The sequence below is a fragment of the Siphonobacter sp. SORGH_AS_0500 genome (assembly GCF_031453245.1).
Lineage (GTDB): Bacteria > Bacteroidota > Bacteroidia > Cytophagales > Spirosomataceae > Siphonobacter.
The window spans coordinates 1-230,686 of the sequence record NZ_JAVIYT010000007.1 but is presented as its reverse complement, the minus strand read 5'-3'; the positions used below and the strand labels follow the sequence as shown (position 1 = coordinate 230,686).

At 44.9% G+C, this 230,686-nt stretch carries 162 protein-coding genes and 1 pseudogene; 62 read left to right on the top strand and 101 right to left on the bottom strand.

Annotation, left to right across the window (positions count from 1 at the left end):
- Window positions 1-85: 85 nt before the first annotated feature.
- The 6 genes from QE357_RS23340 to QE357_RS23315 form a co-directional block, all read right to left on the bottom strand.
- Window positions 86-1,651: an alpha-L-arabinofuranosidase C-terminal domain-containing protein gene (locus tag QE357_RS23340; RefSeq protein ID WP_309713237.1), complete on the bottom strand. Its 1,566-nt coding sequence runs from the start codon at window positions 1,649-1,651 to the stop codon at window positions 86-88.
- 138 nt (window positions 1,652-1,789) lie between these two features.
- Window positions 1,790-2,707, bottom strand: coding sequence for a pirin family protein (locus tag QE357_RS23335; RefSeq protein WP_309713234.1), 918 nt, complete (start codon window positions 2,705-2,707; stop codon window positions 1,790-1,792).
- A 721-nt stretch (window positions 2,708-3,428) separates the two neighbouring features.
- Window positions 3,429-5,531, bottom strand: a complete 2,103-nt coding sequence (locus tag QE357_RS23330) for a PQQ-binding-like beta-propeller repeat protein (RefSeq protein ID WP_309713231.1) — start codon at window positions 5,529-5,531, stop codon at window positions 3,429-3,431.
- Window positions 5,532-5,866: 335 nt separating this feature from the next.
- The gene (locus QE357_RS23325) at window positions 5,867-6,853 is read right to left on the bottom strand and encodes a replication initiation protein (protein WP_307143827.1); all 987 of its coding nucleotides are present in this window, start codon (window positions 6,851-6,853) and stop codon (window positions 5,867-5,869) included.
- 327 nt (window positions 6,854-7,180) lie between these two features.
- On the bottom strand, window positions 7,181-8,035 hold the full coding sequence (locus tag QE357_RS23320; RefSeq protein ID WP_309713226.1) for a hypothetical protein: 855 nt from the start codon (window positions 8,033-8,035) through the stop codon (window positions 7,181-7,183).
- Window positions 8,036-8,058: 23 nt separating this feature from the next.
- Complete coding sequence (locus QE357_RS23315) at window positions 8,059-9,012, bottom strand: ParA family protein (RefSeq protein WP_307143829.1); 954 nt, start codon at window positions 9,010-9,012, stop codon at window positions 8,059-8,061.
- 1,062 nt (window positions 9,013-10,074) lie between these two features.
- Between QE357_RS23315 and QE357_RS23310 the strand changes: the two genes are divergently transcribed.
- Together QE357_RS23310 and QE357_RS23305 are read left to right on the top strand one after the other, a co-directional pair.
- A complete protein-coding gene (locus tag QE357_RS23310) occupies window positions 10,075-10,335 on the top strand; it encodes a hypothetical protein (protein WP_307143830.1) in 261 nt (86 codons plus the stop codon).
- A 697-nt stretch (window positions 10,336-11,032) separates the two neighbouring features.
- Window positions 11,033-11,758, top strand: a complete 726-nt coding sequence (locus QE357_RS23305; protein WP_309713221.1) for a type II CAAX prenyl endopeptidase Rce1 family protein — start codon at window positions 11,033-11,035, stop codon at window positions 11,756-11,758.
- 58 nt (window positions 11,759-11,816) lie between these two features.
- Here QE357_RS23305 and QE357_RS23300 read toward each other — a convergent pair whose 3' ends face one another.
- The 5 genes from QE357_RS23300 to QE357_RS23280 form a co-directional block, all read right to left on the bottom strand.
- The gene (locus QE357_RS23300; protein WP_309713218.1) at window positions 11,817-13,142 is read right to left on the bottom strand and encodes a hypothetical protein; all 1,326 of its coding nucleotides are present in this window, start codon (window positions 13,140-13,142) and stop codon (window positions 11,817-11,819) included.
- Window positions 13,143-13,154: 12 nt separating this feature from the next.
- Window positions 13,155-15,566: a TonB-dependent receptor plug domain-containing protein gene (locus QE357_RS23295; protein ID WP_309713215.1), complete on the bottom strand. Its 2,412-nt coding sequence runs from the start codon at window positions 15,564-15,566 to the stop codon at window positions 13,155-13,157.
- Window positions 15,567-16,165: 599 nt separating this feature from the next.
- Window positions 16,166-17,446, bottom strand: a complete 1,281-nt coding sequence (locus QE357_RS23290; protein WP_309713212.1) for a sialidase family protein — start codon at window positions 17,444-17,446, stop codon at window positions 16,166-16,168.
- Window positions 17,447-18,022: 576 nt separating this feature from the next.
- Complete coding sequence (locus QE357_RS23285; RefSeq protein ID WP_309713209.1) at window positions 18,023-19,423, bottom strand: Gfo/Idh/MocA family oxidoreductase; 1,401 nt, start codon at window positions 19,421-19,423, stop codon at window positions 18,023-18,025.
- A gap of 18 nt (window positions 19,424-19,441) precedes the next feature.
- The gene (locus tag QE357_RS23280; protein WP_309713206.1) at window positions 19,442-20,392 is read right to left on the bottom strand and encodes a transporter; all 951 of its coding nucleotides are present in this window, start codon (window positions 20,390-20,392) and stop codon (window positions 19,442-19,444) included.
- A gap of 169 nt (window positions 20,393-20,561) precedes the next feature.
- Here QE357_RS23280 and QE357_RS23275 point away from each other — a divergent pair, with 169 nt between their 5' ends.
- On the top strand, window positions 20,562-23,003 hold the full coding sequence (locus tag QE357_RS23275; RefSeq protein ID WP_309713203.1) for a PAS domain S-box protein: 2,442 nt from the start codon (window positions 20,562-20,564) through the stop codon (window positions 23,001-23,003).
- A gap of 45 nt (window positions 23,004-23,048) precedes the next feature.
- Here the strand turns inward: QE357_RS23275 and QE357_RS23270 are convergent, their stop codons facing one another.
- The gene (locus tag QE357_RS23270; RefSeq protein WP_309713200.1) at window positions 23,049-23,447 is read right to left on the bottom strand and encodes a Dabb family protein; all 399 of its coding nucleotides are present in this window, start codon (window positions 23,445-23,447) and stop codon (window positions 23,049-23,051) included.
- Between the two features lie 31 nt (window positions 23,448-23,478).
- Window positions 23,479-24,351 (bottom strand): DUF1080 domain-containing protein, encoded by an 873-nt coding sequence (locus tag QE357_RS23265; protein ID WP_309713198.1) that lies wholly within the window; start codon window positions 24,349-24,351, stop codon window positions 23,479-23,481.
- Window positions 24,352-24,469: 118 nt separating this feature from the next.
- On the opposite strand from QE357_RS23265, the gene QE357_RS23260 reads away from it, so the two are divergent.
- Both QE357_RS23260 and QE357_RS23255 read left to right on the top strand, forming a co-directional pair.
- Entirely contained in the window at window positions 24,470-25,315 is an 846-nt protein-coding gene (locus QE357_RS23260) for a helix-turn-helix domain-containing protein (protein ID WP_309713195.1), read from the top strand.
- A gap of 161 nt (window positions 25,316-25,476) precedes the next feature.
- Window positions 25,477-26,178, top strand: coding sequence for an NrtR DNA-binding winged helix domain-containing protein (locus QE357_RS23255; RefSeq protein ID WP_307143848.1), 702 nt, complete (start codon window positions 25,477-25,479; stop codon window positions 26,176-26,178).
- 73 nt (window positions 26,179-26,251) lie between these two features.
- Here the strand turns inward: QE357_RS23255 and QE357_RS23250 are convergent, their stop codons facing one another.
- From QE357_RS23250 to QE357_RS23205, 10 genes are all read right to left on the bottom strand, one after another.
- Window positions 26,252-27,049, bottom strand: coding sequence for a ThuA domain-containing protein (locus QE357_RS23250; RefSeq protein ID WP_309713192.1), 798 nt, complete (start codon window positions 27,047-27,049; stop codon window positions 26,252-26,254).
- Between the two features lie 1,178 nt (window positions 27,050-28,227).
- A complete protein-coding gene (locus QE357_RS23245) occupies window positions 28,228-29,418 on the bottom strand; it encodes a DUF5009 domain-containing protein (RefSeq protein ID WP_309713189.1) in 1,191 nt (396 codons plus the stop codon).
- Window positions 29,419-29,434: 16 nt separating this feature from the next.
- Entirely contained in the window at window positions 29,435-31,657 is a 2,223-nt protein-coding gene (locus QE357_RS23240; RefSeq protein ID WP_309713186.1) for an alpha-N-acetylglucosaminidase, read from the bottom strand.
- Between the two features lie 174 nt (window positions 31,658-31,831).
- Window positions 31,832-33,442, bottom strand: a complete 1,611-nt coding sequence (locus tag QE357_RS23235; protein WP_307143845.1) for a RagB/SusD family nutrient uptake outer membrane protein — start codon at window positions 33,440-33,442, stop codon at window positions 31,832-31,834.
- A gap of 25 nt (window positions 33,443-33,467) precedes the next feature.
- Entirely contained in the window at window positions 33,468-36,896 is a 3,429-nt protein-coding gene (locus QE357_RS23230) for a SusC/RagA family TonB-linked outer membrane protein (protein WP_309713181.1), read from the bottom strand.
- 18 nt (window positions 36,897-36,914) lie between these two features.
- Window positions 36,915-37,922, bottom strand: coding sequence for a FecR domain-containing protein (locus QE357_RS23225; RefSeq protein WP_309713178.1), 1,008 nt, complete (start codon window positions 37,920-37,922; stop codon window positions 36,915-36,917).
- 52 nt (window positions 37,923-37,974) lie between these two features.
- On the bottom strand, window positions 37,975-38,643 hold the full coding sequence (locus QE357_RS23220) for an RNA polymerase sigma-70 factor (protein ID WP_307143654.1): 669 nt from the start codon (window positions 38,641-38,643) through the stop codon (window positions 37,975-37,977).
- Between the two features lie 763 nt (window positions 38,644-39,406).
- Complete coding sequence (locus tag QE357_RS23215) at window positions 39,407-41,335, bottom strand: adenylate/guanylate cyclase domain-containing protein (RefSeq protein ID WP_309713173.1); 1,929 nt, start codon at window positions 41,333-41,335, stop codon at window positions 39,407-39,409.
- Between the two features lie 293 nt (window positions 41,336-41,628).
- Window positions 41,629-42,198, bottom strand: a complete 570-nt coding sequence (locus QE357_RS23210) for a Crp/Fnr family transcriptional regulator (protein WP_309713170.1) — start codon at window positions 42,196-42,198, stop codon at window positions 41,629-41,631.
- Between the two features lie 172 nt (window positions 42,199-42,370).
- Window positions 42,371-43,276: a DMT family transporter gene (locus tag QE357_RS23205; RefSeq protein ID WP_309713167.1), complete on the bottom strand. Its 906-nt coding sequence runs from the start codon at window positions 43,274-43,276 to the stop codon at window positions 42,371-42,373.
- 1,428 nt (window positions 43,277-44,704) lie between these two features.
- Between QE357_RS23205 and QE357_RS23200 the strand changes: the two genes are divergently transcribed.
- The 3 genes from QE357_RS23200 (at window position 44,705) to QE357_RS23190 (ending at window position 47,747) form a co-directional block, all read left to right on the top strand.
- Complete coding sequence (locus QE357_RS23200; protein ID WP_309713164.1) at window positions 44,705-45,925, top strand: enolase C-terminal domain-like protein; 1,221 nt, start codon at window positions 44,705-44,707, stop codon at window positions 45,923-45,925.
- 139 nt (window positions 45,926-46,064) lie between these two features.
- Entirely contained in the window at window positions 46,065-46,937 is an 873-nt protein-coding gene (locus QE357_RS23195; RefSeq protein WP_309713161.1) for an AraC family transcriptional regulator, read from the top strand.
- Window positions 46,938-46,949: 12 nt separating this feature from the next.
- A complete protein-coding gene (locus tag QE357_RS23190; protein WP_309713158.1) occupies window positions 46,950-47,747 on the top strand; it encodes an SDR family oxidoreductase in 798 nt (265 codons plus the stop codon).
- A gap of 84 nt (window positions 47,748-47,831) precedes the next feature.
- Here QE357_RS23190 and QE357_RS23185 read toward each other — a convergent pair whose 3' ends face one another.
- Both QE357_RS23185 and QE357_RS23180 read right to left on the bottom strand, forming a co-directional pair.
- Window positions 47,832-48,893, bottom strand: a complete 1,062-nt coding sequence (locus QE357_RS23185) for a hypothetical protein (protein ID WP_309713155.1) — start codon at window positions 48,891-48,893, stop codon at window positions 47,832-47,834.
- A 167-nt stretch (window positions 48,894-49,060) separates the two neighbouring features.
- Complete coding sequence (locus tag QE357_RS23180; RefSeq protein WP_309713152.1) at window positions 49,061-50,305, bottom strand: hypothetical protein; 1,245 nt, start codon at window positions 50,303-50,305, stop codon at window positions 49,061-49,063.
- A 347-nt stretch (window positions 50,306-50,652) separates the two neighbouring features.
- Here QE357_RS23180 and QE357_RS23175 point away from each other — a divergent pair, with 347 nt between their 5' ends.
- Entirely contained in the window at window positions 50,653-51,270 is a 618-nt protein-coding gene (locus QE357_RS23175; RefSeq protein WP_309713150.1) for a DUF1349 domain-containing protein, read from the top strand.
- A gap of 227 nt (window positions 51,271-51,497) precedes the next feature.
- Here the strand turns inward: QE357_RS23175 and QE357_RS23170 are convergent, their stop codons facing one another.
- The 3 genes from QE357_RS23170 to QE357_RS23160 form a co-directional block, all read right to left on the bottom strand.
- The gene (locus QE357_RS23170) at window positions 51,498-52,235 is read right to left on the bottom strand and encodes an SDR family oxidoreductase (protein WP_309713147.1); all 738 of its coding nucleotides are present in this window, start codon (window positions 52,233-52,235) and stop codon (window positions 51,498-51,500) included.
- Window positions 52,236-52,303: 68 nt separating this feature from the next.
- Window positions 52,304-53,194, bottom strand: a complete 891-nt coding sequence (locus QE357_RS23165) for a helix-turn-helix domain-containing protein (RefSeq protein WP_309713144.1) — start codon at window positions 53,192-53,194, stop codon at window positions 52,304-52,306.
- Between the two features lie 40 nt (window positions 53,195-53,234).
- A complete protein-coding gene (locus QE357_RS23160) occupies window positions 53,235-53,714 on the bottom strand; it encodes a hypothetical protein (protein WP_309713141.1) in 480 nt (159 codons plus the stop codon).
- A gap of 1,754 nt (window positions 53,715-55,468) precedes the next feature.
- Between QE357_RS23160 and QE357_RS23155 the strand changes: the two genes are divergently transcribed.
- Window positions 55,469-56,137: a recombinase family protein gene (locus QE357_RS23155; RefSeq protein ID WP_309713139.1), complete on the top strand. Its 669-nt coding sequence runs from the start codon at window positions 55,469-55,471 to the stop codon at window positions 56,135-56,137.
- Between the two features lie 147 nt (window positions 56,138-56,284).
- Here the strand turns inward: QE357_RS23155 and QE357_RS23150 are convergent, their stop codons facing one another.
- The 3 genes from QE357_RS23150 to QE357_RS23140 all read right to left on the bottom strand — a co-directional run bounded on the left by QE357_RS23150 (window position 56,285) and on the right by QE357_RS23140 (window position 58,958).
- Window positions 56,285-56,929, bottom strand: a complete 645-nt coding sequence (locus QE357_RS23150; protein WP_309713135.1) for a hypothetical protein — start codon at window positions 56,927-56,929, stop codon at window positions 56,285-56,287.
- A 296-nt stretch (window positions 56,930-57,225) separates the two neighbouring features.
- The gene (locus tag QE357_RS23145) at window positions 57,226-57,681 is read right to left on the bottom strand and encodes a MarR family transcriptional regulator (protein ID WP_309713132.1); all 456 of its coding nucleotides are present in this window, start codon (window positions 57,679-57,681) and stop codon (window positions 57,226-57,228) included.
- Between the two features lie 701 nt (window positions 57,682-58,382).
- Window positions 58,383-58,958, bottom strand: a complete 576-nt coding sequence (locus QE357_RS23140) for an XRE family transcriptional regulator (protein ID WP_309713129.1) — start codon at window positions 58,956-58,958, stop codon at window positions 58,383-58,385.
- 336 nt (window positions 58,959-59,294) lie between these two features.
- Between QE357_RS23140 and QE357_RS23135 the strand changes: the two genes are divergently transcribed.
- The 3 genes from QE357_RS23135 to QE357_RS23125 all read left to right on the top strand — a co-directional run bounded on the left by QE357_RS23135 (window position 59,295) and on the right by QE357_RS23125 (window position 62,157).
- Window positions 59,295-59,747 (top strand): hypothetical protein, encoded by a 453-nt coding sequence (locus tag QE357_RS23135; RefSeq protein ID WP_309713126.1) that lies wholly within the window; start codon window positions 59,295-59,297, stop codon window positions 59,745-59,747.
- Between the two features lie 674 nt (window positions 59,748-60,421).
- A complete protein-coding gene (locus QE357_RS23130) occupies window positions 60,422-60,712 on the top strand; it encodes a hypothetical protein (RefSeq protein ID WP_309713124.1) in 291 nt (96 codons plus the stop codon).
- A 191-nt stretch (window positions 60,713-60,903) separates the two neighbouring features.
- Window positions 60,904-62,157, top strand: coding sequence for an alkaline phosphatase family protein (locus QE357_RS23125; protein WP_309713121.1), 1,254 nt, complete (start codon window positions 60,904-60,906; stop codon window positions 62,155-62,157).
- Window positions 62,158-62,536: 379 nt separating this feature from the next.
- Here the strand turns inward: QE357_RS23125 and QE357_RS23120 are convergent, their stop codons facing one another.
- From QE357_RS23120 to QE357_RS23090, 7 genes are all read right to left on the bottom strand, one after another.
- Entirely contained in the window at window positions 62,537-64,075 is a 1,539-nt protein-coding gene (locus QE357_RS23120) for a SusD/RagB family nutrient-binding outer membrane lipoprotein (protein ID WP_309713118.1), read from the bottom strand.
- Between the two features lie 30 nt (window positions 64,076-64,105).
- Entirely contained in the window at window positions 64,106-67,198 is a 3,093-nt protein-coding gene (locus tag QE357_RS23115; protein WP_309713115.1) for a SusC/RagA family TonB-linked outer membrane protein, read from the bottom strand.
- A 657-nt stretch (window positions 67,199-67,855) separates the two neighbouring features.
- Entirely contained in the window at window positions 67,856-68,041 is a 186-nt protein-coding gene (locus tag QE357_RS23110; protein ID WP_309713112.1) for a hypothetical protein, read from the bottom strand.
- Window positions 68,042-68,331: 290 nt separating this feature from the next.
- A complete protein-coding gene (locus QE357_RS23105; RefSeq protein ID WP_309713109.1) occupies window positions 68,332-70,782 on the bottom strand; it encodes a TonB-dependent receptor in 2,451 nt (816 codons plus the stop codon).
- Window positions 70,783-70,793: 11 nt separating this feature from the next.
- Complete coding sequence (locus QE357_RS23100; RefSeq protein WP_309713106.1) at window positions 70,794-71,489, bottom strand: ATP-binding cassette domain-containing protein; 696 nt, start codon at window positions 71,487-71,489, stop codon at window positions 70,794-70,796.
- A complete protein-coding gene (locus QE357_RS23095) occupies window positions 71,482-72,873 on the bottom strand; it encodes a DUF3526 domain-containing protein (RefSeq protein ID WP_309713103.1) in 1,392 nt (463 codons plus the stop codon). Before QE357_RS23095 ends, QE357_RS23100 begins: the two co-directional genes overlap by 8 nt.
- Window positions 72,870-74,312 (bottom strand): DUF3526 domain-containing protein, encoded by a 1,443-nt coding sequence (locus QE357_RS23090; protein ID WP_309713099.1) that lies wholly within the window; start codon window positions 74,310-74,312, stop codon window positions 72,870-72,872. Before QE357_RS23090 ends, QE357_RS23095 begins: the two co-directional genes overlap by 4 nt.
- A 552-nt stretch (window positions 74,313-74,864) precedes the next feature.
- Between QE357_RS23090 and QE357_RS23085 the strand changes: the two genes are divergently transcribed.
- A complete protein-coding gene (locus QE357_RS23085) occupies window positions 74,865-77,231 on the top strand; it encodes an ABC transporter permease (RefSeq protein ID WP_309713095.1) in 2,367 nt (788 codons plus the stop codon).
- 288 nt (window positions 77,232-77,519) lie between these two features.
- The gene (locus QE357_RS23080; protein WP_309713093.1) at window positions 77,520-80,066 is read left to right on the top strand and encodes a TonB-dependent receptor domain-containing protein; all 2,547 of its coding nucleotides are present in this window, start codon (window positions 77,520-77,522) and stop codon (window positions 80,064-80,066) included.
- Window positions 80,067-80,851: 785 nt separating this feature from the next.
- On the opposite strand, the gene QE357_RS23075 is transcribed toward QE357_RS23080, so the two are convergent.
- The 10 genes from QE357_RS23075 to QE357_RS23030 all read right to left on the bottom strand — a co-directional run bounded on the left by QE357_RS23075 (window position 80,852) and on the right by QE357_RS23030 (window position 98,416).
- Window positions 80,852-82,012 carry an efflux RND transporter periplasmic adaptor subunit gene (locus tag QE357_RS23075; RefSeq protein WP_309713090.1) on the bottom strand — a complete coding sequence of 387 codons (1,161 nt, stop codon included), beginning with the start codon at window positions 82,010-82,012 and terminating at the stop codon, window positions 80,852-80,854.
- A gap of 4 nt (window positions 82,013-82,016) precedes the next feature.
- Complete coding sequence (locus QE357_RS23070) at window positions 82,017-86,315, bottom strand: CusA/CzcA family heavy metal efflux RND transporter (protein ID WP_309713088.1); 4,299 nt, start codon at window positions 86,313-86,315, stop codon at window positions 82,017-82,019.
- Between the two features lie 170 nt (window positions 86,316-86,485).
- Window positions 86,486-86,872, bottom strand: a complete 387-nt coding sequence (locus QE357_RS23065; RefSeq protein WP_309713085.1) for a hypothetical protein — start codon at window positions 86,870-86,872, stop codon at window positions 86,486-86,488.
- 547 nt (window positions 86,873-87,419) lie between these two features.
- A complete protein-coding gene (bla, locus tag QE357_RS23060) occupies window positions 87,420-88,316 on the bottom strand; it encodes a class A beta-lactamase, subclass A2 (RefSeq protein ID WP_309713082.1) in 897 nt (298 codons plus the stop codon).
- 260 nt (window positions 88,317-88,576) lie between these two features.
- Window positions 88,577-88,996, bottom strand: coding sequence for a GNAT family N-acetyltransferase (locus QE357_RS23055; protein WP_309713079.1), 420 nt, complete (start codon window positions 88,994-88,996; stop codon window positions 88,577-88,579).
- Between the two features lie 1,474 nt (window positions 88,997-90,470).
- Window positions 90,471-91,193: a DUF3823 domain-containing protein gene (locus QE357_RS23050; RefSeq protein WP_309713076.1), complete on the bottom strand. Its 723-nt coding sequence runs from the start codon at window positions 91,191-91,193 to the stop codon at window positions 90,471-90,473.
- 11 nt (window positions 91,194-91,204) lie between these two features.
- Window positions 91,205-93,052 carry a RagB/SusD family nutrient uptake outer membrane protein gene (locus QE357_RS23045; protein WP_198555314.1) on the bottom strand — a complete coding sequence of 616 codons (1,848 nt, stop codon included), beginning with the start codon at window positions 93,050-93,052 and terminating at the stop codon, window positions 91,205-91,207.
- A gap of 21 nt (window positions 93,053-93,073) precedes the next feature.
- Window positions 93,074-96,514: a SusC/RagA family TonB-linked outer membrane protein gene (locus tag QE357_RS23040; RefSeq protein ID WP_309713068.1), complete on the bottom strand. Its 3,441-nt coding sequence runs from the start codon at window positions 96,512-96,514 to the stop codon at window positions 93,074-93,076.
- A gap of 151 nt (window positions 96,515-96,665) precedes the next feature.
- Window positions 96,666-97,757 (bottom strand): FecR domain-containing protein, encoded by a 1,092-nt coding sequence (locus tag QE357_RS23035; RefSeq protein WP_309713064.1) that lies wholly within the window; start codon window positions 97,755-97,757, stop codon window positions 96,666-96,668.
- A 74-nt stretch (window positions 97,758-97,831) separates the two neighbouring features.
- On the bottom strand, window positions 97,832-98,416 hold the full coding sequence (locus QE357_RS23030; RefSeq protein WP_106638143.1) for an RNA polymerase sigma factor: 585 nt from the start codon (window positions 98,414-98,416) through the stop codon (window positions 97,832-97,834).
- 496 nt (window positions 98,417-98,912) lie between these two features.
- Between QE357_RS23030 and QE357_RS23025 the strand changes: the two genes are divergently transcribed.
- The gene (locus tag QE357_RS23025; protein ID WP_309713059.1) at window positions 98,913-99,233 is read left to right on the top strand and encodes a hypothetical protein; all 321 of its coding nucleotides are present in this window, start codon (window positions 98,913-98,915) and stop codon (window positions 99,231-99,233) included.
- A 73-nt stretch (window positions 99,234-99,306) separates the two neighbouring features.
- Window positions 99,307-100,476 carry a zinc-dependent alcohol dehydrogenase gene (locus QE357_RS23020; RefSeq protein ID WP_307143710.1) on the top strand — a complete coding sequence of 390 codons (1,170 nt, stop codon included), beginning with the start codon at window positions 99,307-99,309 and terminating at the stop codon, window positions 100,474-100,476.
- A 512-nt stretch (window positions 100,477-100,988) separates the two neighbouring features.
- On the opposite strand, the gene QE357_RS23015 is transcribed toward QE357_RS23020, so the two are convergent.
- From QE357_RS23015 to QE357_RS22970, 10 genes and pseudogenes are all read right to left on the bottom strand, one after another.
- Window positions 100,989-101,894: a glycerophosphodiester phosphodiesterase family protein gene (locus QE357_RS23015; protein WP_309713056.1), complete on the bottom strand. Its 906-nt coding sequence runs from the start codon at window positions 101,892-101,894 to the stop codon at window positions 100,989-100,991.
- Between the two features lie 152 nt (window positions 101,895-102,046).
- Entirely contained in the window at window positions 102,047-103,453 is a 1,407-nt protein-coding gene (locus tag QE357_RS23010; RefSeq protein ID WP_309713052.1) for a RagB/SusD family nutrient uptake outer membrane protein, read from the bottom strand.
- A 6-nt stretch (window positions 103,454-103,459) separates the two neighbouring features.
- Window positions 103,460-106,639, bottom strand: a complete 3,180-nt coding sequence (locus QE357_RS23005; RefSeq protein ID WP_309713049.1) for a TonB-dependent receptor — start codon at window positions 106,637-106,639, stop codon at window positions 103,460-103,462.
- A 96-nt stretch (window positions 106,640-106,735) separates the two neighbouring features.
- Window positions 106,736-107,788 carry a FecR domain-containing protein gene (locus tag QE357_RS23000; protein ID WP_309713045.1) on the bottom strand — a complete coding sequence of 351 codons (1,053 nt, stop codon included), beginning with the start codon at window positions 107,786-107,788 and terminating at the stop codon, window positions 106,736-106,738.
- A 95-nt stretch (window positions 107,789-107,883) separates the two neighbouring features.
- Entirely contained in the window at window positions 107,884-108,489 is a 606-nt protein-coding gene (locus tag QE357_RS22995; protein WP_307143715.1) for an RNA polymerase sigma factor, read from the bottom strand.
- A 611-nt stretch (window positions 108,490-109,100) separates the two neighbouring features.
- Window positions 109,101-110,259, bottom strand: a pseudogene (locus QE357_RS22990) (substrate-binding domain-containing protein).
- A gap of 17 nt (window positions 110,260-110,276) precedes the next feature.
- Window positions 110,277-111,125 (bottom strand): ROK family protein, encoded by an 849-nt coding sequence (locus QE357_RS22985; RefSeq protein WP_309713040.1) that lies wholly within the window; start codon window positions 111,123-111,125, stop codon window positions 110,277-110,279.
- 12 nt (window positions 111,126-111,137) lie between these two features.
- Window positions 111,138-112,532: a metallophosphoesterase family protein gene (locus QE357_RS22980; RefSeq protein ID WP_309713037.1), complete on the bottom strand. Its 1,395-nt coding sequence runs from the start codon at window positions 112,530-112,532 to the stop codon at window positions 111,138-111,140.
- An 11-nt stretch (window positions 112,533-112,543) separates the two neighbouring features.
- Window positions 112,544-113,350, bottom strand: a complete 807-nt coding sequence (locus tag QE357_RS22975; RefSeq protein WP_309713034.1) for a glycerophosphodiester phosphodiesterase family protein — start codon at window positions 113,348-113,350, stop codon at window positions 112,544-112,546.
- Window positions 113,351-113,415: 65 nt separating this feature from the next.
- Entirely contained in the window at window positions 113,416-115,611 is a 2,196-nt protein-coding gene (locus tag QE357_RS22970) for a hypothetical protein (protein WP_309713031.1), read from the bottom strand.
- A gap of 326 nt (window positions 115,612-115,937) precedes the next feature.
- On the opposite strand from QE357_RS22970, the gene QE357_RS22965 reads away from it, so the two are divergent.
- The 4 genes from QE357_RS22965 (at window position 115,938) to QE357_RS22950 (ending at window position 122,606) form a co-directional block, all read left to right on the top strand.
- Window positions 115,938-116,468, top strand: coding sequence for a sigma-70 family RNA polymerase sigma factor (locus QE357_RS22965; RefSeq protein WP_309713028.1), 531 nt, complete (start codon window positions 115,938-115,940; stop codon window positions 116,466-116,468).
- Between the two features lie 239 nt (window positions 116,469-116,707).
- Entirely contained in the window at window positions 116,708-120,052 is a 3,345-nt protein-coding gene (locus tag QE357_RS22960) for a SusC/RagA family TonB-linked outer membrane protein (RefSeq protein WP_309713280.1), read from the top strand.
- A 2-nt stretch (window positions 120,053-120,054) separates the two neighbouring features.
- On the top strand, window positions 120,055-121,689 hold the full coding sequence (locus QE357_RS22955; protein WP_309713025.1) for a SusD/RagB family nutrient-binding outer membrane lipoprotein: 1,635 nt from the start codon (window positions 120,055-120,057) through the stop codon (window positions 121,687-121,689).
- Between the two features lie 74 nt (window positions 121,690-121,763).
- Window positions 121,764-122,606, top strand: a complete 843-nt coding sequence (locus QE357_RS22950; RefSeq protein ID WP_309713022.1) for a glycerophosphodiester phosphodiesterase family protein — start codon at window positions 121,764-121,766, stop codon at window positions 122,604-122,606.
- Between the two features lie 358 nt (window positions 122,607-122,964).
- Here QE357_RS22950 and QE357_RS22945 read toward each other — a convergent pair whose 3' ends face one another.
- Together QE357_RS22945 and QE357_RS22940 are read right to left on the bottom strand one after the other, a co-directional pair.
- Window positions 122,965-123,459, bottom strand: a complete 495-nt coding sequence (locus QE357_RS22945; protein WP_309713019.1) for a hypothetical protein — start codon at window positions 123,457-123,459, stop codon at window positions 122,965-122,967.
- Complete coding sequence (locus QE357_RS22940) at window positions 123,449-124,729, bottom strand: hypothetical protein (RefSeq protein WP_309713016.1); 1,281 nt, start codon at window positions 124,727-124,729, stop codon at window positions 123,449-123,451. The genes QE357_RS22945 and QE357_RS22940 overlap by 11 nt, the downstream gene beginning before the upstream one ends.
- Window positions 124,730-125,156: 427 nt before the next feature.
- Between QE357_RS22940 and QE357_RS22935 the strand changes: the two genes are divergently transcribed.
- The 6 genes from QE357_RS22935 to QE357_RS22910 all read left to right on the top strand — a co-directional run bounded on the left by QE357_RS22935 (window position 125,157) and on the right by QE357_RS22910 (window position 133,462).
- On the top strand, window positions 125,157-125,495 hold the full coding sequence (locus QE357_RS22935; RefSeq protein ID WP_309713013.1) for a potassium transporter KefB: 339 nt from the start codon (window positions 125,157-125,159) through the stop codon (window positions 125,493-125,495).
- A gap of 232 nt (window positions 125,496-125,727) precedes the next feature.
- Window positions 125,728-126,861, top strand: coding sequence for an efflux RND transporter periplasmic adaptor subunit (locus tag QE357_RS22930; protein WP_309713010.1), 1,134 nt, complete (start codon window positions 125,728-125,730; stop codon window positions 126,859-126,861).
- Window positions 126,862-126,914: 53 nt separating this feature from the next.
- Entirely contained in the window at window positions 126,915-130,049 is a 3,135-nt protein-coding gene (locus tag QE357_RS22925) for an efflux RND transporter permease subunit (protein ID WP_309713007.1), read from the top strand.
- 83 nt (window positions 130,050-130,132) lie between these two features.
- Window positions 130,133-131,533: an efflux transporter outer membrane subunit gene (locus tag QE357_RS22920; protein ID WP_309713004.1), complete on the top strand. Its 1,401-nt coding sequence runs from the start codon at window positions 130,133-130,135 to the stop codon at window positions 131,531-131,533.
- Window positions 131,534-131,552: 19 nt separating this feature from the next.
- Complete coding sequence (locus QE357_RS22915) at window positions 131,553-132,656, top strand: histidine kinase (protein ID WP_309713001.1); 1,104 nt, start codon at window positions 131,553-131,555, stop codon at window positions 132,654-132,656.
- 29 nt (window positions 132,657-132,685) lie between these two features.
- Window positions 132,686-133,462, top strand: a complete 777-nt coding sequence (locus tag QE357_RS22910) for a LytTR family DNA-binding domain-containing protein (RefSeq protein ID WP_309712999.1) — start codon at window positions 132,686-132,688, stop codon at window positions 133,460-133,462.
- 72 nt (window positions 133,463-133,534) lie between these two features.
- Here QE357_RS22910 and QE357_RS22905 read toward each other — a convergent pair whose 3' ends face one another.
- From QE357_RS22905 to QE357_RS22895, 3 genes are all read right to left on the bottom strand, one after another.
- Window positions 133,535-134,413 carry a DUF4249 domain-containing protein gene (locus QE357_RS22905; protein WP_309712996.1) on the bottom strand — a complete coding sequence of 293 codons (879 nt, stop codon included), beginning with the start codon at window positions 134,411-134,413 and terminating at the stop codon, window positions 133,535-133,537.
- Window positions 134,414-134,459: 46 nt separating this feature from the next.
- Complete coding sequence (locus QE357_RS22900; protein ID WP_309712993.1) at window positions 134,460-136,892, bottom strand: TonB-dependent receptor; 2,433 nt, start codon at window positions 136,890-136,892, stop codon at window positions 134,460-134,462.
- Window positions 136,893-137,534: 642 nt separating this feature from the next.
- Window positions 137,535-138,638: a Fic family protein gene (locus tag QE357_RS22895; protein ID WP_309712990.1), complete on the bottom strand. Its 1,104-nt coding sequence runs from the start codon at window positions 138,636-138,638 to the stop codon at window positions 137,535-137,537.
- 664 nt (window positions 138,639-139,302) lie between these two features.
- Between QE357_RS22895 and QE357_RS22890 the strand changes: the two genes are divergently transcribed.
- The 8 genes from QE357_RS22890 to QE357_RS22855 all read left to right on the top strand — a co-directional run bounded on the left by QE357_RS22890 (window position 139,303) and on the right by QE357_RS22855 (window position 151,262).
- Complete coding sequence (locus tag QE357_RS22890) at window positions 139,303-139,656, top strand: hypothetical protein (RefSeq protein ID WP_106638120.1); 354 nt, start codon at window positions 139,303-139,305, stop codon at window positions 139,654-139,656.
- Between the two features lie 155 nt (window positions 139,657-139,811).
- A complete protein-coding gene (locus tag QE357_RS22885) occupies window positions 139,812-140,957 on the top strand; it encodes an efflux RND transporter periplasmic adaptor subunit (protein WP_106638119.1) in 1,146 nt (381 codons plus the stop codon).
- Between the two features lie 15 nt (window positions 140,958-140,972).
- Entirely contained in the window at window positions 140,973-144,137 is a 3,165-nt protein-coding gene (locus tag QE357_RS22880) for a multidrug efflux RND transporter permease subunit (protein ID WP_309712983.1), read from the top strand.
- A complete protein-coding gene (locus QE357_RS22875) occupies window positions 144,121-145,587 on the top strand; it encodes an efflux transporter outer membrane subunit (protein WP_409050279.1) in 1,467 nt (488 codons plus the stop codon). Before QE357_RS22880 ends, QE357_RS22875 begins: the two co-directional genes overlap by 17 nt.
- 221 nt (window positions 145,588-145,808) lie before the next feature.
- A complete protein-coding gene (locus QE357_RS22870) occupies window positions 145,809-146,714 on the top strand; it encodes an ankyrin repeat domain-containing protein (RefSeq protein WP_309712976.1) in 906 nt (301 codons plus the stop codon).
- A gap of 12 nt (window positions 146,715-146,726) precedes the next feature.
- Window positions 146,727-148,055 carry a hemolysin family protein gene (locus tag QE357_RS22865; RefSeq protein ID WP_106638117.1) on the top strand — a complete coding sequence of 443 codons (1,329 nt, stop codon included), beginning with the start codon at window positions 146,727-146,729 and terminating at the stop codon, window positions 148,053-148,055.
- A gap of 6 nt (window positions 148,056-148,061) precedes the next feature.
- Window positions 148,062-148,334, top strand: a complete 273-nt coding sequence (locus QE357_RS22860; protein ID WP_309712972.1) for a hypothetical protein — start codon at window positions 148,062-148,064, stop codon at window positions 148,332-148,334.
- A gap of 438 nt (window positions 148,335-148,772) precedes the next feature.
- A complete protein-coding gene (locus QE357_RS22855) occupies window positions 148,773-151,262 on the top strand; it encodes an ATP-binding protein (RefSeq protein WP_309712969.1) in 2,490 nt (829 codons plus the stop codon).
- A 67-nt stretch (window positions 151,263-151,329) separates the two neighbouring features.
- Here QE357_RS22855 and QE357_RS22850 read toward each other — a convergent pair whose 3' ends face one another.
- Window positions 151,330-153,468, bottom strand: a complete 2,139-nt coding sequence (locus QE357_RS22850; protein WP_309712967.1) for a PAS domain S-box protein — start codon at window positions 153,466-153,468, stop codon at window positions 151,330-151,332.
- 665 nt (window positions 153,469-154,133) lie between these two features.
- Here QE357_RS22850 and QE357_RS22845 point away from each other — a divergent pair.
- Window positions 154,134-155,063 (top strand): helix-turn-helix domain-containing protein, encoded by a 930-nt coding sequence (locus QE357_RS22845; protein ID WP_409050283.1) that lies wholly within the window; start codon window positions 154,134-154,136, stop codon window positions 155,061-155,063.
- Between the two features lie 93 nt (window positions 155,064-155,156).
- Entirely contained in the window at window positions 155,157-155,921 is a 765-nt protein-coding gene (locus QE357_RS22840; RefSeq protein ID WP_309712961.1) for an SDR family oxidoreductase, read from the top strand.
- Between the two features lie 380 nt (window positions 155,922-156,301).
- Here the strand turns inward: QE357_RS22840 and QE357_RS22835 are convergent, their stop codons facing one another.
- From QE357_RS22835 to QE357_RS22825, 3 genes are read right to left on the bottom strand one after another with little or no spacing between them, the layout of a single operon-like run.
- Complete coding sequence (locus tag QE357_RS22835; RefSeq protein WP_309712959.1) at window positions 156,302-158,203, bottom strand: family 2A encapsulin nanocompartment cargo protein cysteine desulfurase; 1,902 nt, start codon at window positions 158,201-158,203, stop codon at window positions 156,302-156,304.
- Window positions 158,187-159,107, bottom strand: coding sequence for a family 2A encapsulin nanocompartment shell protein (locus QE357_RS22830; RefSeq protein ID WP_106638111.1), 921 nt, complete (start codon window positions 159,105-159,107; stop codon window positions 158,187-158,189). Before QE357_RS22830 ends, QE357_RS22835 begins: the two co-directional genes overlap by 17 nt.
- 38 nt (window positions 159,108-159,145) lie before the next feature.
- Complete coding sequence (locus QE357_RS22825) at window positions 159,146-159,946, bottom strand: serine O-acetyltransferase (RefSeq protein WP_309712955.1); 801 nt, start codon at window positions 159,944-159,946, stop codon at window positions 159,146-159,148.
- Between the two features lie 567 nt (window positions 159,947-160,513).
- Between QE357_RS22825 and QE357_RS22820 the strand changes: the two genes are divergently transcribed.
- A complete protein-coding gene (locus QE357_RS22820; RefSeq protein WP_309712953.1) occupies window positions 160,514-161,458 on the top strand; it encodes a bifunctional helix-turn-helix transcriptional regulator/GNAT family N-acetyltransferase in 945 nt (314 codons plus the stop codon).
- A gap of 242 nt (window positions 161,459-161,700) precedes the next feature.
- On the opposite strand, the gene QE357_RS22815 is transcribed toward QE357_RS22820, so the two are convergent.
- Window positions 161,701-162,018 (bottom strand): hypothetical protein, encoded by a 318-nt coding sequence (locus QE357_RS22815; protein WP_309712951.1) that lies wholly within the window; start codon window positions 162,016-162,018, stop codon window positions 161,701-161,703.
- 230 nt (window positions 162,019-162,248) lie between these two features.
- Window positions 162,249-162,827, bottom strand: a complete 579-nt coding sequence (locus tag QE357_RS22810) for a YdeI/OmpD-associated family protein (RefSeq protein ID WP_309712948.1) — start codon at window positions 162,825-162,827, stop codon at window positions 162,249-162,251.
- 352 nt (window positions 162,828-163,179) lie between these two features.
- On the opposite strand from QE357_RS22810, the gene QE357_RS22805 reads away from it, so the two are divergent.
- The 5 genes from QE357_RS22805 (at window position 163,180) to QE357_RS22785 (ending at window position 169,883) form a co-directional block, all read left to right on the top strand.
- Entirely contained in the window at window positions 163,180-163,446 is a 267-nt protein-coding gene (locus QE357_RS22805) for a hypothetical protein (RefSeq protein WP_309712946.1), read from the top strand.
- Window positions 163,447-163,491: 45 nt separating this feature from the next.
- Window positions 163,492-166,629 (top strand): TonB-dependent receptor, encoded by a 3,138-nt coding sequence (locus QE357_RS22800; RefSeq protein ID WP_309712943.1) that lies wholly within the window; start codon window positions 163,492-163,494, stop codon window positions 166,627-166,629.
- 9 nt (window positions 166,630-166,638) lie between these two features.
- Window positions 166,639-168,144, top strand: coding sequence for a RagB/SusD family nutrient uptake outer membrane protein (locus QE357_RS22795; protein WP_309712940.1), 1,506 nt, complete (start codon window positions 166,639-166,641; stop codon window positions 168,142-168,144).
- 213 nt (window positions 168,145-168,357) lie between these two features.
- Window positions 168,358-169,245: a cation diffusion facilitator family transporter gene (locus tag QE357_RS22790; protein ID WP_309712937.1), complete on the top strand. Its 888-nt coding sequence runs from the start codon at window positions 168,358-168,360 to the stop codon at window positions 169,243-169,245.
- Between the two features lie 356 nt (window positions 169,246-169,601).
- Window positions 169,602-169,883 carry a hypothetical protein gene (locus tag QE357_RS22785; RefSeq protein WP_307143752.1) on the top strand — a complete coding sequence of 94 codons (282 nt, stop codon included), beginning with the start codon at window positions 169,602-169,604 and terminating at the stop codon, window positions 169,881-169,883.
- Between the two features lie 191 nt (window positions 169,884-170,074).
- Here the strand turns inward: QE357_RS22785 and QE357_RS22780 are convergent, their stop codons facing one another.
- The 5 genes from QE357_RS22780 to QE357_RS22760 all read right to left on the bottom strand — a co-directional run bounded on the left by QE357_RS22780 (window position 170,075) and on the right by QE357_RS22760 (window position 174,536).
- Window positions 170,075-170,539, bottom strand: coding sequence for a hypothetical protein (locus QE357_RS22780; RefSeq protein ID WP_309712934.1), 465 nt, complete (start codon window positions 170,537-170,539; stop codon window positions 170,075-170,077).
- Between the two features lie 33 nt (window positions 170,540-170,572).
- Window positions 170,573-171,526, bottom strand: a complete 954-nt coding sequence (locus QE357_RS22775; protein WP_309712931.1) for an AraC family transcriptional regulator — start codon at window positions 171,524-171,526, stop codon at window positions 170,573-170,575.
- Between the two features lie 73 nt (window positions 171,527-171,599).
- Window positions 171,600-172,643, bottom strand: a complete 1,044-nt coding sequence (locus QE357_RS22770; protein WP_309712929.1) for an NAD(P)-dependent alcohol dehydrogenase — start codon at window positions 172,641-172,643, stop codon at window positions 171,600-171,602.
- Between the two features lie 133 nt (window positions 172,644-172,776).
- Window positions 172,777-173,490, bottom strand: coding sequence for a LytTR family DNA-binding domain-containing protein (locus QE357_RS22765; protein ID WP_307143755.1), 714 nt, complete (start codon window positions 173,488-173,490; stop codon window positions 172,777-172,779).
- Window positions 173,490-174,536, bottom strand: coding sequence for a histidine kinase (locus QE357_RS22760; protein ID WP_309712925.1), 1,047 nt, complete (start codon window positions 174,534-174,536; stop codon window positions 173,490-173,492). Before QE357_RS22760 ends, QE357_RS22765 begins: the two co-directional genes overlap by 1 nt.
- Window positions 174,537-175,237: 701 nt before the next feature.
- Here QE357_RS22760 and QE357_RS22755 point away from each other — a divergent pair.
- From QE357_RS22755 to QE357_RS22740, 4 genes are all read left to right on the top strand, one after another.
- Complete coding sequence (locus QE357_RS22755; RefSeq protein ID WP_309712922.1) at window positions 175,238-176,092, top strand: glycosyl transferase; 855 nt, start codon at window positions 175,238-175,240, stop codon at window positions 176,090-176,092.
- Window positions 176,093-176,112: 20 nt separating this feature from the next.
- The gene (locus tag QE357_RS22750) at window positions 176,113-176,538 is read left to right on the top strand and encodes an FdtA/QdtA family cupin domain-containing protein (RefSeq protein WP_307143758.1); all 426 of its coding nucleotides are present in this window, start codon (window positions 176,113-176,115) and stop codon (window positions 176,536-176,538) included.
- A 69-nt stretch (window positions 176,539-176,607) separates the two neighbouring features.
- Window positions 176,608-177,393 carry a methyltransferase, TIGR04325 family gene (locus QE357_RS22745; protein WP_309712918.1) on the top strand — a complete coding sequence of 262 codons (786 nt, stop codon included), beginning with the start codon at window positions 176,608-176,610 and terminating at the stop codon, window positions 177,391-177,393.
- A gap of 10 nt (window positions 177,394-177,403) precedes the next feature.
- Window positions 177,404-178,201, top strand: a complete 798-nt coding sequence (locus QE357_RS22740) for a glycosyltransferase family 2 protein (protein ID WP_309712915.1) — start codon at window positions 177,404-177,406, stop codon at window positions 178,199-178,201.
- A 46-nt stretch (window positions 178,202-178,247) separates the two neighbouring features.
- Here the strand turns inward: QE357_RS22740 and QE357_RS22735 are convergent, their stop codons facing one another.
- The 3 genes from QE357_RS22735 to QE357_RS22725 are packed head-to-tail and all read right to left on the bottom strand — an operon-like array spanning window position 178,248 to window position 180,593.
- A complete protein-coding gene (locus QE357_RS22735; protein WP_309712912.1) occupies window positions 178,248-178,970 on the bottom strand; it encodes a glycosyltransferase family 2 protein in 723 nt (240 codons plus the stop codon).
- A 2-nt stretch (window positions 178,971-178,972) separates the two neighbouring features.
- Window positions 178,973-179,821, bottom strand: a complete 849-nt coding sequence (locus QE357_RS22730; RefSeq protein ID WP_309712909.1) for a glycosyltransferase family 2 protein — start codon at window positions 179,819-179,821, stop codon at window positions 178,973-178,975.
- On the bottom strand, window positions 179,802-180,593 hold the full coding sequence (locus QE357_RS22725) for a glycosyltransferase family 2 protein (RefSeq protein ID WP_309712906.1): 792 nt from the start codon (window positions 180,591-180,593) through the stop codon (window positions 179,802-179,804). Before QE357_RS22725 ends, QE357_RS22730 begins: the two co-directional genes overlap by 20 nt.
- Window positions 180,594-181,750: 1,157 nt before the next feature.
- Here QE357_RS22725 and QE357_RS22720 point away from each other — a divergent pair.
- Window positions 181,751-182,857 (top strand): S41 family peptidase, encoded by a 1,107-nt coding sequence (locus QE357_RS22720; protein ID WP_309712903.1) that lies wholly within the window; start codon window positions 181,751-181,753, stop codon window positions 182,855-182,857.
- A gap of 7 nt (window positions 182,858-182,864) precedes the next feature.
- Here the strand turns inward: QE357_RS22720 and QE357_RS22715 are convergent, their stop codons facing one another.
- From QE357_RS22715 to QE357_RS22700, 4 genes are all read right to left on the bottom strand, one after another.
- Window positions 182,865-183,680, bottom strand: a complete 816-nt coding sequence (locus QE357_RS22715; protein WP_309712901.1) for an ATP-binding cassette domain-containing protein — start codon at window positions 183,678-183,680, stop codon at window positions 182,865-182,867.
- A complete protein-coding gene (gene modB / locus QE357_RS22710) occupies window positions 183,677-184,357 on the bottom strand; it encodes a molybdate ABC transporter permease subunit (protein WP_309712898.1) in 681 nt (226 codons plus the stop codon). The genes QE357_RS22715 and modB overlap by 4 nt, the downstream gene beginning before the upstream one ends.
- A 4-nt stretch (window positions 184,358-184,361) precedes the next feature.
- Window positions 184,362-185,156, bottom strand: coding sequence for a molybdate ABC transporter substrate-binding protein (gene modA / locus QE357_RS22705; RefSeq protein ID WP_309712895.1), 795 nt, complete (start codon window positions 185,154-185,156; stop codon window positions 184,362-184,364).
- Between the two features lie 750 nt (window positions 185,157-185,906).
- Complete coding sequence (locus tag QE357_RS22700; protein WP_309712892.1) at window positions 185,907-186,326, bottom strand: hypothetical protein; 420 nt, start codon at window positions 186,324-186,326, stop codon at window positions 185,907-185,909.
- 446 nt (window positions 186,327-186,772) lie between these two features.
- On the opposite strand from QE357_RS22700, the gene QE357_RS22695 reads away from it, so the two are divergent.
- From QE357_RS22695 to QE357_RS22685, 3 genes are all read left to right on the top strand, one after another.
- Window positions 186,773-187,576, top strand: coding sequence for an SDR family oxidoreductase (locus QE357_RS22695; RefSeq protein ID WP_309712889.1), 804 nt, complete (start codon window positions 186,773-186,775; stop codon window positions 187,574-187,576).
- A gap of 37 nt (window positions 187,577-187,613) precedes the next feature.
- A complete protein-coding gene (uxuA, locus tag QE357_RS22690; RefSeq protein ID WP_309712886.1) occupies window positions 187,614-188,831 on the top strand; it encodes a mannonate dehydratase in 1,218 nt (405 codons plus the stop codon).
- Between the two features lie 265 nt (window positions 188,832-189,096).
- Window positions 189,097-189,816 (top strand): ATP-binding protein, encoded by a 720-nt coding sequence (locus QE357_RS22685; RefSeq protein ID WP_309712883.1) that lies wholly within the window; start codon window positions 189,097-189,099, stop codon window positions 189,814-189,816.
- Between the two features lie 316 nt (window positions 189,817-190,132).
- On the opposite strand, the gene QE357_RS22680 is transcribed toward QE357_RS22685, so the two are convergent.
- Window positions 190,133-191,341, bottom strand: coding sequence for an MFS transporter (locus QE357_RS22680; RefSeq protein ID WP_309712880.1), 1,209 nt, complete (start codon window positions 191,339-191,341; stop codon window positions 190,133-190,135).
- Between the two features lie 419 nt (window positions 191,342-191,760).
- On the opposite strand from QE357_RS22680, the gene QE357_RS22675 reads away from it, so the two are divergent.
- Entirely contained in the window at window positions 191,761-192,450 is a 690-nt protein-coding gene (locus QE357_RS22675) for a siderophore-interacting protein (RefSeq protein WP_309712878.1), read from the top strand.
- Window positions 192,451-192,458: 8 nt separating this feature from the next.
- Entirely contained in the window at window positions 192,459-193,322 is an 864-nt protein-coding gene (locus QE357_RS22670; protein WP_309712875.1) for a helix-turn-helix transcriptional regulator, read from the top strand.
- 1,068 nt (window positions 193,323-194,390) lie between these two features.
- Here QE357_RS22670 and QE357_RS22665 read toward each other — a convergent pair.
- The 4 genes from QE357_RS22665 to QE357_RS22650 all read right to left on the bottom strand — a co-directional run bounded on the left by QE357_RS22665 (window position 194,391) and on the right by QE357_RS22650 (window position 197,963).
- The gene (locus tag QE357_RS22665; RefSeq protein WP_309712872.1) at window positions 194,391-195,287 is read right to left on the bottom strand and encodes a DMT family transporter; all 897 of its coding nucleotides are present in this window, start codon (window positions 195,285-195,287) and stop codon (window positions 194,391-194,393) included.
- A gap of 178 nt (window positions 195,288-195,465) precedes the next feature.
- On the bottom strand, window positions 195,466-195,780 hold the full coding sequence (locus QE357_RS22660) for a hypothetical protein (RefSeq protein ID WP_309712868.1): 315 nt from the start codon (window positions 195,778-195,780) through the stop codon (window positions 195,466-195,468).
- Between the two features lie 54 nt (window positions 195,781-195,834).
- Window positions 195,835-196,419 carry a Crp/Fnr family transcriptional regulator gene (locus QE357_RS22655; RefSeq protein WP_307143778.1) on the bottom strand — a complete coding sequence of 195 codons (585 nt, stop codon included), beginning with the start codon at window positions 196,417-196,419 and terminating at the stop codon, window positions 195,835-195,837.
- A gap of 143 nt (window positions 196,420-196,562) precedes the next feature.
- Entirely contained in the window at window positions 196,563-197,963 is a 1,401-nt protein-coding gene (locus QE357_RS22650; RefSeq protein ID WP_309712864.1) for a Gfo/Idh/MocA family oxidoreductase, read from the bottom strand.
- 307 nt (window positions 197,964-198,270) lie between these two features.
- Between QE357_RS22650 and QE357_RS22645 the strand changes: the two genes are divergently transcribed.
- Window positions 198,271-198,714, top strand: coding sequence for a DUF2141 domain-containing protein (locus QE357_RS22645; protein ID WP_309712861.1), 444 nt, complete (start codon window positions 198,271-198,273; stop codon window positions 198,712-198,714).
- Window positions 198,715-199,089: 375 nt separating this feature from the next.
- On the opposite strand, the gene QE357_RS22640 is transcribed toward QE357_RS22645, so the two are convergent.
- From QE357_RS22640 to QE357_RS22610, 7 genes are read right to left on the bottom strand one after another with little or no spacing between them, the layout of a single operon-like run.
- On the bottom strand, window positions 199,090-200,373 hold the full coding sequence (locus QE357_RS22640) for an ATP-binding protein (RefSeq protein ID WP_309712858.1): 1,284 nt from the start codon (window positions 200,371-200,373) through the stop codon (window positions 199,090-199,092).
- A complete protein-coding gene (locus QE357_RS22635; protein ID WP_309712856.1) occupies window positions 200,370-201,737 on the bottom strand; it encodes a sigma-54 dependent transcriptional regulator in 1,368 nt (455 codons plus the stop codon). The genes QE357_RS22640 and QE357_RS22635 overlap by 4 nt, the downstream gene beginning before the upstream one ends.
- A 51-nt stretch (window positions 201,738-201,788) precedes the next feature.
- Window positions 201,789-202,952 carry an ABC transporter permease gene (locus tag QE357_RS22630; RefSeq protein WP_307143786.1) on the bottom strand — a complete coding sequence of 388 codons (1,164 nt, stop codon included), beginning with the start codon at window positions 202,950-202,952 and terminating at the stop codon, window positions 201,789-201,791.
- A gap of 43 nt (window positions 202,953-202,995) precedes the next feature.
- Window positions 202,996-204,243 (bottom strand): ABC transporter permease, encoded by a 1,248-nt coding sequence (locus tag QE357_RS22625; protein WP_309712852.1) that lies wholly within the window; start codon window positions 204,241-204,243, stop codon window positions 202,996-202,998.
- 36 nt (window positions 204,244-204,279) lie between these two features.
- A complete protein-coding gene (locus QE357_RS22620) occupies window positions 204,280-204,942 on the bottom strand; it encodes an ABC transporter ATP-binding protein (RefSeq protein ID WP_309712849.1) in 663 nt (220 codons plus the stop codon).
- 12 nt (window positions 204,943-204,954) lie between these two features.
- Window positions 204,955-206,403, bottom strand: coding sequence for a TolC family protein (locus QE357_RS22615; protein ID WP_309712846.1), 1,449 nt, complete (start codon window positions 206,401-206,403; stop codon window positions 204,955-204,957).
- A complete protein-coding gene (locus tag QE357_RS22610; protein WP_307143790.1) occupies window positions 206,400-207,647 on the bottom strand; it encodes an efflux RND transporter periplasmic adaptor subunit in 1,248 nt (415 codons plus the stop codon). The genes QE357_RS22615 and QE357_RS22610 overlap by 4 nt, the downstream gene beginning before the upstream one ends.
- Before the next feature lie 669 nt (window positions 207,648-208,316).
- On the opposite strand from QE357_RS22610, the gene QE357_RS22605 reads away from it, so the two are divergent.
- A complete protein-coding gene (locus tag QE357_RS22605) occupies window positions 208,317-208,880 on the top strand; it encodes a DUF4256 domain-containing protein (RefSeq protein WP_309712841.1) in 564 nt (187 codons plus the stop codon).
- A gap of 8 nt (window positions 208,881-208,888) precedes the next feature.
- On the opposite strand, the gene QE357_RS22600 is transcribed toward QE357_RS22605, so the two are convergent.
- From QE357_RS22600 to QE357_RS22565, 8 genes are all read right to left on the bottom strand, one after another.
- Window positions 208,889-209,878, bottom strand: a complete 990-nt coding sequence (locus QE357_RS22600) for a glycoside hydrolase family 5 protein (RefSeq protein WP_309712838.1) — start codon at window positions 209,876-209,878, stop codon at window positions 208,889-208,891.
- A gap of 58 nt (window positions 209,879-209,936) precedes the next feature.
- Window positions 209,937-210,992, bottom strand: a complete 1,056-nt coding sequence (locus QE357_RS22595) for an IPT/TIG domain-containing protein (protein ID WP_309712834.1) — start codon at window positions 210,990-210,992, stop codon at window positions 209,937-209,939.
- Window positions 210,993-211,010: 18 nt separating this feature from the next.
- Window positions 211,011-212,579, bottom strand: coding sequence for a RagB/SusD family nutrient uptake outer membrane protein (locus QE357_RS22590; protein ID WP_309712831.1), 1,569 nt, complete (start codon window positions 212,577-212,579; stop codon window positions 211,011-211,013).
- A 20-nt stretch (window positions 212,580-212,599) separates the two neighbouring features.
- Window positions 212,600-215,731, bottom strand: coding sequence for a TonB-dependent receptor (locus tag QE357_RS22585; protein ID WP_309712828.1), 3,132 nt, complete (start codon window positions 215,729-215,731; stop codon window positions 212,600-212,602).
- A 179-nt stretch (window positions 215,732-215,910) separates the two neighbouring features.
- Window positions 215,911-217,626: a sensor histidine kinase gene (locus tag QE357_RS22580; protein ID WP_309712825.1), complete on the bottom strand. Its 1,716-nt coding sequence runs from the start codon at window positions 217,624-217,626 to the stop codon at window positions 215,911-215,913.
- A 32-nt stretch (window positions 217,627-217,658) separates the two neighbouring features.
- Window positions 217,659-218,297: a response regulator transcription factor gene (locus tag QE357_RS22575; protein WP_309712822.1), complete on the bottom strand. Its 639-nt coding sequence runs from the start codon at window positions 218,295-218,297 to the stop codon at window positions 217,659-217,661.
- A gap of 888 nt (window positions 218,298-219,185) precedes the next feature.
- Window positions 219,186-220,409: a PQQ-dependent sugar dehydrogenase gene (locus QE357_RS22570; RefSeq protein WP_309712819.1), complete on the bottom strand. Its 1,224-nt coding sequence runs from the start codon at window positions 220,407-220,409 to the stop codon at window positions 219,186-219,188.
- 465 nt (window positions 220,410-220,874) lie between these two features.
- A complete protein-coding gene (locus QE357_RS22565) occupies window positions 220,875-221,855 on the bottom strand; it encodes a WYL domain-containing protein (RefSeq protein ID WP_309712817.1) in 981 nt (326 codons plus the stop codon).
- A gap of 126 nt (window positions 221,856-221,981) precedes the next feature.
- Here QE357_RS22565 and cas6 point away from each other — a divergent pair, with 126 nt between their 5' ends.
- The 7 genes from cas6 to cas1 all read left to right on the top strand — a co-directional run.
- Complete coding sequence (gene cas6, locus QE357_RS22560; RefSeq protein ID WP_309712815.1) at window positions 221,982-222,770, top strand: CRISPR-associated endoribonuclease Cas6; 789 nt, start codon at window positions 221,982-221,984, stop codon at window positions 222,768-222,770.
- A 43-nt stretch (window positions 222,771-222,813) separates the two neighbouring features.
- On the top strand, window positions 222,814-224,697 hold the full coding sequence (locus QE357_RS22555; protein WP_309712812.1) for a hypothetical protein: 1,884 nt from the start codon (window positions 222,814-222,816) through the stop codon (window positions 224,695-224,697).
- A gap of 29 nt (window positions 224,698-224,726) precedes the next feature.
- Entirely contained in the window at window positions 224,727-225,986 is a 1,260-nt protein-coding gene (locus tag QE357_RS22550; RefSeq protein ID WP_309712810.1) for a type I CRISPR-associated protein Cas7, read from the top strand.
- Window positions 225,983-226,831, top strand: a complete 849-nt coding sequence (gene cas5b / locus QE357_RS22545) for a type I-B CRISPR-associated protein Cas5b (RefSeq protein ID WP_309712806.1) — start codon at window positions 225,983-225,985, stop codon at window positions 226,829-226,831. The genes QE357_RS22550 and cas5b overlap by 4 nt, the downstream gene beginning before the upstream one ends.
- Before the next feature lie 3 nt (window positions 226,832-226,834).
- Window positions 226,835-229,582, top strand: a complete 2,748-nt coding sequence (gene cas3 / locus QE357_RS22540; RefSeq protein ID WP_309712803.1) for a CRISPR-associated helicase Cas3' — start codon at window positions 226,835-226,837, stop codon at window positions 229,580-229,582.
- 97 nt (window positions 229,583-229,679) lie between these two features.
- Entirely contained in the window at window positions 229,680-230,189 is a 510-nt protein-coding gene (cas4, locus tag QE357_RS22535) for a CRISPR-associated protein Cas4 (RefSeq protein ID WP_309712799.1), read from the top strand.
- Between the two features lie 26 nt (window positions 230,190-230,215).
- Window positions 230,216-230,686: CRISPR-associated endonuclease Cas1 (gene cas1 / locus QE357_RS22530; RefSeq protein ID WP_309712796.1), on the top strand; the 471-nt coding region annotated here is incomplete at its 3' end.

Here is a 230,686-nt window from a genome sequence, read left to right as displayed (position 1 = left end):
AAGTGGTTTGATAGCGTTTGAAGTTAGAGGAGGTTTGAGAGCATTTTCTCAAACCTCCTCTAACTTCAAACGCTATCAAACTACCTTAACCCACTTTATATCGCAATAGGGTTATGGATGCTGGTGGCACCGTAATCGTAGGTGGATTATTTGTGACTGCCGTTTTTTGATAGTGAACTACGTCTTTTTTAGGATCGTCGAGTGTATTATAAGCTGTAAATCCCGTGGCGGTTAATTCGTGGCGTTCGAATAGATTCAGCTTTGTATTCCCTTCCCACACGATCGTCGTTTCTATCGCCGTTTCGGGGTGACGATTAACCAGAGCCAGAGTAGCTAGCCCGGTTTTTTCGTCGAAACTGGCACTCGAATCCAGCATGGGTAAATCCTCTCCCCCACTCTGCCGCAATGCTTCGCTTTTTACTTCCGCCGTCAGGCTTACGCCTTTGCAATATTGACGATACAATTCCAGTGGATAAAACACGGTCTGGCAAATAGATTCGTGGTCATTACTCAGAATGGGAGCCAGTACATTAACCGTCTGGGCCCAGGTCGCCATCGTCACAATTTCGGCCTGACGCTGAAAAATATTCAAAAAAGACGCTACCCCCAAGGCGTGGAACCATTGATAAGTAACTTCCAGGTTATAAGTACCTTTTCCTTCACTTTCCCAGATACCCCACTCATCAATGGCTAACTTCACTCCTTTCGCCCGGGGCGGAAAACGATACCAGCGATCAAACTTCTCTACTTTTTCGGGAGCTAACCGTTTGATTTGCTGATGCGTTTGTTCGATCTGTTTTTCAAAACCAGCCAATTGTGTGAAAAGTGTAGCGGGTTGCCCTTTTTTCGAACTGGCGTATAAGTGCATGGAAATATAATCCGCGATGGGGTGTAACTCTTTCAGGACGATCTCGTTCCATTTTTCGTCGTGCCCGGCTATGATTAATGAAAGAGTGGGGTCCTGCAACTTCATTAACTTGGCAAATTGCCAGGCCATCTCTGCGTAAGCAGCAGGGTTCTGCAAACGTCCCGTATCAGGGCCTGCATTTTCTTCATTCCCCAGGCCCCAGTATTTAACGCCGTGAGCATTCGCAAAGCCGTGTTTACGACGCAATTCCGCAAAAGACGTTTTTCCCTTTCCATTGCAATATTCCACCCAGTTAGACGCTTCTTCGGGCGTTCCGGTGTTCATATTAACCACCAGAAATGGATCGGTTTTCAGTTGTCGGCAATACTGTATGAATTCATTCGTGCCAAACTGATTGTTTTCTTCGCCGCCCCAGATCAGATTGGGACGCACCGGACGATTTGCTTTCGGCCCTATCCCATCCTGCCAGTGATAGATTTTCGTAACCGTACCGCCCGGAAAGCGAAGTACGGGAGGAGCCAGTCGTTTGACCTTCGCTAATACATCGTTTCGAACCTGATTCGTTTTTGCGTTTACGATTCCATCCGTAATGGAGCGACCCAGGTATTCAATAAACTGCCCGTAAATTTCAGGCTCAATGGTTCCTATGGACTGATTCAGATTGACATGAACCGAAGCTTTACTGCTTTTTCCTGAAAAGGCCCAGAGGGAAGTAGGTAGCAAAGAAGCTAGAGCTACCTGACTGGTTTGCCGCAAAAAGCTGCGACGACTATCCTTGTACATGCGATTTTTATTAAGAGTCTTCTCCTCGATCTAACCCCTGAGGTTCAAATGGGAATGTATGAAACGGCCTTTAACTGGTAAATAAGACGAAAAGAGCCGATTCATACTGTTCTGCTTAACAAAAGTGCTGGGTTATGATCAGGACAAAGGGGGCGGCGGGGGCGTGGCTCCAGCCGGTTTGGAACGATCTTCAGGCAGAGGTATAAACTCCGCATGATCGTTTGGAGGTAATGGAATTCGTCCGGCCATCCAGTCGGCCTTAGCCTGCTCAATTCGTTCTTTACTGGAAGAAACAAAATTCCACCAGATGTAGCGTTCGCCTAAATGTTCTCCACCCAACATCATAACCGTGCTGGCTTCCTGAGCAATAATGACGGGATCAATGCCCGCAGAGAAGACGAGCAACTGCCCTATTCCATACCGATGCCCGTTTACTTCAATGCTGCCTTTGGCGACATAAATGCCCCGCTCCGCATAGCCCAAGGGTAGCCCAAACCGGGTACCGGTTTGCAAGACCACATGTACATAAAACAACGGCGAATGCGTTTTTACTTCATTTTTAAGCCCAAAAGCTTCGCCAGCGATAAGCCGCATCCAGATGCCTTTATCCGTAAAAATGGGTAACTCCTGAGGCTGGTAATTGGTAAATGAAGGATCGTCTTCTTCGGCAGAAGTGGGTAAAGCTACCCAGGTCTGAATCATTTCCAGCGAACCGCCCGCTAAAGTTGCCGGATCCTCAAATCGTTCGGAATGTGCGATCCCTTTACCCGCCGTCATCCAGTTCACTTCGCCCGGTCGAATTACCTGTTCAACGCCTAAACTATCACGATGGGTTACCTGCCCATTGAACAGATAACTTACCGTAGACAACCCAATATGCGGATGTGGCAATACATCCATATTGGGAATTTGATCGGCTGAAAAAGAAACAGGGCCCGCATGATCCATGAAGATAAAAGGCCCTAACATCCGGCGAAGTCGGTAAGGCAAAATGCGACGAACCGAAAAGTGATTACCCAGATTAGCCTGACGAGCGTCAATGATGATATCAAGCATATGTTTTCACAATAGTATCTAGTAAAGGTAAGGGTTTTATACTTTTTGATGTATCGGCTTTAAGAGGGGTCTAAAATTTATAATTGTTGAATGTTATGATGAACTATCGCTTCTAAAAACTTTGTGATTAAGAATGTCAGATAAGATCCTGCTTTTATTAATTTTATACAACTTTTATCATTTACTTACACTGATTACCAGCATTATTAATTAATTTCATATTATAAAAGTTATATCATCGCAGTTGCTCGGCTCTGCCGAGTGACCACGTGGCTGTAGGCATCTGGCCGTCTCAGGGAAAGAAATTTAGCAGAGAAGAAAGATTTGCCTCTCTTAACATGCTTTGGCTACTAGCGGTCAGAGGCCTGGATTCTAACTCGGTAGAGCCGAGCGACTGCATAAGGAAACTCGACCAATGAGAAACATTTCAGTTAGAATATCATTCTTAGAAAGTTCCTCCCTCTTTACCTAGTGAATAGGTAAAAGATTTGTCATTATTATTTTTGTACAATTTTATTATAAAAAGTAACTTATTAATCAAACAATTAAATTTACCTATATTAAAATTATTATATTTACAAGTATCTCATAATTGAACTGTTGATCAAAAGGTGAGTTTTAGACTAATCAAAGCGGTAGTTTTTAATGTTATGTTAAATGAAATTTCTATCTAAAGGAAAGCCGACTGACTAAGTCAATCGGCTTTCCTGGGTTACTCTTCTTATTCAGGTAATGCAAAGGCTATGTAACTATCTCCTTTCTTCGTTCCTAACTTAGTTCCGCCACAGGCGACCACTACGTATTGTTTTCCATTAATCTGATAGGTACTTGGCGTAGCGAATCCAGCCGCGGGTAACTCCCTTTCCCAGAGAATAGCTCCTGTTTTTTTATCAAAAGCACGTATTTTGCCGTCTTTCGTTGCTGCAATGAATAATAAACCGCTGGCCGTTACAATGGGCCCTCCATAGTTTTCTGTGCCTGTGGGGGCTATACCCTGTTGCGTTAACTCTTTGAACTCACCCAGCGTTTTTTGCCAGAGATGTTTCCCAGTATTTAGGTTAATAGCCGTTAGGGTACCCCAAGGCGGAGCAATGCCGGGATACCCTTCGGAATCCAGAAATTTGTTATACCCATTGAAACGATATGGAACGTAAGGCATGGCGGTTTCCTTGCCTGCTTTTGCGGTAGCTTCTACTTTTTCGTCGCCAAAGAGAAAAGCCACCAGTGCTTGTTTTTCAGTGGAACTAATGCTGGCAAAACCGGGCATCATCCCCTTTCCATTCGTAATTACTTTTGTAACAAAGGCACGGTCTCGACGCTCCTGAATGTTTATCAGTGACGGATACCCACTGGTGGGATTTCCCTGCCGATTCGGACCGTGGCAAGCTACGCAGTGAGTGGTGTACAGCCGCTGGCCGGGACTTAGGTGGGTCAGCTCATCCGATTTAGGCGTAGGACTCAGACTGAACAACCAAGCCATTTCATTGGCATTGACGTACATAATACCCTCGGGGTCTACGGCTGCCCCACCCCACTCGGCTCCGCCGTCAGCACCGGGAAAAACCAGCGTTGGTGTTTCGCTCAGCGGCTGAAAAAATCCTTTTTTTGCCTTTCGGTACGTTTCCAGTAACTCAGCTTTATTGGCAGCGTAGGGATTTAAATCTTTTTCGGCAATGAACTGACGAGTAAACGGAGCGGGCATTCGCGGAATGGGCTGTGTAGGCCAAACTACTTCCCCCGTAACCGTTGATTGCGGAGCTGGCTTTTCATCGATAGGAAACAATGGTTTCCCCGTTACCCGATCAAACACGTACACGTAACCTGTCTTGGTTACCTGAGCAACGGCGTCTATTTTTTTCCCACCTATCGTCAGTGTTACCAAATTAGGGGGAGCGGGTAAATCCCGATCCCATACATCATGATGTACGATTTGGTAATGCCAAAGACGCTTTCCCGTTCGTGCGTCAAGTGCCAGTAAGCAGTTTGCAAACAGGTTTTTTCCTTGGCGATTTCCTCCGTAAAAGTCAAAAGCAGGAGAGCCAGTCGGGACGTACAAAATGGCTCGTTTCCGGTCAAGGGCCATTCCGGCCCAGTTATTGGCGGCCCCGACGTCTTTGTTTTGATACGAATCTTTCGGCCAGGTATCGTAGCCAAACTCGCCGGGTTGCGGTATGGTATGAAAAACCCAGGCAATTTTCCCCGTTCGCACATGGAAGGCCTGAATGGATCCGGGAGCGGCATCGGCTCCTTCCGATAACCGTAAGGGCATGATGATTAAATCCTCGAAAAGAGTCCCGGGCGTATTCGAAATCACAAATTTATCCTTGGCGGTTGGCCCTAATCCCGCTCGTAAGCTAACCCGTCCATTGTCTCCAAACGCCGGAATGGATCTACCCGTTACTGCATCCAGTGCGTACAAGTAAGAACCTGAAGCATACAAAATCCGGCGATCACTCTGATCCTGCCAGTACGTTAATCCCCGATTTGTATTTAAGCCCCCGCCACCGGGCTGAGCAAAACGCCAGCGTTCTTTGCCCGTGGCTGCATCCAGAGCGAAGATCTGATTGGTTGCGGTAATTCCATACAAAACACCACCCACCATCAGGGGATTGCACTGTACCTGGCCGCTATCTCTGGAGTGATATTCCCAGGCTACCTGTAACTGATTGACGTTGGCAGGGGTGATTTGTGTAAGTCTGGAATAATGGTTTCGATCAGGACCACCCAGATATTCGGACCACTCTTCGTCGGAAGATTGATTTGTAAATTGAGTGGCTATTACTAAAGTTGCTGCGGTAATTAGAGGTAGGATGAATCGTCTCATTGGTTCTTCAAAAAGGGGAAAATACTACTTTTTCTTCCCTTTTACCAATCTTTCGTGAGCCCTAATCTCACTTGCCTAAAATGGGCCTAAAGTCATTGTTATGAAAAGATCTTCTTGGAATTGTTTTGCTACTGCTGGTTAGTGGCCGTGAAAGCGAAGCCTTATTCAGTCCTGACTTTATAAATAAGGAATTAACGTTGGAATGAAAGGCAAGTTCACGAATGTTTTCCAATCTGGGAAAAGAGCAGCGTTACCGTTTAAATACCAGAGCTGCTCTGTGAACTCTACCTAGACTCCATGAAATTTTACCAAAGGTGAGGTTTAGACTAGTAGTCTTACGCTTTTTTGCGTCGGGTTTCTGGCTTCTGAGATTTAAAGCCTAACACCGTAGCCATGTATTGCGTTTTGGAGGTTCTGACCGTGATTTTACCATTTTCAATTTCTGAATTCACCTGTACAAATTTCTCCAGCTTCTCCTTAGAATTCAGGATTTCTTCAATCTGCTGACTTGTAAAGGTGTATTGGGTTTCCAGAAGATTGCGAGCCACCAGATAACGGTTGGTATCGGTTGTGCTGTAAAAGCTCTCCATTTCTTCTTCTACTGCTTCGTTCACCACATCCATGAAAGATTTGATGGTAAACTCAAGCTCCAGAATTTTCTTACGTTCCTTTTTGCTGGGGACGTATTCAAAAACGATGTTAGCCTTTGCAAATAACTCAGCCTGAGCCACTTTTAAAGCCCAGCGTTGAATCTCCTTGTAGTTATAGCTCTCGGGGCAATTCAGCATAAATTTCAATTTCTCAACTGAATAGGTGAATACCCGTTGTCCCCGGTTATAATACATCATCATCAACTCATACAATCGCTGTGAATAAACGGATTCCAGCGATAACATCACATCGATGCTGTATTTGGTGTATCGACTTCCCAATTCAATGAACTGGGGAACGACATTCGCCAACATGGTTATTTCCAGAAAACTACGGCCCTCTTCATTGACAGTTCGTACCAACGGAAAGGGGACAAGCGAGGCGAAACTGGGATTACGGGGGTTAGAAAAATCCTCATAAAGAATCTTCTTATCCGTCAGTGATTTAGCGGCCTGATAGAGCTTACGGTAGTTATTTGACTTGGCCAGTTCAGTAATCGGAATGGTAAAACGTAAGTTCTGCCCTTCCTGATAATCCTTTACATTTCGGATCTGATTGATAATCATTACCACGATTCTCTTCTCCAATTCAGAAAATTGCTGCTTGGATTCGGTAATGAAATTAGGCTGAAAATTATTAAGTCGTTTCTGAAAAACTATCGGGTTGTCCATACACTGAAGGCTATGTACCGGAAAATTACGTAATAAAAGTGAGAATCCTTTTCATTTCCTCACTTTTATTGCATTTAGTATTCCTATGCTCTATCGTTTTGTTAGAGACACTAACTTTCAGATTATTAGAATTAAGTGAGTGGAGCGAAATAAATGTGGTAACAATTACCACGTTTTGGGAAGAGATGACCGGACGAAGCAGCCTACGCCTGAAGTCAGTAATGTGGTAACTTCTACCACATTATTTTTGTTTAGGTCGTACCTCCATAGCCACGACCTCCGCAGCAATTGACTGAACTTAGAAATGTGGTAATTGTTACCACATTTCTAATCACTATTTTGAAGAAGAGCTTCGGCTACTTCAATGATTTCTTCACATAATTCACGATTATTCCCACCCGCTCGTTCTAAGGATTCGACTAACTGTTTGAGCTTAGCTACCTCCGCAAGAACAGGCTTGGCAGCTTTTTTAGTTTTCGTTAGGGCCTGATTAATCTGTTCAACGCTATCGAAAGCTGGATACTCTTCTGACGCACTGGCAAGCCCTACAATCGACTTTTTAGAAACTTTCGATTTACGACTCAGAATTTCTTTTTTGAGGGCAGGAGAGGTCTTGTCGAGGCCTTTCGCAAATTCTGCGTCTGTACGAATGGTTTTGGGACTTACATTGAATTGTTCGGCCAGTACTTCTTCCGTTCTCTTTCCGGCTGCATTACCCGTAGGGCGACCCGATCCGCGTTTCATCGAAAGGTATTTTTGCCCCCGTAGATAGGATGTTTGTTCAGGAGTTAAGTTCCGACGACCTAGCTGATTATCAATCATGAAGGTACGTACATCTTCAATGGAAGAAAACTCCTTCATTAGGATCCGGTAGGGAATCCCGTGCGTGGTGCAAATACTGTAACGGTTGTGACCGTCAATTAGCACAAATAAGGATGTTTCGTCGTCGGTATTACGAACGGTATGGGCAGGCGTTTCCCACACCAGTAAAGGTTCCCGGCAGCCTTCCTTAATGATGTTTGCTTCCAGTTGCCGATACTCATCATCCAACAGGGGAGGAATAAGCGTTTCCAGTTCAGGTATGACGGTAATCTGATTTTTGATCAATTCCTGTTGGACCAGTGAACCGTTATCTTTTTTGATTAGCTCTTTCGCACCAAACTGGTTGACAATTTTTTTCATACAAATTCAATTGGGATGGATAGTTACCGATTCTGTCGGGCTAAAAGCTCTTGAGCTAATTGTTTGTAATCTATCGCTCCTGGTGAGGTCGCCCCGTAACGGAAAATGTCTACCTGAGCGTATTGAGACTCCTTGAGAGCCGCATTTAGGCGAATCTCGGTATCAAAGACCTGAAAGTCTTTTAAGTCTTGACGAATGGTTTGAATAAGCTCTTTGTGTAACACCAGACGACGGTCTACGCGTGTAAACAACAGTCCTTCAATACTGAGGTATTCGTTGAAGAATTGACGAATCTCGTTAATAAGCTCGAAGAGGTTATTAATCCCCTTAATGGCAGATGTTTCTGGTTCTAGAACAACTAACGCTGAATTGGAAGCAATCAGGGCTGAGTTAGTAAATACGTTTAAAGCGGGAGGACAATCGATGAGAATGTAATCGTATTGATCTAAAACCGACTGTAAAGCTGTGCGTAAACGTAAAGCTCCGCTAGGAGAGTGGGTTAGCTCTCGTTCGTATTTCGCTAATTCAAGGTTACTGGGTATTAAATCCAGATTCGGGATGACTGAAACGATAGGAAGGGGTTTGTTGTGAAGCAGAGCTTCGTATAGCTGAGACTCGGGATTATCCAGGCCCAGACTTTGGGATAGATTTCCCTGAGAATCGATGTCTATTACTAAAACCTTAAAGCCCTCCATGACAAGGCCACTTCCCAGATTGATAGTCGTCGTCGTTTTACCAACCCCGCCTTTGTGATTGACGATACTAATCACACGAGCCTTCCGATTGCGGAATTCTTCCAAACCATACTGAAGTAAAACAGGCTCAAGAGCTTTAAGATGTTTCTGATTCAGGGTCCGTTGTCCGGCCATTGCTTTGGGCAAGGTACTTAGGGGAAGGCCGGCTTCCTTTTCAATGACTGACATGGAAAGAGCCGTCTTCTTTTTGAAAAAGTGCAGAACCTCTTCGTGAGTGAGCATGTAGGAACTGTTTTGTCAATTTTAAAAGACAATACTAATGATATTTTCATTAGTACGTCTGCATTCTTTGACATTTTTTGGACTACTCGTTAAAACTCATATAACTATATCTTTAGTTGATGGGTGTCTTTTTTTATTGACTCAGTGAAAAAATGAACCTGCTACTTTCAATGAAAAAATGGATCAGTCTTTGATTATTATTTAATATATCAATATTTTGATTGATTTAGGCCCTTTGCAAGGCGTTGATTATCAGTAAATTATAAAGAGAAAAGTGAGGTTTGGACTAACAAAAGGTGAGGTTTGGAATAAAATTCTGATAGGAAAGGTGAGATTTATACTAAGGGAAAAGTGAGGTTCAGACTAAAGAATGAAAAATAAAAGTGAGGGTTAGACTAAGGAAAAGGTGAGGTTCAGACTAAGGAAATTTGGCAATGCAGAGTGCTGATAATGAGCGAAAAGTGAGTTTTGGACTAAGCAATAGCTTAAAAAAGTTTTGCAAAAGTGAGGTTCGGACTAATCGAAAAGTGAGATTTAGACTAAAATTTTTCAGAAGTTGTAAGACCTCATTTTAATCAATGTTTAGCTCATGATTACCTGAAAGGTGAGCTTTGGACTAAGGCATATGTAAGAAAAATAAGATAACATGGGAGCCTACCGTGATACTTTTTGCAGTATTCGGGAATCTGAAATTTCAAGTTTTGCCATTTGAAAATAGCTGCTTTGAAAGGTGAGTTTTAGACTAATGCATGTTGTAGCGTAACTCCTTATGAATCATAAAGAAGGGAGTTTTGGTAAGATTGTTAGCAGAAATGTAGAATAGATTTTGCTGGAAAAGCATCTATCTGGGTGCTGAATACAAGCGAAAGTTATCATGCATGTCTAATAAATCTAAGGCATTTAGGGTGGGGGAGGTGCCGCTTCGTTATCATTCACTCTAAACTTGGCGAAGCTACGTTAAGAGGGATGCGTGTAGGTATAGATGAGCTGAAAGTGTAAAAGCTTTGGAAATTCCTGGAGCCTTTTTTTTCGTACATCCTTTAACACCAACTCATGAAGTGTATGAACCTTTCCAAAATCTTTAGCATCGTAACGCCATTAACGCTAGCTTCCTTGATAGGGCTAATGATGATCGGCACAGGAATTGTTAATACGGGCCGGGAAAATAATATTCTCCAGTATTTCTTCGGAATTCCATTCCTGATCGGGCCTCTAGTACTGCACTTTCTGATCCGGGTGGTCTGTTCCAAGAATAACATAACGATCTGGATTGTGGAAGGAATATTGGTTATTTTAAGTTATCTGGCTTTTTTGCGGATGTAGTAACGATAGATATAAAGCTGTTTATATCAGTTCTGTGCCATTATTTATATCTGTATACCCTTTAAAACCTTCTAAACCATATTTGCTAGGTAGTAATGGATAATTTCTTAACATGCATGAACTAATAATGCATATTGCATTACTTAGCATTCGATACAAATGGGCCAAATTGCCAATAAGGATTAAGTTATGAAATTATATTTATACATTTTTGAATGCTTACATTACTTTTTTAGGCGTTACGGTAGAGCTTGGAGAGATCAAGCATCTACAGCATTATCGTGGATCTCTGCTATCGTAACCGTAAACATACTTACTGTTTTGAATTACCTGGGTTATAATTACAAATAATGGTTTGTGTATATTGATATTCTCATTAACAGTTTTCATAAACTATATGATACTTTACAAGAGAAATGATAAACTTATGGAAAGGTTTCAAAATACGGATAAAGTAATTGGCATTGTATTATTTTTTAATTATTCCCTTTTATCATGTTTATTATTGAAATTAAGTTGAATAGCCTTATCGATAGTATTGATATAAATTAATAAAAAAAAGTAATTAATAATTATATATAGTATCTGTCAATGCATAGATATGTAGTTTACAAACTAGAGAAATATAATGCAATAAATATCAGTTTAAGAGGTGCCAACAATAGAAATAAGTAGACATTAGGGGGAATACATACCTATGAAAGAAATACTTACTGACTTTTTTTCGTTTCTACGTAGTAATAGTAATTTTGTTGAAAAGCCTTCGGTTAGTGTTCGTTATAAATGCCTAATTATTGGTAAAGCGTTTATTGCACTTCTCATATTTAAAATTAGTTGGGCATTCTTTGGTCTACAACTATTGAAATTAGGTATCGTGAGTCAAGCGAAAGGATCAGATGGGCTTAATAGCTGGTTATCAGAAGTTTCAGAGGCTCGATTTATTCTGCAAGTAGTACTACTAGCCCCCCTTTTCGAAGAATTAGCCTTTCGAGGTATACTTCAACGCAAAAAATATCTGTTTATCGTTTCTGTTTTCATGCTGATCTATTTATTGGTTAGTAAAAGCTTTTCTTTAAATTTTTATACCTTTTCAGGGCCTACTATTTATGTACTAACAGGAAGTTTAATTATTGCATTAATCCTCCATAATTGGTCTTATTTATTTAATAAAATCACTTTATGGGTTGACTCAACTAGAAGGTTACTCATATGGTTAAATGCTACGGGTTTTGCCTTTTGGCATTATCATAATTATGATTTTGATCAGGTTCCTTTTTATACGGTAGTATTAGTTTTGTTTCCTCATTTTATGACAGGTTTATTAGTTACCTGGCTCTCGCTTCGTTACGGGTTTTTCTGGGGTCTTCTTCTCCATATGATAAACAATGCCATTCCTGCTTTTTATACACTTTTAATAAACTAAAAGGTCTCCTCTCTTTTGAAAGGAGACCTTTTGTAGGAAGAGTTTATTCGAAAAAATTCTAGAAGATACCAATGTAATGGTTACCGGCTTTATTTACCAGTTTTGCCCCTTTGGTTACGGCACCCGTAGTACGGTTGATGATGTAAATATTGCCATCTTTTCCAACGGGAGTAAAAGCAATATATACTTCGTCACCGCTTACTAAAATACCCTGATACTGACCAAAATCCAGCCCCTCTTCGTAGGGTAAATCAACTTTGGTAGCTGTTTTGGCATTCAGGTCCAGACGAGCCACGAAACCCTGATCGGTGCCGTCCTGGGTATAAAGAGCATAAGCAATGCCATTACCTGCGTATTTCCAGCAGTCAACGTATACATTTTTCGCCCCCAGAGCAGCATCTAGGCTGAATACGTATGAATTATCGTATTCGTTGTTCTCATTGATTCTTAAAATGTGGGAACCTTTTGAGTCCCGTTGCGTAGCCTGATAAATAGCTCCGTCATCCGCCAGGAATGAGTTATGGCTACGGTACCCACTGTTATCACCAAAACCGACAGTCGAGGTAATTATTTTAGGATTTTCCAGAGAAGGATAATCTACGATAACTGATTTGCTACCCAGACGAGTGAAGTTAGTTTCAGTAGTCCCCGTCGATGGGTTTCTTTTCTGCATCCAGGTACCAATGATGAGTTTATTTTGAGCTTTATTCAAAACGGGAGCATCCAAGCGGAAAATGGTGTGTCCCTGCAACTCTTCAGCCGCCGTTAAAGGAATCTGGTATTGTTTATAACCAGAAATCAGAACATCCTTTAAGTTCAGAGCTAATACCGTAGCCGTTCCACGGAAATACGCGAAAGCTGCATTAGGAGTCTGTCCGCTGGAAGCATTGTTGGCGGTGGGGGTAGTTACGTTTACGGCAATACCCGTTTTGTCACCATCAAATAACTTTACCCAGCGGGGAGACGTACTGGCATACTGCGAGATGTTTACTGTTACATCTTCCTGCGTGAATTTACCAGCCCCTTCTACTTTGTAGCGAGAGAATTCACCCCCATTGTCACCCGTATAAGCAATATTAAAAAGTGTTTTTCCGTCTTCCGATGCCTGTAAACGGGCCGTCCGGTTTGATTTTACGCCAAAACCATTATCATAAACGCTGATGGATACATTGGGATTCTTCGCATCTTCTTTACTAACGGAATAAACCATCGTACCGCCATTCCCATCGCCGGGAGAAGTTCCCATCAAAGCACCTGCTACCGTAATCCAGCGATCAGCATCGGCTTCTGGTTCGGTACCCGTGTTGCTGTCCTTACAACCCGTCAGGGCCACCGTCATCAGAAGTCCTGCTAACAGAGAGAAATTCAGAACTTGTTTTTTCATGTAAGCTATTGATTAAAAATTGTTTATAGTGTAATTTAATTTAAGGTAAAAGGCTCGACCGGGCTTCTGAACTGCGAAATTGTCGTAAGCTTGCCGGTCAAACATATTCTTCACATCGGCACTGACAATGAATTTTTTGTTTGGAAAAACATAACTCGCTCCCAAATCCTGGATGTACTGACGCGTCGTTCGGAAATCTTCAATAATCATCCAGGTGGTGTAGAAGCGTTCCACGAAACGGAAGCCGTAGTACACATTCAATCGTGAATTTGTAGCAAGTAAATTTTTGAAAGCGTACTGAACTGTACTGTTAATGGTGAAAAAGGGTTCGTTCGGTAACTGGCGTCCGTAATAGTCGAATTCCCGACCATTAGCATCGTAACGCATGTTGAAAACCGAGTTAAATTTCGAAGCATTCAGCCCAATGATAAGGTTGTTGTTATAGATGTAATTCCCTTCCAATTCAAACCCAATGGACTTGGTTTTACCCAGGTTTTCGAAAGGATCGGTTTGTACGGCATCGTTGAGACGGGGATTGACCCGCTGAACAATTTTATCCCGCGTATCCCGGATGAATCCAGAAAGAGCGAAGTTATACTTGTGTAATCCCGCGGTGTAAGTGCCTGCTCTAAAACCTACATTGAGGTTATTACTAATCTCCGGGCGGATGCCAAAGTTCTCAACAATGTTTTCGCCCGGACTCCCGAATACCTCATTCTCAGAAGGCAACCGAACGGCTCGTTCTGCCGAGGTAAGCAGGTAAAGGTTAGGAATAATGGCGTAGGAGAGGGCCGCCCCGTAACCCGTCGTGGTTTTATTACTCGACGTTCGGTTTTCCTGACGGTTGTTTTCTACCAGTACAGGATCCATGCGGTCAATTTTCTGCTGGTAATATTTACCGAAAATGTTAGCCCTTAGTTTAGAATCCAGTGCTTTTAATTCGTAGGCCACCGAGGTAATGTTCTTCGCCAGGTTGCGGGTTCCGATGAACTCCCGCTCCACGGCAGATCGCATGAAATCCTGCTGATTCCGGTCGATGTTGTAGTACATGTGATTGACCACAAATCGGTGATTTCTGTGAATATCATAGGTAATCCCCGCCCGGAAGGTCGTTACATTGCGGTTAATGTGGTTAATCGTTGGAGCTCCCTGCTGGGCTCCGGTGGGTCGTAAAATGGGTCTTCCGTCTAAGCCCACACTGCGTTCACCGTACCAGTTGTAATTCCATTTCACGGTATCAACCACTACCTGTTTCCGCATACTTGACATGCCGCTGAGGGTTAATTCAAGCCCTTTAACCATGAAATTTTTCTTCCGGTAATTCAGACTGAAAACGTGGGCTTCGGATTCGGTAAAACGGCCTTTGTAGGGAATCGACATGTACGTTCCGTGCTGGACTTCTTTGTAATCACTTGAACCATTGTAACCAATGAAAAACTGGTCGGCCCATTTTACGTCAGTAAAGCCCAGTTCAATCTGACCGCCCCCGGAGCGGTACGCATCATTAAAGCGACGGGCACGTACGTAGTCATAACGGCCATTAGGCAGAATATTTCGCACGAATTTTCCCCAGACTTCATAGTCGTTATCCGAGTAATTATAGAAGCCCGAAGCCTTCACGGTAAAGCCGCTTTTCGCCGAACGATGCGTTCCGCTGACATTAGCCTGTAAGGTATTGAACGAACCGTAGGAAAGAGAAGCCGTCAGGTTATTACTCATTCCCTTTTTCAGGATGACATTGATGGCTCCACCCAGAGCATCGTCTGACAAGTGAGCGGGAATTACGCCTTTGTACACTTCAATTCGTTCGATTAACGCGGGTGGAATACTATTCAAACTGAAGGAAGCTCCATAGGTTGAAATAGGAATACCGTCTATGAATATACGTACAGATTCTCCCGACATTCCATTCAGGTTATATGTTACAGAAGACCCCAATCCTCCGTTCTGCCGAACGCGAACCCCAACGGTGCGATCCAGCATTTCATTGGTCTGGAAATTCCGGGTGGCTACTTCTTTCGTTTCAATAACGTTCATAGCGAAACCCTGGGTTTCGAGTTCCTTCTTTTCTGTTTTGTGGGTAACCTGCACTTCAGAAAGGTCTTTGATGGCCTTATTAACAAGAATAGGCAGTTGGTGAGCAGACTTGTTAACGTGTAGGCGAACCGTTTTGGGTTGAATTTCTACGGAAGAAATCAGAAGCTCATGAGGTCCGTACGGAACATTGGTTAGCTCAAAGCTTCCCCGCTCATCCGACATCGTAGCAACTTTGGAATTCTTGAGACGCACTGTTACGTGCTCAACCCCGTCTCCACCTTCAAAATGAATCTTCCCACGTATGGTTGCTACCTGAGTCGCAGCACTGGTTTGGGCGTACGTGTAACCACTGATGAACAAAAAAGATACCAGATAAATGTATCTCATAGAGGAGGTATTATTTTCTATTTAGACCAAGACTAAATAAATGACTTTGCGAAAGTATAAAAACGAGATTAAAATTCCGAACGCAATTTTTAAAAATCGTAAAATTTTATAAGTAAGGAGCAGAGACCAATTATTGCTTAACTGGAAAAACAGACATTCATTACTAATTGAATAACTTGTTAAAATTTTATTTAATGGTTGAATAATGACAATATCTTGAACTGATTATTCTTTAACTTAATATGTAAATAATTGAAAATTAGAAGATTATAGATTGAGTCTGGGATAGATAGCCTTTCAGTAGTTAATAGCAATGAATGTTGGTTAAAGCCTGCAATACCTGTTAACTATAAAATGTATTTTATTCCAGAGAATAATTCTATATGAATTTGTTTTTAAGAAAATCTACTTAAAAAGCTTGATTTAGAGGGTGATTTTGTTTAATGTATATTAAAATGAGTTTAAGATTTTACGGAGTATTTAGACATTGCACCTAGAGGTGCCAGAGCAATTAGTAACCTTGAAAAGTAAAACAAACGGGTGGACTACAAAAAAGACCAGCCCTAGGGCTGGTCTTTTTTGCATAGGAACCTCGTAAATTATAAACTTACCCAACTCAACTGAATCGAGTTTTTACCGGGTGTTGCCGCAATTTCGCTGGCAATTAGTAATTGATTTCCCAGCACCAATCCACTAGGATTCATAGTATTTACAGGAGCTTCGACCCACTGGGTTTCTGAAACCTTATCACCTTTGATTTTACGGTAGGCAACGGCTTTGCTGGTACTACCGGGTTTATTTTGATCCCAGAGTAAGGCACCTCCATCTTTTGCACTGGTTACGAACATATTTTTCGCCGAAGGATCATTAATAACCGTTAGTTTCTTTCCGTCGGTAGTAGCCAGTCGGATTCCGGGTTCGGTTTTTGCGGCTGAAAACCAGGTAATCAATCCCGTTTTTCCGCTTTGAGTAGATACGGCTCCTGAGTGGGGACAACCGTTAATCTGCCAGTTATCTGCGTACAGAATTTCTGATTCAGAGAATGTTTTTCCGTTATCCCGCGAAACGAGGCGGGCAATGTCGCGAATGTTATCGCGATTATCCCGGTAATACACATTCAGATTTCCCTGTGCGTCCGTTAAGAGACTGATTGGGCAGCAATCACAGGGAGTGGGATCGAGAAGTTGTTCCGGCTCAAAAGAATCACCTTTGGAAACTACCAGCCGCAGATCGCGTTCTTCGTGTTTAGTGCTGCCAATTACATCCTTGAGGTAAGCTACGGCCAATTCACCGTTTGCCATGACGGTTACGTCAAAGAAGCCACGGAGAGCTTTTACGTCTACATCCTGATAAACAGGTTTGGGAGCCGACCAGGAACTTCCGGCATCTTTCGAAAAGGTGTAAACGACCTGTAAATCACGGCGTCCGCCGCCACCACCGCCCCTAGGCCGGTCACCACCCTGAGCCGGGCGATTTCCTTCCGCTGCCTGATGACCTTCATGTCCGGCATGAGCGGGTGCCGGAGCTACGGGAGCACTAGGTTTTGCGGTAGGGTTATAAGTCAACACCGCCACCCAGGTGCCATCCCCTTTGAAAACCAGTTTGGGTCGCATGAGTTGGCCAGAGCCTAAGCCCGGAGCTGAGAAAATAAGCTTCTTGTCAGAAAAGGTTTTGCCCTTGTCTTTTGAAGTAGCGAAGTAATAACCCACTACACCCTGAGGGTCTTTCTCGGTCCACGAGAGAATGACATCGCCTTTGGGGTTTTTGGTTAACAGAGGTAAGCCGTAGGCTTTAGTGGTGTCACTGAAAAGAGGATTAGTGGCGAATGCACACCAATGCAGGCCCAGGAAGGCCAGAATTAGTAAACCGATGGTTCGCATGATACGTAAAGTAGATATATAGTAGGAATAATGGCTGCAATATACTCCAAGAAAAGAATTAGTCTAAATAAGTTTTGCTAAGTTTCGGTGTAGGCATGTAGGGAAATGTATTTTCAATTCTCGCTGAGAGTGAATAAAGGGAAGATCTACGCAGTGGTTTTGGTAGGAATGCGATCCTTTGCTGATGCGGACAGGCTTGGGAGAACGGCAGTTGGAACCTGCCTTAGGGTAGGAACGAGAGGGAATCTCGCAGAAGTGGGTAACAGGTTTATTTTTCACCTGACCTCTCGAACCAAGTGAGAGACCTTCTGTGGAATGGGGTGGGTCGGGTTTAGTCGAGTTACCGCATGCCCCAACAAACTCGAAAAGGTCATAAGATTCTTCGCTTCGCTCTGAATGACAGACGCTGATGATTAAGTAGTTAGGTGTCATTTAAGTATGAAATAGCCTTAACTACCAAATGTATCGTCATCATGTCCCCGGATGAAATCCGGGGAAGCAATATGGTCTCTTCCCATTGCAGAATGTCCAGTCGTAAAAAAAGCCCTGAGAACATTCTCAGAGCTTTTAGGGAATTTACTTCAACTTCATTTTCACCGGATCCCAGTGAATGATCTTTTTGTTAAAATAACTTTCATTACAGGCCAAAGCCGGAGCCGCCGCCCGGAATCCAAATTCGGCATCTTCCACCACAGGTTTGTTGGAACGAATGGCTTCGAAGAAATTGGTAAAGTGGTCGAGGTGATCGCTGTAACCCTGGGGTGCTTTGAAAACAATATCTTCTTTTACTTTTCGCTTGCGTTGCTCCGGTTTCCACTTGGCATCATACTCTTTCTGCATTTCCTCCTGCATGCTTTTTGAGAAAGTAAAGACCGAATCGTACCCCCCAAAACCGGGTGCTTCGGGCATAACGCTGTGTTTTACCGTAATGCTATTTCCTACTACATCAATCACCCCCTCCGAACCAACCAGACGGATCACTTCCTGTCCGCCCGTTCCACTGATGAAGTTTACCTGTAGGGTTAACTGAAAAGCATTATGTTCGTTAGAATCAGGGTATTGCATAACTCCGGACATCACATCGGGCATGTTCCGACCGTCTTTCCAGTAACTAAGCTGCCCCGTACTGTAAATACTTTCCGGCCCTTTGGAATTAGTAATCAGGTGCGTACCGCTTAGCAAGTGAATGAATAAATCTCCAGCCACCCCAGTGCCCACTTCCTTGAAGGCCCGCCACCAGAAAAATTTCTTGGCATCGAAAGGCATTTTATCAGTTACTTCAATGAAACGTTCCCAATCGGTCGTGCTGGCATCGGCATCTTTGGGTATGGTGTATTCCCAGGCTCCAATCGAGCTTTGACGGTCATACACGGCATTAACCATATTCAGCTTGCCAATTTCTCCAGACGCCAGTAACTCTTTCGCTTTGGCGTATCCAATGCTGCTTACCCGCTGACTACCTACCTGTAATACCTTACCTGCTTTTTTAGCTGCGGCAATGACCGAAGGCCCCTCGCTGATTTTATAAATCATAGGCTTTTCGCAATACACGTGTTTGCCCTTTGCCAGAGCATCCAGCGTCATGCGGGCGTGCCAGACATCATGCGTGGCGATAATGACGGCATCAATATCTTTACGATCTAACAGCTCTTTATAATTTCGGGTGGTAAACAGGTCTTTTCCAAACTGTTCCTTCGCGTTCTCAATTCTTCCGGTGTATAAATCACAAATACCCGCCAGCTCTACTCCGGGAACTTTCAGAGCCGTAGTAAGATCAAAATGACCCTGAACGCCGTAACCAATGACACCTAAACGAATGGTATCATTCGCCGTGATTTTCTTCTCGAACTGTAGGATGCGTTCTTCCGCTTTGGCTTGAGCCGCCAGCGTGGTTAGGGGAGTGGAAGCGGCCGCCAGACTTGTAGCCGCAATTTGGTGCAGAAACTGTCTTCTTGATTTAGAGGAATTATTTTTCATTAGGCAATAGAGTTTAAATTACTTTACGGAGTAACTAACAAAGGCAAGTTTCTGGCTATCAGGACTCCAGGAAGGTACATTAATGGTCCCCTGACCTCCGTAAAATACGGGCGTAATATCCCTAATGACTCTGGTTTTCAGGTTCATCAGCCGAAGTTTTACGGGCTTACCAAACAAATGACTCTGTTTTTCATCCGAAGTGTAAGCAATATAAACAATCCAGCGGTTATCCGGCGAAGGATGGGGGAACCAATTTGAATTTTCGTCGAAGGTGAGTTGCTCGGGTTTCGAACCGTCGGCCCGCATTCGCCAGATCTGCATATGGCCCGTGCGGTACGAGTTGAAATAGATATACGTTCCATCGGCTGAATAATCCGGCCCGTCGTCGAGTCCTTCGCTGGTAGTTAGCCTTTTTTCCTCACCCCCTTCGGGGCTAATGGTATAAATATCGAAGTTCCCCATGCGTTCACCGCAATAAGCCAGGGTTTTGCCATCGGGACTCCAGCCGTGCCAGAATGAAGGGACTTCTTTTGTGATCCGTCGGGGTTCTCCTCCCGAAACAGGCAAAATATAGATGGCTGATTTATAGGATTTTGGGGAAGGATCCTGCTTGTCATTATGACTGATGGCCAGCCATTTCTTATCCGGCGAGAGTCCATGATCATTATTACATTGGCTGGCAAATCCGGTGTGAAGTTCCTGAAGTTTCGCTGCCTGTAGCGGCAACGTATATAACCGACCCTGACTGTTCAAGATCAGGTAGTTATTCGGGTGCCAGTTGGGGGCTTCGAGGTGTTTTTGAATGGTAAGAACGGTATCAATTTTTCCAGTTTGAATATTCAGTGTATGAATGAAACTAGTGGTGTCTTTGCGAACCTGAGCGAGTCCACTCCCCGAAAAAAGCAGGCAAAACAGGAGTAAACCTGTTTGTAGAGGCAATAGCCTGACGGCTGTATAAGTCGTTTTCATAGTAAACGTTAAGGATAGAGATAAAGAGGTATTGGTATATGCCCAAGTTAGGATTATTCAGGTGATAATAGCCTGATTTGTCAGTGTAGGTAGAAAATAGAGTCAGGAGATTTTTTCAACCATTTTTTTACAAAACAGTTAATATCATAACTATTGACGAAAAATATACATGCCAGGCGAGATGTCGCTCAACCCCGGAGCTGGGTCACTTAGGGAGCGTTTAGATATAGATTTTGCACTAACTTCTGCGGGCTTAGGAGTTTGGGAGCTGGATCCTGTTTCCATGCAGATACTCTGGGATGACCGCTGCCGCGAGCTTTTTGGTTTAGCAAAAGATAATTACTTACCCTACGAAAAAGCAATAGCCTTCATTCATGCCGATGATGTTGCTCAGGTGGATGAAGCGGTACATTGGGCCTTTCAACAGGAGTCTGGCGGCCTTTATGATATTACCTTTCGCACGCTCGGAGCCGACGATGGTAAACTTCGCTGGGTTCGTTTTATGGGTAAATCGTATTTCAATGAAATCGGAAAGGTACAACGCTTTGGGGGCGTAGCTCATGATGTCACCCGTGATATGGAGTCCCTCCAGCGTCAGCAGGCGGCTCAAAAGCAGATACTGGATTCATTCGAAGTCTCTCCGGTGGGAATCGCCCTGATTGACCGCCATGAACTAACCTTCCAGCAAGTCAATACCTTTTACGGCGAATTAGTAGGAAGAACGCCCGATCAGATCGTAGGAAAACCCCTAAGCAAAGCCCTTCCAGAGATTATTGGGCAGGGTTTTGATCTGTTATTACAGCAGGTACTGGACACAGGTATTCCCTTCATTGCTAAAGAAGTAGCCGTCAGATTATTAAGAAAAGGCGTACTGGAAACGATTTACGTAGATTTAACCTACCAACCTCAATATCAACTTGGAACCCAGAATATTACCGGAGTTCTGGTCATTGCAACGGATGTAACCGAGCAGGTGCTCTCGCGTAAAAAAATTGAGGCTCGGGAGGCTCAGCTACGAGACATCATAGCAACGGCTCCGGCGGCTATGGGCCTTTTTGTAGGCAGGGATTTGATTATAGAAATGCCGAATCAGGCCTTTATTGACATCGTGGGCAAAGGCCCGGACATTGTGGGAAAGCCCCTGCGGGAAGTAATGCCAGAATTGGAAAATCAGCCCTTCCTGCAAATTCTGGACAATGTGTATACTTCGAAAGTAATGTTTCAGAGTGATGCCTCGCAGGTGAACATTGTGCAGCATGGGGTAATGACCAATAATTTCTATAACATTACTTATACGCCCTTACTGAATGAAAAGGGGGACGTGTACGCAATTCTGGATATTGCTATTGACGTAAGCGAAACGATACGCAGCCAGCAAAGGCTGAAAGAAGCTCAATATAAATTGGCTGAGGCCGTCGAGCTGGCTGAGCTAGCTACCTGGGATATTGATTTTACCACCCGGCAGTTGCAGTATTCAGAGCGATTGCGACAATGGTCTGGCTTTGAGCCCGATGAAGAACTCACAATCGACCAAGGGTATTTGGTCATTGATAAAGCGGATCATCAGGCCATTCGAATCGCCATGGATAAAGCCCGCGATCCGGCAGGGGATGGATTATTTGATAGTGAATACACGCTTTTTTCGAAAAACACAGGACAAAAACGCGTCATTCACGCTCAGGGTAAAATAAAGAGAGACGAAAATGGAAATGCCGTTAGCATAAGTGGTACGGCTCAGGATATTACCCTCCACCGGGAAACGCAGATGGCCCTGGAGTTACTGGTGCAGAAACGAACGGAAGAATTGGAGGCGACCAATGAAGAGTTAACCTCTTCGTACGAAAACCTGGCTCAGACGAACGAGCACCTCATTCGGTCCAACGAAAGTCTGGAACAGTTCGCCTACATTGCCAGTCACGATTTGCAGGAACCGCTCCGGAAAGTTCAGCAGTTCAGCAATTTAATTGATCGTCGGTTTCGGCCTGTGCTGGGGGACGATGCCCGTCTGATTGATCGAATTCAGGAGTCTGCCCAGCGGATGAGTGCACTCATCACGGATTTACTGGCGTTTTCAAAAATTTCCAATGGAAAAGTCAGCCCTCAGGAAGTGAATCTTTCCGGGGTATTAGAGCAGGCCATTGACAATTTATCGGTAGCCATCGAAGAAACAAAAGCCGTCATTGAGGTGGCCGAATTAACGCGGGTGCAAGGGGATGCCCGACAATTGGAACAGTTATTCCAAAATCTGCTTTCTAATTCCATCAAGTTCAGTAGTAAGGACCAGAACGGAGCCGTGACCACGCCGCACATTCGTGTCGGGTATGAATTAATGCAGGCTAGCGAGCTTTCCTGGATCTCGGGTTGGACGCCTACGCATGCGTGCTATCACCGGATAACCATTCAGGATAATGGCATCGGCTTTGAAGAAAAGTACGCGGATCGAATTTTCGGTGTGTTTCAACGGCTGCACGGAAAGAACGAATTCTCCGGCACGGGCGTCGGACTCGCTATTTGCCAAAAAGTAGCCTTAAACCACGGCGGGTTTATTCGGGCTTTGGGCGAACTTGGGAAGGGAGCTACTTTCTACGTTTACTTACCCGCCTACCAGTAAAAGAGAGCCATTCACAACGTAAATGGCTCTCTTTAATGAAACAGATTACCGCTTTGGCCCTATGGAATCATAAATCACGACTTTCTCCCAGAGATGAGCGTAATTAGTTCTGAAATCGTCGTGGATGGGGTGTTTCTGATAAGCTTCTTCGTCCGCCGGACTATCAAAAAAGCATAGCCACGAGTAGGTATAACCGCGTTCAATCACCTCCCGATTCGTGGCTGCGGGCGTACCAATATGAACCAGTTTAATTGTAGGGCACTTGGCTAGTTTATGTAAACCTTCCAGCAACTTTGCCTGATCTTCCTCGTTTCCGGGATTTTTCAGATAAAATAGTACATGGTGCGTGAAGATGTTTTTAGCCGCCAGAGAATCAGGCAAGTGAACCGTCAATCCGGCAGCGATACTACTTTTTATAAATTGTCTTCTGGGTTTTGTTTTCATTTTTCTGTACGATTATTCATGGGAAGAAAGACTACAAAAACAGGTGCTCATACTGCTTAGGCATGTTGGCCAGGGGCTTGATTTGAATGGCTCGGTAAAACACTTCAGCCGCTTCGCTCTGCAATTGAATCTTCCCCTTCGTCATCGGAACTTCCTGACCTGTGGGCGTAATATACCGGGAGTTTTGAAGGATCATTACCACATGACCATTGACGATGTGAAGACTCTTTCCTCTGAAGCAGATTAACTCAAGCGTGGTCCATTCTCCTGCCGGACTTTCGTAATTACCCGAACGCATACAAAAGCCATCGCCGCCTTGTTTCAGCGTTCCGAAGGGTTGCTTTTCATCCGCCACGCGACTCATGCTACCTTCTGATGGGAACGAACGTATATCAATCGCGGAATTGGCTTGACACCAGAAATCGCCCATGTGTCCTTCCATGATCTGAAATTCCTGCGAGAGCATCCAGCTTCGCCAGTATTCCGCCCCGGCTTCACCGATGGAATGGTATAAAATGCCTGAGTCACGAAGCTTGTCCAGACGGGGAACATATTTTCGTTTACCCCACTTTACCTGAAGTCTCAGATGATAGTTTTCAAATTCTTGACGGGTAAACAGGCAGCCATAGATTTCACCACTCACGTGTAGAATTGGCCCGGCAGGGTCATCAATAACCGAGAAAACCTTTCGGGTATCTTTGTTATAGCCAATAGGGGCCATTGGGTTTCCCGTCGCATCTACTGGTATTTTTCCATTATAGTTAAGCTGGTGTTCATAACTCAGGTAATTTTCCCATTGCGAAAGATTTTTATCCAGAAGCGGGGTCCAATCGTCGGCTTTCTGTAATGAAAATAAGGGAATCAGAGCAATAATACCGGCTATTGATAAATAAATACGTTTCATGAAGTATTGCATTTTGCCCGAATCGATCCTTTGATGCTGACAAAAGTAGAACGTCACTCAACGGAAGTTATGGTAAAAATCCATTATATATCGGTAGTTTTACGGAGACAAATCGCTTATGAAACGTTATATTTTACACTCGTCCTTTAGTATCTATCATTTTGAGGCCAGCACCTGGGGACATTCGGTACACAAGCATACCTATTTTGAGATCATTTTTATTTTGAAAGGAAGAGGCAGCCATCAGATCAATGGAAACACATATCCTTATGCCGAAGGTGACGTGTTTCTGTTAGGCCCGGAGGATTTCCATAACTTCGAGATTGCTGAGCTGACCGAATTCAGTTTTGTTCGTTTCAACGAGTCCATCCACAAAGAAGATTCCCATGATAAGGATCGGCCCTGGCAACCCGTCATTCGGACGTTGCTTCATACGTCCTCACAAAGCCGGGGTTCTATTGTGGAGAATACGTTTGAAAAACAGAAATTACATCAGTTATTAAGCGTGCTGGAAGCAGAATCTGTAGAGGAGCAATCGCCGTATTTTGAGATGATTCGCGATAGCTTAATGCGAAGCATACTGATTATTCTGGCTCGTAATTTGTTTAGTCAAAATCCAGCAAAGCCTCTGGTAAAAGACTCGGTCGAAGCAATTCTGCAGTACATCAAACAGCACATTTACCAGCCCACGTACCTAACCATTGACCATTTGGCTGAAACCTTTCATTATGCTCCGGCGTACATCAGTTTATTTTTTAAAAAGCAGACCGGAGAGTCTTTGAAGCAATACATTACAAAGTACAAAATCAAGCTCATCGAAGCCCGATTGTTATACAGTCAGCTTAGTTTAAAGGAAATTGCGGATGAATTTGGATACACCGACGAGAGCCATTTCTGCAAACAATTCCGAAAATATACCGGCACAACACCGACGTCTTTCCGGCAACGTCCTGTGGTAAAGTAAAGGTTACTTTAGTACCCTAATCGTTCTGCCGAATGGTTAATTCGGCAATAATAAGCTGATGAACAAAGCAATAGTTGGTAAAAAATTGCGAGTACATTAAAAAATCGACATATTTCGTACTGGCAAAATTCGGGCCAGAAATTTGATGAGTAAATTTTATGATGTTAAACCAATACAAAGAGCAGCATGCTTACCTGGTAGCACTGGACTCCATCATTTTCGGTTTTGATGGAGAAAACCTGAAAGTGTTATTAGTGAAGCGGGGAGTGGAGGAAAATACATGGTCCTTAATGGGAGGGTGGTTGCAGCCCAGAGAAGGGCTGGAGCAGGCAGCGGCCCGCATTGTGCACGAATTAACGGGGCTTACCAATGTCTACTTAGAACAGTTGAGTGCCTTTGGCGAGCCCGACCGTGACCCCATCGCCCGGACGATTTCGATTGCTTACTTTTCGTTAGTAAAAATCGACGACTACGAATCAAAAATATCGGAAACGTTTCATGCCCAATGGTTTTCAATTTATGATCTTCCTACCTTACTCTTCGATCACGGTGATATGGTAAGTCTGGCCCTGAAACGCCTGCGGTCAAAGGCTTCCCAGCATCCGATTGGCTTCGAGTTATTACCCGAAAAATTTACACTTCCGCAACTCCAGAAACTCTACGAAGCGATTTATAACATTGAATTTGACAAAAGGAATTTTAGCCGGAAAATTCTGTCGATGAAGCTTTTAAATAAGCTCGACGAAAAGCAAAAAGGTTTTTCAAAAAGAGGAGCCTATTATTATAGTTTTGATGAAGAACAATACAACCAGATCACCAGTGCGTTTATTAACATCATTCCGACGTCTGAAATAGAATTATAATTTTCCAGTGATACATAAAAAGGCCGAATAACGAGTTAAGCTATTCGGCCTTTTTTAGGGAATCCCTTTGGAATTAAAGCTGTGTTTTGGCCTTTTTGTAATTCAGTTTACTAGCCCAGACGGACTGAATTCCGCCTAAAATGTGTTGCATGAAAAGCGAATCGCTATAGGATTCGTCGGTATGACCGCCACCCGTGTAAAATGACTTTCCTCCGTCGAAATCACGGTGCCAGATGAAAGGGTGATTTTCGCCATTCTTACCTCCTTCGTACGTTTTTTCGTCAAGGTTACCTAACACTTTGATTTCAGGAACAATACTCTTGTAGTTATACCATTCATCGTAGCGTTTCCAGCGTTTAGGTAACATTTTGGTAGCAGGATGTTTATGATTAAGTATCTCTATTTCAGCATTTTGCTGTTTAGGGTGACTCATAAAATAAGCTCCTACCAACTGGTTATACCAAGGCCAGTCGTATTCCGTATCCGCAGCGGCATGAATGCCTACGTATCCGCCACCCGACTGAATGTAACGTTCAAAAGCAGCTTGTTGAGCCGCATCCAGAATATTTCCGGTAGTGCTTAAAAAGACAACGACGTTATACTTTTTCAGATTATCCTCCTGAAATGCGTCGGCATTCTCCGTGGTATCCACTGCGAAACCATTCTCATCACCCAGTTTCATAAGGGCTCGTTTGCCCGCTGGAATGGAAGCGTGCCGAAAGCCCGCTGTTTTGGAAAAAACCAGAATTCGTTTGTTCACCGCTTTTTTACTGGAAGATGAAAGCGTACTCTGGGCCTGGGAGAAGGATAATGAAAACAAAAAAGTACAAAGAAATAACAGGCCTACTCTGGAGCGTTCAGGTATATGCATGAGGAATAACAGTTTAATGAATCGTAAAAAATGGTAATGCCTTTTCAGAGGCCAGGTTTTGCTCGACTGGATTGTATAATTCATTGCAAATAAATAATAAAAACAGGAGGCAATTGCATTTTTGAGAGGAAACACCCCATGAATAAGTCAAGAACCCAGATTTTAGCCCAGCACGTTTCAAAGAATAGAGTTCATCTCTGGTTACTTGTCAAAAGTAAGTCTCAGTTTTTTAAGGATCTATGCAAGAGCACTCCTAGTATAGTAAAGCAATCTCCTTTCACTGCTCGTCCGCAACGTTCAGCGTTATAAACGCTTTTCTCGCAAATCCGCGTTGAAAACACGGACTGACGGCAGGTGGGAACCTGCCGTTATGATAGGAACGAGATAAAATTTCGCACCAGTTTTTTAAGTGATTGTAATAAAAAACGATGAACTAACTCAAGGACGGAGAATTCTAATGGCTCTCTCGGGTGTAGGAAGAAATGACCTTTAAGAATAAGAGTTAAATATTTGAGAAAGTCTTTGTTGATGAATGTTACTTCCCTGGATTCTCCCCGGATGAAATCCGGGGCTATTCATATTCAACCCCTCCGGGGTTATGGAGTTCCCCAAGAAGTTAGACACTTACTGGGGGCACTCCATAATCCAGGGAGAATCCGTGTACACCTTCGGTATCTATAACTATCTTGTACCTGAGAAATAACATAATTACTTTACCACCAGCCTCTGTCATTCAGAGCGAAGCGAAGAATCTTAGGCCCTTTTTCGAGCTTATTGGGTCATGAAGTGTCTTCAATAACCTCATTCTACCCAAAGTCTCTTGCTGTGTTCGAGAAAACAAGCGGAAAATTTGGTCCAGACCCCATCTGTCCTTCAGAGCATAGATGCTTATCGGTACTAATAGAAACGTACTGAAATTTAGAATCGGAGAATAGGGGAACTTCCTTGATTATAGAGTAGCAAATGATTTGCTCTTGGATGTTAAAATCTACCTCCACCTGTCATCTCGAATGAAGAGAGACCCTCGGTGGAATGAGACGAAGTTACTAATCTAAGCAAGTTCCATCGCTTCGTTCACCGATTGGAATTTAAGGGAATGTACGGAGAGACAAGCCCTTAAGGCCTATAAAAAACTTCGGCGATCCTTATTAAGAATCGCCGAAGTACTAACTAGATTCCTAAATCTTCAGAAATAACTTATTTCGATAAAGTACGTACAACAGCAGTAGTTGAGTAACGGTAACGGCCAGGGATTGAATAACAGGTTGCCAGTTTACCGAGAAAAATTGGCTAAATCCGTAGAATAAAAAATGAGCCGTATGTGCAAAGTCAATAATGCCGTCGGAGGCCAGATAAATCAGGATGGAATTGGTACCAATGAGAATGAAAGGGAAGGCCCATTTCTGAAGCTTCTGTACATCAATGATGTAATAAAATACCGCCAGAAATAACAGACTCCACCCACCCACAAAGACAGCGAATGAACTCGTCCAAAGTCGTTTATTGATCGGAAATACCTGATCCCAAACGAAACCGGTAAGAATCAAAATCACGCCAAGTCCAAGCATAAGGAGCGTCTTTTGAGTCATGGTAGGTCGCGAATCTTTCAGTAATGTACCCGTTAACATTCCTAGCAAAGCCGTAGTAATAGCCGGAATGGTAGAAAATAAACCTTCTGGATCATACACCGTGCGATGGAGTTTTCCGGGTAACAACATCCGATCTACAAACGAAGATAACGCTCCCTCAGGAGTCAGCACACCTGCTCCAAAACCCGGAACGGGAATCAGCGTCATGGCGGCCCAATACCCTAACAAAATAGCAACCGCCCAGAAAATCTGACCCCGTGTGCTAGTGTTGAGGTAGATAACGCCCGCTCCGAACCACGCCAACCCAATGCGACCCAGCACACTGGCCAATCGGGTTTGTTCGTAAGCTTTGTATTCGAGTAACCCGTTTACCACCATCCCTAGTACAATCAAAATCAGCGTACGTTTCAGCATGGAACGGTAAATAGGCCGCTTTTCCCGGGCCGATAACTGTTCGGCGGAAGTGAGCCCCGCCCGTTGTAATTTCCCTTGTAAGGAAAAAGGCATGGAAACGCCCGCTATGAATAGGAAGAGCGGAAAAATCATGTCATAAAAGGTACAACCGTTCCATTCGGCGTGGTGCAATTGCGATGACATCCAGACTAACGCAGGCCAGCCCGTTGCCCGAGCTAAAGCGTGAATGATGTGTTCTCCGCTCATGATCCAGAACATGTCAAAGCCGCGAAGGGCATCCAGCGAAACCAGCCTTCCCGATGGAACGGGAGCAGGCGGGTTGACGGTGCTTTCGGTAACTAACGGAGGCGATGGTTGTGGAGACATAGGCATCCGAGGTACGTTAAGGGCGGTACGCCTTCGTTAGGCGATCGCGGTATTTTTTGTGCATATCCAGTGAAAGCTGAATCGAATTACCCGTTTCTGTAGTAGGAAACGAACTCTGTTTCTTTACCCACTGCCATTCCCAGGCCTTAATCTTCTTGTCGAAAGCCTGAAGGTCGGGCTTCTGATTAGCTTCCAGGGCTTGAGTAACGACCTGGAAAAACTGCTCCCAGCGAGGCTTATAGAAATCATTGAGAAGCCCGCTCCACTGGCGGTTCGAGTATTCGTGTAAAGGGCTTTCGGCGTCTCCCCAGAGGGTTATCAAATCCCGGGCGTTTTGTTCGTAAAGGGCTTTTTCCTCCGCATTAGTACCCCAGCTTCGGGCATCTTTTAGCCAGGGGCCCAGCATGAAATCTTTGCGGGAAGCCAGTAATTGATCCAGATCCGTGATGAGTTCAATGAAATCTTTGCTGTATTGAGCGAAGGCCGCCTTGTCTTTCTTCTCGTAAGCCGTTTTCCACTGTTTTTGCACGACGAGAGCATAATTCGCTAAAACCTGCCGACTCACGTCTACCAGATCATAGCGGAAACCATCGCTATTTACCCCCTGTTTAGCCGATTCTGTCAGCAAATCCCAGGCTGGTAATAACTCGGCAGGGGGGTAGTTAAGCTTGGTGCGGGTCCATATGGTAGTGGAGTCAAACGTAGGACGGCCCGTGATGATGGATTCGGCCCCGTCGCGAATATCCTTGCCATTATATACTGTACGACGTAAAACCTGCCAGGCCTCTACCAGTTTCGGGTTGGTGGAGCGATAGCGATTCCGGGCGTATTTAGCGAGCCATGAATCCAGTTCAATCGCCTCTTTTTGCCAGGTGTGCTGCATCATCAGTTCGTAAATGACTGGATTCTGCTCAATGGCTTCCATGGTCAAACCAATGCCTTTCAACTGGCCGGCCTTGGGATCACTGAGGTCTTTGGCCGGATTAGCGGCCACACCTTCCATTCGACCAAACAGGTTCACGTTTCCGCCGAAGTTATTCAGCATATTCCAGATCCAGGGTTTGCCATAGAAAGCATCGGTACGTTTCCAGACGGGCTCAATTTCCGCGGCCAGGTCGAGCAAAATCATTTTATCGTCGGGAACGGCTTTGAGTAAGGCCTCGATCTGAGGAGCTTTCCAGAATTTCCGATCACTGTAAAATAACCAGCCCTGCATCACCCAAACCGCTTTGGGGTCCGCCTGTTGCATGCCGTCGTAAATCCGTTTGCTCAATTCAGAAAGGTAAGCTGGATCGTCGGTGGGCGGTTCGTTTTCATTAAACGTATCCGCAGAATACAGGTGATCCGTGCCGAATAATTGCGTCTGTTTTTCAAGGAATTTTTTACCGATTTCAGCAAATAAAGGATCTTCCGAATCCAGAATATAGGTATCCGCAAAACCGTTGGTCCAGTTGGTTGCCTTTAACTTCGCATTCGGAAATTTCCGACGAAAGGCCTCCGGCACGTGACCCGTAAAGGCAGGTAATACGGGTGTCATGCCCAGTTCGCGTTCGCGTTTCAGGATCTGCTGTTGAAGGGTTTTGTGGCTATCCATCCAGCTTTGGGGAAGCGGGCCGCCCCAGCCATCGAGGTTACCCATCCAGAACCAGGAAAAGTAGGCAGGCCCGCTGAAGAAGCCATCCAAATCCTTTTTCGTAAAACCCATGTCTTTATAGACTTCATTCCACGTATATTCTTCTCCGGTAATAGCGAGGGGCATGTTAATTCCGTGCAGAGCCATCCAGTCAATTTCACGTTGCCACCGCGACCAGTCCCACCAGCTCATGCTGTAATTGAAGGTACAGTAGTTGAGGTAATACCGGTACTGGTAGGGCGAACTTTTGCTGATTTTGGCCGGAACTTTAGGTAAGGAAGCGGGCAGGTTCAGATTCGTTCCGTTCCAGGTAATCTGGCAATGGGCAAATTCGGTCAGGTAATGATACAGGGCGGAAGCAACGGCTACGCCATTAGTTCCCCGAAGCACAATTTTGCCTTTACTGCTCTCAATTTCAAAGGTATTTTCCTTCGAATCGGGTAGGGCTTCGACCAAAAAATGGGTATGATGTTTCGGAATAACCCGTTGAATCAGTTGCTGGGAAGCTTTGACATTTAACTGAGCACTAGCCGCTGAAATGCCAAAAAGCAGACTCAGTCCTACAGAGAACAGGAGCTGCTTTGAGCGTTGTAGAGAGGTGATCATCAGGAAAAGAAAGGTAATAAGGTAACTGGGTTTAGAAGCTTGGGTGAAGTAAGAAAAAGAAGCAATCGTAAAGGCAGGAAGCTTAAGAAAATGCAGGGCTGGATTATTGCAGGCATTTTTGAAAACGATCTTCAGGAAAAAGCATCTTCCTGAAGATCGTTTTCAATACTATAATTAATAATTAGGATTCTGAGCAACAGAACCACCCGAAGCGTCGATTTCGTACTGAGGAATCGGTCTTAATAAATGCTTGGTTGTTAGAGCCTTATTAAGTTTAGCGTGCGGGTTATAGGCCAGCGTCCGTTCAATGAGCTTACCCGTCCGTTTTAGATCCATCCAGCGGTTTACTTCACCAACCAGCTCACGAGCCCGTTCGTCCAGAATAAAATCGATAGTCACCTGAGCGGGCGTAAGAGCCGTCGTAAGACCGGCACGTGAACGCAGGGTCGTTAATAAACTGGCCGCTTTGGTAGTATTCCCTGATTTCAGATAACCTTCTGCCGCCAGTAAGTAAGCCTCTCCGGCTCGCATCATGATCATGTCACGCGTGCCTAAAGCAGGCTGATCCGCGTACACGAAGGGTGCTCCGGGGTTATCAAACTTCTTGAACATGGGGTAATGCACGTTCGTCACTCCATCATTCGTGAAATACTGATCAGGGTTAATGACTTTGTATTTCTTCGCACTGATCTGGGCCTGCGTCCAGGAAGTTTTTGGGAAATAAATGGCTGTATCCCCAATCTTGATGGCTCCATCGGTACTGACTTTATCCGCAATTAACACGCGACGGAAGGTAGCTTCAGCCCGCTGATCTTTATCGTCGAAAAGACTGTAAAAGAAAGGCGTGGGGTTGCGACCAATACCGTTTTGATACAGCGTTCCCCGCGTCATGCCCGGATAGTTAAAGTACTCAAACTTATACAACATGTGACGCGTATTACCCCAACCCATGCTGGAAGTTACGCTGCCAAAGAGGTAAGAAAACACCGTTTCCTGACTTCTCACGTTATCAACCGAGAATAAACGAGCGAACGAAGATTCGAGCGGGTGACTGGAAATAACCGTTTCCGCCAGACTAATCGAACGGGTGACGTCGTCACTGGCGGCGAAGGTTTTGTAGCCTCTCGTCAGTAATACTTTCGACAGCAACTGCCGCACGGCATCTTTCGAAACGCGACCGTATTCGGATGGTTTATCGTCAACTTTCGTTAAAGCGTCCTCCAGATCGGCCACGATGGCCTTGTACACTTCTTCTTCCGTTGAGCGGGGGAAGGAAGTTTCCGAAGTATTGATCTGTTTTAAAACCAGCGGAACGCCACCGTAATTTTCAACCAGATTAAAGTAAGCCCAGGCTCTGAAAAATTTGGCTTGCCCGATACCTGAACTTTTGACGTTAGCGTCAACGCCCTGGATCAGATCCGCATTGTCAAGCACCGTATTCGCTGCGGCAATGTTGGCGTACTGATTCCCCCAATACACCTGCATGGCATACGTTGAGGGGTTCATATCCACGTAATCGTTGAGCACGTCCGTTCCCGTTAGCGGGCTGCTACGAGTGATGATGTCCGTGCCGAGATCTTCCAGCACATACAACATATCGGACGCATAACGGGTGGTATTATTCCGGGAGACTTCGTAAACCCGGGCTAACAACTGACTGAAAGTACCGGCATTCTTGCTGGCATCTTCCAGCGATTGAGACTGTCGATTGGTTTCGTCCAAAAATCCCTGACAGGAAAAACCTAAAAAGGCTACGGCAAGGGGTAATAATCTATTAATCTTCATGAGGATTCGTTTTCAATACTTGCTTTTAGAAACTTAAGCTCAAACCAGCCATGTATGTCCTTGACATGAAGGCACCGCCCCAGTCGTTACGTCCCGCGTTTTCAGGGTCCCAACCGTCATACTTTGAGAAAGTAAAGGGGTTCTGAACCGTGGTATAAACCCGGAAATTACCAAGTCCGGCTCTATCAAGCAGCGTCGAAGGCAGCTTATAGCCAAGTGTAATGTACCCGACTTTCACGAAAGACACATCCATGTACTTGTAAGCGGTAGCATACGTTCCACCGTTACCGGGCTGGAACCAGTGATTGGTTTGGTTGTCAGGTGTCCAGTAATTGGTGCGATAGCCATTCCAGAGACGGGCAGGCTCTGTGTCGTAAGCAAAAGCGAAAGAACGGTGGAAGTTACTGGCCGCTGTGGCTCCCTGACTGGTGTAGACAAAGAAGGAGAAGTCGAAGTTTTTAAAGGTAAAGGAGTTAGTCATACCTCCCGTCCATTTTGGAGCCGAGTTACCGATAATCATCCGGTCATTATTCTCCGAAATCTGGCCATCGCCGTTCAAGTCTCTTACGCGAACCTGACCGGGTTTCTGTCCGTATTTAGCGGCTTCATCCGCCTGATCGGTTCCCCAGATACCATCGGATTTAAAGTAGTAAAACGAACCCATCGGCTGACCTACTCTGTGAATAAGTGTAGCTCCCTGCGAACCAAAAATAATCTCATTGCTTGTTCCGTTCAGCTTTAACACTTTATTACGGTTCGAAGCAAAGTTCAGGTTCGTGGTCCAGCGGAAATTCTTCCCTTCCACAATTACGCCATTCAGACCCAGTTCAACGCCTCGGTTACTAGCCTGTCCGATGTTGTCATACGTGCCGGAGAAACCCGTAGCCAGTGGTAACGGACGGAAGAAAATGATGTTGCTGGTCTTGCGATCGTACACATCCAAAGATCCCGTGATGCGGTTTTTGAAGAAACCAAAATCCAGACCTACGTTAACCTCTGCGGTATGTTCCCAGGTCAGATTCTTGTTAGCCAGACCTGTGATGTAAAGTGTACTGACACTCTGGTCGTTAATGTTGGTATAACTCGGTGACAGTAAGGACAGCGAACCCAGCGGAGCTAAACCACCTCCAGCACCGTTGTTACCCGTCTTTCCGTAACTCAGGCGAAGTTTCGCATCCGACATGACATTCTGAGACTTCAGGAAGCTCTCATCAATCATTCGCCACGCAAAAGCGGCTGAGGGGAAAAACGCCCATTTGTTACCTGCGGCCAGAATAGAAGACCCATCGTAACGGCCCGTCACGGTAAAGATGTATTTATCGTTGAGGCTATAGTTCAAACGACCTGTAAACGATTCCAGCGTTTGCTTCAGGTATTTACTGGAGTAACTGTTGACTGTAGAACCCGCTCCGAGGTTGTAAAATTGATAATTATCGGAGGAGAAGTTTCTTACTTGTAGGGCATAGGATTCGTTTTGGGCGTTGTACTGCGAATAGACAAACGTGGCGTTGATCTTGTTATTCGGATTAATTTGAGTGTCGTAGTTGACGATATTATCCCAGGTATAGGAGAAGTCCAGGTAATTCTCTACCTGAGCCCGCGTGCTGTTCTGGTTACCTACGGAGCTTTTGGTATACTTACCCCGGTATTCGCCGTAACGGGTGTATTTAATGTTGGGCGAAAACTTCGAAGTAAAGGTCATGCCGGGTAACAGCTTGAATTTCAGGGCGATGTCGCCGAGGTAATTCAAATATTTGGTTTCCCGAATTTCATTCTGAATATCCAGCAGCGGGTTCGTGATCTGCGTCTCTTTCGCCGTTGGGAGGAATTTCAGACTGCCATCCTCATTATAAGCTCTGCCGAGCGGCTTCAGACGGTAGGCACTGCGGAATGCTTCGAAACTGCCGGCGTTCTGGGTAGCGATCGTAACGTAGTTGTTATAGCTCAGGTTCAGCCACTTCGTAAGATCGCTGCCGAGGTTGCCGCGTAGAGTATAGCGGTTGAAGTCTTCTCCTTTCGTCGTACCCTTATCTTGCGTATAACCAAAACCAATGGCATAAACCGTCGATTGGTTACCGCCGCTTAAATCCAGCGTATGGTTGGTTTGGAAACCGTTGCGTTTGATCAGATCAATCCAGTTTGTACTTACCCCCGCAGCCACATTATCCAGTTCTTCCTGATTCAGATAGTCGGATAAACGAACGTCATTCCGGGTGAAGTTGTAGTTCCCAGAAGCATATTTATTACCCACCACGACATCTTTCAGGAATTCAACGTAACCATTGGTGTCATAGATAGGTGGTAGGTGATAGACTTGTTTGGAGCCAACGTAGTTGTTGTAACGAACGGTTAGTTTACCACTTTGTCCTTTTTTGGTTTGAATGATCACAACCCCGTTGGTTCCCCGCGAACCGTAAATAGCCGTGGCCGAAGCATCTTTCAGGACATCCATCCGGTCAATATCGGCGGGGTTCAGGAAAGAGATATCATTCACGAAAATACCATCGACAATAAACAGGGGGTTTTGTCCGGGAGTATAGCCCGCGTTGGCTGCGGTTTCAGTAGTGTGGATGGTACTGGCTCCACGAATCCGAATGTTAAAGCCGCCGCTGCCGGGTTTGTTATCCGTGCGTTGCACCATTACGCCGGGAATTTGTCCCTGAATGGCCGAAGCTGCATCTACGCGGTTTACCTTTTCAATGCTTTTAGAATCTATGGAAGCTACCGACCCCGTTACGTCTGTTTTCTTGATGGCTCCGTAACCAATGACCACTACTTCGTCCAGGCTTTTAATGTCCTGCTGAAGCTGGAGGTCCACTTTTGTGCGGTTACCTACCGTTACTTCCTGACTAACGTAACCTACCAGCGAGAAAACCAGTACGTTATCCGCATTTTCAGGAATGACGAACTTGAAGTTACCCTCTGTATCCGTAGTGGTTCCCCGGGTACTGCCCTTCAAAAGAACGTTAACTCCGGGAAGGGCTTCGCCTTTTTCATCCGTTACCTTCCCCGTGATGGTTTGATCTACCACCAGAGGTTTGCTTTCCGTAGCAATTACGCTGGTATTCTGAACCAGTAGACTGTTCGAAGTTTGCGGTTCGGGCGTTTTATCCAGCCGCTGACCCACAATGAGATAGGCACCGTCTTTGGCTTTGCGGAAATGAAGCCCGGAATTGCGGAGCACGCGTTTCAGGTTTTCTTCCAGACTCGCTTTCGGATCAAGTGCAGAATTAGGCACTGTTAATCCCTGTACCAACTGATCGCCAAAAAGGATGTCTACTCCGAAGCGTTCTTTCAGTTCGTGAAGTACTTCACTCAGCTTTCGAACGTTGCCTCTGAGCTGAACAGGAGACCCTGGTTCTTTTGGCAAAAGCATAGGACTAGCGGGCTGACCGGGTATAGTCAGGCAAGCCACCAGCCCCCATGTATGTAGGCTAGTAAAAAAGAAGGACATAATGGTAAAAGAGAGGGATTATGTGATAGAAGTAGATTGTAAAAAGACCTGTTTGTTATGACGAATGATACGTAAATTCAAGACTTCGGCAATGATACTTAGTAATTCTTCAGCATTCTCTGTAGGGTACGTCCCCGAAAGGGTTAAGGCAGCAGTTTCGGGTTCGGGAATCACTAGGGTAATCCCAAAATTCTCTTCAAAAAGGTACGTGAGCTCTCGTAAGGAAGTCTCCTTGAAAACATAACGGCCATCACGCCAGGCGGAAAAATGTCTCGATTGTTCTGCTTTTTTCAACTGAGCTTTTCCACTGGGACTGACATTTACCAGATCGCCCGGCTTAAGGGTTAAGGGAGCCGCGACTTTACCTGATTTATGGTAATGAAATTCAACCTTTCCCCGGTGTAAAGCGACTTCCGTGCCGCGGGCACGACTGTATAAATTGAACTCCGTTCCCAAGACTACCACATCGGCACCCCGGCTGGTTTTTACGACGAATTGTTCATTCGTTGCCGTGTGTTGAACCGAAAATAGAGCTTCGCCTTCGAGCCAAACCTGACGGTGGCTGGTAAAACCAAATAGGGGGACTTTCAGGGTTGAATTGGCATTCAGCGTTACTTGGCTTCCGTCGGGAAGGGTCACTACCTGGGTCTGTCCAAAATTGGTTCGGTAGGTTTGTTTTAATAATTGAGGACCCAGGTAATAGCAACCTATGACAAGGATAACAGAAGCCGCAGCCGATGAAAAAAGCCAGTTCCGGTGGAGGTTCCAGCGACGAAAAAAGGAAGTTTCCTGACTTACTTGCCTGGGACGCTGGTTGTGGTGTAAAAATTCCTGGTACTGCTCAAATGCTTTATCGCGGTCGGCTTGGTATTGAAGGTGGGTTCGTTCCCATTCCTGCAACCATTCGTAAAATAATTCTTCGTTTTGCGGTTCCTGACTCCATTCATCGATTTGCTTTCGCTGCAAAACCGTAGCATTGCCCGATAAAAATTCGAAAATGAGTTGTTTATTGATGAGTGGGTTCATCGCTGAAATTCAGTTAGGTAAGAAGAAAGCTTAGAGGGCAGAATCAGAACAATTAGGCGAAAAAATGAAAAAGTAACCCTGACAATACGGTGAACCAGCGGGACTTTAACATTTGCCGAATAGTCTGATTGGCCAGCCGAATCTGAACCTCCACGGTACGTACCGACAGCCCGAGTTCGCTGGCAATTTCGGCCTGTCTTCTTCCTTCAAACCGACACATTAAATAAATTCTTCGTCTCTGAACGGGTAATGACTCGATGGCTTTTTCCACATCCTGGTATAATTCATCATACTGCGTCAGTGCATCCGGCTGTTGCGTGTGTTCGCTCGTGAAAAACTCCGCTTCCTCAATGGGAACATCCCGCTGAAAAGACTGCCGGATGTAATTGTAAGCCCGATTACGTACCGTCTTGAAAAGGTAAGCCCGGTACGAACTGGTGATGCTGGAGAAAACCTGGTTTTCGTAAAACTGACAGAAAATATCAGCAACTAAATCTTCAGCAACGGACTTCGACCCTACGAAACGCACGGCATGACTGCATAACTCCACGTAGTGGCGACGGAAGAGCATCTCACAGCCTAGCTTAGGATTGGTCTCAAAGGTTTTCCGAACGAATAGCTCCTGGTCAGAGCTCTTCAACAACGATTCATTCTCTGAATCATCAGCCGATGAGGCGTGTTCAGTTGTTGAAAAAGGGTTCCAGTTGCTAGCTAACTGCATGAGTTTATATTAGGATAGATCTGCCTTACAGAGACAATTCAGTGGGAAGACACAATGGCCTCAAAAATCCCTTAAGCCAAACAGGATATTTTTTATAATTTTTTTTAACCCGTCTTCCAATAGTTAAATATTCAACGATGACCGAACTGAATATCAGGTAAAAGTAAGCGTTTGCAGCCCTAAAAAGAGAATTTAATTGAAGTATTAACGGAAGATGCCAATAGATTTCATAACCATTTATAGGTACTACCTGTATTTTATTTAGCAATAGTAGTTAGTCATAAGAGAATGATAAGGTTGAATCAATGGCCCTAAACTAAGCAAATGGCCCGTCTTCGGAGCTTAATAGTGCTATTTGGACCTTACTAAGTACCATTACATTATCTTTCATAGCAGTCTTTGCCCATTTCTATCCTATTAGAATAATTATATGTTTTTAGGGCTGGATTTGGAAAAAGGTGGGGTGCTTTTGGCTCCGTTGTATTTAATTCTAGTCTGAGCCATCTGTTCATTTTAAGGCTAAAATTGAACAGATTCAATGATACTACTAGTCTTCAAAGGACGGAACCTCTCTTCGCAGGATTTCTTACTTAATCAAACAAACCAGTCTATCGAAAAAGATTCTAAGCTTCTTTCGATAGTCTGTTGGGTAACATCATCAACTACTGATTCAAAAGCGTCTGGTTCCGATCTGGCCCTACGGAAATGTAGATGATGGGAATTTTTAATTCATTTTCCAGAAACTGAATATAATTCACTTTTATTAGGCCTTTTTGACAAAATACATCTTAATATCTCCTTTGCCCTTGGCATTAATTATTCCGCGATAGTCAAACAAGAAGGTAGGATCATCCTTTAATAAGTTATAAATCGTTTCGCTGACATTCACTTTTCCGGGTTCTCCATTGCTTTCAATTCGGCTAGCCGTGTTTACGGTATCGCCCCATACATCATATTGAAATTTTTTCACTCCGACAACGCCCGCCACTACCGGGCCACTGTGAATACCCACCCGCATTTCAAAAGTAGGGTTATTGCTGAATTGATGATCTATTTTTCTGCGGGTAATGAAATCCTGCATTTCTAGGGCAGCACAAACAGTATTCCATGCCGCTTGCTGATCGGGGTTAGGAAGTCCGCCCGCTGCCATGTATGCATCACCAATGGTCTTGATTTTCTCGATTTTATATTTTTCAACGATTAAATCAAAGGCTTTAAAACAAACGTTCAGCTCTTCTACCAGACTTTGAGGCGACATCTTTTCCGCCGTTTGGGTAAAAGACTTAAAATCACTAAACAGAATAGCTACGGAACTAAAATTCTGGGCTTCTACGCTACCTTTTTCCATTAACTCATCGGCAATCTCTTTAGGCAAAATATTAAGTAATAAATTTTCAGAGCGATCTTTCTCTTTTTGCAGAATTTTCTTTGATCTCCTTACATAGTTCAGGCGACTCCACAAACCTATAGCAACAATGGAAAGAAAGCCTAGCGAAACGAAAATGTAGTTGCGTTGCTGTTCTTTTTTTCGTACTTCTTCTTTATGCTTTTGTTGAATAACGTATTCCTTACGTGCGTGAGTAATACTGTCGGCAAGTTGTTGCTTTTGGAATTCCATGCTCTGGGCCTGGCTCGCAATTTCTTCAGATCGTAAACTATCTTTATAAATTGTGGCTTTTTCATAAAAACGAAGAGCTAAAACGGCGTTTCCAATTGATTTATAAGACTTATAAAGGCAATCACAGGCTTCTCTCTTGAGGGTAACAGAGCCTAGTTTCTCAGCTGTAATGAGGCCTTCGTGACATGATTTAATGGCTTCTGAGCTTTGACCTGTTTTATTAAATACATCTCCCAGAGCAATTTTGGAGGTACTCAAGTACTGTAAATTGTTGATTTTTTGAGAAATAGCTAAGGACGATTGATAGTAATAAAGAGCTTGTGCGTACTTTTTCTGATGATTAAATAACTCACCTAGACTGTGCAAAACTTCTAATTGCTTCACCTTGTTATCCAGTTTATTAGCAATCGCTAACGACTGATTAAGGTAACGGAAAGCCTCTAAGTAGTTATATTGTCTGGCATAAATCTCGCCGATCCCGTTTAGCGTTTGGGATAATGATGCAGAATCTTTTAATTCTAGCTGTAACTTCAGGGCTTGCTGAAAATAAGCCATGCCATTTTTATAATCTTTAATAGAAACGTAAATTCCTCCGATATTCTGAGTAGTGGCAGCAAAGATCTTTCGATCGCCTACTGCTTTTTGTACATCGATGGCCTGTTTATAAAGTTCAAGAGCTTTGAGTTTATTACCCAGATAGTAATATACCGCTCCTATATTGTTTAAGATCTTAGATTCTCCTACCTTATTCTTCGCTTTCTGATAGGAGTATCTACTCTTATGGAAGAATTCCAGAGCTTTTGTGTAGTTTCCCTGATAATAATAGGCCAAAGCGATTTGTTTTAGGCTATTACCTGCTTCATCAGGTAATGGTAAGCTCTCATACAGATGCAAGCTTTTTTCAAAATACGGAATCGCAGCAGCATAAGACCCCGCATTCATTTTTTGCTCTCCTATCTTAACTAAACTTTCTGCCAGAACTTGGTTCGGCTGATTTGTGGGAGTAGGATGCTGTGCAAAAAGATTTTCAGTAAAAAGAATAATGAAGACAACTAGCAGAAAGATAGATTTCACGGTTAGGTCACTTACAAATGATAAAGTGTTGAAGATAGCAAAGTAGTCCTATTGCCCCGTAAGTTAGGCTCAAATCTTCTGACCTTTTAGATCTCAACCGTGAATTTGATCCAGTTTTGTAAGCTTGGTTCCTGATTTAATACCCAATAGTAATTTTTATGTAAACTTACTGGTGTTTAAAACAAACTTCTTTCCTTCAAATTCCAGTGTATGATCTGCATTAAGCCCGCCCTGAAACCAATTAATTGTTTGGTAATCAGAACGAACCACGGTTTTCTTTGCCAACTAATGAATTAGCGAATGCTTTTTCGGATGCGACTCAGGGAGGAAGGCGTGATGCCGAGGTAAGAGGCCAGCATGCTTAAAGGAACTCGATTGGATAGTCCGGGATAGTGTTCGAGAAAATGCAGGTAACGGGTTTGGGCGTCCTGAACCAGCATATTACTGGTGTAACGCAATTTGTTTTCAAGTACGTAAGAAGTGATTTTAAAGAAGATGTCATGCCAGCCGGGTATGACGCTTGAAAGCTCAGTAAAGTCTTCCTTTGAAAAAGCTAACACCTGACAGTCGGTAACGGCTTCAATGTATTCGGCGGAAGGAAGCTCATCCCGAAAACTATTCATATCCACCACAAAACGATTTTCGTAGACAAAGTATCGGGTGAACCCGTCTCCCATTTTGTCGTAATAGCAAACCCTGAAAACGCCGTCGGTTACGTATCCAATTTCTCTGGAAATTTTCCCCGCTTCAGAAAAGTAAGCTCCCTTCGCTACCGACTTCCATCGGGCTTTGGACAAAATCAGTTCGCGTTGGGGGACATCCAGATAACCGAATTGAAGTAAATACGTAATGAGTTCCTGCATGGCTCAAAATTAGGAGATAGAAGCCGGATCACCCCATAACTCTTACGTAAGATAAGACCTAAAAGGAAATAGATATTGATTTAACTAATTGAAATACAAACCAATAGGCACTATTATCGGGCAGGATTGAGAAATGAAGTGCTTCCTACCCCTGCCCGATCATAGTTCAAATTCATTCTAACTGTTCATTCATTACCTGCTTTCGGGCTTTTTTGTTGGCCCGAATTACTAGTAACATTTGAAGTAAAACCGATAGCATAATCAGACCTAAGCCTGTGTAAAAGGCTGGACTTAACTCGCGGTCTTCTTCATACAACAAAATGGCAAGGATAATGGTATAAACGGGTTCAAGATTCAAACTTAAGTTAACGGTAAAAGCCGAAAGCTGGCGTAATACCTGCGTTTGGAGTAGGTATAAGAGTACCGTACAAAAAACGACCAGAATCATTAAATAGCCCAAATCCTGAAAGCTGGGAATCAGGGAAATGCTTGGAAACCAATAGCAATAGATGACCAGAACGGGAATTAGTGAGACGGCTCCTCCCAGCATGGAATAGACCAGTACCGTTTCGCTCGGATGTTTTCGAGCCAGTCGTTCATTACTAATGGTAAATAATGAAGCAAGCAGCGAAGAAATAAAACCTAGAAAAATGCCCAGCCGGTATCGGGTGTCAAAGCTGAAAATCAGAATAATACCCGCTAGCGTTAATAAGCTCAGACTTAGTTCAGACCATGAAAATTTTTGCTTATTGATCAGCGGAGCAACGATTGCTGTGAAAAACCCCGTTAAAGAAAAGCAGACGACACCGACTGAAATATTGGCGTATTTGATACTTCCGTAGAAGAAAATCCAGTGCATGCCAATAAAAAAACCAGCCAAAGCAAGAGGTCCCGCTTGCCGAAGGGAAATGGCCTGAAGTTTTCTGGTAATCGAAAGAATAATTAAAAGCAATAAACCAGCCAAAGCGATTCTATACCAGGCCAGTAAGCCTTCATTTAACGTAATCAATTTGCCAAAAATGCCGGTAAATCCAGCCAGGATAATCGAAATATGGAGCTTGATGAAAGCTTTTTTCATGAGAGATTCATCCAATACTATTAAACGGTAAGTAAGGCTAACGCGAAGCATTAGTAATAAGATGCCCAAACGACATCTGGCTCAACAAGCTGAATGAATGAAAATAGGACACTTCAAATCCGTTTGCCCGTAAGCAAAAGACAAATTCAGTGGTCAAGCTTTACGCAACTGGGGGCGAAATGAGAGAAGCGTGAAGACGAGGATTCATGTATACGGGTGTTTAGAACGGCAAGATAGCGAATTGCGGAAAAAACATACGTGGACAGAAGAGGAAACTGGTAGGGAGTCAGAAAGTGTTATTCAATCCTAAGTAAGGTCCTTCGCTTCGCTCTGGATGGCAAATCGAGGGGTAAACCAATGCTCCCATCTGTCATCTCGAACGCAGGGAGAGACCTTCGGTGGAATGGGACGAAGTTATTAACTTGGGTAAGTCCCCACATTTAGTAAGTTCTTTTGCTTGATAGGCTCGGAGGCCATAACGGCAGGTGGGAACCTGCCGCTTGGTAGGAACGAGAGGGAATCTCGCAGCAGTTGGTTCTTTATTAAGTCATGTACGTCATGAGTTCCCCGTAGAGAGGCGATGAAGTCGCGTCTAGGTAAGAGGCGGTCAGCGTTACTTTAGGGATTATAAATCCCTTACAGAGGGCTTTCGGATTACAAATCCGAAAGAGCGTAGTCTTAGTTAGTTAAAACCAAAATCCTTGATTAAAACTCGTACATCGCAGATCCCCAAGTAGAGACGCGACTTTATCGCGTCTGGGTAAGAGGCGGTTTTGTTACCTCTGTATGACTTCCATTTCCCTTTACGCCGTGGTTGGTGTCTCACCAACCAGGGTTTGCGTACCATATGGCTGGAGAGACACCAGCCATGGTGGGGTTCTTTTCATGTTCCGACCAGCCGCGATGAAGTCGCGTCTCTACCCTTTTAAAATCAAAAGTTTGGGTTGAAGCTACGTTGTACATTATAGATTCCCTCACAGTCGCTCCCGAGTGACACTGTAGTCTGGTAAGTCTCTGGCGAATGTTAGTAAGTATATTTTTGTTGGGGAAGGTTATTCTCTGGCCCGCTACGGGTTTGCATCCTACCGGCCAGAGGCCTAGAGTTAGGTGGTCACTCGACTAGAGCCGAGCGACTGCGGTGGGAGGAGGAGGGCCCGAGGACAAGAAAGTTTGCAACGTCAAGTAGATCCTTCGCTTCGCTCTGGATGACAGATTCCGGTATAAAGTAATTCCGCCGAATGGTCTTCCCGAATGAAGAGAGACAAACGTATGGTCTCTTTTATTTTATCTAAAAGCTCTCTTTAGGGATAGTTAAATAAATCATCAGTAGTGAGTTTATTTCGTAGCGATGCTACTTTATCTTCTGAAGATCGTTAGGCTTTGTCTTACAGGGGTTTAGCCACGGTTTTACTCTAAACCAGAAATACTATGAATAGAAGACTGTTTATGAACCAGCTAGCCAAAGGTACCTTTTCGGCTACTGCCGTTGGTACCTCTTTGTCAGCTTCCGCAGCCGATTACCTTTTGAATACATCGAACGCCGGGGAGTTGGCTTCTCATACAATCGCTGACATTAGTTACACCGACGTACAGCTCAAATGGCCCCGCTTTGTGGGTAAAAATGGCCGTCGGGATATTCATGGGTATGGGCCAAAAGTAAGCGTTTGTGTATTGACTACCGACCAGGGAGCTAAAGGCTGGGGCATGCACGGGAGCAGAAATGCCGAAGCCATCGCTTATTTGAAAGGGAAGCGGGTTTCGGAGGTTTTTCAGCCCTCTTTAGGAGTAACCGACTCTAAAGCACTGGGTTTCGACGTCCCTCTGCACGATCTGGCGGGGGTAATTTTGAACAAGCCCGTGTATGAATTGATGGGTCAGAAAAAGCCTATCCTGACGAAATGCTACAGCGGTATGATCTACTTCGATGAGCTGGAACCCAAAGAAGGCCCCGTAAAAACCACGGCAGATGGTTTGGACCGACTTCTTGAAAACTGTCGACACGATTATGAACTGGGATACCGACAACTCAAACTTAAAATAGGCCGGGGTAATATTTGGATGCCCAAAGAAGAAGGATTGAAGCGGGATATTGAAGTAACTAAACTGGTGGCGAAGACCTTTCCTGATGTGGAGATTCTGGTAGATGCCAACGATGGATTTACCGTCGACACGACGATTGCTTACCTGAAGGGTATCGGCGATATTCCGCTGTTCTGGATGGAAGAACCTTTTGCCGAAACCGTGGCGGATTACCAGAAACTGCGAGCCTGGACAAACGCTAACAAGCCCCAAATGCTGCTTGCCGACGGTGAAGCAGATCCCCGGCAAGAGTTGTTGCGGGAACTGGAAGACAGGAAGCTCATTGATGTTCACCTGACCGACATGATTGGTTATGGATTTACCCCCTGGCGGAAACTGATGCCTGAGTTGAAGAGTAGGGGCATTCTGGCTTCGCCTCACGCCTTTGGAGAGTTATTGAAATCGTATTACTGTGCACATCTGGCGGGAGCATTGGGTAATACGGTAACGATTGAGGGCGTTCCGGCTACTTGCGAAGCTATTGATTTTGGGAAGTATACCATCAAGAAGGGCCAATTCGTGCCTTCGCCAGACCCTGGTTTCGGAATGACCTTACTGAAAAAAGTCTGAGGTATTTTTAATCTCTTGGTAATGATTTGAAAAAGCTGGGTCGCCGGACAGTTACGTTTGCGACCCAGCTTTAACCATGAAAAATGAAGCAGTAATGATTCTTTTTAGTCTTATTAGGGTTAGGTAGAAAAAAGTAGCCGTGCAGGAAACCAAAGGATTACTCGATCCACTCTGGCATCATGACAAGTTGCCATTGATGATTAATGAAAATTGCAGGATTGCCCTGCCGGAAGAGGTGCTAGGGAAATTGCAGCAACCGCATAAGCTCTCCTTCTATTACTTTGTGTATATCGATCAGGGATCTGAAACATATACCATAGATTTACAGGATATTACCATCTCCGCCGGGCAGTTGATCTTTGGCTTGCCGAATCAGATTTTTACGAATCCGATCCACAGCCCGGCGAATCATCATTACCACCTCAGTTTTGATGAACATACCTTGGCGTTGCTTCCGCAGACGTATGCTTTTCTGTTAAACCCTCTTCAAACCCCTGTGATAACCTTCGATCCGGAGGCCAGACAACGGGTGAGGGCTCTTCAGACTAATGTATTTCAGTTATTGCATGCGGCGGCAAAACCCCCAAAGGCGGAGATTGTGCTGGCTCATCTGAATGCCTTATTGACGGAATATAACAGTGCCTATTTCGAAGGAACGGGCCATCAGGCGAATACCCGGTCGTCTAAATACGTAGAATTCAAGCTGATCGTTGAAACACACCTGACCGAACAGCAGGACGTTCATACCATTGCAGCAAAGATGGGAATGACCACGAGTAGCCTTTATGCCCTGGTGAAAGAAAACGCCGGAGTTTCGCCGAAAGAATGGATCACGAATCGATTGATTCTGGAAGCTCAGCGGCAATTGCAATATTCCAGTCGTTCGGTGAAAGAACTGGCCTATGATCTGGGCTTTAATGACCCCAGTTATTTCTCAAGACTCTTCAAAAAGAAAACCGGAAAAAGCGTCAGCGATTTTTCGGAAGGCTTGCGTGATTTGTCCTCAACTTGAGAAGATTTGTCCATGCGGGCTCTTGGCGAGCGGGTTACTTTTGCTTCGTTCTTTATTATAACGATTCACGAAATGAAGTCAGCATTAGTTACCGGAGCCAACAAAGGCATTGGATTTGAAGTAGTGAAAGAACTCGTCCGAAACGGGTTCTTTGTGTACTTGGGAAGTCGGAAGTTAGAAAACGGAATGGCCGCCGTAAACCAGCTCAAGACCGAGGGTATAACGAACGTAGAAGCCATTCTATTGGATGTTACCGACGAGGAATCCGTCAAAGCAGCCCGGGCAAGTTTGGGGGAAAAAGTAAAAGTGCTGGACGTATTGGTAAATAATGCCGGCATCTCCGGTGGATTCCCACAATCGGCCCTTAATGCCACAATTGATCAATTCAAAACCGTATACGATACCAATGTATTTGGGGTAGTACGGGTTACACAGGCGTTTATTGATTTGTTACAGCAGTCGAATCAGCCCCGCATTGTTAATGTAAGTACCGCCATGGCTTCGCTCTCACTGGCTGCGGACCCTGACAGTAGCAGTTATGACCATAAACTCGCCGTGTATCAATCTTCCAAATCAGCTCTGAACATGTACACCATCAATTTGGCGTATGAACTTCGGAATACGGCTTTCAAAGTCAACGCCGTTTGCCCCGGTTATACGCAAACCGATTTTACGGGTTATCAGGGTACAAGCACGCCAGCAGAGGCCGGGAAACGCATTGCCAAATATGCCCTAATCGGCCCGGATGGCCCTACGGGAAAATACGTTAGCGAAGAGTACTTTCCCGAACCGGCAAGTTGTCCGTGGTAAGGTAAAGGGTCTCTGGTAAGGAAATGCTTGAGAATGCTCCATACACAGAAACTTGACTTCTCATGTTGGAGCATTCATTCTACTTTATTTAAAATCAAACCAAAACGGCCCCTGATCTTCATCATAAGTGATACTTACCCTTTTAGAACCATCAAGATTAACCAGTTGATATGTAAAATTTCGATGGTCTTTCTTTTCAAAGTCTTTTCTTACCGTGTTGATAAAACGTTGTAAATAACGTCGATTCAGATCATTAAAGTCTTCTCTATAGGTAATCCATGTACGAATTTTACTAGTAGTATAAATAGGCTTAGCTAATAGCTGTTCTTGGTCGTTAATAAACAATATGCCACTTATCTTTAAGTTAGTTGAATTTGAATTGTAAAAATAACTAGCAAAGATATAATTATTATGAATATCATGATAGCCATCATCTTCAGGATCAAATGTACCTCTAGGAACGATTCCAAAATCGAAAGAAAGTGCTTTTTTAGTTCTCTGAATTTTTTTTCTTAGCGTATTTAATTGTTTAAGGCCATTATAATTATCTGAAAAGCAGTCTATTTGAATGTAAGTTCCTATATTAAGATTGATGTCTGATATTTCAAGGGCGTGGATTTCCCCGCAATTTTCTCGCTTAAAATAGCCTTTAATATAAAGATCGGCCATTACTACTACTACAGTAAGAACTGCAGTTATTCCAACTCCTTTAAGCCAGGAAAACCAGTAAGATCTTGCATAAGTTCGGTATTGAATGAGTTGTTGAATGGAAGAGCAAATGAAAAGAACCGTATAATCTACTACCAATAAAATACTGATGAATAAAGCATCAGGTATTGGTTTTTGCGTAAGCGTAGTTTTAGTAAAAAATTCAAGTACAGGAAAGGCACTTTGGGGAAATAATATCTGAACACCAAAAATGAAATCTGAGGGGTCCTCAATGGTTGATGTTCTTAGGTAAATATACATCCCGAGTTTTAGAAAGAGGAGCCAGCCTATTTGTCCTTTAGTTAACAATAAGCCCGCAACCGGTTGTTGATCAGGCTTGCTCATAAAAATTCTAACTATACAGTAGAGTACCTGAACGTGTGGTAAGAGTAATAAAAAGCCTATTATGATAAGCAATGGGAGGGCGGAAGTATTCATGGTTAATGCATTGAAGGTGGAAGGAAATTGAAAAAATAGAGCTTACTCCTTTAATATTATTCATCTGGTGAATAATATCAAAGGAGGGTAAAAGGGGAGGCGATTATCAGGGGTTTAGTTAAAGTATAACCTCGGTATATTGTATAACCTATTAGGTAGGTACGCTATTATTTATACCCAAAGAATATCGGAAAAAGAAAAGTCACGATAATCGTCCATGCGGTGTAAACGGGAAGATAAAAAGCAATGACTTTTCCAACGCTTTCCAGCCTATCCCGTTTCAATACTACCTTTACTAACTGAGCGGTTACTAAAAATAAATGAACCAGAATCAGAATATTACCTCCTAATATAGCCAGGCGATTAGGCGTTATTCCCCAGGAAGAAATGCGAAACAGAATGGCAGATAAAGCAATTCCATTAATGACAATCGTAACCACAGATAATAGAAATAAAACCCAGAGTTGAATGCGGCTGGTTGACGTTTGAGAAGTCTCCGCAATTGAGAAAAAGATGATGGCCATCACGCCTACCAAGAGGACATTAAAAACCATCAAAAATTCCCTGTCGTTGTAAGGGTCTTTGCCCGTATACAGGATCGCTCCAAGGTATATAACCAGCATAACCAATACCAGAGGACTGAATATTTTGGCAATGACGGGTGAGACTTTGCTAACAAGCTGCGGATTCGTTTGAGTCAGGTAGGTGCCGACAAGGGTTACCGAGGCCAGTCCGCTTACGACTACGTAATTAAAATACCATGAGGTGATGTCTAGCTTAATTAGTGAAAATAAACCGATCGTTATACCCGTCATGATGCCGCCTGAAATCAGGATCAGGGCAGTCATTACCAGTAAATCTCCATTGTACCTTAGATAACTAAGCCTTCTTTCGGCGTCGTTCAAGTTCTTCCCAACAAACGCAAAACCTAAGATCGACCAGAGAAATAAGACCATATGAATGCATGACAAGACTAGCGTATCGCTTTGAGGGTTATTAGGCAACAGGTTGATATACACCAGAGCAATCATCATCAAAACAATAGCTATTGCTATTCTGATAGCTGGCAACTGGTTTTTCCAGGCGAAGTAGGCGGTCAGGAGAGGGAAAACTATGAACCCTATATTTCTCGAATAGTATAGCTCTTCCTGAATAGAAGCAATGGCCGGTAATTTAGCAAAGACACTGGCCAGCAGGCAGGCCAGAATAACCCCAAGTAATTCCCGACTACTTCCCCAGTTGATTTCTTCGGCCTGGTAATGAAGCCTGGCGTTCCAGCTATCGGCTAGTAAGTTTCCTTTGAGTTCAGGGTAGAGCAGACTGAATTCTCGTTTGAAGCCAGTTTTATTGGTTCGATAGAGCTTTTCAAGATGATTGGGATCATCCAGATGAGCAATGATTTCTGATTTCATAGTTTTAAAAATGGAGACGTGTATCTAGATGAGTTAGTAGATTAATGGAAAGTACTTTGTATTGCAAAGTTAAAAGTGTTTTGGAATCTCCAAATCAGTAGCGAAGAATTTTTTATAAAGAGGCGGGATAAATTATTTGAATTACTAATGAAAGATCGAGGTGATGAATCTAAAGTTAATGGGCTGGTGATAAGGACATTGGCTAGTGATTGAAGAACATTGCAGGCCGTTTGATCAGGAATAAATGGTCTTAAAGTAACGCTCTATATGATTTAGTGGTCTAGCTTTGCTAGGTCTTAGAATTTCTTCAGGCCCTATTGCCTGGCTCTTTTGTTATCCATTTATCAATGAAAAAAGTCTTTCTTAGCCTGGCTTGTGTGCTTTTCTGTTACGCTGTCTCGGCTCAATCTCAACCTGTTATGCACTGGTTTAATACCCCCAAAACCTGGAATGGCGATGCTCAGAAACTAACCATGACGGTAGAACCGAACACCGATTTCTGGCGAATCACGCATTACGATTTCATCAGAGATTCAGGGCCTTTTTATTACCAGGAAGTTTCCGGCGACTTCGAAGCCAGTGTCAAAGTATCCGGTCAGTATCAGGAACTCTTTCATCAGGCAGGACTGATGGTACGGATTGATTCGAAAAACTGGATTAAAACCGGTATTGAATACGTAGATGGCGTGCAAAATGTAAGTGCCGTCGTAACCCGTGAGTTTTCGGATTGGTCGGTTGTACCTCGTCATGACAGTCCGCCGAGCATTTACCTGAAACTACTTCGTAAAGGCGATTACGTTCAAATTGAATATTCCTTTGATAACCAAAAGTTTGAAATGCTACGTCTGGCCTATTTTCCGCCAAAGGTGAAAGCACAGATTGGTATGGTAGCGGCTGCTCCGGGAAAGAAAAGTTTTCCGGTAGTATTTGAAAACTTCGTTGTGAAAGCAGTGAATCAGAAATGAGATAAAACCAGGCGTGATACCTTTCGATAGAGGTATTACGCCTAGTATCAAATATAAAAGCGAGTAAGGAAAAGATAGGATTATGAATTCAATAGATTATTATAACGATATTATAACGTTAATTTCTGTTTTTGAATTTTATTCCTCCTGAGAAGATGGAGGTTCAGAAGTGCTCGGGTAATTCAAGTAGAATAGTCCGGGCACTTCTGAATTAGTCTCAAATAGATTTACCAGGGGCTTAATCCCGTTTCTGGATTGTTATCATCACTAAAAAACTGCCCGGTAGGACCATCTGCTTCGAAGGTTGCAGCCTTCACCACTCGTTTTGCAGCATCACTTACCGTGCCTGGTCCACTGTGGTGATTAAAATCCGTGGCGGTATATCCCGGATCAACGGCATTCACTTTGAAAGGCGTGTCCCGTAACTCGTACGCTAATACGATAGTATACGCATTGAGGGCTGCTTTGGAAGAGGTATAACAGGCTCCTTTCACATGGTAGTATTTCCAGTTTGGGTCACTATGCAGCGTTAACGAACCCAGACCCGAAGTTACATTCACAATCCGGGGTTCAGGGGACTGTCGCAATAAATCTATAAAGGTCTGAGTCATCCCAATAACGCCGAAGAAATTGGTTTCGAAAACCTGTCTGAACGTCCGGATATCAGCTTCGCTAGCCGTTTGAGGGAAACCACCGCTGATGCCGGCGTTGTTAATCAGTACATCCAGGCTAACAATCTTTTCACCTAAAATCTGACGGGCGGTTTTAATCGAATGCAGGTCGTCCACATCAATGGCAATAGCTTCAAGGTTTGTAAATCCTTCGGATTTAAGTTGACTTACGGCTTCTTCACCCTTTTCCAGATTGCGACTTCCGAGATAAACGTAATAGCCTTTTTCCAGTAGTTGTCGGGCTGTTTCGAAGCCAATGCTTTTATTGGCTCCTGTAATCAATGCTGTCTTCATGTATGTGATGGTTTGAGACAACAAAAGTACTGCGACTCTGAACGCTGTTCATCACACATTTTTCGGCATTACTGGTACATTTCCCGGGTGGTTGCCCGGTATTCAGCGGGCGTAAGATTGGTTTCGCGTTTGAAAAAGCGGCTGAAATAGGAGGCGTCATTGAACCCTAACGTATACCCAATTTCTTTTAGGGAATGCTCGGTATGAAAAAGAAGCCGACGGGCTTCCATCACCAGCCGTTCATGAATGTGAGTAATGGCTGGTTTACCGCTTTGTGCTTTGACTACTTCGCTTAAGTAACCCGCTGATACGTGTAGCAGGGCGGCGTAGTCGCTTACCTGATGGAGTTGCTGAAAGTGTTCATCGATGTGTGACTGATATTTTTTCAGTAATAATTTTTCTGTGGATGACGGAGTCCTATCAAATTGTTCAGCGTACAATCGACTGAGGTAAGTTAACAGAACCGTAAGATACGCCGACAACATGCGTTGGTGCCAATGGCCTGTCTGCGTATGTTCTGTACTAATTTTTTCCAGAAGGTCTTCCATAAAAACAACATCTGTCTCCGCAAGCATTAGCTCATGTACGTTATGCGGATTGAGAATCAGGGGTAACTGCCTGAGTGTAGCGTTTTCCTGTAAAGCCAGAAATTCTTCGTCAAAAGCAATAGCGGTACCCCACATCGGCGTGGATTCTTCTTTGACGACAATCTGATGGGGGACAAAAAAGTAAAAAGTTTGCTCTCTGGTAGCGTAAGGCCGCATGTCGACCCAGTGCCGGCCATTGCCACGCCGACACAAAACCAGTAAATAATAAGCTTTCCGATGAGGCATTAGTAGCTCGGAGGGATGCGTTAATGTACCATTAAACCGTACGATATTGAATCGTTTATTTCCAATAATGGGATCCTGTTCAAGCGTATAAGTAGGGATGGATTGATCAGCGGTAGTCAGGTTCATACTGAGAGCAAAGCAATTAAAGGTCCCGTTTGAGGAGATCTTATTTCATTTCTCCTAAATAAAAAGAAAGGTTAAGTCCGCCATAAGGACGTTTGGTATTCAGGTTACCATAAGCTGTTAGGCCAATGCCCAGATCACGATTGGATAAGATGAATGGAACTTCAGCCGGAATGCCGATGGTCGCATACCCTAGAGATTCATAAGAATCTTTTCCATAGAGAAAAGGTTCAGAATCTTCTCGGAGAAACTTCCCTCGTTTAACGCCCCACACTCTACTTAAACCCGTTGAAAAACGAAACTTACCTACTTTATATCCATATAAGACTCCTAAATCATTAACGTTCTGGAGAGGCGTTACACTTTCATCATTATAAATTTCGAGATTGTAAGCATAGCGAGTAGTTATCAAGGCAGGCTTATTTTTAAATTCATAAGCCAATGCCAAGGAAAGATTACCTAAAGTTCCGGTTCCAATGCCTGCTGATCCCCAAAAATATTCCTTAGGTTTTTTGCTAGGCATATACTTTTGAACTACCGCTAAACAGGAAAATCAGAGCAAAAATAATAGATAATGGTTTAAACATATAGTGGGTTCATTTGCTGTAAAAGTAAACCTATTTTGCGAAGTATTTGAAGGTTTGTTAAATAGTTATGAATCTAGTTAGTTAAACTGATAAGAACGTATTGAAGGGATCGATTGTGTTAAGTATTTTTTAGTAGTTCATGTCATAAATTGTTCGAGTAATGACTTATGTAATCAGAAATGAATGGGAGGTTTATATGGATCATTACTAGTTAGTAATAAGATATCCATAAAGAATTATGAATAGATTAATTAAATAGAGCTTGAATTTTATAGTTGTAGGGGTATTTAATTTTCTCAAGGAACTTAACTTTATAGCATTAGATCCTAGTAACAACCATTCTTAGCAACACAATACGGGAAAATCTGTTTGGTAAGAGCGATTATTCGAACTTGGTTCCCTTGTATGATTCTAGGTATAGGGGCGGAAGATTTTTTAGAATTAGCTTAATAGATAGACACATATATTATTGAATTTCAATGATTTGTATGGGTATGATTCTGTCATCCGATCGATAAGCATCACTCGAAGTAATCCTGGGTATGATGACAGCATCGTACTTGAAATAGACTGGTATGACACGGGTCTAGGTAGGTTCACCTTTTATGAAGTACATAAAGCCACGTTTAATCTGAATTTCGGAATGATTGTTTGTGAATCCATATTAAGTGCAGAATGCACTGAGGATGATGAGGGATTAGAGTTACTCAAGCATCGAAAAATAACTTCTCTATAATCAAGGATCTTAAGTGCTATATAATTACTACTAATTCAACTATTAACCAGATAAAAATCTATGAAAAAGGCTTTCACCTTTGATACAAATGGAATACAATTAATAAAATAACAATGATGAAAACCTTTATTAAAAAATATTTCCCCACTTCAAAGAAGCGTTAGTTACTACAAAGTAGATTGACAAACTTGAAGAAAAAATTAAAGTTAATTTCCCTCCTGATTACCGATAGTTTTTGATGTATTTAGATGAATTTGGAAGGGAACTAAGTAGCACCTATGCAATCTTTGAACCTGCTGAAAAATTTATGAATGGATTCAAACTAATTGCTCAGATTTTATTCCCGGGGCTATTTACATAGGTTCAAATGGTAACTTGTAAATGGTTGTGATCGATAAGCGTACGTATCCTTATGAATTCTGCCTCTTACTCTTTATTGCTGTTGATAGCGACTTCATTGACCTAGGTGAAACCTTCGAATAATTTTTAGATAAACTTAGTGAAGGTATAGATTTTGAAAATTAGAAGTCGCTATAACTATTGGTGTTTTATACTATAATCAGGCCACCGAATGGTCCATGGCAATAAATAGAATATATTTTACCATGTCTGGTGAAGAATCTTCCCTATGCGAGGCTGCAATTGCTACCGCCGTATTTGTTGTGATTCAGGTATCTTTCTTTATCTATCTTCTTCAAAAGATAATACTGATTAAGAAAAGCCACTGATATAGCGTGTTTGTGTTTTGGTTAGATATAGGCAAACTTGTTACTCCGGGGTGCTTACAATTTTCATAATATTGTATAATTAATAGCTTTTTCTTATTGATGAATTTAATGTATAGAAGAATATTATTATTTATTCGTATTTTACATTCTTTAAATGTTCCTTTAAAACTTGTAAAATAACCTTATTTTCGCCTTTTTACAGGATATTTAGTTAAGTCATTTTGTCATGGTTCAATCATATGTAGCCTATTTTCGGGTTTCTACTCAAAAACAGGGGCGTTCGGGATTAGGTTTGGAGGCTCAGCGGTCTAGCGTAGATGCTTTCACGCGGGGGCGAGGAGAAATCATTGCCGACTTTACCGACATTGAATCGGGAAAAAAAGCTGATCGCCCTCAATTGCTGGCGGCGATTGCCTATTGTAAATCCCATCGGGCCGTATTACTGATTGCTAAACTCGACCGGCTTACGCGTAACGTGGCTTTCATTTTCGCCCTTCGGGATTCGGGAGTGGAGTTTGTTTGTGCGGATATGCCTGAGGCTAACACCCTTACCATTGGGGTCATGGCTACAATGGCTCAGTATGAACGGGAGTTAATTGCTGAACGAACCCGGAAAGCTCTGGCCGAAAAACGCAAGATGGGGGTAGATTTAGGAAGTCCGAAGAACCTGACGGAATCAGCTAAGCGTAAAGGAAAGCATATGAATCAGGTAAACGCTCGTGCCGATGAAAACAACCGTAAAGCCGGAATCTTAGCTCAATCGCTTCGAAAATCAGGACATAACTGGTCTGAAATCGCTTTACTATTGAACGAACACGGTTTTAAAACTCGTCGCGGTAAATGTTTTCAGGCAGTTCAGGTTCAGCGAGTTGTGAAGTTGATGGACGCCATTTGATTCCTTGAGATTTGTCTGTAGCAAACCCGGCTTATTACCGGGCTGCTCTAATTAAATCTCAGATGTCTAAAACTGCAGCTTAGGTATTGAATTAGCCTGTTAATAAAGTCCGTTCAGGCTTAAAAAACCTGAACGGAGCCGAAACCCTTACTTTATATACTGTATTGAATACGAATTTTGAGATTTATTTACGCTGATCTGGTACCTGATTTCCTGTTCTGGATGATGAATCTTTAATCGGTAATTACCCGTAGGCAAACCTTGTATATTAATCATACGAAGGTAAGTAGTTCTTTTGCTTTGATCCTGAAAATGTACGAGTTCTCCCGTATCATCCGTAAGTGTTATGTTTACTAATTTTTTATCTAATTGACAATAATAAAGGCTCAATTTACCAGGTGATTTCATCTCTGGATTAGCCATTAAACTTGCAACTCCATTTTTATACCAGACTTGTTTTGAAGTATAATAATTGGACTTAAGAGTCATTAAATCACCTGAATTTAAGTTGGAAAGCTGAGAGCTTACCAGCCGTCGATTCATCACGGTATACAATACTTCATTAAATAAGTTTACATTTTGTTGCGTCAGAGATGCCATTTCTTTGGGCAGTTCTTCTTCGTACATTAATCGATTTTCTGCCGAAAAAAAACGAATGGTTGGCGTCTTTCCTTCTTCTGAAACGGAAAGGTTCCAGTAAGGAAGCTCTCGGGTTGCTTTGTCATTTTGGGCAGATAATGAATGACTTAAAAGGCCGGCGAGTAACCCAGCAGTTAAAGTGAATAGTTTCATGGCTATGAATTTTGTTAAACAGATGGTTTTTCTGAGCAGCCCTTTTATTCGACCGAGCCAGATGAAAAATTCTTTTCATTACCTATCTGTTCAAAGGCTATGCCAACAATTACAAAACCCTGAAATTAGAGTAATAAAGCACTTTTAACGGAAAAACATGTTCGTAAACGAACATGAAGTGTGCGGTAATGAACGGCAAATCGGAATGAATCAGATAGAATGAAGTTTCCCTATGCCTTACGCCCTGTAACTAGCGTTACATATTACCTAAAAACCAGATACGGTTGTGCTCGAAGCTACACTTTAAGATTAGCTGTCATTTTGTTAATCACCTCTATCACTGTTTTTAACTCTTCATTTGATACGTTATCTATTAATCTGGAGTACATTTCTTCTATGTAAGGAATCAGGGTAACTTCCAGTAGTTCTTTGGCTTTAGGGGTTAAAAAAATGAGTTTATTACGCCGATCCTGCCCATCTTCCTGGCGATAAACCAACTCGCGGCCCGTTAAATTATCAATGAGATAGGTCAGGCTGGCTTTGTCTTTAACCGTTGCATTGGCAATTTCCTGCTGATTTACTCCCTCTTTATCTGATAAATAACTAAGTACCTGCAACATCTCAAAAGTCAGGTCAAGCTTGGCTATTTTTAGTTTATACTGAATAAACTGCCTAAAAGCCATAGTTACTAGTGACTGAGCTTTGAAGTACTGTTTTGATAATTCGATGGAATCTTGCAAGTGATTGTCCATAACTTTTATTAGCGATAGAAAATTGGATTGCGTACAGTAAGTATTACTAAATATAAAATTAATTGTTGATTAAACATAATTTATTAAGTATGTTTAATCAATTTTAAACTTTACTTAACCATAGGTAAGTAATAGTGAATATTTGTATAAGACTTGTATTGGTTCCACTACTTTTCTTATTTTATATAATAGACCCGTGAAATACCTGATTATTTTTCGGAGTGCACGTTTAAGTTTAGTTCAAAATCTTATTCCAAGATAGATTATGGCTCAAAAATGAGAATGTACTCAAAAGTTGTCTGCGTCAATTACCTGCTTTAAGCCAGCCAAACCCTCGTGGACTCCATTAAAAGTGGGCTTCAAACGCAAGCCGAAAAGGGTATTTTTACCGTCAGAAAGTGTATCAGAACTTTTCACCAGGGCCGTAACGGACCTATGTAATTGTTTACTGACTCAGAATGCAACGTCCGCATACAGCGATGAAAATCAGGTAGTTACTTATGAGTTTCATATGGAATAGGAGCATATTAAAATTTATCAATGGCTAGTAAGAGCAACACTTTTTCTATTTTCCCTAAATTCAAAAAAGCATTTTAGCTGGGGAGCAGGATATACATTTCTAATAAATAATCTTACTAATGAAAGCCATTCAGTTATTAAATAATAGAAAAGGGAAGCTGATGCTTCCCTTTTCTATCTAGTTATTTTTGATTGTAGAAATGGACGATTAACATGCGACAACTTTCTTTCGTTCTATTTTTAGGTACATGTGAAAGACGGCCATCAAAAAAAAGTGAATCTCCTGCTTTTAAGGTGAAACTTTTTCCATTAATTAGATATTCTACTTCTCCCGAAAGGATATACTTATACTTTAAAGCATTGGTAAGAACCTCTTCGCGGTACGAATCAGGATGCAACTCGAGCAACAACACATCAACGGTTGAAGCGGGCAGAACATTCTCTAACACTCGCTGATAACTAAATCCCTTCGTATTTTCTTTTTCGAAAGATTCATAATCTTCTTGACGACGAATTAAAATCAGCGGTTCTCTAAATTTAAGACCTTCAAAAAAGTCGCCTACTTCAAGTTCAAGTGATTTGATAATGTTAAAAAGAACAGGCAGCGATGGAACACTCCGATTATTTTCAATCTGGGAAATTAGACCTTTGGTAACATTGGTTTTATCGGCTAATTCCTGTAGCGTCATTCGCTTATGAAGGCGTCTCTCTTTAATTCGGCGACTTACCTCTAGCAAAAAAGCTCCATCCATACTCATAAAATTCATAATAAGTTGTAAAACACGAAATTTTCACAAGATACGAATTATATAATATATGTGCCTTTAAACAACAGAATCAGCATTTTGGAGATTATTTTAAATAATGAATTCTTGACCGCTATTATTAAATATTAGTATTAATTAAGGAATATCTATAATTTGAATTGGCTCGTCTTTACCGAAGGGTTTACCGTTTCTAATAGGAATGTCTATCGTTACAGGATTAACTCTATTTTGGACCTATACTCGAATTCATTTATTTTAATTTTAATAGTATATTAATGTCTGGCGAAGTAAATTATATTTTACAATGAATGGAAACAACTAAGAAGCATGTATCAGGAAAAACAATACTTTAGACAACTCTGGGTATGGGCTATTCTAGCTTTTGCAATGACCGTTACCTTGATTCAATCTATATCGGCTAACCAATACACGGGTGTATATATAATGGTGGGCGTTATTATTCTTTTCGCAGTGTTGCGACTTGAAATTCGAATCAATGAAGAAGGGATCGCGTACCGATGGGTACCGTTCATGATCACGTACCGACAAATGCATTGGAATGAAATTGAATCCATGCGGGTTAGAAAATACGCTCCTTTAAGCGAGTTTGGAGGCTGGGGAATACGATGGTCCCTGCAAGGTACTGCCCACACCGTAAGTGGTTACGACGGGTTGGAGATTTGGGTGAAAAATAAAAAGCGGTTCATCCTTCTGGGAACGCAACATCCTGAAGAATTAACTGAACTAATAAAGGTGAATCAGAGTAAAATTACTGTATAGCAGACGTATATATTGTAACGTTATTAACTAATAACGCTAAAGCCTGGCTGAAACTTTCAGCTTGAATTCTGCTAGTTTCTTATTCATCTGTTTTGGTATCTTTTATTAAACTAACGTAAAAGCACGCTCCAGTCAGAATGACAAAGAGGGTACTCACTAGGCCAAAGGCATGATCTGCTTGAATACTACCTTCTCTCACACAGAATGCAAGCACTTCCATTAATACATCTTTGGAAGTTTTTAGTTAAGGTAAAATGATTTTGTCTTTACCTAACTAACCTATATCAATCAGCTTTTGCCGGGTTTAAAAGTAATGAATAACCAAACTAGGGTTGATATTTATCGACGGAGCTATTGGGGCAGTCGAGGTGTTTCCCAGCCCTCTTTCTTAGCCAAGTTATAACAGACCATAATGATCTATTTCTGGCGAGGCTCTTTTATACTCTTGCGTCCCATACTTCCGCTTAATCTTCCATTTTATGTTTCTATTTACAATAGACACTAATTTTAAAATAGATTAACTAAACGTTCAATCAAACATTAACCATTTCATAACACACATATAACCTTCTCCTGATTCCGAAAACCTACTTTTGTTGCCGGATTTTAAACCGTTTTCAGATCTCATTTTTCCTTTTCTTCCCTCGAAAAGGCATTTTATTGACCCTATTTCTATGAGGCATCCTCTGCGTAACGTATGGACTCATGGTCAGAAAATGACCGTCTTTTTGCTCCTCTTGGGCATCAGACTCATGGCTCAGAATATTGGTGTAGAAGGGATTATCTCGACCTCGGATAGAAGCAGTCTTCTGCCTGTTATTAACATTCTCATCAAAGGAACTACGCAGGAGATGGTTTCGGATGTAAAGGGCACAACGTATTCGCAGGGAACCGGAATGTATGTGCAGCAACTGGCGAACCCGTCTGGGTACCAGTTGCTAAAGTTAAGATTTGATCTAGTTTGAGTAGGTTTGATTTAGTTTGAAGTTTGATATAAGTTTGAACGGATTTGAAGTTTGACATCAGGTACGAACGAATGAAGCTGTTCTAACTATTTTTCAAACCTCCTTAAACTTGTATCAAACTTCAAACCAAGGATCAACCCCATTATCTGACCTTCTCAAACGAAATTAAACCCTATCAAACCCTTCAAAAGATGACCTTTAAACATTTCATTACTTATTCATCGATTGCCTTTGCCAGTATTACTGCCAGTTACGCACAGCAAGGGGCTCATAAGGCCCTTTTTGTAATTGTAGATGGTATTTCTTACGAACAGCTTCAGAAAATCCCAACGCCTAATCTGGATGCCATTGCGAAGGTAGGTGGGATGACGAAAGCGTATGTGGGCGGGGAGAAAAAGACTTACTCGCAAACCCCGACGATTTCGGCGGTTGGTTATAACAGCCTGTTAACCAGTACCTGGGTCAATAAACACAACGTTTGGGATAACAGTATCAAAGAACCGAATTATAACTACTGGAACATTTTTCGCTTCTTCAAACAAACGCATCCTGATAAAAAAACGGCTGTGTTTTCTACCTGGCTGGATAACCGCACCAAGCTAATTGGTACGGGTTTGCCTCAAACCAATCGGTTTGAGATGGATTATCATTTCGATGGATTTGAGTTGGATACCTTGCATTTTCCGCACGATAATAAGTCAGAATACATTCGCCAGATTGACGAAAAAGTAGTGAACGAAGCCTCGACGTACATCAAAACCAATGCTCCTGATTTGTCCTGGGTATACCTGGAATATACCGACGACATGGGTCACCGCTACGGCAATAGCGAACAGTTCACGAATGCGGTGAAGTTGATGGATGATCAGATGGGCCGTTTGTGGAAAGCCATTCAGGAACGCGAAAAAATGGGTGAAAAGTGGCAATTTTTTATTACTACCGATCACGGTCGCAGTGAGCCGACGGGTAAAGACCACGGTCGCCAATCCGACGCCGAACGCAGTACCTGGATCGTTACCAACGCCAGCGGACTGAATGATTACTTTAAAAAATCTGCGGAAACGAAAGCATACCCTGCTATTGTAGATATTACCCCGACGATTGGTCGTCACCTGAATATTATTTTCCCTAAAGACCGGGCTTTTGAGCTGGATGGCGTACCCTTAACCGGAAAATTATCCGTAAATCATCCTACGATTGAAAAGGAAAACAAGCAGATCAAGTTAACCTGGAAGGCCATTGATAAAGAGGGAGACGTGAAAATATGGCTGGCTTTAACTAATAACTTCGAAAAAGGGGGCAGCGATCATTATGTATTAATGGATCAACTTCCGGTAACCGCCGAAAAAGCAACCCTGGACGTTTCCAAACTTCCTGAAGGTTTCTACAAAGTGGTGATTGAAGGGAAGTATAACACCGTTAATCGCTGGGTAGTAGAAAGGTAGATGATAGATTATGTCTAAGGTTCTTCTCCCTGTAGAGACGTGACTTCATAGCGTCTGGTTAGAGGTGGTTTTTGTTCCGTGGTTGGTGTCCTCACCAACCATTATTAATGGCTGGTGAAGATACCAGCCAGGGAGGGAGCCCTGGATGTAATCCGGGGAAACATCGGATTACAAATCCTCAACAAGTAGCTTTCGGATTGTAAATCCAAAAGAGCATTAGTAACAAAGGCTGCCTCTACCCAGACGCGATGAAGTCGCGTCTCTACTTTCCTCCCTGGCTGGTGAGGACACCAGCCAGGGAGGGAGTAACTAAGCCGCCTCTCTACCTTATCACTTAAGATGTCCGTTTTATGGGCCTCTTAAGTGATTTAAAACCGAATTATTTCAATAACCACATCTGTTGGTTAAAGTCATCACTTCCGCCGTATTGGCTATTTATCGCAGCTTTTACCTGGCTCGTGTTATAATCCAGTTCTTTTTGAGGATACAACCATCGAATAGGAAGCTTATCCGCTGGTGTATTATTATTGGATGCCGTGTTGATAGGGAATTTAGGGTAACCCGTCCGGCGGTTTTCGTAGAAAGCATCGTTATTCGGAGCCTGCAAGAATGTGCTCAGGTATTTTTGAGTAATGATCTGGCTCAGTTGCTGCTCCGTATTTCCGTTTAACTTGACCTTATCTGAACTTATGTAATTCGCAATGTACGCATCCGTGATTACCCGATTGTGGTGATAAAGAACATTATCCGGCGTATGGCTGGCCGTGAATTTCATTGCTGCTGTAATGCCCTCGTTATAATACGTTTCTACGGACGTTCCTGAAATCCAGCCGCGAAGGGTAGCCTCGGCCAGCATGAATTTCAGCATGGCATAACTCAGCAAATAAACAGGTTCTGAATCGGGCAGTTCGGTATAACGACTATTCAGAGCTGAGTAATCTTTTGAGGTATAAATCCGGGTCATGTCTGAGTAAGTCATCGACGGATCGGTTCCGATATAAGCTGCGTAATCGCTAACCGCTTTCCCTGCCGCTACCTGAACGGAAGACGGATTGGCGTAATAAAACAGTCGATAATCCTGTAAATCTTTGAGGATGGCAACGGGTACCTGCGAGACCATCGGATAAATGATGGAAGGGTTACCTAACTTATAGAAAGGATACCGCTGATTGGCTTTATCTGAATAGACCAGTTGAAAATTATCCGCATTACTCTGAAAAATCGGACGACTCGCAACGATAGACTTGAAGCGTTCGATTACTCGTAAATCAGTGTCCGACGTTTTTTTGTAGAGGCTTAATAATACCTGCAACTCAAAGGTATTGACCATTTTACGCCACTTGGTTACATCGCCGTTGTAAATAGGATCGCCCTGAAAAGTAGCTCCCTTCGCAAATAACTGATCGGCTTCGTCGAGTTCTTTAAGAATGCCTGCAAAAACGTCTTTCTGGCTGTCATACTTCGGGGCAATCACGTCAGATTCTCCCTTCAAGGCATCGCTGTAAGGAATATCGCCCACCTGCATGGTAAGGCTATAAAATTTCCAGGCACGAATAAATTTTCCGAGAGCCGTGTATGCATTCTTCTCCGTTCCTTCTTGAGCGTAACCAATCATTTTTTCTACGTTGGTAAGCACCACAAGTCCGTCGAAACTGGCTCTTCCTAAATAGTTATACTGATAATCCTCAGGAAATTCCGTATATAATACCGTTTTGCCAAGCATTGCGGGTTGCAGAAAGCTTTTCCCTGAGGAGATGGTGTTATCGGTGATATTCAGAATAAGATTGGTAGCAATCATCGGGGCGGTTGCATTAACAGCCGCATCGGGATTGGTATTCAGTTCTTCGAACTTTGAGCAACTGGTTAAAGCACCTATTGTCAAGCTCGTAACCAGTAATGTTTTGAATATAGTTTTCATCGGAAATGCTTGAATAATAAGGTTGAATGCTTAGAAAGTCAGTTGCAGGTTTGCTCCCAGGTAACGTACGGAAGGAGAAGTTAACTGCGTATCATCCGCCTTGTCAGGATCGGCGAAACGGAAGGATTTGGTCCACATCCATACGTTTTGACTCGTCAGGGAAAGCATAGCTGAGCGGACCCCAATCCGTTGAGCTACCGCGGCAGGCAGACTATACCCAATCGACACTTCCCGTAGTTTCAGGAAAGTAGCATTCGTTACGCCGCGAGTGCCGTCACCATAGCGGCGGGCGTAATCCTGATAGGAAACCTTCGTTTCGTTAGGGGCATATTGACGAGTATCGCTGGTAATGTTACCGTACGTATCGTAGGTTACCGTTCCCGAAGAAACCACTACACCTTTGCCCTGGAAAGATTTGTTACCATTCACCACTTCGTCATAACGCCACTGATTATCCGTGTCGGGGTGAGAACCCGTATCCCACATTTTGTAAGCTGTGTAGTTATTCAACAAACCACCCACGCGGCCATCGAAGCTCAGCCCAAACTGAAACTGGTGCCAGCGAATGGTATTGGCCAGACCCCAGATAAATTTAGGATCAGTATAGCCATACAGATAGTTATAATCACTGGCCAGCGGCATCCCATTGGTCCGATGAATGAGGTTACCCGAAGGATCATGTAACCAGGTACGACCCGTATACGTATCCACCCGGGCGTTCACTTTTGTCCAGGGATTATCTGCTGAGTAAACAGGATCGAGCGATTTGAAATACCGGTGGTTAAACGACCAGTTTGCCGTTACGTCCCATTGTAGATTACTCTTTTTGATGATAGAAGATTCCAGACTCAATTCTACGCCACGACGAACATACGTCTGATTGGTGTTAATTAAAGTCGTATAAAAGCCCGAGGCTGAAGAAATGTTAGCACTGGTCTGGATGTTGTAGTTGTACTTGTTAAAGTACGCAGCATCAAACTTAAGGCGTTTGTTAAGGAAGTAAGCCGCCATCCCGATTTCCCAGGTGCGATTGGTTTCGGGAAGGATGGAAGCACTTCGAATAGTCGTTGGGTAACTGGCCGAGTTCAGACCATCCCAGTCAGCAGTAGTGGTTGAATAATTTTGGTTGGTGTCGTATACGCCCAAATCCGTTTTAGATAAGGTCCAAGAACCGCGAACTTTCCAGAAATCCAGCCAGCTAGGTAAGTTTTTAAAGAATTCGCTTAATACTATGCTACTGCCAATCGAAGGATAAAAATACGACCGTGAGTTAATGGGCATAGTAGAACTCCAGTCATTTCGACCCGTTACGTCCACAAAAATTCCGTTGAGGTACGAAAGCGTTAACTTACCGTATAAACTGTTTACCTGTTTTGAGCCGTAAGGTTTATTGAAAGGATTTACACTCACGTTAGGCCGCTCGACGGAATTATTAAGCGAATAATACCCCGGTACAACCAAGCCCCCACGGGTAGAGCTGTACAATTCCTGATTGCTGTAACTGTAAATGGTTCCCCCCGCCAGAGCGTCGATACCGAAGGCTCCGATGTTGGTATTATACGTTAATAAAGCGTCTCCGTTGAAACTCCATCCCGTCTTTTTATCGATGGAGTAAAGACCCGCCGCATCCCAACCGCGAGTTGAAAGAATATTAATGGGGTTACGGCGGGTTTCATCGTTCTGATACCAGTCAAAACCCGGACGAACAATCAGTTTGGCTCCCCGAAAAATGTTATAACTCGCCGTCAGGTTGGCGTTCATTTTGTTTTGCTGAATGGCATTGAGCTTCTCGTAAGCAATGAGGTAAGGGTTATCGTACCACGCCGAATAATGCCAGTTTTGCTGCTCGTTAGGCACTACCCAATAATCACGGTACTTACTCAAATCGTATTCAGGGCCTGTCCACATTAAAATCTGGTACATATATCCCTGATCACTGTAACCCGCTCCGGTGATTTGTGGAGCCGTTTTGCGGTTCAGACCAATCTGGCTGGAAAGTGTAAATTTGTCGCCTGCTTTAATTTCGCCACCCAGTGTAAAATTAAACGCGTTAGATTTCAGATTAGGGTATTGGCCTTTGTTATAGATGTGGTTAAAAGACGCCCGGAAACTCCCGTTTTCACCCGTTTGAGTGATGTTGATGTTATTGTTAGTAACGATGCCCGGAACCAGGAAATCACGGAAGTTATTTTTTCCACGAGAAGTCAATTCCATGTTTTCTAGCTTCTTCGTTTCCGGGTTCCACTGATCGGTTTTCAGGCCAATGTCCAGCTTTGCACCCCAGACGTAATCGGTTGCACTGTACGTTCCGCCCAACCCTGCACTGTAACTATTTTGTACTTTGGGTAACATCAGGAAACCCGCGTTCACCATATTATTGGAGTTAAACGTTACCGTGAAACCCTTGTTTGCACCCCCTCTTTTGGTCGTGATGATAATGGCACCGCTGCCTCCGCGAGAACCGTACAAAGCTGCCGCCGTGGGGCCTTTCAGTACGTCAATACTTTCAATATCATCCTGCGGTACATTACTAATATCCATGTTTCCGTAAGGGACGCCATCAATCACCAACAGAGGCGTTTCGCCGCGAAGCGAAAGCGTGGGAGCCTGATTAAATTCCGTACTGTTCTTCACATACAAACCCGAAATGCGTCCGGTTAAGGAAGTAGCGACGTTCACCCCTTTCACCGTTTGAAGGGCGGTTCCGCTTACTTTCTGAACGGCATAACCCAAGGCTCGTTCTTCCCTTTTTACCCCAAGAGCCGTTACCACGACCTCATCAAGTTGTTGCTGATCTTCGCTCAATACCGTATTAATCTCTGTACGTGAGCCGATTATCTCTTCTTTGGGAGCGAAGCCGATAAATGAAAAAATCAATACGCTATCACCCGCACTAACCGTCAGGCGATACCTGCCATCCACGTCGGTATTCGTTCCGCGAGTGCTGTTCTTGACTCGAATGGTAACCCCAGGAACGGGTTTTCCGTCAGCCTGAGCCGTTACTCGTCCTGTGAGGGTTTGATTCTGGGCAACGCTGCTCAGACTGGATAGGCACAAAAGAATTAGGGCTATCAAACGTATATTGATATACGATGAATCCTTGATAGGTAATAGTGTTCGCATACGTGTTAGGAAGAAAGTGTATAAAATGGAAAAATACTCGCACATAAAAGACGGGTTCTGCTCCCAAGGAACAGACCTTTCTTTAAGGTTTTATGAAGACTTGTGCTAAGAAGCAAACAAATCTTAACTTGAAACGCTGCTAAAATGAAGTGAATTCTGTTAGACTAAATTATAAAACATCTGACTGTATAAATCATAAAAGACATATATTTTATTTTGCGGTAAATAAATTTACAGTCAAATGATATTTTGATATGACCTGATAACGGAATTATGAAGTAAGATCGAAAGAGAGCTTAAGAAGCAAAAATATGCCTTAGGAGAGTGGCAGGCTATTGGCTACTTTTATAAAGGAAGGTAATTATCTCTTCAGTTAGCCAAATTTTATAGGACAATAATAACAAGTTGACTGACTGAAGAGATTGTTAACTATTAATACACCACTACTGTCATTCAGAGCGTAGCGAAGGACCTTATGAGCTTTGGCGGCTTTACTTGGTTTTGGTTGCTTCCCCCCGGATGGAATCCGGGGACACTCTACCTAGCTGTAGGCCTCTGGCTGGTAGGGTGCAAATCCCTAGCTGGTCAGAAAACACCTTGCACAAACAAAAATATACTTGTCAACTTCGGCCAGAGCCGAGCAACTATGGGAGGAGCCTACCGATTAATCTGTGATAGAATCATCTCGTCCTTAATTTTATGATCGTCGGCTAGTAGTAAGGCTTTAGATAAAATCATCGATAAACCTTCATCCCTTTCAAAGGGAATAAACACTCCGTTCGCCGGATCTTTCTGAGTCCGGTCCTGCACGATGCAGAGGTACTGATCGTTCGGCTCCATCAAAATATTGGTGCTGTCAAGATGAATTTTATAAGTTCTTAGCTTTCCCTGTACCCGGAGGTATTTATCCGTTAACTCTGAAACTTTAGTGATCTTTAATCGAGTCCGACCAACTTCTCGTTGTTAACAACTGCTTACCTTATGATTGTAGATTTTTTGGTTTGGGTGAGTGCTACCATTAGAAAGGATAGCCGGACCACGCTGGCTTAGCCAATTTATAAAAAAAGGACGATCAAGGTTTGCTCCTCAATCGTCCCATCAGACAAAATTTGTACGTTAAGAATACTAAGCTATTAAAACCGAAACGTCAGCGTAACCGTCGCATTCCTGGGGGCACCGGGGAAAAGGCGGAGGTAGTTTTGAGCTCCGAGCCAGTACGTCTGATCAAACACATTATTCACGTTCATGGCCAGTTGAACGTTACTTTTAGCGGGTGTATAGTAGAAAGCAGCATCAAAAACGGTGAATGCCGGTATCATGAAACTTCTGGTAAACCAGGGTACTTTATCGCCCTGATACTGCACACCTAGTCCAACGCCTAAGTCTTTCAACGCCGATGCACTGCTGAAATTATAGCGTGTCCACAGGTTTGCACTGTGCCGGGGGGTGTTTTGTTTACGGGCACCAATCAAACTTTCGTCCTGGTCGCGGGTAATGATCGCATCGATGAAGCTGTACGACGCATTTACCTGCCATTCGGGGGTAAGATAGCCAGCCAGTTCCCATTCAATTCCTCGACTGCGTTCAGCTCCTCGAGTGACTAGCCGATCTGGATTAACCGGGTCGTTGGCGTTCATGAGAATATTTTTCTGAATAATTTCATACAGGGCCACATTCATGTGCATACGGTTCTGGAAAAAAGAAGTTTTAGTGCCCATCTCTTTCAAACTGCTTCGCAAGGGATCAAACTGACTTCCGGCGGGTAAACTACCGGTTTGCGGCATAAGCGTCACTGTATTGGATTGCGGTTGAAAGCCTTCCAGATAGGTACCATACACATTGACGGACTGGTTGACCGTATAGGTAAGTCCGATTCGAGGAAGCAAGGCGGATTTGTTCACCTTACTAGCATTAGGAGATCTGTAGTTGGTAATATCTTCAAACCAGTCGTTACGAAGTCCGAGCAGCACCAGCACTTTCCCCAGTTGAAGTTGCTCCTGAAGGTAAATCGCATGAGTGGTAGTCAGGGCTGCTGGAAGTGCCGTTCTGACATTCATGGTATAATCTTCGACATTGCGGAGGGTATATTGAGGGTTTTGCAGATCGAAATAATTCACATTCGGCTTAGGCAACACCACCCCGTTGGAAGTAATCGTCTGATAGTTAGCGGCATTCGCCAGTACAAATGAACTGGCTACTGTGCCGTCTTTCAATAGAAAACCTCGGGCCGCATTTTGTCCACCGCCTTTGAGCTTGTTCCAACTCGTCAGATCATAGCCCAGCAGAAGCTTATGACCCATCTTGCCCGTGTTGAAATCAAAATTCAGGTAAGCATTCAAATTGTCGGTGTTCCAAAATTGCTGGCGTTGCACAAATTGCATGGCAGCCAGATTGGTTACGGGCTCATTTTTGATATTCGGGGCGAAAGCATTGGTGGTACGGTGTTCACGTAAATCTTCCGTCCAGGACTGCTTCATATAGGCGGCGTTGAGTCCGATCTTCGAACTAAACTTATGCGAAAGGCTTCCCATCAAAATCAATTCCTTGGAGCGGAAGTAATCATTGGGTGCTCCCAGGTTGAGTCGAGTGGAGGTGCTGTTAAGCCGTGTCTGTCCAGCCACTGCTCCGAAAATAGGTTGTCCACGATCAAGCACGCCATTCATGTCGCTGTAGATCAGCTCCGCGTTCAATGCCGTTTTAGGGTTCGGGATATAGCTCAAAGAAGGTGAAATAAGAATGGATTTATTATTCACCAGGTCGCGGAAGGAACGGGCCTGCTGGTAGGCTCCGTTCAGACGGTAAAGCACGGTTTTCGACTCATTGAGCGGGCCGGTGAAATCCAGCGTGCCGCGAAACGTGCTGAAACTTCCTCCGCCCAGCGAGACTTCTTTCCGTTGGACAGCCAGGGGCTTTTTCGTCACCAAATTGATACTTCCGCCCGGATCTACGGAAGAGAAAGTCGCACTGGCGGGTCCTTTAATCACTTCTACTCGCTCGATATTAGCCGTCAGTGGTTGCAGAAAATAGTATTGCCGGGTACGCATGCCATTAATAATCTGGCCTTCCTCATTCTGGCTGATCCCCCGAATGGTGTACTGGTTGTAGTAGCTGGAAGGAATCACACCGCTGGCGATCTTAACGGCATCGCCCAATTGAAAAGCCTGCCGATCCGTAATTAATTCTTTAGTAATGGAGGTAATGGACTGCGGGATGTCTTTATTGGGCGTTGAAATTCGGGTAGCAGAAAACGAATAATCGCCGCTGTAGTCTTTGGCGAGGCGACCCGTTACTTCCACCGTTTGTAACTGATTGACCTCCGGTAGTAATTCAATGCTAAGAAAATCATTTCCGGCAACCCGTCGCTCCGTTTTGTAGCCTACGGCGGTGACCTGAATGGTTCCTTTGCCTGGAAGTATAAAGAAACCCACTGAATCGGTAACGGTTCCTTTGCCCGAACCAAGTAACTTCACGCTGGCCCCCGAAACTTTGGAGCCAGTGGCTGCATCTGAAACAGACCCAGTAATCTGCTGAGCATGGGTTTGTAAAGTGGTGAATAGAAGAAGAAGCGTAAAAACTCTGATCATAAAAGGGGTAATTAAACTGTTTTGAGGTAAAGACTTTCCAATTCGTTCGCTGAGATCGTATCGGCATTAATGATGGATTGAAGAACTCCTTCTTTCATGATACCAATGCGGCTGGCTACTTCTTTAGCCCGGAAAATGTCGTGGGTGGTCATCAGGATGGCAGTACCCTTGGAGGCCAGTGTCTGAATGATTTCCGAAAACTCGTTGGAGGCTTTGGGGTCTAGTCCACTGGTCGGCTCATCGAGCAGGAGTGCTTTTGCTTTCTTGGCTACGGCGATGGCAATGCCTACCTTCTGCCGCATACCTTTGGAGTAACCGGAAAGCTGCTGATCGAAAGCCTGCACTTGTAGCCCCGCCGCTGAAAGCAAGGACCCCAGTTCTTCTCTGGAATACGCAAAACCTGCCAGCGAAGAGAAATATTTGAGATTTTCGATACCAGTCAGGTTGGGGTAGAGCATGACCGTTTCGGGGATATAAGCCAGGTAGGGTTTGATTTCCTGCGGCTGGTCGGCCACCGAGATGCCGTTAATAAAAGCAGAACCTTCGCTGGGTTTAACAAAGCCCAAAAAAAGGTTGATTGTGGTAGTTTTTCCGGCACCGTTCTGACCGAGCAACGCAAAAATTTCACCCGGCTGAATAAGTAAATCCAGCTTGTTTACTGCGGTATGGTTGCCGTATCGTTTCGTGAGGTTTTTGGCTTCAATCATTGGTTAAATCTTTAATCGTCAGGAAATTTCTTTTAAAAGAAAGCAGGGCTATTCCTAAAAAGGCAAAGCACCAAAACAGGATCGCCAGGATGCCAGCAGTAGGTGGTTCGTTTCCATAACCGACCGGCTGATAAGGCGGAAAGCCAGTCCAATTCAATTTTTCGGTAGGAGTGTCTTCAAAAATGTGGGGATAAAAATATTCCCGGATTTGACGATGATGGGCTTTAACCGATTGCAGATAACGTACGTGACTTTCAAGGTCGGTATTGGCTACCTGGTTTAAGGCTTGTTGGGCTGCGATAAGCGGGTTAAACCATCCCATGATTTCGGACAGATTTTGCCTTTGGCTTAATTTTTCGAAGAGTTGTTCCGAGGCATGTTTCGACTCCAGATCGCCCGAAAATTGCATGGCATAGTACCAGCCGGGCGAATATTTATCATCAGGAATCGGATAATGGCGATACTGAGGGTACACCGCATAGAACTTTTCCATAGTGATTTTTTTAGGGGCGTCCCATTTAGCGTGGTAGCCTTCCCGTTGACGAATCGTCGTTTCGCTGGCTTCGGGGATGGGTATGTTGCTATTAACGAGGGTGTTCGCCATCCCCGGAAGAAGAACGGCCAGAAAGATCCATATGCAAATCAATGCAGTAGCATTGAAGGAAGAACGTTTGCCTAAAGAAACGATCAGGGCTGCGACCGCGAACCAAAACAGTACATAAATCAAGACAACCAGCAGCAGTTGAAAGGTAGGCCCAGAAAATGGAAGCCGCAGGCAAAAGCAAGCCGCTGCAAAAACAGCTAATGTGAGTACCAGCAACACTCCAAACCGAACCAGCAGTTTCCCGGCAATGGTTCGACTTAACTGAGCCGTCGAGGTATGCACGATATTCCAGGCACCCGTTTCCTGCTCTTCTGAAAGGACGTTATAGCTTAACGCGATGATGAGCAACGGGAATAGAAATAGAAATACGAAAGCAGCGTCCAGATTTCCCACCAGTAAATTGAGCGGATTCGTTAGCTCCGAATCGTAGAGCTGCCCTTCAATAGCGAGCATTTTTACTTTTAGCGTATAGGGATGAACGTCACGTTGGCCCAGGGTAAATCGAGCCCAGGGCGTAGGCGGGTTGATCGTATAAAAAAACGGATAATAGGCGGTGGTACCGGCCACTTTCCCGGCCCCATGAGCGACGATTTGCTGCAAGTGATGTTTTTGCACGGAAGGCACGGCAGCGATGGTTTGCTGCTGATGCTCAATCACCTGGTTTCCGTGGAAAAAGCTGTAAAAGGCAAAAGCCAGTAGGCTGATCGCCCCCAGAAGTACTGCCTTGCTCCTTAGAAAATGCCGTAATTCCAGTCGCAGTACGTTTCGGTAAGGTTTCATAACAAGTAGTTGCGTTTGGAAGAGATGTAGTATAAAGCACCAAAGCCCGCCAGGACCCAACAAGTCAGTGCGGCCAGACTAACCCCCGCCGTCGAAAGGCTCTCTGTGATCGTAACCGGTTGAAACGTGAAATCGGGCATCTGCTGCCAGTTTTTAGCACTAACCTTTTGCTGACCGTCGTTTTTGTAACGGATTTGAGTCAAATGAATCTGATTAAGCCTTTGCGATTTTTGGTAGCGGTAGTGTTCAGTCTGCTGCTGAAAAGCGGTAAATGAGTTGAAATCAGTACCGCAAAGATTCATCGACAGATTACGAATCGCCAGAAAAGGATCAACAAAAGCCAGGGCTGAGGAAACGGCGTTTTGGGATTGGTAGATTCCGATCAGACGGTCAAAGTGCTTGCTGAATAAAGCAGAACTAATGGTTTCGCTCTCCTGCATGACCAGTGCTCCGTAATTCAACGGCAGAGCCTGGACAGAATCGACGCCATACTTTTGCAACAGGCTTGCCTTTAACTGGGCAAAATGCGGATCGTTGGGATCATGGCTATCGCCCTGCTGGCTTAGCTCTGCTTCTATGGCCTGTTCGAAGGCAATCTTGTTAGGGGCTTCATGAAGCTTACTCCCCAGGGTCTGGGCACTTTTAGGAATGACCACAACGCATAGGATCCATCCGGACACGAGCACCATTAAGACATTTTTGGCCGATGTGCTCACCGCTGATACTCCTACGACCAGTACCCCTACAATCAGGAAATAGATTGCATATAAAGAAACGATGATTGCTATACGTAATAAAGTATCTATCCCTAGTCCATCATCGGAAAGAAAAAAAGAGCCGGCGAAGAGGCTTACCAAGATGAGCGGTAGGAATAAAGCCCAGACCGCAGCAGTGAGCCCCGCTGTTTTACCTACCAGAAGGTCAAAGAAAGAAGCACGCTGGCAAAGCAGAATTTTCAGTACGCCGTTTTGTTTTAGTCCGGCGATGGTTGAAAAGCCAATAAAAACAATCAGTAACGGCACCAGCAATTGGATGACCAGGGCTAAACTTAGCTCGCCAAACCGTAACATGCCATTAGAGAAACTGGCTTCACTCAGGTTGATTGTATTTTGGCGGTGTGCTTCCAGAAAGACAGCATTCCCAACATAGCTGTCGAGACCGAAATCAAAAAAGCTGAGTGGCGATTTTTCGCGAAAGACCAGATAGCCATAATGGGCTACCCGGTGAGGGTGCCGATCAGGCTGACTCATCCAGTGATCATGGACTTGCTGATGGGCCACCGCTTGTTGCCGATTAAACTTGCTGACATACTGCCACCCGGTAATCGTCGCCAGCAGCGAGACGGCCAACAGTGAGAAGTAAAGCAACCGCGTGGTGCGGCTTCGGAAAACGGTATTCCATTCCTGTCGGGCAATGATTTTGATAAAATGAAGTTGCATGGGGAAGGGATAACTAAGGTACTAAATGCAATAATGTTGCAAAGTAACAGCCTTACTATATTTATTGCAACAATGTTGCAATAAATATAGTAAGGCTGTTACTGGACATCGTAGGTTTAGTTACTTTCCAAACGCGTTTTTCACGAATTCGCTTTGAAAATGCAGGGTTATAAACCAACTCCTCCCACTCTTATTTAGACCCAAAGGAGATACCTTCGGTGGAATAGGACGGAGCTGGGGCTAGTAAAGTCTTCCCGAGACCCAAATCATAGGCTTGGATTACAGCGGAAGGTAGGAGCCTGCCGCTCTGGATGACAGAGATCATCAATAAAAATAAATAGGTATGTTCGTCTGTTTTGTTAAAGGTAGCGTTCAAAAATGAACACGTCATTGTGCGTTTTTGGACAGGTTATAATTAGTTATCTGTTGTGTTTGAGTATATTAACTCTAGTTGTTCCGCGTAGGCATGGTTTTAAACCCAGGATTATAGAAGGTATAATAAGTCTCAGGAAGTATAGCCAGGTCTATCACGAAGTGTAAAAGAACTACGTCATGTTTATCAACCATCTTAAAATTGCAAGACGCAACCTGAGTCGTCATAAGGTTTTTTCAATGATTAATGTGATTGGCCTGGCTTTGGGGATGGCGGGTAGTTTACTTATCTATTTATGGATACGAGATGAATGCAGTATCGGGACTCACTATAAAAATGCGTCTCATCTGTACCGAATTTACGAGCGGCAGTTTCGCAATGGGGAGGTCAGTGCTTCTACCGGAACGCCAGCATTACTTCCAACGGAGCTAAAGCAACAGTTTCCCGAGATCGTTTATGCGGCGGGATTGACCTGGGAAGAGCCACACCTGGTTCATGCTCAGGAAAAAACGTTACGACTCATGGGGCGGTCTGCCGGAGCGGACTGGTTTCGCATGTACGACCTTCCTCTACTGGTGGGAAACCCAGCAACTGCTCTCCAGGACCCCTTGAGTATAGCCATCTCTCAGCAAATGGCTCAAGCCTTATTCGGGGGAGCTACGCAAGCGATGGGTAAAACGATACGACTTGATCATCAAATCGATTATCAGGTTTCAGCCGTGTTTGAAGATGTCCCTACCTCCGTAGAAGATAAGTATGATTTTCTATTAAGCTGGTCTGACTTCATGACTCGTACGCCCTGGGCGAAAGAGTGGGGAACGAGTAGCCCTCAAACTCGTATACAATTAAAACCTGGAACGAATGCCGCTGCCTTTGACGCAAAGATTAAATCGTTTTTGCAGGGCAGACACGCAGGCCTTGGGTCCGGTTTCAACATAGAATTGTTTCTACAACCAGAAACCAAAGCTCACCTTTATTCAGACTTGTCGAGTGGGTATGCCACTGGAGGTCGGATTGAATACGTCCGGTTGTTTAGCGTGGTAGCCGTCTTCCTTTTGTTAATCGCCTGTATTAATTTCATGAATCTGGCTACGGCTCGTTCGGTGAAACGGGCGAAAGAAGTAGGCGTGCGAAAGGTATTAGGAGCTGGTCAAAAAGAGCTGATTGGACAATTCCTGAGCGAAGCCCTCTTATTAACATTACCCGCCCTGGTGCTGGCTCTTGAACTGGCTTCACTGGTCTTACCTGCTTTTAATGTCTTCACAGCAAAGCAGATGGAGTTGCCTTTAACCAGCCCTACTTTCTGGCTGGCTCTGATTGGACTGTGGACATTTGTAGGTTTACTCTCAGGAAGTTATCCAGCCCTTTATTTATCTTCCCTGCAACCCGTTCGGGTACTTAAAAGTGCTTTCCGTTTGGCTGGAGGGGCCCTGAGCTTTCGCCAGGGCTTAGTGATTTTTCAATTCACGTTATCCATTCTTCTGATCATCGGAACGCTGGTAGTTTACCGGCAGCTCCATTACATGCAAACCAAAAATCTGGGCTATGAGAAGGGAAATTTGATCTACTTAACGGCGGAAGGTAAGGTGGCTGCCAACTACGAAACGTTTAAGCAAGAGCTGATGCGGCAGGCTACTATTCAGAGTATAACCAGGGTTAATGATCGGTTATCGGATTTCGGGAATAGTACGAATAGTGTGGAATGGAGTGGTAAAGCCAGCAACCAGAGTACTGAATTTCAAATTCAGTCCGTAGGGTATGATTTGATAAAAACATTAAAGCTCGAAGTACGGGGACGTGACTTTTCCTCTGCGTTAGCCACGGATTCAAGCAATTATTTGATTAACGAAGCGGCAGCTAAGCGTTTACCCTATGCTGATCCGCTGGGCAAAGATCTATCGGTTTGGAATAAACCGGGTAAGATTATTGGGGTGGTAAAGGATTTCCATTTCGGGTCTTTACAGAAAGCCATTGAGCCTCTCATCATTCGACTTAATAAAAACGCTTCAGAGCAAACGATTATAATTCGAATCCAGCCGGGTCAGACCCAAACGGCTCTTGCTCAGATCAAGTCTCTTTACCAGCGTTTTAACCCCGACTATCCTTTTAGCTTTCAATTTGCTGAGGCAGACTATGAAAGATTATATGAGAAGGAAAAAGTGGTAAGCGTATTTGCTAATGTATTTGCCAGTCTGGCTATCGTTATTTCCTGCTTAGGTTTGTTCGGACTGGCGGCCTTCACAGCAGAGCAACGAACCAAAGAAATTGGCATTCGTAAAGTATTGGGAGCATCCATTCCAGGAATTGTCGCTTTGCTTTCCAGGGATTTGCTTACGTTGGTACTGGGTGCCAGTTTACTGGCTGCTCCTCTGGCTTGGTATGCCATGAGTGAATGGTTGGGAGGCTTTGCTTACCGGATCGAACTATCAGGATGGATTTTTGTAGGGGCGGGCCTGCTGGCGTTGGTGGTTGCCTTTCTAACGGTTAGTGTCCAGGGCATTAAAGCGGCTCTTTTGAATCCGGTTAAAACGCTTAAAAGTGAATAGTGGCTTTACCTGCCTAATCACGTATACAAAGTTCGCTACTATCACTAAACTTACCCTGGGAGATCTTTTAAGTTCAGGTAGGGAAAACTTTACAATCAATGTACCTTTCTCCATTCGCTGAAGGTAAATGGAGAAAGGTGCATTAATATGCTTTTCTAAAAAACCTGTTTGGGTTTTTCGCCCTTTTAATTTTCATATCTTCTCTCTGTTAACAAATCGGTTTCATTTATCGTTATGTTCTATAAAATATAACGATAAATTCGTTAGTCAGCGTTTGAAACCGAATCTATGCTCCATTCTACTTTTCTCTATTTAACCTTAGTTACGGTTTCGAATGATACCATTCCACGCCCGGATTCGATCCGATCACGCGAGTTGGGAGAGGTGGTGATCTCGGCTTCTCGACTACCGGAATCCATTCTTAAATCGCCCGTTAGTATTGAAATGCTTGACGCCCGCCGGATTCGTCAGTCTGCCCAGCCTTCGTATTTTGATGCCATTGAGAATCTAAAAGGCATTCAGATTCTTACGCCGAGTTTAGGCTTTAAGGTGTACAACACCCGTGGCTTTGCTAATACAACCAATGTTCGATTTGTACAATTAGTAGACGGCCGGGATAACCAGGCTCCGCACATTGGGGCTCCCATTGCCAACGCTCTGGCTCCGTCTGATCTGGATATTCAGCAGGTGGAAGTAGTTCCTGGCGTGGCTTCGGCTTTGTACGGCATGAATGCCCTGAATGGTCTGGTAAATATCATTACCCGAAATCCATTTGATTCCCAAGGGTTTAGTATTGCTCAGAAAACGGGTATTAATCATGTGGGAGAATCGGCGACGTCAGCTAAACTTTTCTCAGAAACTAGTCTGCGGTACGCTCAGGCCTTTAAAAACAAATTTGCCTTTAAAGTAAATCTGGTTTACCAACGGGGGTATGACTGGATTGCTGCGAATCAGCAGGATTTGAGTCCAAATGTAAATAGCTCCCTGGGTCTGTCTGGCCTGGATAATCCCGCTTTAGATCCTGTCAGTAGTTACGGAAACGAAGCTGCCAATCGTCGTACCTTGCGATTGGGAGGTAGAAATTACGTTGTAGCCCGAACGGGGTATTACGAAGCGGAAGCCACGGATTATAACCTGATGAATCTGCGGGGAGATGTGTCCCTGCATTACCGGATTAACCCCAGAACGGAACTGATCTATACCTATCAGGGAGCCACGCTCAACAATGTTTACCAGCGTACCAATCGTTTTCGGCTGGAAGATTACCGACTCGATCAACACAGTGTAACACTGCGTTCGTCTTCGGTTCAGTTACGTTTGTATCGTTCGAGCGAAAATACGGGCTCTTCCTATAACATCCGCTCAATGGCCGAGAATATCGACCGTTCCTTCAAATCTGATAACCAGTGGTTTTCAGATTTTACCAATGCATTTAATGCCCTACAGGCAGGCGATGTTTCCGTACCCAGGGCCTTGCAAGAGGCTCGTCTAAGGGCTGATCAGGGTCGGCCCGTGTCAGGAACGCAGGCATACAATGAGTTAATCGAACGATTGCGACACATCAACAACTGGGATACGGGAGCGGCTTTGCAGGTAAAGTCCTGGATGTATCACGCCGAAGGGCAGTTTCAGCCGACGAAAGAACAATGGAAAAATTTCCGTGAGCAAACAGGAATTGATCTGTTGGTGGGTTTTGACTTTCGTCGTTATGTGGTGTATCCCGATGGTAACTATTTCGTTAATCCCGCCAGACCCGGACAAAACTTAATCTATGGTAAGCAAGGAGCTTTTCTTCAGGCGGCCCGGGGCTTTTTCGAGGATCAGTTAAAAGTAACGGGTTCACTTCGGGTGGATAAAAACAGTTATTTTACCGCCCGGCTAAATCCCCGCGTCGCGGTGGTATATAGCCCAACCGAACTGCACAACTTCCGTCTTTCGTATCAGAATGGCTATCGTTTCCCGTCTCTGTTTGAAGCCTTTTCGAATGTGATTTCAGGAGGCGTAAAAAGGGTAGGAGGTTTACCCATTATGTCCCAAAATATTTTCGAACGGGCTTACCTGCGAACGTCCATCGATGCGTTCCAGGCGGCCATTAATACCGATGTCAATACCAATGGACTAACGACTCCTCAGGCGATAGAAAAGAACAAAGGCTTGTTACGAAAAAGTCCTTATAACTACCTAAAACCCGAGCAGGTAAATAGCTTTGAAGTGGGTTATAAAGGCCTGTGGCTGAAGCAACGACTCTACATTGATGGCGAATTTTATTATACGGCTTACCGGAATTTCATGGCTCAGGTCAATGCCAATATTCCACGCGGTAGTAATGCCGATTCACTGGGTTATTACTTGTCCAGCTCAACCACGCAGGATCGGTATCGGCTCTGGACAAATTCGCAAAGTCGGGTTTATAACTACGGAGCGAGTGCGGCCTTGCGGTATAGTTTAACTTCTCAGTGGTCGTTGGCGGGAAATGTGTCTTTTGCTCGTTTGGACCGGGCTGAAAAGGGGGATGGCCTAGAAAGTGCCTTTAATACGCCCCAATGGATTACCAATGTCAGTGCTTCAAACGCAAACCTCTGGTCGGGCCTGGGTTTTTCAGTCAGCTATAAATACCAGAGTGCCTTTCTGTGGCAATCTGAACTTGCTTCTGGAAGGGTCGCGGCCATTAACACCGTAGATGCCCAGCTTAGTTATCAATTGCCTAAACTGGGCCTGTTGCTGAAAGCAGGCGGAACAAATCTTATGAACAAATCCTATTACACCTTTATCGGGGGGCCGGGTATTGGTGGGTTTTATTACACTAATGTGGTCTGGGAGCCCGGGCGGAAGTAAGGTTCATTGAAGACACTAACTTGGTGTAAGGGCTGGTGTCTTCAACGGCTGTTTGTTGGTAACTGACGTGAATTCCCCGGATTTCATCCGAGGCTATCCATATTCAACCCCGCTGGGGTTGTTGTAAAAATTGTTAAGGGTTACGACCAATAACCCCGGAGGGGTTCAACACAGGTAGCCCCGTTCTGAATAGCCCCGGATGAAATCCGGGGACTTGATTATCAGCGTCTGTCATTCAGAGCGAAGCGAAGAACCTTATGATCTTTTTCGAGCTGTTTAGGGCATGCGGTAACTTGACTAAGCCAGCCCCGCCCCATTCCACCCAAGGTCTCTCGCTGCGTTCGAGATGACAGGGGGAAAAATTGGCTGCCACCGTCACTCGGCTAGAGCTGAGCGACTGCGGGAGGGGGTATCAACAATTGGATGTTAGACGAATGATGCCAGCGAAAAAGCTGGCATCGGTCGGCCTGAAGTCTATGGATTTGCCGCTTTCATTTTCTCGCAGTTACGCCGTGGTTGTTTAGACGCCAGCCATAGCGGGGAGAGACAAATGCTATGAAGTGGCGTCTATGACCTTTCAGAACCAAAATTTTGAGTTAAACTACGAACGTGTGATGTAGGCCATTTTGGTTTAACTAACTAAGACCCACTGGTGCGAGATTCCATCTCGTTCCTAAAATAAGGCAGGTGGAACCTGCCGTTATCCCTCAAAGTTTTAGAAGTCTTGATTCTAGACTTAAGTAAGCAAAGAGCGACCTTCTTCCAAAAAGGCCGCTCTTCGTTCATTATCCTTCCGCTTTTGCTAGTTCGGCACTGATAAAATAACTACCCTTTTTAACCAGCGGTAGGGGCGATGGCGTTTCTAATATGATTTCGGTATACCCTTTTTCTGAAGTCCCGATCTTCACGGGAATCTTTTTAAAGTAGTAATACTGTTGATCCTTTTTTTCGAGACGGTAGACAAAGCTTTTACTACCATCCCGAATGATGGCTTCATTCGGCAGAGCAGGGACTTTCTTCTGATCCGTTACAATCTGGGCTCTTACATAGGCACCGGGCACCATAGACGCACTGTTGGCCAGTAAATGGCCCTGTACTTTTACGGTTTTGGTGTCCCCATCAAACGTTTGAGCCACTAGCTCTACCCTCGCCGTTTGCTCTTCGGTATTTCCCTGCGTCAAAGCAAAGTGAATGAGCTGGCCTTCTTTTACTTTGGCAATATCCTTTTCGAAGACGTTCAAGGCCACGTGCAGATGCTGTTTATTGACAATCTCCATCAACGCTTCGTTGGCATTCACGTGACGGCCAATGTTAACATTTATCGCCTGCACATATCCGCTGAAAGGAGCCCGGAGCTGAATAGTACTCAGGATGGAGCCTTGTCGGACAGACTTGGGATTAATACCTAAGAGCCTTAACTGAGCCTCCAGAGAAGTGACCAGAGCCTGAGTAGCTTTATAATCCGAGTCAGACTGCTCTAGTTTCCGGCGGGCACCGACGTTTTCTTTTTCAAGCTCCGTCTGACGTTCTAATTCTTTGCCTAAAAAGTAAATTCGGCTCAGAGCCTGAAGGTATTCCTGCTGAAGCTTAATATAGTCGGGGTGTTCCAGCTCGACAACCGCCTGGCCTTGCCGAACAAAACTACCCTGGAGGAGATTCATTTTCTTAACAAACCCACCCAGAGGGGCACTAATCGTAGCTATGTACTGAGGCGGAGCCTGAATAATGCCATTGGCCTGAATGGTTTCCGCCAGGCTGATTTCATCGACAATTCCCGTTTCAATACCGGCTTGTTTGACCATCGCGACGGGTATTGGAATGAGTGCTGTTGTGGTGACTGAAGCCGTGCGATCAGGTTTCACCAAGGAGTCCTGTTTTTCTGAATTTTTATGTTCGGACTGGCAACCTAATAGGGTTATCCAGCCCAGGAAAAGGAGTTTCTTCATGAATTTATTCGATGGGGAGTACTAGTGACTCCAGTTCAATAACCGCTTGATTGTAGGCTGCAACCTGATTCAAGTATTCTTCCTTGATTTGCCAGGCCTGCAAACTCGCCTGCACAAACTCGACATATTCAATCTCTCCGGCGACATAGCTTTTCTCTGCGTTGGCAAGGATAAAGTTGGCCTGCGGAAGTGCCGTAGCGGTATAATATTCCAGATTCTGAGCGGTGCGGAGGACTTCCTGCTGATTAATCGACGCGAGGCCCGTCAGACGTGAAGCCTGATATTCATACTCAATTCTGGTAGCTTGGGCACTGAGCCGGGCCGCCTCTATTCGACTTTTATACCAGCCCGAAACGATGGGTAACGAGACGCCAACCTGCACCGCCTGAAAGCCCCCTTTCCGTTCAAAGGACTGATTCAGGTATCCGAGTCGCAGATCAGGAAGTAGGCGATTTTTCTCAACGCTAATCCGGCGTTCTTCCGATTGCTGCTGACTAGCTAGTAATTGCAGTTCGGGATTATTTTCTGCAAGAATGGATAGCTTTGGATTAGGCGTAATGCGAAGCGATTGGCTCGTATCAATCTCCACGCCTTCGGGCTGTTGAAGGTAAATACCTAAGGCCTGCCGGGCTATCTTAATCTGCGATTGCAGCGACCGAATTTGAGTCCTGATGTCCCGCTGGCGAGCTTGGGCCGTAATCTGTTCAAGCCGATTACTTTCGCCCGTTCGTAGTCTCACGTTGGCTGCGAAGGCGGCTTTGGTAAACACAGAATCCTGTTGCTGTAATACCGCTTGTCGGGCGTAAAGAACCAGCAGGTGGTAATACGATAACTTTACCTGACGCATTAATTCATTTTTCGTAACCCGAAAATTTTTCTGAGCCAGGTCAACCTGAGCTTCCTGAAAGCGGCGTTGGGACTGATACAATCCCGGTAAGGCGAAGCTCTGCACCGCATTAAAGGTATAATCGCGATTGGCACCCTGAATTTGCCCTCGCTGGTAATCCAGGCTGGTTTTGGGAATGTCAAAAGCCGAACGCCGAAGTTTTTCCTGTACCTGAATCGAAACACCAGCCGATTGCAGATGCTGATTACGTTCTAGGGCCTGAGTTAAGGCCTGATCCAGGGTAAGTTTTTGAGCCTGAGTAGGGAAACTGCTTAGGAGGCTTACTAGAAGCAAACTCATTACCACCGAGCCCTTTTTACTGACTTTCACCGAACGATCCAGATAGCTATACAAAATGGGAAGTACTACCAGCGTTAGTAACGTGGCAGAAACCAGTCCGCCAATCACTACCGTAGCCAGCGGACGCTGTACTTCGGCCCCCGCCGTTGTGGAGAGAGCCATGGGCAGAAAGCCCAGCGAAGCCACGGCGGCTGTCATTACCACGGGTCTGAAACGTACCGAAGTGCCTAGTAAAATCCGTTTAAACAACTGGGAATGCCCCTCCTGCTTGAGCTGATTGAAGTAACTAATCAGAACAATACCATTCAAAACGGCAATACCAAATAAGGCAATAAAGCCCACGCCTGCCGAGATGCTAAAGGGTAGTCCCCGAAGTTCCAGAGCCCATATGCCCCCAATGGCCGAAAGTGGAATGGCCGAATAAATCATCAAGGCCTGTCTAACGGAACCGAAGGTAAAAAACAGAAGGACAAAAATGAGTAATAGGGAGACCGGCACGGCTACCATGAGTCGGGACTTTGCTTTCACGAGGTTTTCAAACTGACCTCCATAGGTAATGGAATAGTTGGGAGGTAGTTTTACCTTTTGTGAGAGAACCTGCTGAATTTCACCGATCAGACTCTCCACATCCCGCCCCCTGACGTTCATGCCAATGGTAATCCGGCGACGGGCATTATCCCTTGAAATCTGCATGGGAGCATTACTGTAGCGGACACTGGCTAGTTCTTCCAGCGGAACCTGATTGCCGTTGGGTAGATCCACGTAGATTTGTCGAATATCCGTAATGTCCTGACGGTGTGAACTATCAAGTCTTACTACCAGATCAAAGCGTTTCTCACCTTCAAACACTACGCCCGCCGTTTCGCCCGCAAAAGCTGTTTTAATCACCTGATTCAAAGCAGAAACATTAACTCCGTACTGGGCCAGTCGTGCCCGATTGTAAGAAACCAGCATTTGGGGTAATCCCACGATCTGCTCTACTTTGATATCACTGACCCCGTCTATGTTATGGATGATTCCGGCGATTTGATTAGCCCGGATATGCAGGGTATCTAAATCCTCGCCGTAAATTTTAATGGCCACATCCGACTTGACACCCGTCATTAATTCGTTAAAACGCAACTGAATGGGCTGGGTAAATTCCAGATTCAAACCAGGTAATGTTTCTAAAGCGGCTTTCATTTTTTCTACCAACACGGCTTTGTCGTGGGTAGTGACCCATTCATTGGGTTCTTTCAGTCGAACCATAATATCGGCGGCTTCAATAGGCATAGGGTCCGTAGGAATTTCAGCCGTTCCAATTTTAGAGACAACGGTTTCTACTTCCGGGAAAGACGTTTTAAGAATCTTCTCTACTTTAGTCGTCGTCTCAACCGTCTGACTTAGCGAACTTCCGGGTTTCAGCGTCAGGCTAATGGCCAGATCTCCTTCGTCAAGATTAGGAATAAACTCGCCTCCCATGCGGGTAAATACCCAGACACTAATGCCCAGCAATACCAGCGACAGACCTAAAATGACAGCCCGGAAACGCAGAGCCTTACGAATCAGTGGATCATATAGGCGATGTAGACCGTGCATGATTTTCTCGGAAAAGGCACTTTCTTTGGTATCGGGTTTCAGGAAAGCGGCGGCCATCATGGGAATATAGGTAATGCAAAGAATCATGGCTCCCAGCAACGCAAAACCTACGGTCAGAGCCATCGGACGAAACATCTTGCCTTCAATACCCGTCAAAGACAAGATGGGAAAATAGACAATTAAAATGATGAGCTGGCCAAAGAGAGCCGACTGCATCATCCGTTCGGCGGATTGCTGAGCCACGTCATCCATCTGTTCCTTCAAAACCCCCTGGTGATGGACCAGATAGAAGATCATGCCTTCGATAATAATCACCGCTCCGTCCACGAGTAAGCCAAAGTCAATGGCTCCGAGACTCATCAGGTTGGCCGAGACGCCGAAGGTGTTCATCATCCCCAGGGCAAAAAGCATACAAAGTGGTATGACAGAGGCTACAATTAATCCGGCACGCAGGTTACCTAGCAACACCAGAAGCACGACAATCACGATGAGACCGCCTTCGATCAGGTTTTTAGCTACGGTATGAATAGCCTTATCAATCAGCACCGTCCGATCCAGAAAAGGTTCCAGCACTAACCCTTTGGGAAGCGTCTTGCGAACTTCTTCCATACGGGCCTTCACGCCCTTAATCGTCTTTTCTGAACTGGCCCCTTTAAGCATCATCACGATACCACCTACTACTTCGCCCGTACCGTTTTGAGTCATGGCTCCGTATCTAACGGCATGGCCTATACGTACATTCGCCACATCCGCCACCAGAAGAGGTGTTTGATTGATGGTCTTGATCACAATCTGACCTATTTCCTCCGCCGAATGAACCATGCCCTCCCCACGGATAAAGAACGCTTCAGAACCTTTTTCAATGTAACTGCCCCCGGTATTGGCATTATTTAGGGAAAGGGCTGTAAAAAGCTCCGCCATGGTTACATCGTGTGCCCGCAACTGATCGGGGTTTACGCTTACCTCGTATTGCTTTAAAAATCCCCCCATGCTGCTTACTTCAACGACTCCGGCAACGCCCGCCAACTGACGCTTGACTATCCAGTCCTGAATAGTTCTCAGCTGCGTCGCGTCATATTCGGCCTCATAACCTGGGGCAGGCCGCAGTACGTATTGGTAAATTTCTCCTAAACCGGTAGTAATGGGAGCCATTTGTGGGGATGATCCTCCGGAAAGCAGGGCCGCCTCCGACTCTTTAAGTTTTTCACTCACCAGTTGTCGGGCCAGAAACAGGTCTACGTCATCTTCAAAAACTACGGTAATGACCGAAAGACCAAACCGGGAAACCGAACGAATTTCCGTAACTCCCGGAATATTACGAAGGCTGGTTTCCAGGGGGAACGTAATAAACTGTTCCATCTCCTGAGCCGCCAGAGAGGAAGACTGGGTAACGACTTGTACCTGATTATTAGTGATGTCGGGATTAGCGTCAATGGGGATTTGCGTCAAGGCATAACCTCCCCAGGCCATAATGGCCAAGACTCCAATAGCCACGACAAGTTTGTTTCGGATGCTGAATCCGATCAACGCTTGTAGCATGTCAGCATTGGTTAGTTCCAGAAAATAGAATCAAGAATCAGCCCCGGATGATGCCGGCACCATCAGTTTGATGCCTGCTTAGGGGACTGATGAATACGAAAGGACAACAGCTATTGAGTTACCCGCAAGGGCAACTAGGTTCTGTAATCAATCCGTGAGAGGAACTAGAATTACTGAGGAGGGCGTAACAGCGAGACGTACGTTTGGTAGGCGTACGCATTTAAATATTGGAAATGGTGATTACAGGAGAAAAACGTAATCAATGGCTTTTCAAGAGCAGCTTTGAATTCACTAATCACAAACAAAAATCCAGCCGAGGCATGATTGTAAAAGGGGATCTTCGTGTGAGGATGCGGGGTTTTCGCGTGCTCCGAGCTTGGGCTGTAATGCATTTTTAAAAAGCCCCAGAAACTTAAATTTGGTTGCAGCTTAGCCCTATGCTCCTGAAAATGAGTAAGCAAGCCCGGAATTTTATAGACCTCCTCTATGTCAGTTTGTGGAAACAAACTGCCCATAAACATTAATATGCTCAGAAAGAGGGCGATCACTTTTCTCATGGCGAGCCAAAGGTAGAGTAAATTCAAAAGAAGCGTACATATAAAGTATATTAAATTATGAATCTTAGAAGCGGTCTAACCTTTAGAATCGGAATGTGATTGTTCGCTTGGTTAGGGCTGACAGGCTTGGGAGAACGGCAGGTAGAACCTGCCTAATCGTAGGAACGAGAGGGAATCTCGCACCAGTGGGTAGCAGGTTTATTTCCCTCGCAGTCGCTCGGCTCTAGCCGAGTGACGAGGTAGTATGGTAGGCCTCTGGCCGATGGTAGTAAGCCTGTTTTGGTTGGGAAAAGTTGTTGGCTGATCCTCTACTGGTTCGCCGTCTACCGGCCAGAGGCCTAGAACTAGGTAGTCACTCAGCTAGAGCCGAGCGACTGCGGGGAACAAAGCGAAGGACCTTATTACGTTTGCGTAACGCATTGGGCCTTTAGAAATTTTATTCACTTGTTCTTGACCCCGGTTTGCATCCAGGGCTATTCTTTTCCGTTCAACACCACTGGTGCAAGATGGAATCTCGCACCAGTGGAAAAACGCCATAGATATACGACTAATGCTTTCCGGCGAAGTGATCATACGTCAGCTTGGCTATATCCGCAATGATTTGTTCGTTCTTTTCTATCCCTTCGGTGGAGTTATTTACAAATACACAGATAGCCAGATGCTTACCAGTAGGCAAAGAGATAAAACCGACATCGTTGACCGCTCCCATCATTCCGTCTTTATTGGTTCCCGAGGTTCCCGTCTTGTGGATGACCAGAGTTCCGGTTGGTAATAGCTTTTTGAGTCGATTCTCCCCAGTTACGGTCTCCGTCATTACTTTCCACAGGAAATCGTGGCTACTCTTCGAGAGAATTTTTTGCTGATAAAACAGCTTGAGTAAGTCCAGCATCGCCGCCGGGGTAGTCCAGTTGGTGTATTGGACGTCCCAGTTTCCCTGGGCCTGCATGGTTGCTTCCGTCGCCCGGATCGCTACCTCTTTAATCCCTAATTGATGAATGAACGCATTTACCTGCTCCGGTCCACCCAATAGTTTAAAGAGGTAATCGCAGGCACTACCATCACTCTCGGAGATCATATAACTGATGAACTTCGATAAGGGTAAATCAACGTCGCCATTGGGATAGTCTTCCCCCATCGGACTATGCAATCCAGGAGTTAGGTCACTTTTTTTAATGTGCATCTTTTGATCCAGTCGGAAGCGTCCTTTATCTACTTCTTTCAGAACCGCTAAGGCTACATGAAACTTATATACACTCTGCATAGGCACATGCGTAGATCCATGGATGAGCAAGGTTTTTCGGCTGGTAAAGTCGTAAATGCCTACCCCTACCGTTGCTTTTTTGGTTTTAACGAGTTGTTCAATTTTAGCTTGCAGGGACTCAGTCTGAGCATAAAGTGATGAAGTAGTCAGCAGCAAACTCAGCAAGAAGAGAAAGGTTCTCATGGGTGTAATGAAAGGAAGATAGGCTTGATTAAAAAGATACATACATTCAGATTTGCTGCCTGCATAAATACCAGGCAGTTTACGAGCATGAAGTTACTGGAGATTTTAGAAGCCTGTTACGTAGCTAACCATTTTAGTTTCGTGTAATTATTTAATACGATGTCATTCAGTTATAATAATCTGAATGATAAGTATATTAACGAACAACTACTGATCTATTTCGCTAGACTTTCAAGTTGTCGGAAAGTCTGTAAGCTTCTTCAAACGTTATAGGGCTCGAGGATCATATCGTAACGGTCAAGACCAGGGGCATAAAAATTCGGAGAGATTTTTAGCGTCCGAAAACCAGCCTTCTCAAAAAATGGGAAACTCAACTGAGTCGTGTCCAATAGTACCGATGTGCCTGGCCTGATTTCCTGAATTTTACGGAGTCGGTAATCTAGCAGCTGCTTTCCAACTCCCTCGCGTTGAAAATCCCGGGTTACCATGCCCCATACCAATTCAGCAGCCTTATCTATCTGGGAGGGTAAATAAAAACCTGCACAGGCGATGATTTGATTTTCATGTTCCACCACATAATAATTCATTGATGAGATTTCCAGTTCGCGAAGGAAATGCTGAAACAGCTCTTTTTCATGATCCGCAAAAAATGCCGGACAATTGCTTTCAAAGGCCTTCATACATCCAGCATAATCTACTGATTGATAAGTACGTATAACCATAATAGAATAATTAGTAGTGTTTCGACTGATAGACCTCTCGCTTTTCCGTCTCTTCACCAAAGTAGGTAATGAAGCCTGGTTGCCAGTAAGCATTGCCTCTAAATCAAAAATGTCTATTCTCAAAGAAAATAGACATTCGATAATCCGCTAATAAATTTTTTATAATTCCTTGCATGGAGAGCGTGTGAACACTTCACATACTTGTTTTGAATCAGTCGCTAACCCTGAATGAAGCTGATAAAAAGGGCTCAATTATATCGGGAAATCAAGTTAAAAACCAGGTCTGATCATACGTTGGACGACTAGACAGGACCTACACCTACCCTCAAGCCTCCCTGACAAAAGTAATACATTAAGCAATAATACGATAAGTATATTTATATAATACTCGTTGGAACAGGGTATGTGTGTAAGTATTGCCCTCATAACTATTGAAATCATAGTTCATTGTCAGTATAAATAGTGATGAACCATTAGCTCTAATGGACTGACTAAACTGGCATTGTAAATAACCCTCCCCATTTCCAACGCTTATCTATTTCCAATAATAGAAAACCCTGGAGTGAGATTCTTCGGATGGCTCTGGAGGATGGATGGGAATGAACCAACTCTCTCAACTTGTCATCTGGATTCAAGAGAGAGACCTTGGGTGGAATGGGGTGGGCTTACTCAAGTTTTTGCATGTCCCAACAAACTCGAAAAGGGTATAAGGTTCTTCGCTTCGCTCTGAATGACAGACGCTGATGGATAAATATTCCTCGGGTATAGAATGGCCTCAACTACCAACCGTGCCTCAGGAGTCCCCGGATTTCATCCGGGGCTATCCAGCTTGGGTGCATCCAGACCGGGGCTATTCATATTCAACCCCGCTGGGGTTGTGGTTAACATTGTTACAATAGAGTTACGCCAAGAACCCCGGAGGGGTTCAACACGGATAGCCCCGGATGAAATCCGGGGACTCCTAGGGCACGAGGCTAAGTAAGTCCCTCCGCTTCGCTCTCGATGACAGCTAGTTGCATAAACTCTTTCATCCAATGGTTCCCGAAGTAGGGAGAGGCTTTTTTACTTTTATTTATAGATAGCCTCTAGAATATTTGAGCTTTTCAAAGGCTGCCAGATGGCTCATTTCCTTATCGTTACAACCATTAATCAGGAGGGCGATGCTTGAAACAAAAACACCCCGACGCTAAGCAGCATCGGGATGTAAGGTCTTCCTATTGCTTAAAGTAAGTTCGTTCCAAGCAAATGATTTAAAACCATCTGACTCTAAAAGTGTCAGCAGGTTTGTAACCTTTAACCTTTATTTAATGAATGAAACGATTTATTAGGCATCTGCTCCTAGTGCGGCTAGCAGGGGCTGATAAACCTTAAAAAATCCGGGTATGAATGTTGAGTTATACCCTTGGTTTTCCCACCCGCTTATCCTTTAATCTTAGGGGGTTAATCGTACCGTTGAAGAGTAGATTAGGTCCCACACATTTTTGGTTTTTACACCCACCCGAGCGTAGAGAAAGCCTGTTTTTTTAAGATTTGTTTTCTCATAAGTTGATAAGGTTTTCAAATCCAGCGTAATCGTGTTTGTGCCTGGAACTACGTTACTAAATGACCTCTCGAATGATTTAGACGTATTATCCACAATAGCTGTCGTACACAAATGAATGACCGCTTTTTCTATGGCCGCGGTTGAGACTACTTGCTCAACATTGAAGGTGGCAGTAAATACCGAATCCTTGTAGCTGCTGGTATAGTTGCTCAGCCAGAAGTAAGGCGTTACTTCAAAGTTTATATTCTTCTCTTCTCCTTTCAGGGAAAACCGCAGCGTATCCGTATTAGGTACCCATGGGCCTCGTCCAGGAGTTAGGTTAAGGAAGTAATCGCCATCGAAAGCATTCACCGTATAACTGCCATCTTCTTTGGCAAATACCTTGATAAAACCCTGTATCCAGCCTTCACCCGTTTGGTGAAGCTGAAGCATGTTAGATCCGTAGGCATCAGAGGCAGTTGACATCAACTGCATGGGCTGTCCTTTATAGAGAAACTGGCCCGAAACCCTGGAGGTAGGATAGTCCCAGTTATCAATTTCTGTGCTGCAGCCCATAAGCAAAGACACCGACAGAAAGAGGAACAGACGATAGAAAAGGGATGATATAGTCATGATATAAATGCTTATTGTAGAGGGTTATACACCAATTTAGGGTTATTGGCTCGCCAGCTCGGCTGAATGGCCGCGTAATAATTCATCAAAGGAAAATTACGGGGATTGGGAGCCATTTTATAGGAAGCCTGTTTGGTAAATACCCACTTCCCATCATTCGCGTCGCCCGGAGCCACTACTTTATAGGGGAAGAGCGAATACATCTGAGCCGTAGGATCATTGGGGGTACCATTCCAGATGGTATGAGCTAACCGCCAACGTTTTAAATCCCAATACCGGTGATCTTCAAAAGCGAATTCAACCCGATATTCATTCACAATGTGGTTGAACGTAATAGTCGACTCGGTTACGGGTTGAATACCGCCCCGACGGCGAGTAACGTTTAAGTTCGTAACAGCCTTGGCTTTATCTCCCAATTCGAAAGCGGCTTCGGCGGCAATCAGATAGGCTTCGGCAATACGGATGCGGGGCCACCACATCTCGCTGAAACCTGGATTTAACCCTGCATTGGGGGTTTCATCCAGAAATTTCCGAACGAGGAAACCGGTTTTGTTAACAAAATTGTCAGAATTAGCCACCGGGCCATTAATAGACGTGATCAGATTACCCTGAGAATCTTTACCTCCAACGGAGGAAGTTAGCAGTACGTATTGATTACCCGATTTGTTAAGTTGGCCCGCCTGAAGAATCACAGGTGTCTGACGGTAAGGAGCATTGGGGTAGATGACCGTTCCCCAGAGCCGGGCATCCTTTTTAGTGAAAGGATCTTCAACAGAATTGTAGAATACATAACTCCCGTCGTCATTTCGTGTCTTGATCTGCGGGGCACTACCATCCTTATTTTCAAAGGCTTCCACCAGATTCAAAACTACACCCAGAGCGTTACCATCCGTATAATCCCGGTGAGAATAGGGCATTGTAAAATTTGTAAATTGCGTTACTACATTCGGACGTAAACGGTCCATCGCCCAGATTACTTCGGTATTGCCTGATTTTACGCTCGTCGCTTTGTAAAAAGAATCACCCAGGTTGGTAGGGTCAATCTGCAATACATAAGGACCCTGCTGGATAACCTGTTCGGCGGTTTCGAGGGCTATCTTATAATACTTACTGGCCTGATCAGCGGGAATACCTGCCTCCCAGTTTTGCGTTCTGACGCTGGGTGTAAGTTTATTACCATAGTTGGCAATGGAACCTGCGTATACCGCAGCCCGTGCTTTAAGCATCAAGGCAGCCCATTTATTAGCTACACTTCCATTCGTGGTTTTAGAAGAGGTGAGTTTAGAGGCAGCCAGATCGCACTGGGCAATAACGTAATCATAGATTCCCGCTTCCGTAGAGCGTGCTACCTGAAATTTAACCGGGTCGATGCCCGACTGATACGTGTACACGGTATCGCCCAAGATAGGCATGCCCCCAAAGGAGCGAGCCATGCAGAAATGATACCAGGCCCTTAAAAAAATACACTGAGCCTCCAGATCACTTCGGTCTGCTTCCAGTAAGGCCGAACGGGCTGCACTCGAACGGATTCCGATTAGGAACTGATTCATTCGTCGAACCAGTCCATAATCGTACGTCTGGAAGAAATCACGGGGGATCACTTTTTCAGCATCCGTTGTGGTGGCTGGCCCATACGAAAGGTTAGCTTCGTCCAGTAGGTGGTAATTGCCATGGTTACTATTGGTTTGTCCATAGTTAACCGATGCATAAAAATTAGCCAGAACCGACTGAGCCAGGGCTTTGTCGGTAAAGACCCCATCCTCAGGTAAAATATTGGTTGGTTCCGTATCCAGGTCGGTTGTACATCCTGCCAGGCCTAGCATAAATGCCATCACTAGCAAACCAAGAGAGATTTTCATAATCTTAGGTAAATAAAGGGATTACAGTTTCAAAGAAAAACCCGCATTAACTAACCGGGGGTTGGGATAGGCTATACCTGAGTTGGCAGTCATCTCCGGATCCAGGCCACCGGGCATGTTCGTTAGCGTCAGGATATTCTGGGCAGATACATATACGCGTAGGCCCGAAATCTTAGCTTTTTTAAGCATCTGGCTAGAGAAGGTATAGCCTAGTTCTAGATTACGTAGCTTCATATACGTAACGTTCGTTTGCCAGTTGCTGTTAGGCCAGTGGGTATTCATCCAGTTATTAACCCCTTTCGTTAGCAGTGGGTATTTACCAATGTTGAATCCGCTGTTTTTATCCCAGATGTCTTTATACCAGGTAGAGTTATCGGCCAGATACTGCGAGACATTGGTGTTTCCATCAAAGTATCGCATTACCCATTGTTGTTCGTAGGTAAATTTGGAACCTCCGGCAAATTCGGCTCGGAAATCAAATCCTTTCCAGTTAACTCCGGTCTGAAAGGCAAAGTTTAACCAAGGCGTTCCACCGTTGACGCGATAGGTAACGTTTTCCATATCCAGATCGGAGATGTAGCCGTCATGATTGGTGTCCTGATAGATGTAATCACCGGGGCGAATCGTGGTGTTACCGTAGTGGTCCTGATCGACGGGGTGATTGGCAATTTGCTCCCAGCTCTGAAACTGCCCAACGGAAACGAGCTGAAAACTACCATCCCGGAAACGGCCTTCGGTATTCCACAGGTCCCGGAACCGATCATAGGAATTGGCCCATCTGGGTTTGTAACGCGTACCTGTAATCCAGCGGGAAAAGGTAAAGTTACCGGACACAAAATAATTGAAGTCCCGCACATTGTCTTTCCAGCCCAGATGCATTTCAATACCCTTGGTATGGTCACTATTTAGGTTTTCGGCCGGTAGGCTAAAACCAATTTCGTTCGGTAACAATACATCATAACGGCTGGCTAATTCACCCGTCTGATGACGATCAAACCAGTCAAAACCTCCCGTCAAACGATTATTAAATAATCCGATGTCCACTCCCAAATCCAGTACGTATACCCGACCCCATGTAATATTATCCGTAGCCAGACCTGTGATTCGGCTTGAAACTACGTCCCTTCCATCCAGGATAGCTGATCCCTGATTAAAATTATAGCCGGTGATATAGGTCAGAGCATTCCCTAACTCTTTACCCAGTACCCCATAAGAACCGCGAAGTTTTACTTCATCGATTTTCTGACTCAGGAACGAATTGTTTTTCCAGAATCTTTCCTGAGAAATGCGATAGGCCAGCGATCCGGAAGGGAAAAAGCCAAAACGCTTGCCCTTTTTGTAAAAATAAGAGCCATCATACCGACCCGACAACTCCATGATGTACTTATTGTCGTAGTCATAATTAAATCGACCTAAAACGCCCAGACGATTCTGGTTAAAAGGAATACCATCTCCTACGTAGGTCGTAGATTTGGTTGTGAGGAATGGAATACCATTTGCTTCCTGACTTCCCAGAAAATATACACTTGGGTAATTAGACGATTTCGTTTCCATCCCCGTAACCATGTGCACGTGATGTTTGTCGAAGGTCTTTTCATAGTCAAGCTGTACGTTACTCGTCATCTCCTCGGCATTTTGCACGTAACGTTCCAGGTAACGAGCATTTCCTTGATAAGCAATCGTATAGGCGTTCGTTGGCTCATCGAAGCGATACAGCAGAGGAGATTTTTCCCTTAAATCATTTCGGGTGTTTCGGTACCAGTAGCTAACCAGAGCACGGGCTTTAAGACCATCGAAAATACTGTATTCAGCCGTACCGTTGATTTGCATAATCCGAATTTGTGACTCGTACTTTCCAGACATCTGCTCATTGATCCACCCGTAACTAAATTGTGGATCGATAGCCGATATAGCGGGGTAACGGGAATCGTCATTAACGAAAGGCCGTTTGGTTGGCAGATTTCGGAAAGCCGCCTGCAAGGCAAAATCGTAATCGTCGCCTGGAAGGCCTGGTTGGCGGTTCCGTTCCAGACGTCCATTCATTAGCACCCCAACTTTAAGCTTCTTACTAATATTAAAGTTAAAATTGCTTTGAAAATTAGTACGGTCAAATCCGTGAAAATTCCGAAGCATACTTCTCTGTTCAATGCGGTTCAAGCTAATGTAATAATCCGCATTGTCGCTACCGCCAGAGATGTTCAGACTTCCGTACATCTGAGGTTTGGTTTGCCAGATGTAATTGTACCAGTCAAAGGACTTATAGCCTGGCTCTGTGCCTCTTACCCATTTGTCATATTCCTCACGGTTGATGGTTCGGGAAGAATTAGGAACGTTGTTATAGGTTTCATCCTGGATAATGGCCTTGAGGTAAGTGGCAGCATCGGCTGGCTTATTATAGCCCGCCGGTATCTGGAGCCCATAATAGCTTTGAAAGGTAATAATAGGTTTCTGATTGCGTTTACCCTTTTTGGTTGTGACCACAAGAACGCCGTTAGCCGCCTGCATTCCGTAGATAGAAGCAGAAGCATCCTTCAGAAGCGAAATGTTTTCAATATCGTTGAAATCTATTTGGGCAAAGCTGCCGTAATCTTTTTGGATACCATCAATAATGACGAGTGGTTCGCCATAGTTACGGATTTCAATGGTTGGGGCACTACCCGGGCGACCCGAACTTTGGCGAAACGCAATACCCGGAATTTTACCTACCAAAGCTCCGGCTGCGGTAACAGTGCTGGCATGAGACAACTCGTCCGCATTTACTGTTGAAATGGCTCCTGAAATGGTTTCTTTCTTGTTTTTGAGACCAAACCCTACAACCACTACTTCGTCTAAGACTTTGTTTTCGTCTCTCAGCGTCAGGTTAATTGAACTTTGCTTTCCTACCTGTACTTCCTGGGTTTTATACCCGAGGAAACTGAATAGAAGTACATCCTCTTCACTGGCGACCAGAAGTTTAAAGGTCCCATCAATATTGGTAACCGTTCCACGCGTGGTTCCTTTAATAAGGATATTAACGCCAACGATTGGGTCCCCTTTTTCATCCTTCACGGTTCCGGTCACGGGAATCTCGGCCCCTAACACGGTTTCTTTTTTCAAAGTTGAAGAGGGAGGTGTAATTCGCTTCAGCAAAATTTGATTCCCAGTCGTTTCATACGTGATTTGAATCGGGGTCAGAATTTCATTAAGTATGGTCTGGATGGGTTGATTCTGAGCTTCGTAACTGATTTTCTGCTTTGACTGAATGATTTCCCGGCTGTAAATGAATTTAACGCCAACGAGTTTTTCTATCTTTTTGAGCACATCCTCAACGTTCTGATCCTTGACTACAATAGATATACGTCGATCTAGATCATTCTGAGCATGGACTTTTACTGGCAAAAAAACCAGTAGACACAGCAGGCAGACTACCATCTGAAGGGCAATCCGCTGGGAGCCTTTTAGGACAAGTAATTGTAGATGCATTGTCATTAGGGGTTCTGGATTTTATTGTAAAAATGAGCAATAGAGGTTCTGCTCTCCGGTGTGGAGAGAACTAGTAAAAACAATCAAAAAAAAGTTTTACGTACAGGGTGCTAGGTGACCTGACGAAAGAAAATTACTGGCGGTGAAACGATTAAGGGTTACAACTGTGACCGGTAACATAAATAGTATCTCCCTGCTTCTCGTAAGAAGCCTCGACTGCCGAACAGATCAGTCTGATTTTTTCTGCGAAGGGAATGCCATTTAAATCGCCCGTGAATGTGCAGCCCTGTAAATTATGTTCGTTAAATTCAATTTTCGTGTGATAGGTGTGCTGAAGCCGGTTCAGCACTTCAGTAACCGGGGTAAATTCAAAGTTTTGGTTATCATTAAGTATAGAGGTAGAATGGTGTCGGTGAAGATTGGAGGTGAGGATTTGCTTGGTTAATTGATTGGTCTGAATATTAAGTTTAACCTGTTCGTTCTTTTCGAGAACCAGATACTGTCCGGGATCTTTCATGGAGGTTACCGTAACCTTGCCGGTTTTCACTTTCACATAAGCCAGATTTTGATTCTGAGTAGCCTGAACCTGAAAACTGGTACCTAGCACACGGGTGGAGAGAACGGAGGTGTATACGAAAAAGGGGCGAGTTGTATCTCTGACCACTTCAAAAAAACCTTCGCCAATTAAGTAAATTTCCCGTTGTTGAGCTGATAAGTTGTGCCAGAGCTGTCCGCCTGGAGCTAACAGAACGGAGGAACCATCCGTCAGCGTAACCAGTTGATCCGACTTGCCTGTATTAACCACTTTTTGCCAACGGTCTTTCGAAGCCATGACTTCCTCTACCGATGGAACGGTACTGGAAATAGTGGAGTCATTATGTATAAAATTTTTTAGAAAGAAGCCAATGAGAACGAGAGCTGCCACGCCAGCCAACGGAGCCAGCCATTTAAGTCGAGGCCGGAGGGTATGAGCTCTAACTTCGAGGATACTTCGCTCTTTGGCTTCATGAAGCGATTGTTTGATCTGTTCGATTTCACTCGCATGCTGGGCTTCCTGTAGCGGCTGGGTATCGCCATTCAGAACCAGGCAAAGAGCAGCGGCCTGTTCGTACAGTTCCCGCTTGTGTGGATTTTGACTGAGCCATTCCTGCCAGTAGATGTAATCCTGGGGACGGCGTCCTAATATCCACTCCCGAAAAGCGTCGTTAGCTAGAAATTCCTCTAAGGTATCGAAAGTAGTCATGAGTGGTCTGGCAGTACATTGGCGTTATCTAATGCTCATATGCAACACCCTAACCAGGCATACTCAGTTTAGTACTAAAACTTTAAAAATAAATACAAGAAAATAAATAAGTGTTCGGGCTGGCAGTGGCTTCGCATTTTTGACATGGCCCGCGTTAGAAAGTTGGAAACGGATTGTCGGTTCACCTGCATAACTTCTGCAATTTCCCCCACACTCATGTCCTGGAAATAGTGTAAGTATATAGCTTCCCGTTCACGAGAAGAAAGCTGACTCATCAATCGCTGCAATTGCTCAACCCGGCTAAGCAAAGCTTCATGTTCGATTAAAATTGATTCTCCACTAATGTGTTCCAAAACGCCCAAATTCCAGTCGAGTTCACGAGTGACCATCTGCTTTGAAGAGCGGATATGCATGAAAATATGGTTACGAAGACCTTTGAGTAGGTAATGTTTAATGGAAGCGGTATCGTTGATCTGCGTTCTGTTCTGCCAGAGCTGTAAAAAAAGATCCTGAATACAATCTTTAACGATAAACTCGCTAACGGAAAACTTCTGACCGTAGTGCTTCAAAGTAGAATAGTATCTTTCGGCAATACTGCCCAAAGCTGCTTCATCACCAGCCAGATACTTTTGCCATAAATCAGAATCAGTGTTGCTCATACTCATCACAGAAGTAGCCTAAAGAACAATAACTAACAATAGAGCTTTTCAACTATATCAATACCCTCCCAAGTGATTCAAATCCTAATTATACATTCTGATTTGGTAGTAAACAATCGGTTAGCTTAATGATCTAGGTATTTTCAGGGGTAATCCTCACAAATTTATTTATATAATCAATATTTATCAATGAATTATTCAATTATTATCTTTTTCACAGAAGACATTCTGATTCGTTGAAAGTAGGAGAGCAGTCAGCTATAGATTTTGAAAATGAGTGGAGCTGATAGAATAAGGATACCGTATTAACGTTCAAAGTGGCCTTCAGCCTATCCATGGGGGAGAGTGACCAGCTATGATCTAACGCACCTAGGCTAGTAGAGAAGTGTAGAAAGAATCCTTTACCCTTCCTACTTGATAAGGTTTATCAGGTTCAAAATGTTAAAGGCTGGCATGATTCTGTAGTTAATCTCTTTCTATCTACTATTCTACCTCAATGGCCTCTAATGCTCTATACGTTCGTTTCAGCGACGACATCGAAGTAATTCAATCCAGCGAGGGGGCTATCATCCAGGGAACCCTGGAATCTATGAATAGGCAGGCTCAAAAAGCACTGGAACAGATCCGACCTGCCAAATATATTGCCCATGCCAAGCATCACGGTATGCTCAAAACTCGCCTGCAAGTGTACGATAACTTGCCACAGGGTGTGTTTAAAATGCCTCACACCTTCGATGCCATTAGTTGTTTACCTACTTCTTTTCCAAGGATTAGGCTTGAAGTTACGAGGGAACATTCTTCTCTGTATCGTACCTAATTAAGCTCAACTGTTCGATACTAGGGCTCATTCCTCACCTCTATTTTCACAAGTCCTTTAAACAATAATTGAAATGAAAGCAGCTAGAATTCATGGTCCTAAAACCGTAACGTGCGACAACGTGGACGATCCTACCATTCAGGAAGGAAGAGATATCATTCTAAAAGTAACGGCTACGGCCATTTGTGGGTCTGACCTGCATATTTACTCTGGGGGATTACCCCAACCCCGGCCCATGGTGCTTGGTCATGAGTTTATGGGGATTGTCGAAGAAGTAGGTCCCCAAATTAAAAACCTCAAGCGGGGCGACCGGGTAGTGGTTCCTTTTCCAATCGCTTGTGGTCATTGTTTCTTCTGCGATCACCATCTGCCCGGGCATTGTGAAAACTCTAATCCTGAACACTATGGCCCGGAAGGGGGCCTGTTGACGGAAAAAGGGGGAGCTTTATTCGGTTACACGGATCTTTACGGAGGTTACGACGGTGGACAAGCCCAGTACGTACGAGTGCCTTACGCCGATTATGGTCCCCGGATTGTTCCCGATCATTTAACAGACGAGCAGGTTCTCTTCCTGACTGACATCTTCCCAACGGGTTACAGTGGGATTGACTGGGGTGAAGTAAAAGGGGGTGAGACGGTAGCCATTTTTGGTTCAGGTCCCGTAGGGATTATGGCAGCTAAAAGTGCCTGGTTGCGGGGTGCGGCCCGGGTTGTCGTTGTAGATACGCTTCAGTACCGATTAGATAAAGCTAAAGCAACGGCTCATTGTGAAACCATTTTGTGGGATAACGATGCTAAAGATGTGGTTGCCCAAATTCGTGACATGACGGGTGGACGCGGGGCCGATGTGTGCGTAGAAGCCGTGGGTTTCGAGCCCGACCGTAACTTAATTGACCGGGCGAAAGCCGTCATTAATTTAGAAAAAGGTTCGCCCAAGGTATTAGAAGCCTGCATGAGTGCCGTCCGTCGGGGAGGCATTGTTTCTGTACTTGGCGTATATCCTACCACGTATGACAACTTCCCCATTGGTCAGTTCTTTGACAAAGGTATTATTCTAAAGGGTGGTCAGGCTCCTGCTCACAAGCACATTGATACCTTACTCAATTACGTGGCAGAAGGAAAAGTGCAGCTCGATGACATCATTACTCACCGTTTACCTTTAACGGAAGTCTCACACGCGTACGATATCTTCAAACGCCGGGTGGATGATTGTGTTAAAGTGGTATTAGATCCCTGGAAATAGAATTAGAGAGTAGCTATTTATTTGTTGAACCTATGATTTGGTTGATCATGCATTTTGAAATGTATTATTGACCAGATCATAGGTTTCATACTAGTACTCATAGTAAGGCTTAGCTCGGCTTTGCTATCGCCAAGCACGCCCACCCAGAACTGCTTGCCTATGAGGCTTATCTGAATCATGACATATACGTGCTTTTGTAGATCTGATTCCGCCAGAAGCCTAGATAAGTCTTCGTTTCTTCCTGCATGTGTAAAGCAAATACATCAGGCTTGGGTTTTAGCCCTAACTGATGCATGACTTGCTGTCCGGGTTGATCCGAACACCAGGTTTTAGACCGGGCCGGAGAAACTTTTAAAGGAGCATTTTTCTTAAAAATGCGGAGGCGTTTAAATCCCCCGCATCCCAAAGCAGGGTTATTCCGTCAGGAAATAGAAAAACGTACTATTGCCTCGTCCGGTGTTCATGTGGTGAATGTCCAAATACTTTACCCGCTTCATAGGTTCATTTTACTATTAAGGGTGTAACCCTTTTTTCTTCAGATAGTCAATCAACTCCTTTGGACGGTCAGTCTGGATGAGTTTAGCTCCGTGCTTAATCAACCATCCCCAACCCGCTTCGGGGTCTTTTTCTTCGACACTTTTTTCATCGTCATGGCCAGCGTTTTGGCTGGCCCACAAACTATTAAACCAGATTTTAGAACCAGACTTGGGAATGCTCAGGTAATTAGATTTTTCCAGTACCTGATCCGAATTGAAATTCAATTCATACGCTACGGGTTTAAGCTGTTTTTCGTAGGTTTCAATAATCGATTTCGCCTCAGGCTTAGCTAAATTCACAATGGGCATAAAGGCTAATTTACTCTGAAGCAGCGGACCATTTTCACGCTTTACTTCTTCGTATGTTTTATTCGTTTTAATAATGGCGTGATCTACCGTGCCGGTTTTTTCGAGAATCTCGTAAGCCTCCTGGTAATACTCATAGCCCTTATCGATGTTAATCATTACTTTTCCTTTAGCTCGTTGCATGCAATCCTCGAACGCCATGATTTTTTGGCGAGTGGGGCCGCCGTGTTCGTTTTTGAGGGTGAATTTTTGTAATTCTTCCCAGGTATAATCACTTGGGTTACCGTGTCCGGTGGTAGTGCGGTCCAGGGTTTGATCGTGCAGCAAAATCAATACGCCGTCTTTACTTTTCTTCAGGTCAATTTCCACGACATCCACACCTAGTTCAATGGCATGTTGCAGACTAAGAACGGAATTTTCGGGAGCGTACCGCCAGTCGCCCCGGTGAGCTACCACTAAGACTTCTTTGGAATTAGGATCATGAAATTCACGAATAATCGCCTGAGCCGGACGGTGTTGGGCCTGAGCAAAGAAGGTAAGACCACAGGCCAGCAGAAGAAGTGAAATACGAAACATAAGTAGTTAATTGTTTTTAATGGCCGCCGCCGCGGTCAGTTGATCGATTGACAGGCAACGTTTGACAACCGAACCATAGATTATTAAATTAAGTACAAGAACTTACAATTAAAAGCGGTGATAGAGAAGCCTCTATCACCGCAGAAAAGGGGTTAATAACCTTCGTTTTGTTTAATGGCAGGATCAGTATCTACCTGACTCTGCGGAATAGGCATGAGCAGGTTATTACTGGTAAGGGTCGTGAGAATGTTGTTGGCTTTAAACCATTGATTCATCACCGTCAGAGCAGTACCCGTGCGGATCAAATCAAACCAGCGGTGGCCTTCTCCCACGAGTTCCAACTGGCGTTCGAGAGCAATAGCTTCGCGTAACTCCGTCTGAGTGCTGGCCGAAGTAGCAGCCAAACCAGCTCGAGTTCTGATTTGATTCAGATAGGTAAGGGCCGTCGAAATATTACCTAGTTCGTTTTCGATTTCCGATAGCATCAAAATGACATCGGCATAACGCAGGACGACTATATCACTACCGCCGTCGGTAATAACTGTAGTAGGGGCCGAGAGTTTCTTGCACCAAGGAATACCAGAAGTGGTTACTCCTACGTATACACCTTTGCGTTTGTCGGACGACGAGTAAAGAGCGTAGAGACTTTTTGTAGGCAGATTGTGTCCTTTGGCCCCGGAAACGGTTCCTGACGGAGCGTATTGCTGATACATGGTGCTGCCCTCCGTATTGCCGTTTACACCCGAAGCAAACTGTACGGCAAAAATGATTTCCCGGTTGTTCTCATTACTCAGACTAAACACATCCGCCGGATTCGCTAATAGCTGATGTTGTCCATCATTCACTACCGACTCCAATAAAGTCTTTGCTTCAGTATACCTTTTGGCGGTAAGATATACTTTGGCCAGTAGCGTTTGTGCGGCTGATTTCCGCACCCGTCCGGCCTGGGTATTGACTGCTGGCAAAGCAGCAATCGCTTCCGTCAAATCCTTACGAATCTGTTCATAAATCTGAGCAGAAGCCGTACGGCCCTGACCAAAGTATTCATTTGGATTTTCTGTTTCCTTAGTGACTAAAGGAACATCTCCGTAGAGGCGAACCAGGTTGAAGTACATTAGGGCCCGAAGGAATTTCATCTCTCCCGTCCGGGATTGACGCGTGGCTTCGGTAGCATACGGAATCTGCCCAATGCGATTGAGCACGACGTTAGCTCTTTGAATGGTGCGGTAGGATTGCCTCCATACTTCAGTCACAATGGTATTACCCGCAATGGCAGTAAACTGGTCGAGCTGGCCATACATCCCGTTATCATTGGCCGGAACTTCATCGTAAGTATTATCCGAAGGAATTTCTATCAAAGCGGGTAAGTAAAGACCGTATAAACCGTCGGACTGAAGGTTGGCGTAAGTGGCGTTTACGTATTCCTCCGTTTCGATTTCGTTCTGAAGGAAATTACCTAATTCTTTGGAAGTAGCCGGATTTTGAAATAATTGCTTCTCGCAGCTACTCATGACCAATAAGCTGGCTAGTACACTGGAAAGGATGACTATCTTTTTCATGAAAACTTAGAACGTAATGGTTAAACCAAAGATGTAGGAACGAGCAACGGGATAATTAGCCTGGGAAAAGCCATTGGTTAATACATCCGTAGTCGAAGTAGCATCTGGATTGAATCCCCGGAACTGGGTGAACGTGAAGAGGTTATTGGCGGTTGCGTACAAACGAACACCCTGAATTTTGGCTTTCTTTACCCAGCTTATGGGCAGGGTATAAGCAATCTGGACGTTACGCAGACGCAGGTAATCGGCATTTTTAAAGAAGTAATTGGAGGAACGCGTCAGGCGGCGGGCACTGGAAAAATTACCCATATTGGGCTGAGCCAGAAAACCATTCGGATTATGAATAGGGTGGTAACGGTTGTTGAAATAATAGGTGTTCGGGACGCCAAAACCTTCTCCTGATTCTTCCTGATTGGCTAACTGCTGGTCCCAGATTTTGCGTCCGACAATCCCATTCAGTGAGAAGCTGAATTCCAGATTTTTATAGGCAAAGTTGCTGGAAAATCCGTAGGTAAATTTGGGGTTATAGGTACCAAACGTTTTACGGTCGTTGGAGTCAACCACCCCATCGCCGTTTAAGTCAGCGACTTTATAATCCCCCTGAAGCGTTCCGGCCAGGTGAGGGGTTCCGTCAATCTCGGCCTGCGTTTTATACACACCTATGACTTCATACCCATAGAGTTCGGCAATGGAACCGCCCACTCGCGTAAGAAAATTGCTTTGAGAACCCGACACAATTTGCTGCTGTCCGGGAGCCAGAGCTAATACCTTGTTAGAATTAGTAGCAGCATTGGCATTGAAAGACCAGTTCAATGCTCCCAACGGCAGGGAATTACCGCTGAATTCCAGCTCCAAACCTTTGTTTTCGATCTTGCCAATGTTCTGAATGGAGGAACTATACCCCGATTGCTCAGGCACCGGAACGTTGAGTAACAAGTCTTTCGTGATGGATCGGTAGTAATCCAGTGCCATCGTGAAAGGCTTGCCAATACCCAGATTAAGGCCCAAATTAACCGCCGTCTTATTTTCCCAGGATAAGTTAGGGTTGGCAGTCGTAGTGGCCGCAAAGCCCGAAGCCAGCGTATTCCCAAATACGTAATTGGCAGCGTTCACCAGCGATTTTGAACTATAAGAACCAATCTGGTTATTCCCGGATTTACCCCAGCTACCTCTAATTTTAGCAAAGGTTATAGGACTTGATTTCGGGAAAAAGGATTCATTACTGATGATCCAGCCCCCCGTTAAAGAAGGGAAAACGCCCCATTTTCGGTCATCACCGAATCGGGAAGAACCGTCCCGACGCAGGGTTGCTGAAAATAGATACTTGTTATTGTACGCATATTGAGCCCGGGCAAGGTACGACAGCTGAGTCCATACGTAACGGTTGGTGCTCGCTACGAAAGCACTGGCTCCAGAAAGGTTAGGCAGGTTATTATCGGCAATGTTAGAACCCGTAACGCTGGTTGCTGAGCCGTTTTCCTTTTGAAAGGAATACCCCACCAGTAAATCAAGGCTATGCTGACCGAATTGATTGGCGTAGGTTAACGTATTTTCCGTGAGGTAATTATAGACAAATTCGCGGTTTTCAATGGCTACCGCGGGCTTGGGAGCTGGCGTGCGGTAACCTCCTACGTCAGACGGGTTATAAAAGTCAAAGAAGTTACTTTGAATATCTCCCCCCAGCAGCGTTTTGAAGGTTAACCCTTTCAACAGATCATAAGTAAGATAGACATTGCCAAAATTGCGGAAGAAGTCACGCTTATTTTTGATCTTATAGGCGAGAGCTACCGCATTTTCTCCCAAAGCCCCATCTTCTGGCGTATTGGCCGCAATCTGTTTACTGATCGCTAAACTTCCGTCCGAGTTATAGGGACTGAACATCGGATACATGATGTATAAGTTCGCAATCGGGTCATTCGACTGATTACCGTTGTTATTAAAATAATTTTGGGTATTATAAGATGGAGTCATGCTTATACCCAACGTTGCTTTTTCCGACAAACGACTGTCCAGTTTGAAGGCCGCACTGTAGCGTTTGAAACCGTTATTAATGACGATTCCGTCCTGATTAAAGAAATTGGTAGAAACGTAATAATTGGTTTTGCCGGAACTCCCCGAAAACGAGAGGTTATAATTACTCATGCGACCTTTTCGAAATACTTCGTCCGTCCATTGGGTATTGGTAAGGTCCGCCTGATGATCCAGATAAGGCTGGATGTAATTCAGGCGAAGTTCGCGAAGACTGGCCCCTTTACTTAAGCGAGTGGCCCGATCATCGCTTTCGCTGCGGTTGGACGGGTTCTTCGAAACATACCCCCAGTCTCGGGCTTCGGTAAAATACTGAGCCGCCTGATAGGCATCTACGTACGCTACGCGATCAGATCGTTGCTGAAAACCTGTGTAAACATCCAGCAAAACCTGCAAACGATCGGATCTGCCCTTCTTGGTTGTAATTAAAATAACCCCATTGGCCGCTCTGGAGCCATAAATAGCGGCAGAGGAGGGGTCTTTTAATACATCAATCGTTTCAATATCCTGGGGATTAATTGAGTTAAGGGAAGACCCTTCCGATAAAGGATAACCATCCACTACGATCAGGGGATTGCGACCGGCGGTAAGCGTACCGATTCCCCGAATCACAATCTGAGGATCAGAACCCGGTTGAGCGGACGCATCATTAATGACAATTCCAGCGGCTTTTCCGGCTAATTGCTGGGCAAAGTTACTCGCACTGTAACGGCTTAATTCCTGTCCTTTAACCTGAGAAATAACGCCTGTTACTTTCGCCTTTGATTGGGCCCCGTACCCAATGACTACCAGATCATTCAGGGACTGGGTTTGGGGCTTCATCCGTACAAGCAGACTATTATTGTCGCCTGCATTAACCAGAAAATGCGGAATGGTGTGTTTTTCAAAGCCAACGTAACTAAACACGAAGGTGTACCGGGCCCCTGCACGTAGGTTCGTAAACGTGAAGATACCCTTGACATCCGTAGTACTAAAGAGGGGTTCGGTTTTACCAACCAGCGTGGTTTGTACCGTTACACCCATGAGCGGTGCTCCGGTATCGTCCAGTACGCTTCCCTTGACCAGAGCTGGCGTCTGGGCTGCTGCGTAGAGGGAACAGCATAAGCCTAGTAAGCTTAAGTTAAACCGCCGTTTTAAAGCAGATAAAATACGTCTCATAAAAGGGGAGTAATGATTTAATTAGGCAAAAAGAATCCTGTCCTTCTGATTTTCAGAAGTGTAGGTATTGAAAATAAGAGATTGATTACTGAGTGATTAGGGTGATTTTCGAATGATCACCTGTTTCGAATCCTTTTGAAATGACAAATTGTTAAGGGTGCATAAAGACGTTAAAATGTTGGACAAAGAATCCGTTGTTGCAATGGTTCCGGTAAAAGATAAACCCGCTAAATCTGCCGGATTGTAATCCATTTTTACCACATACTTTTTACCCAACGCGTTAAATACCTTGGCCAGAGGCTCTTTGTTAAAGATTAGATCTGAGGTAGGCTTGGTGGGCTGAAGGACACCCGCTGGAGTCGTTTTGGGTTTTTCAGGGAATTCGACTACCTGCGTCTGTTTACGGCTTATGTCAACGCTCCATTGCTGACCCGGAATGAGGTATTGATCTTTAATGGGCATGCCCGCCTGAGCGGTTGACTTGATAACTACCTTCCCTTCCAATAACTTCACCCGGATGCCTTGGGCTTGCGTTGCCTGAATGTGGAATTGAGTACCTAGGGCCGTCGTCGTATACCCATTAGCCAGGACAATGAAAGGATGAAGCGAATCTTTGGCAACCGTAAACAGAGCTTCTCCAGAAAGACTGATGTCGCGGGAGGTACTGCCAAAGGGTTCGTAATACTGAACCGAGCTGCCGGGATGTAACTGAATCTGAGAACCATCGTTCAGTGAAACGTTCATGACCGTTTGGGTAACATTGGTTTTAAGAATCAGTTGCCACGCCGGTTTTGCGGGTTGCTGGCTTGACAACTCCGATTTTTTAGTGGAATGCGGAAGAACCAGTAAGCCCGCAACCAGCAGCAACAGAGCCGCCACACTACCCGAAAGCCAGCCCATCCAGTTAACTCTCTTAAGCGTACCACTGGGCTTGCTTTGAAGCTGACTATGCAATTGGGCTAACACACGGTCCGACTGCTCCGGCTGCAATAGCGGTTCAGGCTCGCTCAGGCTTTTTTCAAAAGCATCCTGTCTAGCCTGGGTCCACTGCTTCAGGTCTACTTGTCTAGCCAACCACTTGATCTCGGTCTGGCTGGCTTTACCCGCCCAAAATTTTTCGAGTATGTCGTCGATTTCATCCTTCATCATACACTATAAATACTCGGGCATCGGAAAAGGGGGATGCCTTCCGATATTATCAAATTGTTAAGCAGAGAAAGAGAATAGAAAAGGGCTTCCGGGTCTTAGAATTGATCCAGCATCATGATGAGTATAGAAGCCGAAGAAGCATGCATAAACTTACCCCTTTCCTGAATATGCGTTCTGACCTGCCGGGTGGCCTGCTTGAGATAGTCCCGGACCGATTGTACGGAAATGCCCAGATTTTCAGCGACTTCTTCCGTGGTTTTACCTTCAAAGCGAAGTTGATGAAAGACCTCTCTTTTGCGATTAGGAAGCTGGTCAACGGCTTCTTTAATCATCGAAAGCTGGAGTGAATATTCTTCTTCGTCAAGGGTTTCTTCGGGGGAGGCCTGCTCGGTAAATTCTTCCGAAGATGACACTACTAAGGCTTCCTTTAGTTTCTTTTTCAGAAAAGATAACGCCTTATTATGGCTGACGACAAATAACCAGCCAGCAACGGGGCGGTCCAGTTGCAGGGAGTGTCGATTCTCCCACAGAGTAATGAAAACCTCCTGAAGGAGATCTTCCGCTAAATCTTCCTGTTTGACGATTTTGAAGATGTTTCCGTAAACAGGCTGCTTATAGAGGTGATAGAGAAAATCAAAGGCTTCTACCTTATCCTGAGAAAGAGCAACCAGCGATTCTAATTCAGTATAAGAAGACTGCATAATGATTGTTTATTTAGCCAAACGAATACTTTTCACCCGTTTTGTTTACAGAACCCAAATTTTCGCAAAAATACTTCATGCTATGATTTCAGTCTAGTTTACTAAATTATGAAATTGTAAAGAATGAAAACGTAGGCTAGTAAACCCCTGATTCACTGGTTATCAGGCAGGTATTATTAGGTAGGTTCATATATTATTCTATCTAACTCTACTGCTGATTCATCTTTTTTATAGATAGAATGGGATCATTTGGAATAGTGCTATTTACAGAAAGCAAGACCTTTTTCGAAAATATAAGTTGAAAAACTGGGACTTGATTGCATCAACAACTGAAGCTTTATAGTTAAATTTGCTGCCGATAACTACTCAATCACAAATATGCGGTATCTCAATGACGCATTAAATGTTCTTCTGGTGGAAGAAGATAGGTATGTTGAATTTTCAACGATAGCTAAGTTGCTTATTCTTCCTTGCGTGTTTTTGATAATGGCCATTCCCTTTTTTCTACTTTAGAATATCCCTCAAAACAAGAAGCAGACTTTTCAAAAGTCTGCTTCTTGTTTTTCATACCGCTTATAAAATCTTTGACCTTATCTGGGTGTGGTGGCTGGTTAGATCTTGAACTGAGCCCGAAACTCCTGGGGTGTGCAACCATGAATTTGTTTAAACTGACGGGACACGTTTTTAGTATCCGTAAAGCCCAGATCGAGAGCAATTTCAAGAATAGACTGATCCGTTTCCTGTAACTTTTTGGAAAATTTATTCATCCGCAAATTCTGAATGTACTTGTAAATGGGAAAGCCAAGTGTTTCCCGAAAACGAAACTCCAGGGAGCGGCGGGAGAGCGGAACCTGGGCTACGACGTCTTCTACCTGAAGGTTTTTATCGATATTCTGATGAATGAATTTTAAAGCCGTGGTAATGAAATCATCCTGAGTAGCATAAATGTCCGTGGATTGTCGGGTAATAATCTGCGTGGGACGAACCACAATGTCGTAGCATTCGCCCGTTCCTTTTTTTATCATTGACTCCAGTAACCGAGCCGCTTCATATCCGCCTTTTTCGGCATCCTGAGCGATACTGGATAGGGGAGGGTCAGAAATTTCACAGAACATTTCGTCGTTGTCCACGCCCAGCACAGCCACGTCTTCAGGAATCCGAATGCCCGAATGGCGGCAGGTCTCGGTAATGTGTAAGCCCAGACGATCATCACAGGCCATGATGGCGATGGGTTTGGGTAATGAGGTTAACCACTGACTTAAGGCACTGGGCTTGTAGTACCATAATTCCTCATTACTTTCTTCCTGATTATCAAAGTAATGAACGGAGTAACCCGCTTTCTGTACCCGTTCCTCAAACCCCTGAGAACGTTCACGCGACCAGACAATATGCTCGAAACCGTAAAAAGCAAAATGACGAAATCCCTTGCGAAGAAAGTAATCGGCCCCCATCGCTCCGGCCTCGCGATGAGCTCCGGTAATGTTAGGAATTTCGGTAAAACGTTCTTTAAAATCCTGGGCAATTGTGGGAATACCAGACTTTACAAGTTGGCTGATGTTGGTATCATTATAAAGCTGACCGATGATGCCATTGGCTTCCCACTCTTTAGCCCAATTGAGAATACCCTCAATCCCCAACGTTTCCCGATTATAGAGGGGCATGCGGCAAAAAATCCAGGGACCTTTCTCCCGGGAATAAACGCGTAATGCCTTTGAGTAAGCCTTTGCTGTATTCTTCGGAAAAATCAATCAGCAAAATAATTTTATACATGGCGGTGTTTACCCGAATTAGCTAAAACGAGGAACGGAAAGTGTACCCAACGCGGCGGCTCCAATTACTCCACTGTTCTCATTTTCAGTAGGAAGTATCCGAATGCGGCGAAGGGTTTCCCGATACGAAAAACCGGATAACTGTACCCGCATCGAAGGTTCGAAAAAGGAAAATGCCTTGGAAATGGAGCCGCCCATAACAATAATTTCAGGATCATAGGCGTACAGAATCACTTTAATAGCCTCAGCCAGATGTCGGCCAAAGGCTGCCCAGAGAGCCAACGCTTGCCGATCTCCGAGGGTAGCAAGCTCAAACGTTTCTAAAGCCGTTGTTGCGTGGCGACCAGTGAAAAAGTCACCTGAACAATAATACTCCAGCGTTTGATCGAGGTAACTCAGCATTCCAATTTCTCCAGCCCCGCAGTTCGCTCCTGTATATAACGTACCGTTTAGAATCAGCCCACAGCCCAAACCCGTTCCAATGCAAAGCCCGAGAGCAGAAGTAGTGCTGCGGGCGAGGCCGTGCTGATGTTCCCCGAGTATGAAACAGTTCACATCATTATTAATCCAGATGGGCAGATTTAGCTCTTTTTCCAGAATATCTTTTAAAGGCACTTCCTCCCACGACGGAATATTAGCGACCTGATAAACCACACCTTTTTGCACATCTACCACCGAAGGCACCCCGATTCCAATACCCTCTACCGGATATTGACACAAAGGATGAATCAGGTCGATGAGTTGAGCTAATGTATCCGTAAGGGAGTCTTTTCGTTTCAGGATGTGACGCCGAAGGGTATGTAACTCGCCCGCCTGCACCACACCTGCCCGAATATTCGTTCCTCCCAAATCAACCCCTATCGTCATGCATACCAGCGATTACTTGTTCTTTTTAAGCTCGGCCTCTTTACGGGCTTTATATTCCTGAAAACGATTGCGATACGCTTCTTTTTGCTGAGGTGTATTTCGTTTCTGATACTCCGCCGGAAGTTCCAGTCGCTCAACGGGTAATTCAGGATCGTGATCTACCAGCCTGTTTTTTCCTTTGGCATTTTTGATCAATTCGAAAGCATCGTATTTCTCACCCGTTACGGCATAAGACTGGTACTTCAAGGTATCCTGGCTCACCTGAATAGTCTGAAAAAGCTGAATATTCGAAGCCGCCCGGTCCATCCAGTTTTGCAAGCCAATTTCGTACATTTTAGGACCGCTCACCGAAACCACATAAATAGGGCCGTCGGGTTGTTTACGGCTTTTGCCAAGCGGCATATTTAATCCCCGTCCGTAGGTGTGATCATGCCCCTGCAAGACCAGGTCTACGCCATATTTTCGATACATGGGTTCCATGCGATTTCTCCATTCATCGTTATCCCGACCTTTAGAAGTGGAAAACACGGGATGATGATGCATGACGATAGTCCAGCGGTTGGGGTTGTTTTTGAGAACGTCCAGCAACCAGTTGGCCTGTTTTTCCAGCACCAGCGAATCCAGTAAAGCTCCCTGAGAATCCAGCGAGATCAATCGGGTTCCCTGGTAATCCAGGTAATAAGCCGTTTCAGTTAATCCCTGGGGACCGTTCTCGGGTAACACAAAAGAGGGCCGCCAGTGGTACGATACCCGACGGTTCCCATTCTCCATTTTGAAATATTCATGGTTACCCGGCACCGCCAGCGTAGGAATCATCCCATTAATCCAGCCACCTGCTTCAAACCATTCCCCCCATTGCCAGTCGCTGTTGGAAGAGTTGATCAAATCCCCGGCGTGTAAGAGGAGCTGGACATTCGGTAATTTGGCATAAGCCCCCCGAATGGCCCGCGACCAGAGCGAACGGATGTCATTCTGAGCATCACCAAAATACAGAAATGAAAACGGTGCAGGCTTGTCCTGAGCCGTGGTAAAGTGAAACCATTCGCTCCAGTGCGTACCATCGCCAACCCGGTAAGCATATTGCGTGGCAGGTTTGAGATTTTTGAAGTGAACCGAATGGTAATGCACGGTTTTTCCATCCAAAACCACCCGTTCGGTTTGAGCCTCAACCGTCTGGGCTTTGGCAACCATATCCGGTGAAGCATCTGCTTCGACGATGGCACCTGTTGATTTGGTTACGGTAGAATCCGTCCGCCAGTTTACTGATTGAGAAGTGGCGACGGCTCCCTGATAACCCATGATGAGTCGGTCGGGGAAGGCAGTAGGGGTATAGGGTTTATGTTCCTGTGCCTGAGCCAGTGAGAGGGTCCCGGCCAAAAGGGTAAGCAGACCTGTTTTTTTAAACATAATGATTCATTTTAAGGCATCTGCGTGAGAGCTTGCCGAAGTTCAGTGACGTGATCGGTCTGGATGCAATCCACACCGCAGGCTACGGCCTTGCGATACCAGGCAATGGTATCTTTCTGGTCCAGTAAATCAACAAATGTTCGGATATGATGCTGGTGAAGGGTAGCGATTAACTCAGGAGTGATTACCTCCGCAGGTATGTCAAAAGCGTAAGGTTGCAGACGCTCGGCTTTTTCCTGCCAGTTGCCGTTTTTAGGAAATCCTGGCATGACCTGAAGAGCGGAATCTTCCTGTTTCAACCGACTAAGAAAAGCATCGCTGCCGTAATACACGGCGTCTTTTTGCAGGTGGTATTTGCTTAAAATAGTTACCAAAGCCCGAGGTTCTACGGCCTTACAATCCACGTATAATTTCGCTTTGGAACGATGGGCGGTGTTCCAGTGAGCCACGAGTTGACAAACTTCTTCAAGGGTGGGAATGGGTTGGGTGAAATGATTCCAGCCTTTCCCCGCCGAAACGGATTTTATTTCCCCCCAGGTACGGTCAGAGACTTTCCCGTTAGCCATGGTAGTCCGGTCCAGCGTACCATCGTGCAGAATTACCAGTTGGGAATCGCGGGTCGTTCGAACGTCAATTTCCAGATAATCAGCCCCCTGCTGTAATGCTTCCTGAAAAGTGGCCAGCGTATTTTCGGGAGCTAGGCCGGAAGCTCCGCGATGAGCAGAAATAAGTAAGATACGACCCTGATCCATGGCAAGTCCTCCCCATAATCCTAAGACTATACTTAAAAATACGGCCGCCCGTAATTGCTTTTGCATGAGAATAAAAGTGAACGCTGGAAGTAATACGGCAAAGGCTGCGAAAAGGACTAGGGGTGGGGCTATTAATTTGAAAATAATAGGGAATGATCCGACGGAGAAGCCTTGATAATCCCGAGGTATCGTCCCAGCCAATAAGGCAATAACCAGGTATCTCCGGCACTGAATTCGCTTTGTCCGTTGCCGTTTTCATCCAGAATAAAGGTGTTGCGATTATGCCGCTGCATGGGTCGCTCGGCGGGAGATAAGACCTGTGAGATCGTTTGTTTACGGAAATTGTCGGGTAGGAAATGCAAGTCCTGCCGATGGCTATTTTGAATACGCCAGTCGATCAGATCCAGCGGATATTGTTGTAAATACCAGATGGATTCAGCCAGATCGAAGGATTTAGTACCTGTTAAGGCCGTAAAGAAATTCCAGGTCGCATCTTTCTCAGGACGTTCCACCTGCCAATGATCAATGATCGCCTGCCGGTATTGAGCTCGCAGCGTATCGTTGAAAGCATAACGGTAAAGTCCCCAATAACCCAGAAAATACATTTCGTCGTCTGAGTGATTCCAGCCTTCTGAAAGTAATTTACTGTGCTCATCGGCGTTATCGGGAGCTTTACCGATTTCGCTCATGGGGCGAGTCAGGTTAGCCAGATACCCGTGTTTCGTCATTAATTCAAACGCTTTTTTTCGGTATTTTTCCTTTTTCGTGAAATGATAAGCCGTTTGCAGCATACCGATGATATTTGAAGAGTTTAGCTTCCGGTCGCCCACGTTCACCGGAAATGAATTCACATAGGCAGGATTCCATCGGCCCCATTTGGTGGGTTTCCCATCGTAATCCATCAGGTATAAATCATGACTTACGATGTGATTCATCAGCGTATCCAACAGTCGAATGGCTTTCTTTTGCAAGCTGGGTTCATTCACCAATTCGGCTACGGTGGCAAAGGCGAAAACGTGCCCAATGGCTTCGTCGCTACTGGTGGTAGCTTTCCAGACCCAGCCCGGTTGGTGAGAAGGTTGCCAAACGTTGGTATCCGATAACTGAGACTTAATACTTTTTCGTTCGAACGAGCGGGCCGGGAAGCCGGGAATGGACGTAACCGCGTAAAGCCGCTCCATTGCCTCGAGTGATTCCCGACAATTTTCCAGAGCCTGTTTTTCTTTGGTTGCCGCATAGCGAAAAGCCTGGCTCCCCAGATACATCGAAGTCCAAAGACCGTCATTATCGGCATCGGAGAGATAACCCGTACCTAGATTTCCTTTTTCCATACCTTCCAGCGAAGCGTTGAAACCATTACGAATGTGTCGCGTTCGGACCTGATTTTCAAAGAAATATGCTTTCTCCTGAAGGGTAATCATCCGTTTACTGAGCTGAGATAATCCTTGGGTAGTTAAAACCAGCACACTGTTCGTTGGCCCCGCAGTAATGGAAATGACCTCATCGCCCGGTAACCAACGTTCACCCTGAAAGTAGGCATACGTTGCATCGGGCTTGGGCGTGAAAACACCCTTATTTGTGCCCATCCACGGATGCCCGTTGATGAGGGCAACCGTGTTGACGGGTACGCTGGGAAGCTGGGTGTGCTTAAGGGGTAAATCACTCTCTTTTTTCCAGTGATAATAGCCTTTCTCGTACCCTAGATACACACTGGTATCGTTAACGGCTAGACTGGTGAACCCTTCCCCCGAGTAAAACGTCTGTAATTTCTTGTTCTGGAGCGTATAAAGATGAGTAGAAGTCAGAACCCAGAATTTTTGCCTTGCGTAGCTAATGGCTTTTACCTGTTCTCCGGTCAGTGTAGTGTGCCAGAGCACCAGCGAATCTTTTAAGTATTTCAGCGAAGTACTATCTGAAATCAGGAAGCTAAAATCGGGGCCACCGGCAAACATTTTTGCTTGAGGCATATGGTGCAGTAACTCCATTCGTCCCGCCCAGGCATGACTCCAGAGGCTTTTCTCATCAAGATACCAGAACTGATGTTGGTAAACCCCCATGTCCCGAAGCGTACGGGATTTCATGGAGCGATACCGCGTATCTGGTACTAACGCACCCGGATGCAGAAAACGCCCGTGAGCCGGGAGAAAGAGCTGACCTCCAGAAATGCCCTGAATAAGGTTGTTGCGATCTTTGAAAACCTTACCATCCTTACGGACGGCTCCGTAATAGCGGATGGAGTACCATTGCTCAAAGGGTTGGTCAGGGACTTGCGAAAAGCCGATTCCAGACCCGAGAATAAGTAAAAAGGCCAATCTACAGATAGTCATATCATTCCTTTCTTTTAGCACTAATACGCCTGAACCCCCAAAAAGGACTAGTATTTACTTGAAAAATAGAGTTAATATGAAGCTTAATCGCAAGTAATATTACCACAATATGAAGTTTTTTGGCCTTACGCAAAATGAGGTCAACTTTACGCAAATTGCGTAAGAATGATTGCAAAAGGTCTTCTACTTTTGCGGCATATTAAACAAAATAAGAACACTTTTTTAATAATTAACCTTAATTTAAGGTAACCATTTCCTCCCACGATTACTCATTGAAATAGTTATTTACCCAAGTTAATAACTCATTGCATTAACCTAATATTTTTATGCGTTTCCATACAGAAGATACGTCCCGACGGGCGGCATCCGGGGAAGCCTTTGTCTTTTCCAGCCTGTATCAACATTATTACCACTCCGCTTTGAAATTCTGTTTGGATCTGATTAAAGATCGGGCGGAAGCTGAGAATATCATTCACGATGTTTTCATGAAAATGTGGATCAAAAGAGCATCACTCAAAGCTGAGTTAAATTTAAAGTCTTACCTATTTACCAGTGTAAAAAACCTCACGCTGGATCGCTTGAAAGAAATTCAGAAGTCGGATTTATTGCAAAAACAATTTCTTTTCGTGGAGGCCATTGAAATGCCGGAGGAGGAAGAAGATGGCTCCATACAAGGACTGAGGGATGCTTTGGATACGCTTTCCGAGAAGAGAAAGCAAATTCTTTTTCTGAATATTCAGGAGAAAAAGTCGTATCAGGAAATTGCTAATGATTTGGGTATTTCAAAAAATACGGTAAAGAATCACCTCATTGTTAGTAAAAAAATCATCCGAGATCGAATGGTATGGCCTAAGTAGTCACTAATCCATACCTTAATTATTTATTGAATAGCTGATGATACACCTGTTCTCTCTATTAGCCAAGTATTTATCCTAGAGTAGAAATTTGCTGGTTTCAAGAGGAGAATTAAAGTCTTTATTTTTTAATAGTATTTATATTTTTCCCATTGCTTAAATGATTTAAAATTACCGTTAAGATCATGCTTTTTATCAGAAAAATTAGTTCTGTTCAAAAGTCATTGGTATTATTTATACTAATGGCTCCCTGGATCTGCTTTCAATCCTGGGCCAGTAAACCTTTTCAGACCATCACTGGAAAGGTAACGTCAGCAAAAGATGGGTCTCCTCTTTCGGGAGTAAACGTATTACTGAAAGGGACCTCCATCGGAACGACAACGAATCATTCCGGGCAATATTCCCTCACTACTGCATCGGATCAGTCCGTTCTTGTGTTTTCTTTTATTGGTTTTCAGTCTCAGGAAATTCCAGTAGGAAACAAAACGGTTATGGATGTAGCCTTGGTCGAAAGCGATGCTTCTCTTCAGGAGGTGGTGGTAACGGCTCTGGGCATTCAGCGGGACAAACGCTCCCTGGGTTATTCCGTGGGCGAAGTGCAGGGGAAAGACATGACCCGCGTAGCTCAGGAGAATGTCCTGAATTCATTAGCGGGAAAAGTGGCAGGGGTACAGATTAGCCAGACAGGCCCAACGGGTTCTTCGGTAAGCATGGTGATTCGCGGAGCTAAATCCTTAAGCAATGATAACCAGCCTTTATTCGTAGTGGATGGAGTACCGCTGGCAAACACGCTTAACAACGTAACCGAAATGGGTTCGAATAATAAAGTCGATTATGGGAATGCCATTTCAGACTTGAATCCTGAAGATATTGAAAGCGTATCGGTATTGAAAGGTCCCAGTGCAGCGGCTTTATACGGCTCGCGGGCTGGTAACGGGGTTGTGCTGATTACAACGAAAAACGGCAGCAAATCCAAGAAAATGACGATTTCGGTGACTACGAATACCGTACTGGATCGCCCTTTCCGTTTTCTGGATCGTAATAATCGTTTTGCTTCCGGCGTCTTCCCGTACACCCCTGATTTTAACCCTAATCCTGGCGGAGTTTTGGAAATTGAAGAAGGCTCATCGGGGGGGAATGGCCCGGAATTAGACAAAGGATACAAGGCTATTCAATGGAACAGTCCACGCGATGCCAATGGTAATCTGGTGCCGCTAGAGTTGGTTTCTCACCCCAATAACCTCCGTAATTTCTTTCAAACGGGTATTACGTCGACCAATGGTGTCTCGATCACGAACAGTAACGATCTGATGAATTACCGCCTGTCGTATTCAAACATGAGTAATCGCGGAATTATTCCGGGTTCTGATCTCTTCAAAAATACGCTCAGTTTAAACTCCTCAGCCAGACTACATAAGAATCTGACGTTGAGCAGTACGATTGACATCAGCCGTAGTAATTCCAATAACCGACCTTCGGGAGACCGGGGTACGAACCCCATGCAATGGGCCTACGCCGTTTCGCCGCACATTGACATCCGTGACCTGAAAAATTACTGGGTTTCGGGTAGAGAAGGACTGGAACAGCTTTCGCAGGCTCCGGGAGAATACAACAACCCTTATTTCCTGGCCCATGAAGTAAAAAATAGCTTCGTTCGTGACCGGATGTTCGGTAATCTGAAACTGGACTGGCAACTCACGCCGTCATTCAGTCTGATGGCTCGTTACGCCGTGGATACGTATACTGAACAGCGGGAAACAAAAATCCCCTTTAGTTATACAGACGAACCCAAAGGAGCGTACGGCATTGTGAACATGACCCGTTACGAACGCAATGCGGACTTTTTAGCGACCTATAAAAAAGACTTCACTCAATTCCATTTGTCGGTATCTGCTGGAGGGAATGTGCGTTACCAGAACGGAACGGATCAGATGACCTCCTCTAAAAGCAAAGCAGGTCTGATTTTACCTAATCTGTATACCGTTCAGAACATTGCAGTGGCGAACATTAATTATTCCAACAGTCGATTTCAGCGGGGGATTAACAGCCTTTATGCCCTGGCTAATTTCGGTTTCAGAGATATGATTTACCTGGATGTGACGGGACGTAATGATTGGTCGAGTACACTTCCTGCGGATAGTCGCTCGTATTTTTATCCTTCCGCTTCCCTGAGCGTGCTGATCAATGAAATGATTAACCTGCCGCAGGCGGTCAATCTGGTGAAGCTCCGGGGCGGGGTTGCTCAGGTAGGTACAGATGCCAGTCCTTACAGTCTTTACAATACGCTGGCTAACGTAGGTGCCTGGAATGGCATCACCCGTCTGGGGACTTCATCTACTTTGCTAATTCCAAATCTGAAACCTGAAATAGCTACTTCAACGGAGGGTGGTCTGGATTTAGCATTGCTGCATAACCGTTTACGCTTCGCCGGAACGTATTATGTTTCTTCCAATAAAAATCAGATCATCAATACTACGCTGCCCTCTTCTTCAGGGTATTCTTCAAAAAATGTTAATGCTGGATTGCTGGAAAGCCGTGGCGTGGAGCTTTCGCTGGGAGGCACACCCGTGGATCGTAATGGCTGGCGTTGGGATGTTACCGCTAATTTTACCAGAAATACAACGACCATCAAGCGTCTTTCGGACGGCCTTCAAAGTTATACCCTCTGGACGGATGCCAAAGGCGGTGCCTGGACTTACGTAGGAGAGAAAATCGGTGACATTTATGATGCGGAGCTAGTAACGGTTACGGATCCTAACTCACCTTATTACGGGTATCCTATTCTTGATAAAGATGGTTCCTGGCAGTCGGTGACAGCTACGAAGACCCGTAATAAAATTGGCAATTTCAACGCTGATTTCATGTTAGGCTTACAGACCTCTCTTTCTTACAAGCGTCTTACCCTAAACATGAGTTTTGACTGGCGTCAGGGGGGAGATTTTATTTCACAGACCTATCGGTACATGGAGTCTGATTTCAGAACAAGCCGATTCCTGAAAAACGTCATCAACCCCAATGGTTTGTCAGGGGATGCTCTTCGTAACTATCTGGTAGCGAATGCCGATCAGATGATTCGTGTGAATGGAAATCACTTCCACGTAGTAGGGGGCCCAACAGCGGCAGATGGAAGTTTCCCTTTCGAATCAGGCGGCGTAGTTTATCCCTACGGCGGTGTGTTCAACCCCGGTGTGATTGCTCAGTACGATGCGAAAGGAAACATCACGGGTTATACCGAAAACCTCGGTTCCAGTGGAACAAAATACCTTCCTTATTCCGACAACTATCCCTGGAGTTTTGCCCGGGCAGCTCTGTTCGATGCTTCGTTCTTAAAACTGCGAGAAGTAAGTCTGGCTTACGAACTGCCTTCTGCTTTCGTTCGCTCGCTGGGTTTACAAAATGCCAATTTCTCGGTGTATAGCCGAAACATCATGCTGTGGACGGCTGCTAAAATCGGTATCGATCCTGAAACGGCATTCCAGCCTCAATCAGGGTCGCAGGCAGGCACCCAATTCAAGCAGGGTATTGAACGGTATAATGTTACGCCCTGGGTAATCCCCGTGGGCTTTAAACTGGGTCTAACTTTCTAAGTATGAAAAAGTACTATAAATTTTCCTTTCTGCTGGTTTTCAGCTTATTGGTCTCCTGCAAAGATTTAACGGAACTGAACGTTAACCCGAACGGAATTCAGGCGGACGTGGCTAATCCGAACCTGGTTTTATCAACCGTGTTAACCGAAGGCCCCAAGCTGTATTTGAATTTAGGCTTTGGAGATATTTCCGGGGTCATGCAACACACGCAGGGTGATGCCTGGTTTAGTTCCCGTAATGACTATGACTGGTCGGGAAGCCAAAGCTGGATGGCTTATTATGACGTTTTGCGGAACAATCAGATGGTCTATAACCGGGCTGTTGACCTGAAGTATGAGTTTCATCAGGGAGTTACACTCACCATGCGAGCGTTCCTTTTCGGTCTGATCACTGACCTGTGGGGCGATGCTCCGTACGCCAATGCCTTGAAAGGGGACTTGGGTGGTAACGAATACACCATGCCCAAATACGATTCTCAGGAAAGCATTTATGCCGGCGTACTCGCTGATTTGGAGAAAGCCAATACGCTACTATCTAAGTCATTGGCTGAATACCAGGGAATTGATGCCAGTGCTGATGTGATTTACGGCGGTAACCCCGCCAAATGGCGTAAACTGGCCAACTCTCTGGCCTTACGCTATTACCTTCGTATTTCAGGGAAATTGCCAGAGAAAGCAAAGGCTGGTATTGAAAAAATCGTCGCCAATCCTACGCAATACCCCATCATTACTGAAGCCACCGATGATGCCACTTTGGCTTATGTAGGAAATAACGATGGAGATTCATGGCCTTCAAATACGGTATACGATGCGAGTGGAAGTAATTACCGTCGCATCAAAATGTGTGCAACGCTGGTGAATGCGATGCAGGCCATTAATGACCCTCGTCTGGCAATTTGGGCCAAAAAAGTAGAAGTGCCGCTGGTCGTAGACGCTACCTTGCCCGCTAAAACAGACGTAATCAAAGATGGCAAGCGTTACCTGTCTCCTGACAAAGTAGGTACTGCTCAGATCAATACCAATGCGGATTATGTAGGGTTACCTCCCAGCGTTTCCTCTTTGCCTTCGTCTTATAACCTGAATCCTACGCCGGGTCAGCTTTCGTATAACCCACACGTTTCGTACCTGAACGAGATATACAAAGCGGCCAAGGGAAGCTTATTGAAAGCCCGTTTGATATCGGCGGCTGAAGTTCATTTTATTCTGGCTGAAGCTTCACAAAAAGGCTGGGCGGCGGGTAATGCTCAAACGCATTACGAATCAGCAATTAGAGCCTCATTGACTACCTGGGGCGTTTCTTCTTTTGCTGCTACCTACCTCGCCAATGAAGGCGTGAAATATAAGGGAACGCTAGAGCAACTCATGCAACAAAAGTGGATTGCTAGCTGGACTGCCGCCACAGAATCCTGGTTTGACTTCCGTCGTACCGGTTTACCAGCATTAACGCCTGGCCCTGCCGCCAATCGGCGAGTCCTTCCCATTCGTTTTTATTACATGTCCGATGAAATACGGATTAATCAGGCCAATGCGGCTTCGGCCATAGAACAACTGGAAGAATCCGCCTATTCTCAGGCGGATGGCAAGAACAGTGCCTGGTCGAAAAGCTGGCTAATTAAAGGAACCTCTAAACCCTGGTAATAATCCCAGTTCAATTGCTCCAGGAAGCCGAAAGGTTTCCTGGATTTTTTCATTAATACGAACCCTCTTTTACTATGAAACGCTGTTTAGCCGTATTTACTTTACTCGTGTTCAGCCTAATGACTCAGGCTCAATCTAATTTTAATACTTTACAACACTATTTTAACAATCCAGCCATTGTATTAGTGGCTTCTCATCGGGCGGTACATCATACCCTTCCCGAGAACTCCATTCCGGCTTTTCAAAAGGCCATTGAGATCGGTGTTGACATTATTGAAACGGACGTGAAAGTAAGTAAAGACGGTATTCCGTTTTTATTACACGATCGAACACTGAATCGAACCACCAATGGGAGAGGTAACGCAGAAGAGTACACGCTGGCCGAACTGAACACCTTATACCTGAAAGACTCCCAAGGTAAATTAACCTCCGAACGAATACCTACACTGGAAGAGTTACTGCGGTTAGCCAAAGGAAAAATTTATATCGATCTGGACCTGAAAACCGACCGTCTTAGCCCCGTTGTTGAGATGATCAGAAAAATGGACATGAGTGCTCAGGTGTTTTTCTTTGATGATGATACGACCGCACTAGCTCAGGTCAGGCAGGTAAACGCCGCCGATCAATTAATGCCAAGAGCCCATTCCAAAACTCAGGCAGAAGAGCTACTTTCCTCATTTAAACCTAAGCTGATTCATATCGACCATAGTTTTTATGAAGCCCCGGTTTCAGAATTAATTAAAAAGCAGGGAGCCAGAGTATGGATTAATGCTTTAGGCGAGCCGGATGCCTTAGTAAGAAAAGGCCAAATCGAGAAAGGTTTAAGTATGGTACTTGATCACGGAGCAAATGTTATTCAAACCGATGAGCCGGAATTACTTTTAAAACTTCTGAAAGAAAGAAAACTACATCCTTGAGAATTTAAGGTGCTACGGTTAGTACTTATTTTTAGGTTTGACTTAATCAAGTCATGCTTCCGGGAACAAATCTTTCTAAACTATTGAATTTCAAACCTAAAAAAATCAGCATTGTCATTGTAAATTATTTTAACGACACCCTCTTTATTAATAAATTCATACGTGCAATTTTTATATTTTTTTTGGCTTCTGATATTTTTAATGGTATTTATGAATTCTTGTAAAGAATAGAAAATTTATATGAAGCGGTGTAAAAAACCAAAGTTCAGATCTATTGATTATACTGATAAAAAATGCTATATAAATGAACACTGCTCTAAAAAACTTTTAGAGCAGTGCCGAGCAAGGACTATATTTCTTACTCATTTTTTAGCTTAATCGGATAATTCAATACCCAGCGATACAAAGGATAAATTGTTAACGCAATAATTAATAATAATGTTAACCTTTGACCTATTTGCTCTTGTCCGAAAAAACTTACTACGGTAGATTGAGGCAAAAAAATCATATCTATTACCACTAAAAGTCCTACATACACTAAAAAACTCTTGAGTTTGCTTTGCCAAAGTGGATAGTGATCAAAAACACGTACAAAAGGCAAATGGATGAACAGGACATAAGACCAAAGTTCATATGCTAGCAATAGAATCCATATTGAATTAAAGCCATAGCTATGGGGACGGTAGCCTACATCATATACGGGCAAGGGTTTATTAAAAGACCATATTCGTTTGATTATATACCAGCCATAGTTTACGTATAAACTGGCTACTAAAGGATAGATGATTACAGCAATACCTAACAACAGTAGATTACGTCTTGCTTTAGTGATCGGTTTCTTTTTAACAATCATTGGATAGCGTGCTGATTGGTTTGACTCTATCTCTGACATCTTTCACTCGTTTCCAGTCAGGGCGATAGATAATTTTAGGCCGAATAGTGGCACTTCCTTGAAAGTTCTTCACTAGAGTTAATACTTGATTTTGCCATTCGGTCCAGGTGGCATCTGCTTTAGTAAATGGAATGTTGGTATCATCAATACCATTATAACTATAGGGCATAAAACTCAGCCCACCAATGTCTTGCATAAAATTGAGTCGGATATAGTTTAGCAGCTCCGGAGCTGTAACCTGATGGCCGTATAAATAAGGTAGTTTATTAACCGTGACTTCAAAATAATCCATGTTCACTACCGCACTATATGCATCATCAATGTCTAACACATCTGCTATATAAGTGGTATTAGGGGACACTCCATTTACTAGCCCAAAATTAATATTATCATCATGTGAGAGATCCATCACTCTTTGTTTAGCATTTCCTGACACTTTGAAGCGAGCCAGATCAAGCCACGCGGCAAAGGTAGAACAAGGCGGCATATTAGGCTCATAGAGTCCAAACGGCTTGTTCGCCAAGGCTAAATTCAAGCTATTAGGACCTGTCGTTCCCCCACCACCACCGGAACTAGGATACGGCTGTGGGTTTTGATCAGGAGCATCATACTCACACACATAAATAGGCGTCGATTCATCTAGATGATAATATCGTAGAGTAACATTATCCTGAAAAGTTGTTGCACATTGCGTCTCAGCTATTTCCCACCGTCCGTATACGACTGCTTGAGATGAATTTGAGTCGTAACCACTATATCGACAATTAAACTTAAGTTTACAAAATGCACCGATTCTTCCACTTTTGTTAAAATCAGATGCTTCTGAAAATCTTTTCCCATTTTCGTACACTTTAGTTGCAACTACTTGTCCTTCTAGATCATAGTACACCAATCGACCACTAAAGCTGGTGAGGTCTACATAATCCATTTGGGTATTTTTGTCGGGATAAATCACTAAATAGCGGGCTTGCTGCTCATTATTTTTATCCCTATAAATGAGCAGCGAAAGGGGTGGACAATATCGCTCGATTTCTTTTCCCTGTTCATCCTTCATCACTTGAATAAAAGGCTGAGCGAGCGTCGGAACGACTAAGAAATCACCATCAGGGGAGGTACTTCGGTAAGCGTGATCCCATAAAGGTGAAACCTCTTTTAGAATCTCATAGATCTTATCATCTTTACGACCACCCTTGGCTATTCGTGGTTTACTATGCTTATATTTTACAAACAATTTAAATTTTAAACGAAACAGATAATGACGCTAATAAATAGTTTTATAAATTAATTTACAAAACTATTTATTAGTTAATAGACAGCAAAAAATACAACATATTTAGGGCTTTCATTATAATCTATAATAGAATTAACTTTGGTTAATTTAACCATTTAATATCAAGTATATTTTAGGAAAATACAATCGTTGCATAATTACCCTTATGTTAAATAAAAATCTCTAAAATTACCTTTTTTAAAATAAAAATATGCCCATCTCCTACTCTGAAAAGAACCTCTCTCTACTTTTCATCCCCCTCCCCTCGTATTCAAAATCATGAATGGAAATTTTTTCGTCATGAGAAGAATAGATTTCCGATTTTTGTATTGTACTTTGCATTACAAAGTACTTTTAATAAAATAAACACGTGAAATGCCATAGCTTCATGATCCATCAAAATTCACTCAGACTCTTTTCCGTTCCTATTGCCTCTCTTAGGAAAGGCATGGCCATTGGAGGATTGATTGCCCTGTTTATCATTAGTTTGTTCCTTTTCGGTGCCCATAACCCCAACCCTGCCTGGGGCAAATTCTGGATGATTAAGCCGCTCCTCATCGTTCCGTTGGCTGGGGCGGCGGGCGGTGCCTTTTTTTCCTTTATTAATCCCTTTCAGTATCGAAGCAACTGGAGAAAAGCTCTCGCTCTGGTGGTAGGTGTACTGGTGTTTATGATTGGCTTATGGCTGGGTACGGTATTGGGATTAAATGGTACTTACTGGAATTAATATCGTGTTTGGTGGCTGAAGTACGTCACATGTAAAGCATCCCGGATGGTAGTAGCTATTCGGGATTTCTCGTATTTGGCGGGTATAAATCCTGGATTAATGATTGAAATTCAAGAACGAATCAGTCGGGTTTGAATCCGATTCGGGGGCGTTTTTAGTCGGATGAGTCACAAAAACATCAGTAACTAATAGCAGGGGGTCTATTTTTGAAGTAATCAAAAGATAGAATCCCGTGAAACACTTCCCCTCTCTTAAAAATTATACCCTTACGACCCTGTTATTTCTCACCTGGATTGGTCTGGCGGGCTGTACCACTTCTGCCGAAAATCAGACCGAACAAACTGCCGCTGCTCCGCAGAAACGCAGCGTGATTACTTTAAAAGAGAATTCAGTTACCCTTCATAAAGAATACCCTGCCCGCATTGAAGGAAAAGTTAACGTCGATATTCGCCCGCAGGCGGAAGGCTACCTGGAGAGAATATACGTCGAGGAGGGAGCCTATGTAAAAGCGGGACAACCGCTGTTTAAAATTGCCGATGCCCCTTACCGGGAAGCTTTACATACGGCTCAGGCTAACCTCGGGGCAGCTCAGGCAGATTTGAAAAAAGCTTCGCTGGAAGTAGATAAATTCCGGGAGTTGAGCCAAAGCCGCGTTACCTCCGAGTTTCAGCTTAAAACGGCAAAGACAGCCTATGAAACGGCGAAAGCAAACGTAGCTCTTCAGGAAGCCGCCGTAGCAACCGCTCGCATTAATCTTGGCTTTACCTTAGTGAAAGCTCCCGTGAGTGGGTTCATCGGTCGAATTCCGAAGCGAATCGGTAACCTGGCTTCCAAAACGGATACGGAGCCGATGACTACGCTTTCGGACATTAGCCAGGTCTACGCTTACTTTTCCATGACCGAACAGGATTTTCTTCGACTCAGTCGCCAGTCCGATCAGTCATTAACGCAGACGCTAAAGCAGCTTCCGGCGGTTCAGCTAATTCTGGCCGATGGTAAACCTTTCGAACATTCCGGTAAGGTACAGATGGTAGATGGCAAGTTTGATACCGGCACGGGTAGTATTAGCGTGCGGGCCGCCTTTACCAACCCCCGGCATTTGCTTCGCTCGGGTAACACGGGCCGCATTGTATTACCTGAAACCCACGAAAGCGTGATGCTGATTCCAGTGCAGGCTGTGTCCGACATTCAGGATAAGCTTTACGTTTTCCGTCTTACAAAAGATAACCGTGCAGAGCGTATAGCTATTATCGTCAATGGTAAAAGTGGAGATAATTACGTGCTGGTGAAGGGCTTAAATCCCGGTGATCGCATCATTGCGAAAGACGCGGCACTGGTGACGGAAGGTGAGCAGGTAGCTCAATAAATAAAGATCTTTAGGTAATTACAGCCCGTGTTGCGGTCTATTTCCCGATTGTTATGCTAAAAAATATTATACATAGGCCCGTTCTGGCCACGGTTATTTCCATTGTACTAGTGCTGCTGGGGCTCATCTCCCTGAGTCGTTTACCCGTCATGCAATTCCCCGATATTGCTCCGCCTACCATTTATGTAGCCGGACTTTATCCCGGGGGTAATAGCGAGAGTGTTACGCGTTCGGTAATCACGCCCCTTGAAGAATCGATTAATGGCGTGGAGAATATGCAGTACATTAAATCCACAGCCGGAAGCGATGGTTCTTTCTCAATTCAGGTAATCTTTAATCAGGGCACTAACCCGGATCAGGCAGCGGTGAACGTTCAGAACCGGGTGGCTCAGGTCAACAGCCAGATTCCGGCGGAAGTTATTCGGGCGGGTATCACGACCACCAAGCAACAGAACAGTAACATCATGTTCTTTAATTTGCTGAGTCGCGATTCTTCTAAATTTGATGAACTCTTCTTGCAGAACTACGCCAAAATCAACCTGGTTCCGGCCCTGAAACGGATTAAGGGTATCGGTAACGTTCAGCTCTTCGGAAGTAAAGATTACGCCATGCGGATTTGGCTGAATCCCCAGAAACTCACGGTCAATAATCTGGTCCCGCAGGACATTGAAACCGCCATTGCCAATAGCAGTCTGGAAGCTTCGCCGGGAAAACTGGGCGAAGAATCCAAGGCTCCGCTTCAGTACATCGTAAAGTACAAAGGTAAGCTCAATCAGCCCGAGCAGTTTGAACAGATTATCCTGAAAGCCAAACCCGACGGTTCACTTTTACGCTTACGTGATGTGGCTCGTATTGAATTTGGTTCAGCCTTTTACGACAGTGACAACTACGAAAATGGAAAGCCCGCCGTAACGCTGGCTATCCAGCAAGTGAGCGGATCGAATGCCAATGAAATTGAAATTGCCGTTCGCAAATCGCTGGAAGAAAGCCGTAAGAATTTTCCGAAAGGCGTTGACTATGACATCATTCAAAGCGTAAAAGAACGACTGGATCAGTCCATCGATCAGGTAAAAAGTACGCTGATGGAAGCGTTCATTCTGGTGTTTATCGTCGTATTCCTGTTCTTGCAAGACTGGCGTTCCACGCTTATTCCAGCCATCGCCGTTCCGGTGGCCATTGTCGGTACCTTTTTCTTTCTTCAGATTATCGGGTTTTCCATTAACGTATTAACCCTTTTCGCTCTGGTATTAGCCATCGGTATTGTGGTGGATGATGCCATTGTGGTAGTGGAAGCGGTACACGCCAAGATGGAGAACGAAAACATGGAACCGGAGGAAGCGACCGTTTCAGCCATGCAGGAAATCACCGGAGCAATTCTGTCTATTACCCTAGTCATGGCAGCAGTATTCCTTCCCGTAGGTTTCATGAGTGGCCCGGCGGGCGTGTTTTACAAGCAATTTGCCTTTACGCTGGCCAGTGCCATTTTGATTTCGGCGGTAAACGCCCTGACGCTGAGTCCAGCCTTGTGTGCCTTATTTTTGAAGAATACGCACGGAGAAAAACCAGGTCAGGGATTCAAACAACGTTTTGTGACGGCCTTCAATACGGGTTTTGATAACCTTACTTCCAAGTATGTGCGGAGTATTCGTTTCCTGATTCATCAGAAATGGATAGGTATCGGAGCGTTGGCTCTCGTGGCAGGTTTTGCCTTTTTCCTGATGAATCGGGCCCCGAAAGACTTTGTACCGAATGAAGATGACCGCTTTGTGATTTACTCCCTGGCTCTGGCTCCGGGAAATAACCTGAAGTTTACGACCAACGCCATTCGTCGCATTGATCAGGCCTTAGAGAAGATGCCAGAAGTCGAGTCGGTTACCAGTATCTCAGGCTTCAACCTGCTCAGTAACAGTGCCGGCCCTTCCTATGGCGTAGGCTTTATCCGACTAAAAGCCATTGGAGATCGGGGTGAGATCAATGACATGGATGAGATTATTGAAGCCATGACCGGGCGATTGGCTTCCGTAAAAGAAGGGGAATTAAGCTTATTCCGTTCGCCCCCGGTGGAAGGCTTCGGTAGTGTGAATGGTTCGGAACTAGTTTTGCAGGATAAAACGGGCGGCAGTCTGGAGTCCTTCAATGCAAGAGCCCAGCAGATCATCGGAGCCCTAAATCAGGACCCTGCCATTGGCATGGCCTTCACGACGTTCCGCAGCGATTTCCCCCAATTTGAAGTGGAAGTAGATGAGGATAAAGCCTTTCAACTAGGCACCACGCCCCGCGACGTTCTGACGACTTTGCAATTATTCTACGGCGGAGCCCAGTCGAGTGACTTCGTACGTTTTGGTAAATTTTACCGCGTCAATGTAAAAGCCGAAGGGCTCTACCGGATGGACGAAGAATCATTAAATCAAGTCTTTGTGAAAAATGCGAATGCTGAAATGATTCCGATTGGTACCCTCGTCAAACTACGTAAAGTATACGGCCCGGAGGTCATTAATCGCTACAACCTTTTCAGCAGTATCACGGTCAACATTATGGCGAAAGACGGGTATAGTAACAGCCAAAGCATGGATGCCACCGAAAAAATTCTGAGCGAAAAGCTACCTTCGGGCTATGGCTACGAATGGAGTGGATTAAGCCGGGAGGAGAAAGAGTCAAGCGGCCAAATGGTACTTATTTTCGGCATGTGCGTGGTTTTTACCTATTTTCTGCTGGCGGCTCAGTACGAAAGTTATTTATTACCGCTGGCCGTTATCCTTTCTATTCCTACCGGACTTTTAGGCGTCTATCTCGCCATTGGCATGGCAGGGATTACCAACAATATTTACGTACAGATTGGCCTTATTATGCTGATTGGTTTGCTGGCAAAAAATGCGATTCTGATTGTTGAATTTGCGTTGAAAGCCCGGCAATCCGGTATGGAGATTGTGGAAGCGGCCCTGGAAGGAGCCCAACAACGCTTCCGCCCAATCCTGATGACCTCGCTGGCTTTTGTGGCGGGTCTGGTTCCTCTGATGTTTGCTACGGGTGCTTCGGCGGTAGGTAACCGTTCGATCAGTACCAGTGCCGCCGGGGGTATGATTACCGGCGTGTTACTGGGCTTGTTAATTATCCCGCTGCTATTCGTGATTTTCCAGTCTATTCAGGAAAAAGTGAGTCGCAAACGCAGAAAACCCAGTCATTCCTAAAGCCGGGACAACTCCATAGGCAGGAAAAGCTGTTAGCTTCCCTAGTAAACCAGCTCCCCTCAAGAACCATGATTAATAAGAAAATGAAAGCTATTTATTCCGTCCTGGTGATTCTTTGCCTACTTACGGCCTGCAAAGTAACCCGGGATTATAAACGTCCTGATTTACAACAACCGGAGCAGTTTCGTAACGCTCAGGTAAGGGATACGACGCTCCGAACGTTACCCAACGTTCAGGACTTCTTTGCCAATGCCACCCTTCGTAGTCTTATTGATACGGCTCTGGCGTATAACAATGATTTACGCATAGCCATCAAGAACATTGAATATGCTCAAACAACGTTAAAGCAGGTAAAGCTCAACTACCTCCCCGATCTGAACGCTCAGTTGCAGGTCAGTCGCAACCGGACGGCCCGTAACAGTTTTGCAGGGTTGGGGAATGAAGCTTTCATCGGAACATTGAACGTCAATGATTTTAATGTAAATCTGGGCCTGAATTGGGAAGTAGACATCTGGGGCCGGGTAAAGCGGCAGAAAGAAGAAGCTCTGGCGGGTATCTTACAAAATGAAGCATTGAAACGCGGGGTACAAACCCGATTGGTAGCCGACGTAGCCAATGGTTATTACAACTTGTTAATGCTGGACGAACAACTGAGAATTGCTCGGCACAGTGAGGAACTCAGTGACAGCACGGTTATGATAACGAATGCTCAGTACCGGGTTGGGGAAGCGACTCAATTAGCCATTCAACAGGCGAAAGCCCAATTGGAAGAAACCAGACAGCTCATTCCTCAGATTGAACAAAGCATCATTCAGCAGGAAAATGCTTTAAGTCTGCTGTGCGGGTCCTACGCGAAGGGGATTACCCGTCGGGCCCAGCCGGGGCAGGAATTTAGCCTCAACCACCAGCAGGGTTATTCAGTAGAGTTGCTGGCGGCCCGCCCGGACATTCATGCTGCCGAATACGAGCTGAGAGCGACCAACGCCCGGCTAGGCATCGCAGAAATTGCCTTGTATCCTCGATTGGTTATTACGGGACAAAGTGGATTAACTTCCTTTCAGGTTTCCAACTGGCTGAACGTTCCCGGTTCGTTCTTCTGGAATATTGCGGGAGGCCTAACTCAACCCGTTTTTCAGCGGCGGCAGTTAAAAACCCAGATTGAACAAGCCCGAATCAATCAGGAAAAAGCGGCAATTAATTTTCAACAGGCCGTACTCACGGGTTATACCGAAGTGTCTAACGCCCTGGTGGCAAATCAGAAAATCGAAGAGCAGATTCAACATGCGACCAAGCGTCGGCAGGCTCTGGAAGAGGGCATTGGTTCAACCGAATTGTTATTCAAAAATGGAATGGCTAATTACCTGGAAATCATTACCGCTCAAAGTAACTTCCTGCAATCCCGGTTGAATGTTACTCAATTGGAACGGGAAAAGGCAAATGCAACCATCGAACTCTACCGGGCTTTAGGCGGCGGCTGGCGTTAAACATCTCTTCAAATCATGTATGCCTGCATTTCACGTGAATCTTGATCGTAAATCATACCGGCGGTACATCCGGCTGGCCATGACGCCCCTGGTCGTATTAGCCATTCATTTGCTGTATTACCTCATCAATCCCGATAATCGACTCTGGACGTTGGGAGGTATTCTAACCTGCAAAGAATGGGTAACTGATTTGACCATTACCTTCATTTTCAGTTGGTTCATCATTGAAGTCAGTATCGGCATTGCTAGCGGACTCGAACGCTGGCTCCCCTGGGTTAATTCTCCGTTGGCCCGGTTTGTGAGTCAAACGGTACTAACGCTGGGGGCGAGTATTGGCCTGTTAATGATTCAGGATCAGATTTATACCTGGTTGTATCCCGGAACGCCTACGCCTCAGGAAGAACTGGAATCCTGGCAATTTCTGATCGTTAACCTCATTGTTTCGTTAATGATCAGCACTTTTCACACGGGGTATTTCCTCCTGAGTCGTATCAAACAAAGTCTGGAAGAGGCCGCCGAGCTGAAAGTCAAGACGCTGGAATTAAAAGGCGTGGCTCTTCAGGCCGAGCTGCAATCGTTAAAGCTACAACTAGACCCTCATTTTCTATTCAATAATTTCAGCACTTTATCTGAACTGATTCAGGAAGATACCCATAAGGCAAGTTTGTTTTTGGATAAATTATCGAAGGTATATCGGTACATGATTCAGAACACTCGGCAGGATCTGGTGCCTTTGAAAGATGAAATTGCCTTCGTTAAAGCCTACCAGTATTTAATTCAGATTCGGCACGGCGAGCAGGTGCAGATTTGCTTTGATATTAACCCCGATTTACTAACCAAACGGGTCCCTCCCATTGCCATTCAGTTGTTAATTGAAAACGCCATCAAACACAATCGGGCGACGTATGCGAAACCGCTAAAAATTCAGATTTACGATCTGGGTAATCGGCTTTGTGTTTCCAATAATTTGCAGCCTTTCCCAACGCCATTGCCTTCAACCGGATTAGGGCTGGAGAATATTAAAAATCGGTATCGCCTTTTGTCCTACGAAATTCCCGTTCAGGGTTCTGACGCTGAATTATTCTGGGTGGAGTTACCTTTATTTGATTACTCCAAGCCCTAATTTTCTGAGAGTGCCTTAATCGTTATCGCATGAATTCCTTATCCTTACTCATCATTGAAGACGAACAGCCCAATGCTAATCGTCTTTTGCGATTGCTACAAATGATTCGGCCCAATCATGAAGTTCTGGCAGTATTAGGAACGGTCAGCGAAAGTATTGAATGGCTGAAAACCCACCCACAACCCCAGCTCATTTTCATGGATATCCGGCTGGCGGATGGCATTTGTTTTGATATTTTTTCTCAACTATCCGTTAGTAGCCCGATCATCTTTACAACGGCTTATGACGAGTATATGATGTCGGCTTTTAAGGTAAACAGTATTGATTACCTTCTGAAACCAATCGATACCGACGAGTTAACGCAGGCTCTGGATAAATTTGATCGCCTACATCATGCATCACCAGCCAGGGAAGCATCGGTTTTATATACCGAATTGCTTGATTTATATCGAAAACAGACGAAACCCTACCGTCAGCGATTTCTGCTTCCGTATCGGGATGGTTATACGACGGTGAATGTTCAGGATATTGAATACTTCTTTTCGGAATCCAAAATTACCTTTGCTTGCCTAAAAACGGGCGACCAATCCATGATTCCCTACACGCTGGAAGAGCTGGAAGTTGAACTCGATCCAGTTCGGTTTTTCCGGGCCAATCGTCAGTATATCATTCAGGTTTATTGCATCCAGAGTATCCATAATTACTTCAACGGAAAACTTAAAGTAATAGCCGGAAAGCAGGAGCCGATTGAAATCATCATCAGTAAAGAAAAAGCTCCTTCGTTTAAGCAGTGGCTGAACCAGTAATAGAAAAGGCTTACGCAAAAAAGGTTGCTCGCTGTACTGACGAGCAACCTTTTTTATTCATTGATACCCGAGTTAGTTACCAATTTTTCCCGTAAACTCTGCTCTCGAATAAGATCCAAAACAGCCCAGACCACCCTGAATATTAGAGGGAATAAGCACCGGTTCAGCAAAGGGATTGTCATTATTCCATTCTTCCACGGCCTTTTGATACTTATAATAGTTTGAATCCAGATGTAAGAGGTAAGCAGTTATTAAAATAGGTCGCAGTAGTCGCGGAGAGCTCCCGTAGTAAGAGGGATAAATAGTAAACTCCTGACGTGGGCTTGCCATCGGTTGGCCATCAAAACCCTGATCCGTCAGGAACGGTTCATCAAAACGCAAGCGTTGGGAAGCATGCATGAGGGTATCTTTCAAAACCCCAGCCCCGGTCCGCACAGAGGTGATCATATCGTAATTTACTTTTGCATCTACGCTATAATAATTGGCTTGCTTTGCTACATCATTCCAATACATTCTTATTTTTCCATTCACAAAAGAAGTAACAGTAAGGGTATCTATTTCCAGCCGTTGCAAAGGTACCGCATAAGGAACCGTCGTCTGTGCCTGAACTGCTGTTCCGCCCGTTCTGCCTACTTTAAGTGTGTAGGTCTTTCCTTCCTGAATTGGAAAAAGTTTTGCGTTAATTTTATAATACCCTCCTGATGGGAAATCGTAAGTAAGATTAACGGAATGGGCTCCATCCGAAAGCTCTACGTTCGCATCCATTACATCCAGCCGATAAAAGGGCACACTTTCTCCCAGTACATTTCTGGACACACTAACTTTAACCAATAATGCAGTATCCTGAGGTGAGATGAAACTATGCACCACCAATTTCGAACCCGTTTGCGGGATACCATCTGGATTAACCTCTTTATACAAAGGCTTACACCCCACTAGAACTAAGGCCATTACTGGTACTAAAAAAAGATATTTCATAACAAAGAAGAAGGTCTGATTAAAACTTAAACATGTAACTGAATGAGGGGATAATCGGGAAAATGGAATATTGATTAAGCACCGTTTTTGATCGGGTAGATCCGGGGGAAGCAGGGTTAGGAATATCCTTTTCACTCAACATATAAAAGAAGGGGTTCCGCCGATCGTAGAGATTATAAACGCTAAACTCCCAGGTGCGTTCGTGGCGTTTCATCTTTTTGTGGAACTGAATTCCAACGTCAAAACGATGATAAGCGGCGGCCCGGAAGGCATTTTTCTGTCCGTAATCTTCTACTTCCCGATTTCCTTCTGAATAAGAGTTGGGCGTCAGACGGGTATAGGCCATATACTTTCCGGTGGGAATTGTTAAAGCATTGCCTGTACCATACACCCAGGTTCCTGAAAGTGTGATTCGGGGGCTAAGCTCATACACCCCCACCAGCGAAATGTCATGGCGGCGGTCGTAACGGGGAAAGAACTTTTTACCATCGTTTAATTCCGGGAATTGCCACTGCGTCCAGGAAAGGGTATAACCAGCCCAACCCGAAAAACGACCTACTTTCTTTTGTAATAAGGCTTCCACTCCATACGACCAGCCCTTCCCCGAGGTTACGTTTTGCTGCCAGTCAACCTGTCCAGCGGTTTCAGGGTCGTCGATGACCAGAAAACTGGCTCCTTCTTTATAACTAATGATGTTGTTCATCCGCTTGTAATACCCCTCCAGTGTAAACGTCAGGCCGCTTTTAGTAAGGTCTTTCGCAAAGCCCGCCGCGATTTGCTCTGACTGCTGAGGTTTAACGCGATTAGTAGTAGGTACCCATAAGTCCGTTGGAAGCCCGATGCCCGTATTGGATAGCATATGAACATATTGATTCATCAGGGCGTAGGAGACTTTGAACGATAAATCAGGCTGGAGAATATAAGCGGCTGACAACCGAGGTTCTGGCCGTAAGTATTGGATTTCCCGATGCAAAAAATGACTTACCCGCATCCCGGCATTGATCCGTAAACGCTGAACGGGTGTCCAGTGGTCTTCGGCATAAAGGCCCGTTTCAACCACATCGATGTTCTGAATGTCTTTTTTATTCCGATTAAGGTCCGTATCCTGTAATACCGTAGCACTGGGTGTAAAGCGGTGAGCCAGCGACTGAAGCCCAAACCGAATGGAATGCTGAGGATTAGGATAATAATCAAAGTCAGTTTTAAAGGAAAAATCCCGAATGCCTGAATTATACCGTAAGTCATAGATGCTTTCCTTTTGGTCATCATTATTAAAACTTCGGTCTTGTAGATAAATAGAAAAGCGGTAATTGCTGAAAATCAAGGATGTATTGGCAAAAAGCTTGTCGGAAAACAAATGATTCCAGCGTACTGTACCCGTGGCATTACCCCAGTCAAGCCCCGCCTTACTACTGGAATTCCCGTATTTACTCCTGGCAAAAAACCTATCCTGCCCAAAATAACCGCTCAGGTATACTTTGTTTTTCGGTCCAAAATCATAATTCAACTTGGCATTCAGATCATAAAAATGATAGCCTGCCATTTCATCCCCTTCCGTGGACAGAGCAATGAGGGGCCGGGCAATCAAATCCAGATACGTCCGCCGACCAGAAATCAGGAAAGAGGATCGTGCCGTACTGTCTTTCTTGCGTTTGATGGGCCCTTCTAGGGTTACCCGCGAAGCGATTAACCCAATACTTCCTTCGCCATGCAGTTTCTCCTTATTGCCATCCTTCATGTTCAGTTCAATAACCGAAGATAAACGACCGCCGTACCGGGCTGGAAAACCGCCTTTGGTAAGTTCCACGCTTTTAAGAGCATCGCCGTTGAAGACCGAGAAAAAGCCGAAGAGGTGATTCGCATTATAGACGGTGGCATCATCGAGGATAATCAGGTTTTGATCGGGACCACCACCGCGAACATAAATGCCCGTACTGCCTTCACTGCCCTTCTGAACACCGGGCATGAGTTGCAACACCTTAAGCACATCCTTTTCGCCCAGCAAAGCCGGGATCTTCTTTATCTGCGAAATCGGTACTTCGATTTTACTCATTTGTGGCGTTTCGCTCACCTTATCCTGCGTCTTTCCGCGAACGGTTACTTCATGCAACATACGTCCAGGAGTTAATTCGAGGGAGAGACTGGTATTGTTCTTCAGGTCAATCGTTCGGGTTTCGGTTTGGTAACCCACGAAGGAAAAACGCAGCGAAAGGTGCTCCTGTACCGGTAAGGTTAATGAATAAAAGCCGTACGCATTCGTAGCGGTTCCCAAGGAAGTTCCTTCGACGAGCACCGAAACGCCGAGCAAAGCTTCCTGACTTCCTTTTTCCCGAACGTACCCACTAATCGTAGCAACGGATTGTTGTTTAATAGTGGAAGAGGTTTGAGAAAAGGATAAAACTGAATCAAAAAGTAAATTAAAAAATAAGAAGGCAGGTAAAATACGTATCATGAAGATGGAATGAAGGATGTATTAATTTACGAATTAATACAATAATGCGTAAATCAAGGCTTCCGTTGCATCAACGTATATGTTAAATTTTGTTAGAATTGATTTAAGTAAAGATCAGATGTGCATGTATTACCTATAAACTAATTAAGGCAATTACTTTATTTTAAAAATCTGTCTATTAAGAGGTTGAACGTAGGAAAAATGATTCCCTACGTTCAAGAGGACCCTAGGATAAGTTGGTTTGCACCTCGAGTCTGTCATTCAGAGCAAAGCGAAGGAACTTCTTACTTTTTTCAAATACACTTACCCATTAATTATTGTTAACTATCTATAATACAACCCATTACATATAAAAATATCTACGTTCGAGATAACGGATAGAAAAAGTTATTTACTCCTCGATCATTCGCATGAAGATCCAACCATTGTAAACTTTACACAGTCTATAACCTATTACATAAATAAATTATTTATTACATGGATAATTCATTAGCTTTAATTACTTAACTTATATTTTATAAATAACTATCATCAAGATAGTAGCAGTATAAGTTTTGATTTTACATTAGTGAATAATTATATTTTCATTACTCATTAACTTCTTTTATACCAAAAATTATAAACAACGATTCTCACTGATTTTCATAACACCGGAGCCAGGTAATAACTGGTACTTCTACCGCCAGGACCGTCTTGGTTCAGGATGCCTTGTTCCATTAAATTCTGGATATCCCGAAGAGCAGTATCCTGTGAACATTTAGCAATTTTTGCCCATTTGGAAGTAGTTAATTTCCCTTCAAATCCATCCATTAATTTATTGAGCATTAACTTTTGTCGCTCGCTGATGGATTTGCTTTTGAACCATTCCCAGTATTTTGCTTTCGTCAGTACACTCGATAATACTTCATCGGTTGCCACGATGGCCCGGTCCAGACACTTCATAAACCACTCCAGCCATTCCGTTACGTTCAGGTCTCCTTTCTGCGTTTTTTCGAGAACTTCGTAGTATCGGTTTCGTTCTTTCCGAATCTGAGCCGACATGCTATAAAACCGCTGAACGCTTTCATCTGCCCGGGATAACTGTAAATCCGCGATCGTTCGGGCAATCCGCCCGTTGCCGTCGTCAAACGGGTGAATGGTTACAAACCATAAATGGGCAATGGCCGCTTTTATAACTGGATCGATGGGTTCTTCGCGATTGAACCAATCCAGAAACTGCTCCATTTCCTGGTCAATCACCGCATAATCCGGTGCTTCGTAATGCACGTGTTCCCGTCCCAGTGGGCCCGAAACCACCTGCATGGGGCCGTCGCCTTCCCCCCGCCAGTCGCCAACCGTAATTTTATACATGCCGCTCCTCCCCGTAGGAAACAGAGCCGAGTGCCAGCCGAAAAGCCGATCCTTCGTTAAAGGCTCGGTATACTTTTGAGTGGCATCCAGCAACATTTCTACGACTCCCTCTACGTCGCGATCGGCCTTCACCAGGCCGAAGCTCTCTATACCTAGTCGCCGGGCAATGGACGACCGAACCTGATCTGAATCTAAAATCTCCCCTTCAATCTCACTGGTCTTTAATACTTCCAGCGTCAAAGTCCGTAGCATGGCTTCTTCCTGAAGCGTAAAACCCAGGGTTGACATTTTCCCAATTAATCGTCCCTGTTTGTGCCGAAGAGCAGCCAGAGTATTAAGGATTTGAGATTCATCCCAATAAAAGTGAGGCCAGTTTCTTTGTTGATAGATGTACATTCTCCGCTAATTATGCGGTGAATATACTACACAATCTCCGCAAGCTTAACTAATATCCGCAAATAATGCGGATATTAAGCCCATTATTCGCCGCATAGTTATCATAATCGGGTTTGAGCTTTGATTTCGTTTGAATGTTGGGTGAAGCTGATACGCTATCATCTCAAACGAATAAGGATTTTGAAAAGGCTCGTTGTCCCTAAGACTCGCATCAACCTCAGAGGTGTTCAGCACCACTAGCCCCAGGCTGGATAGCCCTGGATGTAGCATCGAATTACAAATCCTTAACAAATAGCTTTCGGATTGTAAATCCGGAAGAGCATTAGATATACAGGTATCCTATAACCATCAACTATAAAACCAAATTTAAAACCCCAGAGGGGTTCAACACGAATAGCCCCGGATGTAATCCGGGGAACATCAATTTATAAATTACAAAACCCAAAAACAACCCAGAAAAGAATCCTAAAAACCCCTCGCTTTAACCTCGATTAGAATATCATTAAAACCGTCTCCATGAATAGGATTTTAGGGAATCGTTCTAAGAATATGTCGATTTCTCTTCCATAACCATTAAATTCTGCCTACTTTCGTCATGGTTTAGCTCTATCCCATGAAGAAAAGAAACCGTAGTTGGATCCTTTATCAATTGTTTTGTTTGTTGATGGCACTGCATGTCATCAACCTCAGCATTGATACGCCCGATCGCAACGTGTGTTATTCAGAGGATGGAGAAACGCATGAAGACCCAACCATTAATGACATGGAAAGTCTGATTGAGTTCGTGCTGGAAGAAGGCTTTGGCCTGGATAACGTGGTCCCCGAGCACGATGAACCCGATGAGGATAGTGATCTGACCAAACTCAATCAGGATTACTTTTTCACGCCTACCTTTCGGCTTCTTCCTCCCGTCGAAACGGTTATTGTATTACCTACACTTTTCATTCCAGACCGCACCGACGAGTTACTAAGTCGGATGCTGGAAATTTCTTCGCCTCCGCCCCAACGTAAGGCGTAATTCCTTTTTCCATAATTCTCAGGAGTTAAGGTCGAATCGGTGTATGCATACCGATCCGTTATTCATTGTATTTCCAAATTTCTTTCTTCATCATCTTATCAGCTGATAATCAACACGATTCAATCAGCTAATAAGTCCATTCACCACTTGTATTCATGAAAAAAAGCATAGGCGTTTCCGCCTTGCTGATCGGCGTTTGGCTCTCTGGTTGCCAGAGTAAAGAAGCCCAAACCAATCAGCCCAAAGAAAAATTAACCCTTCCCGTCGTAGAAATCAGTCGCCGCCCTACCCAACTGCAACGCGAATATGTCAGCACACTCGAAGCCGTTCGAAATGTTGAAATCAGAGCTCGGGTAACCGGTTTTCTGGAAAAAATTCACGTCGATGAAGGCCAGCGGGTGCATAAGGGGCAGATCCTTTTCAGCCTGAACGCAGCCGAATATCAGGTAGAAGCCGACAAGGCAAAAGCAGCCCTGAAGATTGCTCAGGCCGAAGCAAAAACGGCGGAAGTTGAAGTAGGGCGGGTAAAATTGTTATTAGACAACAAAGTCGTTTCGCCTTCAGAAATGGAACTAGCCAAAGCTAAACTTGAAGGGGCCCGGGCCCAGATCGACGAAGCCCGGGCCGCCCATGAAGCCGCGGCTTTACGACTGACCCAGGCAAACATCCGTGCCCCCTTCGATGGAGTTATTAACCGGATTCCTTTCAAAATGGGAAGTCTGATTGAGTCCGGTGCTTTGTTAACCACCGTTTCCGACATTCAGGAAGTATTTGCCTATTTTGATGTATCGGAACGAGAATACCTGAGTTTCATCAAGAACAACCGCAACCTGCTGGGTAAAGGTGGTCAGGAAGTAGAAATGCTACTGGCCGATGAATCGCTTTACCCCATTCGGGGCCATATTGAAGTCATGGAAAGCACCTTTGAAGGGGGGTCAGGAACGATTGCCTTCCGGGCTCGTTTTGCCAATCCCAAGCAGTTGCTCAAGCACGGGTCTTCGGGTAAAATTCGTCTCAGTACGCAGGTTGCCGATGCTCTACTCGTACCCCAGAAAGCGGTATTTGAGGTGCAGGACAAAAATTATGTATACGTTGTTGACAAGTCGGGTAAAGTCAAATCCCGCAGCTTCATTCCCCGCGGTCGCGTCGGTAAAAACTACATTGTTAATTCTGGCCTACAGCCTGGCGAACGGGTTGTTTTCGAAGGAATTCAGAACGTTCGTGATGGGGACGAAATCACACCCCAGCCCATTTCCAGCGATAGCCTAACGGTTACGCAGCAATCTGCTCATGTGCTGTAATCTAAACCCCACTTTATGTTTGATATATTCATTAAACGGCCCCTGTTGTCGTCGGTCATTTCTGTAGTCATTACACTGCTGGGAGTACTGGCCCTGACGGGATTACCCGTTACTCAATTCCCTGATATTGTTCCTCCATCGGTTACCGTAACCACCAAATACACGGGAGCCAACGCCGAAGTGTGTACCAAAGCGGTGGCTACTCCACTCGAACGGGCCATTAACGGTGTACCCGGCATGGTGTACATGAACTCCGTTTCGGGTAACGATGGAACCACGCTGATTCAAATCTTTTTTGAAGTAGGAACCGACCCCGATCTGGCGGCCATGAACGTGCAGAACCGGGTAACGGCGGTGCTCGATGAGTTACCCGAAGAGGTCATCAAGGCCGGGGTTATTACGGAAAAGGAAGTCAACAGTATGTTATTGTATCTGAATATTTTCAGTGATGATTCTACCGTCGATGAGAAGTTCATTTACAATTTTGCGGATATTAATATTCTGGCTGAACTCAAACGAATTGACGGCGTAGGGTTTGCTGACATCATGGGTTCCCGTGAATATTCGATGCGGGTATGGTTAAAGCCGGATCGTTTGACGGCCTATAATCTTTCTCCCGAAGAAGTCATTAACGCCATTCGTCAGCAAAACGTGGAGGCCGCTCCGGGAAAAGCCGGGGAAAGTGCGGACCGGGCTCCGCAGGTGTTACAATACGTTTTGAAATATACGGGTAAGTTTTTCGAGCCCGATCAATACCGCAATATTGTACTCAGGGCCGATCCCAGTGGTTCGATTTTACGCCTGAAAGACGTAGCCGATGTAGAGTTTGGCTCGCTGGATTACGATGTATTATCCAAAACGGATGGTCGTCCTTCGGCGGCTATTATGCTGAAACAGCGACCCGGTTCCAACGCCCGTGAGATCATCGAGAACGTAAAAACCCGGATGGCGGAACTGAAGCAAGAGACCTTCCCGCCGGGCATGACTTATAACTTTGCCTACGACGTTTCCCGATTCCTGGATGCGTCTATTCACGAAGTTGTTCGGACGCTCTTTGAGGCATTCGTACTCGTATTTATTGTCGTATTCCTCTTCTTACAGGACTGGCGATCCACCCTGATTTGTGCCCTGGTGGTACCGGTAGCCCTGGTTGGAGCCTTTGCTTTTATGAGCATGATTGGCTTCTCCATTAACCTGTTAACGCTGTTCGCTCTGGTATTAGCCATCGGGATTGTGGTGGATGATGGGATTGTCGTCGTGGAAGCCGTTCACGCAAAAATGGCCGAAGAGCATTTATCGCCTCGACAGGCAACATTTGCAGCCATGCGGGAAATCAGCGGGGCTTTGATTGCCATCACATTGGTCATGTCGGCGGTATTCGTGCCCGTGGCTTTTCTCTCCGGTCCCGTCGGGATTTTCTACCGCCAGTTTTCCTTAACCCTGGCCGTAGCCATTCTGATTTCGGGTCTGAACGCTCTTACCTTAACCCCTGCTTTGTGTGCCTTATTACTAAAACCGCATACGTCAGCGGAAAGCCGTAAAAACTGGTTAGGTCGATTTTTTGCCAGCTTCAACCGGGGATTTGACCGCCTGACGGGTCGTTATCAGGGATTACTCAAACGCATCATCAGTCGTCGCGTCGTGACCGTGGGTTTACTCGCCCTTTTCGTGGCCGGAACCTGGGGTATTAATACGATTCTTCCGAGTGGATTTATTCCTACCGAAGATCAGGGCATGATTTACGTAAACGTAACCACCCCCGCAGGAGCTACCGTAAAGCGTACCGAAGAAGTATTGGATCAGATTCAGCAGGTTGCTTCTAAAATGTCCGCCGTTGAAAACGTTTCAACCCTTGCTGGTTTTAGCTTGATGACGGATGGATCTGGTTCTTCCTATGGCATGGCGATGGTTAACCTCAAAAGCTGGGAAGAACGAAAGGAAACCGTAGATGACGTGATTGCGAATCTGGAAAAACAGACCCGACACATTCAGGGAGCCAGTGTTCAGTACTTCCCACCCCCAACCGTTCCCGGCTTTGGTAACTCCAGCGGGTTTGAATTACGATTACTAGATCGTACGGGTAAAGGTGATTTACAGGCCACTAAAAAAGTAGCCGAAGACTTTATGGCGGAAGTCAATAAGCGTCCAGAAATCGGTCAGGTGTTTACGAGCTTCGATCCTAGCTTCCCCCAGTACATGTTGCACGTCGATTACGACAAAGCCGCTCAGAAAGGCATCTCGGTAGACAATGCCATGAGCACGCTGCAAACCCTGATGGGAAGTTTTTACGCCTCAAATTTCATCCGCTTCGGACAAATGTACAAAGTCATGGTGCAGGCTTCGCCTGAGTATCGTACCAAGCCCGAAGATGTGCTGAACATGCACGTGAAAAATGCCAAGGGCGAAATGGTGCCTTACTCCAACTTCATCCGGCTGGAACGGGTATATGGCCCTGAGCAGTTGACTCGCTACAACATGTATACCTCGGCCCTAATCAACGGCGATGCCGCTCCCGGATACAGCAGTGGTGATGCCCTGAAAGCCGTGGAAGAAGTAGCGGCCAAGTTACCAAGAGGATACTCCTTTGCCTGGTCGGGGATGTCGCGTGAGGAGGTACTTTCGGGGAATCAGGCGATTTACATTTTCATGCTATGTCTGCTGTTTGTGTATTTGTTACTGGTCGCTCAATACGAAAGTCTGTTACTGCCCTTGCCCGTTTTATTATCCTTACCCACCGGGATTTTCGGCTCATTCCTGTGCCTGCAACTAGCGGGTTTACAGAATAACATTTACGCCCAGGTCGCCCTGGTGATGCTTATTGGTTTATTGGGTAAAAATGCCATTCTGATCGTAGAATTTGCCAGCCAGCGGCAGCGGGAAGGGCTGAGTATTGTGAAGGCCGCCATGGAAGGTGCCGTAACCCGTCTTCGACCCATTCTGATGACTTCCTTCGCCTTCATTGCCGGTCTGATTCCCTTGTGTATTGCTACGGGTGCGGGTGCCCTGGGTAACCGTTCCATTGGTACGGCAGCGGCGGGCGGTATGCTCGTGGGTACCGTGTTTGGACTGGTAATCGTCCCCGGTCTGTATGTCATCTTCGCCAAAATGGGCGAACGCATGGGCTCCAAATCAGACGTTGTTTCTTCCCCCACTGAAAGTACGTATGTTCATGAATCTTAAAAGTCAGTTTATCGCTCTTTTCGTTGGCAGTTCCGTTTTGTTGGGTGTGAGTGCCTGCCGGGTGGCCCATACCCCGGCAGCCATTCCCTCGTTGGCCCTGCCCGACTCTTACGCGGGTAGTTTGAGTGAAGCCAGCTCCGATTCCGCCAGTATTGCCAATGACCCTTATCGTCGCCTATTTACGGATGCCAATCTGGTTTTGCTGATCGACACCGCCTTGGCGAATAATCCAGACCTTAGGATTGCCCTGCAACGCATCGAAGGCACGCGAGCTCAGTATGGCATTAGCAATGCCGCTTTGTTGCCCAGAGTTGACGCAGTAGCCTCTGTCGGGGTGGATCGCTTTGGTCGTTATACCCTCAATGGCGTGGGTAACTACGATACCAATTTCTCAGAGTATGTAACGGGTTCCAGCCGTATTCCCAACCCAACGCCCGATTACTTCATTGGCTTGCGTAGCTCCTGGGAAATCGACATCTGGGGGAAATTACGGAACCGTCGCCGGGCAGCTTACAATCGCGTGCTGGCGAGCGAAGAAGGACGTAATTACATCGTTACAGCTCTGGTATCCGACGTAGCCCGACTTTATTTTACCCTGCTCTCACTGGATGCCGAACTGGAAATCATTGAGGATAACATCGAATTGCAGGAGCAGGCTCTCAAGCTGGTGGAAGTTCAAAAAGCAGCCGGACGCGTAACTGAACTTGCGGTTCAGCAATTCAGAGCCCAGCTACTCAACACGAAAGGGTTGGAAGGCGGTGTGCGTCAGCAGATTCAGGAAGCTGAAAACCAGATTAATGTTCTACTGGGCCGTTATCCGCAGCCCATTGTTCGGGGGATTTCGATTCGGGAACAGCAGTTACCATCAACGGTAGTAGCGGGGATTCCGAGCCAGCTCATCAGCCGTCGTCCCGACATCCGGCAGGCCGAACGTGAACTGGAAGCTTCTAACATTGATGTCGCAGTAGCCCGAGCCGAATTTTTACCTTCCCTGAATCTGACTCCCTACCTGGGGCTGAATGCCTTTCGGTTAGGAGTACTGGCCAATCCGCAATCCGTTGCCGCAGGGCTGGTGGGTGGCTTGTCAGCTCCCATCTTTAACCGCCGTTTGCTGAAAGGAAACCTACGCGTGGAAGAAGCCGAGAGCAAGGAAGCATTCATTACGTACCAACGAACGGTTTTGACGGGTGTTTCGGAAGTAGTGAATAGCCTGAAAGGATTGGAAAACTACCGCAACGTAGCGGATTTCAAAACCGAAGAAGTGGCAGTATTACGTCAGGCGGCCAGGACTTCCGATAATCTGTTTGCGACGGGATATGCGACGTATCTGGAAGTTATTACTTCGCAACGTTCCGTGCTGGAATCGGAATTATCGCTCATTAATACCAAACGGGCCCAGTTCCTGTCGCTCGTAGATCTCTACCGGGCACTCGGCGGAGGCTGGCGTTAGTTGATGCGTCTGATTCGTGGTTTGAGGGTTTGAGTTTGTTTGATTAAGGTTTGAGAGGGACAGGTTCATACATGTTACCTTTTAAAACCACATGATTTCAAAACTTAATTAAACGCATTCTCAAACTTCAGCTAACGTCACCCAATAGATTCAAACGTTCAAACCCAATCAAACGCTCAAACTACGAATCAACCTTTTCAAATAGAATCAAACTTTAGCCCATGTTTAAACGTCTGATTGTTTACGGATTGATTATCCTGTTGGGTCTGGGACTTACTTCCTGTGACTTATTTTGGGAAGATCGTCATTACAGTCAGGTAGATTACCGACTGTTTAAAAATACGGCGGTCTGGCCGCTGGCGAAGCTATTGGATGCGGAAGAAATGGACGAGATCCGGGATTTCATTCGAAAAAATACCTTTGATCTGGAAACCATCGAACGCCGCTACGGACAAACGCTTTTGATGATTAGCGTACAAAAAGGGCAGGTTAAAGCAACGCAGGCTTTGCTGGAAGCGGGTGCCAATCCTAATGCCCACACGGCTTACAATGGCTCGTCTCCTATGCTCGAAGCGGCCCGACTTCAAAACCCGGAAGCCGATAATACAGTTATTCTTAAATTGCTACTGGCCCATAAAGGAAATCCGAATGATGAAACCCTAGTTTCCATTCAGGATGGAACCATTGAAAGGGAAACGCCGCTGTTGATTGCCTGTGGAGATGTTACCCAGACTTTACATCCCGTTGAAAAGGCTAAGGTTTTGGTGGAAGCCGGGGCCGAAATCAACTATGTAAACCCGAATTCTAAAACGCCATTGTTGCGGGCCATTGAATTTAACCATTTTGATACAGCCTTGTACTTACTGGAACACGGAGCGGATTACAAACGCCTCGTAGCCGACCGTAGCCAATACATGGAAAGTGGTCAAAAAGTATATCTGGTACATATTTTAAGAGAAAAAATAGTCCCGATGGAGTCGATACAATACCGACAGAAGATGCAGGTTGTCGATTTTTTATCGCAAAAGGGCATTCATTATCGAAACGAGCCGGTTCCTCCGGCCATTCAGGAAAAAATTAAGTTACTTTATCCCGCACATTACCAAGATTATCTCAACCGATATTAATTCAACCCATCCATGTTACTCAATTTTTTAATTACCCTGGTGCTGGTGCTACTTAATGGTTTTTTTGTAGCCGCCGAGTTTGCGATTGTCAAAGTCCGGGCTTCGCAACTGGAACTCAAAGCCCAGGCCGGAAATGCGGCTGCCCGTCTTTCCACGCGTATTCTTTCCAATCTGGACGGTTACCTGGCCGCTACGCAGCTGGGGATTACCTTGGCCAGTTTGGGTTTAGGATGGATTGGTGAACCGGTCGTTTCTAAAATTCTGATTGCGTTTATGCACAGCATTGGACTGCAACTTGATGAAACGCTGGCTCATCAAATTGCCCTGCCCGTTGCCTTTGCAGTCATTACCATTCTGCACATTGTTTTCGGTGAACTGGCTCCAAAGTCGCTGGCGATTCAGCAGGCGGAAAAGACAACGATGGCCGTTTCGTACCCGCTTCAATTTTTCTTTATCATTTTCCGTCCAGTAATCTGGCTTCTCAATGGCATTGCGGCTGTTGTGCTCAAGACCTTTGGTATCACCGTAAGCCATAGCTCAGAAGTGCATAGTGCCGACGAGTTAAAGTACCTCGTTCACCAAAGCCAGCAGGATTATGAATCGAAGGAAGACCATACCGAAGGTTCTGATTTAACACTGGTTGAAAAAGCTTTTCAGTTTTCCGAACGTAGCGTCCGTCAGATCATGACCCCCCGCACACAGATCTTCGGAATTGATGTCAATGAATTTTCCGCCGAGACTTTACAGGAAGTAATCAGTGAAAATTATTCCCGCATTCCCTGTTACGAAGAAAACCTCGACCACGTTCTGGGAGTTGTGTATCTGAAAGAGATCTTGCTCAAACTTCAGGATGATAAGGAACTGGATATTCGTTCGCTGATCAAACCAACATTTTTCGTGCCTTCTACCAAGCGAATTCGTCCGTTACTACGTGAATTTCAGCAAAGCCGGCAACAAATGGCGGTCGTCATCAATGAATACGGCGGTACCGAAGGGTTGATTACGATGGAGGACATTCTGGAAGAACTGGTGGGTGAGATTCAGGATGAATCGGATGAAGAACGTCCGCTGGTAGAAAAGCTGACGGAAGATACGTATCAGCTTAAAGCTACCACTTCCCTATTGGATGTCAATCCTCTGCTGCCCCGGCCTATTCAGAAACGAGCGGGATATGAAACGTTGGCGGGTATATTAGTGGAGCGTTTTGGAAGACTACCCGCCGTAGGTCAAACCACCGTGGTCAATCGGTATGAAGTATTGATCAGCACGATTGAAAACAACGCAATTGGTTTGGTGCAGTTACGCGATTTAGGTGACGAACCCTCCGAAGATGAAGAATAAAAACTTATGATGTTTGTTCACCAATTTGGCACGGCTCTGTGCATTTTTATATTTCTGTTCATTCAGGGATTACTACTGGTTTACATCGTCAATAAATATCACCAGAATAAAAAAATCACGATCCCGGCGTTTTTAATGCTGGGATTTTGCTTCTCCGTTACCCTGGGGTTATATTATTTCCTGGATGTTATCAATGAGTTCTACCTCATTCCATTGATTGTAATCTATGGTCTGGAAATGGTAATTCTGCTGGTATTTTATTCGTTAAAGCGGGTATAATTTTTTAAAACATCAGCCTTTCGAAACCGTCTGCCAAAAACTTGCAGACGGTTTTTTTTAGTAGTAAAAGCTATGAGCCAATCTTTACTCGAAACAAAGCCTCGCTTCCTCGGAATGAAGTTCGTTTACCACCCTTATAATCAGGCCGAATATTTAATTTAGCCAGGCGATTACTTGCTGGAAAACATTAGCTTTTTCAAGCTAACTTTAGCATTTTACTACTAATCAGGCTTTTAAAACTTACGTATTGCTGTCGTAGAAGAACTTTAAATAACGCTATTAGCTATTCCTGTTTTATTAGTTATAAATGCGAATTTCTTACGCAAAGCAGGTAGATGAAAACACTAGAAAAGAACAGGGACTACAGCTCTACTATTAATTATTAACAATATCTACAATTTCGGGTTTACTTCATTACAAATCTGATTTAACGTACCCATGTCAAGCTCCTTGAATGCTGCGGATGAATTAAAGCGAGTGGAAACGTTGAAAAGCTATGCCATTCTTGATACTTTACCCGAGCAGGACTATGAAGATATTACTCAGCTAGCCGCCGAAATCTGCCAGACTCCCATCGCCTTAATCAGTCTGGTAGATGAACATCGACAGTGGTTCAAATCCAATCGGGGATTGGACGTTCGTGAAACCCCTCGAGAGCAGTCCTTTTGTGCTCACGCGATCCACCAGCCTTCGGAAACGTTGATTGTAGAAGATGCCCGAACGGATCACCGTTTCGCAGAAAATCCATTAGTAGTAAGCGACCCTCACATTGTTTTCTACGCCGGAGCCCCCCTGGTTGACGAAAATGGGATGGTATTGGGCTCTTTATGCGTGATTGATCGCCAAACGAAAACGTTATTACCCACCCAGATTTCTGCCTTAAAAACGCTTTCCAAACAGGTAATGAGGCTTCTGGAACTTCGCAAGAAAACCCTTGACCTGGAAGAAAGCGAGCGAAGATTAAAGGAAGAAAATGCCGCTTTATTAACGAGCCAGAAACGTTTTGAAACCGTTCTGCGGCATGCTCCTATTGGCCTGGGCTTATTGAGCGGCGAAGAACATGTGTTTGAATTAGTTAATGACCGGATTGCTGAAATGGGTGGTCACACAGCCCTTGAGATCCAGGGTCAATCCTGTCTGAAAACGTTGCCAGAGTTAACGCGTCAGGGTTTAAAGGAAATTCTTGATACCGTCATTCAAACCAAACAACGGTTTGCTACCCCGGATCTTTCCGTTCAACTCCTGAAAGATGGAAAACCCGAGACAGCCCATTATTATGTAAGTTTTGAGCCTGTCTGCGAGGCCGATGGCAAAGTCAGTATTGTGAACTTTTGCATGAACATTACGGAGCAGCTTCGGTCTCAACGGGCTTTAGAGGCCAGTGAAAGTCGCTTTCGAGCCTTACTGGAACAATCTCCCATTGCTCTCGGCCTATACACCGGAAGGGAGATGAAAATTGAGATTGCCAATGAGCTCATGATTCAGTTTTGGGGCAAGGGGAAGGCAGTGCAAGGCAAGCGGATTGAAGAGTTATTGCCCGAATTAAAAAATCAGGCTTTCTTACAGTTACTTGACCAAGTCTATACCACGGGTAAGGCTTATTCGGCCAAGGGCATGCGAGCTGACCTGGTGATATACGGAGAGCTAAAAACGTTTTACTTCGACTTTACCTACCAGCCCATTCGTGATCTGAATGGTGAAGTATATGCCATTCTGAATGTGGCCATCGATGTAACCGAGGAGGTAATTTTACGACAGAACTACGAACAAACGCGTCAGGCTCTTCAAAACGCCATTGATTTATCACAACTAGGGATCTGGAAGGTGGACATAGCTACTCAGACTTCCGATTTTTCGCAACGGATAACGGATTGGGTAGGCAGCCCTGACCCGTTGACACTCAGCGATACCATTGCCGCTATCGTACCCGAAGACTTACCTGCTTTTGAAGCAGCCTATAGCAGAGCATTTGACGTCTCGTTGGGGGGTGGACTTGAAGTGGAGTACCGATTAAAAAATAAGCATTCGGGTCAGGTTTATATACTTCACTCCAAAGGCCAGATGCAATTTGATGAAAAGGGTAACGCCGTGTCGCTGTTCGGGTTCAGTCAGGATGTTACCCAGATTAGGTCGGCTCAGCTTGCTCTGGAAAATCTGGTACAGGAACGTACGTTGGAGCTTACCCAATCCAATCATGAACTAAAACGATCTAACGATAATCTGCAACAGTTTGCTTACGTAGCCAGTCACGATTTACAGGAGCCTCTACGTAAAATTCAAACCTTCAGCTCATTACTGTCAGATCGAACGGAGGGTCAGTTAAATTCGGATACGCAGCATCTCATTGACCGGATTAATGTAGCCGCCCAAAACATGTCGCGTCTGATTAATGATCTGTTAAATTATTCCCGAGTTACTACCCGCCAACAGGAGTTTTATTCGGTTCCATTTAATACCGTCATTGCAAGCGTACTTGATTCGCTTTCACTGGCGATTCAGGAAAAAAATGCTCAAATCAGGTTAGACGATTTACCCATAGTCAAAGGAGATGAAAACCAATTATATCAACTCTTTTTGAACTTGCTTTCCAACGCCCTTAAGTTTAGTCCTGAGGGAGAGCAGGTAACGATTGCTGTGAACCATCGCCTGGTAGAACGAAGTATGCTGCCGTCAACCTATAAAATTATGAGTCCGGCCAGCATTTTCCACGAAATCACGGTTGTGGATCAGGGAATTGGTTTTGATGAAAAATACGCCGACCGAATTTTTCTGGTTTTTCAACGGCTTCATACGAAAGATACCTTCCCAGGAACCGGAATTGGGCTGGCGATTTGCCAGCAGGTAATAGAGAACCACGGTGGGTACATCACGGCAAGCAGCAAGGTGAATCAAGGATCAACATTTACGGTGTATTTACCCGAGGCATAACTTGTCATAGCTTTTACTACCCAAGAAGCCCTTTCACGAAAAAGGGCTTCTTGGCTTGAAGGGCAGGTTACACCGGAAAATAAACATGGAAACTGGCTCCTCTGCCGGGTGCACTTTCAGCGGTAATGGCCCCTCCATGATTTTCAATAACCCGTTGACAAATCGCCAGCCCAATTCCGGTTCCTACGTATTGTTTTTTATCGTGTAACCGTTGGAAAACTTCGAAAATTCGATCTAAAAACTGCTCATCGAAACCGATTCCCTCATCAATAACGCTAATCTGATAATACCGATCTGCTTTAGTAATAGGCACCACTACTGGAGGTAACTCGGGCCGATGGACAATTTTAGTAGTGATATGAATGTGAGGAGAGCTGGCAGGTTTAGCAAATTTTATTGCGTTCGAAATCAGGTTTTGAAAAAGCTGACTTAGTTGCGACTCATCGCCAATAATGGCTGGTAAGGGGTCAATTTTAATTTGAGCCTGTGTTTGTTCAATGCTCAAATCCAGGGTTTCCAAGACCTGCTCTATCACCTGATTTAGCGAGACTACATGAAAATGATCTTCCTGATTAATCATTTTAGAGTAGTTAAGCAGATCCTGAATAAGTGTGGACATTTGCTCGCCTGCCTTACTGATGCGGTTCAGATACGACAGGCCCTCATTACCTAACTGAGAACCGTATTTATGACTGAGCAATGAGCCGAACGTCTGAATCTTTCGAAGAGGTTCCTGTAAGTCATGACTGGCGACGTAAGCAAATCGCTGCAAACGGTCGTTGGACAGAGACAATTGCTGGTTGGATTCTCCTAGCTCTTCACTCGATACCTGCAATTCTTCGTTACTGGCAGCCAGCTCATACCCTCTTTCTTCCAGCTCCTCGTTCAAGGCCTGTAATTCTTCGTTACTAGCGGCAAGCTCTTCGGTGCGTTCCTGTAGGGCTTCATTGGCGGCCCGAAGTTCTTCCAGACTGGCTTCCAGTTCTTCGGTACGCTGTTGCACCAGATATTCCAGACGGCTCAGTAAGGTCTTTTGTTCGTGAATGTCCGTAGCCCGGCATACCCAGCCGGTAAGCTTCTGATTTTCGCCAAAAAGCGGCACAAATTCAATTTCATGCCAGCAATAAGCACCGTCATGGCGACGTAACTGACTTTCGCAGATGAAGCTTTTTTCTGTTTGGAAGCTTCTCAGAACTAGCTTTTCGAAAGCCTCAAAGTGTTCCGCTTTAAACAGTCGCTGCCAGCCATCCTTGCGACTTTCTTCCAGGGTTAAGCCCGTGTATTCCTGGTAACGCTGATTTTGAAACGTAATGGTTCCTTTGGTATCGAGCAGGCATTTCAACAACAAGCTCCCTTCCATCATGGCCTGAAACTGTTGCTTCTGCACTTCCAGATCACGTCGGGCCTGCACCTGCCGGGTAATGTCGGTAGCAGTGTGAATAATGCCGTAAATTTCTCCCGATTCTCTCCTCAACGGAGCGTAGGAGTAGTTAAACCAGAATTCCTGTAAGCGACCATCAATCATAAGCGTAGCCGCTCCCTCGGAGTTATGGTGGGCAATACCTGTATCGAATACCTCCTGTAGCAAATGGAGAAAAGGCTGGTCTTCAAGTTCAGGCAGGGCTTCTGAAAACGTTTTCCCGTTGACAGACGCATCCTTCCCCCAAATCGTTAACATAGCATCATTAACCGCCTCAATTATCATGTCCCGGCCTCTGTAAATGGCCGTTGCGGTGGCTGAACTGGACACTATATTACGCCAATGGTGTTCACTGGTTTCCAGTTGATGACGGGTATCCGTTTCCCTGCTTATATCCTGGGCGACACCAGAAAACCGAGAGGCTTTACCCGATTCGTCAAAAAATGCCTGTCCTCTGCAGTGCAACCAGCGGAGCCGTCCGTCTTTTGCTCCCAGCGTCCGGAAAGTGACATCATACTTACCTGATGACTCAGGATTTAGAGCCCACACAATAGCCTCTCGAACCATTGAACAATCCTCAGGATGAATGAGGTTCAATACCTGTTCATACGAGACGACATCCGCCCCCGAAAATCCATACAACGACTGGCATCGTTTATCCCACCAAACGAGCTGTTGATCAATGTCTAAATCCCAGGTACCCACCCGAGCGGCTTCTAAGGCTGAGGTTAACCTTTCTATATTAGAAATTTTCTCTGCAAAGGAGAGAGATGGGTTACTATTCATGAATAATACTTTCTAGACCAAAGCGAAAGATACTATATAAAATCCTTGAATATGTATTTTCAAGATGGATTCCCCAAGCATTTGTCAATGCTGGCATGCCCTCCACCCTTCATACGTTTCTTTATTAACTCTATTCTAAAAACAGTGTTATGGTTTGGTGGCGGATTTTTTCCAGAATTTTTCGGTGAATAGACTGGCTTCGTTTGGGGTTACCCCAGGTAAGGGTTATCATTCTTTAATTACCCTGGCCGGAATACCCGCCACTATGGTTACATCCTAGGCGATTCCTGCGTTCATGATATTGCCGGAGCCATGCCTTACATAACAGAGCTTTCAACCCTTACACCGAACGACCTTATAAACCAGTAAATCCGGTTACGCTCAGCTTTGTTAAAGATAATACTAGCATGATTTCATATTAACGAATCATCCCAGTTATGGAGCTTCCTGGGATACGGTTTCTACTTTTCTTATCAGGCATTACCAGAAAGGGTTGCTGATGCCAGTGTGGCCCGGCCAGCTTTTTCGCTGGCAGCACTAATTAATTAACTACACCACCAGAGTAAGCAGTACTACCAACAACCGTTAGTTACCTACTACATCCCATCAAAATGGTTTGCTTCCATTATCTTTGAATTTCGCAAACGGCACTGACAATGAAAACCCTGAAAGCTACTACTCTGCACGAATTCTATGAACATACTTCCGACTTCTCTGGCAAAGAAATTAGTTCGCTTCTGCCTCCCGGCATCGACAAGGAAATTGGGCACTTCAATATATTTGACATTGCCGATACGATTGAGAAATTCAAACGAAAAACCACTATGCCCTATAACCGTCGGGCTTATTATAAAATCAGTTTGATTCAGGGAGCAAGCCGGGCAGAATATGCCGATAAGGTCATTGAAATTGAAAAAAACGCCCTGTTGTTTGCAACCCCTAAAGTGCCCTACCACTGGGTGCCTACTGGAGAGGGGCTGTCGGGTAACTTCTGCATTTTTACAGATGCCTTTCTAATCAAGTCCAAAAGCGGGGTAGAGTTAGACGAGTTACCCATTTTTCAGGCGGGTGGCTTTCCTGTATTTCAGCTTGAAGACGATCAAGCTAAAGACATTCTTCTGATTTTCAATAAAATGAAGCAGGAAATCGCCTCGAACTATGCCTTCAAATATGATCTGCTCCGTACTTACGTCATCGAACTCATTCATTACGGTCAAAAGCTGCAACCCGCTACTGTTTCTCAGCCCGCTCAGACGGCAACTACCCGAGTAAGTTCTTTGTTTGTGGAATTACTGGAGCGTCAGTTTCCCATCGAATCACCGAACCAGAAGCTGAGTCTTCGTTCGGCCAAAGATTACGCAGAACGACTTTCAATTCACGTCAACCACCTGAATAAAGCATTGAAAGAAAGTACCGGAAAAACAACGACCGACATGATCAGCAACCGGATTATTCAGGAAGCTAAATTATTGCTGAAGCAAACCGACTGGAACATTTCAGAAATTGCCTACAGCCTGGGTTTTGAAGAAGTGGCACACTTTTCTAATTTCTTCAAGAAGCAAACGTCATTTACTCCTGTGGCTTTTCGTTCGTAGCTTTCCATGATTGAATTTCGCAAACATTGGATTGATCCTTACAAACACTGCCCTCGGTAAATCGCCCAATTTTGCAGAAACAAAATCAAGAACATGGAATCAGTAAATAAAATTGCATTGGTAACTGGCGGTAGCCGTGGGTTAGGTCGTAACATGGCTATTCGTCTTGCCGAAAAAGGCATTGACGTAGTGCTAACCTATAATAGTAATGAAGCAGCCGCTAATGAAGTAGTCGCTGAAGTTCAGTCGCTTGGTCAGAAAGCCATTGCCTTTCAACTCGACACCAGTAATACACAGTTATTCAGTAATTTCTACGAGCAGGTCAGTGCTTATTTACAGGAAACGTACGGAAAACCAAACTTCGATTTCCTGATTAACAATGCCGGAACGGCTCTCTATGCTCCTTTCGCCGAAACAACGGAAGAGCAATTTGATGAGATGTATAACATCCATTTGAAAGGCGTTTATTTCTTTACTCAAAAAGCATTACCTCTGCTGAACGATGGAGGCCGCATCATTAATATTTCGTCCGGTCTGGCTCGCTTCTCTTTTCCTGGCTCTTCGGCTTATGGTTCCATGAAAGGAGCCATTGAAGTTTTTACAAGGTATTTGGCGAAAGAATTAGGCTCTCGCGGCATTGCTGCCAATGTGGTGGCTCCTGGTGCCATCGAAACTGATTTTGGTGGAGGCCGCGTTCGGGATAACAAAGAATATAACCAGACCGTTGCCAGTTTGACTGCTCTGGGTCGGGTGGGTTTACCCGATGATATTGGCGGCGTAGTAGCATTCCTTTGTACTGAAGAAGCCCGTTGGATTAACGCTCAGCGAATCGAGGTTTCCGGTGGAATGAATTTCTAACACGGGTTTTATACCTTTTTCGAAGGCTGTTCCGCAATGAACAGCCTTTTTTGTTGACAGGCTATCTCGAACGAGATGGCTCACGATTCTGGGGAAAGGTATTAATGTGGGTTTGTTACCGGTTAGATTATTTTTATCCCCCGGCCAGACGCGATAAAGTCGTTACATGCTAAAAGCCCTAATTTTTTTATTTGAACGACGTTAGAGCCTTTTCGAAGTGGGTTAGTAACCCAACGTTTCTTTGCTTCGGATGAAAGATTCGGAGGTATAACGGCAGGTGGAACCTGCCTTAGGATAGGAACGAGATGAAATCTCGCACCAGTGGTCTTATACTATGAAAAGCTGTGAATTAGTAGTCAAATTCACAGCTTTTCATTCCTTTATTTTCTACTACTTAACCGTTGAATAACGGCAATGAAGCGGTCTACATCTTCATACGTATTATAAAAAGCCAGGGATGGGCGGACCGTTGTTTCAACACCCAACCTGCGTAAAATAGGCTGAGCACAATGGTGTCCTGTACGAACAGCGATGCCTTCTTCATTCAAAGCTTTTCCAACTTCGTCGTTAGTGTATCCTTGAAGGGTGAATGACAGCACACTTGCTTTTTGTCTAGCCGTGCCAATCAACCTTACCCCTTTGATGGGTTTCAGGTAGTGTGTCGCGTATTCTAGTAAAGCGTGTTCGTACTGCCCAATTACTTCCATACCGATTTTGGTAACGTAATCAATCGCAGCTCCTAAACCTACGGCGTCAGCTATGTTACCAGTACCCGCTTCAAAACGGTTGGGGGCATTATGATACTTGATGTGTTCGAATGTAACGTCCTGAATCATATTACCACCGCCTTGCCACGGCTCGGTTGCGTTCAGAATTTCTTCTTTCCCATACAACACGCCAATCCCGGTAGGGCCAAAAACCTTATGTCCTGAGAAAACAAAGAAGTCGGCATTGATAGCCTGAACATTAATAGGCATGTGGGAAACCGACTGAGCTCCATCGACCAATGTTTTCGCCCCAACCGCCTGAGCCATTGCTACGATTTGTTGTACGGGGGTGACCGTCCCCAGAGCATTGGAAACCTGCGTAACCGCCACCAGTTTTGTCTTTGGGGTAAGCAATTTGGCATATTCCTCTAAAAGTAATTCGCCGTCGTCATTAACAGGTATTACTTTCAGTTTCAATCCTTTCCGATCCGACAATCGCTTCCAAGGAACAATATTGGCGTGGTGTTCTAGATTACTAACAATGATTTCGTCACCTGCCTGGAGATTTTGATCTCCCCAGCTTTGAGCTACCAGATTAATTGCTTCGGTTGCACCGCGAACAAAAATGATTTCGTTCGTAGACTTAGCCCCTAAAAATGCCCTTACTTTTTCCCGAGCGGCTTCATAAGCATCCGTCGCCCGAGCGGCTAATTCGTGAGCGGCCCGGTGGATATTTGAATTTTCGTGTTGATAGAAATACGAGATTCGATCAATGACCGCTTGCGGTTTCTGAGTAGTAGCCGCGTTGTCAAACCAAACCAGTCGTCTGCCATTCACACGTTCTTCCAGAATCGGAAAATCTTTTCTGACTAACTCACCCAAACTTCCTCCAAAAGAAGAATAGTTCACTTTTTCATGAAATACATCTTCAGGCAAAAAGTAATAGCTATTCGGAATAAAACGATCTGAAAAGGAAGTAATCTGTGGAGCAGGTTCAGATGTTCTGATCTGTTGCAGAACCTCATTTATACTCAAAAAGTCAGAAACGTTTTCAAAAAAAGGAATCTGAACGTTGGGATATAAAAGTGGGTCCGCATGAACATCTTGCTGCTGCTTTGAGCTAGCAATGTTTTCATCCGGGAAACTGGTTTCGGGCTTATTGATATTAAAACTATCGCCCTGTTTCGCATACGAAGGCGACGCTCCACTTCCTGCTACTGAATTCGGAATACCACTGGTATACGGCGGATTAACGGCAGAAGGAGACGCAACATTTTCTATAGCAGGAACGAAACCAGTTAGGGACGAAACACCTGTTGGCGAACCCCCAAAGCCCCCAAATGCAGTTGGTGTCTGAACTGCCGAAACTGGATTTACTGCTGGTATTTCAATTTTTGAAGGAATATTGCCCCCCAAGACATGCTCAACAACTCCCCACGCTTTAGGATGCGTAGCGGGATCGAGCGAAAAATCTTTAGGCACTTCTTCGGGCAATGCCTTGAACAATTGATTAGCAATATCCTGTAAAACAGCAGCATCGGGAATTTCGGATGGCTGGCTAGTATTTATACTCATGATAGTTCGTTAAATCTACATCGTCGAGTACGGCAATGGCATCATCTACCAAAACAGCTAATGAGCAATAGAGTGAGACCAGATACGAAGCAATGGCTCTATCGTTAATACCCATGAAACGCACGGATAAACCTGGCGTTTGCTCTCCCTGTAAACCAGGCTGAAATAACCCAACCACTCCCTGACGGCTTTCGCCCGTGCGAAGCAGAATAATCTTAGATTTACCGTTTTGGATAGGTAATTTATCTGAAGGAATCAGCGGTATGCCTCTCCAGGTAAGGAATTGTGAGCCAAATAGCGAAACGGTTGGTGGTGGAACGCCACGACGCGTACACTCTCGACCAAAAGCAGCAATTGCTTGGGGATGCAGCAGAAAAAAGCCAGGTTCTTTCCAGACTTTGGCAATGAGTTCATCAAAATCATCTGGCGTAGGGGGGCCTATCCGAGTTTTGATACGCTGCGAAGGCACGACACTATGCAACAAGCCGTATTCCTTGTTATTAATCAACTCGCTTTCCTGACGTTCCTTAATGGTTTCAATCGCTAAGCGTAATTGTTCAGAAATTTGATTATAGGGGCGGCTATACAAATCGGAAACCCGCGTGTGAACATCAACAATGGTTTGTACCGCCGCTAAATTGTATTCCCTCGGGTTATCAATGTAGTCAACGAAGGTCTGCGGAAGTACTCTTTCGTCCCTTGCCGAGCAGTCTACTTCAATCTGAGAAGCGTCTTTTACCCTGTTCAATCGGTAAACCCCTGATTCGACCGGAACCCAGTTCAATAGTTTGGTAAGCCAACGGGGTGAAATCGTCACCATCTGCGGCACGGTACGCGTGGCGATGGCTAACTGCCTGGCGGCGGCATCACCTAGTGATGTCTGTTGTTTCAACGATTCTGCCATAATTAATTGTTGTTAGGTTGTTACGAACGGATTAGATATTATACTTTTTCTGACGGGGTAATTCTTAATTGGTGAGTATTAAAAACGTTTGAGTACGGCTCGACACTTTTGGTCAGAAATACGCTGCCTCCGATGATCGAATTCCGGCCAATAACCGTTCTCCCTCCAAGAATGGTTGTTCGGGCATAAATGATGACATTATCTTCTACAGTAGGATGCCGTTTGGTTTCGGCCAATTCTTTAGCTACTTGTAGAGCCCCAAGCGTAACACCCTGATAAATAGACACATTATTACCAATAATGGCCGTAGCTCCAATCACGATGCCTGTACTATGGTCAATCATGAACGGCACCCCGATGGTGGCCGCGGGATGAATATCCGTACCCGTATTACGGTGAGCGTATTCGCTGAGTATACGGGGCAGCACCGGCACGTTCAGACGAACCAGTTTATTAGCAATCCGATAAACAGCAATGGAGTAAAATCCTGGATATGAAACAATTACTTCGTTGATACTGGTAGCCGCGGGATCAAATTCATAAATTTTTTTAGCGTCCATTCTTAAGTTAGAATAGATCTCTTCAATTGAATTATAAAACTCCCTACCAATATTTTCGATGTCAAATTGAGTGGGGTTAAGGTAGCTTAATAAAATGTTCTCAAGGTCAATCTGATTTTTCTTTAATAACCCTTTATAAGATGTCACTTTAGGCAAATGGGTGCCGGGAAAAAGGAAGTGAATTAAATCGGTCAGCCAGCTAATGGCCTCTTGTGCGGATGGCGTTGCCTCCCATTCAGCTAGGTGTATTTTTCTCAGGTTTTCAATAAACAGGCTCATCCTCTACGTCATTCTGAAGGTTAATTCACTATCTACATGCTTTGCAAGTATAGACAAAAAAATAATAAGTCTATAGAGTTAGTAGATTTATATCTTTTAAAATTTTGAAATGCTGCTTACTCTGTAATAGGTAAGCTAATAAATCCACGAATATGAAGTGTAGCCTGTAATAGAAAAGTATACTATCATTAAACTTCGTCACCGGTCTTTTCAATACCTTAGCTGCCCCCCTTCCGGCTGTCAAATAAAGTTTAGTTTCCTGTTTTTCAAGTAAAAAAAAAAGGCACTTCATAGGTAATGTTTTAAGAGAGATCTTATGTGGAATGGACTAGTGTTAATCACTAGTGAAGTTTCTCGAGTTCAAATAAAATCGCAAACCTGTTAAAATATCCTTCGATTTACGCTGAACGGCAGGTTCCCGCCTGCTGTATGAGTAGGAACTAAACAGAATCTCGCACCAGTGGTGCACGACTTCTCTCTTTTATCTAAATCATCATTTTTAAAGAGCTTTTAACAATAATTCTAAAATAATGATATATTTGAATAAGCACTTATATAATTACTGATATGAATTTCTTCCAGCGAACCGGTCCAATGGCCTTAGGAAGCCGATTAAGACAAATGAGCGAACGCATGACCCAGGAAGCCGCCAGAATTTATGGCATGTACGACCTGGAAATGGAACCACGCTGGTTTCCCGTGCTGTATAGTTTGGGCCAAAACGATGGACAGTCGGTTGCTCAACTGGCTGAAGATATTGGTCATTCGCAAGCTTCGGTCAGTCAGATTATCAAGGAAATGGCGAAGCAGGATTACATCACCATAACCAAAGGGACAACAGATGCCCGGAAAACAATTGTTACGCTTTCGGATAAATCCCGGCAGCAATTACCGGCTCTGGATACCCAGATGAAAGATGTAGCTATGGCCGTTGAAACCATGCTGGCTCAAACCCAGCATAACCTCTGGAAGGCCCTCGATGAGCTGGATTATTACCTGGATCAGCAGGGTTTGTTTGATCGCGTTAATCAGCAACGCAAACAGCGGGAGAGTCAGCAGGTGGTGATCGTCCCTTACTCGGAGGAATACCATGATGCTTTTCGGAGTTTGAATGTGGAGTGGATTACGGCCTATTTTAAAATGGAAGTAGCCGATTATCAGGCTCTTGATCATCCAAACGAAAAAATTCTGGATCGTGGTGGATTCATCTACATCGCTCTGTACGAAGGCGAGCCTTTAGGTTGTTGTGCCTTAATTAAAATGGATGATTACACTTACGAACTTGCCAAGATGGCCGTATCGCCCAAAGCTCAGGGCAAACACATGGGTTATTTACTCGGGAAATCCATTTTACAAAAGGCCAAAGAGCTTGGAGCCGAAAAAGTTTATCTGGAAAGCAATACGCTGCTAAAGCCCGCTATTCGCCTGTATCATAAATTAGGTTTTCAGCAGGTGCAAGGCTATCAGTCACCTTATGAGCGTTGCAATATTCAGATGGAGGTGAAACTTTGATAGATGTAAAAGCTGTCTAAAATTTGGAATCGAAAACCTGAATGCGATCCTTCGCCTGGTTAGGACTGACAGGATTGGGATAACGGCAGGTAGAACCTGCCTAATCGTAGGAACGAGAGGGAAGCACCAGTGGGTTTTAGTTCGTCTCTACGTTTTAAACCAAAATTCTTAGAAGCCGACTACACTACAAGTTCCTAAGTAGAGACGCGACTTTATCGCGTCTGGGTAAGAGGCGGTTTTTACTAACACACAGATTTCCCCGCAGTCGCTCGGGTAGATCCGAGTGACTGTAAGAAAATGACAGGGACAAATTCATAGTCTTCAGCCCAACCGATGCCTACGCCGTGGTTGGTGTCCCACCAACCACTCTTTGCGTACAAATGGCTGGTGATACACCAGCCATGGCGGGGTGTCTCATTTCCATCTCCCGGCCAGACGCGATGAAGTCGCGTCTCTACCCTTTCAAAACCAAATTTTCGGGTTAAACAGCTTTTACTACACACAGATTTCCCCGCAGTCGCTCGGCTCTTGCCGAATGACTGCGGGAGAAAATAAGACATTAGGAGCCTATCGGGAAGGAATGATAAACTGGACTGAAGATATAAAGGGATACTATTTAAATACCGATCAGAACCTCCCTGAGAACGTTAACTGGCAAGTGTTTGCAAGTATACTCGCGGCTGCGGCTGTTTATGAATAGGTGATTACTCCAATTTGTACTAAATAGTACCCTAGACTTTTAGGGCTTAAGCCAAACAAGTCCAGCATACTTGAGTCCTAACATTATGCTTCAGCTTACGCAAGGCTTTGGTTTACGACCCTGTTCCGCATCGGTAATGATCTCCGCAATCCGGCTTTGCCGGGTTTCTTTGCGTTTAGCCATCACCAGCCACAGTAAAATCGCCCGTTTATTTGATTTGCTTAAGCTTTCCAGAAAACGCTGGGCAAGGGGATGATTCTCCAGAGCAGCAGTTAAATCCGATGGAAAAATCCCCGCCTCAACCTCATCCAGCATCGTCCAGGAACCGTCCTTTTGAGCAGCTTCTATGCAGGCTAGCCCGGCTGGAGTCATTAACCCCTGCTCCGTCAGCCGTTTAATATTTTCCTTATTTACCTTTGACCAGCCACTTTTGGGTTTTCTCCGACAAAAAAACTGAATGAACGTTTCCGCATCCACCGATTTCCGCTGACTGTCAATCCAGCCAAAACACAGGGCTTCTTCTACGGCATCGCTCCAGCTCACCGTGGGCATGCCAGACTTCTTTTTATAGCACACCATCCATACCGACTGTTGACTGGCGTGGTGTTGACTTAACCATTCCCGCCACTGCTCCCGACTTCGCGGGTAAAAGGTTTCCACTTCTTTCATACGTAACTCAAACTGATTTGATCCCTCGGCACCAAAGAAAACGATTGCCCGTGACAGCCGTATGTCAGTAGTACTTAAGAGTTTAGAAATTAGTTACCCACACCACTTTGGATTCGATAGAGCTAGCTCATCCCTTTGCTGAGATGTAAGATGAAATAACTACTTAACTAAAAGATTATCAGACGTCTATCAACCATGGCAGATCGCTTATTAATTAAAGCAGCAGTATTACCAAGAGCTTCCCGAACATTAAATTTTGTTTAACAATGGTCTGTCAAATTTCGTAAATTGATAACTCAAAATTTTTACCATTTGAAAACAAATAGGCTCTCTTTGCGGCGGAATTAGAGCTATGTGTATTCGTATTACCTCAGGTTATTCGTGCCTGACTAGTGGATTTGAGTTATCAGGAATGGTTTGGGAAGTAGATCAATGCTACCCAGCTCCCGTGCCCATGTACCCTATTTCTTCAGCCAGCCATGCGGCGTCGAAGCCTTTCCTTGCCCGTTTCGGTTTCGATCTTATTTCCTCTTTCCTTATCGTAATCGATTACCACTTTTTGCAGGAGTTTTCCGGCAGCACTTTTCAACCCCAGAAAGACAAGTCCTTAAGCGATTAGCTTTATCTAAAAACCAATGCTCCCCTTATTTTTTTAAACTTCCCGATGGAAAAAATGTATGTAAAAACTCCCCTGATTACAGTGCTGAGCTGTATGATGGGATTAGGTAGTCTGGCGGCAGCACCCCAACTGGATTATGCTCCGACTCACCTTCGTTTAGTGAAAGATCGTCTGGAGAGAAGCATTTTCCAGGCCCGCATTACCGGACGCGTCACCGATCAGGAAACGGGCGAGGCTCTTGCCGGTGCTACGGTAGCCATTAAAGGAACGACAACGGGGGTAACGACAGGCACTGATGGCCGCTATACCCTCCAAATTCCCGATGGTGATGTGATCCTGGTCGTTTCTTATGTGGGTTATTCCAACCTTGAAGTAGCCGTAAAATCACAAACCAGTCTGGATATTGCCCTGACCCCTTCCTCCAAACAACTGACTGAAATGGTAGTGGTGGGTTATGGGGCTCAGCAGAAGAAAGAAGTGCTGGGAGCGGTAGCAACCATTCCTACCAAGGAAATCAGCAGCCGGAATTACAACAATGCTTCCGAAGTATTACAAGGCACCGTAGCCGGGGTAACGGTAGTAAACGAAGGGGGTGACCCGACGGCTTCTCCTACCATCAAGGTTCGTGGCATTGGTTCGTTGAATGATGAAAGTCCTTTGCTGGTAGTGGATGGTGTTATTTTTCCAGGCACATTCAGCTCCATTAACCCTAACGATATCCAGTCGGTTAGTGTCCTGAAAGATGCCTCAGCCGCTATTTACGGAGCACGGGCTTCGGCAGGGGTTATTCTGGTTACCACGAAAAAAGGAACGAGCGGACAGGTAAAGGTTAACCTGAATTACCAGCAGGGTTTTCAACAGGTAGCACGAAAACTGAAACCGCTCAATGCCGCTGATTTTGCCGATGCCATGAACACGGCAACGGACAACGCCGGACTTTCCCGCATTCCCGCTTTTAACGCTACGATTAACCCGGATTCCCGCATTACCAAGACCAACTGGATGGATGAACTCTTCCAGTCAGGCAAAATCTATAACATCGATGCTTCGGTAAGCGGTGGTACTGAAAAATCAAATTTCTTCTTTTCGGGCGGTTACCGGAAAAACGAAGGGATTCTGATTAATACCTTTTCAAATCGCTACACGTTCCGTCTGAACTCTTCGCACCAGATTGCGAAGGGGGTAAAAATTGGAGAAAACCTTTCCTACACCGTTAATAACGGCCAAACGGGTAACACCACCAGTGCTTACACCGGAGCCATCGTAACCGCCATTTTATATCCGCCCAATGCTACTGTTTATCGCCCCGATGGTTCGGGGCGTTTCGGTGGTGTTCCTGAGCAATACGCTGGCTCGTATGGCGATTTGGTAAACCCCGTGGCTTATCTGAAGCGTTTGGATAACCGTAATCCGGTAACGAACGTATTCATTAACCCCTATCTGGAATGGGAGATCATCAAAGGTCTGAATTTCAGAAGTAACTGGGGCATTACGCAGATCAAAAACGATTACAAGCAATTCACTGTTCGCGTAACAGAACCCGGTAAAATCTTCGATTTCAATGAGTTATACCAAAGCAGTTATAGCTCAACCGATTTCCTGAATGAACAGACGCTGAATTTTAATCGCACCTTTGGCGGCAAGCACAACATTGATCTGCTCGTGGGTCATACCTATCAGTATACCAAAGCGGAAGATTTTGGTGTTAAGGGAACGGGTTTCGATAACGAAGACCCTTCGTTGCGTTACCTGAAAAATGCCAAGCTCATTCAGTACGACCGCTCCAATGTCTTTGAACGCGGACTAGAGTCTTACGTCGGTCGGGCGAATTATAATTTCAATGAAAAATACCTCCTTTCGGCCATCATTCGCCGCGACGGTACGTCCAAGTTATTACAGGCCAGTCGCTGGGAATGGTATCCCTCGCTTTCGGCGGGATGGAACATTTCGGATGAATCTTTCCTGAAAAACACAAATTGGATCAGTAACCTGAAACTGCGGGCTAGCTGGGGTAGAATTGGTAACCTTGCGGGTCTGTCTGATTACGCCTATAGCTTACCCCTCGCCCAGTCCATGGCGTTGTTAGGTTCCTCGCCCGTTATCAATTATGGCTATGCCGAGCGGGCCTTATCAAATACTAATTTACGTTGGGAGACCTCTCAGCAAACCAACGTAGGTCTGGATTTTGGCTTCCTGCAAAACCGTCTGTTTGGTTCGATTGACGTGTTTACCAAGCGTAACCAAAACATGTTGTTTCAGGAGCAGTTACCCGGCGTGGCCGGAACACCCGATGGCCGCACCATCAACGCAGGTGAAACGGAAAACCGGGGTATTGAGCTTGGTCTGACGTATCAGCAAAGTCTCGGTGACTTCAAGTACGACCTGAGTGCCAACGTTTCTTTCCTGAAAAACGAAGTAACTGCCCTTCCCGCTGGTCAGGAATTATTAACAATTGGCTCACGCGTCCGGAATTTGCCTAACTCGAACTTCCACATGATTGGCCAGCCCTTCGGTGCTTTCTACGGTTATAAAACCGCCGGAATTTTCCAGTCGGACGAAGAAGCCGCCGCTTACGTCAATGCCAATCAGACTCGCATTCAGCCCAATGCCAAAGCGGGTGATTTCCGTTTCGTAGACACCAACGGCGATGGCGTTTTAAACGATAAGGATCGCGTAGTGCTGGGTAATGTATTACCAACGAAGACCTTCAGTCTGAACGGCAATGCTTCCTTCCGTGGCTTTGATCTGAACGTGTTCTTCCAGGGCTCTGCGGGGAATAAAGTGTTTAACTCTCTGCGAAACCTCGCGATGAATCCCGGTACTTATCCCGGTTATAACATGCTGGAAGACGTGAAAAATGCCTGGAGCCCAACCAATCCCGGCGGAACGATTCCTCGTCTGCGAGCGGGTTCTGATCCGAACGGTAACTTCAGCCGCATTTCTGATTTCTATCTAGAAGACGGAAGTTACCTACGTCTCAAAAGTCTGACGCTGGGCTACACCGTTCCCGCTACCGTAACCAAGGCCGTCAAAGCTCGCCTCTACATTACCGGACAAAACCTGTTTACCATCACTAAATACAGCGGCATGGACCCCGAGGTGGGCATCAGCAACTTTGGGCAGGATGTGGGCAAATACCCGCTGTCACGGGTGTACATGTTTGGGGTTAACCTTTCTTTCTAATCAATTCTCATGAAAAAATATATCCTTTTGCTCGCTCTCGGACTTACCGCCTGCGACAAAAATCTGGACATGACTCCGCAGGGGGCTCCTACTACGGCTAACTTCTGGAAGACCCCCAGCGATGCTCTGGCTGGCGTGAACAGCATTTATGAATTATACAGCGACGACGATATGTACGGACGAGGTTTCTTCTGGCTCAATAATGCCAGCGACGACATCGGAACCAAACCCCGGGATAACGCCGAACGCATCAAGAATTTTCAGGTCACGGGTGACGAGTCGGATACCCGCAATATCTGGGCGAAACATTACATCGTAATGAAACGGGCTAACGACGTGATTCGTAACCTTCCTAAAATCACGATGGATGAAAAACTGAAGAACCGCTACCTGGGCGAAGCGTATTTCAACCACGCCGTCATGCACCTGGAACTGGCTTACCGCTATGGGGACAGCCGGGCGGGCATTCCGATTCAGGATCGGGATAATCCTGAAAACATTTATGTAACGCGTCAAAAATCCGTTGCTGATAACTACGCGTACATCGCTGCTGATTTACTGAAAGCGGCGGAGTTATTACCTACCTTTTCGACTTACGCCACGGCAGACTACGGGCGTGCTCACAAAACCGCAGCCTGGGCTTATCTAGCCCGTACGTATCTGTACGCTAAAGATTACGCCAATGCCGAAAAATACGCGGATCTGGTCATCACTAGCGGTCAACATGCCTTACTGGATAACTTCGAAGACGTTTTCAAAACGGCCAACAACTGGTCGAAAGAATACATCTGGTCGGTTACGTCCAGTGCAACGGATACTCGGTTTGGCTGCATTTTTCCGGGCGTTTGTCTGGACGATAAAGGCTGGGGCTTATACAATGGCTGGGGTAACTTTTATCCAACCAAAGAGTTGTACGACTCTTATCAAGCGGGTGATAAACGTCGCGAAGCAACGATCCTGAAAACAGGAGACAAGTTCATGTATTTCGGTCAGGAGCGTACTTACAATACGGATAAATTCGTGGTAAGTTCAAGTAACCGGACGGGTTATCAGTTCCGCAAATACATGGAACCTTATGGGTATGCCAATCCGATTGGTACCTATGTAAATCCAAACGGCGACAAACCATCTACTTCCCTTAACGTGCCTTTGCTGCGGTACGCGGACGTGATTCTGATGAAAGCGGAAGCCAAGTTAATGCAGAATAAAAATGCGGATACGGAGTTAAACATGATCCGCAAGCGGGCAGGTTTAGAAAATCTGACGAATGCCACCATGAGCGATCTGAAACGCGAACGCCGCAATGAGCTGGCGGGCGAATGGACGGATCGTCACTTTGATCTCGTTCGCTGGGGGGATGCTCAGGCTACGTACGCTCAGCCCCTTCACCACGCCGATGGTCGCGTTATCTATGCGGCCCGGATCTTCAATCCAGCCATTCATAACGTATGGCCTATTCCTCCAATGGAGATTCAGAAAAGTAAAAACACCTTAACCCAGAATCAGGGCTGGTAAGCTTTTTTCATTTGTTAGTACAACCCGAAAGCCTTTCGTTTTCGGGTTGTTTTTTTTATGCTGAACCTGACCCTAGTTATTAATTCCAATCTGCGTTCAGCTAACCATGCCTCGAATTCAATTCCCTGTGTTAGTTTTAACCACGCAAATTGTACAAGTTCTCTGGTCTGGCCTCAAACCCATTCCGTCCCATTCCCAAGTCTAGTAATCCTGATGGAAGAACACCTGTCTCCTTCGAACGCCGAACGCGGTCAGAAAGCAACATTAACTGGCATTGCCGTAAACATTGGCCTGGTGCTTATTAAAGCGACCACTGGCTGGCTGGGAAATTCATACGCCCTGATCGCCGATGCTCTGGAATCGGCTACCGATATTATTACCTCCACCTTTGTCTGGCTGGGGCTTCGCGTTGCGGCCCGCAAACCAGACGAAAATCACCCTTACGGCCACGGAAAAGCGGAGCCGCTGGCCGCCATGCTGGTTTCTTTTGCTTTGATTGCGGCAGCTATTCTCATTGCCGTACAAAGCATCCAGAATATTCAGACGCCTCACGAAACGCCTAAAGCCTTTACGCTGATTGTTCTGGCGGGCATTGTCCTCGTCAAGGAAGTGTTGTTCCGAAAAATGGCTCAGGTGGGTTCTGAAGTAGACAGCAGTGCCGTTAAAGCCGATGCCTGGCATCAACGCAGTGACGCCATTACTTCCCTAACGGCCTTCATCGGTATCAGTATTGCTTTGATTGGCGGGCCGGGGTATGAGTCTGCGGATGACTGGGCAGCCCTACTTGCTTCGGGGGTTATAGTCTTTAACGCCTATCATATTTTCCGACCTTCATTTGGAGAAATTATGGATGAATCGCCTTCGGGAAACTGGCGGGCGGAAATCGAAGCCATTGCCTTAACAATCCCCGGCGTAGAGCGGATTGAAAAATGTTACGTTCGGAAAACCGGGTTTGAATACTTCGTGGATTTACACGTGGAAGTAGACGGTGACCTCAGTGTTCGGGAAGGACACGCCATCGCTCATCAGGTCAAAGAAGCCATTAAAAGTCAAAAACCTGCCGTCTATGACGTGTTGATTCACATCGAGCCGTCGAATTAGTACTATGTGATGATTACTATTATCTTATTTCAATAATTGTACAATAACAATATTTGATTATTCATAAATTCATTTTCCCACCTTCCCTATCTACGCTGCAATTTGACAGACATTTATGTAGCTGTCACTCGGGGATTATAGCGTTCAAACTAGATAATTGACCGTTTAATTACTTTAAATATTCCTAATACTATCATTTTATTTGTATTATTTTAATAAAACCAAAGGATCATTTAAAGAACTTTTCATAAATACCTTTTCTACGTTTAAGCGTTTAAACTTTTCTCAAAAATCCTTCGTTACTTTGCTAAACAATTAGGACTTTTCCCATTTGAAGACTATAAATTAGCATTGATATGAAACGTTATTCTGTTCTTTATTTACTCAAAGGTCAATACCAACACGTGACTTGCCAGACCTTACAGGAGGCTCAACGCGTGCTTGACCAATTGCAGTTAGACAGCAAAAGACAAGCCGTTGGTATTTATGACGGACATAACCAGTCCTTGAGTCTGGAAGCAGGTTATTCAGGCGAGTTAAGCAAGAAACAACTCGTAACCATCGCCGAAGCCGTTCGTCGCCGTGACTCTAGCTGGTATCCCACGGAACAAGTTATCCGCCTGAGCTACTTTGCTTAAGCCCATACCCTATTTACTCCGCCACCAAGGTCAACGTAACACAAGTTCGTTGGCCTTTTTTTATTAGAAGCTTTTTCCATGCTTTAAATGGAGTTCCCCGAAAATGATATTACCCACCCCTGATCTTAAACACGAATCATCGTTTTAGTAACGATGATGTATATACGCCATTTAAGCTGTGAGGTGTTGCTTTAACGATACCCATCATATTGGCTTTCCGTTACGGGGATAGTCCATATGACGGTGTCCGTTTTCAGGTAAATTCTGGTATGGCTGAATCGGCTGGCGGAAGTAGCTCCATGCCAATGCATGACTTTGGGCTTTATACGAACGGTATCTCCCACCTGAACCAACTGAATGGGTTTATCTTTTTCCTGATAATAACCCGTTCCGGTGGTTCCAATTAATACCTCAGGTTCTGAATGAGCGTGCCAGTAATGACGGGCTTCGGGTTCAAAATGCACCTCCTGCACTAAGGTATCACCACGGCCCAAGCGAAGGGTATGCACCCAGGCAAAGCCGGTAATGGTCTCCGATGGTACCTGCTTGGCTTCGATTGCCTGAGCATTGCTTCCCTTCGCAACCAGGCAATTTTCGTCGGGTTGACAAGCCATCAGAAAATGAATTAACGCCAGCGGTACGAACCCTTTTTTCATGGAAAACGGAAAGAAACTATTACTAAACGAACGTCAGAATTGATGAGATCGGCGGAAAACGGCAGGTGTCAGCCCAGTATTTTTCTTGAAAAACTGACTAAAATTAGGCTGATCTGCAAAGCCAATGCAGTAACCAATCTGTTGTAATGTCCAATCGGTTTGTAACAGCAGAGCCTTACTTTCTTCCAGCAACCGATTTTTGATGTGTGTACTAATGTTTTGGCCCGTGTGCTTTTTCAATAAGGCATTCAGGTAATTTGGATGCAATTGTAACTCCTCGGCAAACTCCTTGGCCGTGCGTAACCGAACGGGATGATTGAGGTTAATCGTTGCGGCTTCCTCTTCCAGTAACTGGAAAAAATCGTGTACATGGCGGTAATCATCCGATACATTTCCCATCAGTGGTAACGAATCGCCTTTCATGCTTTCAATCATGATTAACTGCAAATAAGCCTGCAAGGTATCTTCCACCAAGGTTCCCTCGGTTTGAGCTTGTTCTGCCATCTCCCGAAACCAGTGGTCAATCGTAGCCACAGAAGATTCTGATAATCGTACCACTTTTCGTTCCGTGAAAAGCTTGTAACGATCCATTACGGTCTTTAACGTCGGATGAGCATCCACGTATCGCTTTTTGAAGAGGCAATAATAACCCGCTGAGCGGGCCGATGCAGAAGAGACGTTTTTCCAGGAAATAATTTCATTAGGATGAATAAATACCATCGTCGGCTCCTCAATGCAAAAGCGATGCATTCCCTGACTGAAAAGTCCCGTTCCCTGGGTAAAAAAAGTAATCTTGTAAAAATCCCGCCGATTGGGAGAGAGGTAATTCTTACAGTCGATTTCCTCCCGACTAACGACCCGAATATTCCAGTTTTCGAAGTAATTCCTCGCCACTGGAGTAATTGCCAGCAAACTGGCATCCGGGTTTTCTACATCCACCAGTGTCTCGCTGGGAATATCCTCCAGTTGTTCAATCCGTTTTTCCATCAGCTTCATAGCATTACTCCTTTTTTCAATAAAAAGAAAGGGCGTCGCGTAGAAACGCCCTTTCCAGAATGGCTTATAAAGTGGCCATGTCAATCACAAAACGATAGCGAACGTCGCCTTTCAGCATTCGCTCGTAAGACGTTTCAATATCCTTAATATCAATAAGTTCGATGTCGGAAGTGATGTTATGTTCCGCACAGAAATCGAGCATTTCCTGCGTTTCCTTAATCCCCCCGATAGTCGATCCGGCAATACTTTTCCGTCCCGGTATGAGGCTAAAAGCCAGTAACGCCGATGGCGTTGGCGGTGCTCCGACGCAGATGTGCACGCCATCTACCTTGAGTAAAGCCAGGTATTGATTGTAATCGTGTTCGGCAGAAACCGTGTCCAGGATAAAATCGAAGGTCGCCCCAGCGGCCTCCATCTGAGCAGCGTCGCTCGTGACAATGAAATGATGAGCCCCCAGTTTGCGGGCGTCTGCTTCTTTCCGGGGCGAAGTACTTAATACCGTTACTTCCGCTCCAAGAGCTACGCCGAATTTTACCCCCATATGCCCTAAACCACCCAAACCCAGTACGGCCAGTTTGTGACCTTTACCAACTTTCCAGTGCTTCAGCGGAGAATACGTGGTAATTCCTGCACATAGTAAAGGGGCCGTAGCCGCCAGGTCTAATTGATCCGAGAGGTGTAATACGAAATCTTCGTTGACGACAATCGTGTTGGAATATCCACCATAAGTAGGGGTTCGGCCATCCTGTTCAAGGCTGTTGTAGGTCAACGTATTCCCGTTCGTACAATATTGTTCCAGACCTTGCTGACAGGAATCACATTGCCGACAGGAATCTACCATACAACCCGTTCCGGCAAGATCTCCTACTTTAAATTTAGTCACATGTTCCCCTACTGCCACAACCTTGCCAACGATTTCGTGGCCGGGCACCATTGGAAAAATACCACCACCCCATTCGTCTCTGATTTGATGAAGATCGGAGTGACAAACGCCACAATACGTAATATCAAACTGAACGTCGTGTGGACCTAATTCTCGTCGTTCGAATGACCAGGGAGCCAGTGGCGTTTCACTGGTTTGAGCAGCATAACCTTTCGCGTCAATCATCAGTATTGTTTTTAGTGAGTAATGAAAAATAATTCAAAATGGAATTATTCACTCTACAAAAATCCTGCCGCTTTCGGGCTCTGTGTATAGTAAAATCAACGGATTTTATATGAAAATCAACTATCAAAGTGCTTTAACTCCGTTGAAACATATGTTCGAGTCTGGCCTTGTAAATCCGTCCAATGGGTATTTCCTCGTTATTAATCCGAATGTACATCGCACTGATAGCCTGAATATGATCCAAAGCAATGATGAACGATTTATGAATGCGAACGAAACGCTCGGGAGGCAATTTTTCTTCGAGGTAACTAATGCGTAAATACGAAACCAGCGTTCCTGAAAGGGTATGAATGCGAACGTAATCCTTCAGACTTTCAATCCATAAAATGTCATCCAGATACAGTTTTACCATTTCCTTATTTACCTTAAAATACTGATACGCCCGTTCTGTTTTTGCAGGTTCGAGCGTCTCCGCTGAGGATGATCCTACGGGCAGAAATCGGTAAATTTTTCCGACGGATTGTAGAAATCGTTCAAACGAAATGGGTTTTACCAGGAAATCCAATACATCAAACTCATAACTATCCAGAGCGTATTCCCGATAAGCTGTGGTAAAGATGATTTTGGGTCGATACCCCAATGGTCTCAGAAATTCAAAACCCGTTAGCCGAGGCATATGAATATCCAGAAAAATAATATCAACCGGCGTGTGTTGCAATACCCCCAGAGCCTGCGTCGGACTGTTGGAAACGCCCACCAGTTCCAGATCCGGCAGACGACTGATGTAATCTTCCAGCAAATCCGTCGCCAGGGGTTCATCATCCAGTATGAAACAACGAATAGCCATTAGTATAAGTCAAATTTTAATACGGCCAGGTACTGCCCTTCTTCCTGTAGGGTCACCAATTCATAAGTACCGGGAAACAATATTTCTAACCGCTGTTTTAAATTATTCAATCCCAATCCCGTCGTAGAAGTCTCATTCACTACCTCAGGAACCGAATTTTCAGCCGAAAACACCAATCTATTCCCTCGCTGGGACACATGAAGCTGAATCCAGCACCCTTCCTCCGTTTGCGAAGCCCCGTGTTTGAAAGCGTTCTCGACAAAAGGTAAAAGTAACAGGGGCGGAATGTGCAGGTGTGTCCAGAGCTCGCATTCCTGAAAGTTCGTTTGCACATCCAGACGATCGCCGTAACGTATTTTTTCCAGCGAAATATAATCCGTCAGGTAGGCCAGCTCTCGGGTAATAGGCACCAGCGTTCGGTGGCTTTCGTGTAATTGATAACTCAGCAAACCCGCAAGTCGATGCAATAAGTAGGGCACTTGTCCGGGCTGGTGCATCGATACTGAAATCAGGTTATTAAGGGTATTAAACAGAAAATGCGGTTGTACCTGCGACTGTAATAATCGGTATTCAGCCGACACTTTTTCCCGGCGATACGTTTCATTCAGGCGTTGTTGCTGCAAGGCGTGCCGTACTAAATCAACGGCAATAAACAAACCTACCACCAGATGAAGTTGCATGGCCTCTGCCATGATTTTCGGAAAGTACCAAAGGGGTTTATGCAAGCCCATAGGTATAAATGCCGGGTAATAATACGTGTAGTTGATGAATCGGCGTAGGCTACCAAACACCAGAATCCCAGCAACCAGACTTACGTAAAAACCAAGCATTTTTCCCGACAACAAAAAATGCCGGATGGTTACCAGCAAGTGCCAATAACCCGCCGCTAGCAACAAAGGAATATTCAGCAAAATGAAAAATAAACTCTGCCGAAAATTGTCAAGGTAAGCTCCGGTATTCAGCCATTCAAATAGAAAGTAGCTAAGCCAGAAAATTCCTTGTGCCCAAGCGGCACGGTTTGTTTTATAACTGCTGAGAAGCTTCATTTCCTATTTTTTCTGCCCCCAAATCTAAGTCACTTGGCCAGTTCCCTAAGAACTCTTTGGCGAAACAACAACTTCAGGAGCTACAACACAAAATCTCCTCGACCAACAACCCATTTTTTCGACCAACTGCGACGGTTTGTCGTAATAAGCTTCTGAACAACGTCAATCAATCGCCGGGTTGGGTCTATAGATGTGGCCTCACTCTTCTTTACTGACTTGTGGCACATCTATGCGAGCATTCATATTGCTTTAGTAGGGATTATCTGTCAATTATAATTTTTATTGATTAGAAAAATTTCATCTTTTTCATAGCACAACCGTAGTACCTGGATTAGAAATTACATACCTATAATAAAGATTCTGATTTTCAGATACATATGTAATTATATTGCCATTAGTGACTAAAAATTAAAGTAAGTATCAATACTTAAATGGATGAAATTTACAATTCTAACCTCGCTGTTCTTCTGTATTTTTTGAATAATTTTTAAATAAAAATTACTATCCAATGATATTTACTAGTAATTTAGATGAGCCCCTCAACTTGACGTATACTTTACGAATACACAATGCAGAATTTCTGTACTTTGTTCAACTCCGCGTATTTATCGCGGGGATTGTCAATGTATGCATCTTTAGTAGATAAGTGCACTGACTTTCATTTATTTATCTTTGCTTTCGACGACCATTGTTATGACGTTTTGCAAAGGTTACATCTTACGCATGCTACTATTATTTCTCTGAAGGAATTCGAGAACGAAGCGTTATTGGCAGTAAAAAAAGATCGTACGGCTGGCGAATATTGCTGGACCTGCACGTCTTCAACCCTTTGGTATTGTATACATACCTATTCCTTAGACCATTGTACTTATATTGATGCTGATCTTTTGTTCTTTTCCGATCCAAAAGTTTTGACGGATGAAATGGGTGAAAATTCGGTGTTAATCACGGAGCATCGGTATAGCCCTGAGCACGATCAATCAGCCCTGAGCGGTATCTATTGTGTACAGTTTATTACTTTCAAGAATACCGCCGAAGGACTCGCTGTTTTAGACTGGTGGCGGAAGGCTTGTCTGGAATGGTGTTACCATCGCTTTGAAGACGGAAAATTTGGAGATCAGAAATACCTGGATGACTGGACTACCCGATTTACGGGCGTGCATGTGCTGCAACATTTGGGTGGCGGAGTGGCTCCCTGGAATAACACCCAATACACCTTTCGCAAAAAAGGGGACGAAGTTTTTGTACAAAAGGATTCGCAAGTACAGGCTCTTGTTTTCTATCATTTTCATGATTTCCGGTATTGCCTTAATCAGGTTTTTCGCTTGACGGATGAGCAGTATACGCTGTCAAAAGAAGCTATATCGCTGATATACAAGCCGTATGCCCAGGCCTTAGCTCAGGCAGAAACCCAAATAAAGCAAGCAGATCAGAATAGTATGTTCCATGAACCGTTGTACTCGCTGAGTTGGGTTCAATCCAATCTGGGTCGCCAAGCGAATTTTCTGATCAAAGGTTCATACAAGAATTATTACAGACAAACCAAATTCTACTAATCCCAATAACGAGGAAACTTGTGGCTCATCTCATCAACTTAAAAACCTTTACAGATTCTCGTGGGAATCTGACGGTCATTGAAAAAGTAATTCCTTTTCCTATTAAGCGTATTTTTTACATCTATGGGGTTGATGATTCTACGCGTGGAGGACATCGCCACCACACCACTATCCAGGCCGCTATTTGTATCCGGGGAACCTGTACGATTTACAACGATAACAACCTGCGTCAGGAACAATTTATATTAAATTCTGCGGATAAATGCCTGATTCTAAATCCCGAAGACTGGCATCAGATGTATAACTTCTCTGAAGATGCCATTTTGATGGTGCTGGCTTCTGAATATTTTGATGCTGACGATTACATTTATGAGCCCTACGAACGAGGGGGATTAACGGAGTCTATGAAGCTGGGGTTTCTGGCCAGTGAAATAGCTACCCTGTGATTGAGTCATCCTAATTATCCTGAATTTCAATTAGTTATTCAGGATAATTCTTTTAGTCAATTTATTTCTGTGATCAATTTTTTAAGCAAACGTAAGAAGCCAGAATATGGCTGGTTCGGTAATTATGCTTCCTGGCAGGAAGCTTCCGCTCTGACCCGGGGCTACGAACAGGCGAACATTCTGGAGAAAACGAAAGAAGCTCTTTTAAAGGTAAAAAACGGTGAAGCGGTTTACGAAAGAGATTCTGTTCTTTTTGATAAGAAAGAATATCCCTTCCCGCTCATTTCTTTTGTTTTACACACGGCTTTGCAAAAAGGCCTCCCTCTTCACATTCTGGATTTTGGGGGCTCATTAGGCAGTACTTATTTTCAGATAAAGGAATTTTTGACTCCCGGCGTTTGCTCGAGCTGGAACATTGTCGAACAGGCTCATTACATTGATTACGGGCGGAAATTTTTTGAAGATGAAATGCTTCATTTTTTTCATTCGGTTGAAGAATGTACTGCTTCCTATCCTATTGATCTGATTATTCTTTCAAGTGTTGTTCAGTATTTACCTGATCCTTATGGCTTTATAAAGAAGCTAACTTCCTATGGCTTTAAAGCTATTCTCTTTGACCGAACGGCTTTTGTGAACGGTAATAGCGACCGACTAACCATTCAAAAAGTCTGGCCTAGTATTTACGAGGCCTCCTATCCAACCTGGTTTTTCAACGAAGCTGGCTTTCTGCAACATTTTGAAAAGGATTATATGATCGCAGGAGAGTTTAATACTTACGTAGAAGGGGAAGCCATTGTAACTATTGACCACGAGCCCATTGGTTACGAGAAAGGGTTTTATCTGATCAAAAAGTAATAGCTTACGCATGCGTTCTTCATTTCCTAAAATCTCAGTGGTTACCCCTTCTTTCAATCAGGGTAAGTATCTGGAAGACACCATTCTTTCGGTTCTTAACCAAGGGTATCCTAATCTCGAATACATCATTATTGACGGGGGAAGTACCGATCATTCCATTGAGATTATAAGGAAATATGAATCTCAGCTAAGCTATTGGGTCAGTGAAAAAGATGAGGGATTGTACGATGCCCTGCAAAAAGGCTTCGAAAAATCGACGGGGGAAATCATGGCCTGGATTAACTCTGACGACATGTATCATAAAAAATCCCTGTTTATTGTAGCTGAAATCTTTGAGCATTTCAAGCAGGTTCGCTGGTTGATGGGTAGTAATACCTTTTTTGACGAACGTGGCAATCCTTTTGTGTATGAAGAAGATCCTTACCAGCAACGCTGGTCGAAAGTACGGATGCACCTGAATAATGGAAAGTACATTCAGCAGGAGTCCGTTTTCTGGAAACGGGATTTGTGGCAGGAATCTGGAGGGTATATAGACCTCGACTATTCACTGGCGGCTGACTTTGAATTGTGGCTCCGATTCTTTAGAACCGCTGATTTATATACGTCATCGTATATACTCGGAGGTTTCCGTTTAAGGAACGAAAATCAGAAAAGTTTCAATCAGAAATCTCTTTATCTGGAGGAAATCGAGGCTATTCTTGATCGGGAGCGAAAGCAGGATCCAATCCATTTGAATTTTTACCGATGGATGCTCCGTCTCATCGCATGTATTCCTGTAAAAAAATACCGAGACCCGAGCCAGAATTAAGTTACTGAAACTACCGAAGAAAATTATTCATGACCGGATCAAGGGCTTACGCTTCAGCAAGCGATGAGCCTCTCAGATTTGCTTTCAGGCGTTTAAATAAAAACCGCAGCCAGATGGTTACCCCATAATTTTCCCGGATTAATCGGGCCTTGTTTTGGTCAAATAACTGATCTTTCTGAAGAGACGAAACTCCCAGGTGGCTAAAGGTGGCGATGACGTAATCCTGAAATTCGAAGGTATACGCTGGGTCTTTCCAGCACCACATATTTAACACATGGTCCGCCGAGATTCGGTACTTGGTATCAAATCGATACTTCTGAAACACGCTGGCCGGATAAATCATGGCCTGATGGTTAATTCCCGTCTTGGCATGGTGGTAATCCGAAAGCTTTCCTAAATACTTCTTGCCTTCTTTCCAGACACTTCCGTAATAAATCGCCTTTGGACTGCTTAACGCTCCAGCCAGTTTTGAAAAATCGGGTGTCAGTTCATCATCGGCTCCAATAAAATACACCCACTGGCCCTTAACCTGGTCCAGGGCTTTATTCATGGCTTCGTAAATTCCTCCGTCCTTTTCACTTCGCCAATAAGTAATCGCATCAGAATGGGCATTCAGAATGTCAAGGGTACCGTCCGTGCTCGCTCCGTCTATAATAATCAGCTCCAGTGAAGGGTACGTTTGCTGAAAAATGCTATTCAGACACCGCTGTAAGCATTTTTCAGCATTGTATGTAACCAAAATGATGGAAATCAGGGGCAATGTATTCATTCTCAAGCGTATTGTTCAACGCTGGCGTAATCGTATTGACTTACTCCTCTTTTGCAGTAAATGACTTTGTTAAGAATCGTCTGAATCAGACGTCTTTCGTTTTCCTCGCAACGCTCGCGGCATTTCTCCGGGTGATACAGGTGAAAAACGATGCCGCCAAATTTGATGGCCCGTTTCCGAATACCGGCATTTACCAGCCGAGCCGCGATTTCATTATCTTCTTTTCCCCAGCCATAAAAATCTTCATTATAGCCATTGACCCTGATCAGATCCTCACGCCAGAACGCCATATTACAGCCCCGAAGCTTCATGATGTCATGGGCTTTGTAACGATCGGCGAAATAGTTTCTGAGAAATTTAATCTGAAACCGATTCGTATGGTTACTCATGCCTGATACGAGGATACCCGTACTCGTTTTCTGGGAAGCCAGTAAACTTTCCGACAAACGCTTATTCATCAAAACCCGGCTGCCGGTCATAAACGTGCCCGGTTTGCTGAGTTCCAGATGATCTTCAATGAAATGTTTGTGAAGAATAAGGTCTCCGTCCACCTGAATGATGTAATCCTGGGTAGCTCTGGCAATGGCCTTATTGCGAATTTTAGCTAATTGAAAACCTTCATCCGCCTGCCACACGTGAATCAGAGGCACGGGAAACGTCTTTCTCAGGCTTTCAATCAGATCATACGTCTCAATCGTTGAACCATCGTCGGCAATAATAACCTCGTCTGGAAGAACGGACTGACGACTGACACTGAGTAAACAAAGGTGCAGAGCTTCAGGCCAGTTGTACGTTGAAATGATGAGAGTCGTTTTTACTACACGATTTGAATTAACTGCGGCCATATCCATTGTCACAGGTTTTGATGTTGTTCGATACGACCTCTTCCACTACCTGGACGTGGAAAGGTTCGTTTGGTCTTTGTAGCTCATCATGGTGAAGGTGAAATTGAACTGCACTTAGTTTTATGATTTTCTTAACAATAGAGTTATTGATTAATCGGGCGGCTAATTCTTCATCTTCATGTCCCCAGCCCTTCAAATCATTATTGTACCCATTCACCCGAATAAAATCCGCTTTCCAGAAAGCCAGGTTACTGCCCCGCACATTACGGCTTTTCATTTCTTTCCGCTCGCCCAGCGATTTTAGTACAGGCAAACGAAGAGCGTTCAGGCGATTATAGACGCCTTTTGAAAAGACATGCAGGTTCACATGGGTACGCAGGAGTATTTCCGCCGTTTTGGCAGGGGTAATCCGAGCCCGGGTTCCTCGCACAAAAGCCCCCGGCTCAGCCGCAACGATATGATCTTTAATAAAATAGGGATGTAAAATAACATCGCCATCAATCTGGATGAGGTAATCCCCCGAGCTCTTCCGCACGGCCTTATTTAAAATTTCGGTCTTCCGAAACCCCAGATCTTCGTGCCAGACATGAATGAGGGGAACGGGAATAATACCCTTCATCGCTTCAATCAGATCCCGCGTTTCCTGGCGAGATCCGTCATCAGCAATGATTACTTCATCAGGGAGCATTCGTTGTCTTGCCACACTTAGCAGACAAAATTTCAATGCTTCCGGCCAATTATAAGTAGATACAATCAGTGACGTTGGGGGAACTGACATTACAATCCTTATTCATTACTTACCGAATCTTCAGGGCAGGTTTGGGGGATATTTCAACCATTAGTAACAGGGTTTTTAGGAAACCTGGTTAGCTAAATGAAGTATAATTCGGTACGAACCAATCTGGGGTGATACATAAATTTATGAACTGGCTATTGAGCCTCAAAGAGTTATGATTCTTAGCATTCCAATGGACTGCATAAAGAAGATAGTCGTTTCCTAACTTTGACCTTGCTTGATCCTGTAAATAATCAGGAACGGAAATGGGGATTATCCGTCTGCATCAGGTCGCCTTTGACTTGAATGGGGTTATAGTTTATAGTGGATACCGATAAGTAGCTAAAAAGTACAGGTTTGTCTCATTAACCTAAACAAATATAGCGTTTTCCACGAGCGATGTATATATGGCAAAACATTTTTTGGGATTTATCAATCAGACATAAACAAGAATATGTTAACCTATATCAATACAAAGAATGTATTTAGGTGATAATCAGGAAGAAGAATCTGAAAAAAGGGCTAGACCCTGTCTAGAATTTCTAATAATAATTTAATCTAAATACAGCCTATTAATCGCACTTCTACAGATATTGATCGCAGAAATTGTACGCCTGAGTGATTAGATGGCTTTTTATTAACTGAAGTTCACTTCCTTGATACCTAAGTATAAAACCTTAGTGGGCTTAGTCCATTTTTCTATCTTCAAGAAATGAGCCTCATGGATTAAGTTACTTCCCCGGCGAATAGAGGTCATTTTGTAAGGTATCGAACATAAGAGCCTGCTTAATCTACTAAACCCTCTCCTATTCATTCCTCCTCAGGAATTTTCAGCTACCATTTAGTGGCAAATGCATGAATCAAAACTACCATTAGAATGTCTGAAATATCCCCAAAGCAAGGTATCCAGCAAGGGCTTTACGTTGCCCGCCTTGAACGCTGAGTGAGGGGTAATCAACCCTATTTGTTTTAAATCCGTCAAAAACTTCCCTCTCTTCATTGCCCATAACTCGATGTTTATTGAAAGTTGATATCATTCTACTAATCTAGATAATATTAAGTATTTATTACATTATTTATCATATATCATTATTTAATTTATTTTTACCTTATCCATGCATTTAGCAGTGCCTTATACCTAACTTATTTTAATAGCTCATATGATGAAAGGTTATTTTTTCCTTCTGCTAATCATTTTAAAGCCCACAGTTCTCCTGGCCCAAAAACCTGCATCCTTACCCAAGCATACGGCCCTGTCAACGCCAGAGTTGAGTTTTGAGGTATTATGGAATACATTCCAGGATCATTACGCTTTTTTTAAAGTAAAGGAAGTCAACTGGCATCAGGCTTACCGAAAATACAGGCCTCTGGTTCATGCCCATACTACCGAAGATTCCCTCTTCAGTATCTGTTCAGCCATGCTTCTGCCCTTTCGGGATGGACAAGTGCGTTTGGTAAACAATCAGGGGAAGGTTTTTCAAGGTTCCAGGTTTATACACAAATCATCGATCCTTTCTCCGCTAAAAAGCTTTTATCCCGATTATTCAATACTTGCCCAGCAAGGATTTCAGAAGGAGCAATCGCTAGGACCTATGGTGCATCAACAGCCCTGGATTAGTTATGCACTCTCGCCGAAGCTAGCGTACGTTCGAGTGAACCGTTTTTTTGCAGACTCCACCGCCGATTTGAAATCAGCCGTAAAAAATCTGGCTCGTCATCTGGATACCTTGTTTAGTAAAATTGCCATGGCTCCAGGTCTTATCATTGATCTTAGAAATACCCGGGGTGGTCAACGGGCCTTTGCCTACGAATGGGTCACCCGATTCATTTCTAAACAAACCGTTGGCCTATACCGCAGAGATCGACAGCCCGGAGTTAATTATGAAGATCTAACTCCGGCAGAAACGGAATTTGTTGAGCCTGGTACTGCTAAGCCTTATTCAGGTCCTGTGGCTCTGCTAACCAATCCCTATACTGCCGACGCTGCCGATGTTTTTACGGTTATCATGAATGAAGTTCCACAGGTATTACTGATTGGAGAAAATACGCTTGGCAATTACTCCGATCCCTACTGGTTTCGCTTGCCCAACGGCTGGAACGTGAGTCTGTCAAACCAGCGATATTATAATGCCCGAATGATTTGCTACGAAGGCATGGGCACGCCCGTGGACATATTAGTGAAAAATAACAATAACTCATCAACCCAGGACCCGGTTTTGATGCGGGCGATTCAGGAGTTAATGATCAGAGTTTCCACCGATAAATAACTGGGGATTAGGAGGACATCCAGATGCGGTCACCCATCTGGATGTCCTCATCAGAAATCAGTATTTGCTGCTGCATATTCTCTAACTGAACCGTTACCATCCATTGTTTGTCAACGGGCTGAATGGCGATAACCCGGCCTAGCAAGGGCTTGTTGCCCGAGCTTAATACTTCGGCAGGTAACCCCTGCTTGGTAATTTTTCCTTCATCCAGACACACAACCCGATGAGCCAACCGCTTGACTTCTGCCACATCGTGACTGACCAGCAGCGTTGTTAAGCCGAAATGCTGGTGCATTTTTTCAATTTCTTCCTGCAAGCGAAGCCGTGTTTCCTGATCAAGAGCCGATAATGGTTCGTCCAGTAATAGTAATTGAGGTTGACGAGCTACCGCCCGAGCCAGGGCCACCCGCTGTTTTTGTCCACCCGAAAGCTGGTCGGGAAAGCGATGAGCTAAGGTTTCCAGACGAGTCAATTGCAGTAATTCATCCACTAAATCCTGTTTTTTCGGATCAGGCAAGGCAAAAATCAGTTGCTCACGAATGCTCATATTGGGGAACAGAGCGTAATCCTGAAACACAAATCCCACGGATCGATGCTGAGGCTTTAAAAAAATACGGTTATCATACCATACTTCTGTACCAAACATGATTCGTCCTGATTCGGGTTTTTCGAGGCCTGCCAGTAAGCGAAGTAAGGTCGTTTTTCCGCTCCCCGACGGCCCATACAAAGCCACCAGCTCCCCCGATTGAATCTCAAGAGAGACATCCAGTACTAAGGGTCCCTGAACCGCATGTATCGTTTTTTTTAACTGAACCTCGATCATAATAACGTGCGGGTGCGGAGCTTTTTGTTATAGGTAAACAGAAGTAGTAAAATGAAAAAAGCAACGCCCAGTAACACCAGGGCATACGCATTGGACCGGTCGTAATTAAAACTTTCTACTTCGTCATAAATAGCGATGGAGGCCACCCGCGTTTGGCCGGGAATGTTACCCCCAATCATTAATACCAGACCAAACTCCCCAATGGTATGAGCAAAGGACAAAACTAGTCCGCTTAGCAACGAGGGTTTGATGTTGGGTAGTAATACCCGCATTAGGGTAGTCCACTCGGATTTACCTAGCGTTAAGGATGCCTCCCGTAAGGAAGACGAAAGGTTTTCAAAACCCGACTGTACGGGATGCACCATGAAGGGCAGGCTATAGAATACCGACCCTACCAGAATCCCCGAAAACGTAAAGTTAAGATGAAGCCCCAACGTATGGATCAGCCAGCTTCCGATGGCACTTTCTTCACTAAAGGCCAGTAATAAATAAAAACCTGTGACGGTTGGGGGTAATACCAGCGGCAAACTTACCATCGCTTCAATAACCGCTTTTCCTCTAAACTTGCTATATGCCAACCCGTACCCCAAGGGTATTCCTAGTATGAACAGGATAACCGTTGTCGAAGCAGCCAGAGCTAAGGTCACCAGGAGGGTTTGGCTAAAATCATCAATCATACCATTACTTGGGAATCGAAAAACCAAAGGCTTCCATTATCTTTTTAGCTTTATTGGTTTCCATAAAAGTCAGAAAAGCAAAAGCCGATTTATTATGCTGAGCCCTTTTTAAAACCACATGAGCCTGTTGTAGTGGCGTATGGGCCGTCGAGGGAATCAGGTAATAAGCTCCCTGCGATTTCAGGGGTGGACTTAAAGCCAATGATAAGGCAATGAGTCCTATGTCGGCGGCCCCAGTAGAGACAAACTGAGCCGTTTGAGCGATATTTTCACCCTGCACCAACTTATTTTTCAACTGGTCGTAAAGCTTGTAATACCGTAAAACTTCTTCGGCTCGTTTGCCATACGGGGCTAGCTGCGGATTGGCGATGGCGATTTTGCGAACACTCCGATCCTGTAGACTTTTTAAATCTTTCGGTTTAATTTTTGTGCTCCACAAAACCAGTCGCCCCACCGCATACGTGTGAATGGGCGAAGCCGTTAATCCTTTCTTTTCTAATTGTTTAGGGAAATCAATATCTGCTGAGAAGAACACATCGAAGGGAGCATTGTGACTGATTTGCTGGAAAAATTTTCCAGAAGAACCATAAATCACCGTTACCCTCACACCGGGTTGCTCTGTTTTGAACACACTTACCAGCGAATCCATCGCATACCGAAGATCGGCGGCGGCGGCCACGGTAATCTCCGCTTTTTGAGCGACACTCAGGTTTAAAGAAGCAAAAAATAAGCCTATCGTAATCAGAAATGTTAGTAAACCTCTCCTCTGGTTTTGGGGGGTATGGAATTCCGGCATCATATGTAAAGTATAGTGCAAGCTACGATGAATCGTATGAAATGCCACTTTATAGGACCTAAGTCTATGATTCAACTGGAGAAGATTAATAAGGTTTCCGGCAACGCTTATAATTCTCTTTTTATACTTCCCAGAAGAGTAATCCTGATGATGAGGCCCTATCATGTGTTAGTTGTAAGTCAGGTTAAGGGCATTTCCTATTACCGCGACTTCATCATGTCTTGCTAAGACGTGGTTAGTGTTACTCTAGGGATTGCAAATCCCTAACAGATGGCTTTCAGATTATAAATCCGAAAGAGCGTAGGTTACAAAACGTAAAAAGAAAACCCGTAAACGAAGAGATAACACCAGCCGCGTTTATAACCCGGGGGGTTGTGTTACATCCTCTCGCCCTGGCTGGTGTCTTCACCAGCCATTAACAGTGGTTGGTGAGGACACCAACCAGGGCAGATGATTGTGCATAGCAATCAAGCATGTCAACGTAGAGAGGTGGCTTTGGTTACTGCCAGCCTGGCTAGTGTCTTCACCAACCAGGCTGGAAAAAGAAAACCCGTAAACGAAGAGATAACACCAGCCGCGTTCATAACCCGGGGGGTTGTGTTACACCTTCTCGCCTTGGCTGGTGTCTTCACCAGCCATTAACAGTGGTTGGTGAGGACACCAACCAGGGCGGATGGATTGTCATAGCAATCGTTTTAAGAAAGGCTATCTAAGACGGGTATAACCATATAAGCCACTGCGTAAACCTTTATTTCATAGATATACCCGACCATAATTAGAATAGGTCACTGTCCACTTGTTCGTATTTAACTTATTTATATACAAATATTTATATCCGTCTTTTAGACGAAATGAAGCCTGTTCTTTAGCCGCTCGAATGGTGATTCTGTCACGGGATTGAGCTTTGACTAAAAACCTACCAGCCCAACCATTCGAGTAGGTTTCGATATACCCTTCGGCCAGAATTTGGCCTTGTTTCGATACGGTAACCCAATTTTTAAAATAGGATTCGAAGGTAAAAACTCGCATTGAATCAGGATGAAATTTTTCAGCGGAATCTGGAAAACGTTCGTTTACATAGATATTTTCAGTAGGGTTATCTGCGTCTTTCGTGCACCCCGAAATCAAACCTATCAATAAAGAAATGGCCAGGAAGAGAGGTAGAGTTTTCATCAAAGTGTTGGTGTTTTTTGCAAAGACCCGAGTAACCATGTGATGGTTGGAAACTCTTGACTTCTTATTCACACCCTTACCCAAACGATTCTGGGGATAAGTAAATGCATGAACGATCAGGCCGCTATTTTAACCCAAGCATTTAGCAAAAATCGGGGTACTTGCCTATCTCGAACGTCTATCTCTTAGGTACGCTTGCGAATGTTCTGAACCAATCCAAGCATTGCTCAATAGTTATTTAATCAATTTAAAATCAAAGACTTATTAATTGACCTTGTGAATCCTATGAATAGACAGAGCAAATCCATTATTACAATACCTAATATGTAGTGGCAGCAAAACAATGGTCGTTGATTGTCAATTTACCTCATCCATTTACTTTTACCACTAGCCCTTTCATCACCAAGAAATTCGGTTTTCATCGCTTCATAATTGCTTAATTAATCATGCTATTAAACGATAAAGTCATTGTAGTAACGGGCGGCACGGGCGTTCTGGGGCAGTCTTTTGTAGAAGGAATTCACGCCGCTGGCGGTACCGTTTGTATTCTTGGGCGAAACATTGAAAAGGCCGAACAACAAGCGGCGGCTATTCAACAGGCGGGTGGAAAAGCTCTGGCGGTGCAGGCCGATGTACTGGACGAAGCCCAGCTTGAAACAGCCAAAAAATTAATTTTAGACACTTTTGGCCGAATTGATGGACTAGTCAATGGAGCGGGAGGTAACATGCCGGAAGGAATTTTATCACCCGAAGAAGACGTCTTTGAGCTAAATCTGGCGGGTATGCGGCGGGTTATGGACCTGAATCTTTGGGGTACCGTCTTACCTACCCAGGTTTTTGGTCAGGCCCTGGCTGCTTCTGCCAGCGGAAGTATCGTCAATATTTCTTCCATGAGCTCGCAGCGAGTCATTACGAAAGTACTGGGCTATAGCCTGGGGAAAGCCGCCGTGGATTGTTACACGCAGTGGATGTCGGTTGAAATGGCGAATCGGTATGGCGATAAAATCCGAATGAATGCCATTGCTCCCGGCTTTTTTCTGACGGAACAAAACCGTCGCTTATTAACTAACGAAGACGGAAGCTATACTGAACGAGGTAATTTAGTATTGAAACAAACCCCCTATAAACGATTCGGTACGCCAGAAGAATTGGTTGGGGCCTTAGTCTGGTTACTCAGCGATGCGTCCAAATTCGTAACCGGAACGATCATTAATGTGGATGGTGGATTTTCGGTTTTCAGTGGTGTTTAAAAATTTAACGTATAGATAAATACGGCAGATCATTATTATGGGAATGTTACAAACCATGCGTTGGTTCGGGCCTAATGACCCGGTTTCGTTAATGGACATTCGACAGGCGGGTTGCTCAGGCGTGGTTACCGCCCTGCACCATATTCCGGTAGGAGAAGTCTGGACGGTAGAGGAAATCCTTAAGCGGAAGCAACTCATTGAAAGTCAGAACGATTCTTATTCAACTTTGAGCTGGAGCGTGGTAGAAAGCCTGCCCGTACACGAAGCCATCAAGAAGGCAGAGCCTTCTCGTGAGACCTATATCAAGCATTATCAGCAGTCGATTCGCAATCTCGCTGAAGCGGGAATTCGAACCGTTTGTTACAATTTCATGCCCGTGCTGGACTGGTCACGAACGAACCTGGCTTATGAAATGCCCGATGGCTCTTTAGCCCTTCGTTTCGTCTGGCTGGATTTTATCCTTTTTGATACCTGTATTCTCAAACGTCCACAAGCCGAAGAAGATTACGAGCCCGAACTGGTCGCCTCGGCCCGGGCGAAGTTTGAACGCATGAGCGACGACGAGATCCGTGCCCTTTCCAACACCGTACTCTTAGGCTTACCTGGGTCAGAGGAGGCTTTTTCGCTCGATAATTTTCAGCAATTACTTGATCAATATCAGACCATAGGAGACCGTGAACTGCGGGAAAATTTATATTACTTCATTCAGCAGGTGGCTCCCGTAGCCGAGGAAGTTGGCGTAAACCTATGTATCCATCCTGATGATCCCCCGTATCCGTTGCTGGGCCTGCCCCGCGTGGTAAGTACGGAGTCGGATCTGAATCAACTGATGGCCGCCTGTGACGTTCGGGCCAATGGTATTACTTTCTGCACGGGTTCGCTGGGCGTTCGGCCCGATAACGATCTGCCCGGAATGCTGCGAAAATTCGGTAATCGTATTCACTTTCTGCATTTACGCACCACCAAACGCGAAGATCATCCCCGGAATTTTCACGAAGCCGATCACCTCACGGGCGATGTAGATATGTACGCAGTGGTAAAAGCCATTGTACTGGAGCAGAATCGACGAAAACAAACGGGCGATGGTGAGACTAGCATTCCTATGCGTCCCGATCACGGACATCAGATGCTAGACGATCTGACAAAGAAAACCTATCCGGGTTATTCCGCCATTGGCCGCTTGCGGGGACTAGCAGAAATTCGGGGACTGGAACTGGGTATTGAACGGGCTCTGGCAGAGTCTTCCCTTCCATAACTTGCCATCTTTCCTATAAAATTTACGCAAAACAGGCCTGAATTTAGCTATTCAGGCCTGTTTCATGTAAGTTCTACACTATTGAGCTTTAGATTCGGTTCGGTATAGGGGCTGAAATACTAGTTGTTTACGACTACTTTTCGGTTCCTGGGTATTCCCTGTTAACTTTGACTATTTATTACCCTTATTAATTCATCAGAGGAGGATTACTCGTCTGTTTTCCCATTTGCATTCAGCTCATTCTGAATGTTTTGCCTAAAAATCAATGACCGTATCAGACGTTATTATTCAGGATAAAGAGAAAATTAACTGGCAGGACATCTGTCTGGATGATACCAACCGGAATCTATTAAATCAGCTCATTAAAGAATATAATTACGTAGAAGAATTACGGAAATATAACCTTCCTGTCAATAACAAAATCATGCTGGAGGGTAGCTCGGGTTGCGGAAAAACCACAACGGCCAAAGCCATTGCTACGGTACTGAACAAGCCTTTGTATGTACTTGATTTAAGTACGGTTATTTCCGCTCGTATCGGCGAAACGTCCACTCACCTAAAACTGGTTTTCGATAAAGCGGCCAAAGACCGGGCTGTCTTGTTTCTGGACGAATTTGACCACCTCGGAAAGATGCGTGGAAAAGACGATAAAGACGTAGGTGAGATGCGACGACTGGTTAATACCATCATTCAGCTCATTGATTATTTCCCGGATAAAGCCCTGTTAATTGCCGCCACTAACCACTTAGAAGTGATTGATATAGCATTGAAAAGACGGTTCCAGTTAACATTAAGTTATCAAATGCCCGGTCCGGTTGAGTTGGATGGGTATTACAATAAGTTACTACAGCATTTCCCGGAACATTTGCGGGAAGTTCCCCGTAAATACGACGTTTCTTATGCCGAAGCTAAAGATTACCTATTTACCGAATTAAAAGCAATCATTATTCACGAGCTCGAGCAAAAGCAATTAGCTGAAGTATAATTCTTTATAGGAACAAGGATTTCATTAGTTCTTACTGGTAGGTCATGCCGCTGCCAGCTTTTTCGCTGGCAGCACTAACTCAGGCCAATAAAGAGGTAAGTAATTGCCTTTAGCAGAAGAACCTCTGTTGCCAAATTCCATCTCGTTCCTACCCTAACGGCAGGTTCATACCTGCCATTATCTCTCCGAGCCTGTCATCCACTACTTCCTACTTAGTGAAGGTTTCAGGAGTCCTAATTCGCATCAGGGTCTATCGACTCAAAGCCTTTTTCTCTTGAAGAAAATGCCCATTAGACTCAAAAAGCATCCAAATCACTTAAGTCGTACTGAGCTCTTCTTTGGCTTTAGTGGTATTAAGACGGTAGAGATAGGCCATCACTACGCCGGACAAAAGCACTAGTACCAGATAACTTAAACTCAGGTTGTGGGAGTCTTTAGGGGGCAATAACGTCACGATTCGGTAACTGAAGATCGATACCAGGATGTAGACAATACCCCCCGTCATCCCACCTGACATTCCTGCATAATTAGGAAAACGGCTCAGGCAATAGGTAAAGTAGTTATTGTAAGTATACCCCGTACAGGCCTGAATTAAAAAGGCAAAAAAGATCATCACAGGTAAGCTTTGAACCCAGATGCCCACCCCAATCATTGCCAGTACGAATAGCGTTTGAATGATAATATTCCCTCGCATTCGGTCATGGAAGGGCAATCGAATGGTAGCCCGGCCAATTAAGCCTCCCAACATCCAGGCAAAACCTAAAATTAACGAACAGTACCCGGCTACGACAGAGTTCAAATGAAACTGGTGCTCAATAATGAAAGGTCCCGTCATGTTGTATACCATTACCGCCGAATACGCCAGGCTTAACATCACAATACCCAACAAAAAGGGCTTGGTCTTCAGCATAATCAAGTAAATGCTGATAATTGTTTTCAGGTTAAAATCAATGGGCTTCAGTAACGTTTCTCGACTGAAAATCCAGTCCAGAATCAAGAGTACGAACGATAACCCCGCAAGCAGGTAGAAATTAGACTGCCAGCCAAAAAATTGCTCTAAGTACCCTCCAATAAAAGGAGCCACAATCGGACCAACCGACCAGATAATGGTAAATAAACTCAGGTAATGTTTGAGCCGTTCGCCTTCAAAGACATCGACAAAATAGGCTCGTTTCGCTACGATGATTAAGGCGGCGGTAATACCGTGAATAATCCGCATGGCACAAATCACATATAGATTCGTGCTGAGAGCAATGGTTAAACTGGCAATGCTGAAAATAAACAGAGAAACAAGTCCAATTTTATAGCGACCAAAACTGTCGAGCAGGCTTCCGACAAACAACTGAGAAAGGCCATAACTAATCAGAAAAACTGTCAGCGTTAATTGTACCTGAGCATCCGTTATGTGCAGAGCTGAGGCCATACTTGGCATGGAGGGAATATAAATATCCGTAGCAAACCCCGACAACGGCAGTAAGGCAAAAGCAATTACTGTTGAAATCGGATTCGTTGGTTGTTTTGACATAACTTGAAGCAATGGGAGTAAAAGACTTGTCCATTAAAGCCCTTTTGCCCTTTTATAGTTTCATTCAGGGCTTTTCTGAGTTAGATAAACTTCTCCGTCCTTGCTTGGCAAGTCAACGAAACGGAGTCCGTCCTGTTTACACCTGATCTTGTACATAATTAACTAAGAAACAGACTTGTTCTTCTCACCAGACTGATTACTAAAGCTTTAGAAAAACTTTTACCTTCGCAACCGTAGAAATCTGTCCTGAATAAGGGTCAATCCTCAAAAATCGGATTCTTGATCCTAAAGCAGAGTTATGCTTTCTGGAATAGTTTCATTTTAGAATAAAACGATATGCCTTTTGTCCACATATTTCCGTTCTTTGTAGGACAAAAGGCTGGTTTGTGGAAAGTAGTTTTGCCAAAAAATGATTGATTATGGCAAATCTATTGAAGAAAGCTGCCGATGGTTTACTGAGCAAAATGTTCGATCAGGCTACCGTTCTGAGTGTTCGGTCCTGGGAACCGTCCACCTTGCACGAAATCGTTATTCATGCTCCGACGATAGCTATGGAAAAATGGGACAGTATTAAACGATTTAAATGCAAGGTGGCTGAGCTGGAATACCGCGATTACACCCCAGCGGAGTGGAATGCCGACACTAAAGAATGTACCATGTACATTGAAACGGGACATAACGGTGCTGGAAGTCGCTGGGCCCGGAGTTTACAGGCGGGTCACCAACTATTCATTGGCCCCGCCCACGCGGCTCCATTACCAGGTAAACCAGGCAAAATTCTCTGTCTGGGCGACGGCAGTGCGTTGGGGCATTTTCTGAGTTTACAACAATTAACGAATGCTGATCAATACCCTATCCAGGGTTGTATGCTCATGCACGATGCCTATGACTTCAAATTTCTGAATAAATATCCTGCATTCGAATTCATTTCCCGGTCGTCAGAAAATGCGATGGGTGTTATGGAAGAATGGTTTCGGGCAACGGAGCTAAGTGAATTCAGCAGCATTTATATTGCGGGAAACATTCCCATGGTGCAGAGCCTTCGCAAGAAACTGAAAGCAATACCGCAGATAAACGCTAAAATATATTCTCATGGATTTTGGTCCTGACTATCCCTATGACTCAGGAAAATATAGCACTCTACTCAATCATTGAGAGTGGGTCAGGCATTGAAATTCAATCATTTGCCTTCGAGGAAATAAACCCCTCTGCTAAGGAAAAAGTAATGATTCCTCATCGGCACGATCATTACTGCTGTTTTATTCTGGAAAAAGGTTCTGTAAACTTCAGTATTGATTTTCAGAATATTAGCTTTCATACAGCTGGATTATTAATTTCTTGTCCGGGGCAGGTACATCACCTAAGTCACATGAAAGATGCCCAAGGTTGGATGATTGCCCTTAACCCGTCTCTCATTGATCTAAATGCCCGAAATACCATTGATCAGGCAATTTCAAGAATTGTATTGATGGATCTAAATACGGATCAATTGGCATGGTTTGTCGATTTACTCAGGCTGATTGATTGCTGTGTGAATCAACCCCAGGTGGAGCTCTTTCAAAACCCGATTCTGCACCATTTATTAAATGCCTTCTTTTATCAGGCCGCCAATCTATTTCAGGCCCAGGAAACAAAGCGAATTCAGGAGTATTCGGTGCGGAGCATTGACATTTCAAAAACTTTTCAGAAACTGGTGAAAGAGCATTTTTTGAACCTGAAAAAACCTGCCGATTATGCTTCCAGAATGAACATTACTGTCAGTTATTTGAATGACACTGTGAAATCCATCACGGGCTTTTCTTCCACCTATTTCATACAACAGGAGATCATTCACGAAGCTCAGCGACGTCTGTTTTATACCAGTCAGAGCATTAAGGAAATTGCTTATGCATTGGGCTATGAGGATTATAAATATTTCATCCGACTATTCAGTAAGACCGTAGGCAAATCCCCGGCTCAGTTTCGTAAGAATCATCTTTAAGTCTTATGATACGGTCTGGTCTGAGGTAATCGTTAAGTTCCAATTTCTGGAACCTTTAGTCACGAGCATTAGAAAGCAAGGCAGATAAGCTCCTTAGCTTTGCTGTGAATAACAGCTCTGAGTGTAACCAAACTCCCTCCCTTGTCATTTCTCATGAAGAGAGAGATCTTTCCAGTGTTGGAGTTAGTGAAGCTTCCTTGAGGTCATGTTCTTCGCTTTGTTTTTAATGATAGGTTTGGGATTTAAGGGCAGGTAGGAACCTGCCTTATCGCAGGAACGAGGTGGAATCTCGCATCAGTAAGTTCGAGGTTTAAACGGAATTTCCCGCCTGTCATCTCGAACGAAGAGAGAGACCTTATGTAAGCATGGAACGGCTCTAAGGTGGTTAAAGACCCCCTCGCAGACACTCGACCAAAGCCAGGCAACTTCGGGAGAAGTTTTTTCATGACCTAATAAGTTCGAAAAAGAGAATAAGGTCCTTCGCTTCGCTCTGGATGACAGAGTGATAGGCACTGTTCGTCCGCTACTGTGTCGCGGATGGCTGAAAAGCGTCTGCGACGCTCAGCGTTACCAATGCTTCTTTCACGATAACCGCAAACTAATATGCAGCGTATTTCGGTTTGAAACTAGGCACGCTGCCTTTTAGCAATTTTTTATGAATAATTTGTTTCTCCCCAGTCTCTCGGCTCTGCCAAGTGACTCACTAACAGTAGACCTCTGGCCGTCTGAGGCAAAGAAATATAGTAGAAAAAGAAAGCTTTGACTAATTGGAAATGCCTTTGTTACCATCGGCCAGAGGCCTGCACTCCACTTCGTCACTCGGCATAACCGAGTGACTGCTTTAATATTCAAGCTTCCTTCACCTAAAATGACAGATTGAAATATAGACGAAGTCCTGTAATTGTCCTCTCTAACCTAGGCAAACGCACGCTTTGCCTATATTTAGCTAAAATTTCACTTCACATATCCTTTCAGGGTTCTTCCATCAACATTAAAACATAACGCAACAAAAACGTTATAATAATTAACAAATAAAGAGGCTAGCCTTATGATTAGCCTCTTTATTTGTTATGAGGTTAAAGCTTTCCCTCGTCTGAAATTAACATTTAAGGCAAAAACAGCCGTGATGATTAGTACCACACCCAGCCATTGAATGCCTATCACCTTCTCGTGTAGAATCAAATGAGCACACAGAATGGACACCGGAATCTCAACGGAACCTAAAATACTCCCCAGAGCAATACCTGTCATGGGCATACCGCGAGTGAAAAGTAAAGGAGGAATGATTGTACCGAAAAGAGCTAGGAAGCCGCCCCAGGGCCATAATACCGAAATCCTGAATGAATCAATCAGACTGGTATTCCAGAAAATAATAATGGCTAACAGTCCACCTAGTACCAGATACATACTTCGGGTAATGGCTGCCAGTTGCGGAGCGACTTTATTCGAGGAATACATCGAAACCGTATAACTCATCGCCGCCAGCAAGCCAAACATTAACCCTTTTCCACTGAAAACTACCTCGGTTTGAATCAGATTTGTTGCCAGCATGGTTCCTATTAATACCATCAGAGTACTAATGATTTGTCGCAAAGTGGGCCAGGTTCGCATAAGCACACATTCCAGCAAAAGTCCCATCCAGATGGACTGCATTAACAAAATAATACAAACCGAAACGGGCAGGTATTGAACCGTCAGGTAATAAAATGTACTAGTCAAACCCAACGAAGTTCCTGCCAGCATCAGTTGTAGTCGCGTATTAACTGAATTCCCCCCCTGCGTTATGGGCTGTTTTTTCTGGAAAAGCTGAAGTAAGCCTAAGGTTACAAATCCAATGATGAATTGGGAGAAAGTGATTTCGGCGGTGCTATATCCCTGACCGTGAGCCAGTTTCACGAAGGTGGCCAGCACCCCATAACTGGCGGCACCTAACGCCACCAGTATACTACCTTTAATTTTTTCCAAGTGTTTCGGGAGATGAAGTAAAGAATAAATGAAAATAAAGTAACTGATGTTCGGCCACTTTTGACCAATAATGCCAGGTATGACCACCGGGTCGCTCAGTGTAACCGTGAGCAATGTGTTGCTTCAGTAAAAACTCATGTCATTTGTGGTTATCCTGAATCAAAGGGTCTTCTGGGCCTCAGTCTATCAGAATTTTCTGATGTATAGTGGCAAGCTGACTAGCCTGAGTTATCACTGTGTAGGCATCCCAATCGCTTAGCTTATTACCCAAAATTTTAGCGATTCCGTAGTCTTTGCCGTAAGGTTTGAAATCAACCGCTCTGCACATACTTCCCAACGCTCCTAATTGCTCAGGGTAATGAAGGCCAATGGTTTGAATAGATTCTTTCATCGAAGGACTAAACACCTGAAGTGTATCCAGATGGGCCGTCCAGCCTTTCGTATGACTTAAGATGATTAGTAAGAGTAGAACAAGATTTACTGATTTTTTCATTCCCTTAACTGGTAGGTTGAGGGCAAAATTCTCGAATAAATACACCCAAAACATTTACATATGTTGATGTTTTAATTCTTTTTTTATCCGACTAAGCTGCGTAGGCGTAATCCCCAAATAAGACGCTATTTCATGTTGTTTCAGTCGGTGCTGGAGGGAGGGATATTGTTTCATGAACTCCAGGTAATGCTCTACGGCGGGTTTGTATTTTAGCGAAAGCTCACGTTCTTCCTTGTCAATTACCCAGTTTTTTTCAAGGTAATAGATCTGAAAATAAGCCATATCCGAAAAGCTGTGCATCAACTGCCGGAAAGCCTGAAAGTCATATTCCAGAATTTCGGTATCCTCAAGTGCATAAATACTAAAGAGACTGGAAGTGCCCGTCAGCATGGCTGCCGTTGAAGAAATAAAATAGCCCTCGGGAAAAAATTTCTTGATAACCGCGTCACCATTTTCGGCGGTATAATAATACGAGAAGAGTCCTTTTTTAATGAAAGCGATAGTTCGGGGAATATCTCCCTGTAGTAAATAGAAGGTATGCCGGGGAATAAAGCGGGGGCGTAACAGTGCCTCAAACGCACGTAAACTGGCTTCGCTGATGGGATAATAGGACTGAACGGCTTTACGAAAACTTTCCATACTTTTACAACGAATACTCGTCATACGATTTTCATACCAGTAAAAACCCAATGCTTAGCTTTAGTTCAATTCCCTCTTTTAATCCTAATGATAAAATGCACCGATAGTTTAAGCTATCGGTGCATTTTATCATTTCCTGGAAGCTAAGCTTTCTGGTTAAAGGAGCGAGGTCCGCGAAAAGCGTCTTTCTTTTCAATCAGGGCCAGCTTTATCGGACGTCGCTCGCGGGCTGACTGATAAATGGCTTCCATAATCTGCTGATCCTGCAAGCCCTCCTCCCCGGTCGAATAAGCCGGTCGATCTTCGATGATGCATTCAGAAAAATAGTCCATTTCAGCTCCGAACTGATTTTTAGGCATGATACTTACGTTTTCCTGCCGCACAATTTCACCATCGGCTCGGGAGGTCATTAGTTTTTGACCTGTATAGGCGTAAGCGTTATCCAAGTCGTACCAGCCTCGTTCAGCCATTACCCGATACTTGCGGGATTCATGAACATGATAATGCGTCGCACAATTGGCGATAACACCACTCGGAAACTTCATTTGCCAAGAGCAAAATTCCTCCACTTCTTTGAACAAAGGATTTTCGGGATCACTGTATACGGTGGCATACACTTCCGTAGGTTCCTCTCCTAAAATAAAGCGAGTTGTGTTTAGGCAATACAAACCAATGTCGGGCAACGCCCCACCTCCGGCCAGTGCTTTAATGTGTCGCCAGTGCTGAGGATTTGCCGAAGACTGGCAGTTGTAAGCATCTATGAACTTGGGTTTTCCGAATTCACTCGCTTGTATTTTTTCACGAATGTATAGATTAAAAGGTTCATATTGAATGCGATAGGCGATCATCAGTTGACGATTAGCCTTTTTACAGGCATCAATCATGGCCTGACATTCGGCGGCGGAATTCGCCATGGGTTTTTCGCACAAAATATGCTTTCCAGCCTGAGCTCCCCGAATGGTGTATTCCGCGTGCATGGAATTCGGCAGAACTATATAAATCACCTGAACTTCGGGGTTATCCTTTAGTTTATCGTAGGTTTCGTAGCTGTAACAGCTTTCGGGTTTGACCCCATACTGCTGAGCTACGTGCTTCAGTTTTTCGGGATTACCACTGACCAAAGCGGCAATTTTTGATTTTTTACAAGCTACTAATGCTGGTAAAATTTCTTCCAGTGACAAATGTCCCAGGCCAACAACGGCATAACCTATACGCTGATCACTGGGAACTGGATTAGGCGTTGGAGCGGGTTTGCGGTCAGCGTCAGATTTCCATTCTTCCAGCACAATGGGTTTATCAAAATCCCCGGGTACTTTGGCTGGCGGCGAAAACGCAGGCGAAGAAGGCACCTGCTGGCCGCCTTCGCTTGTATAATTACTAGTGGTAGCAACCGGATAAGAAGGGTTCTGGCCTTTCGACTCACAAGCTGCCGCAAGGCCACCCGCCGCACCTACGGCCATGATGCCAGCCGTTTGCAAAAAGCCCTTTCGGCTCATCATAGAAGGAGCATTTCTACTCTTTTCAGGATCAAAGTAATTATTCATTTCTATGTATTAGTTGGGTTGGATGTTTTAGTAATTATGCTCATGGCTTATCCTAAATAGTCATTCCAATCCAGTAACTGCTAGAAAATGAGTATCCTATTACATTGACTCTCTGACAGTTGTAGCTTTCATCAGTAGCTAACCTAACTGCCCTAATTTATACCCTTTACATAATACGCTCTTTCGGATTTGTAATCCGAAAGCACTCTGTAAGAGATTTATAATCTCTGCATAACCATCACCGAAGATTTTCCGTTATACACAAGGATCGCAAATTCCTTCTCACGAACGCTATAAACAAAATAACATGTTTTCTTTCCGCTATGTAGTTTCTGGTTTTTTACTCAGTATCATTTCCGGCTTTTTGATTGAGGCTCATGCTCAGACCGTGAATGTTACGGTTAGTAATATCAAATCCAATCAGGGTCAAATTATCATTGCAGTCTTTAAAGATCAACAGGGTTTTAAAGACGAGAAGCCCGTTTCCCGACAAAAATTCCCGAAGTCTGCCATTACTAAAGGTGTTTTGAAAGTTTCGCTGGAGGTGCCCGCCGGTACGTATGGACTGGCTTTGGTGGATGATGAAAACAACAGTGGAAAAATGGAAAAGAATATGCTCGGTATTCCCAAAGAGGGTGTCGGGTTTTCCAATTTTTATCTTTCAGGAATGAGTAAGCCGACCTTTCATGATTTTAAATTCGAAGTAAAACCGCCTTCAGTGGCAGTAGAGTGTAAGATTAGATATTTTTAAATATTCTTTACTAGGCCGTGTTGTTAAGGCAGATGGCTAAAATACCGTCTTCGACACTGGAATGCATGCCTTTCAGATTTGCAAATCAGAATAGTATAAGAATGTTTCATTAAGTAAAGACGCGACTTCATTGCGTTTAGCTTTCTCTGCCATGGCTGGTGTCTCACCAGTCATTGGTACGCAAACTGTGGTTGGTTCTCACCAACGACGGTGTAAAGGAAAAAACTGTCTTTTACCCAGACGCGATGAAGTCGTGTCTCTACTTTAAATGCTTGATTGCTTTGCTTTTTAGGATGGGCAAGCATCCGCCGTGGCTGGTGTCCTCACCAACCACTATTAATGGCTGGTGAGGACACCAGCCACGGCGAGAAAACTCTAAACCATAGCAAACTCAATTCGAAAAACTGTCCAGCCGTTACTTTGGGTTTTTAGGGTGAAGTTGTAGCCGTGGTTCACCAGAATTTCCCGGATTAAGGTTAAGCCAATGCCTTGTCCGTTGCTTTTTGAACTGTAAAATGGATTGAATAGCTGTGAAGACTCTTCGGGTGTAATTGGCTTTCCGTTGTTAAAAATGCACAGTTCATGAGCCCGAATCTCCGTTCGTATCTCACTGCCATCGGCTTCAATGGCGTTTTTGTAAATGTTAACTAATACCTGTTCGAGCTGAGCAACGTCTGCGTATAGTGAACAGGGTTCCAGAGATTGGGGCGTATGAATGGTAACGGCCTGAGCCGTAGCAGAAGCTCGCATAAATACACTCACTTGTTCGGCCAGAGCATTCAGAGACATGGTTTCTTTTCGCGGCTGAGGTAATCGAACGACATCAGCAAAGTTTCGCATGAATTGAGAAAGACGACCGTTTCGCTGACTGGCTACCCGCAGAGCTTCGATAAAATCCGAAAATTCGGGTTCTGGTAAGGAGTGAAGGGTGGTTTGTAAAATCGAATCGGTCGCTCCGAGGGTATTATTGACTTCATGAGCCATCATCCGAATGACTTTCCCGTACGCGGCTTTTTCGGTTTTGTATAGCTCCGTGGTTAATTCTTCCAACATGAAAAACGAGCGGCGAAAGCCCTGATCCATCAGGTGAGAACGCTGCACTTTGTAGGCTTGAACGCCGTCTGTTTTTAAAATTTGAGATTCGCCATCAGTCATGTAACTCATCTGAAGAAGCAGAGCGTTTTCAGCATTCTCCAGCTTTTTTCCCACTACTGCGGTCCCGAACGTTTGTAAGGCAACGGGATTGAGGACGGCTATTCGTTCATCAAAATCCAGAATGAGCAAAGATACCGGAGAGGCTTCAATCAGTTTATCCAGAAAAAAGTGCTGCTCCTGCAAACGCGTTCGTTCCTCCCGAAGCTGGTCAATCATAAGGTTGTACACCTCAATCAACGTATCCACTTCTCCCTTTCCAGTCGGGACAAATTTGACGGTAAAATCCTTATCCTTAATGGCTTCAATGCCCGAACGAATAAATGCAATAGGCTGATTAAAACTCTGATACAGATGAATCGCTACGCCAATGGAAAGAACCAGTATGACTTCCGTAGCAATAAATAGAGCTTTGTTTTGAAACAAAAGCTGGTACACCAGCCCCATTAACAACAAATGCAGGGCCGTAATGTAAAAGATATATTGGAGTCGGTTGGATAGTTTCATACTTCATCGGCATCGTAAGAAATACCATATTTTTCGAGTCTACGATAAAGCGTGAATCGGGTTATTCCTAACGATCGGGCCACTTTTGCTACTTTGTTCTGATGGAAATCCATAGCCCTTTTAATCATGTGAAATTCCATTTCTTCCAGCGTTAAGGTACCTACTTCGGGCAAACTTCGGGCCGAGGTGGGACTCATCGTCAGATTCGACTGAAAATCTTTGACTTCCAATCGGTCATGGCGGGAAAGTAATACCGTTCGCTCCACCAGGTTTTTCAATTGGCGAATATTCCCCGGTAAGGCTAAAGTTTTGAGCCACTGCACGCTGGCGGCACTTAGTTGCAGGGCCGGACGGTTGTAGATTTCCTTGAGGTTATTCATGAAAAACTCCGCCAGCAAGGGAATGTCTTCGGGTCGTTCGCGGAGGGTGGGTAACTTCACAGAAATCAGGTTAATACGGTAATATAAATCTTCACGAAATGTCCCTTGAGCTACCATTTCCTCGAGATTCCGGTTGGTCGCACAGATGATTCGCACATCTGCCGTGCGACTTTTGCTGCTGCCGAGCGGTTCAAAGCTCCGCTCCTGTAAGACCCGCAGTAACTTTACCTGACTGGAAAGATCCAGCTCGCCAATTTCATCCAGGAAAATAGAGCCCCGATTCGCTAATTCAAAGCGGCCAATCCGGTCCATTTTGGCATCGGTAAAGGCTCCGCGAACGTGGCCAAAGAGTTCGCTTTCAAATAAACTTGCAGAAATACCTCCCAGGTTTACTTTCACAAAAGGTCGGCTTTTGCGGCGACTATTCAGGTGGATAGCCTCGGCAATGAGTTCTTTTCCCGTGCCACTTTCGCCCGTAATCAAAACGGAGGCTTCCGTAGGAGCCACGCGGCCAATGGTTTCCAGAATTTCCAGCAATTTCACGTCCTGTCCAACAATGTGCTGAAACTGGTATTTCTCCTGTAATTTCTGTCGTCCTAAAGAAACACTGGCCGTCTGTGATAAATTGAGAATCGTCCGAATTGACTGTACCACGTGTTCATTCTGCCAGGGTTTGGTAATAAAATCCCGGGCTCCTTTTTTCATTCCCTCAACGGCCAGATCAATACTACCCCAACCCGTAATCAGGATTACCGGAAGATTCGGTTGCAATCGCCGGATTTCATCCAGCAAAGCCATACCTTCCTTGCCAGAAGTTTCCATCGAAAAATTCAAATCCAGCAAGATCAGCTCGGGCGTTTGCTGCCTTAAAATCTCGAAGGTCTCTTTTGCGGAACCGGCTCCCAACACTTTAAACCCTTCTTTTTTGAGGAGAAGGGATAAAGAAGTGCGGATAGCCATATCGTCGTCAACGACTAAGATCATGAATGTAAGAAATTAACAAAGGCGGAAGGTGATCGGAAAACTTCTGTCGGCCTAGTCTTCGTGCAGGGCCACCGCCGGAGCAATCAGGGAAGCCTGACGACTGGGGTACCAGGCACAAAGCGTAACAATTAAATAAATAATGACAACCGCCACGGCCATCGCCAGCAAGTAAATCCCGGCGTCCATGTCAAAGACGTGAAGCAGGGGAAATTGAACGGCGAACAACAGTCCCAACAGGATACTAAAGCTTGCCAATACCCAGATTTCACCCAGAAATTGCAGGGATATACTTTTTTCGGTGGCTCCCATCGCCCGTCGTAACCCAATTTCACCTCGGCGGCGGGCGATGTTCAAATTTAGAACACCAAACAGGCCTAATCCTACATTAATGAGCAGAAAAGTACTGATGATCCCGAAGATGATGACGGGAACCAGTGTCAGGTTATGCTGCGTCTTCCGGGATTCGGTCAGATACGTGACCTCCGCTCCCCAGTTACGCACCATCGCCAGAACGTCCTTCACCAGATTAGCCTCGAAGGTAGCGTCCGTTCCGGGCTTGGTCTTGATGAGAATGCTCATGTCCCAATCTTTTTCGGTCAGCGGTTCGAAGATGGCGGGCGTATTATTCATGTACTCTCCCTTGCCTTTGAACGTTTCAACTACCCCTACCACCTTCCAGAAATGGGTATCGTCTTTTTTGATCATCTTTCCGAGTGGATTTTCACCCGGAAAGAGTTTTTCCTGTAATTTCTGATTAATGACCAGCGGCGTGTACCGGGCGGAGCGATCCTGCGGGCCAAACCAGCGACCCTTCTGCATGGTAATATCCAACGTCCGATACAGCAATTCATCCGTTCGGTAAAACTCAGCCATGGTGCTGACATTTTGATAGCTGACGCCATTATTCATGTTGTTCATGGTAAAGGGCGTGTTCGAACTCATGCGGCTGGCACTTTCCACTTCGGGATACGCCCGAATGCGTCGCAGGATGCTTTCTACCTTGGCGGGCACGTCGGTGGTATCCTGATTGTTAGTCAGCTCCATACTCCATACCTGCTCGTAGGAGAAACCGATGGGTTCGCGGTAATTACGCAGATTGGACAGCAGAAACGTCAACACGCCGAAGAGCACCAGAAAAGAGGCCCAGATTTCAACGATAAGCAGGGCATGTGTTTTCCGCTTATTCCAGATGAGAGTGAAAAAATGGCGAAGCATAAAGCTGGATTTTATAGGTAATAAATAGCTTTAGATGAACGAATTAAGACTTCAGAGCATCGACGATTTTCAGTCTCGACATGCGGAAGGCAGGTAACACGCCCGACAGTAACCCGAAAAGAAAACAGACCGCCAGACTCACCAGAAAAACGGTTGGGTTAATGGCGAGGTCGGCGTAAGCAATCCAGCCGCTGTTATTGATGAGCTGAATGATGACGAACGAAAACACCAGAGCCAGGCTGCCGCCGATGAACGTAATGAAGATATTTTCGACAATGAACTGGTAGAGTAAGGTTTTGGCCGGAGCTCCAAACGCTTTCCGAACGCCAATTTCCGAAGCCCGTTCCATCATGCGTCCCACGTTAACATTGACCAGATTCAGGGCCGGCAAGCCCATAAACATCAGCAGGATGATGGCGACGACGGTGAAGAAAAATACCCTTCGACTGTCGTCATCCCCAAAAAAAGAAGTCATGTATTGATCGGCGTAACCTTCGGCTTTGATCGTAAAATTGGTATACTTTGATCCATATTCCGTACCTGACTGAGGAATCCGACTCATGGCCTGCTGAAATTCAGACTGCATGGTCAAGAGTTCGGATTTATCCTTAGCCATCAGAATCGCAATGAAATTTCCCCGCATATTTCCGCGTTCGTAGTTACTCTTGGGTACGGTATACGGAAAATACACGTCCGCGTACGAATACGGGCGGGTAGCCGGGCTGCCTTTCACCACGCCAATCACGCGGTAACGCAGCCCTTCGATTTCGACTTCCCGGCCAATGACGGTCTTGCCGTCGTCTTCAAAATACTGTTTCTGAAAATCGTCCGTAATGACGACTACCTGATCGCCCGTTTTGATCTGCGGTTCGGCGAAAGGCTTTCCGTCCAGAAATTCAAACGTACATACCCGCCAGAAATCAGCATCGGTGTATTTGGTAAAAAGTTTGATTCGTTTCCCATTCACGTACGCATTGGCGAAAGTAAACATTGAGGTCATCCCCACCCGTTCGGGCGTGTGCATGGTTTTCAGATACGTTTGAATAAATCGAACGCTCATCGGGCTGCTGCTTCGACTGCTTCGAGTCGTATCTTTCTGCACCACGCTGGTTACAAAAAGCGAACGGTCGCGGTTGCCTTCGGGATAATGCACCCCCAGCAGGTGATCCATGAATGAGGTAACCACCATCAGTACCGTCAGGGTAATGCTGATGCCAAAGAGGGTAATGAAAGTATAGAAAGGGTGCCGTAGCAGGACTTTCCAGGCAATTTTGATGTAATTGAGTATCATAGCAGAAGAGCTGAAAACCGTGAATCGAAGGACTAATTACTGCACCTGGGTGCCGTCGAACAGGCGGATGAGGCGATGCGTCTGACGGGCCATGGAATCGTCGTGCGTCACCATGATGATCGTGGCCCCATCGGCGTTGAGTTTCTGAAGGATGGAAAGGATTTCATTGCCCATGACGCTGTCGAGGTTACCCGTCGGCTCATCAGCCAAAATGATTTCAGGTCGGCCCACAATGGCCCGGGCAATGGCGACCCGTTGTTTCTGTCCCCCAGATAGTTGCTTGGGAAAGTGCTTCATCCGGTTACTCAACCCTACTTTTTCCAAGGCTTCGCGGGCCAGTTCACGGCGTTCTTTGGCTGAAGTATTGCGGTACAGCAAAGGAATCTCTACGTTATCCAATACCGACAAATCATTAATCAGGTGGAAGCTTTGAAAAATGAAACCCAGCTTTTCATTACGCAACCGGGCCAGCTTCTGATCCTGGTAACTCTCCACCCGCCGGCCGTCAATTTCGATGTGGCCCTGCGAAGGTTCGTCGAGGAGGCCCATGATGTTTAACAGCGTACTTTTTCCGCAACCGGACGGCCCCATGATGGAGACAAATTCGCCCTTATTCACCGTCAGGTTAATATTATTCAAGGCCAGTGTTTCAACCGAACTGGTGCGGTATACTTTTTCGACATTCTGAAGCTTGATCATAATGAATTTCAGTTAGTTATAAACAATTTTTTCGTTTCGTTCAAAATCGTAAAGGGTTAATAACCGCAGGCTGTAGTACGACTGCCAGTAGTCCCGCAGGGCCAGAATATAGTCCCGTTTGGCCCGGTCTTTTTCCTGCGTGGCAATGACTAAATCGGTTACGCTAAGGTTACTTAAGATGAATCGATCCTGGGCAATCTGATACCGATTCGCGGCAATTTCGTCGGCTAAACGAGTGAGTTTTACTTGCTTCTGAAGCATTTCCAGCAAGGTTACCTGCGTAAAAATCTGTTGTTCAAACGTAATCTTATCCTGTTCAACCGACTGCTGAGCGAATTCCCGATTGGCCCGGGCTACTTCCGTTCGGGCTTTATTGCGGCCCCAGGTCAAAATCGGTAACGTAAACTGTAACTCCACAAACTCCCGATCCTGCGGTTTTCGGTATACTTCGGCTGGACGAATACCCTGATTGGAAAGTCCAAAATTGGCGTTTAAAGAAGCATTTAATCCGTTCTCTTTTACCGCCTGTTGCACGTCGCGTTCGGCTTCGAGTAATCTTCGCTGAAAAGTAATGGCATCGGCCCGGTTCATAAATGCCTCCTGAATGGCTTTCTGAGCTTCTACCCTAAACTCCCGAAGCTCCGTCGGTATTTCCAGAGCGGGCATTTGATCCGTTCGTAAACCCATGTAGCGATTCAATTGCAAAGTAGTAACCGTAGCCGATTGCTGAGCCGAAGCCAGATCTTTCTCTGCTGTCAATAATCCCATCTGTAACTGCAACAGATCATTTTGGGAAAGGCGACCCAAATCAAGCTTATGTTTGGCAATCGTATAGAGGGTATCGTTATTTTGGCGATTCTTTTCGGCAATTTGCAGATTTACCTGAGCGACCAACAGTTCAAAGTAATACTGAGACGTTCGCAGAGCCACTTCTTCCATCGATGAAATGAACTCCTGCATGCCTTCCTGATATTTCAGCGGCTGTATTCTCCGATCCCACTTCATGGCATTGTATCGAAACAGGGGCTGGGTGATTCCAATTTCAAAAGGAACGCCATTGTAACGGGTATTATTCCGGGCAAAATCGTCGAACCGCTGGAGCTGATTCTGTACGTAGAGTACTCCCCCCGTCGGAGCAATACTCTGACTAAGCGACAGATTCAGCATAGAGTTGTTATTAGATACGGGTTGAAAGGCAATGGTTCCATCGGGCTGAACGACTTCAATAAATGATCGGGTAAAGCCTGGTAAGGTTCCATTCAGACTTAATTGCGGTTTATAGTCCGACAGAAAGGATCGATACTGCCAGTAAATGGTTTTTTTCTGAGTTAAGGCCTGCTTGGCCGCCAGCGATTCATGGCGGGCTAACTCTACGGCCTGAGCAAGCGTCAGCTTCCGGTCCTGGCACCAGCCGGAATGAAAACTCAGCAGGAATACAAGCAGGTAAAGGAATGTTTTCATGGCTTAATTGTGATTTCCTTTAGGTGCTCGTATTGATTTAAATCCGTGAGAATAACCCGATCGCCTACGTTTAGCCCGCTTTTAATTTCTACAAAGTCAAAATTGGAAAGCCCAATTTCCACTTCTCTGCGAGAGGCTGTATTGCCGTTGAGCACGTACACAAACTGTCTGCGTTTACCCGTAAAAGCAGGGCCGTTACTCACTCGCAACGTGTGGCTGCTGCGACTCGTTACGATGAAAACATCTACTTTCAGATTGGGCCGTAACTGGGCCGTGGATGCCTGATCGAGCTGCACCACAAACTTGACAATACCATTGGTAATGGCTGGTTTTACCTGACTAATCATCCCTCGTAAGTTTGATTCGCCAATTTTTACGATAACGGGTAAACCCGTCTTTACCTCTTCTGCGTATACGTCAGAACAGGAACCGTCGATTCGAAAACTGCCCAGATCGGCCACTTTAGCCAGCATCTCCCCTTCATTTACCGAAGAACCAATGTTTTCATTCACCCAGGTCAGCACCCCTTTCCGGTCAGCAACGATGTCTGCCATTTTTAGTTTATGCTCGAGTTCTTTCAGGTTTTTACCTTCGATCTGGGCTCCCAGCTCGGTTTCCCGCAAGCTCGCTCCCATCGACTGCCGGTTATAGGTAAGGTCATTTTCCAACTGCTGTTTTTCCAGCTCAGCAATTTTCAAGGCATTTTCCGCCCGGGTAATGTCTTCGCGAGTAGCTCCCCCTACTTTCTGCAAACGGCGGTAATCTTCCACATCCGCCCGCAGTTTATTAATGTTCAGTGATTTTATTTTATCGCTAATCTCCGCGTCGTACAGGTTCTTGTTCAGCTTCATCCGTAGTTGTTCAATGCTGTTACGCTTCAACTCCAGTTGATCCTGCATTTTTTCGTACTCAATCTGGGTCAGGGATTTGTCCAGCTCCAGAATGGCCTTACCCGGTTCTACGGGCGTGCCCGAAGTCAGTAACACCCGTTTGATACTGGCCCGGATAGGACTCGTCATGATTTGTTCGTAGGCTGGAATGACTTCTCCCGAAGCAGTCAAGGTGTTTTCGACATCCCCCGTACTTACCGTAGCCGTACGAATTTTTGAGCTTTCGATGGAACTCTGTAAGGTGGTTCTGACGGCGTAAATACCCGCAACAATAACCAACACCAGACCCGAGGCAATGAGCCATTTTCGGTTCCGTTGCCGGTTGCGGTATTCGATTTGTACTTCCCGATCCATGTAATAATTGAAATTTGAAAGGCTGTGACTACCTTAGTATATGCCACAACCGTGCCATAACTCAATTATCTATTAATCAGTTGTTTACATTTTTTAACAAGAAAGAAAAGCGTGCGGATTCGCACGCTTTGTGCAGATTAACACGACGTGCGTAAAGGTATTTTAGGTTAAAGTAGCCCCCGGATTTCATCCGGGTCCATCCAGACCGAAGCTATTGGTGCTTAACTCCTCTGGGGTTATTTTTCATAAACCTATTTCAACAATGTTAACAACAACCCCAGCGGGGTTGAATATGAATAGCCCCGGATGAAATCCGGGGATGCAACCAAGTAAGGTTGGCAAAGCCATAAGGTACCTCGCTCGCAGTCGCTAGGCTGTCACCTCGAACGAAGTGAGAGTCTTTCTGTAGAATGGGACTGTACTGGGATTAATAAATCTTCCCCAAGCAAAGTACATTTGTAAACCTAAAAAAGCCCTTTGTTCTGTCAGCCAAGGCCTAAGCATTAATTTTCTTCGAATATCAAGGGTAGCTGATGAGTTTTGCCAATCAGCGTAGTAGCTTCTCACCATAGCCCAAAAGGCGATGAAAATTGAGTCGGATTGCTAATGATCACTAGTGATAGTTTATCTATTTTCGCGAGCGTTTATTAAAGTTAACCTCTAACAAAAATGAGCCAATCGAGAGATTTATCCGTCGAAGAAAAAGAAAACTTACTCCAGACCTTGCAAACCCGGTTTGAGAAATTTAGAAAGCGTCATCCTTTACTGGATTGGGACGCAATTCAAGCGAAGTTGGAAGCCAATCCTGTCAAACTCTGGTCACTTAACGAAATGGAGTTGAGCGGCGGCGAACCTGACGTAGTGGCTTACGACGAACAAACCGACGAATACCTTTTCTTCGATTGTTCGGCTGAAAGTCCCAAAGGGCGGCGAAGTGTTTGCTATGATCAGGAGGGGCAATTATCCAGAAAAGAACACCAGCCCGAACATAACGCTCTGGACCTGGCTGCGGAAATGGGCATTGAGTTATTAACGGAAAAGCAATATCGAGAGCTACAAAAGCTAGGTACTTTCGATGCTAAAACTTCCAGTTGGATTCAAACTCCAGCCGCTATCCGCAAACTGGGCGGAGCCTTATTTGCAGATTTTCGTTACGGCCATGTCTTTATTTATCACAACGGAGCCCAGTCGTATTATGCCGCCCGGGCTTTTCGGGGTTCGCTTCGAGTCTAAGGTATACCCTATTGTTTACGGGTAGAATGACTCCGTAATACTGCACGGATGTACTGGCCTGCTGGTGTTAAATCCTGCTTTTTCCAGCCTCCGTTGGCACTAGCTCCGGGATTTAACACAGCGGTCGTTTCCCGCTTATCGGTTATGTTCCAGTTCACCCAACTGAGTTTATTTTTTTCCATCCAGTCCATCCAGTTCTGCGTACGCTGGCGATCAAACTTCCCGTCTCCGCTGGCTTCCCCCACGCCCCATTCCGTCACCATTAAAGCCAGTCCTTTCTCCTGAGCCAATTCAGCTTTCTTTTGCAACCGCTGGTCATGACTGGATTCCGAGGCGTAAAAGTGGAAAGAGTAAGCAATGTTTTTATAGCCTTTGATGGGATCCTGAGCTGCTACGTCCACGTCCTGATCCCAATGCGGACTACCCACAATAATCAGATTTTCTGAGTCCTGAGCACGAATTTCCCGGATGATTTCTTCGGAATAAGCCTTAATAGTGGGCCAGTCCTGCCGCTCCGGTTCATTCCATATTTCGTAGATGACATTCGGCGTTCCGGCATACCGTTGAGCCATGGTTTTAAAAAATTCCTTCGACTCCTTCAGGTGCTGTTCAGCGTTATGATCGTGCCAGTCAATGAGTACATAAATGCCCCGTTTAATGGCCCGATCTACCACCCCAGTAATGAGGTTCTTCTGATTCACCGGATCTTTCAAGTAACCCGAATCGGGCTGTACGGCCATAGACGCTCTTAAAAGATTAATGTTAAAGTCCCGGCATAGCCAGTCTACTACCTCCGCATTGTAATACTTCCTACCTCCCCAGACACTCCAGGATAAACTAATGCCCCGAAGCTGTGGAGGCACGCCCTGATGATTCACTACCTGGTTCCCTTCCACACGTAATGCTCCATTTTTTTTAACGGGCGACTGGGCATACATGGAAGTCAACAGAGTCAGGCTTAGTACGAAAGCCCCGAAAGCCGAGCGATACTTTTGCATCAATTTTGTAAGAAAAATCACCTTACTGGAACGAATCCAGTAAGGTGAAGCAGTTCATTTATTTAACCAGGATAATGTCGTCAAAGTAAAACGTTTCATCCTGCTTGTCGGGTCCCTGAATGCGGAAGCCCAGTGATTTCAACGTTTTCCCCGCCGACCAGAAATCTGCGTCAGAAATTTTGATTTTAAAATACGTCCACGTGCCCGCTTTCACGTCAATTTTATTGGCATTGACGTAGTTACCAAAGCCCTCTTTGCTGGCGTCGGTCGTCAGGTAGAGTGAATAATCCGCAGAAGCTCCTTTAATCCAGCCTGAAACGTAGGTATAACTCGAAGCATAGGCGAGTCCCGGTAAGGAGAAGCCGATGAGATGCCAGTTTCCTTTCTGGTAAGTCTTTCCAACGGAAGCCGTTCCTGATTTGAATTCCTTCGTAGAAATCACCGCCGCATCGCCCCAGGACGCATCCGTAATACCCGTTCCGTAGGCATCCAGGAAGATGGGATACGCCTGTTCGAGGTTTACGAACTCCTGCGTGGTTTTCATGGGCCCCGTCGAGTTCAATATATCCAGCGTAGTGCGGGTAGTTGTTGTGGCGGGCATCTCAATGGTAAGCTGTTTTTTAGCCTTCGAGATAATCTTAGCCGATACCGTTGTTCCCGTTAATTTTACAGAAGTTACATCGTCCAGGTTATTGCCCGTTAAGGTAATCTGCGATCCTTTCGTGAAGTTGTAATTCGAAACTTCCGTGACCGTAGGATAAGCCAGTACCCGAAAAGGTACAGATATGGCTCTTCCCAGACTATTCGTAAATGTAATATTCTGACTTCCGCCAATGGCTTCATCCGGTATTCTGAAAATCAGAGCATCTTCGGTATTCAGCGTCGGCATAATGCCCGCCGCAACATTATCTTTTTCCAGAACGATGCTACGCATATCTCCCAGACCCGTGCCCCGCAGGGTAACTACCGTTCCGCCTGCGGCAGAGTCGGGGGCAATCGTGGTGGCTACGGGTGTGCCAGGTTTAACCTGCGGTCTGCCGTCCGTATCTGGCTCGCAGGAACTTAAAAGTAGGCCCATGCTCAGAGCAGCCAGCCCCATATATAAAGCTTTCATAAATGCATTGATTAGGTCTTATTTGTAGTAAGGAACGGGGTCTTTGGCCAGTTCGGGGTCCTGCACGAGTTCACCCGCCGGGATGGGTAAGTACATCCGGTCTTCGCTGAAGTTAGTCAGGTAATTAGCCGCGGTTACCGTGCCCCGATTCTGTTTTTCAATGATGGCTTTGGCTTTCGCATACCCCTGCCGCTGAATATCGTACCAGTAATCCCCTTCAAACGCAAACTCTACCCGACGTTCGTGCATAATCTGATCCAGTGTAAACGACGTTCTCGGAGCCAGCCCCGCCCGGGCACGAACCAGATTTAAAGCCTGTAAAGCTTTGGCATCGCTCGAAGAGGCCCCGCCAGCCAGTGTCGCCTCGGCATAAATCAGCAGGATATCCGCATACCGAAGCAAGACTACGTTATTGCCCGAGTTTTGACCCAGTACGGCGTCACCACCAAAGCTTTTGCCGGGTCCGGCGAAATACTTGGTAATGTTAGAGCGAGTCGGACTCAGGCTGCCGCCGTCTTCCACGGGTTGCAACGTATCGTACTTGAACCCATTGGCCATGAAAGCATTATACTTGGGAGCATTGACGCGTTGAGGTTTCCAGGCGGTATTCGTCCAGCCGTGTTCCATCACTGACCACTTGCGACGTAAATCGCCGAATTCGTATTCTTTCAAAAGATCCAGCGAAGGAATGTACATCTCCCAGGCATCTGCCTCTGCCGTTCGCAGGGCCCCCGCTCCACGGTCCGGGTTTTTGATATTACCCGTTCCCCAGGGATCGCCCGAAAGCTGGTGCTGAATGCTAAAGAGTGTCTCTTCGTTATTATTCATGCTCGTTTTAGTGAACATGCCGTTGTAATCACTCACCAGCCGGTATTTTCCAGAGTCGATTACCTCCTGAGCCTTGGCTTTGGCATTGGTATAATCTTTCTGATACAGATACACCTTAGCCATCATGCCTTTGGCGGAATACTTCGTCAAACGTCCAGCCACGTCAGACTCGGGCAGTCCGGCTTCGGCCAGCTTTAATTCTTCCAGAGCAAAGCGAAGCACATCCGATTGCAGGTAACGAGGAATGTTGAAGTTCCCCGATAAGGCCGTAGCCCCCGGATCAGTTATAATGGGAGCTGCCCCCCAGGTGCGGGCAATGTAGAAATATACCGTTCCGCGAATGAAATGGCACTCGGCAATGGCAGGATCGAGGTACGAAGCTCCGCCCCCCGAAGCTTTCTTTTCTTCGAAGGTTTTAATCATTACGTTCGCATACCCAATGATCTTATAGAAAGCTCCCCAGGCAGCCCCGATGCGTTCGGAAGCCGACGACATGGTAAAGTTCAGGTACTCGACGTCGGTGTAGGTAAACATATTTCCTCCCATCACATCGCCGATGGCATCCTGAGCCCGGCTTTCATAATTCCGCCAGGGTAATCCACTATATAAGGTACTCGTCGCGGCCCGAACCTCTTCGGCGGAGTTATAATAGTTTCCCGTGGTTGTTCCCGAAAGGGAGGGTCGCTCAATAAATTCTTTACCGCAGGCCGTAAGCAGTAATCCTGCTGCTACAAAGCCATATATCGATTTGATAGTCATTGCCTAATCGTTTAAAAGCTCTAGAACTGGAAGTTGGCCCCTAAGGTGAAAGTCCGTGGATTGGGGTAATGCCCGGTGTCTACATTCATGAGCTTGATACTGTTGTTAAGGGCTCCAATTTCCGGGTCATAACCCGAGTAGTTGGTGAACGTCTTCAGGTTCTGGATGGTCCCGTAAATGCGTAGGTTACTCATTTTAATGCGGCTCAGCAGGGTTTGTGGCAAGCGATACCCCAGCGTAATATTCTGAATTCGCCAGAAGGAAGCATCTTCTACGTAGCGATCTGACATAGCCGTATTGTTTTTGTTGGTAACCGTGAAGCGGGGTAATTTTCCATCCGTGTTATCGGCAGTGTACCGATCGGTTACGATTCGCAACTGATTAGACCAGGCATTATTCATGCCTTCCAGCTGCCAGCGTAAGAAGTTAAACGCCTTTGCCCCCTGACTACCCTGAAAGAAAATGGACAAATCCAGATTTTTATAGTTAAATGAATTCGTCAAACCCCAGGTGAATTTGGGTAGTGGGCTTCCGATAAAGGTCATATCTGAAGCATCAATCTTATTATCCCCGTTGATATCCTTGAATCGAACATCGCCCAGCCAGGTTTCATTCTGATTGACTTTGTAGCCAAACTGAGGCAGACTATTATCCAGATCCGATTGATTCCGATAGAGTCCATCCGTAACCAGCCCCCAGAATGAACCTACGGGTCGGCCCGGCGTAGTGTGAGTCACGAGGTAGTTGTTATAATAGACCTTCCCATCCAGAGCCGAAGCGGCACTGGCAGCTTTGTCATAGGTATTGGTAAACTGGGTGAAGACCACATTTGTCTTCCAGTTGAAATCTTTGGTTTTGATGTTGGTAGAGGTGATCCCAATGTCAATCCCTTTGTTCGTCATCTGCCCGGCATTGCCTAGCGGAGCCTTTAAATCATCCCACTGGTCACCCACGCCAATGAGGTTAGGTCCGGTTAGGAAAATGATCATGTCGGAAGTAACCTTACGATAGACATCAATCGTGGCATCGATTCGCCCGTTCAGCAAGCCTAGATCTACGCCGAAGTTGGTGGTTTTTACAGACTCCCATTTCAAGTTCGGATTAGGAATCCCGTTAATCATGTTCGACGTACCGAAACCAACCGGACCGGAGAAGAATTGAACGGAACCTACGTAAGCCGGGTTAGGTGCTCCTCCGGGGAAGTTCTGATTACCCACAGAGCCGTACCCGGCCCGAAGTTTGAGGTGATTGACTACATTGGAAAAACTTCCTTTGGCAAAGTTTTCGTTAGAGACCGTCCAGCCCACCGAAACCCCGGGGAAGTTACCCCAGCGGTTGTTAGGACCAAAGTTGGAAGACCCATCCGCCCGGAAACTGGCCGATACCGAATACCGATCACCGTAGGTATAGTTGGCCCGGGCAAAGTAAGACTCCATGGCCCATTGTCCTTTACCACCGCTTAACCCCCAGGTAGTCTGATCGGAGCTTCCCGTATTTAAATCAAAGATATTGGCCTGTAAATCAACTTTCGAGCCCGAAATAGCCTGGTAATACGAAGCCTGAGCCTGATGGCCTAAGGTTAACTGAATGCCGTGCTTGCCTACGTATTTATTATAGCTGAGGTAATTCGTCAACGAGTAGTAATAACTGTCTGAACGGGAGTCAATCAATCGGCTCCGGAAGGAGGTTCCACCGACGTTCCCCGCCTTTTGAAAAGCCACGTTATTATCCTGACCGAGCGAGTAAGAGAGTTCGTTTCTCAGCGATAAATCTTTGGTAAACTGTAACTCCGCATACATATTCCCGAAAACGGTGTTCGTCGTTTTGGTATTCCCGCGAAACTGAGCGTTACCCACCAGGTTGGCGTTATTATACTGCACGCCGCCCACGGTTTGGCCGCCACCCCAGGAACCATCCAGATTCTTCACAGGTATCAGCGGGCTTGTCACGGCTCCCCACCAGATGGTGCTTTCTGCGGCATCGGCCAGGGTTACGTTTTGAATGGTTCTCGATACGTTCGCACTCAAACCCACTTTGGCCCAGCTTTTCAACTGGTTATCCAGGCTCAACCGGGTCGAGTAGCGTTTAAAGTCGGAACCCAGCAGAATTCCTTTGTTATCGAAATAATTGAGTGACAGGTAATACGTAGTTCGTTCCTTGCCTCCCGAAAAACTCAACTGATGGTTCTGGATATTTCCCCGCTGAAACATGGCATCCTGCCAGTCGGTACCTCGTCCCAGAATGGACGGGTCTTTGAATTCATCAGCAACGGGGTTTCCAATGATGGGTAATACTTCATTTTGATAGCGGGCAAAATCCCGTAAATCCATCAAATCGAGCTTGCGAGCCACTTCGGATACGCCGTAATACACATCATAGTTAATCTTTCCTTCCCCGGCTTTTCCTTTTTTGGTGGTCACCATGATGACGCCATTCGCCGCCTGAGACCCATAAATAGCCTGAGCGGAGGCATCTTTCAGCACGTCGATAGACTCAATGTCATTGGGGTTCAGCATGGCCATGACGCTATTCCCCGTTTGCCCATCGCTCCCTCCCAAACCCGCATAACCCGAGCTAGCCGAAGTATTACCATTAACAAAAGGAACGCCATCAATCACAAACAAAGGATCGTTACTATTGATCGAAGTAACCCCGCGTACTTTCACCGAAACGCCCCCGCCGGGCTGTCCGCCATTACTGGTTACCGTTACCCCAGCCGCTTTGCCCTGCAAAAGCTGATCGATCCCAGCCGCCGGAATATCCTTTAATTCAGAAGCTTTCAGCGTAGTAATGGAAGAGGTCACATCCGACCGTTTCGCCGTTCCGTAACCGATTACCACCACCTCATCGAAGTTTTTATCATTATCGAGCAGGGTAATCGCCAATTCGGTTTTAGTACCGATTTCTACTTCCTGGGTTTGCATACCCACGTAGGAAACGGTTAAGCTTTTGGCATCGGCAGGAATCGTTAAGCTAAACTTGCCGCTGACGTCGGTAGTGGCCCCGAGTTGCAAGCCCTTCACATACACTGAAGCTCCGGGCAATTGAGTACCGCGAGCGTCAGAAACGACGCCCCGGATGGTTCGCTGCTGAGCCCAGGTGCTCAGGCAAATACTCATTCCCAGAAAAATGAGCAGTAGTTGTCTTATCATTTGAAATAGTATTAGGAAAACATAATTGGTAAGAAAGCTTTGGAGAAGGCACAGCAAACCCGGCTCACTTCGGAAAGAAACGAGAGAAGGAATACACGCCTGTTTTGCTAAAATCAGGGGTCAGTAACCGAGCGTATGCTTATCATAAGGATTTGGGTTAGAGTGATTTGTACTAGGTTTTACTTGGGTAAAGAAATTAAGACGGACGTGCCTTTACCCAGCACGCTATTCCAGATTACCTGACCACCGAGGTAGTCTATACGTGACTGAATATTGGAGAGTCCATTTCCGCTATGATTTTCCCTGATGAACCCTTTTCCATCGTCTTCCACACTAATCAGAATACTCGTGTCCGTAATCATGACCTGAAGGGTAATGCTATCGGCTTCAGCGTGTTTGAGTGCATTGTTCAGCAATTCCTGAATGACTCGATACAGCATCACCGAACTTTCGTCACTCAGCTCTGGCATCTCGCCGTAATGCTCCAGAATGACGCTGGTCTCATTGACCATGTCCAGTTTCTGAATGAGATCTTCCAGAGCCGGAATTAACCCAAACGTCGATAAAGCATACGGACGCAAATCATTGGAAATCAAACGCGTTTCCGTACAGGCTTCGTCCAGAAACTGATTTAACGGGCCTCTGACTTCCCCGGGGAGAGCTTCCTGATGGGCCTCTACGAAAAGCTTGATTCTGGAAAGCTGTATTCCCAATCCATCGTGCAAATCCCGGGCAATTCGACTCCGTTCGCCTTCCTGTCCTTCGATCATGGCCTTGAGCGATTTCAACTCCAGTTCCCTGATCTGCTGACGGGCAATAACTGCCTGCTGGCGGGCAATGAGTTTCTGCTGACGTCGCAGGTAAATTAATGTTCCGACCCCAATAATGCTGATGAACAAACCAATTACCAGCATGGTATTAATCACGTTCTGATTCCGGTTTTGTTCCTCAACGAGCTGTTTTTCAACCGAAAGCGTTTTAATCTGACTATCCAGTTCCTGTAAACGAATGCTTTTCGTTTGTTCGGAATTGTAAAACTGCTGGGTATAATCCAGCGTCTTTAAAAGCGAGGCATAAGCTTCGCGGTAATTGCCGAGGTAACTGTAACATTCCGCCGAATGCCGGGTAATTTCCCGCAACATGGAGAGATTACGAATGGAGTCAGCGATGTGGTAGCTTTCCTGATAATAGGCAATCGAAGCCAGATGACGGCTTTTAAATTGTTCGGTAATACCCAGATAAAATAGGTTCAGGGCAATTAGCCAGCCTTTTTTCTCCTTACGGGCAATGGCCAGACTTCGTTCGGCAAAAAAACGGGCAGAGTCCGGTTGCTTGGTTCTGGAATACGTGGTTGCTAATAAATTTTGGGCATAGGCCTGAAAATAGGGTTGTTTATAGCGGGCACTTAATTGTTCGGTTTGTCTTAATTCGGTAAATAACGATTGGGGGATCGGTTCTTTATTTTGAAGAATATTGCCAATGTACAAGCGGCACTCGATTACTTTTGGAATATTCTGGATTCGTTTAAAATAGGTTAATGCCTGATTCAGGTATTTCTCCGCATGATTTTGCATGAAATAATCGTGCGTATAATAATCTCCGATAAGCATGTGCATATTATAATACCCAACGGAATCGCCCGTGAGGTGGTAATATTTCATGCTGTTCAGATACGACTCAATGGTATACTTATTATAGCCGTAATGCTCGTGGTAAAAAAGTCCGAGACGCTCGCTGGCTTTGGCGGCTTCTTCATAGTTTTCAAGTCCTGCGAATCGGTTTATCTTTTCCTGTAGGGTGTCCAGGCCGGGTAAATCTGTTTGTGCCCAGCTCTGTGGAAGGGTTAAAAATAAACAAGTAAGGATACCTATAAACAGACGCAAACTTTTAAACATGACAGCCAGCCACGCATTTGTTAAGATGAAATTTAATCAAGATACTGCATTTCCATGGCAGTTTTGATAAGGACTGCTGTATTGGGCACGTCAAACTTGAGTAGCAAACTACTCCGGTGAAACTCAATTGCTTTAATGCTGACAAAAAGCTGATTCGCCATTTGCTGAGTCGTCAATCCCTGAGCAATTAACGTCAATACTTCCGATTCTCTGGGCGTTAAGTTTAGTCGGCTGCCGTTGGCCTTTTTTGCCTTTGGACCTTTGGTGAGCAGAATCTGAGTGATTACTTCATTGAAGTAATTTTTTCCCTCATGAACTTTACCAATGGCTTCCAGTAACTCCAGTTTTGTAGTATTTTTCAACAGATACCCCTGGGCTCCTTTCTTCACGACCCGTTTGATTAAACTGGCATCATCATGCATCGTTAAGGCAATGATTTTGCAGGATGGGTATTGACGGGTTATGGTTTCGCAAAGAGCCAGTCCGTCTTCAATATGGGGAAATGATAGATCCAGTAAAATTACATCAATGGGACCCTTGATGAGGCTTTCCAGTACTGAACTACAAGAGTAACACCGCTCTACCACTTCAATATGAGCCGCCCCCGAAAGCAGGGAATCGATTCCTTCCACAAAAACATTATGATCGTCGGCAATGAGCACCCGTATCATGTTATTACCTTGGTTCATATACTAAACTGGACGCCGACACCCTGGAACACTTCCTATTAACCGTTGCCTTTAAATGATTAATAGAATATTGTTCAGCAAAAATAGGATTAATTAAATATATAATTACTAGGGGAAACCCTCAAACCAGAAAAATCTAGGGTTTTCCCTAATCTCGATTCAAATTATCATTCTTTTAGAGTTTATCTAGAAACGCCATTTTTATTTCCTTCCGTTGGAGAGAAGTGAGGGAGGCGTTTGTTTACATTCCAATCGGTCATCCAGATCTTTGCTTCCCCGGATTTCATCCGAGGCTATTGGTATTTAACCCCTATGGGGTTGGCGTAAGACGGTTTGAATAATAACCCCAGCGGGGTTTAATATAGGTAGCCCCGGATTTCATCCGGGGACACTGCGGGAGGACTATCGAAATACAAATTAAGGTAGAGACGCGACTTTGGATTGCCCGCAGTCGCTCGGCTCTGCCGAGTGACTACCTAGCTCTAGGCCTCTGGCCGATAGGATGCGAACCCCTGGCGGGTCAGCGAACACCTTTCTCAAACAAAAATAGGCTTGCGAACTTCGGCCAGAGGCCTGCCAAGCTATAGTGTCACTCGGCTAGAGCCGAGCGACTGCGAGAGAAGCGAGGGACCTTATGATCTTTGGCGGCTTTACTTGCTTCCCCGGATTTCATCCGGGGCTATTCGTATTTAACCCCTCCGGGGTTATTTCCCGCAGTCGCTCGGCCAGAGCCAAGCAGCTGCGAGGGGAGTTAACCTTTCCTTGAACCCCTGCTTCACATCCAGAGTTAGGTAAAATGTGTTTTCTATTAGGCATAAAGGCCAGGCATCAAATGAAATGCCTGGCCTTTATGCTTAGTGTTTTAAACGATTAATTCCGATCAATTCGATACAATCGTCCTCCGTCAGTAATGGCGTATAAAGCTCCGTCTGATCCCTGGGTGATGTCCCGAAAACGTTGTCCTTCATTGGCGAGTAACCGCTCTTCACCCACGACCTGATTATTCTCAATCACGAGGCGAATGAGGTGCTGACCGCTCAAAGAGCTTATAAATAAATTGTTTTGCCATTCGGGAATTCGGTTACCCGTGTAGAAAGTCATTCCGCTGGGCGAGACTACCGGGTCCCAATAATAGACCGGTTGTTGCATGCCCTGTTGCTGCTGAATCCCTGCTCCAATGGTTTGTCCACTGTACTCAATGCCATACGTAATGGTGGGCCAGCCGTAATTGGCTCCGGCCTGAATGCGGTTTATTTCATCCCCACCCCGAGGGCCATGTTCGCTTTCCCACAGCTCGCCCGTTACGGGGTGAATGGCCAGGCCCTGCGGGTTCCGATGCCCATAGGAATAAATTTCAGGACGGCCACCCGATTGCCCCACTGAAGGGTTGCCCGAAGCGGCCTGACCGTTTTTGGTAATACGAACGATTTTCCCTAAACCCGAACTTAGCGATTGGGCCTGGGGACGAGTGGCCAGGTCCGAGCGTTCCCCCGTACTTACCAGAAGATTTCCGGTCTGATCGAACAAAATCCTTCCTCCGTAATGAAGATTGCCGGCGTAAGCAGGGAGAGCCCGGTAAATGACCTGTGCGTTTTCAATCTGCTTTTCATTTGCCGAAAGCTGCCCTTTGGCTACGGAGGTTACATTTCCGCCCGTAATGGCTTCGGAGAACACCCAATAAATCGTTCGATTGCTGGCAAAATCGGGGTCCAGTCGCAGGCCCAGCAGGCCTCCCTGACCCGCAGAATTAACGGCAGGAATTCCGGTGATCGGTTCTCCTACGGCACCCTCTACCGTGACGATCCGCATGCTGCCCCCCTTTTCGGTAACAAGCAAATGGCCAGACGGCAAACCGGTAATGCCCCAGGGCGAACGAAGCGTCTGCGTCAGTATACGACTCTCAAAACTACTGGTCGTCTGCACGCCAGCAATTCGCGTTTGTCCCTGAAAAGCTGGACTGTAGGAAGTATTAGGTTGTTCGGTTTCAACGGGATCGGTAGTCCCGGAAGGATTATTATTTTCTTCCTGATTGCTTTGGCAGGAAGACAAAGCCAGCACAGCGGCCAGTGAAATACTTAAATAATGGCAATTCATAACTAATCAGTTTATAGTGGATTGATTAGCAGAACTAAAGAATTGTACCCGCGTGCGGTAGCCATTATTTACTTACGTGCCTCTGCCCGCCAATTGCGGATACTACTTACCTATCCTCTTACGTCATCTCTCTCTGAATAAAAGATATTCAGGTATCTATAGTTACCTTAAGGAAATAAATAATCTCCTCAAAGCTCGTCTGATTCCTACAGAAGGTCTCTCCCTTCGTTCGAAAGGACAGGCGAAAAAGTTCGTTTAGCTCCCGACCATACTGGTGCGAGATTCCATCTCGTTCCTACTTATGAAGACAGGTTCCCACCTGCCCTTATATCTTCATGTTAACCATAGCGAAGTGAAGGCACTTATTACTTTTGCGAATTCACCTGCTTCCTGGGAAATTTACTAATTCCGGCAATGTCCATGCTACCCAAGGTCTCGTGTCCGGTTTCTGGATTAGTAAGTATTCTATTTTTTAGCGTACAGCTTCAAGGCCCGTTTGTGAAATTTAGCTAGTCTGTGAATCAATTTTTCCGGTGAAAGCACTCGCACGGTATCGCCCAGGCGGGCCAGTTCATATTCCAGTTCTTTGTTGATAATGATGGATAACCTGACCCGGAATTCTTTGTTGGTATTTACTAAAATATCCTCTTTCCGGAAAGGATAAAAAGGCTGAGCCTGAAATCGAAGTCCTTCCTCACGAGAAAAGGACAGGATGACCTCTTCTGGCGGATCATCATAGACGGCCACGCCCAAAGCCGGGCGGAAATACGCTTCCGCATCGAAAGCCGGAGGGTCGAACGATAGGTCTGTGATTTCGAGCGTTCCATCCACTACCCGATCCAGACCAAAAACGCGAAGCTGCGTCGGTTCCACTTCGTGCCCGATAACGTACCAGCGATTGCGGTGTTCTTTAATCAGGTGCGGAAAGACCGTTCTTAGTCGCGACTCCGAATCCTGGTATTTCTGATACCGAAACTGAATGACTTTTTTCTGAAGGCAGGCGACTAGCACCTGATCTAGCAGGTCATTTCCCCGGCCCGCCGGAACGGCTTCAAAAATGATGTGGGCCTGCGAGTCGGCGGGTTGGGCAAATCGAAAGCGAACGGCCTGCTCGATTTTTTCCACCGCCCCCCGGAAATCGGCAAAGACGGCCCAATCTCTAAACTGGTTCAGTGTAGCCAGGGCACGCTTCAAAGCCACCACATCCTGATCCGTCAACTCCAGCTCAACGGTTTTCAGATCAAAAGCATACGTATATTCATATCCGTTATAACGCCGATTATAGCGAATGGGAGCATCATATCGCTCACGCATGAGGGCCAAATCTTCTTTCAGGGTACGTTCAGCACTTTCGCAGCCCTGCATAAGCACCGAAGCGGGGACAGCCTTACCCCGTCTGAGTTGATCATTAATGAATTGAAACCGCTGGTTTTGAGGGAGGGGCATAAAAATCAAAATAATTTTTTTGCGTGCATTGATTATGCACGCAAACTTCAAATATTTGTCTTGAAAACAATGAAATAAAGTTTAATTTTTTTGATAACCTTTTACCTGTCCCCGCGATAAGAAGTTATGCAATTTCGACTCACCCTCCGACCTATACACCGAAAGACGCTGGTGCCCTTCAACTATGCGTACCGGCTCAGTGCTTTTATTTATTCCGTTTTGGCGGATGCAGATGCCAAGTATGCTGATTTTCTGCACGAACAGGGGTACCAATACTCATCAACCCGACGATTCAAGCTCTTTACTTTCTCGGATTTACTCATGCCAAATGCCCGCGTGGATACCCAAGCGGGAGGTTTGTGGGTGAACAGTGAAACGATTGAATGGATCGTAAGCTTTTACGTAGATCAGGCCGCTCAGCACTTTATTATGGGTCTGTTTCAGGATCAGACCTGCGTCATTGCCTCTCCCCGCCACCGGGCCGAGTTTAGCATTGAACGCGTCGAGGCAATACCCTTAGCCATCACAACGGATACCCTTACGTTACGAACCCTTTCTCCGGTGGTAATTGCCCAAAAAGATGAGCGGGGTATGGATCAGTACCTTCATCCTTCCGACGAAGCATTTGGTACGTTACTGATTTCTAATCTGTTAGCAAAGTGGAATAGCGTACCCGTGACCGCAGGAGCAGCAGATTTATTAGACGAAACTCTGACGTACCGATATCTACCGGGCCGTTATGAACCGAAATCCAGATTACTGACTATCAAAGAAAATTCCCGGGCCGAAACGAAGGTGCGAGGATATTACGGATTTTCTTTCGAATTGACCGGGCCGAAGGAGATTTTGGAATTGGCTGTGTTTGCGGGGGTTGGTAGGTATAACGCGGAAGGGTTTGGGATGGTGGGTCTATAAGTATGCTTTTCAAAATGTATGAATAAAAAATGTTTATACTAACATGTTAAAGGAACTATCAATCTTTACCCAAAGCCTCGATGCTGACCTTAAAGAGATTGGGATTGAACCACGCGAAGGGCTACACATCGTACTGCCGCTGGAAGAATCTCCGGAAGGTGACATTCGGATTGCCGACCACTTCGAGTATGACTTATACCGTAAGAAAAGGCCTAAATCTAATGAAGAACTGTTAAAGAAATGTGCAGCCTGGGCACGGGCTGCCTGGATGGTGGATACCAACAAGTGCTTAGACTTGCCCGGAAAGAAAATCCATTCAGCGTCGCCTTTCTGCTTGGCTTATAAGTTTGGTTCTCTGTTAACAGATTTGCAATTGGAAGTTTATTTCAATAAAGCAGGCAAGTTTCTTCAGGACGAAAAGAGTAGTCAGCAGGCACAGAGATTTCGCCAAACCCTGAATAGTTGGGAAAAGATTCAACAGCTTTTAATTCAGATACCGGAAGTTATTCCGCCCGAAGACGCTGACAAAGAATTAAAAACCCGGGCTTTAAAAGAAGGAGAGTACATCATCTTCTATCTTGATATTCCATTGGAAGTATACCAGAAACCCAACGCTACTTACCTACAAGATCGACTTTTCAATACCAATGAATATAATACTTCGGTAGGCGAAGAAATATTTGGCACCAGTGCGTTTTTTAACGGTTTCTCAAGCAAGAAACCCTTTTTGCTGCATCAGACGGCTCCTTTCACTGTTGCCGGACGGATTTCGGCAGGCGATGCTTTACAACTGCATGAATTTGGTGAGTTGGTGAGTCGTAATATTTTTCCGCGTCCCTTACCCATCTTTATCTATAACGATGAAATTCAAAAACATTCGTTTCGCCTTTTTAAAGAGGAAGCCTTAAAAGATCCAACCCAGCGGAAAACGCACTCGCAAATTATTACAGAGTTATATAAAGACCACAAAGATGAGTTAGGAAACTATTACCTGCTTTATTATCAACAAGGGCAAATTAAAGACTTCGACTTTGTCAGTCGGTTTGAATATCATTTGCATGACCTACAAGGCAATGCCTGGACTGTAACAGACTGGTTTGGGGCTGGTTATGCACCCGTTTTTTATGACGTATTCAAGTTCCAGAATAGCCTGTTGCCTGTTATTTTCAATAATGCTTTAGTGGTTCGGACTAAGGCTAAGAAAGGGGAAGAAGGAGCCTTCCAGCTTCGCTTTTTCGATGAAATAGACCCACAATACTGCAAGACCGATAATACCCATCTGCTGGTAATGAAATATCGGCAGGCGTTCTATGATTTCATTTACAAATCAAAACGGCAGGCTGTTACTCAGGCGATGTTTCAAGATATTCTACTGACAGGTATTCTAGACGATTTACGCCTTGATCGTTACGAAAATCGCCAGCACAGCGAAGACGCAACTATCAGGCGAAAACTCAATGTGCTTTTCAGTTTACATTTCCATTTTCAACCGTATCAAATCAATCCCGTTTTTATGCCAAACCAATTAACCGAGTTACGCCCGTTTATGGCTCAATTAGCCTCGGGCGAGACGACTATCGACACCGACGAGCAATTTGCGTTTGCGGCTGGGCAGGTCATCTATTACATTCAGGCAAAGAGTAAGTCGGAAGATCGCAGTTACGCCAGACTAGAACCGTTTCTACAACAGACTGATAGTAAGCAGTTTCAGCAAGCGGTTGTTAAGCTCTTCGATCGCTACAAACATGAAACGTATTCGGCTAGTTTCCGGGAACCAATGGCAAACGTCATCAGCTATGCACCAAAGCAATCTCTTAAATCATTGATGCCACTCATGTTGGCTGGTTTCTTTTCCAAAAATTTCCTGTTTGGAGAGAAACCAACAATTGGCGACGAAACTCAGCAATTGCCTGCAACCAACGAATAATTATAACTTTCCCTTTCCAATTTACAACTATGACTACTGCCTTTACCAATCGCGTCTTCGGATGCGTCGTTATCAAATCGGTCAATTCAAACTACAACGCCGACTTTACTCACCAACCTCGCACCTTACCCGATGGCACCGTTTATGCTACCGATAAAGCCCTGAAATACACTGTGCGAAATTACCTCAAAAAAGCGTATCCCGACGATAAGGTTTTTTACTTTAAAACGATGGATAGCGACTTTAAACCCCGAACACTTGATGAAAGTTACGTTTTATATTTTGGTGATTTTCCTAAAAAAAGCAAAAAGAAAGACAATCCAGAACCAGAAAAATTCTATCTATTCAAGTATGATGGTGATAGTGTGACTGGATTATTACCTGGACAAATTAAACCAGCAACTGTTAAAAAATATTTTAACAGTTTAGGCGAAGACTCGGATCTTAAGCAACTGGCCAATGATTTCAATAAAGTTACTGGCAAAAAAGCAGAGCAGCAGACCACAGATTTCGTTTTATCAAAATTAATGGAAGAACAAGAAGAGTCTTTTTGGTACATTGAAAATGGGAAATTACAAAAGATAAATGGTTCTTTCATTGACATTGAAACTGTAGCTAATGAGCTAGATAATTTGGTGACCGGTGGATTAGATCGGAAAATTATGCTCTCAAATTTGTTGACTTGCATTGATGTTCGTTTGTTTGGGGGAACATATGCTGGTCAGGCTAATCTTTCTATTCACGGCCCTTTGCAAATTACGCATGGTGTAAACCGTTACGTGGAGGGTATTATATACTCGGAACAAATTATGTCGCCATTCCGAAATCCTGGCGAGAAAAGTGCTGACTCAACCATGAGTACACTGGGAACGCAGTCGAAACTGAAAGAAGGCCACTACGTACACGGCTTGTCGTTGAACCCGCATAATATCAGTGATCTGATCAAGCTTTCGAGCGGACAAGCTATAACCAACGATGACATTACAAAAGTCAAGAATGCTTTAACACAGGGTGCTACATTGTATGACTCAGCCGCCAAAGCTGGTACCGAAAACGAATTAATGCTTTGGGTACAACTTAAACCCGGATCTATGTTAGTGCTGCCTTCCTTTGTGGAACTAATTTCAGTCGATGCTGACCGGGTTATTCATTTGGAAAAAGTTACGAAGATTCTCGAACGCCCGACCGTGAGCAAACACATCGAAAAAATAGAGCTGTACTACGATAAAACGGTTACGCAAATAACCGGAGCTCCAACCAACGCGACCATTCTGGAATTAAACCAATGAACGAACAAATAACGCTCGATTTCACGGAAAAAGAGCAACAGCCTGTTCCAGAACCAAAACCCGTAAGCCTTCGTTTGATTTCGTTCGACTTACGGGCAGACTTTGGCTTTTTCCGTAAGCCGGACGTAAACGATGGCTTACAGCTTTCCTACAATATGCTTCACAAACCCGCCCTGCTGGGTATTCTGGGGGCTATTGCTGGGCTGAAAGGGTATGCTCAAAAAGGCCAATGGCCGGAGTACTATAAATGGCTGAAAGAAGTACAGGTAGGCATTGAACCGCTAAAGCCTTATCATGAAAAAGGTAATTTCACGAAAACGGCACTGACTTATACAAACACTGTTGGTTATGCTAATGCCGATGGCAACCTTATCGTGCATGAGAACACGCTTCGTTTACCCGCCTATCGTGTGTACGTTCTGCTCAATGAAGCAGATGAGCTACAGAATCGATTGCTAAATCGTATCCGTAATCAAGAGGCTGAGTTTGTACCCTATCTGGGCAAGAATGAGTTCACGGCTTGGTGGGAAAATGTCGCGGAGTATGAAGTGGCTCCTTTTGAAGCCGAAAGGGATTTTACTGTTTCAACGCTCTTCATTCGCGATTATCCGGTTCGTAGCCAACGTCGTAAACCCCGCTTTTCTCCATCAGCACGAGCCGTTACGAATCAGGCGACGTTCGCCTATTTCGAACGACTACCTATTGGCTTTGATGAACAGCTACTTCAATACGAATTGGCCGAATTCGCCTACACAGACTGGGCATTGCAGGCCGGATCACAGATTGAGGGTTTATATGAGTTGAGTGCTTTAGATGGCACGAAGTGTGTTATTCAACTATTCTAAGTGATGCTGACTTTACTGACTCAGTTTGATAACGCGTTGCGGGTTGATCACCTGCTAACTAACCATCGCCAGTATCTGGCTCATTTGCCCACTTCGCAATTAGAGGCACAAGTGAATGATGAGACATTAGCTGAGCACATGGATGTTGTGCTTCGTGTAGCACGGCAATTGAGCGACCAACACGGAATAACTAGTGTTGTCGAACAGTTAATTACACAGTTGATTTCGACTCGGCCATTTGCTTTTCAAGATACACTTAAGGCTTATATTTTTGATCTGTTTGTTGGGGCAATTGCTTTTCATGATTTTGGTAAAGTAAATGAGCACTTTCAAAAAGAGCGGATGAAAAATGTCCTTTTTCAGGGCAATTATCAGGATATCTTTAATCCAGTGCATGGACATTCAGAACTAAGTGCTTACATCTTTGCCGTTTATCATCTGGAGCATATTGAACAAGGATTGGCAGGCATTCCAGAAGATGAACGCGTTTGGCTCTCGGCAGTAGCTCTGTTATTTACCAATCCTATTCTACTTCACCATAGTTCGCGTTTTGAGTCTCCTAAGAGCCGTATTGCACGTAGTCAGTACATGAAATTTGCCGATAGCCTGAAGCGATATATAACTCTTTACCAGTTTGCTGACCCTAATATATCGGAGCCTTATTTTGCAGCCTGGTCTACGATTTGGGATACATTCACGGAAGAGAATACAACCGCCTTTTCCATTTTTGCTCTCCTACGCCTAAATTTTTCCCTGCTTACAGCTGCCGATTATTTAGCCACATCGGAATACATGAATCAGGCAGGGATTAGTGATTTTGGCGTATTGAATCAAGTAGCCCGGCAGAAACTAATTCATGCTGCCCGTAGTAGCAAATCTTATAATACCCATGCCTTTCAACTGGCCGATGATGCTGCGTGGCACCCGACCAGACCAACGGAACGAAATAACGAAACACTAAATGCATTGCGGCTGGAAATGGCGGTTCAGGCTATTCGGCAGGTTCGTCAATATCCAGAGCAACGGCTTTTCTATCTGGAAGCACCAACTGGAGGCGGCAAAACGAATATATCAGCCTTGGTAACAGCAGAACTACTACGTCTTGATATATCCCTTAACAAAATATTCTACGTATTCCCGTTTACAACGCTTATCACGCAGACTCACAAGGCATTACAGGAAACTTGGCAACTAGAGGACTCGCAGATTGGATTGCTACATTCACGGGGTGGCTTTCAGCAAAAAGAACCAACAGAAGAAGGAGACTATGGGAAACAGTGGAAAAATCAACTGGCTAATCTATTTGCTTTTTTTCCAGTATGTTTACTAACGCATATCCGCTTTTTCGACATCTTAAAGTCAAACGAAAAAGATAGCATTTACCTCATGCATCGATTGGCTAATTCAGTAGTCGTGATTGATGAATTGCAATCGTATTCGCCTAAACATTGGGATAAAATGCTATTCTGGCTCGATCAATATAGCCGAACGTTCAATATTCGTTTTGTACTAATGTCAGCAACATTGCCCCGTATTGACGGGTTGGACGTAGGATTGTCACAACGACCTCAATTCGTTGATTTGCTACCTGATGCTAAACGCTACTTTCAAAATCCAAACTTTCGTGATCGTGTGCGGTTTAGGTTTGATTTGCTGGAAACCCCTAACAAAAATCCACAGATCATTAAGTCGGAAGCGTTGGCTGAAGTGGTTTTGGAGCAATCGAAAAAGTATGCTCAGGAAAATAATGGACGTGTTTTCACGATTGTTGAATTCATCTACAAGAAGTCAGCTACGGATTTTGCAGGCTTGATTGGGCAAACGTTTTTCGACAAAGTGTTTGTGTTATCCGGTACAATTCTAGAACCTCGCAGGAGAGAAATTATCAATTTTCTGAAGCAGAATGCCAAAGCACAGATGAAGGTGCTACTTATCACGACGCAGGTTGTTGAAGCAGGCGTAGACATTGATATGGATCTCGGCTTTAAAAATATTTCGCTTATCGACAGCGATGAGCAATTAGCTGGTCGAGTAAATCGAAACGTAACGAAAGATGTTTGCAACGTTTTTCTTTTCAAAATGAACGAACCCGGTATTCTATATAAACATGATGATCGATTTGATATAACCCGCGAAAAACTAACCATTGCTGATCATAAGCAAATTCTAGAAACAAAAGACTTCAGTAAGCTATATAATCAGGTTTTAGCTGGTCGAAATGATTTGAATCAGAAAGTAGGGATTGAAAATTTTTCGACCAAATACCTGCCTGATGTACAACAGCTTGACTATGAGTCTGTTCATAAAAATTTCCAGCTAATTGAACAGAAGAACCTGTCCATATTTGTTCCTCTACCTTTACCGATTTTGATTGAAGGTGAAAAAGCTAGCACAATTGAAGAGGTATTCTCAAAAGTTGAACTTGATTTTTTAGAGAAATACCAGTGCTATTGGCAAGGAGACAAAGTAGTTGATGGCAAAAAAGTCTGGACCTTATACCGTCAGTTAAACGACCTGAAACAAGGCATAACGGAATCGCAGGTGACTAAAAAAATTATGCAGGGTATTTTATCAAAATTTACCTTTTCAATTTTTTATACAGACACCATCAAACGCAATTTCACTGAATTCATTGATCCAGATAAAAGTTTTGATAACTACCTATATCTGGAATTTCATGAGAGGCTTTATAACTACAAAACTGGTCTTGATATGGCAGCTTTGGGGAGTAGTGAAAATGCAATTCTTTAATGGTTCAAATTCTATAACTGTTAGTTACAGAATTTGAACATAGAATACCTCTCCATAAAAACTCGCACTGCTGGTGCGAGAAATAGCTTTATTAACCATGCAAAACGTTACTGGCTCACTCATCGGCATGTATCATATCTGCCATCGAGAACTTTGGCTTCATGCGAATCATGTTCGGATGGAACATAATTCAGACTTAGTTGCCGAAGGCAAGCAATTGCACGAACACGCCTACCCTCAACGAGCCGAACGGTACCGAGAAATGATTCTCGACGGTTCCAAAATCGACTTTTATGATCCGTATAACAAAGTCGTTCATGAAATCAAAAAGTCCGATAAGCTCGAACACTCGCATGTAGCTCAGGTGCAATTCTATTTGTATCTCTTACGAAAGAATGGCGTCGAGGGAGCCACCGGATTGATTGAGTATCCGAAACTCCGACAAACCCAGACGGTTCATCTGGATGATTCAGAACTGCCAATGGTTGAAAACTGGATTCAGGAAGTTGAACGTATAGTAAGCTCCGAACATTGTCCGGGTCGCATTGAAAAGAGCCGCTGTCGGTCCTGTAGTTACTTTGAATTCTGTTACGCCGAAGAAGAATAATCCAAGCTTTTGCCTCCCAACACCCCATGAAACAGCCTAAGTATCTGATGAATCCTGGTCGATTAAGTCGGCAGGATCATACCCTCAAGTTTACGCCTTACGACGAGGATGGCAACGAAGGCCAGCCCCGGTTTCTTCCCGTTCAGCAAGTCTCAGACCTGTACGTCTTCGGAAATCTTGATGCCAATTCCGCCCTGTATAATTTTCTGGGAAAAGAGGGCATTGCCGTTCATTTCTTTGATTATTACGAACATTACACGGGTTCATTCATGCCACGCGAATACCTGCTGGCGGGCAAAGTACAGATCGAACAAACGAAACATTACCTCTCCGCCAAGAAGCGAATGGCCATTGCTCAGGCCTTTGTTGAGGGGGCAGCCTGTAATATTCTTCGGGTTTTAAAGTATTACGATAACCGCCGGGAAAATGGTTTGACTGAAGCCATTGAGACCATCGAGCAATTACTGGCTTCTGTGCCAACGGCTGCGGATGTGCCA

Bases quoted from the DNA above. Each gene is read 5' to 3' on its own strand.
- QE357_RS23340 (WP_309713237.1), bottom strand. From the start codon at position 1,651: ATGTACAAGGATAGTCGTCGCAGCTTTTTGCGGCAAACCAGTCAGGTA.
- QE357_RS23335 (WP_309713234.1), bottom strand. From the start codon at position 2,707: ATGCTTGATATCATCATTGACGCTCGTCAGGCTAATCTGGGTAATCAC.
- QE357_RS23330 (WP_309713231.1), bottom strand. From the start codon at position 5,531: ATGAGACGATTCATCCTACCTCTAATTACCGCAGCAACTTTAGTAATA.
- QE357_RS23325 (WP_307143827.1), bottom strand. From the start codon at position 6,853: ATGGACAACCCGATAGTTTTTCAGAAACGACTTAATAATTTTCAGCCT.
- QE357_RS23320 (WP_309713226.1), bottom strand. From the start codon at position 8,035: ATGAAAAAAATTGTCAACCAGTTTGGTGCGAAAGAGCTAATCAAAAAA.
- QE357_RS23315 (WP_307143829.1), bottom strand. From the start codon at position 9,012: ATGCTCACTCACGAAGAGGTTCTGCACTTTTTCAAAAAGAAGACGGCT.
- QE357_RS23310 (WP_307143830.1), top strand. From the start codon at position 10,075: ATGAACCTTTCCAAAATCTTTAGCATCGTAACGCCATTAACGCTAGCT.
- QE357_RS23305 (WP_309713221.1), top strand. From the start codon at position 11,033: ATGAAAGAAATACTTACTGACTTTTTTTCGTTTCTACGTAGTAATAGT.
- QE357_RS23300 (WP_309713218.1), bottom strand. From the start codon at position 13,142: ATGAAAAAACAAGTTCTGAATTTCTCTCTGTTAGCAGGACTTCTGATG.
- QE357_RS23295 (WP_309713215.1), bottom strand. From the start codon at position 15,566: ATGAGATACATTTATCTGGTATCTTTTTTGTTCATCAGTGGTTACACG.
- QE357_RS23290 (WP_309713212.1), bottom strand. From the start codon at position 17,446: ATGCGAACCATCGGTTTACTAATTCTGGCCTTCCTGGGCCTGCATTGG.
- QE357_RS23285 (WP_309713209.1), bottom strand. From the start codon at position 19,423: ATGAAAAATAATTCCTCTAAATCAAGAAGACAGTTTCTGCACCAAATT.
- QE357_RS23280 (WP_309713206.1), bottom strand. From the start codon at position 20,392: ATGAAAACGACTTATACAGCCGTCAGGCTATTGCCTCTACAAACAGGT.
- QE357_RS23275 (WP_309713203.1), top strand. From the start codon at position 20,562: ATGCCAGGCGAGATGTCGCTCAACCCCGGAGCTGGGTCACTTAGGGAG.
- QE357_RS23270 (WP_309713200.1), bottom strand. From the start codon at position 23,447: ATGAAAACAAAACCCAGAAGACAATTTATAAAAAGTAGTATCGCTGCC.
- QE357_RS23265 (WP_309713198.1), bottom strand. From the start codon at position 24,351: ATGAAACGTATTTATTTATCAATAGCCGGTATTATTGCTCTGATTCCC.
- QE357_RS23260 (WP_309713195.1), top strand. From the start codon at position 24,470: ATGAAACGTTATATTTTACACTCGTCCTTTAGTATCTATCATTTTGAG.
- QE357_RS23255 (WP_307143848.1), top strand. From the start codon at position 25,477: ATGTTAAACCAATACAAAGAGCAGCATGCTTACCTGGTAGCACTGGAC.
- QE357_RS23250 (WP_309713192.1), bottom strand. From the start codon at position 27,049: ATGCATATACCTGAACGCTCCAGAGTAGGCCTGTTATTTCTTTGTACT.
- QE357_RS23245 (WP_309713189.1), bottom strand. From the start codon at position 29,418: ATGTCTCCACAACCATCGCCTCCGTTAGTTACCGAAAGCACCGTCAAC.
- QE357_RS23240 (WP_309713186.1), bottom strand. From the start codon at position 31,657: ATGATCACCTCTCTACAACGCTCAAAGCAGCTCCTGTTCTCTGTAGGA.
- QE357_RS23235 (WP_307143845.1), bottom strand. From the start codon at position 33,442: ATGAAGATTAATAGATTATTACCCCTTGCCGTAGCCTTTTTAGGTTTT.
- QE357_RS23230 (WP_309713181.1), bottom strand. From the start codon at position 36,896: ATGTCCTTCTTTTTTACTAGCCTACATACATGGGGGCTGGTGGCTTGC.
- QE357_RS23225 (WP_309713178.1), bottom strand. From the start codon at position 37,922: ATGAACCCACTCATCAATAAACAACTCATTTTCGAATTTTTATCGGGC.
- QE357_RS23220 (WP_307143654.1), bottom strand. From the start codon at position 38,643: ATGCAGTTAGCTAGCAACTGGAACCCTTTTTCAACAACTGAACACGCC.
- QE357_RS23210 (WP_309713170.1), bottom strand. From the start codon at position 42,198: ATGCAGGAACTCATTACGTATTTACTTCAATTCGGTTATCTGGATGTC.
- QE357_RS23205 (WP_309713167.1), bottom strand. From the start codon at position 43,276: ATGAAAAAAGCTTTCATCAAGCTCCATATTTCGATTATCCTGGCTGGA.
- QE357_RS23200 (WP_309713164.1), top strand. From the start codon at position 44,705: ATGAATAGAAGACTGTTTATGAACCAGCTAGCCAAAGGTACCTTTTCG.
- QE357_RS23190 (WP_309713158.1), top strand. From the start codon at position 46,950: ATGCGGGCTCTTGGCGAGCGGGTTACTTTTGCTTCGTTCTTTATTATA.
- QE357_RS23185 (WP_309713155.1), bottom strand. From the start codon at position 48,893: ATGAATACTTCCGCCCTCCCATTGCTTATCATAATAGGCTTTTTATTA.
- QE357_RS23180 (WP_309713152.1), bottom strand. From the start codon at position 50,305: ATGAAATCAGAAATCATTGCTCATCTGGATGATCCCAATCATCTTGAA.
- QE357_RS23175 (WP_309713150.1), top strand. From the start codon at position 50,653: ATGAAAAAAGTCTTTCTTAGCCTGGCTTGTGTGCTTTTCTGTTACGCT.
- QE357_RS23170 (WP_309713147.1), bottom strand. From the start codon at position 52,235: ATGAAGACAGCATTGATTACAGGAGCCAATAAAAGCATTGGCTTCGAA.
- QE357_RS23165 (WP_309713144.1), bottom strand. From the start codon at position 53,194: ATGAACCTGACTACCGCTGATCAATCCATCCCTACTTATACGCTTGAA.
- QE357_RS23160 (WP_309713141.1), bottom strand. From the start codon at position 53,714: ATGCCTAGCAAAAAACCTAAGGAATATTTTTGGGGATCAGCAGGCATT.
- QE357_RS23155 (WP_309713139.1), top strand. From the start codon at position 55,469: ATGGTTCAATCATATGTAGCCTATTTTCGGGTTTCTACTCAAAAACAG.
- QE357_RS23150 (WP_309713135.1), bottom strand. From the start codon at position 56,929: ATGAAACTATTCACTTTAACTGCTGGGTTACTCGCCGGCCTTTTAAGT.
- QE357_RS23145 (WP_309713132.1), bottom strand. From the start codon at position 57,681: ATGGACAATCACTTGCAAGATTCCATCGAATTATCAAAACAGTACTTC.
- QE357_RS23140 (WP_309713129.1), bottom strand. From the start codon at position 58,958: ATGAGTATGGATGGAGCTTTTTTGCTAGAGGTAAGTCGCCGAATTAAA.
- QE357_RS23135 (WP_309713126.1), top strand. From the start codon at position 59,295: ATGTATCAGGAAAAACAATACTTTAGACAACTCTGGGTATGGGCTATT.
- QE357_RS23130 (WP_309713124.1), top strand. From the start codon at position 60,422: ATGAGGCATCCTCTGCGTAACGTATGGACTCATGGTCAGAAAATGACC.
- QE357_RS23125 (WP_309713121.1), top strand. From the start codon at position 60,904: ATGACCTTTAAACATTTCATTACTTATTCATCGATTGCCTTTGCCAGT.
- QE357_RS23120 (WP_309713118.1), bottom strand. From the start codon at position 64,075: ATGAAAACTATATTCAAAACATTACTGGTTACGAGCTTGACAATAGGT.
- QE357_RS23115 (WP_309713115.1), bottom strand. From the start codon at position 67,198: ATGCGAACACTATTACCTATCAAGGATTCATCGTATATCAATATACGT.
- QE357_RS23105 (WP_309713109.1), bottom strand. From the start codon at position 70,782: ATGATCAGAGTTTTTACGCTTCTTCTTCTATTCACCACTTTACAAACC.
- QE357_RS23100 (WP_309713106.1), bottom strand. From the start codon at position 71,489: ATGATTGAAGCCAAAAACCTCACGAAACGATACGGCAACCATACCGCA.
- QE357_RS23095 (WP_309713103.1), bottom strand. From the start codon at position 72,873: ATGAAACCTTACCGAAACGTACTGCGACTGGAATTACGGCATTTTCTA.
- QE357_RS23090 (WP_309713099.1), bottom strand. From the start codon at position 74,312: ATGCAACTTCATTTTATCAAAATCATTGCCCGACAGGAATGGAATACC.
- QE357_RS23085 (WP_309713095.1), top strand. From the start codon at position 74,865: ATGTTTATCAACCATCTTAAAATTGCAAGACGCAACCTGAGTCGTCAT.
- QE357_RS23080 (WP_309713093.1), top strand. From the start codon at position 77,520: ATGCTCCATTCTACTTTTCTCTATTTAACCTTAGTTACGGTTTCGAAT.
- QE357_RS23075 (WP_309713090.1), bottom strand. From the start codon at position 82,012: ATGAAGAAACTCCTTTTCCTGGGCTGGATAACCCTATTAGGTTGCCAG.
- QE357_RS23070 (WP_309713088.1), bottom strand. From the start codon at position 86,315: ATGCTACAAGCGTTGATCGGATTCAGCATCCGAAACAAACTTGTCGTG.
- QE357_RS23065 (WP_309713085.1), bottom strand. From the start codon at position 86,872: ATGAGAAAAGTGATCGCCCTCTTTCTGAGCATATTAATGTTTATGGGC.
- bla (WP_309713082.1), bottom strand. From the start codon at position 88,316: ATGAGAACCTTTCTCTTCTTGCTGAGTTTGCTGCTGACTACTTCATCA.
- QE357_RS23055 (WP_309713079.1), bottom strand. From the start codon at position 88,996: ATGAAGGCCTTTGAAAGCAATTGTCCGGCATTTTTTGCGGATCATGAA.
- QE357_RS23050 (WP_309713076.1), bottom strand. From the start codon at position 91,193: ATGACTATATCATCCCTTTTCTATCGTCTGTTCCTCTTTCTGTCGGTG.
- QE357_RS23045 (WP_198555314.1), bottom strand. From the start codon at position 93,052: ATGAAAATCTCTCTTGGTTTGCTAGTGATGGCATTTATGCTAGGCCTG.
- QE357_RS23040 (WP_309713068.1), bottom strand. From the start codon at position 96,514: ATGCATCTACAATTACTTGTCCTAAAAGGCTCCCAGCGGATTGCCCTT.
- QE357_RS23035 (WP_309713064.1), bottom strand. From the start codon at position 97,757: ATGACTACTTTCGATACCTTAGAGGAATTTCTAGCTAACGACGCTTTT.
- QE357_RS23030 (WP_106638143.1), bottom strand. From the start codon at position 98,416: ATGAGCAACACTGATTCTGATTTATGGCAAAAGTATCTGGCTGGTGAT.
- QE357_RS23025 (WP_309713059.1), top strand. From the start codon at position 98,913: ATGGCCTCTAATGCTCTATACGTTCGTTTCAGCGACGACATCGAAGTA.
- QE357_RS23020 (WP_307143710.1), top strand. From the start codon at position 99,307: ATGAAAGCAGCTAGAATTCATGGTCCTAAAACCGTAACGTGCGACAAC.
- QE357_RS23015 (WP_309713056.1), bottom strand. From the start codon at position 101,894: ATGTTTCGTATTTCACTTCTTCTGCTGGCCTGTGGTCTTACCTTCTTT.
- QE357_RS23010 (WP_309713052.1), bottom strand. From the start codon at position 103,453: ATGAAAAAGATAGTCATCCTTTCCAGTGTACTAGCCAGCTTATTGGTC.
- QE357_RS23005 (WP_309713049.1), bottom strand. From the start codon at position 106,639: ATGAGACGTATTTTATCTGCTTTAAAACGGCGGTTTAACTTAAGCTTA.
- QE357_RS23000 (WP_309713045.1), bottom strand. From the start codon at position 107,788: ATGATGAAGGATGAAATCGACGACATACTCGAAAAATTTTGGGCGGGT.
- QE357_RS22995 (WP_307143715.1), bottom strand. From the start codon at position 108,489: ATGCAGTCTTCTTATACTGAATTAGAATCGCTGGTTGCTCTTTCTCAG.
- QE357_RS22985 (WP_309713040.1), bottom strand. From the start codon at position 111,125: ATGACGATAGGGGTTGATTTGGGAGGAACGAATATTCGGGCAGGTGTG.
- QE357_RS22980 (WP_309713037.1), bottom strand. From the start codon at position 112,532: ATGTTTAAAAAAACAGGTCTGCTTACCCTTTTGGCCGGGACCCTCTCA.
- QE357_RS22975 (WP_309713034.1), bottom strand. From the start codon at position 113,350: ATGCAAAAGCAATTACGGGCGGCCGTATTTTTAAGTATAGTCTTAGGA.
- QE357_RS22970 (WP_309713031.1), bottom strand. From the start codon at position 115,611: ATGACTATCTGTAGATTGGCCTTTTTACTTATTCTCGGGTCTGGAATC.
- QE357_RS22965 (WP_309713028.1), top strand. From the start codon at position 115,938: ATGCGTTTCCATACAGAAGATACGTCCCGACGGGCGGCATCCGGGGAA.
- QE357_RS22960 (WP_309713280.1), top strand. From the start codon at position 116,708: ATGGCTCCCTGGATCTGCTTTCAATCCTGGGCCAGTAAACCTTTTCAG.
- QE357_RS22955 (WP_309713025.1), top strand. From the start codon at position 120,055: ATGAAAAAGTACTATAAATTTTCCTTTCTGCTGGTTTTCAGCTTATTG.
- QE357_RS22950 (WP_309713022.1), top strand. From the start codon at position 121,764: ATGAAACGCTGTTTAGCCGTATTTACTTTACTCGTGTTCAGCCTAATG.
- QE357_RS22945 (WP_309713019.1), bottom strand. From the start codon at position 123,459: ATGATTGTTAAAAAGAAACCGATCACTAAAGCAAGACGTAATCTACTG.
- QE357_RS22935 (WP_309713013.1), top strand. From the start codon at position 125,157: ATGATCCATCAAAATTCACTCAGACTCTTTTCCGTTCCTATTGCCTCT.
- QE357_RS22925 (WP_309713007.1), top strand. From the start codon at position 126,915: ATGCTAAAAAATATTATACATAGGCCCGTTCTGGCCACGGTTATTTCC.
- QE357_RS22920 (WP_309713004.1), top strand. From the start codon at position 130,133: ATGAAAGCTATTTATTCCGTCCTGGTGATTCTTTGCCTACTTACGGCC.
- QE357_RS22915 (WP_309713001.1), top strand. From the start codon at position 131,553: ATGCCTGCATTTCACGTGAATCTTGATCGTAAATCATACCGGCGGTAC.
- QE357_RS22910 (WP_309712999.1), top strand. From the start codon at position 132,686: ATGAATTCCTTATCCTTACTCATCATTGAAGACGAACAGCCCAATGCT.
- QE357_RS22905 (WP_309712996.1), bottom strand. From the start codon at position 134,413: ATGGCCTTAGTTCTAGTGGGGTGTAAGCCTTTGTATAAAGAGGTTAAT.
- QE357_RS22900 (WP_309712993.1), bottom strand. From the start codon at position 136,892: ATGATACGTATTTTACCTGCCTTCTTATTTTTTAATTTACTTTTTGAT.
- QE357_RS22895 (WP_309712990.1), bottom strand. From the start codon at position 138,638: ATGTACATCTATCAACAAAGAAACTGGCCTCACTTTTATTGGGATGAA.
- QE357_RS22890 (WP_106638120.1), top strand. From the start codon at position 139,303: ATGGCACTGCATGTCATCAACCTCAGCATTGATACGCCCGATCGCAAC.
- QE357_RS22885 (WP_106638119.1), top strand. From the start codon at position 139,812: ATGAAAAAAAGCATAGGCGTTTCCGCCTTGCTGATCGGCGTTTGGCTC.
- QE357_RS22880 (WP_309712983.1), top strand. From the start codon at position 140,973: ATGTTTGATATATTCATTAAACGGCCCCTGTTGTCGTCGGTCATTTCT.
- QE357_RS22875 (WP_409050279.1), top strand. From the start codon at position 144,121: ATGTTCATGAATCTTAAAAGTCAGTTTATCGCTCTTTTCGTTGGCAGT.
- QE357_RS22870 (WP_309712976.1), top strand. From the start codon at position 145,809: ATGTTTAAACGTCTGATTGTTTACGGATTGATTATCCTGTTGGGTCTG.
- QE357_RS22865 (WP_106638117.1), top strand. From the start codon at position 146,727: ATGTTACTCAATTTTTTAATTACCCTGGTGCTGGTGCTACTTAATGGT.
- QE357_RS22860 (WP_309712972.1), top strand. From the start codon at position 148,062: ATGATGTTTGTTCACCAATTTGGCACGGCTCTGTGCATTTTTATATTT.
- QE357_RS22855 (WP_309712969.1), top strand. From the start codon at position 148,773: ATGTCAAGCTCCTTGAATGCTGCGGATGAATTAAAGCGAGTGGAAACG.
- QE357_RS22850 (WP_309712967.1), bottom strand. From the start codon at position 153,468: ATGAATAGTAACCCATCTCTCTCCTTTGCAGAGAAAATTTCTAATATA.
- QE357_RS22840 (WP_309712961.1), top strand. From the start codon at position 155,157: ATGGAATCAGTAAATAAAATTGCATTGGTAACTGGCGGTAGCCGTGGG.
- QE357_RS22835 (WP_309712959.1), bottom strand. From the start codon at position 158,203: ATGAGTATAAATACTAGCCAGCCATCCGAAATTCCCGATGCTGCTGTT.
- QE357_RS22830 (WP_106638111.1), bottom strand. From the start codon at position 159,107: ATGGCAGAATCGTTGAAACAACAGACATCACTAGGTGATGCCGCCGCC.
- QE357_RS22825 (WP_309712955.1), bottom strand. From the start codon at position 159,946: ATGAGCCTGTTTATTGAAAACCTGAGAAAAATACACCTAGCTGAATGG.
- QE357_RS22820 (WP_309712953.1), top strand. From the start codon at position 160,514: ATGAATTTCTTCCAGCGAACCGGTCCAATGGCCTTAGGAAGCCGATTA.
- QE357_RS22815 (WP_309712951.1), bottom strand. From the start codon at position 162,018: ATGTCTTATTTTCTCCCGCAGTCATTCGGCAAGAGCCGAGCGACTGCG.
- QE357_RS22810 (WP_309712948.1), bottom strand. From the start codon at position 162,827: ATGAAAGAAGTGGAAACCTTTTACCCGCGAAGTCGGGAGCAGTGGCGG.
- QE357_RS22805 (WP_309712946.1), top strand. From the start codon at position 163,180: ATGTGTATTCGTATTACCTCAGGTTATTCGTGCCTGACTAGTGGATTT.
- QE357_RS22800 (WP_309712943.1), top strand. From the start codon at position 163,492: ATGGAAAAAATGTATGTAAAAACTCCCCTGATTACAGTGCTGAGCTGT.
- QE357_RS22795 (WP_309712940.1), top strand. From the start codon at position 166,639: ATGAAAAAATATATCCTTTTGCTCGCTCTCGGACTTACCGCCTGCGAC.
- QE357_RS22790 (WP_309712937.1), top strand. From the start codon at position 168,358: ATGGAAGAACACCTGTCTCCTTCGAACGCCGAACGCGGTCAGAAAGCA.
- QE357_RS22785 (WP_307143752.1), top strand. From the start codon at position 169,602: ATGAAACGTTATTCTGTTCTTTATTTACTCAAAGGTCAATACCAACAC.
- QE357_RS22780 (WP_309712934.1), bottom strand. From the start codon at position 170,539: ATGAAAAAAGGGTTCGTACCGCTGGCGTTAATTCATTTTCTGATGGCT.
- QE357_RS22775 (WP_309712931.1), bottom strand. From the start codon at position 171,526: ATGGAAAAACGGATTGAACAACTGGAGGATATTCCCAGCGAGACACTG.
- QE357_RS22770 (WP_309712929.1), bottom strand. From the start codon at position 172,643: ATGATTGACGCGAAAGGTTATGCTGCTCAAACCAGTGAAACGCCACTG.
- QE357_RS22765 (WP_307143755.1), bottom strand. From the start codon at position 173,490: ATGGCTATTCGTTGTTTCATACTGGATGATGAACCCCTGGCGACGGAT.
- QE357_RS22760 (WP_309712925.1), bottom strand. From the start codon at position 174,536: ATGAAGCTTCTCAGCAGTTATAAAACAAACCGTGCCGCTTGGGCACAA.
- QE357_RS22740 (WP_309712915.1), top strand. From the start codon at position 177,404: ATGCGTTCTTCATTTCCTAAAATCTCAGTGGTTACCCCTTCTTTCAAT.
- QE357_RS22735 (WP_309712912.1), bottom strand. From the start codon at position 178,970: ATGAATACATTGCCCCTGATTTCCATCATTTTGGTTACATACAATGCT.
- QE357_RS22730 (WP_309712909.1), bottom strand. From the start codon at position 179,821: ATGGATATGGCCGCAGTTAATTCAAATCGTGTAGTAAAAACGACTCTC.
- QE357_RS22725 (WP_309712906.1), bottom strand. From the start codon at position 180,593: ATGTCAGTTCCCCCAACGTCACTGATTGTATCTACTTATAATTGGCCG.
- QE357_RS22720 (WP_309712903.1), top strand. From the start codon at position 181,751: ATGATGAAAGGTTATTTTTTCCTTCTGCTAATCATTTTAAAGCCCACA.
- QE357_RS22715 (WP_309712901.1), bottom strand. From the start codon at position 183,680: ATGATCGAGGTTCAGTTAAAAAAAACGATACATGCGGTTCAGGGACCC.
- modB (WP_309712898.1), bottom strand. From the start codon at position 184,357: ATGATTGATGATTTTAGCCAAACCCTCCTGGTGACCTTAGCTCTGGCT.
- modA (WP_309712895.1), bottom strand. From the start codon at position 185,156: ATGATGCCGGAATTCCATACCCCCCAAAACCAGAGGAGAGGTTTACTA.
- QE357_RS22700 (WP_309712892.1), bottom strand. From the start codon at position 186,326: ATGAAAACTCTACCTCTCTTCCTGGCCATTTCTTTATTGATAGGTTTG.
- QE357_RS22695 (WP_309712889.1), top strand. From the start codon at position 186,773: ATGCTATTAAACGATAAAGTCATTGTAGTAACGGGCGGCACGGGCGTT.
- uxuA (WP_309712886.1), top strand. From the start codon at position 187,614: ATGGGAATGTTACAAACCATGCGTTGGTTCGGGCCTAATGACCCGGTT.
- QE357_RS22685 (WP_309712883.1), top strand. From the start codon at position 189,097: ATGACCGTATCAGACGTTATTATTCAGGATAAAGAGAAAATTAACTGG.
- QE357_RS22680 (WP_309712880.1), bottom strand. From the start codon at position 191,341: ATGTCAAAACAACCAACGAATCCGATTTCAACAGTAATTGCTTTTGCC.
- QE357_RS22675 (WP_309712878.1), top strand. From the start codon at position 191,761: ATGGCAAATCTATTGAAGAAAGCTGCCGATGGTTTACTGAGCAAAATG.
- QE357_RS22670 (WP_309712875.1), top strand. From the start codon at position 192,459: ATGACTCAGGAAAATATAGCACTCTACTCAATCATTGAGAGTGGGTCA.
- QE357_RS22660 (WP_309712868.1), bottom strand. From the start codon at position 195,780: ATGAAAAAATCAGTAAATCTTGTTCTACTCTTACTAATCATCTTAAGT.
- QE357_RS22655 (WP_307143778.1), bottom strand. From the start codon at position 196,419: ATGGAAAGTTTTCGTAAAGCCGTTCAGTCCTATTATCCCATCAGCGAA.
- QE357_RS22650 (WP_309712864.1), bottom strand. From the start codon at position 197,963: ATGAATAATTACTTTGATCCTGAAAAGAGTAGAAATGCTCCTTCTATG.
- QE357_RS22645 (WP_309712861.1), top strand. From the start codon at position 198,271: ATGTTTTCTTTCCGCTATGTAGTTTCTGGTTTTTTACTCAGTATCATT.
- QE357_RS22640 (WP_309712858.1), bottom strand. From the start codon at position 200,373: ATGAAACTATCCAACCGACTCCAATATATCTTTTACATTACGGCCCTG.
- QE357_RS22635 (WP_309712856.1), bottom strand. From the start codon at position 201,737: ATGATCTTAGTCGTTGACGACGATATGGCTATCCGCACTTCTTTATCC.
- QE357_RS22630 (WP_307143786.1), bottom strand. From the start codon at position 202,952: ATGCTTCGCCATTTTTTCACTCTCATCTGGAATAAGCGGAAAACACAT.
- QE357_RS22625 (WP_309712852.1), bottom strand. From the start codon at position 204,243: ATGATACTCAATTACATCAAAATTGCCTGGAAAGTCCTGCTACGGCAC.
- QE357_RS22620 (WP_309712849.1), bottom strand. From the start codon at position 204,942: ATGATCAAGCTTCAGAATGTCGAAAAAGTATACCGCACCAGTTCGGTT.
- QE357_RS22615 (WP_309712846.1), bottom strand. From the start codon at position 206,403: ATGAAAACATTCCTTTACCTGCTTGTATTCCTGCTGAGTTTTCATTCC.
- QE357_RS22610 (WP_307143790.1), bottom strand. From the start codon at position 207,647: ATGGATCGGGAAGTACAAATCGAATACCGCAACCGGCAACGGAACCGA.
- QE357_RS22605 (WP_309712841.1), top strand. From the start codon at position 208,317: ATGAGCCAATCGAGAGATTTATCCGTCGAAGAAAAAGAAAACTTACTC.
- QE357_RS22600 (WP_309712838.1), bottom strand. From the start codon at position 209,878: ATGCAAAAGTATCGCTCGGCTTTCGGGGCTTTCGTACTAAGCCTGACT.
- QE357_RS22595 (WP_309712834.1), bottom strand. From the start codon at position 210,992: ATGAAAGCTTTATATATGGGGCTGGCTGCTCTGAGCATGGGCCTACTT.
- QE357_RS22590 (WP_309712831.1), bottom strand. From the start codon at position 212,579: ATGACTATCAAATCGATATATGGCTTTGTAGCAGCAGGATTACTGCTT.
- QE357_RS22585 (WP_309712828.1), bottom strand. From the start codon at position 215,731: ATGATAAGACAACTACTGCTCATTTTTCTGGGAATGAGTATTTGCCTG.
- QE357_RS22580 (WP_309712825.1), bottom strand. From the start codon at position 217,626: ATGTTTAAAAGTTTGCGTCTGTTTATAGGTATCCTTACTTGTTTATTT.
- QE357_RS22575 (WP_309712822.1), bottom strand. From the start codon at position 218,297: ATGATACGGGTGCTCATTGCCGACGATCATAATGTTTTTGTGGAAGGA.
- QE357_RS22570 (WP_309712819.1), bottom strand. From the start codon at position 220,409: ATGAATTGCCATTATTTAAGTATTTCACTGGCCGCTGTGCTGGCTTTG.
- QE357_RS22565 (WP_309712817.1), bottom strand. From the start codon at position 221,855: ATGCCCCTCCCTCAAAACCAGCGGTTTCAATTCATTAATGATCAACTC.
- cas6 (WP_309712815.1), top strand. From the start codon at position 221,982: ATGCAATTTCGACTCACCCTCCGACCTATACACCGAAAGACGCTGGTG.
- QE357_RS22555 (WP_309712812.1), top strand. From the start codon at position 222,814: ATGTTAAAGGAACTATCAATCTTTACCCAAAGCCTCGATGCTGACCTT.
- QE357_RS22550 (WP_309712810.1), top strand. From the start codon at position 224,727: ATGACTACTGCCTTTACCAATCGCGTCTTCGGATGCGTCGTTATCAAA.
- cas5b (WP_309712806.1), top strand. From the start codon at position 225,983: ATGAACGAACAAATAACGCTCGATTTCACGGAAAAAGAGCAACAGCCT.
- cas3 (WP_309712803.1), top strand. From the start codon at position 226,835: ATGCTGACTTTACTGACTCAGTTTGATAACGCGTTGCGGGTTGATCAC.
- cas4 (WP_309712799.1), top strand. From the start codon at position 229,680: ATGCAAAACGTTACTGGCTCACTCATCGGCATGTATCATATCTGCCAT.